The organism is Nonomuraea sp. NPDC002799, assembly GCF_053592075.1.
Genome location: NZ_JBSFVA010000008.1, coordinates 114,078 through 294,170, shown reverse-complemented (window position 1 = coordinate 294,170; position 180,093 = coordinate 114,078). Strand labels below are relative to the sequence as shown.

The following is a 180,093-nucleotide window of genomic DNA, read 5'->3' as shown; positions in this document are numbered from 1 at the left end:
CGTGCCGTCAGGCTTGGCGAAGACCTGCCGGGTCTCACTGCGCATCGACTCGATCTCGACCGGCTGACCGGTGCGGCGGGCCGCCGCGACCGCGGCGCCCTCCGTCCCGGCCGGCGGAGCCACGACCGCCGGCACGGGATCCCGCGCCTCCGCCGCGGCGCCCGGCTGGGTCACCGCCAAGAACGTGGTAATCAAAGCCATGATGAGCCCATGCACAACCCGCATACGTACCTCGCCCATGCCGAGCAGGGGTTACGCACGGGACCGGAGTGCCCGGCGTCTCCACGATCTTCGGTTGACGATCGGATTCTCACCCTCGTCAAGGGGGAGGTCCAGGGTTTTGTTCATTCTGCTCAAAAAAATTTTCGGGGTTCTGTCCCAGCCGTAAATAAATGCCAGAAGCTCAGATCTCCGTCGGCAGCGGCCACGCCTCGGGGTTGACGCGCTTGACGATCTCGTCCAGGGCGATGCGTACGTACGGCTCCCCCACCCACAGGTGCTTGGCCCCGTCCACCCCGATGACCTCGGCCTGCGGCACCCGCGAGAACCGCGCGCGGGCCTCCTCGGGCCGCAGGTAGTCGTCGAACTCGGGCACCAGCGCCACCAGCGGCCGGCCGAACCGCGCCCAGGCGTCCAGGTCCTCGTCGGTGGCCCTGTGGAGTGGCGGCGAGAGCAGGATCGCGCCCTCCACCAGCGGATCGTGGGCCCACTTGAGCGCCAGCTCGGACCCGAACGACCAGCCGACGACCCAGACGTGCGGCAGATCATGATATTCGGCATATTCCAGCGCCGCCGCGACGTCGTAGCGCTCGCCCTCTCCCCCGTCGAAGGCGCCCTCGGAGGTGCCGCGCTCGGAGGACGTGCCGCGCGTGTTGAAGCGCAGCACGGCGATGTCGGCGAGGGCGGGCAGGCGGTTGGCCGCCTTCTTGTAGACGTGGCTGTCCATGAAGCCGCCGTGGGTGGGCAGCGGATGGAGGGTGACCAGCGTCGCCACCGGCGGACGCTCGGGGGGCAGGGCCAGCTCGCCGACCAGGGTCAGGCCGTCGCCTGTGTGCAGGTCGACCGGCTCACGCCGGGCGGGCAGCACGGTCGCCGCGCGAATCTCCACATGGATCCCTTCAGTAACGGGTGCGGCCGGGACCGCGATCGAGTCTCTTACGCCAGCAGGCCGAATGCCAGTGGCGGCGTTCTTCGTCGCCGCCGGTCCAGTTGGGCCAGGCGACGATGTGCGGCTGGCTGCCGCTGATCTCCTGATCGCAACCGGGACATCGGTAGTTCTTGGGCGAGGAACCGCCTCTGAGCAGGCGAACCTTCCACTCGCCGTCGGGCCACTCCTCGACCTTGTCCGTGCCGGTGGGGAAGCCGAAAGGGCGGGAGGACTCCCTGCGGCGGGCGCGTCGGGGGCTCATCAACGCGACATGTCTTCCAACGCGGCCACTGCCACCGGTACGAACGCCATGCGTCCAGTTTTCCAGAGCCGCTAAGGTGGGTGGTCATGCGGCTGGTCATCGCGCGATGCAGCGTGGATTACATCGGACGGCTCACGGCACATCTGCCGATGGCGCCCAGGCTCGTCCTCATCAAGGCGGACGGCAGCGTGAGCATCCACGCCGACGACCGCGCGTTCAAGCCGCTCAACTGGATGAACCCGCCGTGCAAGCTCAAAGAGGACGGCGAGACCTGGACGGTCACCCACGGCAAGACCGGCGAGAAGCTGGTCCTGACCATGGCGGAGATCCTGCACGACTCCAGCCACGAGCTCGGCGTGGACCCCGGGCTGATCAAGGACGGCGTGGAGGCCCACCTGCAGGAGCTGCTCGCCGAGCACATCACGACGCTGGGCGCCGGCTACTCCCTGGTCCGCCGCGAGTACATGACGGCGATCGGCCCGGTCGACATCCTGTGCCGCGACGCGGTCGGGGCGACCGTGGCGGTGGAGATCAAGCGGCGGGGCGAGATCGACGGCGTGGAGCAGCTCACCCGCTACCTGGAGCTGCTCAACCGCGATCCGCTGTTGTCGCCGGTGCGGGGGGTGTTCGCGGCGCAGGAGATCAAGCCGCAGGCCCGCGTGCTCGCCACCGACCGCGGCATCGCGTGCGTCACGCTCGACTACCACGCCCTTCGCGGCATCGAGCCCGAGAACCCGACCCTGTTCTGATCTTTCACGCGCTGCCATGGCCGGCCACCCACCGCACGTGGCCGGTGGCCTTCCAGGGAAACGGCCGCTGACCCTTCAGTGGCCGGTCGCCGTGACGGGGCGCGCTGTGGGCCCCCCGCGGCGCTCGCGGCGCCGGGTCCACGCTAGTAAGCGACGGCTTACAGTTCTATCGTGACGGCATGACCACGGTGACGTTCGACTCACTCAATCCGGCTACCGGCGCCATCGTCGGGAGCCACCCCAAACAGTCCTCAGAGGCCGTGCACGAGGCCGTGGGGAGCGCGGACCGGGCGGCCGCTTGGTGGGGCGCCCTGGGCCACTCAGAGCGCCGCAGAAGGCTGCTCGACTACAAGGCCGTGCTCACCCAGAACCTTCGGGACCTCGTCAAGCTCGTGCACGAGGAGACGGGCAAGCCCACCGGCGACGCCACGCTGGAGATCGTGCTGGCGATCACCCATATCGACTGGGCGGCGCGGAACGCCGAGAAGGTGTTGCGGCGGCGCCGGGTGGCCAGCGGCATGATCGGGCTCAACCTGGCCGCCACCCTCGAATACCTGCCCCTGGGCGTCGTGGGCGTGATCGGCCCGTGGAACTACCCGGTCTTCACCCCCATGGGCTCGATCGCCTACGCGCTGGCCGCCGGCAACGCGGTCGTCTTCAAGCCCAGCGAGCTGACCCCCGGCATCGGGGTGCGGCTGGCGGAGCTGTTCAAGGAGTCGGTGCCCGAGCAGCCGGTGTTCCAGACCGTGACGGGACTGGGCGAGACCGGCGCGGCGCTGGCCGCCGATCCGCGGGTCAGGAAGGTGGCGTTCACCGGGTCGACGGCGACCGCCAAGCGGGTCATGGCGGCCTGCGCCGAGAACCTCACCCCGATGGTGGCCGAGTGCGGCGGCAAGGACGCCTTCATCGTGGACGCCGACGCCGACCTCGCGGCCGCCGCCGACGCCTGCCTGTGGGGCGCGATGTCCAACGCGGGCCAGACGTGCGTGGGCGTCGAACGCGTCTATGTCGTGGACGCCGTCTATGAAACTTTCATGCGGGAGTTGTCCGAGCGGGTGTCGACGGTGCGGGCCGGCGAGGACTACGGCCCGATCACGATGCCCGGCCAGGTGGACATCATCCGGCGGCACATCGACGACGCCACCAAGTCGGGCCGGGTGGTGGCCGGCGGCACGGACCCGGTGCGAGCGCCGTACGTGGATCCGGTGATCGTCGAGGACGTGCCCGAGGATTCCCCGGCGGTGCGCGAGGAGACGTTCGGCCCGACCATCACCGTCCGCCGCACCCGCGACGCGCAGGAGGCGCTGGAGCTGGCCAACGCCTCGGCGTACGGCCTGGGCGGCACCGTCTTCTCGCGCAACGCGCGCCGGGCGACGGAGCTGGCCCGCATGATGCGCAGCGGAATGACGGCCGTGAACTCGGTCATCTCCTTCGCCGGAGTGCCGGCCCTGCCGTTCGGCGGAATCGGCGATTCCGGGTTCGGGCGTATCCACGGAGCGGACGGCCTGCGCGAGTTCGCCCGCCCCAAAGCCATCTCCCGCCAGCGCTTCGCCATGCCGGGGATGAACCTCACATCGTTCCGCAGAGGGCCCGCGGAGGTTGAGCGGCTGATCAGGCTTGTCACGTTCTTGCACGGCCGACGTAAAAGATAATCTTCCTGCCCTTTCCCAAAACCGATCATCCGTCCATAATTGTGTGCTCTGGGGGCCACGATCATGTTGGACGGGTGGAATGTGAACCGGTCTTACCGGGGAATGTCGGCTGAGCAAAGGCTGGCGGACAGACGCGAGCGGCTGATGACAGCCGCGTACACGCTATACGCGAAGCCGGGATTCGCGGCTACGACGATCGAAAGGTTGTGCTCGGAGGCGCGGATCTCCAACCGCGCCTTCTACGAATGTTTCGGGGGGCGAGAGGAGCTGCTTCAGGCGTTGCACGAGCGCTGCGTGGACGAAAGCCTGGCCGTCGTGGCCAAAGCGTTACAGGACGCGCCGAGCACCCTTGACGATCGCGTCAAGGCCGGGATTCGCGCCTATATCGAGTTCACCACGGCCGACTGGCGGCGGGCGCGCATCATGCACGTCGAGGTACGCAGATCAGGCGATGTCCTGACGCTGTCCCGCCAGCGCGCCATCGGAGCATTCGCACGGCTCGTGGAGGACGCCTCGGCGGATTTCCCGCTGGACCCTCCGCGCAATCGGCGGCTGTTGGCGCTGGGCGCCATTGGGGCGTTACAGGAGTTGCTGATCGAATGGCTGCACGCGGAACCGCAACCGGAGATCGACGAACTGGTGGAGGTGGCCGTGCACATCTTCTCCAGGAGCCTGCGGTAAACGAGTGATGGCGTGATGACCTAGCGTCATCGGTCCGGTCCTGACGAACACCGCGCATAAACCACATTCGCGGCTGTATTCAGCGCCATAGCGCGCCATCCGAAATCTAGATTTTGTCTAAGTCGAGAAAGAGCGGGCAACGGCCGATCGTTGCCCGCTCCGATATGTCACATCAGGCCACCGCGGCTGCGGGAACCTCCACGTGCAGCACCCGATTCAGCCGGGTCACCGCCAGTATCCGCATGATCCGCGGGGGCACCCCCCGAAGAACGAGGCGGCGTTGCCCGCTCAGCGCGCGCCGATGAGCGCCCACGAGCACCCCGAGACCGGTCGCGTCGATCATCTCCAGCTCGGAGAGATCCAGGATCAGGTCGTCGTCACCGGAGTCGAGCGCCTTGTGCAGCCGCTCGCGCACCCCGGCCGACGTGCCGGCGTCGAGCCGGGCGCCGATCCGCACCGCCTCGGCCCGCGGATTGCCCCGGACGCGCATGCCACCTCCTCAGTTGACGCTAGCGGCGGGCCGCAGCCCTCCGCTTTACTCCCCTACCCACCAATCGGGAGGGACACGACTGCCTTGAGCAGGAACTCTCCATCATCCGTCCGATGGGCGGCGACCCTGCCGCCCACCGCGGCCAAGCGCTCACCCATGACGGCCAGCCCGTTGCCCGGGTCGCCGGCCTTTCGCCGGGCCGCTCCATCGTTGCGCACACTCAGCTCCGCCTCACGATCGGTGAAACGGATCGTGATGTCGCAGAAGGTCGCGGTGCTGTGCTTCAGCACGTTGGTCACCGCCTCGCGGGCGGCGTAGGCGAACACCGGCGCCACCCCATCGGGCAGGTCACGGTAGGGAAGGTGAACGTCGCAGCGGACTCCGGCTGCTTCGAGCACCCCCTTTACGCTATTCAACTCCGTGGGCAAGTCAAGTTCGCGATAACCGCGCACGGCCTCCCGCAGGTCCTTGAGCGCCTGCCTGGTCAGCGTGTTCACCTCGGTCATCTCGGCCTTTGCCGCCGTGGCGCCGGCGTCCGACAGCCGGATCGCGAGCTGGGTCTTGACGGCGATGGCCGAGAGCTGGTGCCCCACGAGGTCGTGCAGGTCGCGGGCGAAGCGCAGCCGCTCCTCGGCCACCGCCAGCCGGGTGTGCGCCTCGCGGCCCTCATGGGCCTCCACAGCCAGGACCCAGATCCACATGAGCATCCGGTTGCCCTGGGGCAGGAGGGCGCACCAGGCCGCGTACGCCACGGCGTAGAGGACCAGGGCCTCGGTGTCGGCGAGGTCGGTGGCCAGCAGGGTGTTCCCCGTCACCACCGGCAACCCGCAGAGCGCCATGGCGACCACGAACGTCCCGGCCGCCAGGAGGTGGGCCGTGCGCTTGGGGACCTCAAGCGTCGCGAGGGACAACCAGCACATGAGCACGAATCCGAAGCCGACCGGCTCCGCCCCGCCCAGCGCCGCAGCCAGCACGGCGAGGACCGCCGTCATCACCACGTTCCCGGTGGGATAACGGCGGTCCAGCAGGGCGTTGATCATGCGCAGGCAGCGCTCGGTGAAGGCGGCCGTGACGATCAGGGCGAGACCGAAGCGCCACCACTGCGGCCTTCCGTCGCCGTACGCCATCGCGCCCGAGGCGAGGACGCACACCCACATCATGACGACGATGGAGACCAGCAACTTCCAGGTGAGGCGCCGCGCTCGCTCGATCGGGTTCATCTATCGCGAGCGGAGGACGTCGCCGAGCTTCAGCCTGGCGCCCGTCCGCAACACGGCCCGCTCGTAGACCTTGGCGCCGAAGCTCAGCACCAGCAGCACGCCCAGCACCATCGCTCCCATGGAGGCCCCCACCTGCCACAGCGGCACCTCGGACGCGGCGCTCCGGACCGGCATGATCATCGCCGAGAACGGCGGGATGTACGACATGACCGTGGCCAGCGTGCCGGTGGGTTCGCTGGTGGCGTAGAAGGCGATGAAGTAGGTGATCATGATCAGCATGGTCAGCGGCGACAACACGCTGCCGACCTCCTCCTGGCGCGAGACCAGCGACCCGAACGCGGCCGACAGCGTGGCGAAGAAGGCGTAGCCCAGCACGAACCACACCAGCACCCCTGCCACCAGCCCCGGCATACCGGGCGGGAAGTCGGCGGCCAGGCCGGAGACCAGCGCCGAGCTGAGCCCGACCACCAGGATCGTGACCAGGTTGATCAGGCCGAGCGCGCCCAGCCCGAGGATCTTGCCGCCGAGCAGTTGCCACGGCCGCAACGTGGAGAGCAGGATCTCCACGATCCGGCTGCCCTTCTCCTCCACCACGCCCATGGCGACCATCATGACCTGGCTGATGAGCAGCATGAAGAGCAGCAGGACGAGCACCACGGCGATCCCGGTGCGCGCGGCCTGGTAACGCGTGTCGGCGCCCACCGACTCCATCCGCAGCGGCGGGATCGACACGCCGGCGGCGCCCAGCTTCGCCTCCCTGTTGACGCTCTGCATGATCACGCCGAGCTCGGTCTCGATCTCGCCGTCCGTGATCACCTTGACGCCGTCGATCAGCACCGCGTCCACGTCGCCCGCCAGCACGGCGGCCTTGGCCGCGGCCTCGTCGCGGAAGGAACGCCACTCGAACTGCGCGTCCGGCGCGGCGGCCTGGAGCGGAAGCTGCTGGGAGTTGACGGTGCCGAGCTGGTAGATGTCGGGTCCGTCGAACACCTTGGGCGCGAACGGCACCACCGCCACCAGCACGGCCATGACGAGCAAGCCGATCAGGAACGCCTTCGTCCGCACCTGCGTGCTGAGCTCCCGCCGGGCGACCAGCATCAAACCGTTCACGCCACGGCCTCCTTGAAGATCTCGGTGAGGGTCGGCTGCTCGACCCCGAAGTGCTCGACGTGCCCCGCCTTCATGGCGCGGCGGAGGATCTCCTGGTCGTCGCCGCTCTCGGCACGCAGCACGTGCCGATCGCCGGTGACGGTGACCGTGCCGGCCAGCCCCTCGGCCCAGCCTGGCAGGGGATCGCGGACGACCACGCGCAGTGTGGTGCTCTCGGCCGCCCGCAGCTCGGCGACCGTGCCGGTGGCGACCATCCGGCCGGCCGAGACGATGCCGACCGAGTCGCACAACCGCTCGACCAGCTCAAGCTGGTGACTGGAGAAGATCACCGGAACGCCGCCCCTGCACCGCTCCTGCAGCACCGTGGCCAGCGCGTCCACCGCGATCGGGTCGAGCCCGGAGAACGGCTCGTCCAGGACCAGCACCTGCGGATCGTGCACCAGCGCCACGGCGAGCTGCACCCGCTGCTGGTTGCCCAGCGACAACGCCTGCACCGCGTCGGCCCTGCGCTCGGTGAGCCCGAGCCGCTCCAGCAGCTCGTCCGTGGCCTGCTTCGAGTCCGTCACGCTCAGCCCGTGCAGGCGGCCGAAATACTCGATCTGCTCGGCGACCCGCATCTTCTGGTACAGCCCGCGCTCCTCGGGCATGTAGCCGAACCGCTGGCGGGCGTCATAGGCCAGCGGCTTGCCCTGCCAGCTCACCGAGCCCGAGTCGGCCTGGAGCACGCCCATGACGATACGCATCGTCGTGGTCTTGCCCGCGCCGTTGGCGCCGACGAACCCGAACATCTCCCCCTGCCGCACCGTGAAACCGATCCCGTCCAGGGCGATCTTTCCGCCGGGAGAATCGGGGCCACCCGTGAAACGTTTGTGCAGGTCGCTGATCTCGAGCATCAGGTCCTCTCCTTCGTCATGGGTCAATGGTGGCTTTGGTGGCGTTCGTCCCGCCAGTCGTCGAAATCACGGGCCGGATATGGATGCCGCGTCCGTTCGCGATGACTTTTGTCATTACGCTGAAGCCATGACGCGCGCTGACAAGGACAAACCGGTCGTCCTCTCCCGCATCTACACCCGCACCGGCGACGACGGCACCACGACGCTGAGCGACATGAGCCGGGCGTCCAAGACCGATCCCCGGCTGGCGGCCTACGCCGACGTCGAGGAGGCCAACGCGCACCTGGGGGTCGCGCTGTCTCACGGCACCCTGCACGCCGACCTGGTCGGCGTGCTGATCCGCGTGCAGAACGAGCTGTTCGACCTGGGCGCCGACCTGGCCACACCCGTCGTGGCCGAGCCGGAGTTCCCGCCGCTGCGGGTGGAGCAGTCCTACATCGACTGGCTGGAGGAGCAGTGCGACCGCTTCAACGCCGATCTGGAGCCGCTGCGCAGCTTCATCCTCCCCGGCGGTGACCCCGCCACGGCGGCGCTGCACGTCGCCAGGGTCACGGTCCGCAGAGCCGAGCGCACGACGTGGGCGGCGCTCGACACGCACGACGACATGAACGAGCTGACCGCGAAATATCTCAACCGCCTGTCCGACCTGCTCTTCATCGCCTGCCGGATCGCCCACGGAGGCAACGAGATCCTCTGGAAGCCCGGCGGCACCCGCTAGACGACGCCAAGACAGACGCTGGACGACCCCACGACAGACGCTGGGCAACGCCGGAACAGATGCTAGGCGACGTCGAGATAGGCGCTGGGCGGCGCCGACTCCAGCCAGGCCAGAAACCCGGTCAGCGCGTCGGCGCTCATCGCGATGGACAGGGCCTGGCTGCTGCCCGCGAGGTCCACGGCGTAGAGACCGCCGTCGATCTCGCGACGGGCCGAAACGACGAGGCCGCGCCTCGCGATCGCGTGGCGCGGCCTCAGTCGCACACCCATGAGCGGGATCCAATGGAGCTCCCCGTCGGCATAGCGGGCTACCCCGCTCTGCCAGCCGCGGTCACCCACCCGCAGCCGACAGGGCATGTTCCCGCGTGAACGGGCCAGCATGACCCCGCGCAGGACCACAAGGGCGGCAAGTATCAGTACGAAAGTAAGAACCGTCGTGACCATGCCGCCCCCTGAGCCTGCCCTGATGGGTATTAAACCTCTTCGCCCGCCGCGCGCAGCCGAGCCCTCGCACGCTTGGCCTCGATCGCCGCGTCGGCGTCTTCCTGGTTGGCCTCGATCGAGGCCTGGGCCCGGTCGAGAGCGTCACGGGCAGCGGCGACGTCGACCTCGGAGCCGAGCTCGGCCACCTCGGCGAGCACGGAGACCTCGTTGTCGGCGACGGAGATGAAACCCCCGTGCACCGCCGCCGCGAGATCGCCCTCGCCCTCCCGCTTGATGCGCAGCACGCCGCCCTCGACGAGAACGCCGAGCACAGGTGCGTGTTGCGGCATAATACCGATCTCGCCGTCCACGGTCTTGGCAATCACCATGTCGGCCTCGCCCGACCAGATCTCACGCTCGGGTGAGACAACCCCTACGCGCAGCTTGGCCACTTGGGTTGGTTCCTTTCCGATCAGGTAGCGGTGCGGCCGTTCAGAGCCGCACCACTACCAGGGGCGACTTAGCGGCGCTCGAGTTCCTTGGCCTTGGCCACGGCCTGCTCGATGCCACCGACCATGAAGAACGCCTGCTCGGGCAGGTGGTCGTACTCACCGGCGCACAGGCCCTTGAAGGAGGCGATGGTCTCGTCCAGCGGGACGTTCTCGCCCGGCTGGCCGGTGAACGCCTCGGCGGCGTACATCGGGTGCGACAGGAAGCGCTCGATGCGGCGCGCCCGCTGCACGGTGACCTTGTCCTCTTCGGACAGCTCGTCGATACCGAGGATCGCGATGATGTCCTGGAGCTCGCGGTACTTCTGCAGGATCCGCTTGGTCTCCTGGGCCACCCGGTAGTGCTCCTCGCCCACGATCTGCGGGTCGAGGATCCGGGAGGAGGAGTCGAGCGGGTCCACCGCGGGGTAGATGCCCTTCTCCGAGATCGGCCGGGAGAGCACCGTCTGCGCGTCGAGGTGCGCGAACGCGTTGTGCGGGGCCGGGTCGGTGATGTCGTCGGCGGGCACGTAGATCGCCTGCATGGAGGTGATCGAGTGACCGCGCGTCGAGGTGATGCGCTCCTGGAGCACACCCATCTCGTCGGCCAGCGTCGGCTGGTAACCCACCGCGGACGGCATGCGGCCGAGGAGGGTGGAGACCTCCGAGCCCGCCTGCGTGAAGCGGAAGATGTTGTCGATGAACAGCAGCACGTCCTGCTTCTGCACGTCGCGGAAGTACTCCGCCATCGTCAGCGCGGACAGGGCCACCCGCAGACGGGTGCCCGGCGGCTCGTCCATCTGGCCGAAGACGAGCGCGGTGTCCTTGAGGACGTCCGCCTCGTCCATCTCCAGCCAGAGGTCGTTGCCCTCACGGGTGCGCTCGCCGACACCGGCGAACACCGAGGTGCCACCGAAGTTGCGGGCGACCCGGCGGATCATCTCCTGGATGAGAACCGTCTTGCCCACGCCGGCGCCGCCGAACAGGCCGATCTTCCCACCCTGCACGTACGGGGTGAGCAGGTCGATGACCTTGATGCCCGTGACGAGCATCTCGGTGCGCGACTCAAGCTGGTCGAACGGCGGGGACGGCCGGTGGATGCCCCACTTCTCGGTGATCTTGAGCGACGCGGTGGGCACGTCCAGCGACTCGCCCAGCGTGTTCCACACGTGGCCCTTGACGATGTCGCCGACGGGCACCGAGATCGGCGCGTCCGTGTCGGTGACCGGCGCACCGCGGACCAAGCCGTCGGTGGGCTGCATGGAGATGGCGCGTACCACGTTGTCACCCAGGTGCTGGGCGACCTCCATGGTCAGGAGCTTGGTTTCGCCGCCGAGAACGACCTCGACGGTGAGCGCGTTGTAGATGTCGGGCATCGCCTCGACGGGGAACTCCACGTCGACGACGGGCCCTTTGACGCTGGCCACGCGGCCGGCGGCCACGTGGGTTCCAACAGTGTCAACAGCCTCTGCAGTCATTTCACTCTTTCCCCGCTGCGGCGTCAGCGAGCGCGTTGGCGCCACCGACGATCTCGCTGATTTCCTGGGTGATCTCGGCCTGGCGAGCCTGGTTCATCTGCATGGTGAACACGCGGATCAGCTCGTTGGCGTTGTCCGTAGCCGACTTCATGGCGCGCCGCCGCGCGGCCTCCTCGGACGCGGCCGACTGCAGCAGCGCGGTGAAGATGCGGGACTCCACGTAGCGCGGCAGCAGCGACTCGAGCACGTCACCCGCGGTCGGCTCGAACTCGAAGTACGGCGGGATCGCGGTGGACTCCGTCGCCTCGGTCTCCTCGACCTCCAGCGGCAGAACCCGCTTGACCACGACGTTCTGGGTCAGCATCGAGACGAACTCGGTCGAGACGATGTGGATCTCGTCGATCCCGTTCTCGTCCTTGAACGACTCGATCAGCGTCTGCGCGATCTCCTTGGCGTCGGCGTAGGACGGCTTCCTGGAGAAGCCCACCCACTGACCGCCCATCTCCCGCTGGCGGAAGGTGTGCCAGGTGACACCCTTACGCCCGGTGACGAACGGCAGCACGCTCAGGCCACGGCTCTCCAGCAGCCCGCGCAGGGCCTCGGCCTCACGCAGGACGTTGGCGTTGAAGCCGCCGCAGAACCCGCTGTCGGAGGTGACGATGAGAACGCCCGCCTTGGTGGGGTTCTCCTTCGCCACGGTCAGCGGATGGTCGACGCTGGCGGCGTTGCTGACGACGCCCGTGACGGCGCGAGTGATCTCGCGCTCGTACGGCAACGCCGCCTGCATCCGCTGCTGCGCCCGCACGATCCGCGAGGATGCGATGAGCTCCTGGGCGCGCGTGATCTTGGCGGTCGACTTGACCGACTTGATCCGCCGCCGCAGCAGCCTTAGCTGGGCACCCATGACCTACTTCTCCGCCGCCGGACGGACGACCTTCTTGATCTTCTCCTGGCCGACCTCCCCGGCCTCCAGCGGAGCGACCGGCTCGTCCTTGACCAGCAGCTCGCCCGAGGACGTGGTGAAGGTCTTCTTGAACTCCGTGACGGCGTCCTTGAGAGTCGTGACCGTGTCGTCGTTCAGGTCGTTGGTCTCGCGGATGCTGTCGAGGATGCCCTTGTGCGCGCTCTGCAGGTAGTCGAGGAACTCCTGCTCGAAGCGGCGGACGTCCTCGACCGGGACGTCGTCGAGCTCACCGGTGGTGCCCGCCCAGACCGACACGACCATCCGCTCCACGGGGAAGGGCGCGTACTGCGGCTGGATGAGCAGCTCGGTCAGGCGCTGGCCGCGGTCGAGCTGGGCGCGGGAAGCCGCGTCCAGGTCGGAGGCGAAGGAGGCGAAGGCCTCCAGGTCGCGGTACTGCGACAGCGACAGGCGCAGCGTGCCGGCCACCTTCCGCATCGCCTTGACCTGGGCCGAACCACCGACTCGCGAGACCGAGATACCGACGTTGATGGCGGGCCGGATGCCCGCGTTGAAGTAGTCGGTCTCCAGGAAGCACTGGCCGTCGGTGATCGAGATGACGTTGGTCGGGATGAACGCCGACACGTCGTTGCCCTTGGTCTCGATGATCGGCAGACCGGTCATCGAGCCGCCGCCCAGGTCGTTGGAGAGCTTGGCGCAGCGCTCCAGCAGACGGGAGTGTAGGTAGAAGACGTCACCGGGGAACGCCTCGCGGCCCGGCGGGCGGCGAAGCAGCAGCGAGACGGCGCGGTAGGCGTCGGCCTGCTTGGTGAGGTCGTCGAAGATGATCAGAACGTGCTTGCCCTGGTACATCCAGTGCTGGCCGATGGCCGAACCGGTGTAAGGGGCGATGTACTTGTAGCCGGCGGGGTCGGACGCCGGGGCGGCGACGATCGTGGTGTACTCCAGGGCGCCGGCCTCTTCGAGACGGGAACGCACCTGGGCGATCGTCGAGCCCTTCTGGCCGACCGCGACGTAGACGCAGCGCACCTGCTTGTCGGGGTCACCCGAGGCCCAGTTGTCGCGCTGGTTGAGAATGGTGTCCACGGCGATCGCGGTCTTGCCGGTGCCACGGTCGCCGATGATCAGCTGACGCTGGCCGCGGCCGATCGGCGTCATGGCGTCGATCGCCTTGATGCCGGTCTGCAGCGGCTGCTTCACCGGCTGCCGCTGGACCACCGAGGGGGCCTGAAGTTCGAGGGCGCGCAGGCCCTCGGACTCGATGGCGCCCTTGCCGTCGAGCGGGTTACCGAGGGGGTCCACCACACGACCGAGGAAGTTGTCGCCGACCGGCACGGACAGGACCTCGCCTGTCCGGCGGACCGTCTGACCTTCCTCGACGTGGCTGAAGTCGCCCAGGACCACGACACCGATTTCGCGGGCGTCGAGGTTGAGTGCCAGTCCGCGCGTGCCGTCCTCGAACTCGAGCAGTTCGTTCGCCATCGCCGAGGGAAGGCCGGAGACATGGGCAATGCCGTCGCCGGCGTCGACGACGGTCCCGATCTCCTCGCGCGCGGCGCCTTCCGGTTCGTACGCCTGGACGAAGCGCTCAAGCGCGTCCCGGATCTCGTCCGGCCGGATCGTAAGCTCCGCCATCTCTACTCTGTCTCCCTATTCGCCTAGCCGGCCAACCGGCGGCGGACTTCTTCGATTCGTCCCACAATGGTGGTGTCGATGATCTCGTCGCCGATGCGGACCGAGAACCCACCGAGCACTCGTTTGTCCACCTCGACGTTCAGGTGCACGTCGCGGCCGTAGGAGGCACGCAGCCACGCCGCGAGGCGCTCCCGCTGTGCTCCGGTCAGCTCGACCGCGGTGCGCACCACCGCCACGAGGCGCTGGCGCTGCTGGGCCACGAGCTGCCCGACCTCTTCCAGACCTGTCTCCAGGCTACGCCCACGCGGGTGCACCACCAGCTGCGTGATGAGACGCAGGCTGGCCGGTGCGACCTTGTCGCCGAGCAGGTCGCGCAGCAGTTGCCGCTTGCCCTCCCCGGGCGCGCCCGCGTCGGCGAGCGCACGGCGCAGGGCGGGGTTGGCGGCGACGATACGGCCGAAGCGGAAGAGCTCGTCCTCCACCTCGTCGAGCCTGGACTGGCTCTCGGCCTCCGCGGACGCGGCGACGACGCCGAGTCGTTCGAGCACGTCGGCCAGGTCACCGCCGCGCGACCACTTCGCCGAGACCGCGGCCTCGACGGTGGTGACCGCCGACTCGCCGACCTTGCCTTCGAGCAGCGAGCGGACCATGGCCGCCTTCTGCTCGGCGGCCTTGGCCGGGTCGGACAGGGCCCGGCGCAGACCGTGCTCGCGGTCGAGCAGATCCGCGACCGCGAACAACTCGTCGGAGAGCGCGCCGAGGTCGGCACTGCCGGCCGCCGCGTTGAACCGCTCTTCGACTTCGGCCAGGGACCTTCTGCTCATACCGCGCATCAGCGCACCGCCTGTGCGTCGCTGTTCTCCAGCTCATCGAGGAACCGGTCCACGATGCGGCTCTGCCGGACCTCGTCCTCAAGCGACTCGCCGACGATGCGGCCGGCCAGATCGGTCGACAGGCGGCCGATCTCGGCGCGGAGCTGGGCGAACGCCGCCTGGCGGTCGGCCTCGATCTGCGCGTGCGCGGCCTCGACGAGACGGCGGGCCTCGGCCTGCGCCTCCTCGCGAAGCTCGGCCTTGATCTGCGCGGCCTGCTCGCGGGCCTCTTCGCGCAGCCTGGCGGCGTCGCGGCGGGCCTCTTCGAGCTTCTGCTGGAACTGCCGCTGCAGGGCCTGAGCCTCTGCCTGAGCCTCCTCCGCCCTCTTGATGCCGCCTTCGATGGCCTCGGTCCGCTCACCCAGCGTCTTCTGGATGCGCGGTACGAGGATCTTGCCGACGACGACGAGGACGACCAGGAACGCGAAGATACCGACGACGAGCTCGTACGTGTGCGGGATGAGCGGGTTGGCGCCCTCCTCCGCAGCAAGGAGCGTAGCTGCCATGTAAGTCATGAGCGCAGCCTTTCGTCAGAGGGGGGTATCAGATGCCCGAGAAGATGAACGGGGCAACCAGACCGAGCAGGGCCAGGGCCTCGGTGAGGACGAAGCCGAGGAGCATGTTCTGGCGGATCAGGCCGTACGCCTCCGGCTGGCGGGCGATGGCCTGCACGCCCTGACCGAAGATGATGCCGACGCCGATGCCGGGGCCGATGGCGGCAAGACCGTAACCGATGGCGGTGACGTTGCCGGAGACCTCAGCGAGAACGCTCATTGCTGTTATTCCTTTACTGGACGGCCGGTGAATCGGTGTCTCACCGGTCATGGATATTCCGGTAGTGGTTCTCAGTGCTCTGCGTGCAGCGAATTGCCGATGTACATCGAGGCGAGCATCGCGAACAGGAAGGCCTGCAGGAACTGGATGAAGATCTCGAAGGCCGTGAAGATGATCGTCATCAGCACGCCGACGACGCCCACACCCGCGCCCAGCGGGGTCAGCTTCTCGAACAGGAACCAGAAGCCGACCATGCTGAAGAACGCCAGCAACATGTGCCCGGCGAACATGTTGGCGAAGAGTCGGACCGCGTGCGTGAACGGCGCGATGATCAGGTTCGACAGGAACTCGATCGGGGCCAGCAGCACGTAGATGAACTTCGGCAGCCCCGGAGGGAACATCATGTTCTTGAAGTAACCGATCGGGCCCTGGTGCTTCACACCCAAGTAGACCTTGAGCACGTAGATCGAGAGCGCGAGCACCGCCGGGAAGGCGATGTGCGAGGCGACCGGGAACTGGAGCACCGGAATGACGCCCATGATGTTCCAGATGAAGACCAGGAAGAACAGCGTCAGCAGCAGGCCCATCCACCGGTCGGCGTCCTTGCCCAAGAAGGGCCGGGCGACCTGGTCGCGGACGAACATGTAGCCGTACTCGGCGACGTTCTGCACGCCTCTGGGGACGATCTTCGGGTTGGCGAAGGCCGCCCAGCAGAAGCCGATCACGATGACCGAGCTCAAAATGGCGAGGAGAACCGGCTTGGTGAACCAGTCGACCCCCGGGATGATCGGGGTAAAGGAGTTGAACAGCTCGTCAGGCGATGGGGCCCGGAACTGGTCTTCAGGAGCGAGGACCGTCAGCGCAGTCACGCGGCGTTCCCTTCAACGTCGTAGTGGATCACAAGAGTTTCCTCGGCGAGGTCTTCGCTGCGTGGGGCTAGCGGGAGAACTTCCGGTAGGCCAGGTAGCCGGCGAGCACCAGCCCCAGGACGATGCCTATGGGGAAGAACGCGGACATGACCAGCCACCGGTCCAGCAACCAGCCGATGCCTCCATAGATGGCCATCCCTGCGAGCAAGTAGCTGGGGATCGACCACATGGCGTCGGCGAAGTCGCGACCGTCTTCTTCCGGTCGGCGTTCTTGTGCGCTCATCGCGGCCCTGACGATAGCAGGCGAGTAGAGGACTAGTCATATCGGACCCCGTCCGTGTGCCGGCCTCATGAGTCGCCCTTGCCGGGGACATGGGCTTCGGGGTCGACATACAGGAGCTTGGTCTTCATGAAGGCGCGGACTTCGAAGCCGGTCCAGACGAGCGTGCCCACCACGACGGACCAGGCGAAAGCCTGAGTGTTCCAGACCGTGGTGTCACGGAAGGAGGCGAGCACGACCATGATGGCCACGACCTTGACGAGGTAGCTGACCATCGCGACGATCGCCATCATCTGCGGCGAGACGCGCGCGGCGTAGGACACCGCCACCACGCTGATGCTGAAGAAGACGCCGACGAGCAAAGTGCCGATGGCCGCACCGAGGGCTCCCTTGCCGCCTGCCAGCAGCAGGGCTACGAGCACGGCGACCACCCCAACCGCGAAGGTCGGAATCGCGGCGCTCTTGAGTACGCGCACGTCGTTGGCCTGCATCGGTGCTCCATCAGCATGTTATCAAGCGAGCGTTTGCTACCTCCAGAATCTGTGCGTCTGAAGGTCCCTGCTCGTGAAAGATATCACAAGCTAACGGAAGACCGCTTTTACCTGCCGTTTCTAGTGCGCGATCAAGAACGGCTCGGAAAGGCTGGAATGACGGGATTGCCCTCGGCTGACGCGCGTTCGTGCGACGGGCCGTCGGCCGGCGGCATCCGCCGTCTGACCTCGGTCTCCGGCAGGATCGGCGGCATCGGCCCGGTGGGCGGCCCGTCGTCGTCGGGCTCGTTGCCGCGCGAGGCGGCGTGCGCCCCGCCCCTGCCCCGCCAGCGCGGCAGCGCCATCAGCACCAGCACGGCCAGCGCGAGCACGATGACCACGGGGAACAGCAGAACGGGCACGCCGATCGTGGACATCCCCACGATGCCGAAAGCGAACAGGAACGCCCACGCGTACATGATCAGCACGGATCTGCGGTGCGAGTGGCCGATGTCCATCAGGCGGTGATGCAGGTGGCCGCGGTCGGGCGCGAACGGCGACAGGCCCTGCGACGTGCGCCTGATCACCGCGGTTATCAGGTCGACCAGGGGCAGCACCAGCACGGCCGCGGGCAGGAGCAGCGGCAGCAGCACCGGCACCTTGTTCATGCCCTCGATGATCGCCGGGTCGAGCGGTGTCACGGTGACGATGGAGGAGGCCAGCACGAGCCCGATCAGCATCGCGCCCGTGTCACCCATGAAGATCTTCGCCGGATGGAAGTTGTGCGGCAGGAAGCCCAGGCAGGTGCCGATGAGGATGGCGGCGATGGCCGCCGTGGTGGTGATGCGCCCGCCGCTGATGTTGTCGGCCAGGAAGATCGAGTAGGCCCAGGTGGCCATGCCCGCGATGCAGACGATCCCGGCCGCCAGCCCGTCGAGCCCGTCGACGAAGTTGACCGCGTTGATGGTCACGACCACGACCATGATGGTGATGACCGTGCTGAGCGTGTAGTCGAGGCTGGTCGAGCCGCCCCAGTCCTGGGGCAGCGGGATGTAGAGCAGCCGCAGGTCGAAGAAGACCAGCACGCCCGCCGCCGCGATCTGCCCGGCGAGCTTGATGAAGGCGTCCATGCCCCACCAGTCGTCGAGGAACCCGGTCAGCGTGATGAGCCCGCCCGCCACGATGAGCGCCGTCACCGCGTTGCCGTCGGACTCCGCCAGCGCCGCGCCCGTGTGGGTGAGCTGGCTGGCGACCAGCAGCCCCACGACCAGCCCGCCGTACATCGCCAGCCCGCCCAGTCTCGGCGTCGGCGTGGTGTGCACGTCTCGCGCGCGGACCTCGGGCATGGCGCCGATGCGGATGGCGAAGCGCCGCACCAGCGGAACCAGCAGATAGGTCACCGCCGCTGAGATGAGCGCCATGAACAGGTATTCGCGCACGAACCTAGTTTCCCGGATGCTCCGGCCCACTGTGACCGGAAAACGACACAGACCCGCTTAATATTCGCTGAGATATGGCTGATGTATGGCGAGAAGCGCTGAGACTCTTGCCCGAACCTCCTCCGCACGCTGCGGATGGCACACCGCCAGAGTCACCAGCGTGCCCACTTCTTCAAGTTCCTGGGGCCCCATGCCCTGGGTGGTCACGCAGGGCGTTCCGACGCGGATCCCCGACGTGATCGCCGCCGGCTCGGGATCGTACGGGATCACGTTGCGGTTGAGGGTGATCCCGGCGGCGGCGCACCTGCGCTCCGCCTCGGCCCCCGACGTCTGGACGCCGCGCAGATCGATCAGCGCCAGGTGCGTGTCGGTGCCGCCGGACACCGCCCGCATCCCCTCGACGGCGAGCGCGTCCGTCAGCGCCCGCGCGTTCGCGATCACCTGCCTGGCATAATCGGCGAACTCCGGCCGCCCCGCCTCCGCGAAGGCCACCGCCTTGGCCGCCACCACGTGCATCAGCGGGCCGCCCTGGACGAACGGGAACACCGCCCGGTCGATCCTCCTGGCCAGCTCCTCCGTGCACAGGATGGCCCCGCCGCGCGGTCCGCGCAGCGTCTTGTGGGTGGTGAGCGTCACGACGTCCGCGTACGGCACCGCCGACGGGATCGCGCCGCCCGCCATCAGCCCGACCGTGTGCGCCACGTCGGCCAGCAACCACGCCCCCACCTCGTCGGCGATCCCGCGGAAGATCGAGAAGTCGATCAGTCTCGGGTACGCGGTCGCGCCGCACACGATGACCTTCGGCTGATGCCGCAGGGCCAGATCCCTGACCTCGTCGTAGTCGATGAGTTCGGTGTCCCGCCGCACGCCGTACGAGACGACGTCGAACCATCTTCCCGAGAAGTTCACCTTGGAGCCGTGGGTGAGGTGACCGCCGTGCGGCAGCGCCATGGCCAGCATGGTGTCGCCGGGCTGGAGCAGCGCGGCGTAGGCGGCCAGGTTGGCGGAGGCGCCGGAATGGGGCTGGACGTTGGCGTGCTCGGCGCCGAACAAGCCGCGTGCCCGCTCGATCGCCAGCGCTTCGGCCCGGTCCACCACCTCGCAACCGCCGTAGTAGCGCCTGCCCGGGTAGCCCTCGGCGTACTTGTTGGTGAGGGTGGAACCCAGGGTGGCCAGAACGGCGGGCGAGGTGAAGTTCTCGCTCGCGATGAGCTGGATTCCGCCGCGTACCCGGTCCAGCTCGTCGAGCAGGACCTGCGCGATCTCGGGATCCTGCCTCAGCAGGGTCCCGAAGTCGGGGCCGTAGTAGGGCTGCGCACCCATTCCCCCACTGTACGACCTAATGTCCGTTTCTCCCATACGCCCAGCAACTTGCCGGAAATATCACCTCACTGTGCCTTCTGGCTGGATAACCTCATCGGTGTCAGTAGATGGAGGGCGCGCCGGCCTTCGCGGGGAGCCAGCGCGGCGTATCGGCGGCCTGGTCGCTGATCTCGGTCAGCACCGAATGGCGGTAGAGGGCCAGCCTGGTGCGCCATTCGCGGATGTCCTCCACGTAACGCTCGCCCACCGGGGCGTCCCAGGTCTGCGGGCTCTTGGCCATGCTGTACGCCTTGTCGAGGGCCGTTCTGAGGTCGTTCAGCTGGGGCTCGACGGTGTCCCAGGCCACGACGAGCCGCTCGTAGTCGGGGTTGAACTCCCATGCCCGCTGATCGCCCAGGGTGTTGGCTGGGTCGGCCGGCGGCTGGTCCTTCGGGTCCTTGGAGGTGAAGGGCCTGGGCCTGGGCGGGTCGGCGTACATCACGCGTTCCTTTCCGGCTTGCCGGGATCGACGCCGCCCGGCGGGCCGTCCGGCCTGACGTCCATGGACTGCCCTTCACCGTTGCCGTAGTCGCCCGGCGGGATCTGTACCGAGGGCACGTCCTGCGGCTGGATGTCGCGGACGTTGTCGGCGAGGGTCCGGAGGGCTTCGGGGTCGATGGGGCGGACGTTCACCGAGACGACGTCACTTCCGTCGGCGGCCCAGGCGGCGACGCCGGGACTCGCATCCGTCTCGTACGCGATCTGCGTGTTGTAGGGGGGCTCGGTGTTGTAGGCACGCTCGGCGTTGGAGGCGGGCTCGGCGTTGTACGCGGGCTCGGTGTCGTAGGCGATCTGCGGGTTGTAGGCAGGCTCGGCCGAGGGATTCGTCGGCGGAATGGTGACAGGCGCGCCTTGACCTCCCGCGCCCTGACCTCCTCCGCCCTGACCTCCTGCGCCCTGACCTCCTGCGCCCTGACCTCCTGCGCCCTGACCTCCTGCGCCCTGACCTCCTGCGCCCTGATCGCCAGCCCCCTGATCTCCCGTCCCTCGGTTTGTCGGCGGCTCGGCGCCATCGCCAGGAGTCTGCCCCGAACCACCCGGTGTCGGACTCGGTGTCGCGTCTGGGGTCGTGTCGGTCTTGGAGTCACAGGCGCTGTCGGTCCCTGCGGTGGCCGCCACGTCGCCGGCCGGGGTGGCCGCCGCCGCTCCGCTGCCGTCCGTGGGCGTGCTCGTGCCGGGCGTGCTCGTGCCATCAGTCGCGTAGGCGTTGACGTCAGCGGTCGCGCCGGTACCGGTACCGGTGCCAGTGCCTACGCCGGTGCCTGCTCCAGTTCCTGCTCCGGTGGCTGCTCCAGTGTCTGTGCCGGTGGCGCCTGTGTCAGGGGGCATCTTCGGCATGTCCGCCGGTTGCACGTCGTCGGCGTTCTCCAACAGGTTCTCAAGTTGCTCGGCCGTCGGCGGGTCGATGGGAATTTGCAGAACTTTGACCCCGTCCACCACCACGATCTGCGGTTTGGTCGGATCCTGCTGACCGTTGGCCGGGGTGTCGCTCGCGCCGCCGTCCGCCTCGGCCCCGCGGTCGCGCCTGCTTTCGACGTCGTCCTTGGGCTGATCGATGGGTTCGTTGATGGGCTGATCACCGGCCCTACCCTCGGCGTCGGTCCCCGTGTCCCGTCCCGTCCCCCGGTCCTGCCCCGTCCCAGTGTCCTTGGTGTCGTCACACGCCTTCCCGTCGGCGTCGGTGCCCGTCCCGGCCCCATCGCCGGTCCTCGCGCCATCACCTGTCTTGGGGTCATCGCCGGTTTTCGCACCGTCGCCCGTCTTGGGAGGCTCGACCGCCGTGCCGTCCTTGCCGGTCCTCGGCTCCTCACGGGCCTTGGGCTCGTCACCGGTCTTAGGCGTGTCACCCGTCTTGGGAGTGTCACCCGCCTTCGGGTCGTCGCCCGTCTTAGGCGTGTCACCTGTCTTAGGAGTGTCACCCGCCTTGGGGGTGTCACCCGCCTTGGGGGTGTCACCCGCCTTCGGGGTGTCACCCGCCTTCGGATCGTCGCCCCTCTTAGGATCGTCGCCCGTCTTGGGAGTGTCACCAGTTTTAGGCGTGTCACCCGTCTTGGGAGCGTCACCCGCCTTCGGGTCGTCGCCTGACTTGGGAGTGTCGCCGGTTTTGGGATGGTCGTCCTTCGGAGTTGTCCCGCCGGCCCGGGGATTCTCGTACCGCTCCCGATCCCCGCGCACCTCCTTGGGCGTGTCCTCGCCCGTCTTGGGCACCTCACGCCGCGGCGGATCTGCGCGCTTCTCCAGCGTCTCCAGCCGGACGTTGACGTCCTTGACCATCTTGTCGACGGCCTCGGCCACCTGAACGGGCCGATGGGTGGTCTGGGTGGACACCCCGGCCCGATTCATGGCCAGCCTGACCCGATCCTCGACCGCGCGCATCTGCGTGGCCGCGTGTTTCACCTCGGTCAACAGGTCACGGACCAGCTTGGGATCCATGCCGTCGAACTTGCCCATGGGCCACTCCCGGACGTATCGCCGTTCCGGGCCTCACGGTAATCATGGCCGCAGTGCGATAGCAGCCGGAATAAGCAGCGGGTATACGTCAGTCGGTGGCGACGTAGCCGATGATGCCGCGCAGCTTCTCCACCGAGATCGCCCCGCGCCGCAACAACCGGGGGACGGCCGAGGTGAGATCGAGAATGGTGGAAGGCGTGTTGTCGGCCGTCTTGCCGCCGTCGAGACAGACCGCGATCGACTCGCCGAGCTGCTCCTCGGCGTCCTCCGCCGTGGTGGCGGCCGGCGCGCCTGAGCGGTTGGCGCTGGAGACCGCCATAGGGCCGGTCTCCTTCAGGAGGTCGAGCGCCACCGGGTGGAGCGGCATGCGGATGGCCACCGTCCCCTTGGTGTCGCCCAGGTCCCAGGACAGGGCCCTGTTGGCCTTGCAGACCAGCGTGAGCGGCCCCGGCCAGAAGGCGTCTATCAAGTCCTGCCCATAGGGCCCGAGGTCGTCTGTGAGCGCTGTGGCGGCTCTGACGGTGCCCACGAGCACGGGCGGCGGCATGTCGCGCCCCCTGCCCTTGGCGTCGAGCAGTGCGGTGACCGCCGAGGCGGTGAAGGCGTCGGCGCCGATGCCGTAGACGGTGTCGGTCGGCAGCACCACCAGCTCGCCACGGCGTACGGCGGCCGCGGCCTCCGTCAGTCCCTCGGCCCGCTGTTCGAGGTCGGAGCAGTCAAAGCGTCGTCCCACGGTCTCGTTGCCTCGCTCCGCTCAGGGCGAGCGGCGCTGTCGAGGCCTCCTCCTTCCTCCTCGTTCGGGCACCGCGCTCCCCTCTGATTGAGGGGGCGCGCCGCCCGCGTGCATCCTAGTCTTGGCCCAGCCTGGCGGTGACGAAGCGGTCTCTTCTGGTGAGGTCCTGGCGAAGACGGACGTCCCGCCAGCCGTTGTCCTCGGGGAAGGTCAGATAGACCGCTCTGCCCTGCTCGTCGGCGTGCTCGACGGCGACCCAGCCACCGGGGCGCAGCAGGCGGCGGGCCGTGCGCTCCACCGCGCGCACCTCGCCGAGCCCGTCGTCGCCGGAGCCGTAGAGCGCCCTGGAGGGGTCGTAGTCGCGCACCTCGGGGTCGCGCGGGATCGCGCCGGGCGGGATGTAGGGCGGGTTGGAGATGACCAGGTCGACCGTGCCGTTGAGCTCGTGCAGCGCCTCGGCGAGGTCCTCGGGATGCAGGTGGGTGCGGCCCTGACCGTGCTCGGAGATGTTGCGCTTGGCCCAGGTGTAGGCCTCGGGATCGACCTCCACGGCGTGCACCTCGGCCAGCATCACCTCTTGGGCGATCGACAACGCGATCGCGCCCGAGCCCGTGCCGAGGTCGACGACGAGGGGCGCGGTCACGTCCATCGCGCGCAGGGTCTCGATGGCCCAGCCGGCCATCACCTCGGTCTCCGGCCTGGGCACGAACACGCCCGGCCCGACCGCGAGCTCCAGATAGCGGAAGTAGGCGTGCCCGGTGATGTGCTGCAGCGGCTCGCGGGCCTCGCGGCGCGCGATGCCCTCCCAGAACAGGGCGTCGAAGTCGGAGTCCTTGACCGTGTGGAGCTCGCTTCTGCGCACGCCGTGGACGAATGCCGCGATCTCCTCCGCATCAGTGCGGGGTGACGGCACACCTGCCTCGGCCAGCCGAGCGGTGGCGAGGGCGATCTCGTCCAGCAGAAATGTCATGAGTGTTGTGCGAGCTTCTCCGCCATCTCGGCGTCGATGAGGGCCTGGGTGACGGCATTGAGCTCACCGTCGAGAACCTGGTCGAGGTTATACGCCTTGAAGCCGACCCGGTGGTCGGAGATGCGGTTTTCCGGGAAGTTGTAGGTGCGGATGCGCTCGGAGCGGTCGACGGTGCGGACCTGCGACTTGCGCTCGGCCTGCGCGGCGGCGTCAGCCTGCTCCTGCGCGATGGCCAGCAGCCTGGCCCGCAGGATGCGCATGGCCGACTCCTTGTTCTGGAGCTGGCTCTTCTCGTTCTGGCAGGAGACGACCACGCCGGTCGGCAGGTGGGTGATGCGCACCGCCGAGTCGGTGGTGTTGACGCTCTGGCCGCCGGGGCCGCTGGAGCGGTAGACGTCGATGCGCAGGTCGTTGGCGTCGACGCTGACGTCGACCTCCTCGGCCTCCGGATAGATGAGCACGCCCGCGGCGCTGGTGTGGATGCGGCCCTGCGACTCGGTGACGGGCACCCGCTGAACGCGGTGGACGCCGCCCTCGAACTTGAGCCTGGCCCACACGCCCTCGTCGCCCTTGGCCCTGATGCCGACCGTGACGTCCTTGTAGCCGCCGAGGTCGGAGGGCTGGCTGTCGATGACCTCGGTCTTCCAGCCGATCCGCTCGGCGTAGCGGAGATACATCCGCAGGAGGTCGCCGGCGAACAGCGCGGACTCCTCGCCGCCCTCGCCCGCCTTGATCTCCATGATGATGTCCTTGTCATCGTTGGGATCACGCGGGATGAGCAGGTGCGTGAGCTTCTCCTCCAGCTGGGGGATGCGCACCTCGATCTCGGCCGCCTCCGCGGCGAACCCCTCGTCCTCGCCGGCCAGCTCCTTGGCGGCGGTCAGGTCCTCGCGGGCCGACTCGAGCTCGCGATAGGTGCCGACGACCGGCGTGAGCCGGGCATAACGCTTACCGAGGGTGCGGGCCTTGTTCTGGTCAGCGTGCACGGCGGGATCGGCGAGCTGCAGCTCCAGCTCGGAATACTCCTTGAGCAACTCGTCGAGGTTCACCGTGGGTCCTTCGTCTTTGGGTGTGGGCGCCGCACCAATAACGCCGACCCGGCGCACGGGGTGCGTCCGGGCCGGCGTCGGTGCAGCTAGTTGCCCGCGGGCTTCTTGCCGAAGCGCTTCTCGAAGCGAGCCACCCGGCCGCCGGTGTCGAGGATCTTCTGCTTGCCGGTGTAGAACGGGTGGCAGGCAGAGCACACGTCGGCGTGGATCACGCCGTTCTTGGCGGTGCTGCGGGTGGTGAACGTGCTGCCGCAGGAGCAGGAGACCTGCGTCACGTGATAGTCAGGATGAGTGTCGCGCTTCATGGCTGTCCTTTCGGGCTGCGGCCGCCGGGTCGCCACTCACATGGCGTGAACCGGAACCGCAAAAACGGTCAGCTACCAGTGTGCCAGATCGTGCAACCACCCCAGGCCATCGGTCATTCCCCAGGATCTCCAGGACGACGCCACTCCGGTCACATAGGCTCCGAACGCATCAATCGTAACTTTTGCGAAGGACGACCATGAAGCTGAGGCTGCTCCTGGCCACCGCCTTGGCGGCCGCCCTGCTCCTCGGCGGCACCGCCGTACCGGCCCTGGCCGACGACTTCACGGCGCAGGCGTCCGCCGAGGCGTACATCCCGCTCCAGAACGCCGTGGACGGCATCGTGACGCTCAGGCTCAAGGGCGCCGCCGAGGTCAGGAGCGTCACCGGCGCCATCGAGCCGCCGGGCAAGGCGGCGCGGGCGGTGACGTTCGACTTCAAGGCGGACGGGAAGACGGACGGTGCGGCCGAGCAGAAGATCACCGGCAGGTGGCCGATCACCGGGGACGATCCGGCCGGCGACTGGAAACTGCGGGTGGCCGTGGCCCGCGACGGCGGCACGAGCACCACGCCGTTCGTCGTCAAGGTCTCCGGCAAACAGGGCATCACCGCCGCGAACGTCACCCCCGACCCCGTCAAGCTGGTCAAGGGCGAGGACGTCAAGGTCACGGTCGAGGCGTCGGTGAAGGACGCGGCCGCGGTGTCGGCCAAGCTCGTCCGCGACGGCGAGTCGTTCGACCTCGGCGACCTGGCCAAGGAGCCCGACGGCCGCTACCGGGGCGTCACCTACTTCGGCGACGACGTCGCCGCGGGCGGCTGGACGCTGGAGATCTACGCGCGCAAGGGCGGTCAGACGCTCAAGGGCGTGGCGGGGTTCACGGTGGCGGCGGCGGCCGGCGGCCCGACCAAGAAGGTCAGGACCCGGGTGACGATCTCCGCGCCCGGCAAGGTGCGCAAGGGCCGGACATTCCGGGTGTACGGCAAGGTCTACCGGGGCTCGGCGGCCTACCCGGGAAAGCGGATCGAGGTCTACTTCAAGGCCAAGGGCACCAAGACCGCCAACCTCCTGGGCTTCGCGAGAACGAGCTCGACCGGCAAGTACACCAAGACGTACACGGCCAGGAGGGCCGGCTACTTCCGGATCCTGGTCCCCGGCACGAGCACGACCCGCGGCTCACTGTCGCCGCAGGAACTCGTGGACCTCAAGTAGCTCGTGGACCTCAAGTAGCTCGTGGACCTCAGGTAGGTCAGCGTCCCAGGTAGGTCAGCACGGCGAGCACTCGCCGGTGGTCCTCCGGCGCCGGCCCGAGGGCCAGCTTGGTGAAGATGCCGGAGATGTGTTTTTCCACCGCACCCTCGGACACGACCAGCCTGGTGGCGATGGCCGTGTTGGAGCGGCCCTCCGCCATCAGGGCCAGGACCTCGCGCTCACGCGGGGAGAGCGAGTCGAGCGGCGCGCCACGACGCTGGCGGCTGAGCAACTGCACGACCACCTCGGGGTCGATGACCGTGCCGCCCGCCGCGACCTGCCGCACCGCCTCCAGGAACTCGGCCACGTCGGCCACCCGCTCCTTCAGCAGGTAGCCGACGGCCCTGCCGATGAGGTCTCCCGCGTAGCGCTCCTCGACGTACTGCGACAGGACCAGGATCGGGAAGTCGGGCCTGACCGAGCGGACCCGCAGCGCCGCCCGCAGGCCCTCGTCGGTGTGGCTGGGCGGCATCCGGACGTCCACGATGGCCAGGTCGGGGTCGTGCTCCAGCACCGCCGCCACCAGCGCCGTCCCGTCCGAGACGGCCGCGACCGTCTCGATGCCGCCGTCGGCGAGCAGCCGCGACAACCCTTCGCGCAGAAGGACGGAATCCTCGGCGATGACCACGCGCATGGCCACATGACTACCACTCGCAGGGCAACTCCGCGCGCACGAGCGTGGAACCCCCCAGAGGGCTGTGCACGACGAGCAGGCCGTCGATGGTGGCCGCCCGGTCGGCCAGCCCGGAAAGGCCGCCTCCCGGGGTGATGACCGCGCCCCCGATGCCGTTGTCCCACACGTCCACGACCACGCCGCGATGATCCCTGACGACCGTGACGGACGCCTCGGTGGCGCCGGAGTGCTTGGCCATGTTGCTGAGCGTCTCGGCCACGATGAAGTACGCGATGCTCTCCACGGCGGCCGGTGGCCGCGCCGCCAGGTCGACGGACACGTCCACCCGGATCGGCGCCCGCGCCGCCAGCCCTGACAGGGCCGCGTCCAGGCCGCGGTCGCTGAGGATGGCCGGATGGATGCCCCTGGCCAGGTTGCGCAGCTCGGCGATGGCCGCCTTCGTGCCCGTGTACGCCTGGACGATGAGCGACCTGGCCGTCTCGGGATCGTCGTCGAACTTCGCCTGCGCCCGCCCCAGATCCACCGCTACGGACAACAACCGCTGCTGAGCGCCGTCATGCAGGTCCCGCTCGATCCTGCGCCGCTCGGTCTCGGCCGCGTCGACCCCCCGCGCGCGGCTGGCCCGCAGCCGCTCCTCCTCGCTGCCGCCGAGCAGCAGCACGGCCAGGGTGCCGTGCAGCCAGGCCATCCCCCGCATCAGGTACGCCGTCAGCACCAGCAGCCCCAGGCCGATGGCCGCCAGCACCCAGGCCCCGGCCCAGTCGTCCACGACCGCGTCGGAGCGCAACCCGGCGCCCTCCTGCAGCGCGAGCAGCAGGGGCTGGATCAGCGCCAGGCCCGAGCCCGTCCACAGGGCGAACGACACCGCCGCCTCGACGATCCCCAGCGGCAGGAGCATCAGCAGATAGCCCAGGTCCTTCCAGGTGGCCGGATCCACCAGCAGCCACTGGATGTGCGCGCCCAGGCCCCGCTCGGGACGCGCACGGTAGGGGTCGCGGATCCTGATCCCGAACGCCGCCCTGAGCAGCCGCCGCTCCAGCATCGCCCCGCCGCGCCACATCAGCACGGTCGCCATCGACAGCGGCACGCCCACCCAGACGATCGCCAGTGACAGCGAGATCGGCACCGCGACGGACAACACGATGAACCAGCCGAGCCCGAACCCCGCGCTGATCAGCAAGTACGGTGCCGCCCGCCAGGTCATGGGATCCGTCAGGACCCCCAGGGGCCCGTTCGGCCCGTAGGGCACGCGGTCTTTCAACGCCACCGATCGCATGCCCTCCAGCGTGCACCGGCGCACGCCTGGAGTGAATCCGGCAGGCTTCCCTCACAGGGGTGGGGCTAGCCCCCGTACCACACCCTGGGCAACGGAAAGGGGCGGCAGGGAGAACCCTGCCGCCCCTTCACGTACGGAGCCGCTAGTCGCGGTCGTTGCTCACCGTGGTCTTCTGGACCTGCAGGAGGAACTCCGCGTTGGACTTGGTCTCCTTCATCTTCTCCAGAAGCAGCTCAAGCGCCTGCTGCATGTCCAGCGCGTGCAGGACACGCCGCAGCTTCCAGACGATCTGGAGCTCGTCCTTGCCCATGAGGATCTCTTCCTTACGGGTGCCGGACGCGTCCACGTCCACCGCGGGGAAGATCCGCTTGTCGGCCAGGCCGCGGTTGAGCTTGAGCTCGGCGTTGCCGGTGCCCTTGAACTCCTCGAAGATGACCTCGTCCATCTTGGACCCGGTCTCGACCAGGGCCGTGGCGAGGATCGTCAGCGAGCCGCCGTTCTCGATGTTGCGGGCGGCGCCGAAGAAGCGCTTGGGCGGGTAGAGCGCCGTGGAGTCGACACCACCCGACAGGATGCGACCGGATGCCGGGGCCGCCAGGTTGTAGGCGCGGCCGAGGCGGGTGATCGAGTCGAGCAGGACGACCACGTCGTGGCCCAGCTCCACCAGACGCTTGGCCCGCTCGATGGCGAGCTCGGCGACCGTGGTGTGGTCCTCGGCGGGACGGTCGAAGGTCGAGTGGATGACCTCGCCCTTGACCGACCGCTGCATGTCGGTGACCTCTTCGGGCCGCTCGTCCACGAGCACGACCATGAGGTGGCACTCGGGGTTGTTGCGGGTGATCGCGTTGGCGATCGCCTGCAGCACCATCGTCTTGCCGGCCTTCGGCGGCGAGACGATGAGACCGCGCTGGCCCTTGCCGATCGGCGCCACGAGGTCGATGATCCGCGTGGTGAGGATGTTGTGCTCGGTCTCCAGGCGCAGGCGCTCCTGCGGGTAGAGCGGCGTCAGCTTGTTGAAGTCGGGCCTGTTGCGGGCCTGCTCCGGGTCCATGCCGTTGACGGTGTCGAGGCGGACCAGGGCGTTGAACTTCTCACGCCGCTCGCCGTCGCGCGGCTGCCGGACGGCGCCGGTGATGACGTCGCCCTTGCGCAGGCCGTTGCGGCGGATCTGGGCCAGCGAGACGTAGACGTCGTTGCTGCCCGGCAGGTAGCCGCTGGTCCTGACGAACGCGTAGTTGTCGAGGATGTCGAGGATGCCGGCGATCGGGATGAGCACGTCGTCGTCGCCGATGACGGGCTCATTGCTGTCGAAGCGCTCACGGCCACGGCCGCGGTTGCGCTCCCTGAAGCGGCCCCTGCGGCCACGCCCGCGCTCATCGTCATCGACACCGCCGCGCGGGTCGTTGCGTGGGTCGCTCCGCTGGTCACCGCGCGGGTCGGTCCGCTGGTCACCGCGCTGGTCGGCACGGCCGCCGGCGTCGGAGACCCGCTCGCGCTGGTCGGCACGACCGCCGTCACGACCGTCACGACCGTCACGGTTGTCACGGCCATCGCGGCTGTCACGACCGTCGCGGCTGTCACGACCATCCCGGCTGTCACGACCGTCGCGGATACCGTCGCGGCTGTCAGCACGGGTGTCGGAGCGGCTGTCGGCACGGTTGTCAGTACGGCTGTCGGCACGACCGCCCTCACCGCGGTCGCCGCCGGAGCGGTCGCCCCCACGGTCGCCACGCTCACGGCGCTCGCCGCGGCTGCGACGCTCACGACGGCTCTCGCCGCGGTCGGCGCGCGTGTCGCTCTGGCCGGTGTCGACGGACTGGGACTGCTGCTCCACGATCGGCTCCGCCTGGACGGCGGCGGCGACGGGCTCGGGCGCCACGGCCACGGGCTCGGCCGGCTGCGCGGCGGGCTGCGGAGTGGGCTCCTCGGCCGCCTTGACCCGGGAACGTTCCCTGCGGACGCGGGTGGGCCGCTCTGCCGCCGGCGCCGCCTCAGTCGTGACGGGCGCGGCCTCTGCTACGGGCGCGGACGTCGCCGCGCCGTCTCCGGAACCGCCACCCTGCTTCTCCTGGATGGCCGCGATGAGCTGGCTCTTCCGCATGCGCCCGGTCCCGCTGATGCCCAGCTCGGCGGCCATCTTCTGCAGCTCGGGCAGCACCTTGGCGGACAGGCCGGTGCCGGAGCGACGCGCACGCGGCTTGGCCGCTGCGCGGGTGGGGGTGTCCCCGGACGCCGGCTCAGCGCCTGATGCGTCGGAGAGGAGTTCGGTGGTGTCGCTCAACTAAAAGGTCCTTCCCAGGGGTCGGGCGCCGGTTTTGTTCTGCCGGGCGTCCCGGAGGTGCTTGCGATCCGGCGGGACAGACCGGGTCGGGGTGCACTTTGCGATCTTCGGCTGTCGCTGAGGACGGCCGCCACTTTTGGGTAGGGGCTCGTCCACATCACCAATTGGGCCCTTGGCGTGTGGCTGAGACCCCCCAGATGCTGTCGCCGGCCAGATGATTCGAACGCGCAGGTCCCCGTCGTCGCCGCCTCGCGTTGGGCCAACCGGGTGTGGGCCAACCGGAGGCAAACGGATTCCGGGGAGACAGCCGCGCTGCCCACGCCTCGCGACGTGCAGCATGATGCAGCGATGTATGGCTGACAAGCACGCACCCACCAAGGGGGCATCTGGTGCGGCTATCAGCCTAACATCACCAGCGCGCACGGCTATTCCCTGAAGGTCTAAAGAGGCATCAGCGTGTCTCGGGGAACTGAACGTTCGCACCAAACGGGTCGACGTCCATTAGCTGGATGTGCCAGTCATTACCCACTTGTGGTGCGATCAAATCCTGCGTATCCGATGTCGAAAACGCAAGAACCGTGGGACCCGCTCCCGAAACGACCGCGGGCACGCCCACCGCACGGAGACGTTCTACCAGATTCGCGCTCTCCCGCATCGCAGGCGCGCGGTAGTGCTGGTGGAGCCGATCTTCTGTGGCGGCGAGCAGAAGCCCTCGCTCGGGCCGCTGGGTCAGCGCGGCGATCAGCAGCGCGGCCCGGCCGGCGTTGAAGGACGCGTCCTTGTGGGGCACGTCCTTCGGCAACAACCCCCGAGCGGTCTCCGTGGACAGCCGCGTCGAAGGAACGACGACGACAGGACGGACCCGCTGGTCGGGAGTCAGCTTCACCATACGCGGGGCCCCGGCGTGGTCCGACCAGGCCACGGTCAGCCCGCCGGCCAGACAGGGCGCCACGTTGTCGGGGTGGCCCTCCATCTCGGTGGCCAGCGCGAACACCTCGTCGTCGGAGAGCTCCCCCTCGCCCAGCGCGCGGGCGGCCAGGATGCCCGCGCACACGGCGGCGGACGACGACCCGAGACCGCGGGCGTGCGGAATCCTGTTAGAACATCGCAACCTGATCCCGCCGGGCTGCGGGTCTCCCATGCGGGCGAACGCCAGGCGCATCGCCCGGACGATCAGATGGCCCTCGCCGGTGTCGACCTCTCCCGCGCCCTGCCCCTCGACGGTGACGTGGACGCCGGGCTCCCCCGTGAGCGTGGCCTCGACCTCGTCGTACAGGCTCAGTGCCAGCCCCAGCGCGTCGAACCCCGGCCCGAGGTTCGCCGACGTGGCCGGCACGCGGATCACAACGCTCTTCACTCGATTCCTCCCGTGCCCACCCCTGGGCCCCCGTGTGCGCGCCGTCAGGCCAGGTTGAGCGCCGCCGCGGCCGCGTGGACGTCGATGGGGATGACGACCGGCGCGGGCGCGCCGGCGATCGCCCAGTCGGGATCCTTCAGGCCGTTGCCGGTGACCGTGCAGACGATGCGCTGACCGGGCTCGACCAGGCCCTGCGCGTGTGCCTGCAGCAGGCCGGCCACGCTGGCTGCCGACGCGAGCTCCACGAACACGCCCTCTTCCTGGGCCAGCAGCTTGTACGCCGCCGCGATCTGCCGGTCGGTCACCGCCTGGATGACCCCGCCGGACTCGTCGCGGGCCGCGGTGGCCAGCGACCAGGAGGCCGGGTTGCCGATGCGGATGGCGGTGGCGATGGTGTGCGGATGGCTGACCGGCGCGCCCTCGACGATCGGCGCCGCGCCGCTGGCCTGGAAGCCGAACATGCGCGGCCGCCTCGTCGACACGCCGTCGCCGAAGTATTCCTGGTAACCCATCCAGTACGCCGAGATGTTGCCCGCGTTGCCCACGGGGATGCAGTGGATGTCGGGCGCGTCGCCCAGCGTGTCGACGATCTCGAACGCGGCCGTCTTCTGCCCCTGCAACCGGAACGGGTTGACAGAGTTGACCAGCGCGATCGGGTAGCTGGACGACAACTTGCGGGTCATCTCCAGGCAGTCGTCGAACGACCCCTCGACCTGCAGCAGCGTGGCGCCGTGCACGAGCGCCTGGGCCAGCTTGCCCATGGCGATCTTCCCCTTGGGCACCAGCACGGCGCAGGTCAGCCCGGCGCGCACGGCGTAGGCCGCGGCCGAGGCCGAGGTGTTGCCGGTGGAGGCGCAGATGACCGCCTTGGCGCCTTCCTCGACCGCCTTGCTGATGGCCATCGTCATCCCGCGGTCCTTGAAGCTGCCCGTCGGGTTGGCCCCCTCGACCTTCAGGTAGACCTCGCACCCGGTCAGAGCCGAGACGCGGCGGGCGGGCACCAGCGGTGTGCCGCCTTCGAGGAGCGTGATGACCGGCGTCTTCGTCGTGACGGGAAGACGCTCGCGGTATTCCTCGATGAGGCCACGCCACGACCTGCTCATGATGACTCCCTCTACCTGCGGTGTTGGGCACAGAGTGTACGGGGTGCCGCACCCCGCGCGGAGCCGCGTCCACGGGTCGGACACCGCCCCGGCGCAGGTCGGGCGGGGGCCGGGCGGCCTCGGATCCGTGTCAGGCGCACGGGTGGGGCGATGGGTTGGACAGGGGCACTATTCAGGAAATTCTCAGCATCTCCCGATAGGGTCGCGGAAGGGGGTCACCACCATGAACGCGCGTCCTGCGCTGAGGCAGAACGACTATTCACCAGTAACGGCGCCGCAGCTCGGCGCCTGGTCGCCCGCACTGTCCGTGAGCGTGGTGATACCGGCGTACGGCGGGCAGGACCGGCTCGATCTGGTGCTCGCCGCGCTGGCGGCGCAGACGTACCCTGGCCATCTGCTGGAGGTCCTGGTCGTCGACGACGGCAGCACGCCGCCGATCCGGCTGCCCGAGATCAGGCCGGACAACAGCCGCGTCGTCCGCGTACGCGACAACTGGGGCATCTCCAACGCCGTCAACACCGGCGCCAAGGCCGCCGACGGCGAGATCATCCAGCGGCTCGACGCCGACATGGTGGCCTGCCGGGAGCACATCGAGGCCCTGGCCCGCTGGCATCACGTGACGGATTACCTGGTCACGATCGGGATGAAGAAGTTCGTCGACGCGCCGCCCGTGACGCCGCGCCAGGTCTTCCAGGCCGGAGATCTAAGCGAGCTGTTCGAGCTGGACGGGGCCGTGGCGAGCTCCACCGAGGCGACGATCGCCAAGACCGACGGGCTGCGCAAGAGCCGCAATCCCTATCACGTGTGCACGGGGCCGACGTTCGCCCTGCCGCGGGAGGTCTTCGACGCCGTGGGCGGTCTCGACCCGACCGTGGCGCGGGGCGAGGACACCGAGTTCGCCTACCGGCTGGCCATGCACGGCGTGGTCTTCGTGCCGGACCTGGCGGCGCAGGCCGTGCATCTGGGGCTGCCGGCGCAGCACCGTGACAGGGAGCGGGCCGTGCGGGCGGTGGAGCCGTACCTGGCGCATCGCATCCCGCTACGGCGTGACCTGCGCAAGGATCGGGCGCGGCGGTGGCTGGTGCCCTACGTCGAGATCGTGCTCGACGTGACCGACACCTCCGAGTCCGTGGTGCGGCGGGCGGTGGCGGCGGCGCTGGACGGGAAGCTGCAGGACGTCGTGGTGACGCTGGTGGGGCCGTGGTCCCGGCTGGACGACTCGCGCCGTTTCTCCCTTTCCGACCCGTGTTTCGAGCTGCGGCTGCTGCGTGATCTGTTCGCGCACGACGAACGCGTCCGCCTGATCGACGAGGCCGCTCCGACGCCCTCCCCGACGCCGTTCCGCTATCGGGGGCCGGTGGACGTGGCGCTGCACCGGGTCACGCTGGAGCGCATGATCGAGTCGGTGCAGAAGGACCTCGCCGGCGTCCTGGTCGTCGACCTGCCCGACGGGCGCACGGCCCGCCTCGAACGCACCTCCGCCCTCGGGCGCGCCGCGCTGCTCGCCGACGCGGGGGCCGACCTGGACGACCTCATCGACACCACCCACGGCGTACGCCACGAGCCGCCGGACCGCTTCTGGCCCGCGCCGGCCCAGCCGGAGCCGGTCACCATCCCCGCGCCGGTGCCGGCGGTGACCGCCGAGCCGCCCGAGCAGACCCTGCTCAGACGCCTGAAGTCCGCCCTGCGCCCCAACTGACGCCCTTCGGGCAGCGCGCCGCTCTCAAAGCGGCGCGCTGTTTCGGGCGGGCGGTTCCCTTTGGGGGGCACACGTCAGGCGGGGCCAGTGGGTCAGCCGTGCAGGCGTTTGCCGAGGGCGCGCTTCATGGTGGTGGACACCAGGACGCGCAGGCTCTGCTGGGCCCGGTTGGCGGCGGCGACCTGGCGGCGCAACGTGCCGACCTCGCGCCGGAGCTCCACGGCCGACTTGCGCCAGCGCCCCGCCTCCTCCTTCCACTTGACCACCTGCCCGCGCAGCCGTTCGACCTCCTTGGCCAGCCTGGCGGCCTCCGCCTGCGCCTCCGTCCTGGCGCGGTAGGCGCCGCGCCGCCCGAGCAGCGGCACGGCCTCGGTGGTGAAGCCGTAGGTCTCCCCCTCGACCCAGGACACGCCGGACACCGCGTCCACCACATCGTCCAGGTCGTCTCCCGGCGTGCGCACGATGCGAGCCCTGGCGAAGGCCGACGCGCGTTCGAGCCGGGCCGCCACGACGCCCTGGGAGGACTCGTGGAGCAGCACGTTCACCAGCCCGAGGCCCTCGTCGCGGGCCAGGTCGAACAGCCGGGCCAGGCTGTCCTCGCCGGGGATCCAGCCGGGCGGCAGACGCAGCACGAAGGGCACGGCGGGGTCGACGTCTCCGGTGGTCGACAGGCGTACCCGGCCCTCGTGCTCGTAGTGGCCGCAGACCAGGACGAGGTCGAGATCGGGATCCTGCAGCGGGGCGCGCCGGTCGCGCTGGAGGGTGTCCCAGGGGCCGAGCAGGAGGATGGAGATGTCGGGCACGGTGCCGGCGAGCAGCGCGTCCACGGTGGCCCGGACCTCGTCGTATCCCGCGGCGCCGTCGACGACGACGGTGACGTACGGGATCTTCCACTGCCGTCCAGGATGGCCGCGCAACCAGCGGTAGGCGGGGATGCGGTCGGCCACGAACGCGTGGCTCACCCGGTCGATGGGCTGCTTGTCGCGCATGCGCATCGTGGGGCCGAGGTGGTAGGCGCGGGCGGCCGGCTCGGGGACGAAGACCGCGCCGGCCTGCGCCAGGCGGTAGCCCATCTCGGTGTCCTGGCCGAGGATCAGGTCGTCGTCCATGGGCCCGGCCGCTTCGATCAGCCGGGCGTTGACCGAGGTCGCGCCGCCGACGTGCAGGCTGAACGGGCGCTGGGGGTTGTCGGTGAGGCCGTCGGTGCGCTCGACCAGGTCGACGATCCAGGCGTGCGGCTCGGCCGGCTCGAAGTACGCTTCGAGGTCGTCGGGCAGCTCGGCCGGCGGCTCTGCGTCGGTGAACCTGAGGTAGCCCGTCACGACGACGTAGGGCGCGGCGTGGTGCCAGCGCATGTGGGCCTCGATCGCGCCCGGGGTGAGCACCACGTCGGAGTCGAGCCAGTGGATCACGTCGCCGGTCGCCTCGGCGAGACCGGCGTTGCGGGCGGCGGCCCGGCCGGGCCGCGCACAGACGATCAGGCGGGTGCCGCTCGGGCGTGTGGCGGGCAGGCGCAGCGGCGGGGTGGTGCCGTTGTCGACGACGATGACCTCGGTCAGCTCCGCCGGGTAGGTCTGCCGGGCGAGGCCGGCCAGCACCAGGTCAAGCTTGTCCTGTCCACCATACGAGGGGATGACGACGCTGACCTTGAGCTCAGGGGTGCGGCCTTGCGCGGGGGCCAGGACCCGATAGTCGTTGCCGCGCACCGGAAGCCGCGCCGGAAGCCGCGCCGGTGCGGGGTCGTGCTCCGTCGTCATGCGGCTTCCATCAGCAGACTCGGGCGGAAGCCGCGCCACTGGCCGGCCGCCACCTTGAGGAAGTGGGCCAGCGGAAGTTGCCAGGTGTGCTGGTCGCTGAGTCCTCTGCGCAGGACGTAGCCCAGGCCGTGGGTCCGGTAGATGCGAGCTCCCGCGCTGTGCGCCGTTTTCAGGAATTCGAGGTCGACGGCTCGCGGCAAACCCGGAAAGCCGCCTATTTCGTGGAATTTCGCCCGGGGTACCAGGATCGTGCCTCCGGCCACGTGGTCGCCCCAGACCTCGCTCGGATAGCGCGCCCCGCTCGCGAACGTCGTACGCCTGACCATGGCCCGCAACGGCTCCAGGTAGAAGAACTCGGCCGTGGTGCCGACCACGTCGGCCCCGCTGTACGACAGGGCCATGACCAGGTCGGACAAGTGCTGCGGGCCGTACCAGTCGTCGTCATCCCATTTCGCCAGATAGTCACCGCTGGCCAGGGCCGCCGCCTGGTTGAGCACCTCGCCGAAGGGCACCGACGCCGGCGCCTCGACGTGCCGCACGGGCAGCGAACAGGATTCGACCGCCTCCCGTACCCGCTCGAACGCCACCCCGTGCAGCCCGAGCAGCACCTCGGCCGCGACGCCGCGCTGGCGTTCCATCTGGGCCAGCGCCGTGCCGACCAGGTTTGACCGCATGCTTGACATCACGATGCTGATCTTCGGGGTGGTCACCGGATGGGCCAGGCGGCGCAGGCGTACGCTGTGCTCCTCCCGCCGCAGGTCGGCCAGGGATCGCGCGGTGCCGTCGGCCGCGTGGCCGAGCCAGTCGTGGTCGGTGAGCAGGGCGGCGAGCCCGGCCGGCACCCAGGGCGGCGCGTGCTGGGCCGTCAGCGGGACGCCGGCGGCGGCCAGGGACATCAGCCCAGGCAGCGGCACCTCACGGGCGGGCCACTCGACCTCCAGGCCGCGCAGCGGGCGCAACGCGGGCACGTCGGGCGGCTCGCCGTCGACAGCCCAGTTGCCGTCCGCCCAATGCAGGCGGGCCAGCCCCTTCTCCGGCGTACGCACGAAGCCGCAAGGGGTGAAGGACATGGGCTCCTCCGACTCAAGACCAAGACCGGCGCCTACCTTACGCCGGTTTTACTGACTAGTAGACGTAAGTACCGCTTTGGGGAGATCTGATTGCCAGTGATCCTCCAGGAACTTTTGCCACCGCTGTGGCCAATGTTGATTAGGGTGTCAATAACCCCCAGATGTCCCAGAAGCCTCAGTTGTCCTGAGGTGGGGCGCCGATCTACGAAAGGTTTGCGTGGATGCCCTCGCCCCGCCGACTGGCAGCCCCCGCCGCACTTCTCGCAGTTCTGACGCTGGGCGCGCTCGCGCTCCTCGTGCTCGCCGACCTGATCACCCTCGGTGCGGCGGCGGCGACGGTGGCCTTCCTGATCACCCTGGCCGGTCTCGCGTTCCTCGCCGTCCTCCTGCGCCGCGTCGACGGCAAGGCGCACCGGATCGACCTGCGGATCAAGAAGCATGAGGCCGAGCTGGCCAGGACCACCACCGCGCTCAAGACCATCGAGAACCGGCTGGACGTGCTGGTGCAGGCCGTCGAGGACTCCGCCGCGCGGCGGGCCGACGACCTCGGTGCGATCCTGGCCTCGCTCGGGGAGGACCGGGTCAACGCCATGGCGCGGGCGCGAGAGGTGGAGGAGTTGCGCGCGGAGCTTCGCGCGCCGGCCAAGGACACCGTATGACGGCCCCCATGACTGCGCGGGTCAGGCACAACGACTACGGGGTGCTGCGGCCGCCGGCGATGGGGTCGTGGCAGCCGTCGTTACGGGTCTCCGTGGTCATCCCCGCCTACGACTGCGCGCGGGCGCTGGAGCGCACGGTGCCGGCGCTGGCGCGGCAGACGTACCCGCCGGAGCTCGTCGAGGTGATCGTCGCCGACGACGGCAGCACGCCGCCGCTCGACGTGCCGGGGGCGCGGGTCGTCCGGGTGAGCGAGGGGTGGGGGCGCGGCGCGGCCCGGCAGACCGGGCAGCTCGCGGCCACCGGAGACGTGATCCACTGGCTCGACTCCGACATGTTGCTGGCCGACGACCATCTTGAGGCGCACCTGCGCTGGCACCACCTGATCGACTACGCCGTGGTGATCGGCGACACGCGGTTCGTGGACGCGCCGGGCGAGGACGGCACGCGGTCCGCGTACACGACGAAGACGCTGGAGTCGACCAGGGGGCTCAAGGACGCGGGCGCGGGGGCGTACCTGCTGCACACGGGCGCCTCCACCTCCGTGCGCGCCGGGCTGCTGCGCGCGGCCGGCGGCGTGCACACCGGCCTGAACATGGCCGAGGACACCGAGCTCGGCTACCGGCTGGGGCAGGCGGGAGCGGTGTTCATCCCCGACCCCGAGGCCCGGGCGTGGCACGTGGGGCCCTCCACCGTGATGACGCGGGAGAAGGAGGTGCACCGGCACAACTGGTCCTATCTCGGGGACTTCATTCCCGAGCTGCGCTGGTTGCGCGGGCATCCCCGGCGGCAGTGGCTGGTGCCGTACGTGCGGGTCGTGGTGGCGGCGACCGGCTATGAGCCGACGCGCGCGAGCGTGGACGCGGCGCTGGCCGGGACCCTGCCCGACGCCGCCGTCACGCTCGTCGGGCCGTGGGGCGAGCTGACCGGCGAGCGCCGCTCCAGCCTCGACGATCCCCTTCTGGACCTGCGGCTGCTGCGCAATCTCTATGCCCATGAGCCTCGGGTCGTGTTCGCGGAGAGCGTACCCGCCTCCGCCGCGCCCGCTCCCTTCCAGCTCAGCGTGCCCGCCGGGTGGGTGCTCGGCGCCGACACGCTCGACCGGCTCGTCCGGCGCGCCGACAAGGACGTGCTCGGCTTGATCTCCGTGGCGATGGCCGAGGGCGCGGACGGGGTGGTGACCGCCCGTCTGGAGCGCACGGCCGCCTTCGCCCGCGCCGCCCTGTTCGAAGGGACGGCGGACGATCTCGTGGACGAGATGTTCGGGTCGGAGTGGGTCAGCGGGAGCGAGTACGGGTTCGCGCCGGCGGAGGACGCCGAGCCGCTGACCGGCGACCCCGCGAAGTGGCGGGCGCTGGCGGGGCGGCGGCTGGACGAGGCCAAGGAGTTGCGGGCGGAGGTGGAGCGGCTGCGCGCCGAGGTCGAACGGCTGTCCGCCGCGCCGCCCCCGTCTACCGGCGAGGCCCCGCGCGGCGGCCTGAGCTCGTTGATCAGGAACCTGCGGAGCACCGGGTGATCCGGGAGTTGCTGGCGGAGCTCCGTGGGGCGCCCGTCTTCTTCGCGGGGATCGACGACGTCGAGCCGCTGTACGCGGGGGCGGCCGGGCGGATCGCGGTGGACCTGGACCGGGACCTCCTGGAGCCGCCCGCCGCGCCCGAGCCGGAGCGTGAGGTGCTCGTGCTGGCCAAGACGCCGGCCGACCTGCGCAGGATCGCCACGCTGCACAAGCTGCTGCCGCAGGCCGAGCGGGTGGTGGTCGCCGTGCTGGACACCCCGGCCTCCCATCCCGCGCCCGTGCCGACCCCCACGCCCGCGCACCGGTGGCGGTCGCTGACGGATCTGCGGGTGTACCAGCCCAGAAACCGGGTGTGGGTGGTCGACGCGCGGTTCTCCGCCGCGACGCCCGCGGGACGTACGGTCGCCGCCACGGCGCGGGCGTTCGCGGGACATCGCCTGGACGTGATCGCGGCGCCCGCGGCGGCCATCGCGGGCGTCGGCGCGGCGAACTGGCGGCCCGGCGATCCGAACGCGACGCCCGCCGAGGTGACCGGGCCGGTGCCGGAACGCGTGGGGGCGCCGGGCAGCGACATGGTCCTGCGCACGCTCACCACCTCCGCCGTCGAGGTCGCGGGCGGCACGCACGACCCGGCGGAAGCCGAAACCACGGCCGACGCTGAAACCGCGTGGGCCGAAGCCACGGCGAGCGCCGAGGCCGCGTGGGCCGGGGACCAGACGCCCATCGAGCGCCCCACGGTGCGGGCGGCGACCTGGGAGCGCCTGGGCCGTCCCGGCATGGCCGGCTCCCCGCTGTCCGATCCCGACGTGCTGGGCGAGCCGTCCATGGTCCCCCCGGTGGACGAGCGGCTGGTGAACCCCCAGGGCTTCGTCACCACCCCCTCCCGTGGCATGGCCTCCCTGGCCGAGCGCGACGGCCGGTGGTCGGTGGTGCTGGAGGGGAAGGTCGTGACGCCGTTCGCGGAGTCGGGCGGCGTCACCGACGCCGACGTGGCCAGGTTGCGGCAGGTGCGCGGCGTGACGGTGGACTGGCACCATGCCCACAGCGGCCCGCTGACGGCGGCGCGGGTGCTGACCGGGCTGGCCGCGGCGGGGGTGCCGCTGGTCTCGGAGGCGGTGCCGCGCTGGGCGGGCGCGCTCGGCGCGGAGCTCATCGACCTGATCGAGCTCTGCCCGGACATCTCCGATGATCTCCGGCGGGAGGAGCACAGCATCCGGCTGCGCCGCGCCGCGCTGCGCACCCACGGCGTGGCCGCCCGCTGGGAGCAACTCGGCGCCCCCGCGCCCGCGCCCCCGCTCACCTCGGTCCTGCTCGCCACCCGCCGCACCGACATGGTCTCCTTCGCCCTCGACCAGATCGCCCGCCAGCGCGGCGTCCAGCTGGAGGTGATCCTCGCCCTGCACGGCGTCCCCCAGGGCCATCCGGACGTGGCGGCGGCGGTCGCCAGGTTCGAGGGGCCGGTGACGGTGTTCGAGGCCGACCGGGGCGCGGTCTTCGGCGAGGTCCTGAACGAGGCCGCCGCCCGGGCCTCCGGCTCGTTCCTGCTGAAGATGGACGACGACGACTGGTACGGGCCCGACTTCCTGGCCGATCTGCTGCTGGCGCATGCGTACTCGGGGGCTCAGGTGGTCGGCACGGTGCCCGAGTTCGTCTACCTGTCCGCCATCGACGTCACCGTGCACCGCAGACAGGTCACCGAGCAGATCACCAGCTTCGTCGCCGGCGGCACCATCCTGGTCGAGCGGTCGGCGTTCCAGGCGGTGGGCGGGTTCAGGCCGCTGCGGCGCTCGGTCGACACGCAGTTCCAGGAGGCGCTGCAGGCGGCGGGCGGGCAGATCTACCGTACGCACGGGCTCGGCTACATCCTGCGCAGAGGCCCGGCGGCCAACCACACCTGGCAGGAGCCGATCGGCACCTTCCTGCAGCGCAACCGGCAGCAGTGGCGCGGCTTCCGCCCGAACGCCCTCATGGCCATGAACGGGAGCCCGCGCCCATGACCGGCATCCCCCGCGTCCCGCACAACGACTACGGCGTGCTCGCCCCGCCCGCGCTGGGCGCGTGGGAGCCCACGCTCACCGTCACGGTCGTCATCCCCGCCCACGACCGCCAGGAGACCCTGGATCTGACCCTGGCCGCCCTGTCGGCCCAGAGCTACCCTTCCCACCTGCTCGACGTCGTCGTGGTGGACGACGGCAGCGCCGTCCCGCTCCACCTGCCGGAGATCGTCCCGGCCGCGACCAAGCTGATCTCCAGCCCGCCGGGCGGCTGGGGCCGGGCCTGGGCGGTGCAGGCGGGTCTGGACGTCGCGACGGGCGAGGTCGTGTTCGTGCTGGACGCCGACATGGTGCCCCACCGGCGGCACGTGGAGGCCCAGCTCCGCTGGCACCACCTGGTTCCGTACGTGGTGACGCTGGGCTGGATCGACTTCACCCCGGCCGGCGACCTGCCCACGCAGGAGCGGGTCCGCCAGGCGCTGGCTGCGGGCGAGGAGGAGGCGCTCTTCCCGCTGTCCCCGCACCGCCACGACTGGGCCGAGAAGATCATCGACGACCACGACGGGCTCCGCGCCGCGCCGAACTCCCTGGCCACCCGCGTCCACGTCGGCGCCACGGCGGCCTACCCGGCCGCGTTGTTGCGCTCGATCGGCGGCATGGACACCTCGCTGGTGCTGGCCGAGGACACGGAGCTGGGCTACCGGCTCACCCAGGCCGGCGTGGTGTTCGTGCCCGAGCCGCAGTCGCGGGCCTGGCACGTCGGCCTGCCGACCGCGATGCGCGACTGGGCCGCGCTGAAACGCTTCAACGACCCGTACGTGGCCGACCGCGTCCCGTACCGGCGCTATCTGCGCACGGACGCCGGCCGCCAGTGGCTGGTGCCGTACGTGGACGCGGTGGTGCCCGCGGGTTCGTACGAGGACGTCAGGGCCACGGTGGACGGCCTGCTGGGCGGCTCGATCCCCGACGTCAGGGTCACCCTCACCGGCGCCTGGGACACCCTGAGCCCGGACCGCCGCTCCCCGCTCGCCGGCCCGGACCTCGACCTGCGCCTGCTCCGCGCCACCTTCGAGCACGACCCCCGCGTGCACCTGACCGCCCCGGCCGAGAGGACGGCTCCGTTCCGCCTGACGGTCCCCCCTGGCTGGGTCCCGTCGACGGACACGCTGGAGCGCCTGGTGGCGCATCTGGAGGAGCAGGACGCCGGCGCCGTCTGCGTCGCGCTGGCCGAGGGCGCGGACGGGGTGGTGACCGCCCGTCTGGACCGCACGGCGGCGTTGTCCAGAGCCGCGTTGACGGCCACTCCGGACGACGACCCCGACGACCTGATCGACCACCTTTTCGGTCTGGGGTGGGTGGACGGCGAGAGCTGGGGTTTCCGGCGCCGTCCGGCCGTCTATCCGCCCCGGCGGAAGCCGGTCCCGGAGCTCGTCAGGCTCGCCGCCGAGCACGAGAAGGAGATCGCCCTGCACCGCAGGCGCACGGCCGCCCTGCGGGCCGAGATCGCGCACCTGCGCAGGGAGGCGGGCAAGAACGGCAGGGACGCGGCGCGCTGGCGGGAGAAGGCGGAAGGCTGGCGCAAGGAGGCGGTCCGCCTCGCCCGCGCCCAGAACCGCACGGTCCTGAAGCGAGCCGTCCGCCGCGTCCGCGACCTGGCCTTCCCCGGCGAACGCTGACCCCGGGCCGCCCAGGCGAAAGCTTGCTCGGCCCTCCCAGGAAGGCGACCACTGACCCGGCGCGGCCTTCCGTCCCGGGCGGACCCGGAGCGAACGCTACTCGTCGCCCTCCACGCGCATCACGCTGGCCACCGCGCGGACGATGTCGAGCTCGCGCAGGCCCTCCATGGTCGCCGACAGGGCGGCGTCGGTGGCCCGGTGGGTGACGATGACGAGCTGGGCGTCGGCTCCGTGGCCCTCCTGGCGGACCGTCTGGATGGAGACGTCGTGCTTGGCGAACAGCTCCGCCACCCGCGCCAGCACGCCCGGCTTGTCCGCGACGTCCAGCGCCACGTGGCAGCGCGTGACGGTCTCGCCCATGGGATGGGCGACCAGGTCCGCGTAGGTGGACTCGGCGGGCCCGCGGGTGCCCGCCAGCCGGTTGCGGGCCACGGCCACCAGGTCGCCGAGCACGGCGGAGGCCGTGGGGGCGCCGCCGGCGCCCTTGCCGTAGAACATCAGCTCGCCGGCCGACTCGGCCTCCACGAACACCGCGTTGTACGCCTCCCGCACCCCCGCCAGCGGATGGGACCGGGGGATCATCGCCGGATGCACCCGCACGCCGAACGAGCGGCCGTCATCGGAGCGGGCGCAGATGGCCAGCAGCTTGATGACGTAGCCCATGTCCTTGGCCGAGGCCACGTCGGTGGCGGTGATGTCGGTGATGCCCTCGCGGTGCACCTCGGCGGCCGTGACGCGGCTGTGGAAGGCGAGCCCGGCCAGGATGGCGGCCTTGGCGGCGGCGTCGAAGCCCTCGACGTCGGCCGTCGGGTCGGCCTCCGCGTAGCCGAGCGTCTGGGCCTCCTCCAGGGCGTCGGTGAAGGACGCGCCCGTGGTGTCCATCTTGTCGAGGATGTAGTTGGTGGTGCCGTTGACGATGCCCATGACCCGCATGACGTGGTCGCCGGCCAGCGACTCGCGCAGCGGACGCAGCAGCGGGATGGCGCCCGCCACGCTGGCCTCGAAGTAGAGGTCGCCGTGGCCGGTCCTGGCGGCCTCGTGCAGGGTGGCGCCGTCCTCGGCCAGCAGGGCCTTGTTGGCGGTGACGACCGACTTGCCCTGGGACAGGGCCGCGACGATGAGCGCGCGGGCCGGCTCGATGCCGCCGATGACCTCGATCACGATGTCGACGTCGTCCCGGGTGACCAGCGCCTCGGCGTCGGTGGTCAGCAGCGACGGGTCCACGTCGATGTCGCGTTTGCGGCCCAGTCTCCTGACGGCGACCCCGGCCAGCTCCAGCGGCGCCCCGATGCGGGCGCTCAGGTCGGCGGCCTGCTCGTGCATGAGCCTGATGACCTGTGAGCCGACGACGCCGCAGCCCAGAAGAGCCACTTTCAGCGGTTTCACAGCTGCCCCCTCAGTAGGTCGTCCTCGGTCTCGCCCCGTACGATCACCCGGGCGACGCCGCCTGCGACGGCCACCACGGCGGGCTTGGGCAGGTAGTTGTAGTTGCTGGCCAGCGACCGGCAGTAGGCGCCGGTGGCGGCCACCGCGATCAGGTCGCCCGGCGCGAGGTCGTCCGGCAGGTGGCAGTCGCGCACGATGATGTCGCCGCTCTCGCAGTGCTTGCCGACCAGGCGGCTGAGCATGGGCTCGGCCTGGCTCGCCCGGCTGACCAGGGCGGCGGTGTAGTCGGCGCCGTAGAGGGCCGAGCGCACGTTGTCGCTCATGCCGCCGTCGATGCTGACGTAGGTGCGCAGGCCCTCGACGTCCTTGACGGTACCGACCTCGTAGAGCGTGACGCCGGCCGGGCCGACGATGGTGCGGCCGGGCTCCACGGTCAGGCGGGGCACCGGCAGGCCGGCGTCGAGGCAGACCTTGGTGACGATCTCCCGCAGGCCGTCGGCCAGCTCCTTGATGTCGGGCGTCTCGTCGCCCTCGACGTAGGCGATGCCGTAGCCGCCGCCGAGGTCGAGCTCGGGGAGCACCACGTCGTGCTCGTCCTTGATCTGCACGAGCAGCGAGGCCAGCCGCCTGGCCGCCGCCTCGAACCCGGCCGTGTCCACGATCTGGGAGCCGATGTGCGAGTGCAGCCCGACGAGCTCGAGTTGCGGAAGGGCGAGGATGCGGCGGACGGCCTCCGCGGCCGCCCCGGCGTTGAGCGACAACCCGAACTTCTGGTCGTCGTGCGCCGTCGCGATGAACTCGTGGGTGTGGGCCTCGACCCCGGTGGTGACCCTGATCATCACCTTGGGCCGCTTGCCGTGCTGCTCGGCGAGGTAGCCGAGCCGGGCGATCTCGTCGAAGGAGTCGACCACGATGTGGCCGACGCCGGCCTCCAGCGCCCTGGTCAGCTCGGGGACGGACTTGTTGTTGCCGTGCATCGTGATGCGCTCGGGCGGGAACCCGACGCTGAGCGCGACCGCGAGCTCGCCGCCGCTGGCCACGTCGAGGCCCAGGCCCTCGTCCGCCAGCCAGCGCACGATCTCCTTGCACAGGAACGCCTTGCCGGCGTAGTGGACCTCGGAGCCGGCGAAGGCCGTGGCGTAGTCGCGCATGCGGGAGCGGACGTCGTCCTCGTCGAGGACGTAGAGCGGGGTGCCGTGATCGCGGGCCAGATCGCGCACGTCCACACCGCCGACGGTGAGCACGCCATCGATCCGCGTCGACGTTCGGGGCCAGATCGCGGGATTGATCCGGTTGAGGTCGGCGGGCGCCTGCGGCGGGCGCTCATGGGGCAGCATCTCGGCATGCCGGTCCCCGGCGGGATGGGCGAATCGACTCACCTGATCGAGGCTATCGGAACAGGAAGTACGCCATGACCCACTGACCACGTATCGAGACGCGATCAAGCCCTGGAAGGGATATTTTTACGCTTTTTCGCCGTTTAACCGGATATTTTGTGATGGGTCACATTCGATCCGGTCCTACGAGAATTTTGCTTACGGCCTCCGCCAGCCGCACCCGCGCCGTGTGCACCGCCGACGGGAGCTCGTCGCCGACCGGCACGGCGGGCGCGTGCTCGTGGGCGTCGTGATAGGCCAGCGCCAGCCGCACCAGGTACGTCTCCCACCCCGGATCCCGGCTGCCCAGCCGCCCCGGCACCTCGGCCAGCACCCGCAGCACCCACCGGTCGCGGGGATGATCGAGCAACGCGGGCCTGAACCCGGTGCGGGGCACCCCCAGCTCGGCGGCCCACCTGCACACGGCGCGGGCGCGCACGTGCGCGTACCGCACCACGAACCCGGGGTTCGCCCACGTCCGGGGGAAGTCCGGCCAGCCCGGCTCGGGGATCCGCACCGGCCCCGCCGACTCCAGCAGCTCGCCGGGCTCCGTCACGACGACGCGCAGCAGCCCGTCGGCCCGGACCCGCGCCTCCGCGACGCCGGGCAGCGCCCGGACCCGCTCCGCGAGCGGCTCGGCGGGCACGCGCCGCCGCAGGGGCGCCGCGGAGACGTACACGGCCTCCCGCTCCCACGTCCCCTCGGGCGCCGGGGGCTCCCCCAGCACCTCGGCCAGTTCCGGGAGCGTCATGGCGACGACCCTATGCCGGTGCGCGGCTCAGATGAGCGCGTGCGGCTCCGCCGAGCCGTACTCGACGAGCTGGGCGGCGCCGAGCAGCCAGCGGTCCTCGTCGCGCACCCGTACGTAGCCGAACCGGTCCGCCGAGAAGACCTTGATCCCGTCCGTGCGGCACTGCCGCATGAGGACCTCGTCCCAGTCGTCGGTCAGGTCGGCGAAGCCGAGCTCGCGCAGCGCGTTGCGGCGGCCCAGCAGGGTCGCCCCGGCGACCTCGGGGAGGTAGGCGTACTCGGCGTCGGGCTGCTGGAGCAGCGTGACCTGGGGCTTGCGGAGATGGGCGTAGTAGGCGGCCTTGCCGACGATGTCGGCGGTGCTGAAGAGGAAGGCGCGCCGCAGGTCCGACAGGTGGTGCGGGCCGTACACGTCGCGCGGGTCCATGACCGCGACCAGGTCGGACTCGCACAGGTCGATGGCGGCGCCGAGCATCGCGCCCTCGGTCATCGACGGTTGCGGGCGGCGGTAGACGACGTCGATGTCGGGCAGCACGTCGCGGGCGCGCAGCTCGGCCTCCGGCGGGCCGATGACGATGAGCTGGTCCACCCCCGACTGCTTGGCGACCTGCGCCAGCCCGTGCTCCATCAGGAAGGGGTCGCTGATCGGCAACATGACGGAGGTGCTGAGGGTGGCGCGGGCGCTGGGCAGCCCGATCGCCTCCAGCATCTCGTCGACGCGCTCGGTCATCGTGCCCATCTGGTACGCCCGGCGCAGCGCCACGTGCGCCCGCCGCGTGTCGGCCTCGGTGCCGATGGGCGTGCCGCAGGCGGCGAGCTCGGCCAGCCGCCACTGCGGCGTGCCAGGCGGGCAGTCGGCCGCGGCCGGCCAGCGGTAGGAGGTGAGCACGTCCGGATAGCTGAGGTGACCCGGCAGGAGCTGGTCGAGCGTGAGCACCCGGTCGATGCGCCCGCCGGCCAGCGGCAGCGGGTTGTGCACCCGGGGCTGGACGCCGAACTGCAGGCGCGGCCAGGCGACCGTGAGATCGTTGGTGAACCGGAACTCGAAGAGCTGGGCGGCCGCGGCGTAGGCGTCCACGTCGCCCTGGGTGTGCCAGAAGACCGTGCGGATGCCGCGCTCGGCGCACCAGGCCAGCAGCGCCCTGAGCCCGTCGCCGGGCTCGCCGGTGATCTCCTCGGCCCACGGGCCTTGGGTGACGGACTCGACCACGAGCAAGTGCGGCACTTCCAGCGGGAGCACCCTGGCGAAGTCGCGGGGCGTGAAGCCGGTGGTCTGCCGCCACTCGTAGCGCAGCAGCGCCTCGGCGTGCGGGTCGGCGATCACCGCGGCGGTCAGGTGCGGCCGGGTGTTGGGGCCGGTCGGCACCCGGAACGGCTTGAGCTTGAACGAGGCGCCGCCGAGGGTCCGCGTCGTGGTCGTGGCCTGGTACGCGGCCCCCGGGCGCTCGTCGGCGGCCTTGAGCGCCGCCGGCGGCCGGCGTTTGGGCGCGATGGGCCGTTTGACCGGCTTGGCGGCGCCCTTGAGGCCCCTGGCCAGCCGTACGGGGTTGTTCTTGCCGCTCTTGATGGCGTCGCCGAGGCGGTTCCAGCGCGCGACCTTGATCGAGGAGAGCTTCCAGTTGGCCACCTCGGCCTGGAAGCGCTGCTCGGCCAGCTCCCTGCGCAACCTGTCGGCGGCCTCCTGCTCGACGGCGAGCCGCTCCTCGGTCTCGCCCAGCCGCTCGGCCAGGGCTCTGACCTGATCGGCGCTCTCCTCGGCCGTGGCCAGCCTGGCCTGGGCGGCGTCGAGCAGCCTGGCCAGCTCGGCCGCGCGCTCGGCCTGCGCGACGGCGTCCCGCAGCGCCCTGCGAGTGCTCTCAAGCTCCGTAGACAAACCAGACCACCTCTCCCTTAGCCCGGCAAAGGATACTCTTCTGCGGGAAGCGGCTTGAAAGGATGAGATCCGGTGCAGTTCAACGTGCGGCCCTACGTGTGCGGTGCTCTCGGCCGGATCGACACCGCCGTCCTCGGCAAGCTGACCGGCGCGGGCCCGAAGGTCCGGCCGGCGCTCCAGACGGCCGACGCGGCGCTGTTCAGCTCCGCGCCGCTGCCGCCGTACCAGCGGGCCGAGGGCGCGTTCGCGTTCTCCTGGGGCGAGCGCAAGCCGGCCGCCGGCGAGGAGCGGATCGACTGGATCACGGTCGCCGAGACCTACGAGACGCCCGGCCTGATCGGCGCGGGTGAGCGCGTCACGCTGCACACCGGCGCGCTGGGGCTGGTGGACGTCTACTACGTACGCCTGGGCGAGGCGGTCTACTTCTCCTCCCTGATCCAGCCCCTGCTCGGCCTGGTGCCGATCCGCATCGACTGGTCGGCCTGGGCCTCGATCCTCCAGGTCACGTTCCCGCTGGGGGAGGCGACGCCGTACACCGAGGTCAAGCGGCTGCCGGGGGCGAGCGCGCTGGTGTGGGAGCACGGCAGGTTCGCCACCGAAAGGCGGTTGCCGCGCTGGCTGCGCACCGAGCCGTACGAGGCGTGGGTCAGCCCGCACGACATCGTCGAGCTGCTGCACCGCGTCTATGCCGACTACGACGGCCGCAAGCTCCTCGTGCCGGTCAGCGGCGGCTACGACTCCCGGTTGCTGGCGAGCGTGGCGATGGCGCGCGGCATGGACGTCGAGTCGTGGACGACCAGCCCCGACGACGGCACCGACACCGACATCGCGTTCGCCAGGTCGATCACCAGGGAGCTGGGCATCCCGCACCGGGTGATCACGCAGGACGCCGCCGACTATCCGGCCGACGCGGCCGACGTGGCGCGCAGGCTCGAGTACCTGACGCCGCACCACGCCTGGTACGCGTCCTTCGCCGAAGAGGTGCACGGCGCGGGCCGGATCCTGGTCGACGGTCTGGCCGGTGGGCCGCTGCTGAAGAACTTCATGGTCAGCGGGGCCGCGCTGGAGGCCAGGACGCAGGCCGAGCGGTCCGCCGCCGTGCTGAGCTCGCTGTCGCTCGGGGCGCCCTCACAACCGTTCCTGTCCAAGGCGGCGGCGCAGTGGATGGAGGAGACGGTGCGCGAGCAGTTCGCCGCCACCACCTCCATGCTGCACGGGCACCGGGCCGAGTTGTCGTTGTCGGTGCTGCACACCAGGACCGTACGGGGCATCGCGCGCTCGGCGGTGAACCTGGTCGGGCCCGAGGCGTCGTTCGCGGCGCCGTTCATCCATCCGGAGTTCTTCGACGCCGCGCTCTCGGTCGGCGTGGCCCGCAAGGACAAGGGCCGCTTCTACCGTGAGGTGCTGCACGCGGCCCATCCGCGAGTGGCGGCCCTGCCCTCCACGAATGTGGTCAAGCAGCCCCTCCAGCGCGTCCCCCTGCGATCCACGGCGGCCCCTGCCCGAAATTATGCGCACAGCATGCTGGAGACCGTTGTGAGCAGAGTTCCGGGACTGCTTTCGGACGAGCTGCACGAGGTGGTGGCGGGCGGCCCCGACGCGCTGACCAGGTTCAACGGCTGGAATGACCGCTTCTGGGTACGAGGATTGGTATTGTTCGGGCTCTGGCTGGGCGACTTTGAGAATGACCTGAACGACCTCGCCGCACCTTTTCAGTGAACTCTGGGTAACAGAGCGGTTACATCCTGATCTCGCGGGTATTACACGTCGCACAGCAGAAGCGGGTTCCGGAAAGCCAACGGGCTGGTAGTGTTCGGCCCGTAAGCGCCGCACAAACGGGCACCAGATCACAAATCAGGTTCCGTTCGAGGGCATGGAGTTCGCAGGGATGACGACTCCAGGCGGCGCGGTCACCAGATAACAACGCCGGGGCAACCACCGGTGACTTCGTCCTGCCCACATCTCTTCCTGTGAGCTACATATGATCAACGCATCCCCATCTCCAGAGCCGATCTCCGAGGCGTTCGTCTCGGAGGATCCCGCCTGGTACAAGCGGGCGGTGTTTTACGAGGTTCTCGTCCGGGGGTTCAAGGACTCCAACGGCGACGGCACCGGCGACCTGCGCGGTCTCATCGAGAAGCTCGGCTACCTTGAGTGGCTGGGCGTGGACTGCCTCTGGCTGCTGCCGCTGTACGAGTCACCGCTGCGTGACGGCGGCTATGACATTTCGGACTATATGAAGATCCTCCCGGATTTTGGTGATCTGGGGGATTTTGTCCAGCTGATCGAGGCGGCTCACGAGCGCGGCCTGCGGATCGTCACCGACCTGGTGATGAACCACACGAGTGACCGGCACCCCTGGTTCCAGGCGTCCCGGCACGATCCCGAAGGGCCGTACGGCGACTTCTACGTGTGGTCGGACCATCCTGGCGGCTACCCTGACGCGCCGGTCATCTTCATCGGCGCCGAAGAGTCCAACTGGACCTACGACCCGGTGCGCAAGCAGTACTACTGGCACCGCTTCTTCCACCACCAGCCGGACCTGAACTATGACAACCCGGCGGTGCAGGAGGCCATGCTGGAGGTGCTCCGGTTCTGGCTGGACCTGGGCATCGACGGCTTCCGGCTGGACGCGGTCCCGTACCTGTTCGAGCGTGAGGGCACCGCGTGCTCCGGGCTGCCGGAGACGCACGCGTACCTGAAGAAGGTCCGCGCCGAGATCGACCGCCTCTACCCGGACCGGGTGCTGCTGGCCGAGGCCAACGGCTGGCCCGAGGACGTCGTCGAGTACTTCGGCGACCCCACCAGGGGCGGCGACGAATGCCACATGGCCTTCCACTTCCCGCTGATGCCGCGCATCTACATGGCGGTGAAGAAGGAGACCCGCGAGCCGATCTCCGAGATCATGTCCCGCACCCCGAAGCTGCCCGAGAACGCGCAGTGGGGCATCTTCCTGCGTAACCACGACGAGCTCACGCTCGAGACGGTGACCGAGGAAGAGCGCGACTACATGCACAAGGAGTACGCCAAGGACCCGCGCATGCGGGCCTACCTGGGCATCCGGCGGCGGCTGGCGCCGCTGCTGGACAACGACCGGGACCGGATCGAGCTGTTCACCGCGCTGCTGCTGAGCCTGCCGGGCTCGCCGATCATCTACTACGGTGACGAGATCGGCATGGGCGACAACATCTGGCTGGAGGACCGCGACGCGGTCCGCACGCCGATGCAGTGGAGCCCCGACCGCAACGCCGGGTTCTCCTCTGCCGACCCGGGGCGGCTCTACCTGCCCGCCGTCATGGACCCGATCTACGGCTTCCAGGCGGTCAACGTGGAGGCCCAGCAGCGCCACGAGGGATCGTTGCTCCACTTCACCCGCAAGATGCTGGAGATCCGCCGCCGGCACCCGGTGTTCGGCGTCGGGGCGTACACCGAAATGTGGTCGTCCAACCCGTCCGTGCTCACGTACGTGCGCGAGGACCACGACGACGTGATGTTGTGCGTCAACAACCTGTCGAAGTTCCCGCAGCCGGTGGAGCTGGACCTGCGGCGCTTCGAGGGCATGGTGCCGATCGAGGCGCGCGGCGGCGTGCGGTTCCCGCCCATCGGGGAGCTGCCCTACCTGCTGACGCTGCCGGGGCACGGCTTCTACTGGTTCGCGCTGAAGCGGGACAAGGCCGCCGACAAGGCCGCCATCAGCGTGATGTGACGGGCACCCGGGCACGGGCCGCGCGGCGGGCGGGAATGAGCGCCACCGCGAGGGCCGTGCCCACGGCCACCACGACGGTGATGGTCAGCGTCAGGGCCGAGGGCGCGCGGCCGATGCCCGCGCCCACGCCGCTCGTGTGACCCTGCAGGTCGATCAGCCACGTGACGGCGGAGACACCCGCCGCGGCGCCCACTCCCACACCCAGCAGCACGGGCACACCGGTGCCCGTCACGAGCGTCGCCATGACCTGCCGCGGCGTCAGCCCCATGGCCTTCAGCACGGCCAGGTCGAAGGCGTGGTCACGCAGGCCCAGCGCGCTGGCGGTGAGCAGGTTCGCCAGGCCGAGCAGGGTGAGTACGAAGATCAGCGCCACGATGACCACCCGGATGATCGCCAGCCGGTCCGCCGGGTTGACCGCGGCCTGCACCTCCAGGCCCTCGGCCGACTCGGCCAGCAACCTGCCGCGCACCTCGGCCGGATCCGCGCCCGGCTTCAGGGCCAGCGCGTAGAACTCCGGCGGGACCGTGTCCTTGGCCGCCAGGCTGTCCAGCCCGACCGACAACACCTCGCCGTCCACGTCGGGCTCGATGGTCCTGCCGACGATCCGGACGATCAGCGGCGTGCCGCCGACGGTCAGCCGCACCCGGTCACCGATCTTGACCCCGAGCAGGTTCAGCAGGCCCTGCCCGGCGACCGCCTCGCCCGGCCGGCCGTAGATACGGCCCTCGACCACGGGGAACGGATAGGGGTCCGCCGACGAGATCCCGAGCGCCCGCACCCTGACCGAGCGGGCCTCGCCCGGGGCCAGCGCGTTCACGTCGGTTCCCGGGTAGACCGCGGCGACGTCCCGGTCGCGCTCGGCGAGCTGCTGGGCGGCGGGCGGGTCCATCTTGCCCGGCCGGACATAGAGGCCGGCGTGCTGGCCGACCTGCTCAGGATGGGCACGGAAGTTGTCCAGCGTGGCCCACACGCCGAGCCCGATCATGATCATCATCATCGGCACGGCCAGGCCGAACGCCGTCAGGAACGCCGCCGTCCGCCGGGTGAAGGCGTCCCGGGTGCCCAGGACGAGGGCGGGCGGGAGGCGGACGAGGAGGGCGAGCCTGGCCAGCTGGGACAGGCGGCCACGCGGCGGGGAGGCGGGCACGTCCGGGATCGGCGGGGTGCGCCCGCCGCGCCACGCGGGCAGCCCCACGGCCGCCAGGACCACCAGGACGGTCCCGGCGACGATGGCCAGCACCGGGGCAGGGGCCACCGAGGTGGGCCCCAGGACGGCCGCCATGACGCTCCAGCCGGCCACGCCGCCGATCGCGACCCCGGCCATCCCGAGCGCGCCGTGCTCGGTCAGGAGCAGCAGCGAGACCTGGGCCCTGGTGAAGCCCATCGACTTGAGCGTGGCCAGGTCGCGCAGCTGGCCGAGCACCCGGCCGCCGGCCGCGTTGGCCAGCGCGAGCGCGGCCGCCACCAGCCCGGCCACCCCGAACAGCGCCAGCAGCGTGCCGAGCAGCCGGTTGTCCAGTTCCATGGCGGCTCTGACCTCGCGCCAGGTGTAGACGCGCTGAAGCTGGTCCTCCAGCAGGACGACGACGCGCTGGGAGACGACCTGGGAGGACTCGGGACCGGTCAGGCGCAGCCCGGTCACCCACTCGCTGCGTCCGAGCATGGGCTCGATCCGGTCCAGCATGGCCGGCAGCACGTACGCCAGGCCCGGCGTCCATTCCGGGTAGAAGCCCTGCTCGGCGGAGTCGGCGATGCCGCGCACGTACAGGGTGTGCCGCTTGCCGTCGAGCGCGATGATCGTGAAGGGCGCGCCGATCCGCAGGCGCAGCGCCGTGGCGAAGGACCGCTCGACGACCGCGCCGTCGACCTGGGTCTCGTTCAGCCACCGGCCCTCGGCCACCACGGGGTGCGCCACCGCCGGCGGCGTGGCCGGCATCGCGCGCAGCGCCGCCGGCTCCTTCTTCCCGTCCTGCGCCACGGTCACGGGCGCCGAGCGGTACGGGCCCGTGGTGCTCGTCACGCCCTCGATGTCGCCCAGGGCGACCTCGGGCACCTCGTCGGTGTAGAGCCAGACGTGCGCCCCGTCGGTCTGGGCGAACAGACTGCGCCACGGGTTCGTGCCGTCTTCGAGCAGGGTGGCGCCGGCGATCAGCGCGGCCACGATCCCGGCCACGACCAGCACCGTCAGCGCGGCCTGCCCTTTCCTGGCCCGCAGGTCGGCCTTGATCCACCGGCTCCCGGCCAGCGCGGAGCTCATCGGAGGTCGATCACCTCTCCGGCGGTGCGGGTCCGCCTGCGCGCGATGCGGCCGTCGTCCACGATCTCGCCGTCGAACAGGGACACGAGCCGGTCGGCCAGGCTGGCCACGCGGGCGTCGTGGGTGACCATGATGATCGTCTGGCCCTTTTTGTGCACCTCGGTGAGCAGGCGGAGCACGTCGCGGGTGTTGCGGCTGTCGAGGTTGCCCGTGGGCTCGTCGGCTAAGAGCAGGGCGGGCTGGTTGGCCAGCGCCCTGGCCATCGCCACCCGCTGCTGCTCGCCGCCGGAGAGCTGGGCGGGCGAGGCGTCGGCCCGGTCGGCCAGGTTGAGCGCGCCGAGCAGGCTCTCGCGGCGCTCACGGGCCACCTTGGGCGAGACTCCGGCCAGCAGCGCGGGCAGCTCGACGTTGTCGCCGACCGTCATGTTGGCGACCAGGTTGAAGAATTGGAAGACGAAGCCGACCTTCTTGCGCCGCAGCAGCGCCCACGCGCTCTCCGAGAGCGTGTCCACGCGCGTGCCGTCGAGCCAGATCTCGCCGCTGGTCCTGGTGTCGAGCCCGCCCAGCATGTGGACGAGCGTGGACTTCCCGGAGCCGGACGGCCCCATGATCGCGACGAACTCTCCCGGCTCGACCTGCAGGTTCACGCCGCGAACGGCCGGCACGGGAACCGCGCCCCCCTGGTAGATCTTGACCAGGTTGGCCGTCTTCAGTACGGAGGTCATGCCAGATCCTCCTGACAGCGTTCCAGCCAGTCAAGATCTGCCTGCAGATGCAGCATGGCGCCCTCGATGAGCAGCATCGCCACCCGGTCGGTCGGAGGAGTACGGGACAGCAGGTCGTTAAGATCGCCCATCAGCGACAGGTAGTGGCGGCGCTGTCGGCTGATCAGCGCCATCCGGTCCGCGATGCCGGTGAGCGGGGCGAGCACGAGCTTCATGAAGAACTCGTCGCGCACCCTGGGGCCCTCGGTGGGCTCGTCCACCCATACGGTGAGCAAGTCGCGGCCCTTGGCTGTCAGATAATAGACCTTCTTGTTGGGCCGGTTGGACTGCTCGACGTCCACCGCCCTGACCAGGCCGTCTTTCTCCAGCCTGCCGAGGGTGACGTAGATCTGGCCGATGTTGGGTGACGGGTAGGCGCTGCCGAAGGTCTGTTCGAGCGCCTGCTTGAGCTCGTAGCCATGTGCCGGTTCTTTGGCCAGGAGCGCCAGCAGGTGAAGCCGCATCCGCGCCCCACCTCCCCGCTGTGTTACGTATGCGTTACAGAGTTATCCGTTGACCTAAAGATTACATGTGTGCATAACATGAATGCATCTACCTAACACGTATGTAATCACTCTGAACATGGAGGCAACAGAGTGCTGCGCCCGTTTTCTGTCGTTCTGGCCATGCTCCTGGCGGCTGGGTGCGCGGCGGCGGGTGATGAGGGCGGCGGCGAGACTGGGACGGGCGGCACTGGGCCCATCACCTTCGCCACCGGACGCGACACCACGGCGTACCTGCAACCCTTGCTGGATCGCTGGAATCAGGCCCACCCGGCCGAGAAGGTGACGCTGCTGGAGCTGCCTGAGGCCGCGGACGAGCAACGTGCTCAGATCGCGGCCAACCTCCAGGCTCAGAGCAGTCGCTATGACGTGCTCGGGCTAGACGTGGTCTGGACTGCCGAGTTCGCGGAGAACGGCTGGATCATCCCCCTGGAGCGCGGGCTCTTCCCGCTCGACAGGTTCCTGCCGCCCGTCGTGGAGACGGCTGTCTACAAGGACAAGCTGTGGGCGGTCCCGTACACGAGCAACGCGGGACTGCTGTACTACCGCACCGACCTGGTCAAGAGGCCGCCGCGAACGTGGGCGGACCTTCGCGACCAATCCCGACAAATAGTGAAAAAGTATGACATAGAGGGGTATGCCGGGCAGTTTCTGGCCTATGAAGGGCTCACCGTCAACTTCTCCGAAGCCGTTCAGTCCGCCGGCGGACAGATCGTCAGCAACAACGGCACGGAGGTGAGCCTTGATCCGGTCAAAGCTGAGATCGCGCTCGATTTCCTGCTCCAGGGCCTGCGCGAGGAGTGGATACCCAAGGAGGCGCTGAGTTTCAAGGAGGAGGAGACACGTCTGGCCTTCCAGGAGGGCCGGCTGGCCTTCGCCCGCAACTGGCCGCACGCGTACGGTCCCGCCAGGGCCGAGCTCGGCCGCAAAGTGGGCGTGACCAGGCTGCCGGGGCTCAACGGGCCCGGGTCCAGCACGCTGGGCGGCGCCAACCTCGCCATCAGCGCCTACTCCAAGCACCAGCACACCGCACAGGAGTTCATCCGCTACTTCACGAGCCTGGAGAACGAGCGCCGGGTCCTCACCGAGGGCTCCTTCCCGCCCGTATGGACCGAGTTGTACGACGATCCCGCGCTGATCAAGCGTTTCCCGTACCTGCCTGTGCTCAAGGAGAGCATCCTCGCCGCCAAGGCACGGCCGGTGAGCGCCAACTACAACCAGGTCAGCCTGGTGATCGCCAGCTCGGTCGCCAAAGCGCTCAACAGCCCCACCACCGAGTCCGCCGACGACGTCGCGGCCTCTATGAAGTCCGAACTCGAAGAGATCATCAGAACCCAGTGAGGCAGTTATGCGAAAAGCCAGTGCAGCAGCGATCCTGGCAGGGCTCGCAGTAGCCGTCGCCGCGTGCGGAAACGCGCCGTCGACGACTCCGGCCACCGCTGCGAGCTCGGCGCCGGCCGCCGACGCCGGCAAGACTCTCCAAGGCGTCAAGCTCGAAGTCGCCGCCAAGTGGACCGGCGACGAGCAGAAGAACTTCGAGCAGGTCCTCAAGGCCTTCTCCGCCAAGACCGGCGCCGAGGTCACCTACGCCTCCACCGGTGAGGACACCGGCGCCTACCTCGGCCCGCGCATCCAGGGCGGCAGCCCGCCCGACGTCGCGATCCTGCCGCAGCCGGGCCTGGTGCAGCAGTACGCCGACCAGAAGGCGCTCAAGCCGCTGACCGCCGCGGTCACCGGTGAGATCGACACCAACTACACCCCGTACTGGAAGGAGCTCGGCTCCGCCGACGGCCAGGTGTACGGCGTGCTGGTCAAGGCGGCGCACAAGTCGCTGGTCTGGTACCGCGCGTCGGCGTTCGACGACGCGGGTGTGCAGCCGCCGACGAACTGGGACGAGCTCGTCAAGGCCGGGCAGACCATCGCCGACTCCGGCACGCCGCCGTTCTCCTTCTGTGGCGCCTCCGGCTGGACGCTGACCGACCTGTTCGAGAACGTCTACCTGTCGACCGCGGGCCCGGAGAACTACGACAAGCTCTCCAAGCACGAGATCCCCTGGACCGACCCGAGCGTGGCCACGGCCCTGGAGAAGATCGCCCAGATCACGGGCAAGGACTTCCTGGTCGACGGCACCTCCGGCACCATGCAGACCGACTTCCCCACCTGCGTGAACAAGGTGTACGGCACCAAGAAGGCCGCCATGGTCATCGAGGCCGACTTCGTGGCCGTCTCGGCCGTCCAGGCGGGCGCCAAGGTGGGCGAGACCGCCAAGTACTTCCCGTTCCCCAAGGCCGGTGACACCGCTCCCGTCGTGCTCGGCGGCGACGTGGCCGTGGCCATGAAGGACTCCCCCGGAGCCATGGCGCTGCTGCAGTTCCTGGCCTCCAAGGAAGGCGGCGAGATCTGGGCCAAGCTGCCCGGCTACCTCTCGCCCAACAAGAACGTCTCCCCCGACAACTACCCGGACGAGCTGACCAAGCAGCTCGGCCAGACGATCGTGTCGGCCGGTGACACCGTCCGCTACGACATGTCCGACCTGGCACCGAGCGCGTTCGGCGGCACCGACGGCAAGGGCGAGTGGAAGGTCCTGCAGGACTTCCTGCGCGACCCCAGTGACGTCAAGGGCGCCCAGACGAAGCTCGAAGACGAGGCCAAGAAGGCCTGGAAGTAAGAGGTTATGGCCGTGACCGAACGGTTGGACGGCCCGCAGGCCCCGTCCGCGGAAAACGCGGACGGGTCCTCCTCCGGACCGGCTGATACCCCCCGCAAGCAAAGACGCCTCGGCCCTTCGCCGGCGGTCGCCATCGCCTTCCTCCTCCCGGCGGCAATTCTGCTGGGCATCTGGGTGGTCTACCCGATCGTCTACTCCATCTTCCGCAGCCTGTTCGACTCTGCGGGCGACGGATTCGTGGGCCTGGACAACTACGCCACGATCTTCAGTGATCGCGGCATGCTCACCACCATTCGCAACAACCTCATCTGGGTCGTCGTCGCGCCGATCGTCGTGACCACGATCGGCCTGATCTTCGCGGTGCTGACCGAGCGGATCAAATGGGCGACGGCCTTCAAACTGATCGTCTTCATGCCCATGGCGGTCTCGCTGATGGCGGCCGGCGTGATCTTCCGCCTCGTCTACGAGGAGGACCCCGGTAAGGGTCTGGCCAACGCCGTCCTGACCACCGTGCACGACACGTTCTCCTCCTCGAAGGGCTATCCGGAGGCTCGTCCCCGCGAGGGCGACCAGTCCCCGGTCGCCCTTGAGGGGGGCGCGATCGTCACCAAGCAGCCCGTCCAGGCGGGCAAGCCGGTGCTGATCCCGATCCTGGGCGTCAAGCCGGAGATCATTCCGAGCAACGCCCAGCCCGCCCAGGCCGCGGCGGCCGGCGACGGCCTGTCGGGCACCGTGTGGTTCGACTTCACCCGCGGTGGCGGCGGCAAGAACGGCGAGGTGGACGGCACCGAGCAGGGCCTGCCCGGGATGACCGTGGAGGCCGTGCAGAACGGCAAGGTGGCCGGGACAGCGACGACGGCCGACGACGGCACGTTCCGCTTCGACGGGCTGCCCGCCGGGTCCTACGACGTACGGCTGCCCGCGTCGAACTTCCAGCCCTCCTACCACGGTCTGACGTGGCTCGGCGAGACGCTCATCACCCCGGCGATCATCGGCGCGTTCGTCTGGGTCTGGGCCGGATTCGCCATGGTGCTGATCGCGGCCGGGCTGGCGGCCATCCCGCGTGACGCGCTGGAGGCCGCCCGCATCGACGGCGCCTCGGAGTGGCAGGTGTTCCGCAGGATCACCGTGCCGCTGCTGTCGCCGGTGCTGCTCGTCGTCTTCGTGACGATGATCATCAATACATTAAAGGTGTTCGACCTGGTCTTCATCATCGCACCGGCCTCGGTCCAGCCCCAGTCGAACGTGGTGGCGCTGGAGATGTGGCGCGTGGCGTTCGGCGGCGGGAACAACCAGGGTCTGGGCAGCGCATTGGCCGTGTTCCTGCTCATTCTGGTCCTTCCCTTCATGATCATGAACATTCGCCGGTTCAGGAGGGACGAATCATGACCACCGCGACGGCCCCCGCGCCCGCGGCACTGGAGACGGGCGCACCGCAAAGGGGCGTGCTCGGCAAGATCGTCGACCGCCTCGGCGGTGGGACGGTCCAGGTCGTGATGGTGCTGCTGGGCCTGTTCTGGCTGGTGCCGACGCTCGGTCTGCTGGTCGTGTCGATGCGTACGACACAGGTCAACAACGCCGAGGGCTGGTGGACCGTCTTCACCAAGCCGGCCGAGCTGACCCTGCGGAACTATGGCGACCTGCTCGCCAGCGGCTTCACCGCGTCCTTCTGGAACACCGTGGCCATCACGGTGCCGACCACGATCCTGGTGATCGGCATCGCGGCCATGGCGGCGTACGCGTTCGCGTGGATGGAGTTCCCCGGACGCGACCTGTCGTTCCTCGTCGTGGTCGGGCTCTTGATCGTGCCCATCCAGATCGCGCTGATCCCCGTCGCGTCCTTCTACGGCGGCCTCGGGATCTTCGGCACGATTCCGGGCGTGGTGCTGTTCCACACGGCGTTCGGCCTGCCGTTCGCGATCTTCCTGCTCCGGAACTTCTTCGTCGGCATCCCGGCCTCGCTGCTGGAGGCGGCGCGGATGGACGGGGCGCCGGAGTGGAAGATCTTCGTCAAGGTGGTGTTCCCGCTGGGCAAGCCGGCGATCGCGTCGCTGGGGATCTTCCAGTTCCTGTGGGTGTGGAACGACATGCTCATCGCGCTGGTCTTCGCCAACACCGAGAACCAGCCGATGACCAAGGCCCTGCAGTCTCAGATGCGGCAGTTCGGCTCGAACGTGGACATCCTGTCCTCGGGCGCGTTCCTGTCACTGATCATCCCGCTGGTCCTGTTCTTCGCGTTCCAGCGGTACTTCGTCCAGGGCATGATGGCCGGCTCTGTGAAGTAATGCCTACGGGCGCCCGCCTGCACTGCGCTGAGGCGGGCGCCCGTAACGCCATCCGCCTCTGCACGCCGTTGTGATCATTCCGGTACGGCTGTCGACCGCGTTTGGCCCGCAGGCCGTACCAGACCTGGCTAAACTTCACGGCCATGGCAGGTCGTCCCCTTCACGAAGTCGTCGAAGCCGGATGGGCTCAGGCACTTGAGCCCGTCTCCGAGCAGATCTCCCTGATGGGAGAGTTCCTGCGCAAGGAAATCGCCGAAGGCAGGCAGTATCTTCCTGCGGGCGCACACGTCCTGCGCGCTTTCAGCCAGCCCTTCGACGATGTCAAGGTGCTGATCGTGGGCCAGGACCCCTATCCGACGCCGGGGCACCCCGTCGGATTGTCGTTCTCGGTGGCTCCCGACGTGCGGCCGCTGCCGGGCAGTCTGCTCAACATCTACAAGGAGATGGAGAGCGACCTCGGCCTCCCCCGGCCCGCCAACGGCGACCTCACGCCGTGGGCCGAGCAGGGCGTGCTCCTGCTCAACAGGGTCCTCACCGTGATGCCCGGCAAGCCCGCCTCCCACCGAGGCAAGGGCTGGGAGCAGGTCACCGAGCAGGCCATCCACGCCCTCGTCGCCCGCGCCAAGCCGATGGTCGCCATCCTGTGGGGCCGCGACGCGCGCAACCTGGCGCCGATGCTCGGCGACATCCCGCGCATCGAATCCGCCCACCCTTCCCCGCTCTCCGCACGCAGCGGCTTCTTCGGCTCGCGCCCCTTCAGCCGGGCCAATGAACTCCTCGCCCAGCAAGGCGCGGCTCCCGTCGAGTGGAAGCTGCCCTAGCATCGTCGCCATGAGTGATGAACCGAAGTACCTGCGCCTCACGGTCGAGCTGACCGTCGAAGTGCTCGATGTGGATGCCTTGCAGGCGGCGGCGCTGGCCGAGATCAGGCACCCTGACGCCGATCTCTCCGAGGAGGAGCGCACCGAGCAGGCCGAGCTGGTCGGCTCCGACGAGACCGGTGCCTCGGCCCTGCAGTGGCTGATCGAGCCCGATCACGTGCTCCAGCTCGTCGAGCACATCACCGAGATCGAGCCGCGCGAGGCCGTGCTCGGGGTGGAGCCGTCGGAGGGGCTCAGCGAGGAAGAGGACGAAGAAGAGCACCACCACGCGTGACGTGCCGGCGGGGTCGCGCGATGCGCGTCCGCCGGCCGGCACGACTCACGCCTGCTCGACGGGACCCGCCCTTCGCACCGCGGTGCTCGCGGCGTACGGGCTACCGGCGTCCCGCAGAAGGAGCCGTCATCCCCGGCCGCCCAGCGTGAGTTCGTCGGCGCGTTCACCTGACGCACATCGAGCACATTCGACGTAAGGCGGTGGCCACGGCGTTTCGACGACGTCGTGGCTTCTCGCCCGCCACCCCACTGCTCCACTGCCTGCACCCGCGCCCCCACCGCTTCCCCAGCGCATGAACCATGGGACACGCCTCAGGTGAGGTGGCGCTCCAAAGACTCGATCTTGCTGGTCATCCCGTCCGTGATGCCTTGCCGGAGGTCGGCCTTCAGCACCAGGCTCACCCGGGGAGCCACCTCCGCGACCGCGTCCACCGCGCGCTTGACGACGTCCATGACCTCGTCCCACTCGCCTTCGATCGTGGTGAACATCGCGTCCGTCCGGTTGGGCAGGCCGCTGTCGCGGACCACCTTGACGGCACGGGCGACGGGCTCGGCGACGCCCTCGCCGACGCCGAGCGGAGTGATGGAGAAGGCGACGATCACGGCGGACCCCTTCGCGGCTAGATGAACTTCGATCTTAGCGATCCGTCGATGAGCCGCCTTGCCCGCCGCCCGACATTTCGAGATATGTCTTGACCGCCCCGTGGACGCGACATATCGTGTCGCTCGACACAAACGCGATAGTACGCGTTCCGGAGGTGGAGACGCAATGGAAGACGAGCGAGTGCCCGTCCTGGTGGTGGGTGGGGGGTACGCGGGGTTGAGCGCGGCGATGCTCCTGGCCTGGCGTGAGATACCGGTCATGCTGGTCGAACGGCATCCGAGCACGTCGATCCAGCCCAAAGCGTTCGGTGTCGGCCCGAGAGCGGTGGAGCTGCTGCGGCCCGTACCCGGTGTCGAGGAGACGCTCGCCCAGATCTGGGCAGGCATCGGCGAGAACCTGCGCATCGCGATCGCCGGCACCCTGGCCGATCCGAACCCGCACATGATCATGACCGACGAACGCGAGGAGCTGGCCTTCCTCGCCGACATCACGCCCGCCGCGCAACTGGGTGCGCCTCAGGCCGAGGTCGAGCGCGTGTTGCGGGCCAAGGCCGAGGAGCTGGGCGCCGATCTGCGGTTCGGCACCGCGTTGGTCTCGCTGGAGCAGGACGAGGACGGTGTGACGGCGGTCATCCGCTCCGGCGACGAGGAACGTACCGTGCGGGCGGACTATGTGGTGGCCGCCGACGGCTCCCGGAGCCCGCTGCGCCGGCAGCTGAACGTGCCCACCTCGGGCAAGGGCGAGCTGGGCCGGATGTGCTCGATCATGTTCGACGCCGATCTGACCGGGCTGGTGCGCGAGCGCGAGGTCACGCTCTGGTACCTGCAGAACGAGCTGTTCACCGGCGTGATCGTGACCGGCACCGGCGTCGGGGCGCACGTGCTGGGCGTCAACTACGCCGACGGCGAGAGCGAGGCGGACTTCACCGAGGAGCGTTGCGCAGACCTCGTACGGATCGCCACCGCCCAGCCCGGAATGGACGTGCGGATCCTGGACAAGACGACCTTCGCCCTGGGCCACGTGCTCGCCGGCACCTACCGCGCCGGACGGGTCTTCTTCGCCGGGGACGCCGCCCACACCATGCCGCCCACCGGCGGCCAGGGCGGCAGCACCGCGCTCCAGGACGGCTGCGACATCGCCTGGCGGCTCTGGCTGGTGCTCACCGGCCAGGCGGGGCCCGCCTTCCTCGACACCTACGACGCCGAACGCCGTCCCATCGGCGCGCTGACGGCCGACGCGCAGCTCGCCAACCTCGGTGTGCGCATGCCTCCCGCGGCCCGGGTCGGTTATCCGGAGCCGCTGGAGGATCCGGTGGGCGCCCTCATCGGCCACCGCTACCACTCCACGGCCATCATCACCGAGCCCGGGGACGACGGCTCGATCCTTGAGGACCCCCGCGTACCGAACGGCCGCCCCGGCAGCCGAGCTCCCCACGTGGTGCTCGACTGGGACGGGCAGCACATCTCGACCATCGACCTGTTCGGCTCGGGCTTCGTGCTGCTGGCCGACAAACAGGGTGGCCAGAGCTGGATGGACGCCGGGCGGCTGGTCAAGGAGCGGCTCGGGGTGCGGCTCACGCGGTTGCTGGTGAATGAGGAACTGATGGACGTGGAGGGGTGCTTCCAGCAGCGGTACGGAGTCAGCGGGGGCGGCGCCGTGCTGGTGCGGCCGGATGGATATGTGGCCTGGCGCTCCCCTGAGGCCGATCCGGAGGCGATGACCACGCTTGAGCGGGTCCTGCGGCAGCTACTCAACCGCTGACCCGCCGCTCCCGCCGGCGACTTATGACAGGGTTATGACGCGCTTTCCGACACTGGGCAGACAGCCTCAAGAAATGGAGGGCGTGATGGCGGCACACCGAGCGTGGACAGGCGTACTCACCGCCGCGATGGCCGTGGGAAGCCTGACTCTGACGGCTCATCCGGCCACCGCCGAGACCTCTGCGGCGGCCAGGAACCTGCCGAGCTGCGTCAGCTACCGGCACACGACGGGCGCGATCACCCAGACGGTGTACCTCACCAACAACTGCTCGTACGGGCTCGGCTGGTACGTCGACAAGGAGGGGCCGAACAGCTCCTGCTACCACGCGTCGGCCGGCGCGAGCCGGAAGTACAAGTGGGGGCGGGCGGACGCCTACCACGGCACGTACAGGTGCTAGAGAGCCGGTCATGTAGTGGCTACATGACCGACGCTCTAGCGACGTGCCGGGAGCGCCACCCGAACGCCGGGTGGCGCTCCCGCCATGCCGAACGCCCCGCCGACACCGCTGGGGGGTTGGTGCGGACGCTCAGGGAGCCGGCGGTCTCGCCATCACACCTCGCGCATGGTGCCGTACATCCCCGAGGCCGGGTCAGCCATGGTCACGGCCGTCTTTGCGTCCAGCTTCCAGCCTTTCGTGTACGCCGCGGCGAACCCTTCCCCGCCCAGCGCGGCCTGACCACGGCGGGTGAGCTCGCGGGCCTGCGGATCGGTGTGGTCGTGCGCGCCCCGCAGCCGGGCGGCGGCCCCGAGCAGCACGGCCGACTCGTGCTGCCGCCCGCGCTTCTCGGCGAGCGCGGCCGCGTTCACCGTCACCAGCGACAGGATCGGCAGCTCCCGGGTCGCCAGCGCGGCCGCGTACGCCTCCCGCAGCGCCCTGTCGGCGCCGGGCAGGTCGCCCAGCGCCAGGCAGAGTGCGGCCCGTGCGCTGCCGACCAGCGTCCGGGCATGGTCCGCGCGAAACGCGGTGTCACCATGCAGACCCCGCTCGGCACCGTCGAGCAGGTCGGCCGCCCGATCCAGGCCGCCGCGCAGACCCCGTTCGGCACCGCCGAGCAGGTCAGCCGCCCTGTCCAGGTCGCCGCGCAGACCCCGCTCGGCACCGTCGAGCAGGTCAGCCGCCCGATCCAGGTCGCCGAGCCGCACCCGGAGGTCGGCCTCCCGCGCGTCGACCAGGATCAGCATCTCCGCCGAGGACGCGTGCAGCGCCCGATCCCGGGCGGAGTCGATGATCGCCATCGCCCGGTCGGTGTCGCCGCGCCGGATGTGCACGTCGATCCAGCGCAGGTCGCTGTAGAGCTGGTCGCCGAGGCTGAGCGAGCCGAACTCGCCTGCCAGCGTCCGGGCCTCGCGCAGGTCGGCCAGCGCGCCGTCGAGGTCGTCGTATCGCCGCAGATGGGCGCGCATCGGCAGCGTGGCGGCCTGGCCCCAACGGTCGCCGACCTGCCGGAAGCAGGCCAGGGCCGCCTTCACGTGGACACGCATCCGGTCGAGCGCGCCCGCGTTCTCGGCGATCTCGGCCAGGAACACGTGGGCCAGCCCGGCCAGCCACACGTCGTCGCCGTCGGCCAGGCGCTGGAAGATCGCGAGCGCGGCCGGCTCCTCCAGCAGGAAGAGCAGGATCGGGCCGAACACGCGGTAGTGGCTCGGCAACTCCGGATGCGCGAGCAGCCGGTCGGCCAGCTCGCGCATCTCCGCCCGGTCGTCCGCGGCTTCCCTGGTGGTGATCCCCGACAGGATGTCCGCCCGGTTGAGCAGGTAGGCGGCTCGGGCGCAGTCGCGTTCGGGCGTCGGCCCGCCGCCAGGCGCCGCCATGACCTCGCCCAGCCAGTAGGCGGCGTCGAGGTGGCGGCCGAACATCTGCCAGTACCAGGTCAGGGTCAGGGCGAGGGTGATCGCGCCGGAGGAGTCGTGGATGGCGCACAGGTGGCGCAGGGCGGCGAGCGTGTTGTCGTACTCGGCGCTGATGACCTTCATGGCTGTCATCTGGCCGGGCCCGCGCAGATGGGGGTCGTGGCGGGCCATCAGCTCGGTGAAGTGGGCGGCGGCCAGGTCGCGGGCCGCGCGGAGGTCACCGGCGTCGGTCAGGCGGTCGGCGCCGTACTCGCGGATGGTTTCGAGCATGCGGTAGCGGCCGGCGCCGGGCGCGAGCTGCAGCAGTGACCGGTCGACGAGGCTGGCGAGCAGTTCGGGGATTTCGGCGGTGGGCACGGGGGTGCCGGCGCAGACGGCGGTGGCTGAGGCAGGTGTGACGCCGCCGGGCAGGATGGAGATCCGTTCCGCGACCGTGCGTTCGTGCTCGCCCAGCAACTCCCAGCTCCAGGCGATGATCGCGCGCAGGGTACGGTGCCGGGGCGGTGCGGTACGGCTGCCGGTGGTGAGCAGCCGGAACCGGTCGGAGAGCCCGTCGGCCAGGTCGGGCAGTGACAGCGTCCGCAACCGGGCGGCGGCCAGCTCAAGGGCCAGCGGCATGCCGTCCAGGCCGTGCACCACGCGCACTATGTCGGGCAGCGTGGTCTCGTCGACGGCGAACCCGGGTCGCACGGCGGCGGCCCGCTCGGTGAACAGACGCACCGAGGCCGCCCTTCGGGCCTGTTCGACGCTGTCGTCCGGGTCGGGCAGCGCGAGCGGGCCCAGCGGCAGGAGCGCTTCGCCGTCGACCGCGAGAGGTTCGCGGCTGGTGGCGAGTACGCGCAGCCTGGGACAGCGAGGTAGCAGCGCCGAGACCAGGTGGGCCACGGCGTCGATCAGGTGCTCGCAGTTATCGACCAGCAGCAGACTCTCCCGGCCGCCGAGCTCGCCGACGAGGACGTCCAGCTCGTCACCCTCGACTCGCTTGCGGGCGTCGATCATCGCGCCGCCCCGTAGCCCGATCCCGGCGAGCACGGCGGTGGCGATCTTCGCTGGTTCGGTGACGGACGCGAGGTCGATGAGCCAGGCGCCGTCGCGGTATTCGCGGCGGTGGCGGCGGGCGGCCTCCAGCGCAAGCCGGGTCTTCCCGGCGCCGCCGGGGCCGAGGACGGTGACCAGGCGTCCGGTAGTGAGCTGGACGCCGATGTGGGTGAGGTCGTCGTCGCGGCCGATGAAGCTGGTCAGTGACGCGGGCAGGTTGGTCGGCCGGATCTGCTCGGGATGAGTGGCCGCCGGACTCCCAGCCGGAGCACCTGAAACCGCCGGACTCCCAGCCGGAGCACCTGAAACCGCTGGACTCCCAGCCGGAGCACCTGAAACCGCTGGGCTTCTGGCGGGGGCGCCTTCAGGCGAGGCGTTTGGTGCCAGGATGGGCTGGTCGGGGCGCAGCAGGCGCAGATGGCGTTCTCGCATGGCGGTGCCCGGGTCGGCGCCGAGGACATCGGCCAGAGTCCGGCGGACCCGCTCGTAGACGGCCAGCGCCTCGGCCTGACGCCCCTGAGCGGCGAGCGCGTCCATCAGCAGCGCGGCCGCCCGCTCGTGGACCGTCTGCTCGGTCAGCAATCCGGTCAGCCGGGCAGCGGCCACCTCGGCTTGCCCCAGCGACAACTCGGCGTCGGCGAGGTCGGCGACCGCCTCGATCGACACCTGTGCCAACCGTGTCGCGACCGTGGGCGCGACCGCCGCGATGACTGCGGGTTCGGCGCCAGGATGGTCACCCCACAACGCCATGGCCTCGACGAGCGCGGCGCCCGCCGTCTCCGGGTCACCTGCCCGCTGCCTCTCCCGACCGGCAGCGGTGAGCTGCTCGAAGCGCAGCGCGTCCACGTCGGCCGCGTCCACCGCCAGCCGGTACCCGCCCGCGACCTTCACGACCACGTCACAGGCCGCGTCGGTCGGGGTGAGGGCGCGGCGCAGCCGGGAGACGAGGGTCTGCAGGGCGGGGGCGGGGCCGGACGGCGGCTCCTCGGCCCAGATCGCGTCGACCAGCACGCCCGGCTCGACCGCGCGGCCACCGGCGAGTGCCAGCCGGACGAGCAGGCCCCGCAACCGTGCACCCGGAACGGGCAGGACGGCGTCACCGCGAGACACCTGAAACGCGCCGAGCAGCGTGACGCGAAGCCGTGCAGCCCCATCCATGCCCCGATCTTCGCGCGCCCACCCGCAAGACCCCAAATCACGGCGGCCGTGCCAGCACCATATTCGGGCCGAGCCAGCACCGTGTCCGTCCCGAGCCAACACCGTGTCCGTCCCGAGCCAGCGCCATATTCGGGCCGAGCCAGCACCGTGTTTTTGCCGTGTTTGTGCCGTAATGCGCCGCGTTCGTCCCGTGTTTGTCCCGTGTGAGCGACCCGCCTCAGTCTTCGCATGCCGCACCAAATCACGAACAACGGAGGCAACTGATGACTGAGACGAACAACGCCGGCATCTGGGTCCGGAGTTGGGGTGCCTCGCCCCAGGCAGCCCACGACGGGCTCGGCTCGCTTGACGGCCACCCGCCGCTCGCCGACGTGACCCTGCGCCAGGTGGTACGCATCAGCGGCGGCGGGCACCGGATGCGCATCCGCTTCACCAACGAGTTCGGGACCGCGCCCTTCACCATCGGCGCGGCGCAGGTGGGCCTCGCGGCGCCCGGCGGCGGGGTGCAGCCGGGCAGCGAGCGCGCGCTGACTTTCTCCGGCGCGTCGGCCGTCACCGTCCCGGCGGGCGCGCCGATCCTCAGCGATCCGGTCGACCTGCTCCTGCCCGCCCTCACCAAGTTGTCCATCAGCCTCTACCTGCCGGGGCACGTGGAGACCTGCACCTGCCACGACCCCGCTTTGGAGACCGGCTGGACAATCCCGGGCGACGCCGTTGCCGCCCCCACCCTGCCGGAGAACGCCGAGGTTCTGCCGGTGCGGGCCCTGATCTCCGCCGTCGAACTGCTCCCCGGCGCCCCGGCCAAGACCATCGTCGTGGTGGGTGACTCCCGTACCGACGGCGCCGGCTCGACCCCGGACGCCAACCATAGCTGGCCGGAACTGCTGGCCGAGCGTCTCGCCGCACGGGGTGTGGCCACCGGCTACGTCTCCAACCAGGGCATCAGCGGCAACCGGCTGCTCAACGACGGCATCGGCGTCGCCGCCCTGGCCCGCTTCGACCGTGACGTGCTGGCGACGCCCGGCCTCGGCTACGTGGTGCTCTCCGTGGGCGCCAACGACATCGGCATCTCCTTCGCCCCACGCGACGACGGCCCCCTGGCCGATTTCCTGAAAATGTTCCCCGGCGCGCCGGTGACGACGGACGACGTCATCGCCGGCTACCGGCAGTTGATCGCCCGGGCGCACGCACACGGCGTGCGGGTCTACGCCACCACGATCGCGCCCTACGAGGGCACGGAGATCTACACACCGGAGGGCGAGAGCGCACGCCAGGCGGTCAACGAATGGATCCGCGGCGGCGGCGCCTTCGACGCTGTGCTGGACTTCGACGCCGTCTGGCACGATCCGGACCGCCCCAGCCGCATCAGCGAGGACTTCCACGCCGGCGACCATCTGCACGGCAACGACGCGGGCTACCAGGCCCTGGCCGACTCCATAGACCTGTCGCTGTTCAGCTGAGTCAGCCGTGATCAGCCGTGACGCCACGCTAGATCTCCTCCTGTTTCTGCCAGAGGCAAGTAAGAGCGAGGTCGATGCCCTCGACTTCACCAAGCCATGCCTCGCGCTCGGCGCGTGCCCGGCCAGCGGGCCAACAAGTCCTCCTCACGCTCGGCGCGTGCCCGACCGGCAGGCCAACAAGTCCTCCTCACGCTCGACGCGCGCCCGACCGGCAGGCCAGGTCCTCCTTGATCTCATCAAGCCCGGGGCAGCCTTGATCTGGCACGACCGGCGGTCAGGCGGCGAGGGCCGGTGCCGGGTCTGGGGTGGGGCAGCCGATCAAGGTCAGCGAAGCGTAGGCGGTGGCTCCCTGGGTGGTGCACAGCCAGTCGTTCAGGGAGCCGGTGAAGTCTGAGGGTGGGCCGACCTTGAGGCAGGTGACCTGGCCTGCACCAGGGGCCGGGCCGATCTTCAGGCGGCGGATGCTGCCGGTGCGACCCAGCTCTCCGATGTCCGCGTTGTAGGGGGTCAGCTTGACGCCGAAGGGGAGGCCGCTGCCGTCGGGCTGGTCTGAGGGCTGGATCTGGAGGAAGTCGTCGATCTGGCGTTCTGTGGCGTCCGGGTGGGTGGTGACGTGGGCCAGGTGGTCGGCGAGCAGGCGGCTGGCCACCGTACGCAGGAGGGTGGTCGCGCACAGGCTGTGGGCGCAGGCGGCGCCGTCAACGGTGATCTCCGGGAGGGCGAAGCGGCGCAGACCGCGTGAGGTGACACGCAGGCAGTCGCAAACCCCCAGGTCGCCCGGGTCCCATGGCGGGCAGGTGGCGCCATCGTGGATCTGGACGTCCCACGCCAGCCAGTCGTCGTTGAGGCGGAAGTCCCTGGGCTCGTCCGCGCGGCTCCCGCTGGTGACGATGGTGGCGCCGATCAGGGGGTCCAGCAGGAGGCCGCCGCACTCGCGGGCCAGGGATCTGGCCACGGCACGGGCTGCCTGCACGTTGGCGGGAAGTTGTTGCGGAGGCGCCAAGGAGGAGATCACGACGTGCTGCTTCGTGCGACGGAAGCGGCGCCTCTCGTCGTCCGTGAGGTTGGGGACGATGGATTTCCACGGAGTCGGGTGGTGGGTCACGGTCAGCGTCCCGCTGTTGATCGCGTTGAGGGCGGTCTTCTTGTGCGGTCCTGATATGCGCCAGGGGATGAACGACTCAATGTCGAGGAGAAGGTGCTCCATGGCGACGATGAACAGGCAGGTCAGCGTGCTGGGCATGGGGAGGGTGATCTTCATGAACGGCCTCCGTGACTCGGGCTTGCGGGGGATCGGATCGAGGAGGTGTTCAGGATCGGGTACGGGGCTAGGCCGTCGTCGGGTGGAACGGGATTCTGGGGATAAGTGGGTGGGGCTGGTAACGCCTGTGGATGACACGGTCGTGGCGCGTGGAGGTGAGGCGCGGCGGTGGCGTCCAGGAGTCAGAAGCCCACTTTGCCCGGCAGCTCGGCAAGTGGCCAGGACTGCGAGCCAAGCGCTCGACTGAGCAACCAGGCACGGCCCAACGACCGGCCCAGCCAAGCAATCAGGCGCGGCCCAGCGACTTGGCTCGGCTGAGCAACGCAGCGCTGGCTGAGCAACGCAGTACTGGCTGAGCAACGCAGTACTGGCTGAGCAACGCAGTACTGGCTGAGCAACGCAGTACTGGCTGAGCAACGCAGTACTGGCTGAGTGACGCAGTACTGGCTGAGGGGGTGGTGGGTGGTCAGGGGGCGGGGCGGCAGATGGCCATCGACTGGCCCGGCAGCCGAAGCCCCTCCTCCCCCACGAACACCGGCTCGTCGGACGCCAGCAGCACATGCCCGAAGGACACCGGCAACGTCACCGACTCCGGTGCGAAGTTCACCACCACGGCCAGCGTCCCGCGCCACATCAGCAGCCACTTCCCCAGCGGATCCACCTCCACCCGCACCCGGTCCAGCCGTGGGTCCGACAGCTCGGGCAGCGCCTTCCGCAGGGCGATCAGGTCGCGGTACCAGCACAGCAGCGACCAGTGCGCCTCCTCCTTGACCTCCCCCCAGTCCAGCTTCGACCGCTGGAACGTCTCCTCGTCCGAAGGATCGGGCGCGTCCCACGTGTACCCGAAGCCGTCGAACTCCCGCTCCCGCCGCACGCCCTCGCTCTCCCGCAGCTCCGGCTCCACGTGGTCGGAGAAGAACAGGAACGGCGAGCGTGCCCCCCACTCCTCCCCCATGAAGAGCATGGGCGTGAAGGGGGAGGTCAGCAGCAGTCCGGCGCCGAGTTTGAGCGCGGGGACGGGCAGCCGGTCGCCGGCGGGGCGGTTGCCGATCTGGTCGTGGTTCTGCAGGCAGGCCACGAGCCGGTGCCCGGGCACGCCCGCGAACGAGCGCCCGTGCGCGCGCTCGCGGAAGCTCGAATAGGAGCCGTCGTGCAGGACGCCCGAGGTGAGCACCTTGGCCAGCGCGGACAGGTCGGCGAAGTCCTTGTAGTAGCCGTGCGACTCACCGCTCACCGCGCAGTGCAGGGCATGGTGGACGTCGTCGTCCCACTGCGCCGTCATCCCCAGCCCCCCTGCCTCCAGGGAGCGCACCATGCGCGGATCGTTGAGGTCGGACTCGGCGATCAGCGACAGCGGGCGGCCGACGGAGCACGCCAGCGCGTCCACCTCGTCGGCCAGCTCGGCCAGCAGGTGGCCGGCGCGGTTGTCGTGCAGCGCGTGCACGGCGTCGAGGCGCAGCCCGTCGATGTGGAAGTCGCGCAGCCACTGGACGGCGTTGCCGATGAAGTAGCGCCGTACCTCGTCGGAGCCCGGCCCGTCCAGATTGACCGCGTCGCCCCAATAACTGCCCTTAAATCCGGCAAAGTACGGCCCGAACGGGTGCAGGAAGTTCCCCGACGGCCCGAGATGGTTGTAGACCACGTCCAGGATCACCCCCACCCCGGCCCGATGGCAGGCGTCCACGAACGACTTGAGCCCGTCGGGCCCGCCATACGTCTCGTTCACCGCGTAGAGATCGACCCCGTCATACCCCCAGTTCCGCATCCCGGGCACCGGCGCCACCGGCATGACCTCGACGAAGTCCACGCAGAGCTCCACGAGATGCGGCAGGCGCTCGATGGCCGCCGCGAACGTCCCCTCCCCCGTGAACGTCCCCACGTGCAGCTCGTAGATCACCGCCCCCCGCAGGTCGCGCCCCTTCCAGTCATGGTCGGACCAGGTGAACCGGGCATGGTCGTAGACGGCGCTGGGCCCGAAGACGCCCTCGGGCTGACGACGGGTGCGCGGGTCGGGGTGGGGGCCGTCGCCGTCCACCACGAAGCCGTACCGGGCGCCGTGCCCGGCCTCCGCCACCTCGGACGACCACCAGCCCCCCGCGCCGGGCACCATCGCCCGGCGCCGGCCCAGGACGTCCACCTCGACGGTGCTGGCCTTCGGTGCCCAGACCTCAAAGATCATGTCGCTCCATGAGTGAGACCGGATACTGACCGAGCAGGTGCGCGAGCGGGATGCGGCCGGCGTGCAGGGCGCCGGTGAGCAGGTCGCGCCAGGTTCCCGGGGGCAACGTCAGAGACGTCGCCCCCCATCCGGACCGCGCCAGCCGTACGGGCAGGCGGGTGGCCACGGCGACGGCGTGCGCGCGGTCGCGGGCGCCTGCGGCGTTGCCCCGGGCGAAGGCGATCACGTGCTCCGCCGCCGTCCCCTCCGCCCGCAGCGGCAGGTACGGGGCGGCGCCCCCGAGCCGTCGCCGCAGCCGCAGCGCCTGGGTCGTCACCAGGAGCTTGGCCGCGTCCCACGAGGTCTCGGGCTTGCGCGGATAGCTCACCGGCCGCCGGTTGTCCGGATCGACCAGCGAGAAGTCGGTCGTCTCGTTGCCCTGGTACACGTCGGGCACCCCGGGCATCATGAGCTGGACCAGCTTGGCCCCCAGCGAGTTGGACAGGGCGAACGGCTCGATCCGCTCCGTGAACGCGCCGACGGGCAGCCGGACGGCCGCCGCCGCGAACTCCCGCAGCCGCTGCTCATAGGACGGATCCGGCTTTATCCAGGAAATGCTGGTCTTGGCCTCCCGGGCGGCCTTGAACAGGTACTCGGCGAAGCGCTCCTCGGAGATCGGCCACGCGGCCATGAGGTTCTGCCAGGCCAGGTAGTCGAGATGCGGATCGAAGCGCACCGCCGCCGACCAGCCCGCCACGGCCTCGGCCCACTCTTCCGGCAGCTCCGACAACACCGACAACCGCGCCCGCACGTCCTCCGACCGCTTGGTGTCGTGCGTGGACAGCGTGGTCATCGTGTACGGGAGCGTCCGCGCGCAGAGCTCGTGGAACTCCGCCACCGGCACCCCGAACGCGTCCGGCTCACCGCCGACCTCGTTGAGGCAGGCCAGCGGGTACCAGCGGTAGAGCGCGGTGTCCTCGACGCCCTTGGCCATGACGGGCCCGCACGCCTGCTGGAAGCGGGTGACAGCCTCGGCGGAGCCGTACAGGACCTCGCGGACCAGCGGGCGCACGGCGGGAGAGCAGGTCGCGGCGGCCCGCTCGACGATCTCCACGGCCTCGGGCGGCGGCTCCTGCCCCGGCACGACGTACGCCCGGTAGACCGGCATGGCGGCGAGCAGCTCGCGCACCGCCTCGGGCGCGCAGGAGGCGGCCCTGGCCAGCCGCTCGACCTCGGCGCCGAAGAACAGCTCCAGCACCTCCCGCTTGGCCTGCGCCATCACCGGCGGGTACGCCTGGGGCTGCCCGGTCAGCTCGCCGAAGAGCCGGATCAGCGGCTCCTTGCCGGCCGGATCGACGAACAGGCCGTTGATCCGGTTGAGCAGGTCGTAGCCGGTGGTGCCGTCGCAGGCCCAGTCGGCGGGCAGCCGCTCGGAGCCGATGAGGATCTTCTCGACGACCGTCCACGCCTCGCCCGTCCGGGCGCGCAGCCGTTCGAGATAGCCGCGCGGATCGGCCAGCCCGTCGGGATGGTCCACGCGCAGCCCGTCGACCAGTCCCTCGTCGAGCAGCCAGAAGATCACCTCGTGCGTCGCGAACAGCACGGACGGATCCTCGACCCGCAGTCCTATTAACGAGGAAACGTCGAAGAAGCGCCGGTAGCCGGGCCCTTCGCGCCAGTCGGCCAGCCGGTAGTGCCCAGGGTGGGGGAAGGAGTGCTCGTGGTAGCGCAGCACGTCGCCGTCGACCACCGGCTCGGTGTCGTCGCCGAGCACCGGCATGGCGACCTTCCCATCGACCCAGTCGATGTCGAACCAGCGCGCGTACGGCGACGCCGGCCCGTCCTTGAGCACCGACCAGAACTGGGCGTTGGTGGTGTTCATGTGGTTGGGCACGATATCGACCACGATGCCGAGGTCATGGGCGGCGAGCTGCTGCGCCATCTCCCTGAACCCGGTGGCCCCGCCGAACTCGTCCCGGATCCTGGAGTGGTCGGTGACGTCGTAGCCGTGCCGCGACCCGGGCGTCGACTGCAGGACCGGCGACAGGTAGACGTGACTGACGCCGAGGTCGCGCAGGTAGCCGGCGATCTCGGCCACCTGGGCGAAGCCGAAGTCCGGGGTGAGCTGCACCCGGTAGGTCGAGGTCGGTCTAGACACGGCGCAGCACCCGCACGCTCCGTCCTGGCACCGCGATCGCCTCGCCCGCCCGGCACATCCGCGCGTCGAGCCTGATCGGCATGGCCGTGTCGATCTCCGTGTGCCACATCTCGCCGTAGTCCTGGGGGATGGTGAATTTGATCGTGTCGTAGTGGGCGTTGAACAGCAACAGGAACGAGTCGTCCCGCATCGGCCGGCCGCGCCGGTCCGGCTCGGTGATGGCGTCACCGTTCAGGAAGACGGCCAGCGACTTCGCGTAGCCGACGTTCCAGTCGCCGTCGTTCATCTCCTCCCCGGACGGGGTGAGCCAGGCGATGTCGCTCAGCCCGCGTACGGGCTTGCCGTAGAAGAACCGCCTGCGCCGGAAGACCGGATGTTTCTTGCGCAGCGCGGCCAGGCTCTGCGTGAACTCCAGCAGCAACCAGTTCTCGCGCACGTCGGACCAGTCGACCCAGGTCAGGTCGTCGTCCTGGCAGTAGCCGTTGTTGTTGCCCTTCTGGGTGCGGCCCAGCTCGTCGCCGTGCGAGAGCATCGGCACGCCCTGCGACAGGAAGAGCGTGGTGAGGAAGTTGCGCTTCTGCTGCTCGCGCAGCGACTCGATGGCGATGCCCGCCGCGCCCTCCTCGCCGCAGTTCCAGGATCGGTTGTCGTCGGTGCCGTCGCGGTTGCCCTCTTTGTTGGCCTCGTTGTGCTTGCCGTTGTAGGAGACCAGGTCCTGCAGGGTGAAGCCGTCGTGGCAGGTGACGAAGTTGATCGAGGCGGCGGGCCGGCGGCTGTCGTCCTTGTACAGGTCGCTCGACCCGGTGAACCGGGAGCCGAACTCGGGCAGCGTGGCCGCCTGCCCGCGCCACAGGTCGCGGATCGTGTCGCGGTAGCGCCCGTTCCACTCCGTCCACCGGGACGGGAAGTTGCCGACCTGGTAGCCGCCCGGCCCCACGTCCCACGGCTCGGCGATGAGCTTGACCTGCGACAACACCGGGTCCTGCTGCACCAGGTCGAAGAACGCGCTCAGCCGGTCGACCTCGTGCAGCTCCCGCGCGAGCGTCGAGGCCAGGTCGAACCTGAACCCGTCCACGTGCATCTCGATGACCCAGTAGCGGAGCGAGTCCATGATCATTTGCAGCACGTGCGGCGACCGCATGAGCAGGCTGTTGCCGGTGCCGGTGGTGTCGACGTAGTAGCGCTTGTCGTTCTCGACCAGCCGGTAGTAGTTGATGTTGTCGATCCCCCGGAAGCCGAGCGTCGGCCCCAGGTGGTTGCCCTCCGCGGTGTGGTTGTAGACCACGTCGAGGATCACCTCGATGCCCGCCTCGTGCAGCGAGCGCACCATCGCCTTGAACTCCAGCACCTGCCCGCCGCGCTGCCCCTGGCTGGAGTAGCGGTTGTGCGGCGCGAAGAAGCCGATCGAGTTGTAGCCCCAGTAGTTGGACAGGCCGCGCTGCTCCAGGATGTGGTCGGTGACGAACTGGTGCACCGGCATGAGCTCCAGCGCCGTCACGCCCAGCTTGGTCAGATGGTCGAGGATCTCGGGGTGGCCGAGCGCCGCGTACGTGCCGCGCAGGTGCTTGGGGATCTTGGGATGGCTGATCGTCAGCCCCCGCACGTGCGCCTCGTAGATCACGGTGTCGTGGTACGGCGTCGCGGGCGGCCGGTCGTGCCCCCAGCCGAAGAACGGGTTGACCACCACCGAACGCGGCACGTAGGGGGCCGAGTCGAAGTCGTTCCTGGTGTCCGGCTGGCCGAAACGGTAACCGTAGACCGCCTCGTTCCACTTGACGCCGCCCTCGATCGCCATGGCGTACGGGTCGAGCAGCACCTTGGCGGGGTTGCACCGCGGCCCGCGGGCCGGCTCGTAGGGGCCGTGGATCCGGTAGCCGTAACGCTGCCCGGGGTTGATCCCCGGCAGGTAGCCGTGCCAGATGAACCCGTCCACCTCCGTGAGCGGCACCCTCGACTCGACGTTGTCCTCGTCGAAGAGGCACAGCTCCACCTTGTCGGCCACCTCGGTGTACAGCGAGAAGTTGGTGCCGGCGCCGTCGTAGGTCGCTCCGAGCGGATAGGGGTCTCCCGGCCAGATCTCGATCATCGAGGCTCCCTTGCGGTCTCTCCCATGTTCTGTTCCCCCCGCTCCGTTCGACAAGCCCGGCCCCCGAGGGCGCGATGACCAGATGCCCGTCTTCAGCTCCGCGCATGCGGGTCACCGTGCCCGAGCCTTCCCGATCTCGGGCGGTCCAGTCATCCCCCAGGCGTGGCCGCCCCCGGCGCCGCGCTGACGGGAGCGGCCCACGCTCAGTGCAGGCCCCTGGCGGGGCCCGACTCGGGCGGGCGGGCCGCCGGCTCCCGCCCGCGCCGCACCACGTCCAGCCGCACCAGGTGGGGGCGGTCGGGATGCGGCCGCACGAGCACGTCGGCCGCCCAGCACGTGGTGGCGATGATGTGGCGGGCCCGCTCCACGTCGGCCGCCACGGTCCCCGCCCGGCACCAGATCCAGACGCGTTCGCCGGGGTACGAGGGAGCGCACCAGAGGATCATGGGGATCTTGCCCCGCCGGCTCACCACGTACCCCTCGATGAGCCCGACCCGGATCCGGTGCGCGGTGATCACGCACCGGATCCGGCCCCATGCCTCCGACCGGGCGGGCGGCCAGAGCGCCACCGCCACGGGCACGACACCGACCGTGGGCGAGGCCGGCCCCAGGATCTCCACGGCACCGCCGCAGAAGGCGGCGGCGAGGGCGAAGGTCACGAGCTCGTAGCGCCATCGCCAGAGCACGACGAGGACGTTCGCGCGCGGGTAGGGGGTGGTGGCCCGGTTCACCCGGGCGAACAGGTTGGGGTCCTTCATGGACACACCCGGCCCGAGCCGAGGTGGTGTCCGTGGACGGCGGCGTCCGCTCCCTGGCAGCCGGCACTGGGGACGCGGCGATCGAAGGCGGGGTTGCGATAGACGCGGATGAGGGGCGCGGGCCGGCGGACCTGCCAGCCCTGTGCTCTCGCGTGGTCGTCCAGGTCGCGGAAGGCCCAGGCGTCGAGCTTGTCCATCAGGGTGACCACTAAACGGTGAACAGGGCTTTTCATCGCCCGATCGGCGATTAGATTGGTAGTATTCATGTGCATCGATCCTTATGCTCTGACAGGAGCGGGTGATCGTAGAGCTGGGCCGGCGGGGCAAACGCCGGTCCAGCTTCGTGTGACGGGGTGCTTCGACACGGCCCCCGTCCCCCTGAAACGCGGTGCTGATCCAAAGCGGTTTGATCGAATAACCTCCTGGGCACCTCCCTCATGAGATCTATTCGAGGTGTACCCATTTTTGGCATTTGCCACTGGAATGTGCCGGTGACGATTTCCTTACGCACATGCCTTCGGAAAACGTTACGGGCGTACGCTCTCAGCAGGCGGCCTTCCGCGGTTGAGAGGAATGCTCGAAGATGACCATTCCCAATCCCACTCTCAGGCAGCGACAGCTGGCCATCCGGTTACGCGAGCTGCGCCACGAGGCGGGACTGAGCATCGCGGAGGTCGCCGAGCACCTCCTGTGCTCCCCCGCCAAGATCAGCCGGCTGGAGACCGCCCAGCGCCGGGTCAGCCTGCGCGACGTGCGCGATCTGTGCCGCCTGTACGGCGTCGCCGATCCGGCCGAGCTCATGACCATCGCCAAGGACGCCCGCCAGAAGGAGTGGTGGCAGGACTACGACGAGCCCACCTTCCGGCCCATGATCGGCCTGGAGACCGACGCGGTCGCCATCACCGAGATCGAGATCACCACCATTCCCGGCCTGCTCCAGACGGAGGACTACGCGCGCGCCGTCATCCGGGGATGGACGCCCGGCATCGCGGCCGACATCCTGGACGACCGGGTCCAGGCCCGCATCAAGCGGCAGGGGCTGCTGCACCGCAACAACCCGCCGCGCTACCGGGTGCTGCTCGACGAATCCGCACTTCACCGCCGCGTAGGCGGCTCGCAGACCATGCGCGAGCAGCTCCTGCGCCTCGCCGAAGCCGCGGACCTGCCGCATGTGGTCATCCAGGTGATCCCCTTCACGGCCGGCGCCCATATGGGCTTCGACAGCATGTTCAGGCTGCTGGAGTTCGAGCGGAATTCCGGGATAGCCGACACGGTGTTCGTCGAACATCAAATGGGCCTCTTCTACCTCGAAGGGGACAAAGTAGAGCGATTCCGGGAGGCCATCAGTCACTTGACAGCCGAAGCGCTCAGCCCGCAGGAGTCGACGCGAAAGATCGTCACCCTAGCAGGCGTGCACTGAGAGTGAGGACACTGTTACAGTTTCCGCACGTGGGCGAACTGGTCTGCGCAGGGTCGGGGGGAAGCCGGCCGCGTGATTCACGAAGGAGAGCACGATGGCCAACCAGCCAGCCCTCGGCACCAGCCTTAATTGGCAGACCTCATCCTTTTGCAACAATGGCAACTGCGTGGAGGTCGCGCTGTCCTCCGCCGACACGGTGGTTCTCCGGGACAACAAAAATATGGACGGCCCGATCCTGCGATTCACCACCTCCGAATGGCGTGATTTCCTGATCCGCGTCGCCCAATCTCGATAAGCGAATCCGGCCGCCGCCGCGCCCGTACCGGGCGGGGTAAAATCGCGATCGGCGCGATATCTCGATGGCCGATCACGTAGGAGGTGCCGCATGACACGCCCACCTGCCCTGGATCAAGCGGTCTGGCGTTCATGCAACAACGGCGACTGTGTCGAAGTGGCGGTGCTGGAGGGCACGGTCTGGGTGCGGGGGAGCCGGGGCGACGGCGCCGTCCTGCCGTTCACCTTCGACGAGTGGAGCGCGTTCGTGTCGGGCGCCAAGCGCGGGCTCTTCGATCTGGAGCGGCTCGCACCCGAGCTCTGAGCGGGTTCCGGCCGTCTTCAGCCGCATCTCCGGGGGCGATCGGGTTTCAGCTCCCGGCCCCCGGCAATAGGCCGACCCCATGGGCGGTTTCAAACAGTTCTTACTACGCGGCAACATCGTCGAGCTCGCGGTGGCGGTGATCGTCGGCGCCACCTTCAGCGGTCTCGTGCAGGCGCTCGTCGCCGACCTCATCACCCCGCTGATCGGCGCGATCACCGGCGGCAGGCAGCCGGACTTCGCCGACTACACCTTCACGGTCAACGGCAGCGAGTTCAAGTACGGCGACTTCCTCAACCACCTGATCACCTTCGCGATCATCGCGGCGGTGATCTACTGGCTCGTCGTGACTCCCATGTCACGGTTGATCGGCCTGCTGGACCGGGACAAGGCGGCCACCACCAAGCAGTGCCCCGAATGCCTCAGCGACATTCCGATCGAGGCCCGGCGCTGCGCGAACTGCACGGTGGAGCTGGTGCCGGAATCGGAAAAACCCAGGTAGTGGCACGCGTCCGGGGTGCCGGTCAGACAAGATGGACCGATGAGCGTTGAGTTGATGGTCTGGGACGAGCCGGTGCCGATCAGCGGGGACCAGGCCCGCGCCACCTACCTGGCGGTCAAGCGGACCGCCCCGGTGACCGGTGGAGAGCTGCCCGAGGTCGCCAAGGAGCTGCCCGGGGAGATCACGCTCTATCCGGGGCACGTGCTGGTGACGATGGACCTCGACACGATGGACGAGGTGTCCGCGCAGGTGTTCACGATCGCGCGGGCACACGGGCTCGTCTGCTACGACCCGCAACGCGACCTGGTGCACAACGTGGCGCCGCTCGGCGTGTACGAGGGCATGCAGCTCCACACCGGCGACGGCATGATCGTCAACGACCCCGACCTCGGCCTCGTCAACGACGTCCTGGCGACCCTGTCGGCGCAGAACCCGTTCGTGGCCCTGGTCAACTTCGGCCACCACTTCCTGCAGGTCTCCCCCGGCTACGAGCTGGAGTACAAAGAGGGCACGCTCGTCCGCACCACGGTGCCGGAGCTGACCGAGGTGCGCGACGTCTTCCACGAGTACGCCACCGGCGACCGCTCGTTCCTGACCCGCCACGAATGGGTCTAGATCACCTGTCTGAGCAGCTCCGGCTGCACGTTCCCCCCGGACAGCACCACCACGGTGCGTCCGGCGGGGACCCGCCCCGACAACAGGGCCGCCGTGGTCACCGCCCCGCTCGGCTCGGCCACCAGCCGGGCCGTGCGCGCCACGTGCCCCATGGCGGCCCTGATCTCCTCCTCCGACACGGTCACGATGCCGTCCAGCCGCTCACTCAGGTGCGCGAACGTCAGCTCCGACAGGCACGTGCGGAGCCCGTCCGCGATCGTGCGGAACGTACGCGCCGGCTCCCAGGCGATGGGACGCCCGGCGGCCAGGCTCTCGGCGGCGTCGCCGGCCAGCTCGGGCTCGACCCCGATCACCCGCACGCCCGGCCGCAGCGCCTTCACCGCCGTGGCGACCCCCGAGGCCAGCCCGCCGCCGCCCACCGGCACCAGCACGACCTCCACGTCCGGCAGATCCTCCAGGATCTCCAGCCCGACCGTGCCCTGCCCGGCGATCACCGCCGGATGGTCGTAGGGCGGCACCAGCGTCAGCCCGCGCTCGGCGGCCAGCTTCTCGGCCACGACCTCGCGCCGCTCCGGCGGCACGACGACCAGCTCGGCCCCCCACCCCTCGATCGCCGCCGTCTTCACCGCGGGCGTCCCCTCCGGTACGACGACCACGCACGGCACTCCGACCTCCCTGGCCGCGTAGGCCAGGGCCTGTCCGTGGTTGCCGGACGAATGGGTGACGACCCCCTCGGGGCGCAACGACGCCACCGCGTTGTACGCGCCCCGGATCTTGAACGCGCCGACCGGCTGCAGGCTCTCGGGCTTGACCCACGCCTCGCCCATCCGCACGAGCGGCGTCCGCACCGCGACACCCTTGATCCGCCCGGCTGCCGCCCGAATGTCATCAATCGTCACCAATTTCATGCGCTCAGGATACGGAGCGCTCCGCCGGCGCCCCATCGGGGCTCTCGTCGCCGGCGTCGATCCGGATCCGGCACCTTGACCACTTCCCTTTGTAGCACAGTCGTACTAATATGATTGACCTAGCACGACTGTGCTAGATGGCGGAAAGGTGATCATGGCGCTGCCGCACCGCGAGAAGTCACCACGGTTTCGGAGCAGGTGTGGCTGAAGGGATCTTCATTCGCCTCCTTGGACCCGTGACGGTGTCTCGTGAAGGAAAGAATTTTGATCTGGGCCCGCCGCGTCAGCAGGCCGTCATGGCCGTGCTGGCGTCGCCTCCTGGACGAGTGGTGCCGCTGAGTCAGCTGGTCGACGCTCTGTGGGGTGACAGGCCGCCGTCCAGTGCCGAGCAGAGCATCTACACCTACATCGCAGGCCTGCGGCGGGTGCTCGAACCGGGCCGAGGCCGCCATGAGAATTCCACCGTGCTGGCGCGCACCGCGGCAGGCTACATCCTGCGGTTGCATTGCCAGCAGGTCGATGTGGGTGCTTTTGCCGACCACCTCGACGCCTCCCGTGATCTCCAGGCGTCAGGAGACCTCGAAGGTGAGCTGCGCCGCCTCGACCTGGCACTGGAGTTGTGGAACGGTGAGGTGCTGGCAGGGGTTCCCGGCCCATTTGCGGAGGCCGAGCGCGTCGGCCTGCACGAAGGTCGCCTCGTCGCTCTGGAGCGGCGTGCCGAAGTGCTGCTGGGTCTGTCACGGCCGAAGGAGGCACTCCCCTTCCTGCAGGATCTGACACGTCAGCACCCGCTTCGCGAGAAGGTGCGCGAGCTGTTCATGCTGGCGTTGCACCGATGCGACCGCCAGGCCGAGGCTCTGGAGGTGTTCGAGGAGGGGCGGCGGATCCTGTCCGAGGAACTGGGAGTGGATCCTGGCCCTGGGTTGCGCGCCTGCCACCAGCGCATCCTTCGCCCCGTGGCCGAGACGCAGCCGGCGCCGCCGCGCCAACTGCCCTGCGCCCTGATCGGGTTCGTCGGCCGCGCAGAGGAGTCCCTCCGTCTGCGGGCGGTGCTCGCGTCCTCGGACGATGTTGCGCCGCCGCCGCTGGTTGTGGTGTCCGGCGCTCCTGGCGTCGGCAAGTCCACCCTGGCCGTACGGGCCGGGAACGCGGTCATGGACCGTTTCCCGGACGGGCAGCTGTTCGTCAACCTCAGGGGCGCGACGCCGGGTGTGCCCCACCTGTCCGCCCAGGAGGTGCTGGGTCGGTTCCTGCGTGCGCTCGGGGTGCCGGCTCAGGCGGTGCCGTCGGACGTGGACGAGGCCGCAGCGATGTGGCGCAGCCGGCTGCACGCCAAGCGCATGCTGGTGCTGCTGGACGATGCGGTCGACTTCGGCCAGATCCAGCCGCTGCTGTCGGCGCCGCGTGGCACGTGCCTGCTGGTGACCAGCCGGGAGAGCATGGCTTTCGGCGACGACTGCGTCCAGATGCGCCTGGGCCGGATGTCGCACTCCGAGGCTGTCGCCATGCTCGCCGAACTGGCCGGTGCCGAGCGGTTCGCCGCGGACCCGGGTGCGACGGCGAGCCTGGTCAGGCTGTGCGACGGCCTGCCCCTGGCGTTGCGGATCACCGGGGCAAGGCTGGCCGACCGGCCGGACTGGCCGGTCTCGGTGCTGGTCGCCCGGTTGCGAGACGAGTGGGGGCGGCTGCACGAGTTGGAGGCCGGGGACCTGGCGGTCCGTTCCAGTCTGTCGGCCAGTTGGCGGTCGCTGCGGGAGAGCGCTCGCCGTTCCAGCCGGGCGGCCGCGTACGCGCTGTCCCTGCTCGGATTGCTGCATGTGCACGACATCACGGCCGAGGTGGCCGCCGCTCTGCTCGGCACTCCGGTGCCAGAGGCCGAACGTGCCTTGGAGCGGTTGGTGGATGCCCACCTGCTTGACCGTGACCGTCCAGACCACTACCGGCTGCACGACCTGGTCCGGCTCTACGCCACCGAACTGGCCCGGGAACTGCCCTCGCGCGAGCCTCTGGGTGCCGCGTTGCGTTATTACGCGCTGTCGGCACAACACGCCAGCAGAATCAGGGACCCGCATCGGGTCCAGCCCGCCGGCCCCGACATGGATCCTGGCCGGTGCATGCCCCACCACGTGGCCGACGCCGACGCGGCGGCGGCGTGGCTCGTGGATGAGGAGGCGAACCTGTCGGCCGCCGCCACGCAGGCCATGGCCGACGCGGATCCGGAGATCGCCCGGCTCGGCGTGGCCATCGCCTTCGGCCTGATGTGGCACCAGCACCTCAGCCATCGGACGACCGAGCTCATCTCCCTCAACAAGCAGGCACTGAACGTGAGCCGGCGTCTGGAGGACGAGATGATCGCCGTTGAGGCTCTCGGCCACGTGGCGGGCGGGTTGGAAGCGTTACGGCGGAGGGACGAAGCCGGCGTGTACTTCGAGAGACAGTTGACTCTGTGCGCGCGACGGGGGAATCTTTTCGGCGAGCAGCGCGCGTTAGGCAACCTGGCCTATCTCCACGTCTCCTGGGGGCGCTACGACCGTGTTCTGTACTACGCCGAGCGTCAACTCGCCATCGCCAGACAGATCGGCAGCGCTGTTGGCGCACGCTACGCCCTCATCATGTGCGGCACCGCTCACCAAGAACTAGGCAGTGCGCGGGAGGCGGCAGAGGCGTTGACCGAGGCGCTGACCAACGCCGAGCGTGAGGGCGATCTGCTTCATCAGGGCATGGCCCACCTGACCCTCGGCGAACTGCGTCTCCGGAACGACGACCCGCAGGCCGGACGACACCACCTGGAGGCGGCCCTGCCGCTGTTTCGCGCGAACGGCTACCTCATCGGCCAGTTACGCTGCCTGATCGGGCTGTCGCAGGCATGCCGGCTGCTGGATCACTCCGCCGATGCCCTCGGCCTCATCTCCGAGGCGATGTCACTCGCCGAGCGGCTGGGCAACGAGGAGTGGCAGCGGCAGGCCGAGGCGGAGCAGCAGGCGATACACGAGGTCACGGGAACGTCCCAGCATCCCCACGCCCACCAGTCGGCCATAGCCCTCTGAGACGAATCGGATCGTATCCAGCGCCTTTTCAACCCGCTTGTCGAGTGGTACTCGCCGCGTCGTTCTTACGATTGAGCCGGGTCGATCCATCTGATGGATCCTGATTGACGACATGGGATGTTCGCAGTCCCGCCGGGCTGCGCGACTCCATGTAGGAGGAATGTAGATCAGCCAGATATTTTCATCTGCACAGCAGATCCGAGAAAGGGAAGAAGATGCCGCGACAGTTCGTGTGGCCCATCGCATGAACCGTGCCGAGTACGAACACGCAGACGGAAGTAAGTCGAATGGCTGAGCAGTCGCAGGTTCGCGACCACGACCGCGACCTTTCGGAGACGCTTACCGACTACCTGGACGAGTGGTCCGGACGTACGGGAATCGTGGTCGAGACGTGGGCGCTACCCGCAAGATCCGTTCCGGATCACGTAGCTCGGGCCGTGGTCGCCTGCATTGTCGAGGCGCTGCGCAATGTTGAGCTGCACAGTGGGGCACGAACGGTTTCCGTCGCGGTCACCACAGGCGAGTCCAACATACGATTGACCGTGAGCGACGATGGTCAAGGCTTTGCGGGAAGAGCCGTCGGCCGAGGAGTCTCAAGCATGCGGGGCGAATTGATCGCCGTCGATGGAGAGTTCTCCATCAATGGCACACCTGGAGCTGGAACCACTATTCATGGACGCGCCCCTCTCGAAGGCTGATGCCGGGCCAGGGAAACGTTCGTCCCTCCTGCGTATCGCACCACCCTGTAGGGGCGAAAGCCGAACCGCGTCTGCGATCACTGGCCGTGGAATCCGAACCGGCCCGTCAACCGCGCTCGGATGCGTCTCGTGAGGCGCGTTCAATCGCGAGGGCGTCGAGGTGACGTGCGATGGCGGCGGTCAACGACTCGGCCGGGTAAATGTCCGGGCGCATGGCCGCGTGCACGGCGAGGCCGTCCAGCAGAGCGTGCAAGCGTTCGGCCTCGGCCGGTACGTCGGTGGGAGCCAGGCCGGCCGCGGACAACTCGGCGACTATCGCTTGACAGCCGGTCCACAGAGCGTCGTATCCCTCATCGCGCAGGGCCCGAAGTGCCGGGTCGACCATGGCCCGGGAGGTGAAGGCCAACCAGACTTCGTTCTCCGCCCGGCGTACGTCGTCGAGCGGGAGCAGTTCGTTCAGTACGCGCTGCGCTCTTCGCCGGGGGTCGGGCTCGGGCTCCAATGCGGCGAGGCGGAGCTCGATCCGCTCGATGACCGTCCGGAACGCGAACACCAGGAGCTCGGACTGGCTGGCGAAGTAGTGCCGCAGCGAGCCCATCGACAGTCCCGCCTCACGGGCGACGTTACGGACCGAGGCCTGCTCCAGGCCGTCGCGTCGCATCACCCGGAGTGTCGCCTCGGCCAGCAGCAGTCGACGCTCTGCCGGATCTACCACTTTGGGCACCGCCCTTTTATAGCACAGTCGTGTTAGCCTCTCGGCAATTAGCACAGTCGTACTACAAAATCAGGAGCAGACGGTGACGTACTTCCGGATGACCGGCCACAGGCCACGCCCACCCCGGAATGGCCCGACCGCGCTGTTCACCAATCGCAGCGTCCACCTCGCCACCCTCGGCTGGCTCGGCTGCAATGTGGTGGTCCTTGCCGTGGCGGGTGACGAACTTCCGTTCGACTGGCCGGCCACTGCGACCCAAACGCCGGCCAGCCGCCTGTTGGACGCCAACCTGGCTCTGGCCGAGGTGCTCCTGCTCACAGCGCTGACGTGCTGGCTCACCCGCAAACGGGCGTTGCCCAACCTGGCTGACCGCGCGCCGGAACGCTCGGTGGCCGCCCGCGAAACGCTGCTCCTGCTCTTATATGGGGCCGGCGGGCTGGCGCTGGGCTTCGTCCTGGGCCGGCTCGCCGGATGGCACCCGTTCGGGCTGCACCTCGCCGGCTCGATCTACGGAACGCACGACCATGTCAGCCCTGCCGAGTCCATCGCGTGGGCGGCCTACAACCTTCTCGTCTACGCGGTGATTCCGCTCCTGTTCTTCCGGCGGCGCTACTCCGCTGAGGCGCTCAACCTCCGCTCGAGCAATCGCCGGGCCGACTCCGTCCTGATCGGCGCAGTCCTCTTGATCGAGTCACTCGTCCAGGTCGCCGCGCTCGCCCCAAGGATCTTCGAGCTCACCCCTGGCCAAGTCGTACTCGGGGTTCCCCTGACCTTCATGGTGTACCTCGCCGGCGCGGTGCTACCCGCCATGATCTTCATCTACGCGATCCTGGTGCCACGCTTTCTCCGCCTCACCGGATCGCCCGCCACCACAGTGATCCTGGGTGGGCTCACCTACACGGCATTGCACATCTGGGACGCATGGACGGTGTTCACCTCGCCGGGCAACACCGCCCTGTCCATCGTCTTCCTGCTGTTGACCTACTTCGCGCCGGGCATGTTCAAGACGGTACTCACGCTGCGTACCGGCAACGCGTGGGTTCACGTCTGGGGCTATCACGCGCTGGTGCCCCACACCCTCATCGACGCACCGCACATGGTCCACGTCTTCCACCTCAAATAGGGGCCACCGGCTCACGACGATGGCGCGGGATCCGCCGGTCATCTATGCGGAGCCACCGCCTCGGAAGCCACACGACCGAACATGCGGCACCATCGGAGTGCATGAGAACCTTGTATCCGCCGATCGAGCCCTACGAGTCCGGCCTGCTGGACGTGGGCGACGGCAACGAGATCTACTACGAGGTCTGCGGCAACCCCGAGGGCAAGCCGGCCGTGATGCTGCACGGCGGCCCCGGCGGCGGGTGCACCGCCAAGCAGCGCCGCCAGTGGGACCCCGAGCGCTATCGCATCGTCCTGTTCGACCAGCGCAACTGCGGCCGGAGCGTGCCGCACGCGGGCGACCCGGCCACCGACCTGACGGCCAACACCACGTGGAGCCTGGTGGCCGACATGGAGCGGCTGCGCGAGCACCTGGGGATCGGCAGGTGGCAGGTGTTCGGGGGGTCGTGGGGCAGCGCGCTGGCCCTGGCGTACGCCCAGAAGCATCCGGACCGGACGACGGAGCTGATCCTGCGGGGCATCTTCACGCTGCGGCCGCAGGAGCTGCGCTGGTTCTACCAGGAGGGAGCCCACCACCTGTTCCCCGACCTGTGGGCGTCATACGTGCGGCCGATCCCGGAGGAGGAGCGCGGCGACCTGATCGCGGCCTTCCGCCGGCGGCTGGAAGGGCCGGACGACGCGGCCCGGCTGGCGGCGGCCAGGGCGTGGGCCCAGTGGGAGGCGGGCACGATCACGCTGCTGCCCGATCCCACGCTGGTCGAGGAGTTCGGCGAGGACAAGAAGGCCGTCTGCTTCGCCAGGATCGAGAACCACTACTTCACCCATGGCGGCTGGTTCGAGCCGGAGCAGCTCATCAGGGACGTCGACGCGGTCCGGCACATCCCGGCGGTGATCGTGCAGGGCCGCTACGACACGTGTACGCCCATGGCCACCGCCTGGGACCTGCACCGGGCCTGGCCGGAGGCCGCGTTCCACGTCGTCCACGACGCCGGGCACGCCGCCACCGAGCCGGGCATCGTGGACCGGCTCATCGCGGCGACAGACGGATTCGCGCCAGGCGTACCGCGGGAGTGACGGCCCCCACCACCAGCAGCGCGAAGAGCGGCGCGAGCACCAGGCCGAACAGGAAGCCGGCCGCCACGTCGTGCGGGTAGTGCACGCCCACGAACACCCGGGAGAACGCCATCAGCGCCGCCAGCGGCAGCACCAGCCAAGCGAGGGAACGCCAGGCCAGCACGAGCGTGGCGGCGGCGCCGGCCGCGATCACGGAGTGGTTGCTGGGGAAGGACCAGTCGTCGAGGGGCGGGCAGGCGGCGATCGTCGCGATCCCGCCCCGGCACGGCCGGTCCTCCCTGACCACGATCTTGACGACCTCGCTCAGGACGTACGCCAGCACCACTCCGGCCGGCCCCGCGATCACGATGGCCAGGTCGCGGGCCGGCGCCCGCCAGGCCTTGAGAGCGGCCACGCCGAACAGCGCCACGAACAGCAGCAGTCCGGCGTCCGTGCCGACTTCGGCGAGCGTGTGGAGCCATCCGGGGGTGGTGAGGGCGAAGCCGACGATGTCGCGGTACAACACGTGTCCTATCCGTGAACGGGCAATGGACACGACCTTACGAACAAAGATCGTCAGACGCTTCGACTTTTAGACTGAAATGTCGGGAGATGTCGCGGCCGAACGGCCGATCTCAGGAGAGGAACTGGCGGGCCAGCGCGGCCTGCTGCATCTCCAGCTCGCCCTGGGTGATGAGCCCCCGGTCGAACGCCTCGGCGGTGGCGTCGCGCTCGGCGACGTAACAGGCGGCCATGATCTCGCTGCGGAGCGGCGTGAAGCCGTGCTCCACGCACTCGGAGAAGACGGTGACCTTCTGCTCCACGGCGTCGGGAGCGACCGTGCACGCCAAGTCATGAGCCTTGAGCTGCTGAACCGCTTCACGAAGCGTGACCTGACCAAGGGACCCGACAATGCGGGTATCAAGAGTGATCTTCACTTTTTTTGCGCCTCCGAATGTTTGCAACGTTCGGATCAAGGTCGCGTATTCCCAGGTCAGAGCGGGTAAGAGGGCATTCGTGATCGGAGAGCACGTCATCGTCGGCTACACCACGGACGCGGGTGGGCGAGACGCGCTCGCCCTCGGCGCGGCGATCACCCGGGTCACCGGCGGCGAGCTCACCGTCGCGACGATCTACCCGCCGGGCAGCCCGGGACAGGCGGTGGAGGCGCAGGCCAACCTGGCGCACGCGGCGGCGGAGCTGGAGCCCGTCCTGGCCGAATACATCACCTATGAGAGCAGGGGCGCGGGGCGCGGCCTGTCGGTGCTGGCCAGCCGGATCCGGGCCGACCTCATCGTGGTCGGCTCGGCGGACAGCGGGCGACCCGGCCGGATCGGCATCGGCGCCACCTCCGACCACCTGCTCCACCTGTCGTCGGAGGCGGTCATGCTGGCGCCGGCCCACTATCGCGCGCCCGACGAGCCCGGCCGCCTCACGCTGGCCTACGTGCACCGGCCGCAGTGCGACGCGGCGGTCGAGCGGGTGGCGCAGGCGGCCCTGCGGCTCGGCGTGCCGCTCCGGCTGATCACCCTCGACCTGCGCACGGAGGACCAGGGCAGGCTCCGCGACGATCTCGCGCTGGCCGTCCGGCTGGCCTGGGAGAGCACCGGCATCGAGGCCGAGGCGCAGGTGGCCGAAGGCCACGACGTCGCCGCGGCGCTGGGCGACGTCGAGTGGCTGCCGGGCGAGCTGCTGGTCTGCGCGGCCAGCGAGGACGCGCAACCACACCGGGTGTTCCTCGGCGAGCTGGCCATGAAGGTGCTGCGCGCCGCCGCCTGCCCCGTCACCGTGCTCCCCCGGGGCTTCTCCTAGTTCCGCGCGACCCTCTCGTACAGCTCCACGTACCGGTCGGCCATCACGGACGGCGCGAACCGGCGGCGGGCCTCGCGGCGGCACTCCTCGGGATCCAGCTCATCCACCCGCTGCACCCACTCGGCCAGCTCCTCCTCGGTGTCGGCCAGGAAGCCGGTGCGGCCGTGCTCGATGATCTCCGGCAGGCAGCCCCGGCGCAGGCCCACCGGCGGCACGCCGAGCGCCATCGCCTCGACGACGGCCGTGCCGCCCGGCTCGTCCCACTGGATCGGGAAGAGCGCCGCCCGCGCCGAGGCGTAGAGCCCGTCCCGCTCCTCGCCGGCGACCGCGCCGACCCAGGTGACGAGGTCTCCGTCGCAATAGGGGGCGACCTGGTCGAGGTGGTAGCGGACGTCCGGATGGCCGTGCAGCGGGTGGTACGGGTTCTGGGCCACCACGTCCAGCTCCGCCTGGGAGTTGCGGCCGCTCACCGGACCGGCCAGGATCAGCGGCAGCCCGAGCTTCTGACAGATCCTGGCCGCGATGTGCTGGCCCTTGAGCGCGCAGATCCGGCCCATGACCATCAGGTGCTCCCCCTGCTCGACCCGCAGGTCGCGGTCGGCCAGCGGGGTCGCCAGGTAGACGGCGCCCAGCGAGGCCGCGCGCAGGGCGTCGGGGGCCCGGGCGATCTGCGACTCCGAGACGCCGTTGACCGCGATCGAGGGCGGGAACGCGCTGTAGAAGGCCGCGTGCTTGTGCAGGTCCCAGTGCAGGGTGTGCAGGACGGGCGGCCCGCCGAGCGCCGCCAGCACCGCGGGCCCGACCACTTCGAGGTGGTCGTGGACCAGGTCGATGTCGTCGCGGGAGCGCAGCTCGGCGACGACGCGGGCCTGGTGCGCGTGCGCGATGCCCATGACCTGGTTGTACGGCTTCTGCAACTCGCTGAACTGCCCGTCGTCATAGACGCTGATCAGCTCGTCCACCTCCAGCGTGCTGGACCCGACCGAGGCGAGCACGACCTGGATGCCGCGCTCGCGCAGCGCCGGCACGAGCGTGGCCACCACGTTCTCGATCCCGCCGTAGCCCGGGGGTGGTACCGAGAGCCACGGGCCCGCGTTCACCAGGACTCTCATGCCACATCCTCCTCCAGCAACAGGGAGGCGAGCGGAGGTCGCTCCGCCACGGCGATGTCCACCAGCTCCGCACCGCCTTCCACCCCGAACTGCAACATCGTGTGCGCGGGCGGCTCCGACGCCAGCACCCGGCCCTGCCGTTCCAGGCGGGACCAGGCGGTGGCCATGATCTGGCCGGCCATCCGGCCCAGCGCGGGCACCGACTGGTGGGTGTGCGTGCGGTGTCCCAGATCCACCTGGGCCATCGCGTCCAGCCCGACGAGTTCCAGCAGGTCGACGAGGAGGCCGAACTCCACGCCGTACTCGGTGACGAAGGGCACCTCTTCCAGTACCTCGCGCCTGGCGGCGTACTCGCCGCCGAGCGGCTGCGCGAATCCGGACAGCTCCGGCCAGAACATGTTCAGCAGGGGTCTGGCCACCAGTTCGGTGACCCGGCCGCCGCCCCCGCGCTGGACGACGCCGTCAGCGCCGACGTACGGCCGCTCGTAGGTCGCCTTGACGAAATGGGTCTCGTTGTTCACCAGCAGGGGTCCGACCAGCCCGGACACGTAGTGTGCCCCGAAGCTGCGCAGGTCGGCGTCCACGAACACGACGAGGTCGCCGCTGGAGGCGGCCAGCCCCTTCCACAGCGCCTCTCCCTTGCCTGTCATCGACGGCAGGTGCGAGAGCACCTCGCGCTGCGCCACGACGCGTGCGCCCGCGTCGCGCGCCTGCTCGGCCGTAGCGTCGGTGGAGTTGGAGTCGACGACGAGGACCTCGTCGACGAGTGGCGTCCGCTCCATGAGGTCGCGGCGGATGACACGGACGATGTCACCCACGGTCTCTTCCTCATCGCGAGCAGGCAGGACCACACTTATCGTGGTGCTTCCCTTGGCCAGCATTAAGGCGTCGACCGGCCATTCGGTCGCCGCGCTCGAGTGAGGGCCGTACCATTCCTGGACCCTGGCCAAGGCGCGCAGATCTGTTCCCATTGCAGTCAGCCCCGATCTCATAGGGTCAGCACCTCTGCCCGATCTATACGCCTTTGAACATTGCTGTTTGATGGCGGCTAGATGTGGCATATGGCATGTTGTGTCCCCAATGACCCGTGTCGGCATCGTAGGTGCCGGAAATATCGCCGCTCGCCACGCAGACGTACTGTCAGGTTTCCCCGATGTCACGATCGCTGGAATCGCCGATACCGATCCCCACAAGTCCGAGGCCCTTGCCTCCAAACATGGCACTCTCGCCTACGGCGGCCATGCGGACCTGCTCAGTGCCGGCGGTCTGGATGCTGTCTACGTCTGCGTGCCTCCTTTCGCGCACGGTAACCCGGAACGTGATGTTCTGTCGTGCGATCTCCCGATTTTTGTGGAAAAACCCCTTTCACTAGACCTCAAAACCGCAGAAATGATCGCGTCCGAAATCGAACGGAGATCTCTGCCTTCCGCCGTCGGTCACCACTGGCGCTATCTGAACGTCGTCGAGCAGGCCCGTGACCTGCTCGACGGCCGCCCCGTACGCCTGGCCATGGGCCACTGGCTGGACAAGGTCCCGCCCGTCGGCTGGTGGCTCAAACCCGATATGTCGGGCGGCCAAATCGTCGAGCAGGCGGTCCACGTCCTGGACCTGGCACGGCTCCTGGTGGGCGAGGTGACGATGGTGCACGCCGTACCCGCCGAAAACCCGGAGCCCGCCGAAAACCAGGCGCACGGCGAGGTCGACCGGGCGACGGCGGCGGTGCTGCAGTTCGCCGGCGGGGCCGCCGGGCTGCTGGCCACCTCCTGCATGCTCACCCGGAAGCACCGGGTGGGCCTGGAGGTGTGCGCCGACGGCATCGCGCTGGAGCTGAGCGAGACGCGGCTGGTCGTGGACGGCGAACGGGTGATCGAGGACGACGGACGGGCGAAGACGCTGGTGGACCGCGCGTTCATCGACGCGGTGCAGGGAAAGGACGCTGACGTGCGCGTGACCTACCGTGAGGCGCTGCGGACCCACCGCCTGGCGCTGGCGCTCGCCCGGTCCGCGGCGGAGCGCAGGCCGGTGATGCTCGATGAGTGAGCTCCTCAGCATCGAGGCGCCCGGGCAGGTGGCGCTGGTGACCGAGAAGCTGCCCGACGTGCCCGAGGGCGGCTTCGTCGTGACGACCACGCACAGCGGCGTGTCGGCCGGCACCGAGCTGACCTACGTCAAGGGCACCAACCCCTATCTCGGCTCGACCTGGGACCCGGCGCTCGGCCTGTTCATGGCGGGCACGCCGTCGGTGGAGTACCCCGTGCGCGGCATCGGCTACATGCAGGTCGGGCGGGTGGTCGAGACGCGGACGCGGGCGGTGCGCGAGGGCTCCCTGGTCGCGATGTGCTACGGCCACCGCACCGGTTACGTCGCCGACCCGATGCGGGACCGGTTCGTGGCGCTGCCCGGCGACCTCGACCCGATGCTCGGCATCTACGTCGCCCACATGGGCCCGATCTGCGCCAACGGCCTCCTGCACGCCGCCCACGACCTGCACGGGCCCGCCGTCCAGCACCTGGGTGACGGCGTGCGCGGGCGGCGGGTCGTGATCATGGGCGCGGGCGTGGTCGGGCTGCTGACGGCCTGCTTCGCCCTCTCCTGCGGCGCGGCCGAGGTCGTGGTGGTGGACGAGACCCCGGCCAGGCTCGCGGTCGCCGCGGCCCTGGGCGCGGACACCCTGGCCGTCGACGACGACCCCGCGGTGGAGCTGAAGCGCCGCTGGCGGCACGCACCGAACGACCGCGGCGCCGACGTGGTGTTCCAGTGCCGCGGCCAGATCAGGGCGCTGGCACTCGCGCTCAAGCTGCTGCGCCCGCAGGGCACGCTGGTGGACCTGGCCTTCTACACCCAGGGCGCGGAGGAGCTGCGCCTCGGTGAGGAGTTCCACCACAACGGGCTGACGCTGCGCTGCGCCCAGATCGGCCGGGTGCCGCGCGGCCTGGCGCACGCCTGGGACAGGGAGCGGCTCTCGCACGAGACGATCGCCCTGCTCAGGGAGCACGGCGGGCCGCTACGCAAGCACGTGATCACCGACGTCGTCGGTTTCGCCGACGCCCCCGCACTCCTGGCCGACCTCGCCGCCCGCCGGCGGCAGAGCATCCAGGCCGTGCTCTGCGACCACGTCGAGGAGGAGGGCGGCTGACCAGCTGAAGTCCCGGCAGCCGTGGCCGCGCAGCGTGAACGGGTCGAAGTATTCACGGAACCCGGCGTTCGCCGCCGCGCTGATCATCCCGTCGGCGAGTGGCGCCGCCAGGTCGGGGCGGCTCTCCTTGAGCGCGTGCCAGACCAGCCAGGTGAGGTTGATCCAGCTCGGACCCCGCCAGTAGCGGGCGGGATCGAACTCGGGCGCGGCCGGAGAGTAGCTGGGCAACATCCCGTCCTTGAGCCCGAAGCGGTCGAGCGCGGTCCCGATCAGCGCGTTGACGATCTCGCGCGGCAGCCCGGGCAGCATGAGGGGTGTCAGCCCGGCCGCGCTGCTGGAGCGGATCAGGCAGCCGGTGCGCACGTCACGCGACTGGAAGAGGCCGTCGTCGTAGAGGTGCTCGACCATGGCGCCGGTGATCGCGGCCGCCTCGCGCAGGTGCGGCCCTGGATCGGCGCCCAGCACCTCGGCGATCTCGGCGAGCGTCAACTCGGCCATCCCGTACGCGGCGTTGAACAGCGGATCCTCGACGTGGAACGCCCCAGGATCGCGGTAGCCGGAGTCGCGGTAGGCGCGGGCGAGTGCGACGTAGCGCTCGTAGTCGCCGTCGGTGGGCCGCTCGTCGGCGCTGACGGTGTCGAGGTCCCTGCGGACGAAGCCGGACTGGCCGCTCTCGACGGCGCTGAGCGGCAGGTCCCAGGCCGGGCTGTTGTCCATGCCCGACTCCCAGGGGTGCACGATCGAGATCAGGCCCTCCGCCGAGCGCCGGGCCGTGCGCAGGAACTCCTGCTGGGCCACGAGCTTGGGATAGATCCGGCGCAGGAACGCCGGGTCGGGCTCGGCCAGGTGCGTCTTCCACGCGGCCAGCGCGTGGACCGGCGGCTGGACGATGCCGGACGTCGCGGACCCCGACGGCGCACGCGACGCCCAGAACTCCGGGCCGGGGAAGTAGGCGCCCTCCGGCACCGCCGGGTTGAAGACGATGTGCGGCACCCTGCCGTCGGCCCACTGGGCGCCGAACAGGGCGAGCAGCTCCGACCTGGCCCGCCGCGGCGCCCAGTGGGCGTTGCCGATCGCGATGAAGGCGGAGTCCCAGCTCCACTGGTGCGGGTAGAGACGGCGGGAGGGAACCGTGTGGCTGCCGTCCCAGTTGGCCACGAGCACGCGCACGGCGTCACGGAGGATCATAGGAACTTCCTGACGAAAGCCGCGGTCTGCGGCAGGACGATCTCGGGCTCGCCACGGAGCCGGCATTCGAGCGCGAGATAGCCGTCGAAGCCGACCGCGTCGAGCGTGGCGAGCTGCGCGCCCCAGTCGAGGTGCCCGGTGCCGGGCTGGTTGCGGTTGGACTCGCTGATCTGCATGTGCGCGAGATAGGGGGCGGCCTCGGCCAGCGCGCCGCAAGGGTCGTCCTCCTCGATGTTCATGTGGTAGGTGTCGCCGGCGATCCTGATCGCGTCCATGGCGCAGTAGGAGACCGCCTCCGCGAGGTTGTTGACCATGTGGTTCTCGTAGCGGTTGAGCGGCTCCAGCATGATCAGCACGCCGTTGCGCTGCGCGTGCTCGCCGAGGATGCCCAGGGCCTCCGCCAGCACCTCGCGGTCCGCCTCCGCGGTGCGCGGCGGCTCGAACGGCGGCAGCCGGCGCGAGAACTGCCCCCAGGAGGCGGGAGTCATGACACCGAGGCCGCCCAGCTCGCCGATCACCGTGAGCTGGGATCTGAGCTGCTGGATGGCGTCCTTGCGTTTGCCCGGGTCGAAGTCGCCGATGAAGTGCGGCATGTCCACGCAGACCGTCGGCATGACCACGCCGTCGGCCCGGGCCCGCTTGAGCTCGGTGAGCCGGCCGGCGAAGTGGAAGTCCCCCTTCCCGCGCAGCTCGATGGCGTCGAACCCGGCGTCGACCGCGAACGCGTACTTCTCCTGCAGCGTGCGGCCTGGCAGAAGCTGCTCCTGCACGGCGAGCTTCATGGCGACTCCTCGAATCGGAAGACGAGCTGGAGCACCTGGGACTGGTGCTTGTCGAGCAGGTCGAAGGCCTCGGCGGCCCTCTCGATGGGCACGACGTCGCTGATCAGCTCGCCGGCGTCGATCTGGCCGTCGTGCACGAGCGCCATGAACGTGCGCTGCATGCGCTCCACGTCCCACCGGTGCGCCAGCCACGAGGCGACGCCGCCGATCTGGGAGGAGACGAGCTGGACCTGGTTGTGGTGGAACTCCTCGCCCAGCCGCAACCCGACGCCGTCGCCCTGGTAGAAGCCGGCGGCCACGACCCGGCCGCCCTTGCGCACGGTCCTGATCGCCTCGTGCAGGCCCTGGTGGCTGCCGCTCAGCTCGATGACGGTGTCGGCGCCCTCGACCCGCTTGCGCATGAACTCGGCGACCGAGCCCGAGGCCACGTCGAACGTCTCGGCCGCGCCGAACCCCCTGGCCAGCGCCAGCCGCTCGGGGATGGCGTCGGCCGCGACCACCCGGGCGCCGCTCAGCACGGCGAGGCGGGTGGCCAGCAGCCCGATGACGCCCTGGCCGAAGACCGCGATCTGGTCGCCCAGGTGCACGTCGGCGGCGTGGACCGCGTTGAGCGCGATGGCGCCCACCCGGGCGAAGACGCCCAGCAGCGGATCCGCCCCCGGCGGCAGGACGTGGCCGACGAGCTTGTCGGCCGGCACGACGGCCTCGGCGCGGTGCCCCCAGATGCCCCACACCAGGCTGCCGACCGGGGGGTCGGCGACATCGGGCGCCGCCTCCACCACCTCCCCGACCTCCTGGTAGCCCCAGCCGGTCAGCGGGTAGGCGTGCGTCCGGCCTTCGACGAAGAGCCGGCGCTCGGTGTCCCACTTGCGAGTGAGGTAGGGGTTGGTGCCCCGATAGGCGGTTAGTTCGGTGCCCGCTGAGATGCCCGAGTAGAGCGTGCGAACCCGCACGGAGCCCGGCACAAGAGTGGCGGGCGATTCCAGGCATACGCGGACATTGCCTGGCTCTTCGAAGGTTATGACGCGCATTCCCCACACTTACGCTTATCGATCAAACAAAAGTCAAAGATTTAGTACTTGTTTGCACGCACTAGTTGCGCTCTTAACACTCTTAAGTCTACGACTTCCGCCGGAGGCTCCTGATGAAATCGAGGTTTCTGGCGGCCCGTCTTCCGGAAAGGGACGTTACCGACATTGCACCCCCATTGGCCGACCAGGGCGTTCGAGATGTTCGAAGCGTTCTGCTCACGCTCTGCGGTTGCCCGAAATCACAGCAGAGTGGACCCTTCGCCCGCCAGCCGAAGGTGACGAGTCGGGCGTATCTTCGCGGAAGCCGGACTCGGCCTTTCCTCGGTCGTCCACTACGAGGACAATCCGCGCCCTCGGTAAGGGACACAGGTGAACGCCCGGAGCCCGGCAGGCACAAGGAGAGAACAGACCGGTCTCGGTACGCGTACCACGCGTTGCGCCAACTCCTCCCGGGGTAAGGGCGGGCGTATCCCCAACCGAGGAGCGCGCCATGCCGAAGCAGGTAACCGCCGTCCTCTCCGTCGCTCTGCTGGCCGCCGCCTCGCTGGCGGCCTGTGGCGACGACGGTGGCGGGCAATCGTCCGCGAGCAACGAGATCACCGTCTGGACCGAGGAGAACCTCCCGGACCGGACCGCCGTGCAGAACACGATCATCTCCGAATTCACCCAGAAGACGGGGATCAAGGTGAAGCTGGTCGGCGTGGCCGAGGACCAGTTCAGCCAGACCATCACGGCCGCGGCCGCGGCGGACGACCTCCCTGACGTGATCGGCGCGCTGCCCCTGTCGGCCGTCCGCGAGCTGGAGGCCAACGAGCTGCTCGACACCGAGACGCCGGGCAAGGTCGTCGACCAGCTCGGCCGGGCGACGTTCTCGGCGCGGGCCCTGGAGCTCGACACCTCGGGCGGCAAGCTGCTCGCGGTGCCCAGCGACGGATGGGCGCAGCTCATCCTCTACCGCAAGGATCTGTTCGAGAAGGCCGGGCTGCAGCCGCCGGACACCTTCGAGCGGCTTGAGGCGGCGGCGGCGAAGCTCAACACGGGCGGGGTCGCGGGCATCACGCTGGCGATCGCGCCGAAGGACTCCTTCACCGCGCAGAGCTTCGAGCACGTCGCCCAGGCGAACGGCTGCCAGCTCGTCGACGCCTCCGGCAACGTCGCCCTCGACTCGCCGCAGTGCTCCCGGGCCTTCGAGTTCTACGCCAAGCTGGCCAGGGACTACTCCGTCAAGGGCAAGCAGGACGTCGACTCCACCCGGGCCACCTACTTCGCGGGCAAGGCGGCCATGATGATCTGGTCGTCGTTCATCCTGGACGAGATGGCCGGGCTGCGTAAGGACGCGCTGCCGAGCTGCCAGGAGTGCCGCTCCGACCCCGAGTGGCTGGCCAAGAACACCGGTGTGGTCACGGCGCTGAAGGGGCCCGACGGGAGCGCGCCCGCGCAGTACGGCGAGATCGTCTCCTGGGCGATCACCCGTGACGCCGCCAAGGACCCGGCCGCCCGGTTCGTCTCCTACATGATGAAGGAGGGCTACGAGCGCTGGATCGGCATGGCGCCCGAGGGCAAGTTCCCCACCCGCAAGGGCTTCGAGGAGACCTGGAACAAGCTGCCCGCCGGCGTCGACTCCAAGAAGCCGCTGGCCGACGTCTATCCGGCCGACGTCCTCGACGCCCTGCGCAAGAGCCCCGACACCCTCGCCAGGTGGGGCATCCCGCAGGGGCAGGGCAAGCTGGTCGGGGCCACGATGGGTGAGCTGCCCGTGCCCAAGGCGCTCAGCGCGGTCGTCGACGGCTCCCTCACCCCGCAGGCCGCCGCCACCCAGGCCAAGACCGACGTGGAGTCCATCAAGCGCGGGATCCGGCAGTGACCCTCCTCCGGAGAGCGCGGACCCTGCGGGAGCAGGAGCGGCGGGCTGGGCTGGTGCTCATCTCGCCGACGCTGATCATCACGCTGGTCGTGGTGGTGGTGCCGCTGTTGTGGGCGATCATGCTGGCGTTTCAGGACGCGCGGCTGATCAACATCCGGCGGGTGGGCGTCTTCGGGCACTACACGCTGGAGAACTTCTCGTACGTGATCTCCGAGCCGGGCTTCTGGACGGCCCTGGTCAACACGCTCGTCTACACCGTCGCGGGGACGGTGTTGTCGATCGCGATCGGCCTGGTGACGGCGCTGGCGCTGCGGGACAGGTTCAGGGGGCGGACCCTGGTGCGGGCCTCGATCCTGATCCCGTACGTGGCGCCGGTCGTGGCCGTGGCGTTCCTGTGGGACTCGATGCTCAACCCGCAGTACGGCATCGTCAACAGCTGGCTGAGCGAGCCGATCGCGTTCCTCAGCCAGGCCCAGGGCGAGTTCCTCGGCCTCCGGGTGCCGGTGGCGCTGCTGACGGTGATCGCGTTCGAGGCGTGGCGGTACTTCCCGTTCGCCTTCCTGTTCATCCTGGCCAGGCTCCAGGCGCTGCCGGCGGAGCTGGACGAGGCCGCGGTGGTCGACGGGGCCACGCCGACCCAGCGCTTCCGGTACGTGATCATGCCGCAGCTCTGGCGGATCATCGCGCTGCTGTCGGTGTTGCGGTTCGTGTTCACGTTCACCAAGTTCGACGACGTCTACCTGCTGACCGGCGGCGCCGGCGGGACAGAGGTGGTCAGCGTGCGGGTCTACAACTTCCTCACCGCGCGCGACGACATCGGGGCCTCCGCCGCGCAGGCGATCGTCCTGGCCGTCTTCCTGGTGGTCTTCCTGATCATCTACCTGCGGTTCTTCGGCGGAGGTGACCGTGAGCAGAGATAGGTTCGAGCGCGGCCTGTTCGCGGTGCTCAAGCCGCTGGTGATCGTGTTCCTGTTCCTGATCACCGCGTTCCCGTTCTTCTACATGGTGATGTTGTCGGTCCGCGACATCCAGGAGCTCATCCTGGAGCCGGGCTCGATCTGGCCGAGCCGGTTCACCCTGGACCCCTACATCGACGTGCTGTTCGAGCAGGACTTCCTGAACTTCCTGCGCAACAGCGCGATCATCTCGGTCGCCTCGGTGGCGGTCACGCTGCTGATCTCGATCCCGGGCGCCTACGCGGTCGCGCGGCTGGAGTTCTTCGGGCGGCGGCAGGTGCACTTCTTGTTTCTCGCGGTGTACCTGTTTCCGGCGATCGTGCTGGCCATCCCGCTGTTCGTGCTCTTCACGATGATCGGGCTCAGGGGATCGCTGGTTGGGCTGATTTTGGTATATATCGCGCAAACCGTGCCCGTCACGGTATACATGCTGCGCAACTACTTCGAGACCGTGCCGCAGAGCGTCGAAGAGGCGGCCGCGATCGACGGGTGCACGAGACTGTCGACCATCTGGCGTGTGGTGCTGCCGCTCTCCAAGCCCGCGCTGATGGCCACCGGCCTCTACGCCTTCATGATCGCATGGAACGAGTTCCTGTTCGCCCTGCTCTTCCTGCTGGACAGCCGGGAGAGCTGGACGGTCTCGCTGGGACTCTCTCGGCTGGCGGGGAGCATAGAGATCCCGACGACGGTCCTGATGGCAGGATCGGTGGTGCTGACGCTGCCCATCGTGATCGTGTTCTTCGCCAGCGAGCGGCTGCTGACGGAGGGTCTCACCGCAGGGGCGGAGAAGGGATAGACCATGCTGACGGCAGGCCAGATCCTCCAGCTCATCCGCCATAGCGCCTGCCGTACGCGCAAGGAACTCATCGAGTACACCGGCCTGTCCCGGTCGACGATCACCGATCGGGTCGACCGGCTCATCGACGCCGGCTACATCCACGAGTCCGGCGTGGGCGTCTCCGGGGGCGGCCGGCCGCCCTCGGTGCTCGAAGTGGACGCGACCAAGCGCCTGATGCTGGTCGCCGACCTCGGCGCCACCCACGCCCGGGTGGCGCTGACCGACCTCGCGGCCAGGCCCCTGGCCGAGGAGTACACCGAGATGCGCATCGAGCTCGGGCCGGACGCCGTCCTGTCGTGGGTGCGGCAGGCGTTCCAGCGCATGCTGGACCGGATGGGCCGCCCGGCGAGCGAGGTGTGCGGCATCGGACTCGACCTGCCCGGCTCGGTGGATCACACCACCGGCCGGGTGATCCGGTCGTTCCTGATGCCGGGCTGGGACGACCATCCGGTGGGCGAGGCGATCGGGGAGAGCTACGACGTGCCCATCCTGGTCGAGAACGACGCCAACGCGATGGCGCTGGGCGAGTGGTGGTCGTTCTGGCGGCACGTCGGCTCCCTGATCCTGATCAAGGTGTCGACCGGGATAGGAACCGGCATCGTCCTCGATGGACACATTTATCGGGGCGTGGAGGAGGCCGCCGGAAATATCGGGCATGTGCGGTTGCGGGAGACCGACGACCGGGTCTGCACGTGCGGCTCGCGCGGCTGCGTCGCCTCCCTGGCCAGCGGCCACGCCCTGGCCACCGACCTCGGCCGCGAGTCGAGCCACGACGTGGTCCGGCTGGTCCAGGCAGGTGATCCGGCGGCCATCGCGCGCACCCAGGAGGCGGGACGCACGCTGGGCATCGTGCTGGCCACCGCGGTCAGCCTGCTCAACCCCGGCGTGCTGGTGCTGGCCGGGGACATGGCGGAGACCGGGGAGCACTACCTGACGGGCATCAGGGAGATCGTCTACCGGCGCAGCCTGCCGTACACGACCAGGAATCTGGAGATCGTCACCACCTCGCTGGGCGACCGGGCGGGGATCGTCGGGATGGCGGTGATCGTCATGGAGCACGTGCTCTCCCCCGCCGCGGTGGACGCCGCACTGGCCGGGCAGGGCAAGCGCACCGACATGGTCAACTGAGCGCGTGCCGCAGCAGGGTGGGGGCCGCCACGAGTGAGGGGCCGTACCAGGTGAGCAAACGGCCGCTGACCAGCGCGCAGGGCAGCCCGGGAAAGGCCTCCGGGCCGTCGGTCCCGGTGAAGGCGTACGGCTCGTCGGGCAGGACCACCAGGTCGGGCCGCCGCTCGACCAGCTCGGGCAGCGGGATCTTGGGATAGCGCTCGGCGTGGCCGGCGTAGAGGTTGTCCACGCCCAGGCGCCGCAGCACGTCGCCGGTGAAGGTGTCACGGCCCACCACCATCCAGGGGCGGCGCCAGATCGGGACGATCGCGCTCCTTCGCGGAGCGTCCTGCGCGGGCGCGCGCCAGGCCCGCTCGGCCGCGTCCAGCCACCCCGGCCGGTCGGTACGGCAGGCGCCGGCGAACATCCGCCCCAGCGAGGCGAACGCCTCCGCCACCGTCTCTATTTTCGTGACCCAGACCGCGATGCCCGCCGCGCGCAGCGCCTCGATGTCGGCCGGCCGGTTCTCCTCGGCGTTGGCCAGGACGACGTCGGGCCGGAGCCGCACGATCGCGTCGAGGTCGGGGTTCTTGGTGCCCCTGACCCTGGTCACGTCCAGGCCGGCCGGGTGGGAGCACCAGTCGGTCGCGCCCACGAGCGCGCCCGGCACGGTGGCCGCCACGGACTCGGTCAGCGACGGCACCAGGGACACGATCCGCCGCACGGTGCCGGGGATCCGCACCTCCGCTCCGGTGTCGTCCACGACTACAGCCTAGATCCACGGGTAACCGCTACAGGATGTCGGTATAGATCCGTAGAATCACCAACAAAGATCGTTAAATTCTGAAACGGGGGGATTGACGGTTGGAATTCGATCCGCACAAGCCCAGCGTCGCCCGGCTGTACGACTACTACCTCGGCGGCAAGGACCACTTCCCGGCCGATCGCGACGCGGCCGAGGAGATCTTGAAGGTGGCCCCGGAGTTACGCGCGGCGGCGCGGGCCAACCGGGCCTTCCTCGGGCGGGCCGTGCGTTTCCTCGGTGAGTCGGGGATCAGGCAGTTCCTCGACATCGGCACGGGGTTGCCGACACAGGGCAACGTGCACGAGGTGGTCGGGAAGGTCGCGCCGGGGTCGCCGGTGGTCTACGTGGACCGGGATCCCGTCGTGCTGGTGCACGCCAGGGCCCTCCTGGACGGGCAGGGCGATACGACGGTGGTCGAAGGTGACCTCCGCGAGCCCGACCAGATCCTGAAAAATCCGGATGTGGTGGAGGCGATCGACTTCAGCCGTCCCGTCGGCGTGCTGCTGGTCGCGATCATGCACTTCATCGGCGAGTCCGACCACCCCAAGGAGATCATCGCCCGCCTGCGCGACGCCATGGCGCCGGGCAGCTATCTGGTCATGTCCCACGGCACCAGCGACGCCCGCGCCGCCGCCGTCGACAAGGGCACCGAGGTCTACAAGAGCGCCGGCAACCCGCTCACCCTGCGCGGGCGGGAGCAGGTGCTGGAGTTGTTCGAGGGATTCGACCTGGTCGACCCCGGCCTCGTCTGGTTGCCGGAATGGCGGCCCGGCCAGGCCGACACGATCGACTTCACCAGCGGTCCCGAGGCGTCGCTCATCCTGTGCGGCGTGGGCAGGAAGACCTGAGCCATGGACCTCGGGCTGGCCGTACCGCAATATGGCAGGTTCGCCGCGCTGGGCAGCGTGCTCCGGGTGGCGAGGGAGGCGGAGTCGATGGGGTTCGCCGGTCTGTGGGCGGGCGACCGGCTGATGACGCCGCTCCGGCCGAAGGACCGTTATCCGGGCGGTGACGGGAACATTCCCGAGGCGCACCGGGTCTTCCTCGACCCGTTCGCGGTGTTGTCGGTGGCCGCCGCGGCGACCTCCACCGTACGGCTGGGCACCAGCGCACTCAACGCCTGCTGGTATCCCCCGCCGATCCTGGCCCGCTCGCTCACCACGCTCGACCACCTCAGTGGCGGGCGGGCGGTGGCCGGCCTCGGGCTCGGCTGGTCCTCCGACGAGTACGCCGCCGTGGGCGTGCCCTGGCAGGACAGGTCCCGGCGCTACGACGCCACCCTGGACGCGCTGGAGACGATCTGGAGCGCGGACCCGGTGACGTTCGAGCACGAGTTGTGGACGATCGCGCCGAGCCACATCGAGCCCAAGCCGGCCCGGCGCCCGCCGCTCTACCTGGCCGGTTTCGCCGAGCCCGCGCTGCGCCGCATCGGGCGCAGAGGCGACGGCTGGCTCACGGCGGCGCTGCCGATCCCGGCGCTCACCTCGATGTGGCGGACGATCCGCGAGAGCGCGGAGCGGGCCGGGCGCGACCCGGGGGCGCTCCGCATGATCCTGCGCGCCAACCCGGTGGTCACCGGCCAGGGCACCCCGCCGCGCAGCGGCACGGTCGCCCAGATCGGCGCCTATCTGGCCACCGCGGCGGAGGCCGGGGTCCACGAGGTCATCCTGGACCTCCAGCACACCGCCACGAACGACGAGCACCTGCTGGAGCTGGCCGCCGCGTTCAGGACCTACTTGAGCGCGGTGAGCACACCCTCATAGACACGGAGCGCGGGGCCCGCTTGAGCGCGGGCTTCAGGGCCTACTTGAGCGCCTTGAGCGCGCCCTCGTAGTCGGGCTCCTGGGTGATCTCCGGCACCAGCTCGGAGTAGACGACCTTGTTGTCGCCGTCGAGCACGACGACCGCGCGCGCGGCCAGACCGGCCAGCGGGCCGGACTCCTGCGTCACGCCGTAGTCGGCGAGGAACTCGCGGCCCCGCATGAGCGACAGCGTGGTCACCTGGTCGAGCCCTTCGGCGCCGCAGAACCGCTTCTGCGCGAAGGGCAGGTCCGCCGAGATGCAGAGCACGGCCACGTCAGGGTGCTCGGCGGCGACCTGGTTGAAGCGGCGCACCGAGGCGGCGCAGACGCCGGTGTCGACGCTCGGGAAGATGTTGAGCACCTTGGTCGAGGCGCCGAAGTCGGCCAGGGAGTGGTCGGCCAGGTCGCCGCCCACCAGGCTGAACGCCGGCGCCGAGTCGCCGGGCTGCGGGAAGGTGCCGCCCACGGTGATGGGGCTGCCCTTGAAAGTGACGTCAGACATGAAAGCCTCCTGATAGCGGTGTCCCGGGCTCGTGCCCCGAATCGTCCCCGGATCACGACTTCCCGGATCGCGATCCTATCGGCGCGGTCCCCGGAGTCCCGTCAGGCCCAGTCGTTGCGTGCGGCGTGCCAGCCGAGCTGCACGCGCGTGCGCACGCCCGCCAGGTCCATCAGCGCGCGCAACCGCCGCTGGAGCGTGCGCAGCGACAGGTCGAGCTGGCCGGCCACCGCCTCGTCGGTCAGCCCCGCCAGGAGCAGGCCGAGGATCTTGCGGTCCAGCTCGGTGACGGCCGGCTCCGGCTGCTCGTCGAGCGTGCCCGCGGCGTCCACGCGCAGCGGGTACGCCCGCTGCCACACCGCCTCGAACAGCGCCTCCACCGCCGCCAGCAGGCCGCTGCGGTGCAACACCACCGCCGCGGGCTCGCCGCCGGGGTCGGTGGTCAGCGGCACCAGGGCCAGCTCCCCGTCGGCCATCATCAGCTTGATCGGCAGCTTGTCGGCCACCCTGACCCGTACGCCCCTGCGGACGGACTCGATCGTCCGCGCGGCCACGCCGGGGACGGCCAGCATCTCCCGCTCGACCACCACCCGGTACGCGACACCGCGATCGACACCCTGGTCCTCGGCGGTGTTGTCGCCGGGTGGCACCGCCACGAACGGCGCCGTGGAGAACGAGCGCACCTGCCCGGTCGCCGCCCACTGGATCTGCAGGAAGCGCTGGCGTACCGCCTCCACGCCGGTCACGACCTCGATCAGGTCGCCGACGGCGCGGCCGGTCGCGGCCATCCGGTGCTGCTCGGTCAGGGCCACGATGGCCAGCTCGGCCGTGCGCAGCTCCTCCCTGCGGGCGGTGAGCAGGCCGCCGAGCGCGACCGAGGGGGGCGCGGCGACGTACCGGCGGGGGTCGCCGCTCTGGCGCGAGACCAGGCCGCGGCCGATCAGCGTGCGGAGGTCCTCCTCCACCGAGGCCGGGGGGCGGCCGAGGTCGGCGGCGAGCTCGGCGGCGGGCCGGGGCGCGCCGACGAGGAAGCGGTAGACGGTCTCCTCGCCCACGGTGAGACCCAGCGCCTCCAGCACGGTGCCCGTCTCCCTCTGCTCGGCCGAAACGCCGACCAGTATGGGAGAGAAGACCGGGCCGAAGGCGACATAGCCGCCTTCGGCCCCGAATCGTGATCGCGCGGTTATTCAGCTCACAACCGCGCGGATGATCTCTTGAGACACCGTGTTGCCCCGGTCGTCGGCCGCCGTGGCCTTCAGCGACAACGTCCCCGCCCGCACGAGCGCGGTCCACGCGCCCTTGCCCGAGGGCACGAGCACGGCCGGCTTCCAGGTCCCGCCGTCGTCATAGGAGACCGACAGGGTGGCCCGCCTGGCCCTGCTCGGCGTGGCCAGCCACTCCTGCGTGGTCGCCGACAGGCCGACTCTGGCGAGCGGGCCGGTCACCTTGACGTCGTAGTCGAGCTGCATCATGGGGATGTCCACCTGGTAGGGCCCGTCCGGATCGACCGGGGCCGACACGAAACCCCACTCGGTGTGGGTGCGGGTGGAGGTGCGCCAGCGGCCGCCGTCCCTGTTGACGTCCAGGGTCAGCCGGTACGGCGCCGCCGCCTCCGGCAGCCCCTCCCAGACCGCCAGCGCGCGGCCCATGGACTTCCGCAGCAGCGTGTCGCCCTGGTAGAGCGCGATGGACATGTTCGTGTACTCGTCGCCGCCGCCACCGGAGTGCCCCGGCGTGCCGTCGGCCACCGGCGGCACGTTGAACTGCATGCCGTTGCCCGCGTCGCGGAACGGCCCCCAGTACTCGGTGCTGAGCCGCGGCCTGACCACCGGCGCGAACCACTCGTGCGTGACCCGCTGCCCCGCCCGGTAGGTCTGCGGCCGCTGCCGCATCTCCCAGTCGTCGGCGCCGCCGATGAAGTGCAGCTCGTACCAGCGGTAACCCGTGCCGGTGGTGACCCACTCGGTGCGCTCGGCCGGGAACCACTCGCGCTCGGGGAAGCCGAAGGCCGGGCCCCAGCCGTCCTGGAGGTGGTAGCGGAAGCCGCCGCCCTCCTGGCCCGTCGTGGCGCCCCGGTACAGGCCGTGCACCTCGGCCAGGTCGCGCGCGCGGTAGGTCAGGTCGCGGTCGGGGATCGCGGCCTGGTGCGGGTCCACCAGGTCGTAGAGGTAGGAGGCGTAGTTCCGCTGGGTGACCGTGAGCCGCTCGCCCGCCAGCCCGGCCGCGCTGTCCCGGGTGACCAGCACGATGGGGATGGGCAGGGCGTCGCCGTAGAACTCGTACAGGCGGCCCGGCTCGTCGTTGACGACCACGAGCAGCTTGGCGCCCGCCGCCACGGCCTGCGCGGCCCGCTCCTCGGCGCTGACGTCGGCGCTGCGCGTGACGAGCACGGCCTTGCCCTTGGCGTCGACGCCCGCGTAGTCCCGCGCCGCGCCCTTGCCCGCGCGCACCGCCCGCAGGCGGGTGCGGCCGTCGGTCAGCGTGCCGCCGCCCTGCACGGTGGTCACCAGCTCGGGCCGGCCGGGCACGCCGAGCGTCAGCGCGGGCTCGCCCATGCGCCAGCGGGTCAGGTAGTCGAACGAGCCCTGGGTGACCTTCCTGGTCGGGGTCACGTAGACGCTGTCGTACCAGATGGGCAGCAGGTAGCCGAGCCTGATCGGGTCCAGGCCAGGGACGGTCCGCAGGAAGTCGAGCTGCTGCTGGCGGCGCTCGGCGAGTTTGGGGGTGGTGACGCGCACCGCACGGGCGCGGCTCGCGTCGAGCACGACCTCCGTGTTCTTCGACAGGCCGATCTCCGGATCGACCAGCAGCGCGACACCGCGCGTGTCGGCGCGCTCGCCCGGCACGTCCAGCAACGAGAACGCCAGGTACGTCGACGGCGGCAACCGCAGCGTGCGCTCGCCCTCGACGTCATAGGGGGCGATGGAGCCGTCGGACCCGGCCAGCACCACCCGGCCGGAGGTCGCCTTCCCCTCCCGGTCACGCAGCTTCAGCGTCAGGTCGTAGAGCTCGCGCTCCTTGACCGCGCCGAACCCGGTGCGCAGCACGGTCTGCCCCGAGGTGGCGGTCACCAGGCCGGACGCCTGCTCCCCCGCCGCCAGCGCGGCCGGGTCGATGCTCAGCGTGGCCTCGGCCGTGCCGTGGGCGGGGACGGTGAGCCGCGCGGCCGGCAGCGTGGCCGCGTCGGAGCCGGTGACCGCCAGGTCGAGCGGCACGTCGGCGTCGCCGTCGTTGCGGTAGACGATCGTCCGCTCCGTCTTGGGGTCGCCGGCCGCGTGCGGCCAGTCGTAGAAGGCCGTGGGCACGGAGCCCGTCGCGGTGACGGACGCGCCGACGGCGGCGGCCACGTCGAGCCGCCCGGTCCCCTGCTGGAACGGTGTGTACGGCAGCGGCGCGGCCGAGCTCATGAGCGCGTCCTTGAGCCGCTGCCCCGTCCAGCCGGGATGCCGCTGGAGCAGGATCGCCGCCGCGCCCGCGACGTGCGGCGTGGCCATCGAGGTGCCGTCGAGCTGCCAGTACGGCCCGCTCGCCTGCGTGTTGTCGGCGGAGTGCGCCGCGTTGATCCCGACCCCGGGGGCGGAGAGGTCGGGCTTGAGGCCATAGGTCCTGGCGAGCGGCCCCATGCTGGAGAACTCGGCCCGCTGGTCCGACTTGTCCACCGCGCCGACGGTCAGCGCCGAGGCGGCCGAGCCGGGCGCCCCGATCGTGCCCTCGCCGTAGTCGTTGCCCGCCGCGATCACGAACAACGTTCCGTGCTGCGCCGACAGGTTGTCCACCGCCTGCGCCATCGGGTCGGTCCCGCCGTCGGGGACGCTGCTGCCCAGGCTCATGCTGACGACCTTGGCCCGGGCCGCGGCCCACTCCATGCCCGCGATGATCCACGAGTCCTGGCCGTAGCCGTCGTCGCCGAGCACCTTGCCGACGACCAGGTCCGCGCCGGGGGCGACGCCCTTGTTCGCGCCGCCCGACGCGGCGCCGGTGCCCGCCACGGTGGACGCCACGTGGGTGCCGTGGCCGTTGACGTCCTTGACCTCCTCGCCGGGCACGAAGCTGACGGACTCGGCGATCCGGTCCTTGAGGTCGGGGTGGGCGGCGTCGACGCCGGTGTCGAGCACGGCCACCTTGACCCCGGCGCCGTCGTACCCGGCGGCCCACGCCTGCGGTGCGCCGACCTGCGGCACGCTCTCCTTCAGCGAGGCCCTGGCCTTGCCGTCGAGCCAGACCTTGGCGGGGCCGGCCGACCTCGCGGCGGGGGCGGCGAGCGCGGTCCAGAACGGGCGCGGGTCCGCGCCGAGGTGGAGTGCCGCACCCTGGACGCTGGGCAGCGCGCGCACCACCTGCGCGCCCGCCACCTGAAGGCCCGCCGCCGAGCGCGGCGCCGGGCCGGGATAGGTGACGATGACCGGCGGCGTGCCGTGGTATCCCATCTCGGCCAGGCCGGTGATGTTGAACAGCCGCCGGTCGAGCCGCTCCGCCGCGATCAGCGGCACCGCCTCGTCGGGCAGCACGTAGACGTCGCCGCCGGCCTGCTGGATCTGGACGCCGCCCTGGGCGCCCGCCGGCCGGTCCACGGTGACGATGTCCTGGTCGCCAGGACCGTCGGCATAGCGGACCCGGTCGCCGGTGATGAGGGTGAATTCCGACTCTGGAGGTGCGGACGGCCGTCGGTCCGCGTGCGCCGCCGCGGGCGCCGCCAGGCCGGTCGCCGCGAGGGCGACGGCGAGCACGCCGGCCAGCTTGGTGAGGGGCATGGACGGATTGCACCCGTTTTGCCGGGCTTCGGATAGTCATCCGGCTGGCAAGAACCCGCCCTGACACAACCTCGCCAGCACCCGCCCCCGCGCGCGGGGGCGGGGCGGGTCCGGCTTGTCCCGAGGCGTCAGACGTTGCGCCGGTACTGGCCGCCGGCCTCGAACAGCGCGTCGGTGATCTGGCCCAGGGAGCAGACGCGCGCCGCCTCCATCAGCACCTCGAACGCGTTCTCCTCCGACATCGCCGCCTCCCGCAGCCGGGCGAGCCGCTCGGGCGCCTCGGACCGGTTGCGCTCGTGGAAGGCGTGCAGCCGGTCGAGCTGCGAGCGCTTCTCCGTCTCCGTGCCTCTGGCCAGCTCCAGCCGGTGCTCCGGGGCCGGCTCGTCGTCGCCACGCGGGTTGCGGAAGGTGTTGACCCCGACGATGGGCAGCGAGCCGTCGTGCTTGCGCATCTCGTACAGCATGGACTCGTCCTGGATCTTGCCGCGCTGGTAGCCGGTCTCCATCGCGCCCAGCACGCCGCCCCGGTCGGACAGCCGCTCGAACTCGCCGAGCACCGCCTCCTCGACCAGGTCCGTCAGCTCCTCGATGATGAACGAGCCCTGCAGCGGGTTCTCGTTCCTGGCCAGGCCCCATTCGCGGTTGATGATGAGCTGGATCGCCATGGCCCGGCGCACCGAGTCGGCCGACGGGGTGGTCACGGCCTCGTCGAAGGCGTTGGTGTGCAGGCTGTTGCAGTTGTCGTAGACGGCGATCAGGGCCTGCAGGGTGGTGCGGATGTCGTTGAAGTTCATCTCCTGCGCGTGCAGGGACCGGCCCGAGGTCTGGATGTGGTACTTCAGCTTCTGCGAACGCTCGCCCGCGCCGTAGCGCTCCCGCATCGCCACCGCCCAGATGCGGCGGGCCACCCGCCCGAGCACGCTGTACTCGGGGTCCATGCCGTTGGAGAAGAAGAACGACAGGTTCGGCGCGAAGTCGTCGATCTTCATGCCCCTGGCCAGGTACGCCTCCACATACGTGAAGCCGTTGGCCAGCGTGAAGGCGAGCTGGCTGATCGGATTGGCCCCGGCCTCGGCGATGTGGTAGCCGGAGATCGAGACCGAGTAGAAGTTGCGCACCCCGTTGCGGATGAACCACTCCTGGATGTCGGCCATCATCCGCAGCGAGAACTCCGTGGAGAAGATGCAGGTGTTCTGCCCCTGGTCCTCCTTGAGGATGTCGGCCTGCACGGTGCCTCTGACGGTGGCCAGCGTCCTGGCCCGCAGGTCGTGCTCCTCCCGCTCGTCGGGAAGGCGGTCGTGCTCGGCCTGGAAGCGGCTCCTCGCCTGGTCGATGGCGGCGTTGAGGTAGAAGGCCAGGATCGTCGGGGCGGGGCCGTTGATGGTCATCGAGACCGAGGTGTTGGGAGCCGCCAGGTCGAACCCGTCGTAGAGCACCTTCATGTCGTCCAGCGTCGCGATGGAGACGCCCGAGGTGCCCACCTTTCCGTAGATGTCGGGGCGGAGGTCGGGATCGTGGCCGTAGAGCGTCACCGAGTCGAACGCCGTGGACAACCGTGTCGCGGGCTGGCCCTCCGACAGCAGCTTGAAGCGCCTGTTGGTGCGGAACGGATCGCCCTCACCGGCGAACATCCTGGTCGGGTCCTCGTCGTCGCGCTTGAACGGGAACACCCCGGCGGTGAAGGGGAACGAGCCGGGCAGGTTCTCGGCGCGCAGGAAGCGCAGCAGGTCGCCGTGGTCGCTGTAGCGGGGCAGGGCGACGCGGGGGATGCGGTTGCCGGAAAGGGTCTCGCGCCACAGCGGGGTGTGCAGCTCCCGGTCGCGGACCTTCACCACCAGCTCGTCGGCGGAGTAACGCTCCTTGACGGCGGGCCAGGCGTCCAGCAGGGCGCGGCTCTCGTCGGTGAGCTCGGCCTCCGCCCGCTCCAGAAGCCCTTCGAGCCGCTTCTCGGGCTGCTGGTCCGGCTTCTCGCGCCCCGGGTCCGGCTTCTCGGATCGCGGGTCGTCGAGGAGGGCGCGGACGGCGGTGAGCTGCTGGCGGCGGCGGGCCACCTCGGCCTGGGCGAGGGTCTCGGCATGGTAGGCGCGGACGGACTCGGCGATGTCGGCCAGGTAGCGCACCCTGGCGGGCGGGACGATGGCCGCCGACGCCTGGGAGGTGCGCCCGGACACCGGCGCGAGCAGCCCGGGGCCGGCGTCGGCCAGCAGGAGCGGCTTGAGGTGCTGGTAGAGGGCCGTGACGCCGGAGTCGTTGTAGCGGGCGGCGATGGTGCCGAAGACCGGCATGTCGCCGGGGGCGGCGCCGAAGGCCTCGCGGTTGCGTACGAGCTGGCGGCGCACGTCGCGCAGGGCGTCCTCCGCGCCGCGCCGCTCATACTTGTTGATCACGACGGCCTCGGCGAAGTCGAGCATGTCGATCTTCTCCAGCTGCGAGGCCGCCCCGAACTCGGGCGTCATCACGTAGATCGGCACGTCCACGTGCGGCACGATGCCGGCGTCGCCCTGGCCGATGCCGGGCGTCTCCACGATCACCAGGTCGTGGCCCGCGGCGCGGCAGGCGGCGATCACGTCGTCGAGGCAGGCGGGCACCTCGTTGACCGCGCCCCTGGTGGCCAGGGAGCGGAAGTAGGTCTGGGGGCCCAGGCTGTTCATCCTGATGCGGTCGCCGAGCAGGGCGCCGCCGCCGCGCCTGCGGGTCGGGTCGATGGCGATGATCGCGATGCGCAGCTTGTCGTCGTTGTCGATGCGGAAGCGGTGCACCAGCTCGTCGGTGAGCGAGGACTTGCCCGAACCGCCGGTGCCCGTGATGCCGAGGACCGGCGCGGAGCTCTTCTCGGCCGCCCGCAGGCCCTCCGCCAGGTCGGCAGGAGCGCGGCCCGACTCGATGAGCGTGATGGCGCGGGCCAGGGCCGCCTGGTCCCCGGAGACCACGGCCTCCACCGAGGGCGCGTCGCCGAGCTCGACGTCGCAGTCCTCGATCAGCTTGTTGATCATGCCGGGCAGGCCGTACCGCTGGCCGTCCTCGGGCGAGAAGATGCGGGTGACGCCGCGTTCGTGCAGCAGCTCGATCTCCTCGGGGACGATCACGCCCCCGCCGCCGCCGTACACCTTGACGTGCCCCGCGCCGCGCTCGCGCAGCAGTTCCACGAGATAGGAGAAGAACTCGACGTGCCCGCCCTGGTAAGAGCTGATCGCCACGCCCTGCGCGTCCTCCTGGATGGCCGCCGTGACGATCTCGTCGACGGAGCGGTTGTGGCCGAGGTGGACGACCTCGGCGCCCTGCGACTGAAGGATGCGCCGCATGATGTTGATCGCCGCGTCATGGCCGTCGAACAGGGCCGCGGCGGTCACGAATCGTACTGGGTGTACCGGGACGTGCACGCCTGATCACTACTCCTCTTGTGGAGGCTTCACTTGCCAAGATACTAGGACGTCCTACTAAACGGATACTAGGATGTCCTACTATTCAGCTCCGGTCTCTTGGGTAGGGAGCGTCCCAGGAGGTGCGGACCATGCGTGCGCTGACATTCGTCCCAGGCAGCCAGGGGACGCTCGCCGTGACGGAGGTGCCCGATCCGGCGCCGGGCCCGGGCGAGTTGCTCGTCCAGGGGCTGGCCCTGGGCATCTGCGGCACCGACAGGGAGTTGTTGTCGGCCGAGTACGGCTGGGCGTCCGACGACCGGATGATCATCGGGCACGAGTCGCTCGGGCGGGTGCTGGAGTCGCCCGACGGATCCGCGTTCTCACCCGGCGACCTGATCGTGGGCGTGGTGCGCCGGCCGGACCCGGTGCCGTGCGGCGCTTGCGCGCGCGGCGAGTTCGACATGTGCCGCAACGGCGAGTACACCGAGCGCGGCATCAAGCAGCTCGACGGGTACGGCAGCGAGCGCTGGACGGTCGAGGCCGGCTACGCCGTGCGCCTGGACCCGTCGCTGGCGAGCGTCGGCATGCTGGTCGAGCCCACGTCGGTGGTGGCCAAGGCATGGGAGCAGATCGACCGCATCGGCTCGCGGTCCTGGTTCGAGCCGCGGCGCGTGCTCGTCACCGGCGCCGGGCCGATCGGCCTGCTGGCCGCGATGATCGGGCGGCAGCGGGGGCTGGAGGTGCACGTGCTCGACCGGGGCCCCGAAGGCGGGCTCAAGTCGGAGCTGGTGACCGAGCTGGGCGCGACCTACCATTCGGGCAGCGGCCTGGAGGGGTTCGCCCAGGCCAAGCCCGACGTCATCATCGAGTGCACCGGCGCGGGGCAGCTCGTCATGGACGCCATGACCGCCACCGCCGCCGCGGGGATGGTCTGCCTGGCCGGGTTGTCGGCGGGCGGGCGGACGCATCGGGTGGACGCCGGTGTGATCAACCGGGACATCGTGCTGGAGAACGACGTGGTGTTCGGCACCGTCAACGCCAACCTGCGGCACTACCGGGGCGCGGCCGACGCGCTGGCCAAGGCGGATCAGGCGTGGCTGGAGCGGATGATCACCCGGCGGGTGCCCCTGTCCGGCGCTCAGGAGGCGTTCGAGGGCCGCGACGACATCAAGGCGGTCATCGACCTCAGCGCCTGAGCGGCGTGTCGGAGGGTTCTTCCCGCGCCTTGCCGGAGGACTCTTCCCGCTCGCCGGGAGACTCCGCCCGCGCCTTGCCGGGAGACTCTTTCCAGGCCTTGCCGGAGGGCTCTTCCCGCGGCGTCTCCGCAGGGCCGTCGGGCGGTGGGGTTGGTGCGTTCCATGGCCAGGTGAAGCGGCGGTGGGTGCCACGGCGGCGGCCCGACATGCGTAAGGAGAGCACGATGGTCATGAGCACCATCGCGGCCAGCAGCGCGGGCGGCGTCCCGAGGACGTCCAGCGGCGACCCGTGCGCGCCCTCCGCCGTCGGCGCCGACCCGAACGGCCGCTCGGTCGAGCGGATCTCGGCGAGCTTGTCGCCGTTGGCCTTGACCATGCGCGGGACGCCGTACCCGACGACCTTGTCCGTCTCCCTGGTCTTGCGCTTCAGCCAGACGCGGTCGACGTTCGCCTCGATCGTGTGGATCTTCTTGCCGCTGACGCTCTCCACGATCCCGACGTGATCGATGCCCTTGTAGCTCTTGCCGCCGCGCCAGTCGAAGAAGACCAGGGCTCCCGGCTCGGGCTTCTGCGTCCACGCGCCCTGCTGGATGAACCAGGCCGCGTGGGAGGGCGTCCAGGCGAACTCGCCGACGTAGTCGCTCAGCCCGGCCTTGTCCGCGGCCCAGGAGACGAACATGTCGCACCAGGGCGCGTCGCGATACTGGGTGTCTTGGACACGATCCGCGTACCACTGGCCGAACTTGGTGAGCTGGCCGCCCTTCTCCTTGTAGCCGATTTCCTGCCGCACCGTCTTCAGCAGCTCGTCCGCGATCGGGTCCAGGGTGACTCCTCCCAGAAAACCGACAAATCACGATGGACTGTAGTAGCGCCATCGCAGAATTGCGCGCATCCCTAGGAAAGTGTCCGGCTTTGAGGCGAATTTTCGGCTTTGTGACGACTGGGACGGGTGAGGCTGACTACTATGCCCGCTAGGAGCCGGCGCCCACCCGGTAGGCGGTTTCGTCGCCCGCGCCGGGCGCGACCACGTCGGCCACGATCACGGTCACGTTGTCGGGCGAGCCGCCCTCGTTGGCCAGGTCGATCAGCCGCTGGACGGCCGCCCCCGGGTCTGCCACCGTGGTCAGCACCTCGTGCAGGACCTCGGGTCCGAGAACGGTCGTGAGCCCGTCGGAGCAGAGGAGGTAACGGTCATCCGCCTCGGCCTCGCGCAGCGCCATGTCGGGCTCGGCCCTGCCCTCGCTGCCCAGCACCCGCAGCACCATCGAACGCCGGGGGTGCACGGCGGCTTGATCCTCCGTTATCCGCCCTTCGTCCACCATCGACTGCACAAGTGTGTGATCCTTGGTCATCTGGTAGAGAGCACCGTCACGAAGCAGATATCCGCGGGAGTCGCCGAGATGAGCCAGGGCGAACCGGTAGCCGTCCCACAACATGGCGGTCACCGTGGTCCCCATCCCCCTGCGCGCGGGGTCGATGTCGGCCAGCTCGACCAGCCTGCGGGCCGCCTCGTGCACGGCGCCCTCCAGCGCGGCCTCCAGGTCGGCGCCCGCTTCGGGAATCGTGGCATCCAGCTCGCGCATGACGGCGATCGCCGCCGAGCTCGCCAGCTCGCCGGCCGCGTGCCCGCCCATCCCGTCGGCCACCACGAGCAACCGGCCGCTCGCGTAACCGGAATCCTCGTTCTGCTCCCTGCGGCGGCCCACATCTGATCCGGCGGCATAGCGGATGTTGTGCTTCATACCCTGCAGTAAATCATTGGTTGAAAGACTTCACAAGCAGATGCGCTGAAGACTCGTGTGAACTACTGTGGGCTCCATGAGTCACGACCCGACCGTCAACGCCGGGGACATCGCCCGGCTCGCCGGTGTCGGGCGGGCCGCGGTGAGCAACTGGCGCCGCCGCCACGACGACTTCCCCCCGCCCATCGGCGGAACCGCCAACCAGCCGCTGTTCTCGCTACGGCAGATCGAGTCCTGGCTGCGCCGCTATGGGAAGTCCTACCAGGTCTCCCTGGGAGATCGGGTGTGGCAACGCCTGAAAGCCGCAGGCGATTTGCGCCTCGGCGAGCTGGTCGCCCACGCCGGAGCCCTGCTGACCAGGCAGGACGAGGCCCCGGACGGCGGGGCCGCCGCCGACCCGGCCGGCGGCGACACCCCCGCCGTTGACGGGACATCCGGTGACCGGCTGGATCGGGAGCTGGCCGAGATGCTCACCGAGCTGGCCGAGCAGCACGGCAAGCTGACGGCGTACGAGTTTCTGTGTGAGCGTTATCTCGAAGCCCACTCCAGGCAGCTCTCCGTCACCCGTGACGACGTCGCCGAGCTGATGGTCGAGCTCGTCCGCGCCGACGGCGCCACGATCCTCGACCCGGCCTGCGGCGTCGGCACGCTGCTCCTCACGCCCGCGGCCCGCAGCGGCCCGGCCGTCCGGCTGCTGGGCCAGGACCTCAGCGAGACCTCGGCGGCCATCACCGCCGCCAGGCTCCGGCTGCGCGGCGTCGATGCCCGGGTCGTGGCCGGCGACTCGATGCGCCACGACGGCTTCCCCGGCGAGAAGGCCGACGCGGTGGTGTGCGATCCGCCGTTCAACGAGCGGACCTGGGGCTACGAGGAGCTGACGGGCGACCCGCGCTGGGAGTACGGCCTGCCGCCGCGCGGCGAGCCCGAGCTGGCCTGGGTGCAGCACTGCCTCACGCACGTCAAGCCGCGCGGCACGGTCGCCATCCTCATGCCCCCGGCCGCCGCCAGCCGCAAGGCCGGCCGCCGCATCCGCGCCAACCTGCTGCGCGCCGGCGCCCTGCGGGCCGTCATCGCGCTGCCCGGCTCGGACCTGTGGTTGTTGCGCCGCCCGGCGCCGGGCGAGCGCCCGCCCTCCGACGTGCTGATCCTCGACGCCACCGCCGACGTGGCGAGCGTCGAGCCGGCCTGGCAGGCCTACCTGGACGACCGGTGCGAGCAGACCGTGCGCATCATCGACCTGCTGGCCGACGAGGTCGACATGACCCCGGCCAGGCACCAGCGCCACGACGACGTCGGCCGGGCCTACGCCGAGGCCCGCGACCGCCTCCTGGCCGCCTCCGCCGTGCCGCCCGACCTCAAGATCCTGGAGCAGCCGCTCGACCAGCCCGCCACCACGCTGGGCGATCTGATCAAGGAGGGTCTGGTGACCACGTCGCAGGCCCCGCCCAAGATGGCGGCCGACGGCGGCGACGTTCCGGTGCTCACCTCCGACGACGTGCTGAGCGGCGGCGCGCCCTCCGGCGCCACGACCGTGCAGCAGGGCCTGGTCGCCGTCCGGCCGGGCGACGTGGTGGCCTCCTACTCCAGCGTGCGCGTGATCGGCGACGACGGCGCGGTGCTGGGCCCGCATCTGACGCTCTACCGGGTGGACTCCCACCGGCTCGACCCCGACTTCCTGGCCGGCTTCCTGCGGGCCGCCGGTGGCCGGGTGACCACCGGCTCCAGCAGGTTCGACGTACGGCGCACGCGGCTGCCCCGGTTGTCGCTGCCGGAGCAGCGCGCCTACGGCGAGGCCTTCCGTCAGCTCGCCGTGCTCGAAGACGCCATCCGTGAGACCTCGACGCTGGGGCAGACGCTGATCCGGCTGGGCCTCGACGGTCTCGCCGACGGCCACCTGCACCCGCAGTCCTAACGGTGTAGTTTTTTCCCGAAAGGCGGCTGGGAGGGGCGAATGGTCATCGGCGACCGCTATGAGCTCGACGACCTTCCCCTCGGGCAGGGCGGCATGGGCGCGGTCTACGCCGGGCACGATCGCCACCTGGACCGGCGGGTCGCGGTGAAGCTGCTCCGGCTGCCGGGCGGGCCCGATCACGAGCTGGAGAGCAGGTTCATCCGCGAGGCGCGCATCCTGGCCAGGCTGGAGCATCCCGGCGCGCCGGTGCTCTACGACTTCGGCACCCACGAGCAGCGGCTCTACCAGGTGATGCAGTTCATCGAGGGCGTCACGGTGGCCGACGTGGTCTCCGAGCACGGCCCGCTGCCCGTGCCCTGGGCCGCCGCCATCGCGGCCCAGGCGTGCGCCGTGTTGTCGGCGGCGCACGCGCTGTCGATCTGCCATCGCGACCTCAAGCCCACCAACCTCATGCTCTGCCCCGACGGCAGCGTGCGGGTGCTGGACTTCGGCCTGGCCCTGCTGCGGGACGCCGACGTCACGACGTTCACCAGGATCGGGCAGATCCTGGGGACGCCGGCGTACATGGCGCCCGAGCAGATCCAGCACGGCGTCGCCGAGCCGCGCAGTGACCTCTACTCTCTGGGCTGCGTCCTGCACGAGATGCTGACCGGTGAGCAGCTCTTCACCGGGCCGACCGATTACGTGGTCTTCGAGAAGCAGGTCAAGGAGCGCCCGCCGGCCATCCCCGGACTGCCGGCCGAGCTGGGTGCGCTGCTGGCGGAGCTGCTGGCCAAACAGCCGGACGCCCGGCCGGCCGACGCGAACGAGCTGTACGAGCGGCTCGACCCGTTCGCGATGGATCTGCCCATGCTGCCGGGCTTCCTCACCAAGGCCGCGCGACCGGGCCGGATGTACGCCCGAATGGCCGGTCGCGCCCCCAGCGCCTGACCGGCGACCCGGCGCGGTGCCGCGCTGCCGCGCGTGAACGCGCTCTCCGCATAACGGGGATCGTTACTTAACAGCCGTTGACAGGGCCATGTGAGCCCAACGAATCTCTTGAGAGAGCGCTCTCTCATCCCCCAAGTCCAACCCAGGAGGGCTTCCATGACCCCTCGCATCCGGCAATTCGCCGTGCCCCTTTTGACCGCATCCCTGCTCGCTCTGGCGACGGCGTGCGGGGGCAGCGGTGGCGGCGGCGGGACCGCCGCCACCGAGGCGGGCGCCAAGCCAGCAGAGAAGATCAAGCTGACCGTCGGCCTCTTCGGCGACTTCGGCTTCAAGCCGCTCTACGAGGAGTACAAGAAGACCCATCCGAACGTCGAGATCGCCGAGAACGTCACGCAGTTCAACGACCACCACAGCAACCTGGTCAAGCGCCTGGCCACGAACGCCGGCGCGGGCGACATCGAGGCCGTCGAGGTGGGCTACATCAGCACGTTCACCGCCCAGCCCGGCCGGTTCGCCGACCTCAAGCAGTACGGGCTCGACAAGCGCCAGCCCGACTACCTCGACTGGAAGTGGCAGCAGGGCCTGAGCAAGGACGGCTCCCAGGTGCTCGGTCTCGGCACCGACGTCGGCGGGCTGGCCATGTGCTACCGCAAGGACCTGTTCAAGAAGGCCGGGCTGCCCAGCGACCGGGCCGAGGTGGCGGCGCTCTGGCCGACGTGGGAGCAGTACATCGCGACCGGCAAGAAGTTCGCCACCGCGAACGTGGCCGGCGCCAAGTTCGTGGACTCCCCCGGTGAGATCTTCCGCGCCATGGTCAACCAGGCGCCCGTCGGCCTGTACGACGCCCAGGACCAGATCATCGTGGACTCCAACCCCGACGTGAAGAAGGCCTGGGACCTGTCGAACCAGCTCACCCAGGAGAGCCTGACCGCCAAGCTGGCGGCCTTCTCCCCGCCGTGGAACACCGGCTTCGCCAAGGGCTCGTTCGCCACGATCATCTGCCCGGCCTGGATGACCGGCTTCATCCAGGAGCAGGCCAAGGGCGCCTCCGGCAAGTGGGACATCGCGACCGTGCCCGGCGGTTCGGGCAACAGCGGCGGCTCGCACCTCATGGTGCCCAAGCAGAGCAAGCACCCGAAGGAGGCCGCCGAGCTGATCGACTTCCTCACCTCGAAGGACAACCAGGCCAAGGTGTTCAAGGAGGAGGGCACGTTCCCGTCGATCCCGGCGCTCTACGACGACCCGTCGATCCAGAACTTCACCAAGCCGTTCTTCGGCGACGCCCCGATCGGCAAGATCTACTCCGAGGCCGCCAAGGCGCTCAAGCCGCAACACCTCGGCCCCAAGGAGGCTGACGTCCGCACCGCCGTCGGCAACGGCCTGGGCCGGGTCGAGCAGGGCAAGCAGTCGCCCGACGAGGCGTGGGCGCAGGTGCTCGAGGACGTCAAGAAGATCAAATGAGCTCCCTTCCCCTCGCGGTCACGCGTCGGCGCAGGCGGGGCGTGCGGCACACCCTCGATGTGAGGGTGTCGCCGTACGCCTACGTGGCGCCGTTCTTCCTGCTGTTCTGCGCGTTCGGGCTCTTCCCGCTGCTCTACACGGCCTGGGTGAGCCTGCACGAGTGGACGCTGCTGTCGGAGACGCAGGAGTTCGTCGGGCTGGACAACTTCGCGACGTTGCTCGCCGACGGCTACTTCTGGAACGCCACGTTCAACACCCTGTCCATCGGCGTGATGTCGACCGTGCCGCAGCTCGCGCTGGCCATCTGGCTGGCGCACCTGCTGAACCGGCGGTTGCGGTTCCAGACGATGTTCCGGGTCGCGCTGCTGCTGCCGAACGTCACCAGCGTGGTGGCGGTCGTGGTGATCTTCAGCCAGCTCTTCGGCCGGGACTTCGGGCTGATCAACTGGGTGCTGTCCTGGGTCGGGGCCGGGAACATCGACTGGGGCGCGGGCACCGCCACCTCGCACATCGCCCTGTCCGTGATGATCATGTGGCGCTGGACCGGCTACAATGCGCTGATCTTCCTGGCCGCCATGCAGGCCGTGCCGCGCGAGCTGTACGAGGCCGCGACCATCGACGGCGCGGGCAACTTCAAGCAGCTCCGCAAGATCACCATCCCGATGATCCGGCCGACGATCATCTTCGTGGTCATCGTCTCCACGATCGGCGCCATGCAGATCATCGCCGAGCCCCTGCTGTTCGGGCAGGCCAGCGGCGGCGGGGGCGGCATCGCGAGCGGCGGGCCCGACCGGCAGTTCCAGACGCTGGCGCTGTTCGTCTACGAGCAGGGCTTCGCGAACTCGACGTTCGACTTCGGCTACGCCTCGGCCGCGTCCTGGCTGATGTTCCTGGCCGTGGTGATCGTCGCCGGGATCAACTTCCTGGTCACCCGCCGGGTGAAGGGCGGGCTGGTATGAGACTGCGTTATCTGACCCTGACCGCGGTGGCCTTCTTCTCGGCGTTCCCGCTCTACTACAGCGTCGTGGTGGCCTCCCGGCACAACTCGGCGCTGGCCGAGGTGCCGCCGCCGCTCATCCCCGGCGGGAACTTCTTCGCCAACGTCGCCCGGGTCTTCGACACCGTGCCCTTCGGCCTGGCGCTGATGAACTCGATCATCGTGGCCGGCTCGATCTCGGTCGCGGTGATGTTCTTCTCGACGCTGGCCGGGTTCGCCTTCGCCAAGCTGAGGTTCCGCGGCCGGAACATCATGCTGGTGATCACGATCGCGACCATGATGGTCCCGGCGCAGCTCGGCATCATCCCGCTCTACATGCTCATGGTGAAGCTGGAGTGGACCGGCACCAACTACGCGCTGATCGTGCCCGCGCTGGTCAACGCGTTCGGCGTGTTCTTCATGACGCAGTACCTGTCGCGCGCCCTGCCCACCGAGCTGCTGGAGGCCGGGCGGGTGGACGGGTGCACGACGTGGGGGCTGTTCTGGCACGTCGTGCTGCCGGCCGCGCGGCCCGCGGCGGCCGTGCTGGGCATGCTGACGTTCATGTCGGCCTGGAACGACTACTTCTGGCCGCTGGTGGTGCTGAACCCGGACAATCCGACGGTCCAGGTGGCCCTGTCGACGCTCGCCAGCGGGTACGTCAACGACTACGTGCTGGGCCTGGCGGGAACGGCGATCGGCACGCTGCCGCTCGTTGCCGTCTTCGCCCTGTTCGGCAAGCAAATCATCGGTGGAATCATGCAAGGAGCTGTTAAGGGATGATCTTTCCCGAGAACTTCGTCTGGGGCGCCGCCACGGCCTCCTACCAGATCGAGGGGGCGGTCAAGGAGGACGGGCGGGGCCAGTCGATCTGGGACACCTTCTCCCACGCTCCCGGCAACGTGGCGGGCGGCGACACCGGCGACGTGGCCTGCGACCACTACCACCGCTACAAGGACGACGTCGGGCTGATGCGCGAGCTGCGGCTGGCGGCCTACCGGTTCTCGATCGCCTGGCCGCGCATCCAGCCCGACGGAGCGGGGTCGATCAACCCGGGCGGGCTGGCGTTCTACGACAAGCTCGTGGACGAGCTGCTCGCTGCCGACATTGCGCCTTATGTCACGCTTTATCACTGGGATCTTCCGCAAGCCCTTGAAGACCGCGGCGGCTGGACGAACCGCGACACCGCCTACCGGTTCGCCGACTACACGGCGGCCGTGCACGACAAGCTCGGCGACCGCGTCAGCGACTGGGCCACCCTGAACGAGCCCTGGGTGTCGGCCTTCCTCGGCTACGGCAACGGCGTGCACGCCCCCGGCCGGCGCGACCCGGCCGACGCCATGCGCTCCTCGCACCACCTGCTGCTCGGCCACGGCCTGGCCGCGCGGCGGCTGCGCTCGGGCGGCGCGCGGAGCATCATGCTCGTGGTCAACTCCGCGCCGGTGCTCACCCCGGCCCAGGTCAACGACCCGTCGGCGGTGCCCAGCGAGGCCGACGCGGCCGTCGCCCACCGCATCCACACGCTGCTGACCAGGCAGTTCCTGGATCCGGCGGTGTACGGCACGTACCCGCCGGAGGTCCTGGAGGCGGCGGAACGCAACGGCGGGACCGCGCACATCCAGGACGGCGACCTCGCGCTGATCAACGCGCCGATCGACCTGATCGGGATCAACTACTACAACCCGTGCGTCGTCGAGTCCGGCCCCGGCCTGCCCGCCGACGCCGCCTGGCCCGGCTCGGAAGACGTCAAATTCAGCACCGCGGACGCGCCGACGACCGCGATGGGGTGGCCGATCGTGCCGGACGGCCTGTCCCGGCTCCTCGTCCGGCTCTCACAGGACTATCCGCAGGTGGGGCTCATGGTCACAGAGAACGGCGCGGCCTTCGACGACGTCGTGGACCGCGGCCGGGTGCACGACGACGACCGGGTCGCCTACCTGGACGGGCATCTGCGCGAGGTGTGGCGGGCCATCGAGGCGGGCGCGGACCTGCGCGGTTACCTGGTGTGGTCGCTGCTCGACAACTTCGAGTGGTCCGAGGGATACCGGCGCCGGTTCGGCATCGTGCACGTGGACTACACGACACAATGCCGGGTGCCCAAGGACAGCGCTCTGTGGTACCGCGACGTCATCGGCAGCAACGGCCTGTAGATTTTTTACGTGCTCTCCCTCTTGGTGCAGTCATGAGACGCCCGACCCTGGAAGGGGTCGCCGCCCGGGCGGGTGTGTCGCGCGCCACCGCCTCCCGGGTCGTCAACGGGCAGACGACGGTGGCGCCGCACATTCGCGACGCCGTACAACGCGCGATCGACGAGCTGGGCTACGTGCCCAACTCGGCGGCGCGCAGCCTGGTCACCCAGCGCACCGACTCGATCGCGCTGGTCGTCAGCGAGCCGGGGACCCGGGTCTTCTCCGACGATCCGATGTTCTCCACGGTGATCAGATCGGCGTCGATGGAGCTGGAGGCGGTCAACAAACAGGTCGTGCTGATGCTGGCCTCCTCGCCCAAGAGTCACGCCCGCGTGGAGCGTTACATCGCGGGCGGTCACGTGGACGGGGTCATGCTCATCTCCATGCACGGCGCCGACCCGCTGCCGTCCGCGCTGTCGCGCCTGCGCGTCCCCGTGGTCTCCTACGGCCGGCCGGCCGTGCCGGTGGACATCCCGTTCGTCGACAACGACAACATCGGCGGGTCGGAGGCCGGGGTCCGGCACCTGGTCGAGTCGGGGCGGCGCCGGATCGCCACGATCGCGGGACCACAGGACATGATCGCCGGGCAGGACCGGCTGACCGGCTACCGCAACGTGCTGCGCGACTCCGACCGCCGCTCGATCGTGGCGGTCGGCGACTTCACCCGGGAGTCGGGGGCGATCGCGATGCGGCAGCTCCTCGGCGACGACCCGGGGCTGGACGCGGTCTTCGTGGCCAACGACCTGATGGCGATCGGGGCGCTGCAGTCGTTGCGGCAGTCCGGGCGGCGGGTGCCCGACGACGTGGCGGTGGTGGGGTTCGACGACATCGAGGCGGCCAAGTACACCGAGCCGCCGCTGACGACGCTCCGGCATCCGGTGGCGGAGCAGGCGGCGGCCATGGTCACGCTCCTCCTGGAGCTCTTCGAGGGCGACCCGGCCGATCCGATCATCATGCCCACCGAGCTGGTGATCAGAGAGTCGGCCTGATCACATGGACCTCACCTCCGCCGCCGTGTCCATCGCTGAGGAGCACGGCGTGGTGGTGCGGGACCCCGTGGTCCTGAAGGACGCGTTCAACCTGGGGGTCCACCCTGGGGGCCCGCAGGGCGCCTACACCCGGAAGACGCGGAGTTGGAGGGCGAGCGTCGTGTAGTAGCCGACCAGCGTGGTCAGCTCGAACAACTCCTTCTCCCCCAGCGCCGCGTACTCCGCGTCGTCCAGGTCCCCGTTGGCCACCAGGGCGCGCGCCACACCGAGCACCGCCGCCTCGGTGGCGTCGGGCAGTTCCAGGGGCGAGCCGTCGCGCAGGGCCTGAAGCTGCTCGTCGGTGACCCCCAGGTCGCGCGCGATCGGCTCGTGCGCCGCCTGTTCGAACGCGCTGTCCTGGTGCCCCGCGACCACCAGGATCGCGAGCTCCCGCGCCCGGTCGGTGAGCGCGGAGCGGTAGCGGATGGCCGCGCCGAGCTCCTGCAGCGGATCGCCGACCGGCGGGCTGAGCAACATCGCGTTGAACGGCCCCGTCAGCCCGCCCTCCGCGTCGACCATGAACCCGCCCCGGGGACCCGAGGTGATCTTGTCGTAGAGCGCCCTGGCCTCGGGGACCAGATCGCGCGGCGGCGTTCTGCGCAGGCGTGCCATCCGGTGATCCTAGCCTGGCCGCCGCCGAGGTCCCCTCTGGGTCACAGCCATCAGCGGGGCGGAAAGTGGGCCCCGGGCGGGCCTGAGTCCGCCCGGGTCGTCCCTCGCCCCGGACGGGCCTGAGTCCGTGCGGGGCGAGGGACGGCCCGCCGGTCAGGAGGGGATCAGCCAGACCGTCGTGTCGGAGGGCAGCGTGTCCTCCTCCAGGGGTCCGCTGGCCAGCACGACCTCGCCCGCGGGCAGCGGCAGCGGGTCGGCTCCCAGGTTGGTGACGCAGGTCAGACCCGAGTCGCGGACGAAGGCCAGCACCTCATCCCCCAGCGGCAGCCAGGTCATGGTGCCGTCCCCGAGCAGCTCCCTGCGCAGGCCCAGACCGGTGCGGTAGAGGTTGAGCATCGAGCCCAGGTCCGTCCGCTGGGCCTCAGCCGTCAGCTTGTGCCAGCTCTCCGGCTGGGGCAACCACGGCGTGCCCGTGCCGAAGCCGAACGGCGGCTCCTCGCCCGACCACGGCAGCGGGATGCGGCAGCCGTCGCGGCCGGGGTTGGTGCCGCCCGACCTGGCGTACATCGGGTCCTGGCGGACCTCGTTCGGCAGGTCCTCGACCTCGGGCAGGCCGAGCTCCTCCCCTTGGTAGACGTAGACGGAGCCGGGCAGCGCCATCGCCAGCAGGGCCGCCGCGCGGGCGCGGCGGTAGCCGAGCTCCAGGTCGGAGGGGGTGCCGTGCAGGCCGCCCCCGTGTGCGAAGGTGGTGTCGGCGCGGCCGTAGCGGGTGACCGGCCGGGTCACGTCGTGGTTGGAGAGCACCCACGTCGGCGGGGCGCCGATGGGGGTGTGGGTGGCCAGGGTGAGGTCGATGGACCTGCGCAGGTCGGCCGGGTCCCAGGCGCAGGACAGGAAGTCGAAGTTGAAGGCCGTGTGCAGCTCGTCGGGGCGCAGGTAGCGGGCGAAACGCTCCTGATCGGGGAGCCAGACCTCCCCGATCAGAATGCGCTCGCCATACTCGTCGGCCACCTCGCGCCACCGGCGGTAGACGTCGTGGACCTCGTCGAGGTCTTCGTAACCGGTGTCGGACTTGAACAGCAGGGCCGCCGAGTCGATGCGGAAGCCGTCGGCCCCGCGGTCGAACCAGAACCGCAGCACGTCCTCGAACTCCTGGTGGACCTCGGGATTGGCCCAGTTGAGGTCGGGCTGTTCGGGGGCGAACAGGTGCAGGTACCACTGGCCGTCCGGCACCTGGGTCCAGGCCGAGCCGCCGAAGATGGACTGCCAGTCGTTGAGCGGCTCGTCGGCGAACCAGAAACGGTCGCGGGCCGCCGGGTCGGTCAGGGCCTCCTTGAACCAGGCGCTCTCCGTGGAGCTGTGGTTCGGGACCACGTCGATGATGACCTTGATGTCGAGCTCGTGCGCCTCCTCGATGAACCGTTCGGCCTCGGCGAGCGTGCCGAAGACCGGCTCGATGTCGCGGTAGTCGGCCACGTCGTAGCCGCCGTCGGCCATCGGCGACGGATACCACGGGTTCAGCCAGATGGCGTCGATCCCGAGATCTTTCAGGTACGGCAGGCGGGAGCGCAGGCCGGCGAGGTCGCCTGCCCCGTCGCCGTTTCCGTCGGCGAAGCTACGCAGGTAGACCTGGTAGATCGCGGCCCCCCGCCACCACGTTTGCGACATGCGCTATCCCTTAATGCTTCCGGCGGTGAGGCCCGCCATGATGTGTCGTTGGAAGATGAAGAAGACGATGACCATGGGGATGCTGGTGATCAGCAGGCCGCCCATGACCTGGTTCTGGGTGACGGCCCCGGCCGTCTGCGACAGGCCCACGCTGACCGTCATCTTGTCGCTGTCGGTCATCACGAGCAGCGGCCAGACGAAGTCCTTGAACGAGGTGACGATCGTGAAGATCGACACCACGCCCAGGATCGGCCGGGAGATCGGCAGGATGACCGAGCGCAGGACGCGTGCCGGTCCCGCCCCGTCGATCTGCGCGGCCTCGATCAGCTCCCGGGGGATCGAGTCGAAGAAGCGCTTGAGCAGGAAGATGTTGAACCCGTTGGCCGCCGCGGGCAACCACAACGCCCACGGGTTGTTGAGCAGGCCCAGGTCCACGACCGTGACGTACAGCGGGATGATGATGACCATCACCGGGATCATCAGCGTGGCCAGCATCAGGCCGAGGATGACGTTGCCGAACATCGGCCGCAGCTTCGACAGCGCGTACGCCGCCGAGACGTCCACGACCATGCAGACGATCCAGCCGCCCAGCGCGTAGTACGCCGTGTTGCCCAGCAGCGTGCCGATGTCGAACAGGTCCCACGCCTCGAAGAAGGCGTCGGGCGTCGGATCGGCCGGGATGTAGGTCGGCGGCATCTGGGCCAGCTCTTCCGGCGTCTTGAGCGCGCCGGTGACCATCCAGTAGAGCGGGAAGACGAAGGCGAGCGTGAAGAGCACGAGGACCGTGACCAGCACGAGCCAGTAGATCCGCCGCCCCCACCGGCTGTTGAGCTGCTGGGGCGAGACGATCGTGCGGAACTGCACCTCGATCGGCTTCGGCGACCTCTTCCTGCCCCGCCTCCGCCCGGTGGCGGCCCGGGCGCCCACGGAGATCATGCCTTGTCCTCCCTGGTCAGCCGGAGCTGGAAGGCGGCGAAGACGAGCAGCACGATCATGAGCATCATGCCGAGCGCACCCGCCGAGCCGTAGTCCTGGAGCGTGAACGCGTTCTGGAACATCAGGTACGCGACCGTGACCGTCGAGTTCTCCGGGCCGCCGCCGGTCAGCATGTACGGCTCGATGAACACCTGCATGGTCGCCACGATCTGCAGCATCAGCATGAGCAGCAGGATCAGCCGGGTCTGCGGGATCGTGACGTGCCTGATCCGCTTGAAGATGCCGGCCCCGTCCAGCTCGGCCGCCTCGTACAGCTCAGACGGGATGTTCTGCAGCGCGGCCAGGTAGATCAGGGTCGCGCTGCCCATGTTCATCCAGGTCGAGACGATGACCAGCGAGATGAGCGCGGTGGCGGAGCTGTCGAGCCAGGCCAGCGGCGGCAGGCCGACGACGTCGAGCATCTGGTTGAAGAGCCCGGGCCCGGGATCGTAGAACCACCTGAACAGCAGCACCGCCACGATCGGCGGCAGCATGACCGGCAGGTAGACCACGAACCGCAGGTAGGCCCGGGCATGGCGCAATTCGTTCAGCACGAGCGCGACGACGAACGGCACGGCGTAGCCGCACAGCAGCGCGAGGAGGGTGAACTCCAGGGTGTTCAGCCAGGCCTCGCCGAAGGCGGGGTCCTGGAAGGCGGTGATGAAGTTGTCCAGGCCCACCCAGATCGGCTCGTTGATCAGGTCGGTCTTCTGGAAGCTCAGAATGAACTCCCTGACCATCGGATACCAGGCGAACACCGTGAAGCAGAACAGCGCCGCACACAAGAACCCGTAGGCCGTCAGATTGCGCCTCAAGATTCCCATGCAGGTCAGCCCTTGGCCGCCAGCATCGAGTTCGCCTTGGTCTCGGCGTCCGTGAGCAGTTCGTCGACGCTGGCTTCCTTGCGGCTCAGCACGCCGGACATGGCCACGTCGAGGATGGCGTACAGCTCCTGCGCGTGCAGCGGCTCGGCCTTCGGCGGGATCGTGCCGGCGGCCTTGACGTAGGCGTCGTAGTTCTCGACCGGCAGTGAGGCGTTCTTCACGCGGTCGGCCTGGATGGCCTGGCCGGTGGGCGAGTCACCGAAGACGGCGTTGTCCGGCACGCCCACGGGGTTGCCGATGCTCTTGCCGCGGGCGAAGTCCCAGCGGCCCTTGCCGACGGTGTTGAAGCGGAAGTCGACCCACTCCAGCGCGGCCTTGGCCTCCTCGGGCGTGGCCTTCGGGTTGATCATGAACGCTTCGCCGCCGCTCAGCGACGCCTTGGCCTCGGGGAAGCCGGTGATGCCGTAGTCGGCCACGTTGCCCTTGAACTTGTTGACGACGTCGGTGACCACGTCGGGGGCGCCGAGCATCATGCCGACCTTGCCGCTGCCCATGGCGACCATCAGCGACTCCCAGCCGACCAGCAGCTTGCTGCCCATGCTGTTGTCCGTCCAGCGCATGTCGTGCAGGTTCTGCAGCACGGCCTTGCCCTCGGGCGAGTTGAAGGCGGCCTTCTTGCCGTCGGGGGTCAGGATGTCGCCGCCGCGGCCGTAGATGGACTGGGTGAAGTGCCAGCCGCCGGTGTTGCCGCCGGAGTACTCGCCGAAGCCGACGTGGCCGGCGCCGAGCGCGGCGATCTTCTTCGCCGCCTCGCGGACCTCGGCCCAGGTGGTGGGCGGCGTGTTCGGGTCGAGCCCGGCCTTGGTGAACAGCGCGCGGTTGTAGACCAGGCCCACGCTGTAGTGCACGTTCGGGACGCCGTAGACCTTGCCGTCCTTGGTGACCAGCTCCTTGTGGTCGGCGCGCAGGTCGCTCCAGGTCTTGACGGAGCTGGTGTACGGCGTGATGTCGAGGGCCTGGCCCTTGCCGATCACGTCGTTGTAGTTCGTCACCGGCACCACGAAGGCGGTCTCCATCTGGCCGCCCGCCAGCTTGGGACCGAACGTCTTGGGGTCGAAGCACGGCTGCTGGTCCGTGCTCTTGACCGTCACGCCAGGGTGGGCCTTCATGAACGTGGCCACGTCGTCATCCCAGGCCTGCCGCTCCTTCGGCGCGGACTTGGCCGGCTGGCAGGCCACCGTGATCGACACGGCCTTCGCGCCGCCGGAGGCGGCTGGAGTCGCGGGCTCACCTGAGCCACAAGCCGTGGCCGTCAGCCCGAGCACGGTTACGAGCAAGAGTCCAGTGGATCTCTGCATGGTCTGACCCTTCTGATGCGAGGTGCCCACACCATAGGATCGCCGACCGAAGTACGCAATATTTCGACTGTGTATTGCAAGATAACGACTACGTCACGCTACGCCCGGGCCGTCGAGGATCGCACCACCAGCTCCGGCTCGAACAGCAGCTCGTCGGCCGGCACGACCGCCTTGTCGATCTGCGCGACCAGCAGGTCGACCGCCGCCCGTCCCATGGCGTCGATCGGCTGGCGGACCGTCGTCAGCGGCGGCTCGGTGCAGTTCATCAGCGCGGAGTCGTCGAAGCCGATGACCGAGATGTCGCCGGGCACGGTCAGCCCGGCGCGGCGGGCCGCCCTGACCGTGCCGAGCGCGAGCAGGTCGCTGGCGCAGAACACGCCGGTGACCCCGCGCTTGAGCAGCCTGGCGGCGGCGGCGTGACCGCCTTCGAGCGAGAACATCGTGTGCTCGACCAGCTCAGGGTCGCCGCCCATCGCGCGGAAGGTCTCCAGCTTGCGCCGCGACGGCATGTGGTCCTTCGGCCCCAGCACCATGCCGGCCCGCTCGTGGCCGAGTGCGCGCAGGTGGCCCAGGGCCATCTCGGCCGCCACCACGTCGTCGCATGAGACCTGCGGGAAGTCGAGGTGCTCGACGGCCGCGTTGACCAGGACCGTGGGCAGCTTGCGCTCGTGCAGCAGCTCGTAGTGGCCGTGCGCGGCGTCGGCCTGGGCGTACAGGCCGCCGGCGAAGACCACGCCGCTGACCTGCTGCTGGAGCAGGAGGTCGACGTAGTCGGCCTCGGAGACGCCGCCCACCGTCCTGGTGCAGAGCACCGAGGTGAACCCCTGCTGGGCCAGGGCGCCGCCGACCACTTCCGCGAAGGCGGGGAAGATCGGGTTCTGCAGCTCGGGGAGCACCAGGCCGACCAGCCGGGCCCGGTCGCCGCGGAGCTGGGTGGGACGTTCGTAGCCGAGCACGTCGAGCGCGGTCAGGACCGCCTCGCGGGTCGCGTCGGACACCCCCGGCTTGCCGTTGAGCACGCGGCTCACGGTCGCCTCGCTCACCCCGACCTTCTTGGCCACCTCTGCGAGTCGTCGAGTCATGCGCAAACTATACGGCCTGGAGCGCAAGCGCTTGCAATGGCTTACGTAGATCGGACGTCGGGGCTTGCGGCCCTCTCACAGCGGGATTCCGCTCCGTACCTGGCCCTGACCAGCACCTGAATGCCGCACTGTGCGACTTTTGTCAGTCAATTGTTTGCGAAATGTCGTCGCAATATTGCAGGTATCTGCTCGACATCTTATGGTTCGGCCATCTGTCTTACCCCGAAGGGCCACCCCCATGAGAGCTCTCTTAGCCGCCCTTACGTTAGTCATCGGCATGCTGGCCGCGCCCGCTCTGGCTGCCGCCGACACGAATCTCGCCGCGGGCAAATCGGCCACCGCGAGCACCTTCACCGACGTCTACCCCGCCGCCAACGTCACCGACGGCAACCAGGGCACCTACTGGGAGTCGGCCGGCAACGCCTTCCCGCAGTGGGTCCAGGTCGATCTCGGCGCCGCCGCCAGTGTGAACAGGCTGGTGCTCAAGCTGCCCAGCGGCTGGCCCGGCCGGACGCAGACGCTGACGGTCCAGGGCAGCGGCAACGGATCGAGCTTCACCACGATCGCGGCCTCGGCCACCCACACCTTCAACCCGGCCGCCACCATCACCTTCGCCGCCACGACCACGCGCTACGTCCGGCTGCAGATCACCGCGAACAGCGGCTGGCCGGCCGGGCAACTGTCGGAGTTCGAGATCTGGGGCAGCGCTCCCGACAATCCCGGCGGCGGCACCAACCTGGCGATCGGCAAGACGATCACCGAGTCGTCGCACACGCACACCTACGTCGCGGCCAACGCCAACGACAACAACGTGCAGACCTACTGGGAGGGCGGCGCCTACCCCGGCACGCTCACCGTGCAGCTCGGCGCCAACGCCGACCTGACCTCGCTGACACTCAAGCTCAACCCGGACGCCGCCTGGGGCCGGCGCACGCAGACGATCCAGGTGCTCGGCCGTGAGCAGAGCGCCACGGGCTTCACCAGTCTCGTCTCCTCCGCCGTTTACACCTTCGACCCGGCGACCGGCAACACGGTGACGATCCCCGTGACGGCCAAGGTCGCCGACGTCCGCCTGCAGTTCACCGCCAACTCCGGCGCGCCGGGCGGCCAGATCGCCGAGTTCCAGATCTTCGGCAACCCGGCGGCCAACCCCGACCTGACCGTGTCGGGCCTGACCGCCTCCCCCGCCGCGCCGGTCGAGACCGACGCGGTCACGCTGTCGGCCACCGTCCGCAACGCCGGCACCGCCGGCTCCGCCGCGACGTCGGTCACCTTCTACGCGGGCACCACCAAGGTCGGCGCCGCCGGCGTGGGCGCGCTGGCCGCGGGGGCGTCGGCCGCCGTGTCGGCGAACATCGGGGCGCGGGACGCGGGCACCTACCAGCTCTCGGCCAAGGTCGACGAGGACAACAAGGTCATCGAGCAGAACGAGGCCAACAACACCGCCACCGGCGGCCTGACCGTACGGCCGGTCGACACGGCCGACCTGATCGCCGCCCCCGTCGCCTGGACGCCGGGCAACCCGGCCGCGGGCGGCACGGTGACGTTCTCCGTCGCGATCAGGAACCAGGGCACGATCGCCTCCGGCGGCGGCTCCCACGGCATCACGCTCACCGTGCTCAACGACTCCGGCGCCGTCGTCAGGACGCTGACCGGCTCCACGAGCGGCGTCATCGCGCCCGGAGCCACCACCGGCCCGGTGAGCCTGGGCACGTGGACGGCCGCGAACGGCAAGTACACGGTCAGGACCGTGCTCGCCGACGACGCCAACGAGCTGCCGGTCAAGCGCGCCAACAACACCAGCGAGCTGCCGCTCTTCGTGGGCCGGGGCGCGAACATGCCGTACGGCACGTACGAGGCCGAGGACGCCGTGATCGGCGGCGGCGCGGCCCGCGTCGGCCCGAGCAGGGCAATCGGCACGGTCGCCGGCGAGGCCTCCGGGCGGCGCGCGGTGACGCTCAACCAGACCGGTGCCTACGTCGAGTTCACCACCCGGGCGACCACGAACACGCTGGTCACCCGCTTCTCCATCCCCGACGCCCCGGGCGGCGGCGGCATCAACTCCACCCTGAACGTCTACGTGGACGGCACCTTGCTCAAGGCCATCAACCTGACCTCGCGGTACGCGTGGTTGTACGGCGACGAGGCCAGTCCGAACAACTCGCCCGGCTCGGGGCCGCCCCGCCACATCTACGACGAGGCGAACCTGCTGCTCGGCACCACCGTGCCGGCCGGCAGCAGGATCAAGCTGCAGAAGGACGCGGCCAACTCCAGCACGTACGCGATCGACTTCGTCGACTTCGAGCAGGTGGCGGCCACGGCCAACCCGGACCCGGCGAGGTACGCCGTACCGGCCGGATTCACCCATCAGGACGTGCAGAACGCCCTCGACCGGGCCCGCATGGAAACCAACCTGCTCGGCGTCTACCTGCCCGCGGGCGACTACCAGACCTCCAGCAAGTTCCAGGTCTACGGCAAGTCCGTCCGGATCGTCGGCGCCGGCCCCTGGTACACGCGGTTCTTCTCTCCCTCGGGTCAGGAGAACACCGACGTCGGCTTCCGGGCGGACGCGACGGCCAACGGCTCGACGTTCGCGGGCTTCGCCTACTTCGGCAACTACACCTCGCGCATCGACGGCCCCGGCAAGGTGTTCGACCTGTCGAGCGTGGCGAACCTCACGATCGACAACGTCTGGGCCGAGCACCAGATCTGCCTGTTGTGGGGCACCAACACCGACAACCTGACCATCAAGAACGCGCGGATCAGGAACGTGTTCGCCGACGGCCTGAACCTGACCAACGGCAGCACCGGCAACCACGTCACCAACATCGAGACCAGGTCCACGGGTGACGACAGCTTCGCGCTGTTCTCGGCCATCGACAACAACTCGGGCGAGCAGTTCGGCAACGTCTTCGAGAACCTGACCTCGCTGCTGACCTGGCGGGCGGCCGGCCTGGCCGTGTACGGCGGCTACAACAACACCTTCAGGAACATCTACGTGGCCGACACGCTGGTGTACTCCGGCGTCACGATCAGCTCGCTGGACTTCGGGATCCCGATGCACGGGTTCGGCGCCAGCCCGCCCACGACGTTCGACAACATCTCGCTGGTCAGAGCGGGCGGGCACTTCTGGGGGCAGCAGACGTTCCCGGCGATGTGGATCTTCTCCGCGTCGAAGGTGTTCCAGGGCATCCGGGTCAGCAACCTGGACATCGTGGACCCGACGTACAGCGGGATCATGTTCCAGACGGGCTACACGGGCGGCACGCCGCTGAACCCGGTCAAGGACACGACCTTCACGAACGTGTCGATCAGCGGCGCTCAGAAGAGCGGTGACGCCTTCGACGCCAAGTCCGGGTTCGGCATCTGGGTGAACGAGCTGCCCGAGCCGGGTCAGGGCCCGGCGGTCGGGGCGGCCACGTTCACCGGCCTGCGGTTCAGCAACAACGCGCAGAACATCAAGAACACCACCTCGACGTTCACCCTCACCGTCAACTAGAGCTCTGACCTGGTGGGCAACCCCTGCCAGTCACTGATGCCGGTCACCGCGGCGGCGCTCAGCAGCGCCCCGCGGTGCAGGCGTTCCTGGGGGGTGAGGCCGTCGAGCGCGGCGCTGATGTAGCCCGCCGCGAACGCCTCCCCCGCGCCGGCCGTGTCCACGACCGGCACCTGCCAGCCCTGCACGTCGTAACGCATCCGGTCGGCCCGCACGCTCGCGCCCTTCGCGCCCCGGTCCACCACGACCTCGCGCTCGGGGGTGAGGGCCGGCTTGACCAGGTCCAGCTCGTCCTGGCGGAGGAAGAGCAGGTGGGAGTCGCAGGCCAGCTCGCTGAGCACCTCCTCGGCCTCGCGCACCGACGGCCAGAGCTCCGGGACGTACTCGACGGAGAAGGAGATCATCACGTCGGCGTTCCTGGCGGCGCTCACCGCGACCCGTACGGCCTCCAGCGCGTCGCGGCCGAGAGCGGCCGTGATGCCGGTGACGTGCAGCATCTTGGCGGCGGCGATGCGGTCGATGGGCACGTTGCCCGGCGCGAGCCGGGAGCCCGCCGAGCCGGTGCGGTAGTGCGCCACCTTGAGCTCGCGCGCGACGCGCGTCTCGCGCAACACCATCCCCGTGCGCAGCCCCTCGGCCACGCGCAGGTCCGCCACGTCCACGCCCTCACCTCTGAGCACGGTGACCACCCTGGCGCCCAGCTCGTCGTCTCCGACCTTGCCGAGGTACGCGGCGCGGTGGCCCAGCCGGGCCAGGCCGATGGCGAGCGTGAACTCGGGGCCGCAGACGTCGAGTCTGGCCTCGCTCTCGTGGCGGACACGGCCGCTGGAGACGACCCCCAGCGGCTCACCCAGCGTGTAGACGTCGGTCATGCGGCCGACTGTAGTTGGTCACGCTGTAGTTGGTCACGCATGCACAAAACGGATTTCTCCGCATATGCCCTGGTTAAGACCGTGATCAAATATTTTCTGTAACTTTAGCGAACCTTTCTCCCATCTGATGGCTCAAAGTAGTAGAGGGAGCCGGCACCCCGGGCCGGCTCTGAGTCAATACGGGGAGAGGAATCAGCACCCTCATGAAAAAGATGGCAGTAGGTATCCTTTCCGCTCTTGTGGGCGGGGCAATGCTCGTGACAGGCGCGGGCGCCGCCTCCGCCACGAAAGTGGACACCCAGCTCAAGATCCGCGACATCACGCCGAACCCGGTAGTGGTCAAGGCCGGTAACGAGACCACGACGTTCTTCGACGTCGGCGCTAGCTCCGACGTTCAGAAGGTGGAGCTCAGCGTGGCTCCCGCCGAGGGCTTCCACACCCTGCGGACGAAGGACGTCAAGGACCTCGAAGGCTGGCGCTTCGCGATCGGCTTCACCGAGAACGACCCGGCCGGCAAGTGGAAGGCCACGGCCGTGGCCTTCGACGGCAAGGGCAAGGAGATCGCCAAGGACTCGGCGTTCTTCTCTGTCGAGATCCAGAAGGGCAAGGCCGACACGCGCATCTCGCGTTTCAGCGCCGACCCCTACAAGGTTCGCAAGGGTAAGTCGATCTACTTCTCCGGCCGTCTCCAGGTCGATGACCACGGCTGGGAGGGCGTCCGCGGCGAGCGCGTGAGCGTCTACTACCGCGCCAACGGCCACAGCGGCTGGAAGTGGGTCGCCTCCGCGAAGACCAAGTGGAGCGGCAAGTTCACCGCTAAGACGCGTGCCTACAAGAGCGGCACGTTCAAGGCCGTCTACGGCGGCGACCGCGAGCTGGAAGGCGCCTCGAGCCGCACGGACTACGTGCGGGTCTACGGCTCCACCTGGCGTCGCTAGTCCACCCACGGAAGCCCGGTCCCCGCGAGGGGGCCGGGCTTTCGGCTTTTCTTTGCCTGATCACAGGTTTACGGATCAGCACTTGCGCGCATGGTGAGACGCACTGCGTTGATCGACCCCCGAAGGAGCCACGCATGCCGCACCCCGTGATCGCCCTCGTCCTGAGCATGACGAGCACGCTGGGAGCGGCGCCCGCGCCCGAGTTGTCGGTCCGCTACGAGCCGCCCGGCTCCCCGCGCGCGCAGCAGGCCGGGAAGGTGCTGAAGGAGAGCCACGCGCTGAAGACCCGGATCCGCCTGCCCAGGGCGATCAAGGTCGTCGCCCGCGACTGCGACTCGCCGACGTCCGCCTGGGACCGCGAGAAACGCCGGATCACCATCTGCTACTCGCTGGTCGACAAGGTGCGCCGCACGATGACCGGGATCTCCGAGACCGAGGAGACCGACGCCCGCACCACGGCCGCCCGCGTCGACGGCGCGCTGGCCGTGCTCTTCCACCACCAGCTCGGCCACGCCCTGGCCGACCTCAACGGCCTGTCCGGCGGTGAGGCGCAGGCCGACCAGCTCGCCGCGCTGACGCTCGCCTCCGACGTCCCCGGGCACGTCGTGCCCGCCGCCGAGGCCCGCCATCTGCTCGCCGGTCACACCGGCATCGACCACCTCTCCGGCCCCGACGAGTCCGCCACGTTCGCCTGCCTGCTGTACGGATCCGATCCCGCCAAGCACGCCCGCATCGCCCAGGGCGGCTGGGTCCCCGCCGAGCGGGCGCCGTCCTGCGCGGCCGAGTATCAGAGGGTCAAAGCGGCCGTCGGCTCCCTCGCGGTGAGAGCCGGCACATAAGGGGTAGCGTCCGAGGTATGGCTGACGACCTGCTGAAAGACTTCGATCCCTTCGACATCTTCGACGCCGAAGCGGCCCGGCTCGACCGCTTCTTCGCAGGGCTCGACGAGGCCGGCTGGCAGCGGCCGTCCCGCTGCGCGGGCTGGTCGGTGCGCGACGTGCTGGCGCATCTGGCGGGCGAGGAGGCGTACAACCACGCCTGCCTCGACGGCACCGTGCAGGAGCTGATGACCCGGCTGGCCGCCGAAGGAGTGACGGGGTTCAACGACTTCAACGACTGGAGCGTGCGCCGGCGGCGCGACCTTCCGGTCGAGGCGGTCCTGGAGGAGTGGCGGGTCAAGAACGGTGACACGCGGCGGCGGATGCGCGAGGCCGGCCGCGACACCATGATCGACACGATGGCCGGCCCCTACCCGGCCGGCCGGCAGGCCTTCCACTACGACTCCGAGTACGCCACCCACGCCGACGACGTCGGCGCGCCCGTGTCGCAGAAGGAGGCCGAGTCCCGGACGTTGTGGCGGGTCGCGGTGGGCCGGTTCGTGCTCGACGAGCAGGAGGCCAAGGTGCAGGTCGAGCAGACGGCCGACGAGATCTGGGTGGCCGTGGACGGTACCAGCGCCTCGCTGCCGTACGACGAGTTCGTCGAAGCCACGGTGGGACGTCTGCCCGGGGACTACGGCCTCGACCCGCGCGTCGCCTCGGCCCTGAGGTGCCTGGCCTGAGAGTCCTGGCCTGAGAGTCCTGGCCTGAGAGTCCTGGCCTGAGAGTCCTGGCCTGAGAGGAGGCCGACGATCATGTGGCTGCGAGACCGTGCGGGCACGGAGCCGGTGAACGCGCGCAGCCCGATCCGCGCCCGCAGGATCCTGTCCTGGACGGCGTTGATCCTGGGCGTCGTGGCGGCGGTGTTCTTCGCCGTCCTGGCGATGAACACGGGAGAGGAGGTCTGGGGCTGGGAGGCCGCGATCGCGGCCGCGGTGGCCGTCGTCGCCGCCATCGACCTCCTCGTGCTCCGGCACCGCGGCTCAGGTCGTGACAATGGTCGAGGCCGTCACCACGGCTCAGGTCGTGACGACGGCCAGCAGTAGTAGCACGATCAGCAGTGCGCCGACCGTGAAGATCGCCCAGACGTGGGTCAGGGCCCACATGCGCAGCCGGTTGCCGTGCGCCTGCGGAAAGGCGCCCCCGGCTGCCTCGATCTTGCCCGCCTCGATTTCGTTGATCGCCGCGACCCGCTTGGCGAGCTCGGGGTCATCTCGCGCAAGCGCCTGCTCCATCTGGGCGAGGATGCGGCGTTCCCTTCCAGAGAGACTCATCGCGATCACCATTGCTCTCACGCGGGTGACAGCTTTTTACCCACCGGTAGCCCGAGCATGCCCGCTTCTTGAGCCCGCTCTAATGCGGGAACGCCCTGGGAGGGCGCGGTGTGACCTCTGCGCGATAGCCCTCGATGATCGCGACGATCTGGCGCATCAGGACGGTGTCCTCGATACGGTCGAGATAGAGCGAGCGCCGCGCCAGCCCGTCGAGGTCCACGGCGAAGTAGATCGCCATGAGGGGGTTGACGAACAACTCGCTGCCACGCGTCCGGTTCGTGAACCGCACGTCGCCGAACTCGCCGCGCACCGCCGCCGCGATCGAGCCGTTCACGATGCTCGGATAGGCCGCCAGCTCCGCCTGGGCGTGGGCGACGGCGTCGAGGTAGAGGGCGCCCGGCTTCGTGGCCCTGGAGACGGAGAACGCGCCCAGGTAGCCGCCCTCGCGTTCCAGGGCGGCCAGGTTCTCCAGCACCTGGACGTGGTTGACGCCGTGATAGGCGTCCACGCCGAAGCCGAGACAGGCGACGATCTTCTGCGGCACGTCGAGGCCGTGCACCGCGGCCAGGCTGGCCATGTCGTCGGCCGGGGTGCCGAGGCCCGCCTCGTCGCCGCGCATCAGGATGTCGGTGCCGCCGTCGACCAGGACGATCGCGTCGAGGGAGAGGTGCTCGGCCAGCGTGGCGTAGCCGGCTCTGAGGGGCTGGACGCCGGTCTTCCTGAACGCGTACACCGTCGAGGGCAGGTCGTGGGCCGCCAGCCATTGGGCGAGGCAGCCCTCGGGGAAGTACCAGTCACGGGCGGGCGTGCCCGGCCCGATCTCGGCGACGTCCTCGCCCAGCCAGACGTCGGGGTCTAGGGCGTCGAGGTGGCTGAACGACAGGTTCGCCAGGTGGATCTCCTTGCCCGCCTCGTGCAGGGCCAGGGCCAGGGGCAGGCCGGCGTACACGTCGGAGCCCCCGCCCGCGCCGGCCACGAGGATCCGGTAAGACCCCGCAAGCCTGGCGAAAAGCGGCAAGTCCAACATGCGTCACATCTTGCCGTCTTTCGCCGGTGCTATCCGTGTTTTCGGGCTGGACGTCAGCCCTGGGCCCGGCGGCCGTAGCGCTGGTTGAAGCGCTCGACGCGGCCCGCGGTGTCGAGGACGCGACCCCGGCCGGTGTAGAAGGGGTGGCTGGCGGACGACACGTCCACGTCGATGACGGGGTAGGTCCTGCCGTCCTCCCACTCGATGGTCCTGTCGCCGGACGCGGTGGAGCGGGTGAGGAAGGCGTATCCGACGCTCGGATCGCGGAAGACGACCGGACGGTACGCGGGGTGCAGGTTCTTCTTCATGCCCCCTCCAACCCGATGAGAACGGTTTTCATTCCCTCGCTTCGGGGTCGATCCCGAGGATCGTACGGCCCCCGTCCACGGGGATGGTCGCGCCGTTGACGAACGCGGCCTCCTCCGAGAGCAGATGCGCCACCACGGAGGCCACCTCGGCCGGGGTGGCGACCCGGCCCAGGGGATGCAGCGCGGCCAGCTCCTCCTCGGCCCGGGGCCGCTCGGCCCGGAGGGAGGCGTACCGTTCGGTGGCCACCGAGCCGGGGGCGACGGCGTTGACCCTGATGCCGTGCCTGCCGTACTCGACCGCCAAAGCCCTGGTCAGGCCCTCGGTGGCGGCCTTGGCCGTGGCGTAGGGGAGGCTGCCCGGCACCGGCCTGGTCGCCTGGTGCGAGGTGATGTTGACGATGGCGCCCGGCGTGCCCGCGGCGAGGAAGTGGCGCACGGCGGTGGCGCAGCCCACCACGGCCAGATCCAGGTTGGCCGCGATCAGGGCTCTGACCTCGGCGATCGGGGACGAATGCACGGAGGCGTCCCTGAACACGGCCGCGTTGTTGACCCAGCCCGCCAAGGTCCCCGACTCCTGGGCGAGGTCGGCGGCCCAGGCGGCGACCTCCTCGTCGGCCGCGTCGCCGATCACGGGCACCACCCTGGAGCCCTGGGGGCCGGCCCAGCCGAGGGCGTCCGCGTCGCGTTCGACGACGACCACGGTGTCCTTCTCACCGAGCAGCCGCTCGACCACGGCCTTTCCGATGCCACGCCCGCCACCGGTCACCACGTACGAAAGACTCATGAATTCGACGTTAATCGCCCGCACGGTGAAGTGACTTTTATCACCGCATTTCTCCCTAATTTCCCGTCCGTGAACGGGAACGATGCTCAACGTGATCGCCACACCCCGATCAAAGGCTCGCGCGCGCATGATCGGCGCACTCGCGATCACACAAACCGCCGGATATGGCGTGCTCTATTACGCCTTCTCGGTGTTCATCCCGCCGATGTCGCGCGACCTGGGCGCCGGGGTCACCCGGCTCACCGGCGCGATCACCCTGTCGGTGCTGGTGTCCGGACTGGTGGCGCCGCTGATCGGGCGCTGGCTCGACCGGCGCGGCGGGCGCGGCCTGATGACGGCCGGATCCCTGCTCGGCGGCCTCGCGGTGCTCGCGTGGTCACAGGTGCAGAGCGTCGCGCAGCTCTACGTGGTGTGCGCGGTGCTCGGCGTGGCCTCGGCGATGGTGCTGTACGAGGCGGCGTTCGCGGTGATCGTCGCCTTCTTCGACGCCGCCGGGCGGGCGCGGGCGCTGCTGGCGGTGACGGTGGTGGCGGGCTTCGCCTCCAGCATCTTCCTGCCGCTCACCGGGCTCCTGGTCGATCGGTACGGCTGGCGGCAGGCCCTGGTCGTCCTCGCCGCCGGATACGCCCTGACCGCCGTGCCGCTGCACGCGCTGGCCGTGCGCGGCCGGGGCGCGCCACCCCATGCGGACCGGGGCCGGATCGTCGGGACGGCGCTGCGTGAGAGGCCCTTCTGGTTGCTGGCGGCGGCGTTCCTGACGCAGACCGGCGCGGTGGCGGTCATGGGCGTGCTGCTCGTCACGTACCTGATCGTGCTGGGACATTCCCCGCTGTTCGCCGCCGCCGTGGCCGGGCTGCTCGGGGTGTTGTCGGTGACCGGGCGGCTGGTCACGACCGGGCTGCAGGCGCGGTGGCGGGTGGCGCTGATCACGGCGGGGATGTTCGGGCTGCAGGGGCTGGCGGCGGTGCTGCTGCCGCTCGTGGGGCGGAGCGTGGCGGGGGCCGTGGTGGCCGTGGTGCTGTTCGGGCTGGGGTTCGGGGTGGCGACGATCGCGCGGCCCGCGCTGCTGGCCGACCGGTACGGCACGGCCGCGTACGCGTCGCTGAGCGGGGCCCTCGCGCTGCCGATCACGGTGGCCAAGGCGGTCGCGCCGCTGGTGGCGGCCGGGATCGCGCAGTTCGCCGGCTATCCGGTGGTCATGGGGGTGGTGGCGGCGGCCTGCGTGCTCGGGGCGCTGTCGCTGGTCGCCTACGATCGAGGAGACCGCCCCGGCACGGCCCCGACCTGACCTTCACGGACAGAACGGACGCCGCGTCGGCACGGCCCCGACCTGACCTTCACGGGCAGAACGGACCAGACGGACGCCACATCGGCACGGCCCCGACCTGACCTTTTCGGACACGAACGGACCGGTCGGACGCCACCCGATCGCCGTCGGCGGAACTCACGAACCGCTCGCCCGCGACCACTTAAGGTAGCCACATGGATACCCCCATCGAGGTCCTGCACCGCGTGTTCGGCTACGACTCGTTCCGGGCGGGTCAGCAGGAGATCATCGACCATGTCGTCGGCGGCGGCGACGCGCTCGTCCTCATGCCCACCGGCGGCGGCAAATCGCTCTGCTACCAGATCCCCGCCCTGGTGCGCCGTGGCGTGGGAGTGGTCATCTCGCCCTTGATCGCGCTGATGCAGGACCAGGTCGACGCGCTGCGGGCGCTCGGCGTGCGCGCGGGGTTCCTCAACTCCACCCAGGACTTCGGCGAGCGGCAGCTCGTGGAGGCCGAGTTCCTGGCCGGAGAGCTCGACCTGCTCTACCTCGCCCCCGAGCGGCTGCGGGTGGACAGCACGCTGCGGTTGCTGACCAAGGGCGAGATCTCGGTGTTCGCCATCGACGAGGCGCACTGCGTGGCGTCGTGGGGCCACGACTTCCGCCCCGACTACCTGGCGCTCTCGGAGCTGCACGAGCGCTGGCCGGACGTGCCGCGCATCGCCCTGACCGCCACCGCCACCCCGGCCACCCACGCCGAGATCTCCACCCGGCTCGGCCTCGACCAGGCGCGCCATTTCGTGGCCAGCTTCGACCGGCCCAACATCCACTACCGCATCACCGCCAAGAACGAGCCGAAGCGGCAGTTGCTCGACTTCCTGCGCACCGAGCACCCGGACGAGTCGGGCATCGTCTACTGCCTGTCGCGCTCCTCGGTCGACAAGATCGCCGAGTTCCTGACCGACAACGGCATCGCGGCGGTGCCGTACCACGCGGGGCTCGACGCCCGCACCCGGGCCGCGCACCAGTCCCGCTTCCTGCGCGAGGACGGTCTGATCGTGGTGGCCACGATCGCGTTCGGCATGGGCATCGACAAACCCGACGTGCGCTTCGTCGCCCACCTCGATCTGCCCAAGTCGCTGGAGGGCTACTACCAGGAGACCGGCCGCGCGGGCCGCGACGGGCTGCCGGCGGCGGCGTGGATGGCCTACGGCCTGCACGACGTGGTCCAGCACCGGCGCATGGCCATGGAGGGCGACGAGGCCCACCGCCGCCGCCAGGTCCACCACCTGGACGCCATGCTCGCGCTGTGCGAGACCGCGAGCTGCCGGCGCGTGATGCTGCTCGACTACTTCGGCCAGAAGGGCTCCGAGCCGTGCGGCAACTGCGACACCTGCCAGACGGCGCCGGAGTCATGGGACGGCACCGTCCCGGCCCAGAAGGTGCTCTCGACCGTGCTGCGGCTGGACCGGGAGCGGCGGCAGAAGTTCGGGGTGGGGCAGGTGGTGGACATCCTGATCGGCAAGAAGACCGCCAAGGTGCTGCAGCACGGCCACGAGACGATGACGGTCTTCGGGGTGGGCACCGACCTGGGCAACGCGGAGTGGCACGGAGTGGTGCGCCAGCTCCTGGCCCAGGGCCTGCTGGCGGTGGAGTCCAACTACGGCGCGCTGGTGCTCACCGACGAGAGCGCCGCCGTCCTGCGCGGCCAGCGTGAGGTGCTGCTCCGCCGCGACACCCTCCGCCCGGCCCGCGCCAAGACGTCCTCTTCGTCGTCGTCGGCGAAATCCCGGCCGGCGGCTGCTGAGCTGTCCGCCGAGGCCACACCCGTCTTCGAACGCCTCCGGGCGTGGCGGGGGGCCACCGCCAAGGAGCAGGGGGTGCCCGCCTATGTGATCTTCCATGACGCGACACTGCGGGAGATCGCGACCCTGGCGCCGTCCTCACTGGCCGAGCTCAGCAAGGTGAACGGGGTCGGGGAGAACAAGCTGGCAAAGTACGGCGATCAGGTCTTGGAAACACTCCAGAGCGATGCCTGAGCACCTGCGCTGCGGCGGGGACTGATCCGGCCTGTCATCACCTCGTGGAGGGCCGGCACACCTCCCGGTCAGCGGCCACGAGGGCCGCTATGACATGCGAGAGATCGTACATGCGATCTTGTACCGGGCGAGGACCGGCTGCCAGTGGCGTTACCTGCCGCACGACCTCCCGCTGTGCACCGTGGTGTACGGCCGCACGGCCTGCCGACGTACACCACGGTGTGTCACTACCTCGGTCGCCGGCGCGGTGACGGCGCCGACCAGACCATCCACGACCTGCTGCGCTGGCAGGTGCCGCGAGCAGGCGGGCCGAGGACCCAGCGCGGTGGTCCTGGACACCCAACCGTGCACACCAGCGTCAACGCGCACGCGGACACTACGGGCTGGATCCGGGCAAGAAGAGCCGGGGGCGTATACGCGGCATCGCCTCCGACGTGCTCGGGCTGGTTGTCGGGGTGGAGGTGGTGCACCGCGATCCGCACACCCTCGGGTTCGCGCCGCTGCCCAAGCGGTGGCTGGCTCGGGAAACCGGAGGTCATCGCCGAGAAGCTTGCGGCCTTCAACAGGGACGACCCTGAGCAGCCCGGCGGCGATCGCTGGACGACTTTCGCGAGTTCATGGTCCACGCACAGCTGGCAGATTTCCGGAGCGTCTTCGATCAGGCCTTGTCCGGGTTCAGCATCGGTCTCGGCGACCTGTCTGCGCGCTATCACAGCATCTACGGTGTGATGTTCGTCCACCTGGACAACCACATACTCGAGCAAATGCCCGCGCGGCGGTGCGCCAGCGAGACCTGCGGCAACTTGTTCGCGCACCAACGCGGCCGCGGTCAGTATGGGCAGCACCGCAGCCAGGGAGTGAAATACTGCTTGACGAACTGCGCACGCGCCCCGGCCGCACGCGAGCTGCGCCGACGTCAGCGGGCTGAACGATCGCCGCACTGCACCGAGACATAGCTATGCCCCGGCTGCGTGCGATGCAGAGGCAGAACCGGGGCTTATGCCTCGACGGTACCACCCTTTGTGCTGATCGGAAACTACGGGCAACCAGAAGGCGGCCACGATGCAGGAAGCTGAGGCCAGGCGGTTGTGTACGCTCCTGTCTCCCCTCCGCCTCGCCGAATACCAGCTGGCCTGCGGCGGCGACACCGTCGCAGCCTTGCGGCTGCATTGTTGGAACACGGAGATCAGCGAAGCGTTCTACGGCCCCCTGCAGTACCTGGAGGTGGCCATACGCAGCGCGATGACGCGCGAGCTCACCGGCTACTTAAGGCGTGACGACTGGTGGAACGATCCGCGCCCTCAGCTCACCTACGGCGGCCGCCAGCGCATCAGCGAAGCCGAGCGGCAGCTGCAGCGCATCGGCCTGACCCCCACCCCGCACATGGTCAGCGAAGAGCTGCCGTTCGGTTTCTACGTCTCGTTGCTCGGGCCGGGCAACGGCTATGGCGCACCGCCCTGTACCGGGCCTTTCCCACCTACCGTGGCCGCCGCCGGCTCCTGCACCATCAGGTCGACCATCTCAGGATCTTCCGTAACAAGATCGCTCATCACGGACCGATCCACCATCGCCACCTCGTCGCCGACCACGAGGCGATCCTGCGGTGCCTCGGCTACATCGACGCGGGATTGGCGACCATGGTGCGACAGCACAGCCGGGTGCCCGAGGTCCTCGGCCGGCGCCCTTGACAGCACAGCGGCCGCGCGGGGACTGAGGTCCGGGCGTGAAGGCTGAGCGGCTGCGCGAGGGCTGAAGAGCTCTGGGCGTGATGCCTGCGTGGGGCTGAGCGGGTGCGTGAGGGCCGCGAGGCTGGGTGTGGTGGTGGCGACGGCCGCACGAAGAACGGTCGTCGCCACCACGTTGGCCGGCCTGGCCGTGGCGATCACCCTCGCAGCCTCGCTGACGACCCGGCCGAACGTCTATTCGGCCCGTGACTCGGTGTGGATGGCTTCGCCGGCGCCTGATCACGATCTTCTCACCGTATCTGGTGAGCCGTTGTGGACTCGTGCCGAGTGGGTGGTTTCACTTGCCGTACAGGATGATCGTACGGCGTGTGAGCGGAAAATGCCGGGTGTCAGGCTGGCCAGTTCGGGTCACGGCCGAGGTAGGCCAGGAGGTGGTCCTGGGATGGCGCGTACGTCGGGACCGTCAGCGGACGGGCGAACCTGGCCGGACGTTCGGCTCTTGTGACGAGCACCCGGGCCAGGTCAAGGAGTTCCTCGGCCATGAACGGCGGGATCGGGCGGCGGTCGCCGCAGGACCTGGCCACGTCCCAGCCGTGAACGGCGATCTCGATCGCGCCGACTGCGGCCACCATGGGGCTGGTGAGGTGACGGTCGTGAATGGAGATCAGGTCGTCGGTGAGCGCGGCCGCCCAAAGGCCGAGGACTTCGGTGGCGCCGTCTCTGAGGAGGAGGGCCGGCGAGGTTCGCGGGTTCGAGCGGCCGGGTGACGGGGTTCGCGGGTTCGAGCGGCCGTGTGGCGGCGTTCGCGGGTCTGGGTCGTAGGGGATGTGGCCGGTGGCGGCCTCCGCCAGGGTGCGGAGGGAGGCGGTCATGTGGTCGAGGAGTTGCTGCAGGTTCCAGCCGGAGCATGGCGTCGGGCGGCAGAGGGCGGCCGGGGTGACGATGCGCAGGCTGCCGAGCGTGTAGTCGATCGCTCGTTCCAGCAACGCCACCCCTGCGGCCAGTGCCTGTCGTTGTTCGCCCATGTCGCCTCCTCGTTCATGCAGACCCGCCCGGAGGTGAGAAGTCATCGCGTGCGGGAGGAGTTCTCCCGGAGGGGCCGGATCCGTACGCTGGGGAGCGGAGCGAAAGGACTGCCATGAGCGTGCTCAGCAGACTGTTCGATCGGATTCTCGGGCTGCCCGAGGCCACGACGCCCGACCTCGACGTGACGCGTGACCTGCGTGTTCCCATGCCCGATGGCGTCGTGTTGCGGGCCGACCGCTACCGGCCGCGCAGCGTGGGGCCGCTGCCCGTGGTGCTGATCCGCACCCCGTACGGCAGGCATCGGTTCGACTCCAAGATCACCGCGCGTGTGCTGGCCATGCGCGGCCTGCAGGTCGTCGTGCAGGACAGCCGGGGCACGTTCGGCTCCGACGGCCAGTTCGCGGCCTTCCACCAGGAGAAGGACGACGGCCTGGCCACCGCCGCCTGGTTGCGCGGGCAGCCGTGGTGCGACGGGCGGCTGGCGATGGCGGGGGCAAGCTACCTGGGGTATACGCAGTGGGCCGTCGGGCCCTACCTCGATCCGCCGCTGGAGGCCATGTGCCTGGGGGTGACGGCCAGCGAGTTCACGACGACGTTCTATCCGGGCGGGGTGTTCGCGCTGCACAACATGCTCACCTGGACCTCGCTCATCGGGACCCAGGAGGAGGCGGCGCTCGGCGGGATGTTCGATCCGCGCCGGCAACGCCGGCTGCGGCGGGCCATGGCGCACGTGCCGATCGAGACCTCCGACGTGGCGGCGATCGGGAAGGCGGTGCCGTTCCTGCGGGAGGTGGCGGCGCATGCCGAGCCAGGCGACGGGTTCTGGGCCGGCACCGACAACAGCGCGGCGGCGGGCAAGATGGCCACTCCGACCAGCATGGTGACGGGATGGTGGGATCTGTTCCTGCCGGCGCAGTTGCGCGACTTCGCCACGCTGCGGGAGGCCGGACGGCAGAGCCGGATCGTGATCGGGCCGTGGGGGCACGATCTCGGGGCGATGCGGGCCCTCCTCTCCGACCAGGTGTCGTGGTTGTCGGCGCACCTCCTCGGCGACACCGCGGAGCTCCATCGCTCACCGGTGCGGCTCTACCTGCAGCAGGCCGACCGGTGGCTCGACTTCGACAGGTGGCCGCCTGCCCAGTCCACTGTCACGCCGCTCTACTTGCTGCCGCACCGGGGGCTCGGGTGGGGCACGCCTGGTGCGGGGGATCCCGGCACGTTCACGTACGATCCCGCGCATCCCACGCGGTCGTGCGGCGGGCCGCTCCTGGACATGAAGGAGTCGAAGCAGCGCGACAACCGGGACATCGAGTCACGATCCGACGTGCTCGTCTACACGGGCACGCCGCTCGCGCGGGATCTCGATCTGATCGGGCCCGTCTCCGCGACCGTCCACGTGCGCACTGACACCGGTCATGCCGATCTCTTCGTACGGCTGTGCGACGTCGATCCGGCCGGGGTCTCCCGCAACGTCACCGACGGCATCCTGCGCCTGCCGCCCGGAGACACCGGCGTGGTCCGGGCGGAGATCGAGCTGCATCCGACCGGGTATCGGTTCAGGCGTGGGCATCGGCTGCGGGTGCAGGTGGCGGGCGGGGCGTTTCCCAGGTTCGCGCGCAACCACGGGACCGGTGAGCCGGTGGGGCGGGCGATCCGGACCCGGCCGACTCGGTTCGAGATCTTCCATGACGCGGAGCATCCGTCGTCGGTGACGCTGCCCGTGCTGGGCGATCGGGTCCGTCAACCGGGATCGCCGTAGACGGTTGCCCGTGCGCCGCTGTGACCAAGGGCTCTGGGCTGCTTGCGGAAAGACGGCCGTCCCGCAAGCGGCCCCTTCGCTCCCGTCCGCAGACTCGCGGTGATGAGGGGGTTGTCCTGTCTCGCTACCTTTGAGGCAGTCCCAGCAGTCTGAGGGATATCCGGCCATCCGTCTCACAGATCTGCGGCATGATCGCTAGCACTCGACCGCCCTTGGAGAAATCCCTTATGACGATGCCTGAGCACATGACGACCTGGCGCGACGCTCGATACGACATGCCGGTCAGTCAGCAGTTGGAGCGCTACAACGAGCTGGCCGCCAAGGACACATCGGCTCGCGCCCGGATTGAGCTGGTGGGTCGCGGGATCTATGACCCCGCCCGGCATGGAGCTGATGACCGTCCTCCGCTTACCGTGGCCGAGCACATCGAACTGCTGGCGCTCGCGGAGTGCATCGCCCGCACCGTGCGCCATCCCACCAACGTCCACCACGCGTTGCTGGGCGGAGTCACCTGGACCGAGATCGCCCGTACTGTCGACTCCGACGAGCTCACCGTCCGGCGGGAGTACCAGCAATGGGCTGACGACCAGCACGACCTCAACCGGCACGACCCCAACCTCGGCATGACCACCGACGAGTACGTCGCCGCGACCGCCCGAGCTTCAGAGGGCGGTTAGAGAACGCCATCGCCGGCGCAGCAGGGATGACGCACTACTCGGCAGACCGTGCTCGTCCAGCTCAACCCGACTCACTGGGGTCAAGGCATGACCCGGTACGTCAGGTGGGTGACGAGGCTGGTGGCCGTGGGGGTGCCGACCAGTTCGAGCGTGATGTCTCCGACGTCGTCGAGCAGCCGCTCGCCGCGGCCGAGGAGCACGGGCGCGATGTGCAGGCGCAGCTCGTCGATGAGCCGCGCCCGCAGGTACTGGTTCACCGTCTCGGCGCCGCCGGTGATGGCGACGTTGCGGTCGCCGGCGGCCTGGCGCGCCTGGGCCATCGCCGCCTCGATCCCGTCGGTGACGAACGTGTACGTCGTGCCGCCCTTCATCCTCACCGGGTCGCGGCGATGGTGGGTGAGGACGAAGACCGGCGCGTGGTACGGCGGCTCGTCGCCCCACCAGCCGTTCCAGTCCAGATCCCAGGCACCGCGCCCGGGGCTGAACATGTTGCGGCCCATGATGAAGGCCCCGGCGTCGGTGACGCTCTCGATCACGGCGGCGTGCTGCTCGGCCTCGTCGAACATCCACCGGTGCAGGCGCTCGTTCACGCCCTCACCGAACGGCAGCTCCAGGCTCTGGTTCGGCCCGGCCACGAAGCCGTCGACGGACATCGCCATGTCACAAGTGACCTTGCTCATCTCGCTGCCTCCTGCGGTCCTGCGCCTGTCTGACGCGCTTCACGGGGAGGTCGGAGTCGTCCGGCCGTTCTCTACATGCCGGCGGGAGTCTTTTTCCGGACTTTCTCCGTCCGGGACCCAGGCGCGCGCCTCACCGCCTCATCTCGGCGGCGAGCGCCGGAAGGACGACTGCGGAGTGGGTGGAACCTTCTGGCTCCGTCTGGAGTAAGTAGGGCGGGAGGACGATACATGAGGTGGTTGTTGGCAGGCGGACTGGTGGTGTCGCTGGTGGTCAGCGGGTGCGGCACGGGTGCGCCGCCCGACGCGGGGGCGCGGGCGGACGGGAGCGGGACACCAGGCGACTCGCGCGTGACGCCGGGCCCGGTGAGTCCCAGCGCCGTGAGCACTGGTGCCGGGAGCCCCGGCGCTGCGAGCCCAAGTGTTGTGACGTCTGGGTCCGCGAGTGCGAGTCCCGGTGTGACGGGTGCTGGGTGTCACGGCAGTCCGGTGTATCTCGGCGACGCGTTTCCTGAGCTCAGGGGGACGGCTCAGGATGCGGAGTTGTGGGGGTTGCTTTTCGTGGGCAAGCCACCCCTCCCGCGCGGCAAGGAGGTCAAGATCGTGTGGCGGATGACCGGCGAAGGGCCGTTGCGGGTCACGGGCACACTCCCGGACGGCACCTCCGCCAAGCTCGTCTGGGGGCCCGAGGAACACGGCGGGTCCAACTGGGAGCGGCCCGGTCAGGAGTGGGGGACGGGGTTCGTGTTCCCCAAGCGCGGCTGCTGGAAGATCGAGCTCACTCGTACGCGTGGCTCGGGCCACGTCTGGCTGCTGGTCCGGTGACCTGCCGGGGCGACCGGACCGTGGGCGCGCCCAGGCTGCTGGTCCGGTGACCTGCTCTGAGCTATCGGGCCGAGGGTTCGCCGGTGAGGGCGGTGTCCACGAAGGTGGTGACGTCGTCCAGGACCTCGTCCTTGTTCGTCTCGTTGAAGACCTCGTGCCGAGCCCCCTGGTAGATCCGCTCCCGGAAGTCCTCGCCTTTCACGGTCTCGATCCCCGCACGGCTGCCCGCGACCGGAACGAGTTCGTCCTCCTCCCCGTGCACCCACAGCGTGGGCAGCGTCCCGAACGTCCCGCCCTTGGCGATCACCGCCAGCGTCGTCGCGAACGCCTGCACCGTGGTCCGCTTGAACGGCCCGTGCCACACGAGCGGGTCGGCGGCGTACGCCGCGCCCACGGAGAGGTCGCGGGAGAGCGTGGCCGGGTCGATGGGGATGTCGGGGATCTCGGGGAGCGCGAGCAGCGCGGGGACGACGCCCCATTCGCCGATCACCGGACCGGACAGGACGAGGGCGGCCAGGCCGTCGCCGTAGCGCTGGGCGTAGCGGGCTGCGATCATGCCGCCCATCGAGTGGCCGATCAGCACGACCGGCACGCCGGGGTGGTCGGCTCTGGCGCGGTCCTCGACGGTGTGCGCGTCGGTGACCACGTCCTCGAAGTCCTCGATGAGCACCCTGTCGCCCGCCGACTTGCCGTGCCCCATGTGGTCGAGGCCGTAGACGGCCGCGCCGTGCCGGACGAGCCGATCCGCCACGTAGTCGTAGCGGCCGATGTGCTCGCCGTATCCGTGGATCAGCAGGGCGACGTATCTTGGCTGGTCATTCGGCCAGGCGCGGAGGTTGTTCAGGCCCCTGGTGCCGGTGAAGGTGTGCTCGGTCGACTCCGCCATGCTCACTCCTCGCTGGAAATGCGGTGAGCGTACGACGTCGGCTCGCCCGCCGACAACTGCGGGCTGCGAGGTCCGAAAACCGCAGACTTTTCGTAGCTCGGCGGTGTTGTAGAAGGTATGGACATCTACACCACGATCGACAGCCCAGTGGGCGAGATCCTGCTCGTCGCCGACGGCTCGGCGCTGACGCGCGTGTCATTCGACGTGAGCGTGCGGGTGGAGGAAGCGGTGGCAGCGGGGTCGCGCGGGTTGTTCGCGGCGGCGGAGCGGCAGTTCGGCGAGTACTTCGCGGGCGAGCGCACCTCCTTCGACCTGCCCGTCGTCACCCGGGGCAGTACGTTCCAGGAGAAGGTGTGGGCGGCGGTGGCGGCGCTGCCGTACGGGACCACGACGACCTACGGAGCTCTCGCCGCCCGCATCGGCGCGCCCCGTGACCGGATCCGCGCCGTCGGCGCCGCCATCGGCGCGAACCCGCTGCTCATCGTCCGCCCCTGCCACCGCGTCATCGGCGCCGGCGGATCGCTGACCGGCTACGCGGGCGGCGTGCAGCGCAAGCACCACCTGCTCACCCTCGAAGGCGCGCTGCAGCCGCAGCTCTGGAGCGTGTCGTGAGGGCCGACTGGGCCGCGCTGGCGAAGGAGGTCAACACGTACGGGTGCGCGCTGACTCCCCAGGTCCTCACGCCCGAGGAGTGCGAGCAGATCGCGGGCCTGTACGGCGAGGCCGGGCTGTTCCGGTCCACGATCGACATGGAGCGCTACCGGTTCGGCGCCGGGCAGTACCGCTACTTCAGCCGGCCGCTCCCGCCACTGGTCGAGGGGTTGCGGGCCGCGTTCTACCCGCGCCTGCTGCCGATCGCCCGCGACTGGGCGGCCAAGCTCGGACAGCCCGCGCCGTGGCCGGACGACTTCGATGAGTGGCTCGACATGTGCCACCGGGCAGGGCAGACCAAGCCGACGCCCATCCTGTTGCGGTACGAGCGCGACGACTGGAACGCCCTGCACCGCGACCTTTATGGGGATCTGGTGTTCCCGCTTCAGGTGGTGGTCGGGCTCGACCGGCCCGGCGAGGACTACACCGGCGGCGAGTTCCTGCTGGTGGAGCAGCGGCCACGAGCTCAGTCCCGGGGGACGGTGACCCTGTTGCCGCAGGGGCACGGGTTGATCTTCACCACCCGGGACCGGCCGGTGCGCTCGTCGCGCGGCTGGTCGGCCGCGCCGGTGCGGCACGGGGTGAGCACCGTGCGGTCGGGACTGCGGCACACACTGGGGCTGGTCTTTCACGATGCCGCATGAAAGAGCCATGACGTACACGCTGCGGGCCGATGGACACTCGTATCCTCGGCGGGCATCGTGGGGCACGTTTGTACGGACTGACGGTGCCAAGAACGGCGAGTTCGATTTCTAGGACAACGACAGGAGCACTTGCCAGGTAAAAGGCAGGGGCTTCTTGCTGTCATGGCCTCGGTCGCTACGTCCGAACGTCGCCCGGAGGTCGCCGACACCTTAGGGAGACCGGCAGTAGGCCGGAGCGGTGAGTCCGTCAAGGTCCTGAACGCCGAGCAGGCCGGACCCGGCGGTGATCACTGAGCGTATGGGACTCGGTAGCCGCCCTTGTACCGTCGAGCAGGACCTGACCTCGGGCGTTGTGTGATCGATTAGGCTGGCGGGACAGCAGACAAAGGGAAGACGCCAAGCCGATGATCAAACTTTCGCTGCCCGCCACCACCGAACGGCTCACCCTGCGCCTGTTCACGCCTGACGACATCGATGACCTGTACGCCTACCAGAGCCTCCCCGAGGTGGCCCGCTACCTCTACCGGCCGCCGCTTACCCGCGAGCAGTGCGCGCAGAGTCTGACACGGCGCGCGGCCGACAAGGCGTGGGCCGAGGATGGCGATGATCTGGTGGTCGCGGTCTGTCTGACCGGCGAGGCAAGGGTGATCGGCGAAGTGGTCCTGAAGCTGGCGAACGCGCGGGCCCGCCAGGCCGAGATCGGCTGGATCTTCAACCCCACGTACGGTGGCCGGGGTTACGCGACCGAGGCAGCGTTCGCGACCGCCTCGCTGGCTTTCGCCGAGCTGGGCGCCCACCGGCTCTTCGCCCGTCTCGACGTGCTCAACAGCGGGTCGGTGCACGTGTGCGAGCGCCTCGGCATGCGCCGGGAAGCACACCTCATCGAGAACGAGCTCGACGGCGAGCGCTGGGGCAGCGAATACGTTTACGCGGCGCTTTCCCACGAGTGGAAGGCCGATCGAGCCTAGGCCGTAACGTGATTTATCAGGAAAAGCCGTGATTCCACTCCCGCCACGAGAAATCGCCCCCGGCGCGGTGCACGTCCCCGGCTGGCTGCCGCTGGACGAGCAGCGCCACCTCGTCCAGGTCTGCCGCGAGTGGGCCACCGGCCCCGTGCCGATCAGGCACACGGTGCTCCCCCGAGGCGGCGTCATGTCCGTGCGGACGGTCTGCGTAGGCTGGCACTGGCAGCCGTACAAGTACACCCGCCACGCCGGCGACGTGAACGGCCACCAGGTCGCCGCCTTCCCCGGCTGGCTCGGCGACCTGGGCCGCCGCGCCCTGGCCGCCGCATCCAGTGCCTCCGCCGGCGTGTACGGCCCCCTCAGCGAGGGCTACGAGCCCGACACCGCTCTGATCAACTTCTACGACGGCCAGGCCAAGATGGGCATGCATCAGGACAAGGACGAGAAGTCCGATGCCCCGGTGGTGTCGCTGAGCATCGGCGACACGTGCGTGTTCCGCTTCGGCAACACCGAGACGCGCGGCCGCCCGTACACCGATGTCCAGCTCGCCTCCGGCGACCTGTTCGTCTTCGGCGGCCCGTCACGCTTCGCCTACCACGGCGTGCCGAAGGTCTATCCGGGAACGGGCGACCCCGCCACCGGCCTGACCTCCGGCCGGCTGAACATCACGATGCGCGTCACGGGGCTGCGGTGATGTGGTCGAACGCGTCGTCGCCGAGCGTGCGCCGCAGGGTCCGCAGCACCTTGTCCGGATTGTCGTGCGGCCCCTGCATGTAATAGGGCCTGCCGTCCCGCCCGAAGGTGATCGCGGAGTCGCCCTCCCACTTGCCCAGCACCTCGGAGGCCGGCGCGAAGTCCTCGTGCGGCTCGAACCCGAGCCCGCGCGCGTAGTCGACGGCGCCGAACACCAGGTCCCGCGCCAGCTCGATGGGCGCCTCCTGCCAGCCCGCGTACTCGCCGAAGAAGTAGTCGCGAAAGCGCCGGAGCTGCCGGTCGTCGAGCACGTCAGGACCGATCGCGTCCTTGGCCCCCAGGCAGTAGGCGTCGACGAGGAAGCCGCTGACCGTCATCCTGTCCCAGGTGTGCCGCCGGGCGACGAGCACGCAGAGCATCCCGTCCGCGCCCGACTCGGGCGCCTCGTCGGCCCACCCGCGCGCCGGATCGACGCCGAGCCCCGCGCTCCAGCCGGTGTTGATCCAGCAGCCGGCCACCTCGGGCTCGCCGGTGCCGGCGCTCTCGGCGGCGATGGCCCGCACCAGCGGCGCCACGACCGAGGGCGGCACCTTCAGCGCGCGGGCGATCTCCTTCGGCGACCTGCCCTGCTCACGCAGCTCGCGTACACGTTCCTTCAGTTCCCCTGTGTCCACCCGCGCAGCCTAACGAAGGCGATGGTCCGCCCGGCGCAGGATCGCGACGGTGCGCGCGGCCGGCCCGGGAAACAGGGCAGTCTCCGTGTTCGGCCGCGCTTCTCTGGGGCTCAAGAGCGCACATAGGGTGACGAGCATGCGTTTTGGCGTGCTTGGACCGCTGGCCGTGTGGACGGACGCCGGCGAGACCGTCACGGTCCCCGGCCTCAAGGTCCGGGCGCTGCTCGTGGACCTGCTCGTCCACGAGGGCCATCCGGTGTCGGTGGACCGCCTGCTGGACGACCTGTGGGGCGCGGAGCCGCCGGGCAACCCGGCGGGCGCGCTGCAGGTGCGGGTCTCCCAACTGCGCAAGGCGCTGGAGGACGCCGAGTCCGGCGGCAAGAACCTCGTCGTCTCCCGCGCTCCCGGCTATCTCCTGCGGCCGGACCCCGGCGCCCTGGACGCGACCCGCTTCGCCGGCCTGCTGGCGCGGGCCGAGGCCGCCGGCGACGCCAGGACCAGGGCGGGGTTACTGGCCGACGCGCTGGCGTTGTGGCGGGGGCCGGCGTACGCGGACTTCGCCGACGAGGAGTACACCAGGTCGGCCATCGTCCGCCTGGAGGAGCAGCGGTTGTCGGCGCTGGAGCAGCAGGCGGAGGCGCGGCTGGAGCTGGGCGAGCACGGGCTGCTCGTGGGCGAGCTGGGCGACCTGGTGGCCCGGCATCCGCTCAGGGAGCGCCTGCGGGCCGTGCACATGCGCGCCCTCTACCGGGCCGGGCGCCAGAGCGAGGCCCTGGCGTCGTACGTGGAGCTGCGTGCGCGCCTGGCCGACGAGCTCGGGCTGGATCCGGGACCCGAGCTGGTCGCGCTGCACCAGGCGGTGCTCGGGCAGGACCCGGCCCTGAGCGTGCCCGCCGGCCGTCCCGTCTCGAACCTGCCCGCCTCCGTGAGCAAGCTGATCGGCCGGGACGGCGCGCTGGCCGAGGTGTGCGCGCTGGCCGGGGAGGAGCGGCTGGTCACGCTCACCGGCACCGGCGGGGTCGGGAAGACCCGGCTGGCGCTGGAGGTCGCGGCCCGCCTGGTGGGCGACCATCCGGACGGCGCCTGGCTGGTGGCGCTCGACCAGGCGTCCCGCGCACCGGCGGAGGCCGTCATGGCGGCCCTGGACATCCGGGAGGACGCCGCTTCCGCCGATCCCGCCGGGCAGCTCGCCGGCGCGCTGCGGAGCCGGCGCATGCTGCTCGTGCTGGACAACTGCGAGCACCTGGTGGAGCAGGTCGCCGAGCTGGCCGAGCTGCTCCTGCGCGCCTGTCCCGGCCTGCGGATCCTGGCGACGAGCCGGGAGCCGCTGGCGGTGCACGGCGAGGTGTTGTGGAGCGTGCCGCCGCTCGGCGTGCCCGCCGGCGCCGATCTGACGACCATGGCCGGGTCGGACGCCGTCCGGCTCTTCGTGACCAGGGCCGCCGCCTCCGCGCGCGGGTTCACGCTGGACGCGGGCAACGCGCAGGCCGTCGCGCAGCTCTGCCGGCGTCTGGACGGCATCCCGCTGGCTCTGGAGCTGGCCGCGACCCGGGTGCGGGCTCTCGGCGTGCGGGGCGTGGTGGCCCGGCTGGACGACCGCTTCCGCCTGCTGGCCTCGGGGCAGCGGGGCGCGCCGGCCCGCCAGCAGACGCTCACCGCGGTGATCGACTGGAGCTGGGACCTGCTGTCGGAGGACGAGCGGTGTGTCCTGCGCCGCCTGGCCGTGCATGCCGACGGCTGCACCCTGGAGGCCGCGGAGGACGTCACGGCCGCCGCCGATCCGGGCGGCCAGGGGCTGGACGTGCTCGATCTGCTGGCCCGGCTCGTCGACCGCTCGCTCGTGATCGTCGCCGACACCCCGCTGGGCGTCCGCTACCGGATGCTGGAGTCGGTGTCCGCGTACTGCCTGGCCAGGCTGGCGGAGGCCGGCGAGCTCGACCGGGTCCGCCGCGCGCACCTCGGTCACTACCTGGCGCTGGCGCTGGAGGCTGAGCCCGAGCTGTACGGGCACGAGCAGCGGGACCGGCTGCTGCGCCTGGACGCGGAGGCCGCGAACCTGCGGGCGGCGCTCGACACGGCGGCCGCCCAGCAGGACGCGGACAGCGCGACCCGGCTGGTGAACGCGCTGGCCTGGTACTGGTTCCTGCGCGGCCGGCTGACCGAGGGGCGGCGCTCACTGACGGCGGTCCTGTCCATCCAGGGCGAGAGCGAGGGCCCCAGGGCGCGGACGGCGGCCTGGCAGGCCGGGTTCGCGCTGATGCTCGGCGAGCAGGCCGACTGGGCGGCGGCGCTGGCAGGGCTCGGCGACCCCGGCGAGCGGGCCAGGGCCGAGCTGTTCATCGCGATGCACATCAGGGACATGCCGACCGGTCAGGAGCTGACCCGCCGGTCGCTGGCCGCGTTCCGGGCGCTCGGGGACCGGTGGGGCGTGGCCGCCGCGCTCGCCAGGCAGGCCAGGGACGCGTTCACCACGCGGGACTTCGAGGCGCTGAAGCGCGACGGCGAGGAGAGCGCCCGGCTGTTCACCGAGCTCGGCGACCGCTGGGGGGTGCTGCAGGCCACGGAGTGGCTGGGCGGCATGGCGGAGATGGCGAGCGATCCGCAGCAGGCCAACCGGCTGTTCACCGAGGGCCTGCGGATCGCCGAGGACCTGGGGCTCTGGCCCGAGGTCGCCGGCCGTACGGCCTGGCTGGGCTGGATGGCGCTGCAGAACGGCGAGTACGAGCGCGCCATGGAGTTCTGCGAACGCGCCAGGAGGCTCTCCATCGGGCAGGGCCACAAGGGCGGCGAGACCATGGCGGAGATGGGCCTCGCCTTCGCCGCGCGCCGGGCCGGCCGGCTCGACCTGGCCGAGACGCACCTGCGCCACCTGCTCGAAGGCGTCGACCGCGACCCGGACGTCGAGCCGTCCCTGCACCTGCCGTCCACGCTGATCGAGCTGGGCTATCTGACGGAGCTGCGCGGCGATCCGGACACGGCCATGGAGCTGCACCTGGAGGCGCTGGCCGCCGGCCGCAGGATCGGCGATCCGCGGACGATGGCGGGGGCTCTGGAGGGGGCCGCGTCGGCGGCCGGCGGCACCGGGCGGGCCGCCAGGCTGCTCGGCGTTGCGGCCGCCGCCAGGGAGCACAACCGCACTCCCGCCGGCGCGTCCGAGCAGGAGATGATCGACGCGGTCCACACGCGGGTGCGTGCCGTGCTCGGTGAGGAGACGTTCACGGCGGCGTACGAGCACGGCGCCACCCACAAGCTCGACGAGGCGCTGGACCTGCTGTAGTCCTCAGGCCAGGTGCTCGGCCAGGCGGTCGAAGAACTCGATCCAGCCCTGCCTGGCCTGCTCGGCGTGCTCCGGGGCGGTGTTGACGCCGAGCTGGTGGAAGCGCATCTCCGTCCGGCCGCCCAGGTCGGCGAAGTCGACCGTCACCACGGACGCGGGCCCGTCGCCCGGATGGTCGGGGTCGCCCGTGGTGAACACCAGCCGCTCGGCCGCGCGCACCTCCCGGTACGTCCCGTCGAGCGTCACCTCGAACCCCTCCTCCCCCACCAGGACGGCGCGCCAGCTCCCGCCCGGCCACGCGTCCAGGGTGATCCGGCCCACCGGGGTGGCGAGTGTGCTCGGGCCGAACCAGCGGGAGAAGTGCTCGGGCTCGGTCCAGGCGGCGTACACCTGCTCCCGGGGGGCGTCGAAGACGCGGGTGATGTCGTACTCGGCGGTCGAAAGAACGGTCTGGGCCATGGTCTCGTCCTCGGTGCTCGCGGCGGCGCTGATGGCTCCAAGGTGCCCGGCCGGGCTTACGATCCCCTTCCCGGGCCCTTAAGGCAGGGGCGTGGCCGCCATGGCGTAGCGCGGCGCGTCCGCGCGGAAGGACGACGCCGTCACCTCGAAGCCCGCCTCCTCCAGCCGGGCGCGCAGGTCATCGGGGGTGAACGGCTGGAAGTCGATCGGGTAGCGGCGGTGGGTCACCGAGCCGTCGGGCCGCTCCAGCAGCAGGACGACCTCCGCCAGGCACGGCTCGGCGAAGTCGGCGGGAATCGTCCAGACGTACACGCAGAGCGAGCGCACCCCGTCCCGTTCCCTGAACTCGCCCGCCGGCTGGATCCGCGGCCGCTCCCGATAGAGCTGCTCCCAGTTGCGCGAGTCGACGATCAGCGTGCCGCCGGGCGTCACGACGCGCCGCATCGCCGCCAGCGCGGCCACCATGGCGTCGTGCGAGCCGGTGTGCACCAGCGAGTTGCCCAGGCACGTGACCAGGTCGAACGGCTCCTTCATCGTCGTCGGCAGGTCCTGCCACAAACACGTGAGGAACTCGACGCCGGGCACGCGGCGCTGGGCCTGCTCGACCATGGCGGGGCTGCCGTCGGAGCCGGTGACCCGCAGGCCCCGGTGCGCGAGCGCCATCGCGTCCGTGCCGATGCCGCAGGCGCAGTCGAGCACGCGGGCGCCGGGCGGCAGGGCGCCGACCACGTCCTCGATGAGCGAGCCGCTGCCGCTGGAGGTGCCGCCGATCACGCCGGGCGGCACCACGGTCCGGTCGGGGAAGATCCAGTGGTAGTCGGCGGCCAGGTCGCGGTAGTAGTCCTGCACGGATCGAGCCTCGCACGCGAGCCCTGCGGGGTCCATGGCCGGTCCATGGCCGTGTGGCAGGCTGGGTCGCATGAGGATCATCCGCGCCGCCAAGGTGCTCACCGGCCGCCCCGGACAGGTGATCGAGAACGGCGAGATCCTCATCGACGGGCCCGCGATCGTCTCGGTCGGCCCACCCGGCAGCGCAGGCGAGACAGGCGAGGTCACCGAGCTGCCCGGTCACACGGTGCTGCCCGGGCTGATCGACGCGCACGTGCACCTGGGGTTCGACCCGAAGGTCGATCCGGTCACGCGGCGCAGCCCCGAGAGCGACCAGCGGCTGCTGCTGCGGATGGCGGAGAACGCCCGCAAGCTCGTGTCGGCCGGCGTCACCACCGCCCGCGACCTCGGCGGGCGCGACTTCCTCGACCTGGCCTTACGGGACGCGATCGAGGACGGCCTGGCCGTCGGCCCGCACCTGCTGGCCGCGACCAGGCCCATCACGATCACCGGCGGCCACTGCTGGTACATGGGCGGCGAGGCCGACGACGAGCCCGCCATCCGCCGCGTGGCCAGGGAGAACCTGCGGGCGGGGGCCGACTGCCTGAAGGTGATGGCCTCCGGCGGGCTGATGACGCCGGGCGCGCCGCCGAGCTGGACGTCGCAATACTCCACCGAGCAGCTCCGCGTGGTCGTCGAAGAGGCGGCGAGCCGGGGCAAGGGCGTCGCGGCCCACGCCCACGGGCACGCCGCGATCAGGAGCTGCCTCGACGCCGGTGTCACGACGATCGAGCACTGCACGTTCTTCACCCCGTCCGGCCACCGTTACGACGCCGGGCTCGCCGAGCTGGTCGCGGCCGCCGGCACGTACGTCTGCCCCACCGTGCACGGCTCCTTGGGGCGCATGCGCGAGGTGCACGGGCAGGAGATGTACGACGCCTGGATGGGCACGCTGTCCGCGATGCGGGAGGCGGGGGTGCGCATGATCGCGGGCACCGACGCCGGGTTCGCCGTCGGCGGCATCGACAACCGCACCGACGGCTACGTGGGCGGCCTGGAGATGTTCGCGGTGACCGGCTACTCCAACCCGGAGGTCATCGAGCTGGCCACCGTGCTGGCGGCCGACGCCTGCGGGGTCGGCGAGGTCACCGGCAGCCTGGAGGCGGGCAAGCGGGCCGATCTGATCGCGGTCGCGGGCGATCCGCTGCGCCGCCTGGCCGACCTGCGCGACCTCGCGCTCGTCCTGGTCTCGGGACGCTCCGTCGCGCAGACGGGCGTGGACACGGTGACCGGTTCCGCCGGTTGAGAGGAGATGTCATGCTGCCCTGGTCCGCCGAGCTCGCCGGACGTCTGGACCATCGCGTGGTCGACAGCGCCCTGCTGCGCGGCAACCCGCTGGGCGATCCGCACGAGCGGCCGCTCATGGTGTACGTCCCGCCGGGCTACGACGACGAGCCGGAACGCCGCTACCCCGCCGTGTACGTGCTGCTCGGCTACACCGGGCACGTCGCCATGTGGCTCAACAGGATGCCGTTCCGCCAGCCGTACCCGGAGCTGGCCGACGCCGTGTTCGCCGGCGGCGACGTGCCGCCCGCGATCGTCGTCTACGTGGACGCCTGGACCTCGCTCGGCGGGAGCCAGTATCTCGACTCCCCCGGCACCGGGCGCTATCACTCCTACCTGCGCGACGAGGTCGTGCCGTGGGTGGACGCGCACTACCGCACGATCGCGAGCCGCGACCACCGGGCGATCACCGGCAAGTCGAGCGGCGGCTACGGCGCCATGGTGAGCGCCATGCTGGCGCCCGACGTGTTCGGCGCGCTGGCCACGCACGCCGGCGACGCGCTGTTCGAGGTCGGCCAGCGCCGGGCCTTCCCGGCGCTGGCGCGCCGGCTGCGCGACCGGTACGACGGCTCCTACGACACGTTCCTGGCCGACTTCCGCGGGCGTCTGGCGGGGACCAAGGAGGGCGACCTCGAACTGCTGGAGATGTACGCCTACGCGGCCGCCTACTCCGCCGACGCCGACGGGACCGTGCGCGTGCCGTTCGACGACACGGGCGCCGTCGTTCCCGAGGTGTGGGAGCGCTGGCTGGCCTGCGATCCGGTGGTGATGGCCCGCGAGCCGCGCTACGCCGAGGCGCTGCGGTCGATGCGGGCCATCTGGGTGGACGCCGGCGACAAGGACGAATATTTCCTGGACTTCGGCGCCGTCGCCTTCCACCGGGCGCTGGCGGCGGCGGGGGTGCCCGATGAGCGGATCTTCTTCGAGCTCTTCGACGCCGGTCACGGGGCGATCGAATACCGCTATCCGCTCGCCCTGGCCTGGCTGGCCCGCCGCCTGTCCCCCTGAAGCATGATCATCCTTTCGTGGCGCCCGCGGTCAGGCCGCCGACCAGGTGGCGTTCGGCGATGGCGTAGAAGATGAGCGCGGGCACCATGGCGAGGATGAGGTAGGCCAGGATGCGGGCGGTGTCGGAGGCGTACTGGCCCTGGAACTGCTGGATGCCGAGCGGGAGCGTCCAGCTCGCCTCCTCGCTGAAGACGACCAGCGGCAACATGAAGTTGTTCCAGCTCCCCACGATGGCCAGCACGGAGACGGTGGCGATGGCGGGCCTGGCCATGGGCAGCAGGATGCGCCAGAAGAAGCCGAACGGGGTGCAGCCGTCGATCGTGGCCGCCTCCTCGACCTCGCCGGGGATGCTCCTGAAGAAGCCGCGCAGAATGATGATCGTCAGCGGCAGGCCGAAGGCGGCCTGCGTCAGGATGACGCCGAGCGGGTTGTCCAGCAGGCCGAACGTGCGCAGCAACACGAAGATCGGCAGGATGGCCACCGCGAACGGGAACATCAGCCCGGCCGTGAACAGCGTGAACAGCACCTCCCTGCCCCGGAAGGCGAACCTGGCGAAGACGAACCCGGCCAGCGCCGCCAGCGCGACCGTCAGCACGGTGGTCACGACGGCGATGAACGTGCTGTTCCACATCTGCAGCCAGAACGAGCCCGAGCCGAGCACCTCGGTGTAGTTCTCGGGCACCCAGGGGGCGGGCAGGCCGAACGGGTTCTCGGACAGCTGGCTGTTGCTCTTGAACCCGCCGAGCAGCGCGTACACCACCGGGATCAGGATGAACGCGCCGACGACCCAGGCGATGACGTGCAGCGGCAGGGTGTTGCGCCGCGCCGCGGGCTTCTTGCCGTGGATCATCGGCGTGCTCCCATCGAGGTGGTCGCGCCCTCAAGGTCGCGGCGCATCACGAGACGCTGGTAGAAGAGGGCGAAGACGAGGCTGAGCCCGAACATCACGACGCTGATCGCGCTGGCGTAGCCGACCTGGGAGCGCTTGAAGCCCCAGTCCATCATCGTGACGGCCATCGTCTCCGAGGAGTGCGAGGGGCCGCCCTGGGTGAGGATCCAGACCAGGTCGAAGAGCTGGATGGTGTAGATCACGGACAGGAAGACGCTGATCCGAATCGTGGGGCCGAGCAGCGGCAGCGTGACGTACCTGAACGACTTCCAGGCCGTGGCGCCGTCGATCTGGGCGGCCTCGATGAGCTCGTTCGGGATGTTCTGCCGCCCGGCCAGATAGATCATCATGTGGAAGCCGAAGTACTTCCAGGTCATCACCAGGAAGAGCGACGGCATCACGGTGTCGGGGTCGGCCAGCCAGTCCGAGGTGAACCCGAAGACCGACAGGAGCTGGTTCGCCATGCCCGACTCGGGCGACAGGATCAGCGAGAACAGCACGCCGGTGATCACTTCGGACAACACGTACGGCGCGAAGAACACCAGCCGGTACAGCGCCCGCCCGCGAATCCGCTGGTTCAGCAGCATCGCGATGGCCAGCGAGAACGGTAGCTGGACCACGATCGAGAACAGCACGAGCAGCAGCAGGTGCCACAGGTCCTGCGCGAAGATCTCCTGGCCGAACAGGCGGGTGAAGTTGTCGAACCCGATGAAGTTGCTCGGCAGGCCGCCGAACCCGTTCCACCTGAAGACGCTGGAGTAGAGCGCCACCAGGATCGGCGCCACGACCAGCAGCACGAACAGGACCAGCGCGGGCAGCAGGAACAGGGCGATGGTCACCCAGCGGCTGCGCCGCCTGGTGGCAGGGGCAGGGGCCCGAAGCTCGACCGCTTCGGGCCCTTTGGTGAGTGTCGTCATCCTTCGCTCTTGGCCACTTCGGTGATGTCGGCGCCGACCTCTTCCGGCGTCTTCGTGCCGCCGATCAGCTCGGCCACGCTGTCGTTGACCTGCTGGCCGACCGCGGGCGGGTAGGCCTGGTCGAGGTAGAGCTGGTAGCCGCCGGCCGCGGCGAGCATGGTCGCGACCTGCTTGAGGTTGGCGTCCTTCACCGCGCTCTCCTCGCCCTTGAGCACCGGCAGCACGCCGCCGGACTCCACGGCCTTGGAGTGGTTGCCCATCTCGGTCATGAACTTCACGAACTGCAACGCCTCCGGCGGCGCGTCCGCGCCCACCGCCAGGCCCCCGCCGCCGCCGAACGCGTCCGTCGCCGAGCCCTTGCCGCCGTCGACCGCCGGGAACGGGAAGAAGCCGAGGTCGTCGCCGAGGCCCTTGCCCGAGTCCTTCTGCACGCTCGGCGCCCACTGGCCCATCAGCTCCATGGCCGCCTTGCCGTTGCTGACCGTGGCGGACTGGCCGTCAGGAGTGGAGTAGGCCGCCCCCAGGAAGCCCTTCTGGAACGGCTGGAGGTCGGCCAGCGCCTTGACCTGCTGGCCCGCGGCCACGAAGTCGGGCTTGGTGAAGTCGTGGTCCACGCCTGCCTGCTGGAGCGCGGGCAGACCGGCGATGCGCATGGCGAGGTAGGCCCAGTAGTAGTGGCCCGGCCACTTCTCCTTGCCCGCCAGGGCGATCGGGGTGACGCCCGCGGCCTTGAGCTTCTTGACGTCCTCCAGATAGGCCGCCCAGGTGGCCGGCGGCTCGGTGATGCCCGCCTTCTCGAAGAGTTTCTTGTTGTACCAGAACCCGACCATGCCGATGTCGGTCGGCAGGCCGTAGATCTTGCCGTCGAAGGTGTAGGCGCTCAACGCCGCCGGGGTGAACGTCGGCAGCACCGAGGCCGCGTCGGCGGAGATGTCCTTCACCAGGCCCGCGTCGATCTGCTGCTTGAGCACGCCGCCGCCCCACGAGGCGAAGATGTCGGGAGCCTTGCCGGACTGCGTGATCGTGGTCAGCTTGGCCTTGTAGGCGTCGTTCTCCAGGACCGTCGCCTTGATCGTGACGTTGGGATTCTTGGCCTCGAACTCCTTGGCTCGCTGTGCCCAGAGCGACTTCAGCGGCTCGGCCGTCGACAGGTGCCACCATTCGAGCGTCACCTTGGCGGGTGCGCCGCCGCTCTGGCTCTGCTGGGGTGTGGTTCCCCCACCGCCACCACCGCACCCGGCTATCAGCACGGCGGTCGCGATCAACACGAGACTGCGTTTCATAGGGGTCCCTTCCTAGCTCGCTCGAAACTTTCGTGAACCCCCCGATAATTTCGCTGCCTGGATCGTAGGTAAACGGCGTCGTAAGCGTCAACACCCGCTGTGGGAGCGATCCCAAACCGAAACTTTCGGCTACACTCCCGACTTGTGTCAGCGAAGAGACGGGTGACGATCGCACTGATCGCGGAGGAGGCCGGAGTCTCCATCCCGACGGTGTCCAAGGTCATCAACGGACGACCGGAGGTCGCGCCGGCGACCCGTCATAGGGTCGAGCGGCTCCTGCAGGAGCACGGCTACCAGCGGCGGATCAGCCAGGACGACACCCCTGCGGGACTGGTCGACCTGGTCTTCGCCGAGATCGAGTCGCCCTGGGCCATGGAGATCGTGCGGGGCGCGGAGATCGCGGCCCACGAGGGCGGGGCCAGCGTGGTCATCTCCGTCCTCCACACGCACGCGGGCCCTAGCCGCGACTGGCTCGAACGCCTGGCCGCCCGCAGGACCGACGGCGTCGTCATCGTCGCCTCCCGTCTGTCTACCGGCATCCAGGCCCAGCTCAGCGCCCGCTCGTTGCCGTTCGCGGTGGTGGACCCCGAGGGCGAGCCCGCGCCGGGGGTCGTCTCGGTCGGCGCCACCAACTGGAACGGCGGCCTCGCCGCCACCCGCCACCTCCTGGAGCTGGGGCACCGGCGGATCGGCATGATCAGCGGCCCGGCCGACATGTTGTGCAGCCAGGCCAGGATCGACGGCTACCGCGCGGCGCTGGAGACGGCCGGGCTGCCGATCGCGCCCGAGCTGATCCGGCGCGGCACGTTCCTGGTGGACTCCGGCCACGACGAGGGCCACGAGCTGCTGTCCCTCGCCGACCCGCCCACGGCCATCTTCGCCGGCAGCGACCTGCAGGCGTTCGGTGTCTTCGAGGCGGCCAGGCAGCGCGGGCTCCGGGTGCCCGCGGACCTCAGCGTGGTGGGCTTCGACGACCTGCCGCTGGCCAAGTCGGCCTGGCCGCCGCTGACCACCGTCCGGCAGCCGCTGCAGGAGATGGCCGCTCTGGCCACCCGTACGGTGCTGGCCATGGGGCGGGGCGAGGTGCCGGAGACCAAGCGGGTGGAGCTGGCCACGGAGCTCATCGTCCGGGAGAGCACCGCACGCCACGACTAGGCAGGTGGCCGGCTCTGCTGGGGCCGGAGTCGTTCGGCCAGTTCCTCCAGCGCGGCCACGGTCTCCCGCACACGTTCAGGGTCCTCCGTGCCGAGCGCGGCGGCCAGCGCGGCGTCGATGGGCGTGTCACGGACCCGGGTGACCCGGTCCGACACCTCTGGAGCCTCACGGATGATCGTCCGCCGCCGGTCCGCCGGATCGGTCTCGGTGACCACCGCGCCGGCCGCGCGCAGCCGCGCGATCGAGGCGGACACGGCGCTCTGCGGCAATCCCGTCCGCACGGCGATCTCGCCCACCGTGGTCCCCGGATGCCCGCGCAGGTCGCTCACCACGATCAGCACCGTGCGTAGACTCGTGGACTGCTCGCCGATGCCCTCGGTCGGCATGGCCTCCTCGCCGATTTTCATCAGCGCCCGGCCCAACAGGAACAACTCCACCCCATTCACTCTCAGCAACTTACCGGCGTGGCTGGGTAAGGTCGTACGACGTGACGACGGAGCTGGAGCATCTTGCCGCGCGGCTGCGCGCGTTCGCGCGGGCCAGGGACTGGGAGCAGTTCCACACGCCGAAGAACCTGGCGATGGCGCTGGCGGGCGAGGTGGGCGAGCTGGTGGCGGAGTTCCAGTGGCTCACGGCCGAGGAGTCGGGCAGCCCCGACCCCGGCACGCTGGCCAGGATGCGGACGGAGCTGGGCGACGTGACCCTCTACCTGGTCCGGCTGGCCGACGTTCTGGGCGTGGATCTGGTGGCGGCGGCCCAGGCCAAGCTCGACGACAACGACCGCCGCTACGACGCCGACCTCTATCGCGGCTCGGCCAGGAAGGCGCCGCCGTCGCCGGGCGGAGCCTGAAGCCGCCCCGGGTCGACCGCCGTTCCGGAGCGCGTCGTCGCGCGCACACTGTCGTCCGCGAACCCTTGCGTGCCTGTTCTTCGCCTGCGCTAATTAGGTAAGGCTTTCCTCAGCGCTCGGGAGTAACGGTGTTCGCCAGTTACCTCATCGGACTGCGCGAAGGTCTCGAGGCGGCACTCGTCGTCTCGGTCCTGGTCGCTTTCCTCGTCAAAAGCGACCGCACGGACAAACTCCCTCAGGTCTGGACGGGCGTCGGCGCGGCCATCGTGCTGTCCGTGGGCTTCGGCGCGCTGCTCACCTTCACGGCAGCGCGTCTGGACTACACCGGGCAGGAGCTGTTCGACGCGATCACCTCGCTGCTCGCGGTCGCGTTCGTCACCGCGATGATCTTCTGGATGCGGCGGGCCGCCCGCGCGCTCTCCGGCGAGTTACGCGGCAAGCTCTCCGCCGCGCTCGCGGTGGGCTCGGTGGCGGTGGCGCTGATGGCGTTCCTGGCCGTCGCCCGCGAGGGGCTGGAGACGGCGTTGTTGTTCTTCGCCTCCGTGCAGGGCGCCACCACGACGGCGGCGCCGCTGATCGGCATCAGCCTGGGGCTGCTCACCTCCGTGCTCATCGGCTGGGGGCTGTACAGGAGCGCCGTGCGGATCAACCTCACCCGGTTCTTCACCTGGACCGGGCTGCTGCTGATCGTCGTGGCGGCGGGGATCTTCAAGTACGGCGTGCACGACCTGCAGGAGGCGGGCATCCTGCCCGGGATCAACACCTACGCCTTCGACATCAGCGCCGTCCTGCCCGCCGACTCCTGGTACGGCACGCTGCTGGCCGGCATGGTGAACCTCACCCCGCAGCCCACCGTCGCCGAAATGGCGGCCTGGGCCCTCTACCTCGTTCCCACCCTCTTCCTCTTCCTGCGCCCGCAGCGGGCCGGGTCCGCCCCCGCGCCTGCTTCCTCAGCGCTCTGAACAGGAGCATCATGCGTACCGCAATCCGCCTCTCCTTCGGCGCGTTCGCCCTGGCGGGGCTCGCCGCCTGCGGCTCGGGGACCGCCCCCGCGCCCTCGGGAGCCGCCGCCACCCCGGGCAAGATCACCGTGGCCGCGTCCGACACCGAGTGCAAGGTCGGCGTCTCCGAGATCGCGGCCGGCACCACGACGTTCAGCGTCACGAACGGCGGCAGCAAGGTGACCGAGTTCTACGTGTACGCCCCGGGTGACCGCATCATGGCCGAGGTCGAGAACATCGTGCCCGGCCTGACCAGGGAGCTCATCGCCGAGTTGCCGGCCGGCGCGTACGAGACGGCGTGCAAGCCCGGCATGGTGGGCAAGGGCCTCCGCAACGCGCTCAAGGTGACGGGTGAGCACAAGCCGCTCAACGCCGACGCCAAGCTGGCCGAGGCGACGAAGAGCTACAAGCGTTACGTCAAGTCCCAGAGCGACACGCTGCTGGTGAAGACGCAGGAGTTCGTGGACGCGGTCAAGGCCGGCGACATCGACAAGGCCAAGACGTTGTTCCCGGTGTCGCGTACGTACTGGGAGCGCATCGAGCCGGTGGCGGAGATCTTCGGCGACCTCGACCCGGCGATCGACGCCCGCGAGGCCGACCTGGCCAAGGGCGAGGAGTGGACCGGTTTCCACCGGATCGAGAAGGACCTGTGGATCCACAAGGACGTCAGCGAGAGCGGCCCGATCGCCGACAAGCTGATCACCGACGTCAGGACGATCGTGACGAAGGCCAACGCCACCGACCTGACCCCGCTGAACCTCGCCAACGGCGCCAAGGAGCTGCTCGACGAGGTCGCCACCGGGAAGATCACCGGCGAGGAGGACACGTGGTCGCACACCGACCTGTGGGACTTCGACGCCAACCTCCAGGGCTCCAAGGCGGCGGTGCAGGCGCTGCGGCCCGTGCTGGAGGAGCGGGCTCCCGAGCTGGTCAAGACGCTGGACGAGAGGTTCGCCGCGGCGGAGGCGGCGCTCGGAGCACATCAGAAGGGCGACGGCTGGAGGCTGCACGACGAGTTGTCCGAGGGTGAGCTGAAGACGTTGTCCGACGCGATCAACGCGCTGGGCGAGCCGATCAGCAAGATCGCTCCGATCGTCGCCAAGTAGGAGCGGAGGTAACACGATGGCCGAAGCCAGGGACGCCGGAGAGGACGCGTACGCCGGGCGCGGCGGCCGACCCATCTCTCCTGCCGAGAGGTCCGGGCAGGGCCCCGTGGCGGGCGGGCGGCTCAGCCGGAGGGGGTTGTTCGGGCTGGGCGCGGCGGGCGCGACCGTGGCCGGCGCCGGTGTCGTGGCCGCGAACACGCTGCTCGACGAGCCGCCGGTCGCGCACGCGGCCTCGACCTCCGACCCGTTCCCCTTCTACGGCGCGCACCAGGCGGGCATCGTCACCCCCGCGCAGGACCGCCTGCACTTCGTGGCCTTCGACGTCACCACCGGCAAGCGGGCCGAGCTGCTGGAGCTGATGCAGGAGTGGACGGCCGCCGCGGCCCGGCTGACCCAGGGCAAGGAGGCGGGTTCGTTCGGGGCGGCGGGCGTCGCGCCGGAGGCCGCGCCCGACGACACCGGCGAGGCGCTGGGCCTGCCGGCCTCCGGGCTGACGCTCACGGTCGGGTTCGGGGCGTCGCTGTTCGACGGCAGGTTCGGGCTGGCGGGCCGGCGGCCGGCCGCCCTCGCCGATCTGCCGAAATTTCCGGGAGACAGGCTTATTCCGGAAATTTCCGGTGGCGACATCTGCGTGCAGGCGTGCGCCCACGACCCCCAGGTCGCCGTGCACGCCATCCGCAACCTGGCCAGGATCGGCTTCGGCAGAGTCTCCGTCCGCTGGTCGCAACTCGGCTTCGGCCGTACGTCGTCCACCTCGCGCGCCCAGGCCACCCCGCGCAACCTGATGGGCTTCAAGGACGGCACCAACAACCTCAAGCTGGAGGACACCGACCTGCTCCGCGCGCAGCTCTGGGCCACCGCGCAGGACGGCCCGGCCTGGATGGCGGGCGGCAGCTACCTGGTGACCAGGAAGATCCGCATGACGGTCGAGACCTGGGACCGCACCTCACTCGCCGAGCAGGAGCAGATCTTCGGCCGGAACAAGATCGAGGGCGCGCCGCTGCACGGCAGAGCCGAGTTCGACACGCTGAACTTCGCCGCCAAGGGCGCCGACGGCCGGCCGCTCATCGCCGATGACGCCCACGTACGGCTGGCGCACCCGAGCTTCCACGGTGAGGCGCGCCTGCTGCGCAGGGGGTACAACTTCGTGGACGGCTCCGACGGGCTCGGCCGGCTGGACGCGGGGTTGTTCTTCATCGCCTACCAGCGCGATCCGCGCCGCCAGTTCGTGCCCGTGCAGATGGCGCTGGCCAGGAGCGACCCGCTCAACGAGTACATCAAGCACGTCTCCAGCGGCCTGTTCGCCTGCCCGCCCGGGGTGCTGGACGCGGGAGACCACTGGGGGCGCACGCTCTTCGGGTGATCGGAGTGTCGGCGGGGTCTGGTAGGACATAATCCGTCAGCCCCCCGACCAAGGACACCCCTCCATGATCGAGTACGACACCTACTTCGGCTACCAGCTCCGCTACACGGACCGCTACGCCGGGCTGCCGGTGGCCGAGGTGGCCCTGCCGCCCGACGCGGAGCTGCCGGACGACAGCGGCACGGCCGCGTGGCGGATCAGCGCCAGCGACTGGGGCGGCGGCAGCCCCGCGAGCATGGAGGCCGCCTTCGACGCCTTCTTCGAGCAGGCCGACGCCGCCCGCGTCACGGCGATCGTCATCGGCGAGTGGCCCAGCAGCTTCACGGAGAGCGCCGAGCCCATCGTCGAGCGGCTGACCGCCGAGGCGGCCAGGCTGCCCGCGCTGCGATCGCTCTTCTTCGGCGCGATCAGCAGCGACTATGCCGAGATCTCCTGGATCCGGCAGTGCGACATCACGCCGCTGATGGAGGCGTACCCGAGGCTGGAACGCCTCGACGTGCGCGGCGGCAACGGGCTCGCCCTGCGCCCGGTGCGGCACGAGTCGCTGCGCATGCTCAGGATCGAGACCGGGGGCCTCGACGGCGCGGTGACCCGTGCGGTGGCCGCCGCCGACCTGCCCGCGCTGGAGCACCTGGACCTGTGGCTGGGCGTCGAGGAATACGGCGGCACCACCACGGTCGCCGACCTCGGCCCGATCCTCGGGGGCGGCCGGCTGCCCGCGCTGCGCCACCTCGGGCTGCAGAACAGCGAGATCCAGGACGACATCGCCGCCGCCGTGGCCGCCGCGCCCGTCGTGGCCGGGCTGGAGTCGCTGGCCCTGTCGATGGGCGTGCTCACCGACGCCGGCGCGGAGGCGCTGCTCAGCGGCCAGCCGCTGACGCACCTGCGCCGGCTCGACGTGCACCACCACTACCTCTCCGACGACATGATCCGGCGGCTGGGCGCGGCCCTGCCCGGCGTGGAGGTCGATCTGTCCGGCAAGGAGGAGCCCGACGTCGAGGACGACGACGACGAGCAGTGGTTTTACGTGGCGGTGAGCGAATGAGCCAGCCGATGATCCCCTGCACCAGCCGGCCCGACCGTGATGACACCTACGGCGACGAGTACGCCGGCCTGCCCGTGGCCCCCGCGCCCTGGCCGGAGGACAAGGGGGCGCAGCCGGCGGCCGATGCGGTGGCCTGGCGGCTCGGCGCGAGCGAATGGATTGACGACGCTCCCGACGAGATCGGCGACGTCCTCGACTGGTTCTTCGAGCACGTGGACACCGCGCGGGTCACGGCCATGGTCATCGGCGAATGGGAGGACAGCTACGAGACCGACTCCGGGCCCATCGTCGAGCGGCTGACCGCCGAGGCCGCCAGGCTGCCCGCGCTCCGCTCGCTCTTCTTCGGCGCCATGTCCTCGGAGGAGGCCGAGATCTCCTGGATCCAGCAGTGCGACCTCACACCGCTGCTGGAGACGTTGCCCAAGCTCGAACGGCTGGAGGTGCGCGGCGGCTGCGGCCTCGTGCTGCGGCCCCTCCGGCACGAGTCGCTGCGCACGCTCCGGATCGAGACCGGGGGCCTCGGCAGCCAGGCCGTGCGCGGCGTCGCGGAGAGCGACCTGCCCGCCCTGGAGTTCCTGGAGTTGTGGTTCGGCGCCCAGGAGTACGGCGGCGACGCGACCGTCGCCGACCTCGCGCCGATCATGAGCGGCGCGAGGCTGCCCGCGCTGCGCCACCTGCGGCTGCAGAACGCCGAGTTCCAGGACGACATCGCCGCCGCCGTGGCCGCCGCGCCGGTGGTGGCCAGGCTGCGATCCCTGAGCCTGTCGATGGGCGCGCTCACCGACCTCGGTGGCGAGGCGCTGCTCAGCGGCCAGCCGCTGACCCATCTGCGCCGGCTCGATCTCGACCATCACTATCTCAGCGACGCCATGATGGACCGCCTGGCGGGCGCGCTGCCCGGCGTGGACGTGGTCCTGTCCGACCAGCGCGCACTCGACGACGACTGGCGTTACGTGGCAGTGAGCGAGTGACCGTGCGCTTCGCGGTCGTCGGGACGCCCGGCGATCGGCGGGTCTCCCTGTTCCGCGACGCCGTGGTGGCGCGGGGGCTCGCGGAGCCGTACGTGATCGCCTGGCGGGACGTGCTCGCCGGGCGGGAGATCGGCGCTCCCGAGGGCGCGCTGCTGCGCGTGGACTCGCCGGGCGAGGACGCCGAGGCCGACGCGCTGCTGCGCGGGCCCGGCGATCCGGCGCGGGCCGGCGGGGGCGCGGCCTGGTTCAAGGCGTTCACGGCCGGGCTGGCGCGGGTGGCCGCGATCCCCGGGGTGCGGCTGCTGGGCGACGTCGGGGAGATCGGGGTGATGTTCGACAAGCGGCCCTGCCACGCCGTGCTGGCCGGGGCGGGGGTGCCGGTGCCGCCCGCGTTCGAGATCGGCTCCTATGCCGAGTTGCGGGCGGAGATGGAGCTGCGGGGCTGGTCGCGGGTGTTCGTCAAGCCCGCGCACGGGTCGTCGGCGTCCGGGGTGATCGCGTTCCAGGCGGCCGGCGACCGCGTCAAGGCGGTGACGTCCGCCGCCTGGACGGGTGATGTGTTGTGCAACTCGTTGCGTGTGCGTACTTACACCTGCGGCGATGACGTGCGGCGGATCGTGGACTTCCTCTCCGGCGACGGGCTGCACGTGGAGCGGTGGTTTCCGAAGGCGTCGGCCGGGGGGCGGGTGTTCGACCTGCGGGTGGTGACGGTGGCCGGGGTGCCGACGCACGCGGTGGCGCGGACGAGCCGCACCCCGATGACCAACCTGCACCTTGGCGGCACGCGCGGCGAGCTGGAGCCGGTGCGGTCGCGGGCCGCGCTGTGGGAGCGGGTGATGGAGGTGTGCACGCGGGCGGCGGCCTGTTTTCCCGGCAGCCTGGTCACGGGGATCGATGTGATGATCGGGTCGGACTGGCGGTCGGTGGCGGTGGCGGAGGTGAACGCGTTCGGCGACCTGCTGCCCGGCTTGGGGGATTTTTCAGGACATGGGCGTGACACCTACGCCGAACAGGTCCACGCGGTCCTGGCGGGCGCCTGGTGAACATGAACGCCATCATCGGCGGCCACGACCTCCTCCTGGTCACCCTCGACACCCTCCGCTACGACGTCGCGGCCGAGCTGGCCGACGCCGGCCGGCTGCCGAACCTGCTGCCGTCCGGCACCCGCTGGGAGCGGCGGCACAGCCCGGGCAGCTTCACCTACGCCGCCCATGCCGCCCTGTTCGCCGGGTTCCTCCCCACGCCGGTCGCGCCGGGACCGCATCCGCGCCTGTTCGCGGCCACGTTCCCGGGCAGTGAGAGCACGGCGGGCGGCACGTGGGTGTTCGACGCGCCCGACCTGCCCACCGGTCTCGCGCAGGCCGGCTATCACACGGTCTGCATCGGCGGCGTCGGGTTCTTCAACAAGCTGACGCCGCTCGGGTCCGCGCTGCCCGGCCTGTTCGCCGAGAGCCACTGGGAGCCCGAGTTCGGGGTGACGAACCCCGCCTCCCTGGAGCGCCAGATCGACCGCGCCGCCGAGGTGCTGCGCGGCCGGAGCGAGCCGGTCTTCCTGTTCGTCAACGTGTCGGCGCTGCACCAGCCCAACCACTTCTACCTGCCCGGCGCCACCGGCGACTCGCTGGAGAGCCACGCGGCGGCCCTGCGTTACGTCGACCGGCACATCGGGCGGCTCTACTCCCTCATGCGCCGCCGCCGTCCCTGCCTGGTGATCGTCTGCTCCGACCACGGCACGGCGTACGGCGAGGACGGGCACGTCGGCCACCGCATCGGCCACGAGGTGGTCTGGACGGTCCCCTACACCGAGTTTCTTCTGGAGCACCATGCGGCCCTATGAGGGTTACGTCTACGCCTATCCGCACAAGACCGCGTACCGGCCGCTTGATCCGCGCCCGTCACTCAAGGACGTGTGGGCCGGGGAACGGCCGGGCGCGCTCTACGTGCACATTCCGTTCTGCGAGATGCGCTGCGGTTTCTGTAACCTGTTCACCCGCACCGGCGCCCCCGAGGAGCTGGTCACGGCCTACCTCGACGCGCTCGGCCGCCAGGCCGTCCAGGTGCGGGACGCGCTGGAGGAGACGGCTTTCAGCACGGCGGCGATCGGCGGGGGCACGCCGACCTACCTCAGCGCCCGCGAGCTGAGCCGGCTGTTCGACCTGACCGAGCGGGTGATGGGCGTCGATTTCGGGCGGCTGCCCCTGTCGGTGGAGACCTCCCCCGCGACCGCGACGCCCGACCGGCTGGCGGTGCTGGCCGAGCGGGGGACCACGCGGATCTCGATCGGGGTGCAGAGCTTCGTCGAGGCCGAGGCCCGCGCCGCCGTACGCCCGCAGCGGCGCGCCGAGGTGCGCGCCGCGCTCGACGCGATCAGGGCGGCGGGCGTGCCCGTGCTCAACATCGACCTGATCTACGGCATCGACGGGCAGACTGTCACCTCCTGGCTCTCCTCGATCGAGGCCGCGCTGGCGTGGCAGCCCGAGGAGCTGTACCTGTACCCGCTCTACGTCAGGCCGCTGACCGGGCTGGGCAAACAGGGCCGGGCCTGGGACGACCAGCGGCTGGAGCTCTACCGGGCCGGGCGCGACCGGCTGCTGGCGGCGGGCTACGAGCAGGTTTCGATGCGGATGTTCCGGTTACCCGGGTCGGCGGCGTCCACCGGCTACTGCTGTCAGACCGAGGGCATGGTGGGGCTGGGATGCGGGGCGCGGTCGTACACGAACGACCTGCACTACTCCTTCGAGTACGCCGTCGGCGCGCGGCCGGTGCGCGCGATCATCGACGACTACGTCGGCAGGAAGGAGTTCGACGTGGCCAACGTGGGCTTCGCGCTCTCGGACGGCGAGCGCAGGCGGCGGCATCTGATCCAGTCGCTGCTGCAGGCCGAGGGGGTGTCGCGCAAGCTCTACCTGGAGCGCTTCGGCACAGACGTCCTGACCGACTTCCCGCTCGGCGAGCTCGCCGAGGTCGGTGGCCTCGCTGGACTCGGCGGGTGGCTCGTGGTGGAGCCGGACACCGTCCGGCTCACCGCCGAAGGGCTGGCCTACTCCGACGCGATCGGGCCCTCCCTCTTCTCCTCCGAGGTCAGGGGGCTCATGGAGACGTACGCGGCATGTTGACCATCCTCTATCGTGGCCCCCTCGCGAGCTGCGACTACGACTGTTCCTACTGCCCGTTCGCCAAGCGGCGCGACACGCCCGAGCAGTTGCGCGCCGACCGGGCCGCGCTGGAGCGGTTCGCGGGGTGGGTGGCCGAGCAGCCCTTCCAGGTGTCGATGCTGTTCACGCCGTGGGGCGAGGGTCTGGTCAGATCGTGGTACCGCCGTGCCCTCGTGGAGCTCTCCTGGTTGCCGAACGTCACCAGGGTCGCCATCCAGACCAACCTGAGCTGCCGCACCGGCTGGTTGTCGGAGGCCTCCGACCGGGCCGCGCTGTGGGTGACCTACCACCCGACGCAGGTGCCGTACGACGGCTTCCTGGCCAAACTCGGCTCCCTTCCGGTCCGCCACAGCGTCGGCATCGTCGGCGACCCCGCGCACCTGCCGCACGCCCAGCGGCTCCGGGCCGACCTGCCCGCCGGGACGTATCTGTGGGTCAACGCCGAGGAGGGCCGGCATTACACCGACGACGAGGCGGCCTCATGGTCGGCCATCGACCCGCTCTTCCACCACAGCCGCTTCGCGCATCGCAGCGCCGGGCTGGCGTGCCGCACGGGCGACAGCGTGATCTCCGTGAACGGGGACGGCACGGTGCGGCGCTGCCACTTCGTCCCGGAGGTGCTGGGCAACCTGTACGACGGCTCGTACCGGGAGACGTTGCGACCGCGCCCGTGCCCGGCCACGGCCTGTGACTGCCATATCGGATATGTGCACCTGGAACCACTCGGCCTCTACGACGTCTTCACCGACGGCGTCCTGGAACGCATCCCCACCCTCTGGCCAACCTGACACCCGACACATGACCCATAGCGATGTGCGAACTGTCACATTGGGCACTACTCGTGGGTGGCGGCCGTGAGCCAGTGGTACTCATGATCACAACACTGGCAATCGGAAGGATATGTGTGCGTACACGTAAGCTGGCGACCCTCCTGGCCGGCGCGGCCCTGGCTTTCACCACCACGCTGGTGGCGGGCGCCGCCCCGGCCAGCGCGGCCGGACCCTGCGGCAGCAGCTATTCCCGGGTCGGCGTCTACAACATCGGCGTCCAAAAGTACGGGTACCGTACGGGCATTCTGGAGGTGTACTACAGCTCCAGCACCGGCAAGAACTGCGCTCTTACCTACGGCGACGGCCCCTACGCCGGCACCACGAGCTGGAAGGGCGTCGTGATCTCAAGAGGCGATGGCAGCGGGAAAGTCACCGACGCCGGCGATTACAAGTACTACGCCGGTCCGGTGTACGTCTCGGCGCCTGGCCAGTGTATTGACGTAGAGGGAATCTCACCGTCGTGGACGAGCGTCAAGCTCAACAACGTGCACTGCGGCTGAACCTCTGGTGACCAGACAGGGTGCCCTCCAGCGGGGATGTGGAGGGCACCCCACGCAGGGCACTGCGTGGCAGGTTGCCCGGCCTTGAGCCTGGCGTACGGCGGCTTCGGGGTCATCGCCCCGGCCGGTGGTGGTGGCGAGCCGCTCCCAGGTCAAGGTCGTCGTCAGTCGGCCACCACCCGGTAGGAGCCGGGCCCCGACCGGCCCTCGCGACAGCGCGCTCAGGGGCCGGCGGTTTCCGGCCGGCAGCGGCGCGGCTGAGGCCCAGCGAGGTCATCAGCGGTGGCGGGCTCGGGAGGCTGCGGCGTGGGCGCGGTTGGCGCAGCGGGTGGAGCAGAACTGGCGCTTGCCCGGACGGCTCCGGTCGACGAAGGCGTCCAGGCATGGACTCGCCGCGCAGAGCCGTAGCCGTTCCCAGTCGCCTGAGGCGGCGAGGTCGAGAAGCTCGGCGACGGACCGCACCGCGAGCCGGTTGGCCAGGCTGGACCCGTCCGGGGTGGTGACGCGCAGTCGGGGCGCACCGGCCGATTCCGCCACGGCCGCGCGCACCGGCAGCTCGCCCACCCACCGCGCCAGGGCGCGGGTCCGCTCGGGCGGGCCGGAGAGCAGCAGGGTACGCAACCGCGCCCGCACCGCCCGCACCGCATCGAGATCACCCACGCTCACCCCATCGCCCTCAGAGGCCGTTCCAGGTGCCGCACCGCCACCCTCCAAAGCCGTCACCGGCGGCGGTTCGCCCAGTTCATGGCAGAAGCGGCGCAGCGCGGCCACGTTCGCCAACCGTTCCGGATCGTCCAGGTACTCGTCCCACGTGTTGGCCAGATCGATCGCTACAAGACCCGTCTCGGCGAACTGGCGCATGCGTCCTCCTCCTGTTACCGTCACGACTATGACAACAATAACCCCTGACAGGAAACTGGCCGTTCTGGACGCCCCTTCCAACCTCGGTCTCCGCCCACCCGCACCCGACACCGTCCCCGGCTGCTACAAGGCGCCATGGGCACTGCGGAACACCGGCCTCATCCAGCGCCTCGGCGCGAGCGACGCAGGCGTCCTGGTGCCGCCCCGTTACGTGGCCACCTGGCAGCCGGGCGACGGCGTCCGCAACGGCCCGGCGATCGCCGGCTACGCGCGCCGGCTGGCGGACCGAGTGACCGGGATCAGGGGCGCGGGCGGGTTCCCCGTCGTGCTCGGCGGTGACTGCTCCATCCTGCTCGGCCCCGCCCTGGCCCTGCGAAAGGCCGGGCGGTATGGGCTGGCGTACCTGGACGCGCACGCCGACTTCCGGCATCTCGGCAACTCCCCGCACGTCGGCTCGGCGGCCGGTGAGGATCTGGCGCTGGTCACCGGGCGGGGTGACGGCTACCTGGTGGACATCGACGGGCTGCGGCCGTACGTACAGGACGAGGACGTGATCGTGCTCGGGGTGCGGGACGAGGAGGATCTGCGGGACATCGCGGATAGCGGGCTGGCGTTCATGCCGGGTCGTGAAATTTCGGTGGAAGCCGCGAGGAAGGTGCTCGAAAGGGATGAGCTCGACGGGTTCTGGATCCACGTGGACGCCGACGTGCTCGACCCCTCCGTGCTCCCCGCCGTCGACTCCCCCACTCCCGGCGGCCTCGACGCGGCCCAGCTCACCGACGTCCTGACCGGGCTGCTCAGCCTGCCGGG

Annotated in this window: 163 protein-coding genes and 2 pseudogenes (1 of these 165 cut by a window edge); 79 read left to right on the top strand and 86 right to left on the bottom strand. The window is 70.0% G+C overall.

The genetic code is table 11. The features are described 5' to 3' along the window. The 3 genes from ACWD0F_RS18365 to ACWD0F_RS18355 form a co-directional block, all read right to left on the bottom strand. Window positions 1-201: hypothetical protein (locus tag ACWD0F_RS18365; protein WP_449876828.1), on the bottom strand; the 201-nt coding region annotated here is incomplete at its 3' end. Between the two features lie 202 nt (window positions 202-403). Beyond that, window positions 404-1,108: an alpha/beta hydrolase gene (locus ACWD0F_RS18360; RefSeq protein WP_449876826.1), complete on the bottom strand. Its 705-nt coding sequence runs from the start codon at window positions 1,106-1,108 to the stop codon at window positions 404-406. A gap of 10 nt (window positions 1,109-1,118) precedes the next feature. Further along, window positions 1,119-1,409: an ATP/GTP-binding protein gene (locus tag ACWD0F_RS18355; protein ID WP_449876824.1), complete on the bottom strand. Its 291-nt coding sequence runs from the start codon at window positions 1,407-1,409 to the stop codon at window positions 1,119-1,121. A gap of 86 nt (window positions 1,410-1,495) precedes the next feature. Between ACWD0F_RS18355 and nucS the strand changes: the two genes are divergently transcribed. From nucS to ACWD0F_RS18340, 3 genes are all read left to right on the top strand, one after another. After that, window positions 1,496-2,158, top strand: a complete 663-nt coding sequence (gene nucS, locus ACWD0F_RS18350) for an endonuclease NucS (RefSeq protein ID WP_449876822.1) — start codon at window positions 1,496-1,498, stop codon at window positions 2,156-2,158. 179 nt (window positions 2,159-2,337) lie between these two features. After that, the gene (locus tag ACWD0F_RS18345; protein WP_449876820.1) at window positions 2,338-3,810 is read left to right on the top strand and encodes an aldehyde dehydrogenase family protein; all 1,473 of its coding nucleotides are present in this window, start codon (window positions 2,338-2,340) and stop codon (window positions 3,808-3,810) included. Between the two features lie 144 nt (window positions 3,811-3,954). Further along, on the top strand, window positions 3,955-4,491 hold the full coding sequence (locus tag ACWD0F_RS18340) for a TetR/AcrR family transcriptional regulator (protein WP_449876818.1): 537 nt from the start codon (window positions 3,955-3,957) through the stop codon (window positions 4,489-4,491). Between the two features lie 172 nt (window positions 4,492-4,663). Here ACWD0F_RS18340 and ACWD0F_RS18335 read toward each other — a convergent pair whose 3' ends face one another. Genes ACWD0F_RS18335 through ACWD0F_RS18320 form a run of 4 tightly spaced genes read right to left on the bottom strand, consistent with a single transcriptional unit; the run spans window position 4,664 to window position 8,204 of the window. After that, window positions 4,664-4,981: an STAS domain-containing protein gene (locus ACWD0F_RS18335; RefSeq protein WP_449876816.1), complete on the bottom strand. Its 318-nt coding sequence runs from the start codon at window positions 4,979-4,981 to the stop codon at window positions 4,664-4,666. Between the two features lie 53 nt (window positions 4,982-5,034). Next, window positions 5,035-6,201: a sensor histidine kinase gene (locus ACWD0F_RS18330; RefSeq protein ID WP_449876814.1), complete on the bottom strand. Its 1,167-nt coding sequence runs from the start codon at window positions 6,199-6,201 to the stop codon at window positions 5,035-5,037. Continuing rightward, window positions 6,202-7,311: an ABC transporter permease gene (locus ACWD0F_RS18325; protein ID WP_449876813.1), complete on the bottom strand. Its 1,110-nt coding sequence runs from the start codon at window positions 7,309-7,311 to the stop codon at window positions 6,202-6,204. Continuing rightward, complete coding sequence (locus ACWD0F_RS18320; protein ID WP_449876811.1) at window positions 7,308-8,204, bottom strand: ABC transporter ATP-binding protein; 897 nt, start codon at window positions 8,202-8,204, stop codon at window positions 7,308-7,310. Before ACWD0F_RS18320 ends, ACWD0F_RS18325 begins: the two co-directional genes overlap by 4 nt. Before the next feature lie 127 nt (window positions 8,205-8,331). Between ACWD0F_RS18320 and ACWD0F_RS18315 the strand changes: the two genes are divergently transcribed. After that, a complete protein-coding gene (locus tag ACWD0F_RS18315) occupies window positions 8,332-8,922 on the top strand; it encodes a cob(I)yrinic acid a,c-diamide adenosyltransferase (RefSeq protein ID WP_449876809.1) in 591 nt (196 codons plus the stop codon). Window positions 8,923-8,984: 62 nt separating this feature from the next. On the opposite strand, the gene ACWD0F_RS18310 is transcribed toward ACWD0F_RS18315, so the two are convergent. The 19 genes from ACWD0F_RS18310 to rpmE all read right to left on the bottom strand — a co-directional run bounded on the left by ACWD0F_RS18310 (window position 8,985) and on the right by rpmE (window position 25,441). Then, the gene (locus ACWD0F_RS18310; RefSeq protein ID WP_449876807.1) at window positions 8,985-9,365 is read right to left on the bottom strand and encodes a DUF2550 domain-containing protein; all 381 of its coding nucleotides are present in this window, start codon (window positions 9,363-9,365) and stop codon (window positions 8,985-8,987) included. Window positions 9,366-9,394: 29 nt separating this feature from the next. Continuing rightward, a complete protein-coding gene (locus ACWD0F_RS18305; protein ID WP_449876805.1) occupies window positions 9,395-9,796 on the bottom strand; it encodes a F0F1 ATP synthase subunit epsilon in 402 nt (133 codons plus the stop codon). A 68-nt stretch (window positions 9,797-9,864) separates the two neighbouring features. Then, on the bottom strand, window positions 9,865-11,310 hold the full coding sequence (gene atpD / locus ACWD0F_RS18300) for a F0F1 ATP synthase subunit beta (RefSeq protein ID WP_449876803.1): 1,446 nt from the start codon (window positions 11,308-11,310) through the stop codon (window positions 9,865-9,867). 1 nt (window position 11,311) lies between these two features. Further along, complete coding sequence (locus tag ACWD0F_RS18295) at window positions 11,312-12,214, bottom strand: F0F1 ATP synthase subunit gamma (protein ID WP_449876801.1); 903 nt, start codon at window positions 12,212-12,214, stop codon at window positions 11,312-11,314. Between the two features lie 3 nt (window positions 12,215-12,217). Then, window positions 12,218-13,867, bottom strand: coding sequence for a F0F1 ATP synthase subunit alpha (gene atpA / locus ACWD0F_RS18290; protein WP_449876799.1), 1,650 nt, complete (start codon window positions 13,865-13,867; stop codon window positions 12,218-12,220). Between the two features lie 23 nt (window positions 13,868-13,890). Continuing rightward, a complete protein-coding gene (locus ACWD0F_RS18285; protein ID WP_449876797.1) occupies window positions 13,891-14,700 on the bottom strand; it encodes a F0F1 ATP synthase subunit delta in 810 nt (269 codons plus the stop codon). Further along, complete coding sequence (locus ACWD0F_RS18280; RefSeq protein WP_449876795.1) at window positions 14,700-15,254, bottom strand: F0F1 ATP synthase subunit B; 555 nt, start codon at window positions 15,252-15,254, stop codon at window positions 14,700-14,702. Before ACWD0F_RS18280 ends, ACWD0F_RS18285 begins: the two co-directional genes overlap by 1 nt. A 28-nt stretch (window positions 15,255-15,282) precedes the next feature. Next, window positions 15,283-15,513, bottom strand: coding sequence for an ATP synthase F0 subunit C (gene atpE, locus ACWD0F_RS18275; RefSeq protein ID WP_357829968.1), 231 nt, complete (start codon window positions 15,511-15,513; stop codon window positions 15,283-15,285). 71 nt (window positions 15,514-15,584) lie between these two features. Further along, window positions 15,585-16,382 (bottom strand): F0F1 ATP synthase subunit A, encoded by a 798-nt coding sequence (gene atpB, locus ACWD0F_RS18270; RefSeq protein WP_449876793.1) that lies wholly within the window; start codon window positions 16,380-16,382, stop codon window positions 15,585-15,587. A gap of 67 nt (window positions 16,383-16,449) precedes the next feature. Further along, entirely contained in the window at window positions 16,450-16,665 is a 216-nt protein-coding gene (locus ACWD0F_RS18265; RefSeq protein WP_449876791.1) for an AtpZ/AtpI family protein, read from the bottom strand. A gap of 65 nt (window positions 16,666-16,730) precedes the next feature. Further along, window positions 16,731-17,153 (bottom strand): hypothetical protein, encoded by a 423-nt coding sequence (locus ACWD0F_RS18260; protein WP_449876789.1) that lies wholly within the window; start codon window positions 17,151-17,153, stop codon window positions 16,731-16,733. A 131-nt stretch (window positions 17,154-17,284) separates the two neighbouring features. Then, window positions 17,285-18,571, bottom strand: coding sequence for a glycosyltransferase family 4 protein (locus tag ACWD0F_RS18255; protein WP_449876787.1), 1,287 nt, complete (start codon window positions 18,569-18,571; stop codon window positions 17,285-17,287). 57 nt (window positions 18,572-18,628) lie between these two features. Beyond that, window positions 18,629-19,894, bottom strand: coding sequence for a serine hydroxymethyltransferase (locus ACWD0F_RS18250; RefSeq protein ID WP_449876785.1), 1,266 nt, complete (start codon window positions 19,892-19,894; stop codon window positions 18,629-18,631). 100 nt (window positions 19,895-19,994) lie between these two features. Then, window positions 19,995-20,372 (bottom strand): hypothetical protein, encoded by a 378-nt coding sequence (locus tag ACWD0F_RS18245; protein WP_449876783.1) that lies wholly within the window; start codon window positions 20,370-20,372, stop codon window positions 19,995-19,997. Beyond that, a complete protein-coding gene (locus ACWD0F_RS18240) occupies window positions 20,372-22,384 on the bottom strand; it encodes a hypothetical protein (RefSeq protein ID WP_449876781.1) in 2,013 nt (670 codons plus the stop codon). Before ACWD0F_RS18240 ends, ACWD0F_RS18245 begins: the two co-directional genes overlap by 1 nt. A gap of 88 nt (window positions 22,385-22,472) precedes the next feature. Further along, complete coding sequence (locus tag ACWD0F_RS18235; protein ID WP_449876779.1) at window positions 22,473-23,117, bottom strand: L-threonylcarbamoyladenylate synthase; 645 nt, start codon at window positions 23,115-23,117, stop codon at window positions 22,473-22,475. A gap of 115 nt (window positions 23,118-23,232) precedes the next feature. Further along, entirely contained in the window at window positions 23,233-24,087 is an 855-nt protein-coding gene (gene prmC, locus ACWD0F_RS18230) for a peptide chain release factor N(5)-glutamine methyltransferase (protein WP_449876777.1), read from the bottom strand. After that, window positions 24,084-25,136 carry a peptide chain release factor 1 gene (gene prfA / locus ACWD0F_RS18225; protein ID WP_449876775.1) on the bottom strand — a complete coding sequence of 351 codons (1,053 nt, stop codon included), beginning with the start codon at window positions 25,134-25,136 and terminating at the stop codon, window positions 24,084-24,086. Before prfA ends, prmC begins: the two co-directional genes overlap by 4 nt. Window positions 25,137-25,222: 86 nt before the next feature. Continuing rightward, on the bottom strand, window positions 25,223-25,441 hold the full coding sequence (gene rpmE / locus ACWD0F_RS18220; protein ID WP_449876773.1) for a 50S ribosomal protein L31: 219 nt from the start codon (window positions 25,439-25,441) through the stop codon (window positions 25,223-25,225). A gap of 197 nt (window positions 25,442-25,638) precedes the next feature. Between rpmE and ACWD0F_RS18215 the strand changes: the two genes are divergently transcribed. Continuing rightward, a complete protein-coding gene (locus ACWD0F_RS18215; RefSeq protein ID WP_449876771.1) occupies window positions 25,639-26,649 on the top strand; it encodes a hypothetical protein in 1,011 nt (336 codons plus the stop codon). Window positions 26,650-26,686: 37 nt separating this feature from the next. Here ACWD0F_RS18215 and ACWD0F_RS18210 read toward each other — a convergent pair whose 3' ends face one another. The 5 genes from ACWD0F_RS18210 to thrC form a co-directional block, all read right to left on the bottom strand. After that, window positions 26,687-27,322, bottom strand: a complete 636-nt coding sequence (locus ACWD0F_RS18210) for a response regulator (protein WP_449876770.1) — start codon at window positions 27,320-27,322, stop codon at window positions 26,687-26,689. Window positions 27,323-27,332: 10 nt separating this feature from the next. Next, window positions 27,333-28,598, bottom strand: coding sequence for a sensor histidine kinase (locus tag ACWD0F_RS18205; RefSeq protein WP_449876769.1), 1,266 nt, complete (start codon window positions 28,596-28,598; stop codon window positions 27,333-27,335). A gap of 142 nt (window positions 28,599-28,740) precedes the next feature. Then, window positions 28,741-30,879 carry a transcription termination factor Rho gene (gene rho / locus ACWD0F_RS18200; protein WP_449876768.1) on the bottom strand — a complete coding sequence of 713 codons (2,139 nt, stop codon included), beginning with the start codon at window positions 30,877-30,879 and terminating at the stop codon, window positions 28,741-28,743. A gap of 451 nt (window positions 30,880-31,330) precedes the next feature. Beyond that, window positions 31,331-32,224 (bottom strand): homoserine kinase, encoded by an 894-nt coding sequence (thrB, locus tag ACWD0F_RS18195; RefSeq protein ID WP_449876767.1) that lies wholly within the window; start codon window positions 32,222-32,224, stop codon window positions 31,331-31,333. Window positions 32,225-32,280: 56 nt separating this feature from the next. Beyond that, window positions 32,281-33,339 carry a threonine synthase gene (gene thrC, locus ACWD0F_RS18190; RefSeq protein WP_449876766.1) on the bottom strand — a complete coding sequence of 353 codons (1,059 nt, stop codon included), beginning with the start codon at window positions 33,337-33,339 and terminating at the stop codon, window positions 32,281-32,283. Window positions 33,340-33,562: 223 nt separating this feature from the next. Between thrC and ACWD0F_RS18185 the strand changes: the two genes are divergently transcribed. Beyond that, the gene (locus ACWD0F_RS18185; protein ID WP_449876764.1) at window positions 33,563-35,038 is read left to right on the top strand and encodes a glycosyltransferase; all 1,476 of its coding nucleotides are present in this window, start codon (window positions 33,563-33,565) and stop codon (window positions 35,036-35,038) included. A gap of 92 nt (window positions 35,039-35,130) precedes the next feature. On the opposite strand, the gene ACWD0F_RS18180 is transcribed toward ACWD0F_RS18185, so the two are convergent. Together ACWD0F_RS18180 and ACWD0F_RS18175 are read right to left on the bottom strand one after the other, a co-directional pair. Further along, the gene (locus tag ACWD0F_RS18180) at window positions 35,131-36,795 is read right to left on the bottom strand and encodes a glycosyltransferase family 2 protein (RefSeq protein ID WP_449876762.1); all 1,665 of its coding nucleotides are present in this window, start codon (window positions 36,793-36,795) and stop codon (window positions 35,131-35,133) included. Then, on the bottom strand, window positions 36,792-37,865 hold the full coding sequence (locus ACWD0F_RS18175; protein ID WP_449876760.1) for a glycosyltransferase family 2 protein: 1,074 nt from the start codon (window positions 37,863-37,865) through the stop codon (window positions 36,792-36,794). Before ACWD0F_RS18175 ends, ACWD0F_RS18180 begins: the two co-directional genes overlap by 4 nt. A 221-nt stretch (window positions 37,866-38,086) precedes the next feature. On the opposite strand from ACWD0F_RS18175, the gene ACWD0F_RS18170 reads away from it, so the two are divergent. Genes ACWD0F_RS18170 through ACWD0F_RS18155 form a run of 4 tightly spaced genes read left to right on the top strand, consistent with a single transcriptional unit; the run spans window position 38,087 to window position 43,708 of the window. Continuing rightward, complete coding sequence (locus ACWD0F_RS18170) at window positions 38,087-38,524, top strand: hypothetical protein (RefSeq protein WP_449876758.1); 438 nt, start codon at window positions 38,087-38,089, stop codon at window positions 38,522-38,524. 8 nt (window positions 38,525-38,532) lie between these two features. After that, complete coding sequence (locus tag ACWD0F_RS18165; protein WP_449876756.1) at window positions 38,533-40,038, top strand: glycosyltransferase; 1,506 nt, start codon at window positions 38,533-38,535, stop codon at window positions 40,036-40,038. Further along, entirely contained in the window at window positions 40,035-42,035 is a 2,001-nt protein-coding gene (locus ACWD0F_RS18160) for a glycosyltransferase (RefSeq protein ID WP_449876754.1), read from the top strand. The genes ACWD0F_RS18165 and ACWD0F_RS18160 overlap by 4 nt, the downstream gene beginning before the upstream one ends. Beyond that, a complete protein-coding gene (locus ACWD0F_RS18155; RefSeq protein ID WP_449876752.1) occupies window positions 42,032-43,708 on the top strand; it encodes a glycosyltransferase in 1,677 nt (558 codons plus the stop codon). The genes ACWD0F_RS18160 and ACWD0F_RS18155 overlap by 4 nt, the downstream gene beginning before the upstream one ends. A 96-nt stretch (window positions 43,709-43,804) precedes the next feature. Here ACWD0F_RS18155 and ACWD0F_RS18150 read toward each other — a convergent pair whose 3' ends face one another. The 4 genes from ACWD0F_RS18150 to ACWD0F_RS18135 form a co-directional block, all read right to left on the bottom strand. Next, window positions 43,805-45,094, bottom strand: coding sequence for a homoserine dehydrogenase (locus ACWD0F_RS18150; RefSeq protein ID WP_449876750.1), 1,290 nt, complete (start codon window positions 45,092-45,094; stop codon window positions 43,805-43,807). After that, window positions 45,091-46,473: a diaminopimelate decarboxylase gene (gene lysA, locus ACWD0F_RS18145; protein WP_449876748.1), complete on the bottom strand. Its 1,383-nt coding sequence runs from the start codon at window positions 46,471-46,473 to the stop codon at window positions 45,091-45,093. Before lysA ends, ACWD0F_RS18150 begins: the two co-directional genes overlap by 4 nt. A 124-nt stretch (window positions 46,474-46,597) precedes the next feature. Then, the gene (locus ACWD0F_RS18140; protein ID WP_449876746.1) at window positions 46,598-47,221 is read right to left on the bottom strand and encodes an anticodon-binding protein; all 624 of its coding nucleotides are present in this window, start codon (window positions 47,219-47,221) and stop codon (window positions 46,598-46,600) included. Between the two features lie 27 nt (window positions 47,222-47,248). Beyond that, a complete protein-coding gene (locus ACWD0F_RS18135; protein ID WP_449876744.1) occupies window positions 47,249-49,093 on the bottom strand; it encodes a hypothetical protein in 1,845 nt (614 codons plus the stop codon). Between the two features lie 72 nt (window positions 49,094-49,165). Here ACWD0F_RS18135 and ACWD0F_RS18130 point away from each other — a divergent pair, with 72 nt between their 5' ends. Both ACWD0F_RS18130 and treS read left to right on the top strand, forming a co-directional pair. Continuing rightward, window positions 49,166-50,812, top strand: coding sequence for an asparagine synthetase B family protein (locus tag ACWD0F_RS18130; protein WP_449876742.1), 1,647 nt, complete (start codon window positions 49,166-49,168; stop codon window positions 50,810-50,812). Window positions 50,813-51,074: 262 nt separating this feature from the next. Continuing rightward, window positions 51,075-52,799, top strand: a complete 1,725-nt coding sequence (gene treS, locus ACWD0F_RS18125; RefSeq protein WP_449876740.1) for a maltose alpha-D-glucosyltransferase — start codon at window positions 51,075-51,077, stop codon at window positions 52,797-52,799. Here the strand turns inward: treS and ACWD0F_RS18120 are convergent. The 3 genes from ACWD0F_RS18120 to ACWD0F_RS18110 are packed head-to-tail and all read right to left on the bottom strand — an operon-like array spanning window position 52,786 to window position 56,284. Continuing rightward, on the bottom strand, window positions 52,786-55,056 hold the full coding sequence (locus tag ACWD0F_RS18120; RefSeq protein WP_449876738.1) for an FtsX-like permease family protein: 2,271 nt from the start codon (window positions 55,054-55,056) through the stop codon (window positions 52,786-52,788). The genes treS and ACWD0F_RS18120 overlap by 14 nt on opposite strands. Continuing rightward, entirely contained in the window at window positions 55,053-55,781 is a 729-nt protein-coding gene (locus tag ACWD0F_RS18115) for an ABC transporter ATP-binding protein (RefSeq protein WP_449876736.1), read from the bottom strand. Before ACWD0F_RS18115 ends, ACWD0F_RS18120 begins: the two co-directional genes overlap by 4 nt. Beyond that, complete coding sequence (locus ACWD0F_RS18110; RefSeq protein ID WP_449876734.1) at window positions 55,778-56,284, bottom strand: PadR family transcriptional regulator; 507 nt, start codon at window positions 56,282-56,284, stop codon at window positions 55,778-55,780. Before ACWD0F_RS18110 ends, ACWD0F_RS18115 begins: the two co-directional genes overlap by 4 nt. Before the next feature lie 162 nt (window positions 56,285-56,446). Here ACWD0F_RS18110 and ACWD0F_RS18105 point away from each other — a divergent pair, with 162 nt between their 5' ends. The 6 genes from ACWD0F_RS18105 to ACWD0F_RS18080 all read left to right on the top strand — a co-directional run bounded on the left by ACWD0F_RS18105 (window position 56,447) and on the right by ACWD0F_RS18080 (window position 62,431). Next, a complete protein-coding gene (locus tag ACWD0F_RS18105) occupies window positions 56,447-57,664 on the top strand; it encodes an ABC transporter substrate-binding protein (protein ID WP_449876732.1) in 1,218 nt (405 codons plus the stop codon). Window positions 57,665-57,671: 7 nt separating this feature from the next. Next, on the top strand, window positions 57,672-58,991 hold the full coding sequence (locus ACWD0F_RS18100) for an ABC transporter substrate-binding protein (protein WP_449876730.1): 1,320 nt from the start codon (window positions 57,672-57,674) through the stop codon (window positions 58,989-58,991). A gap of 12 nt (window positions 58,992-59,003) precedes the next feature. Further along, a complete protein-coding gene (locus tag ACWD0F_RS18095) occupies window positions 59,004-60,380 on the top strand; it encodes an ABC transporter permease subunit (protein WP_449876728.1) in 1,377 nt (458 codons plus the stop codon). Next, window positions 60,377-61,276: a carbohydrate ABC transporter permease gene (locus tag ACWD0F_RS18090; protein ID WP_449876726.1), complete on the top strand. Its 900-nt coding sequence runs from the start codon at window positions 60,377-60,379 to the stop codon at window positions 61,274-61,276. The genes ACWD0F_RS18095 and ACWD0F_RS18090 overlap by 4 nt, the downstream gene beginning before the upstream one ends. Window positions 61,277-61,419: 143 nt before the next feature. Beyond that, window positions 61,420-62,097 (top strand): uracil-DNA glycosylase, encoded by a 678-nt coding sequence (locus tag ACWD0F_RS18085; RefSeq protein WP_449876724.1) that lies wholly within the window; start codon window positions 61,420-61,422, stop codon window positions 62,095-62,097. A gap of 10 nt (window positions 62,098-62,107) precedes the next feature. Continuing rightward, window positions 62,108-62,431: a hypothetical protein gene (locus ACWD0F_RS18080; RefSeq protein ID WP_449876722.1), complete on the top strand. Its 324-nt coding sequence runs from the start codon at window positions 62,108-62,110 to the stop codon at window positions 62,429-62,431. Window positions 62,432-62,742: 311 nt separating this feature from the next. Here ACWD0F_RS18080 and ACWD0F_RS18075 read toward each other — a convergent pair whose 3' ends face one another. After that, window positions 62,743-63,033 carry an MTH1187 family thiamine-binding protein gene (locus ACWD0F_RS18075; RefSeq protein WP_449876721.1) on the bottom strand — a complete coding sequence of 97 codons (291 nt, stop codon included), beginning with the start codon at window positions 63,031-63,033 and terminating at the stop codon, window positions 62,743-62,745. Window positions 63,034-63,199: 166 nt separating this feature from the next. Here ACWD0F_RS18075 and ACWD0F_RS18070 point away from each other — a divergent pair, with 166 nt between their 5' ends. Both ACWD0F_RS18070 and ACWD0F_RS18065 read left to right on the top strand, forming a co-directional pair. Continuing rightward, entirely contained in the window at window positions 63,200-64,795 is a 1,596-nt protein-coding gene (locus tag ACWD0F_RS18070) for an FAD-dependent monooxygenase (RefSeq protein WP_449876719.1), read from the top strand. An 85-nt stretch (window positions 64,796-64,880) separates the two neighbouring features. Further along, complete coding sequence (locus ACWD0F_RS18065) at window positions 64,881-65,192, top strand: hypothetical protein (RefSeq protein ID WP_449876717.1); 312 nt, start codon at window positions 64,881-64,883, stop codon at window positions 65,190-65,192. Between the two features lie 152 nt (window positions 65,193-65,344). Here ACWD0F_RS18065 and ACWD0F_RS18060 read toward each other — a convergent pair whose 3' ends face one another. Further along, window positions 65,345-68,842, bottom strand: coding sequence for an AfsR/SARP family transcriptional regulator (locus ACWD0F_RS18060; protein WP_449876715.1), 3,498 nt, complete (start codon window positions 68,840-68,842; stop codon window positions 65,345-65,347). A gap of 263 nt (window positions 68,843-69,105) precedes the next feature. Here ACWD0F_RS18060 and ACWD0F_RS18055 point away from each other — a divergent pair, with 263 nt between their 5' ends. Beyond that, window positions 69,106-70,302, top strand: coding sequence for an SGNH/GDSL hydrolase family protein (locus ACWD0F_RS18055; protein ID WP_449876713.1), 1,197 nt, complete (start codon window positions 69,106-69,108; stop codon window positions 70,300-70,302). A gap of 274 nt (window positions 70,303-70,576) precedes the next feature. Here the strand turns inward: ACWD0F_RS18055 and ACWD0F_RS18050 are convergent, their stop codons facing one another. From ACWD0F_RS18050 to ACWD0F_RS18025, 6 genes are all read right to left on the bottom strand, one after another. Then, window positions 70,577-71,563, bottom strand: a complete 987-nt coding sequence (locus ACWD0F_RS18050; RefSeq protein ID WP_449876711.1) for a hypothetical protein — start codon at window positions 71,561-71,563, stop codon at window positions 70,577-70,579. A gap of 466 nt (window positions 71,564-72,029) precedes the next feature. Next, window positions 72,030-73,742 carry a malto-oligosyltrehalose trehalohydrolase gene (treZ, locus tag ACWD0F_RS18045; RefSeq protein WP_449876709.1) on the bottom strand — a complete coding sequence of 571 codons (1,713 nt, stop codon included), beginning with the start codon at window positions 73,740-73,742 and terminating at the stop codon, window positions 72,030-72,032. Then, the gene (gene treY / locus ACWD0F_RS18040; protein ID WP_449876707.1) at window positions 73,732-75,879 is read right to left on the bottom strand and encodes a malto-oligosyltrehalose synthase; all 2,148 of its coding nucleotides are present in this window, start codon (window positions 75,877-75,879) and stop codon (window positions 73,732-73,734) included. The genes treZ and treY overlap by 11 nt, the downstream gene beginning before the upstream one ends. After that, on the bottom strand, window positions 75,872-77,965 hold the full coding sequence (gene glgX, locus ACWD0F_RS18035) for a glycogen debranching protein GlgX (protein WP_449876705.1): 2,094 nt from the start codon (window positions 77,963-77,965) through the stop codon (window positions 75,872-75,874). Before glgX ends, treY begins: the two co-directional genes overlap by 8 nt. A 203-nt stretch (window positions 77,966-78,168) precedes the next feature. Next, entirely contained in the window at window positions 78,169-78,723 is a 555-nt protein-coding gene (locus ACWD0F_RS18030; RefSeq protein ID WP_449876703.1) for a hypothetical protein, read from the bottom strand. Next, a complete protein-coding gene (locus tag ACWD0F_RS18025; protein WP_449876701.1) occupies window positions 78,720-78,920 on the bottom strand; it encodes a hypothetical protein in 201 nt (66 codons plus the stop codon). Before ACWD0F_RS18025 ends, ACWD0F_RS18030 begins: the two co-directional genes overlap by 4 nt. A 386-nt stretch (window positions 78,921-79,306) precedes the next feature. Between ACWD0F_RS18025 and ACWD0F_RS18020 the strand changes: the two genes are divergently transcribed. The 5 genes from ACWD0F_RS18020 (at window position 79,307) to ACWD0F_RS18000 (ending at window position 81,855) form a co-directional block, all read left to right on the top strand. Further along, the gene (locus tag ACWD0F_RS18020; protein ID WP_449876699.1) at window positions 79,307-80,143 is read left to right on the top strand and encodes a helix-turn-helix domain-containing protein; all 837 of its coding nucleotides are present in this window, start codon (window positions 79,307-79,309) and stop codon (window positions 80,141-80,143) included. 94 nt (window positions 80,144-80,237) lie between these two features. Next, the gene (locus ACWD0F_RS18015; protein ID WP_449876697.1) at window positions 80,238-80,438 is read left to right on the top strand and encodes a DUF397 domain-containing protein; all 201 of its coding nucleotides are present in this window, start codon (window positions 80,238-80,240) and stop codon (window positions 80,436-80,438) included. A gap of 90 nt (window positions 80,439-80,528) precedes the next feature. Next, on the top strand, window positions 80,529-80,741 hold the full coding sequence (locus ACWD0F_RS18010; RefSeq protein ID WP_449876695.1) for a DUF397 domain-containing protein: 213 nt from the start codon (window positions 80,529-80,531) through the stop codon (window positions 80,739-80,741). A 79-nt stretch (window positions 80,742-80,820) separates the two neighbouring features. Beyond that, window positions 80,821-81,240 (top strand): large conductance mechanosensitive channel protein MscL, encoded by a 420-nt coding sequence (gene mscL, locus ACWD0F_RS18005; protein WP_449876693.1) that lies wholly within the window; start codon window positions 80,821-80,823, stop codon window positions 81,238-81,240. A 39-nt stretch (window positions 81,241-81,279) separates the two neighbouring features. After that, window positions 81,280-81,855: a hypothetical protein gene (locus tag ACWD0F_RS18000; protein ID WP_449876691.1), complete on the top strand. Its 576-nt coding sequence runs from the start codon at window positions 81,280-81,282 to the stop codon at window positions 81,853-81,855. On the opposite strand, the gene ACWD0F_RS17995 is transcribed toward ACWD0F_RS18000, so the two are convergent. Then, window positions 81,852-82,763 (bottom strand): threonine ammonia-lyase, encoded by a 912-nt coding sequence (locus ACWD0F_RS17995; protein WP_449876689.1) that lies wholly within the window; start codon window positions 82,761-82,763, stop codon window positions 81,852-81,854. The genes ACWD0F_RS18000 and ACWD0F_RS17995 overlap by 4 nt on opposite strands. Before the next feature lie 200 nt (window positions 82,764-82,963). On the opposite strand from ACWD0F_RS17995, the gene ACWD0F_RS17990 reads away from it, so the two are divergent. Both ACWD0F_RS17990 and ACWD0F_RS17985 read left to right on the top strand, forming a co-directional pair. Further along, a complete protein-coding gene (locus ACWD0F_RS17990) occupies window positions 82,964-85,810 on the top strand; it encodes a BTAD domain-containing putative transcriptional regulator (protein WP_449876687.1) in 2,847 nt (948 codons plus the stop codon). A 287-nt stretch (window positions 85,811-86,097) separates the two neighbouring features. Continuing rightward, window positions 86,098-86,508, top strand: a complete 411-nt coding sequence (locus ACWD0F_RS17985) for a sensor histidine kinase (RefSeq protein ID WP_449876685.1) — start codon at window positions 86,098-86,100, stop codon at window positions 86,506-86,508. A gap of 106 nt (window positions 86,509-86,614) precedes the next feature. Here ACWD0F_RS17985 and ACWD0F_RS17980 read toward each other — a convergent pair whose 3' ends face one another. After that, complete coding sequence (locus tag ACWD0F_RS17980; RefSeq protein WP_449876683.1) at window positions 86,615-87,232, bottom strand: TetR/AcrR family transcriptional regulator; 618 nt, start codon at window positions 87,230-87,232, stop codon at window positions 86,615-86,617. 73 nt (window positions 87,233-87,305) lie between these two features. Between ACWD0F_RS17980 and ACWD0F_RS17975 the strand changes: the two genes are divergently transcribed. Beyond that, entirely contained in the window at window positions 87,306-88,346 is a 1,041-nt protein-coding gene (locus ACWD0F_RS17975) for a hypothetical protein (protein ID WP_449876836.1), read from the top strand. A 101-nt stretch (window positions 88,347-88,447) separates the two neighbouring features. Beyond that, on the top strand, window positions 88,448-89,419 hold the full coding sequence (gene pip, locus ACWD0F_RS17970) for a prolyl aminopeptidase (protein WP_449876681.1): 972 nt from the start codon (window positions 88,448-88,450) through the stop codon (window positions 89,417-89,419). On the opposite strand, the gene ACWD0F_RS17965 is transcribed toward pip, so the two are convergent. Both ACWD0F_RS17965 and ACWD0F_RS17960 read right to left on the bottom strand, forming a co-directional pair. Next, a complete protein-coding gene (locus ACWD0F_RS17965; protein ID WP_449876679.1) occupies window positions 89,373-89,924 on the bottom strand; it encodes a phosphatase PAP2 family protein in 552 nt (183 codons plus the stop codon). The genes pip and ACWD0F_RS17965 overlap by 47 nt on opposite strands. A 109-nt stretch (window positions 89,925-90,033) precedes the next feature. Beyond that, the gene (locus ACWD0F_RS17960; RefSeq protein ID WP_449876677.1) at window positions 90,034-90,249 is read right to left on the bottom strand and encodes a hypothetical protein; all 216 of its coding nucleotides are present in this window, start codon (window positions 90,247-90,249) and stop codon (window positions 90,034-90,036) included. A 166-nt stretch (window positions 90,250-90,415) separates the two neighbouring features. Here ACWD0F_RS17960 and ACWD0F_RS17955 point away from each other — a divergent pair, with 166 nt between their 5' ends. Continuing rightward, window positions 90,416-91,210 (top strand): universal stress protein, encoded by a 795-nt coding sequence (locus tag ACWD0F_RS17955; RefSeq protein WP_449876675.1) that lies wholly within the window; start codon window positions 90,416-90,418, stop codon window positions 91,208-91,210. Here ACWD0F_RS17955 and ACWD0F_RS17950 read toward each other — a convergent pair. Next, entirely contained in the window at window positions 91,207-92,322 is a 1,116-nt protein-coding gene (locus ACWD0F_RS17950; RefSeq protein ID WP_449876673.1) for a glycosyltransferase, read from the bottom strand. The genes ACWD0F_RS17955 and ACWD0F_RS17950 overlap by 4 nt on opposite strands. After that, the gene (locus ACWD0F_RS17945; protein ID WP_449876671.1) at window positions 92,319-93,293 is read right to left on the bottom strand and encodes a glucosyl-3-phosphoglycerate synthase; all 975 of its coding nucleotides are present in this window, start codon (window positions 93,291-93,293) and stop codon (window positions 92,319-92,321) included. Before ACWD0F_RS17945 ends, ACWD0F_RS17950 begins: the two co-directional genes overlap by 4 nt. A 109-nt stretch (window positions 93,294-93,402) precedes the next feature. Here ACWD0F_RS17945 and ACWD0F_RS17940 point away from each other — a divergent pair, with 109 nt between their 5' ends. Then, the gene (locus tag ACWD0F_RS17940; RefSeq protein ID WP_449876670.1) at window positions 93,403-94,362 is read left to right on the top strand and encodes a Gfo/Idh/MocA family protein; all 960 of its coding nucleotides are present in this window, start codon (window positions 93,403-93,405) and stop codon (window positions 94,360-94,362) included. Further along, the gene (locus ACWD0F_RS17935; RefSeq protein WP_449876669.1) at window positions 94,355-95,458 is read left to right on the top strand and encodes a zinc-dependent alcohol dehydrogenase; all 1,104 of its coding nucleotides are present in this window, start codon (window positions 94,355-94,357) and stop codon (window positions 95,456-95,458) included. Before ACWD0F_RS17940 ends, ACWD0F_RS17935 begins: the two co-directional genes overlap by 8 nt. A gap of 9 nt (window positions 95,459-95,467) precedes the next feature. On the opposite strand, the pseudogene ACWD0F_RS17930 reads toward ACWD0F_RS17935, so the two are convergent. The 3 genes and pseudogenes from ACWD0F_RS17930 to ACWD0F_RS17920 form a co-directional block, all read right to left on the bottom strand. Then, window positions 95,468-96,646, bottom strand: a pseudogene (locus ACWD0F_RS17930) (MGH1-like glycoside hydrolase domain-containing protein); the annotation flags it as partial. After that, entirely contained in the window at window positions 96,643-97,428 is a 786-nt protein-coding gene (locus ACWD0F_RS17925) for a sugar phosphate isomerase/epimerase family protein (protein WP_449876667.1), read from the bottom strand. The gene ACWD0F_RS17925 and the pseudogene ACWD0F_RS17930, both read right to left, overlap by 4 nt. Beyond that, window positions 97,425-98,381: a zinc-dependent alcohol dehydrogenase gene (locus tag ACWD0F_RS17920; RefSeq protein ID WP_449876665.1), complete on the bottom strand. Its 957-nt coding sequence runs from the start codon at window positions 98,379-98,381 to the stop codon at window positions 97,425-97,427. The genes ACWD0F_RS17925 and ACWD0F_RS17920 overlap by 4 nt, the downstream gene beginning before the upstream one ends. Window positions 98,382-98,949: 568 nt before the next feature. On the opposite strand from ACWD0F_RS17920, the gene ACWD0F_RS17915 reads away from it, so the two are divergent. Genes ACWD0F_RS17915 through ACWD0F_RS17900 form a run of 4 tightly spaced genes read left to right on the top strand, consistent with a single transcriptional unit; the run spans window position 98,950 to window position 103,245 of the window. Beyond that, complete coding sequence (locus tag ACWD0F_RS17915; RefSeq protein WP_449876663.1) at window positions 98,950-100,323, top strand: ABC transporter substrate-binding protein; 1,374 nt, start codon at window positions 98,950-98,952, stop codon at window positions 100,321-100,323. Then, on the top strand, window positions 100,320-101,243 hold the full coding sequence (locus ACWD0F_RS17910; RefSeq protein ID WP_449876662.1) for a carbohydrate ABC transporter permease: 924 nt from the start codon (window positions 100,320-100,322) through the stop codon (window positions 101,241-101,243). The genes ACWD0F_RS17915 and ACWD0F_RS17910 overlap by 4 nt, the downstream gene beginning before the upstream one ends. Further along, window positions 101,230-102,075 (top strand): carbohydrate ABC transporter permease, encoded by an 846-nt coding sequence (locus ACWD0F_RS17905; RefSeq protein ID WP_449876660.1) that lies wholly within the window; start codon window positions 101,230-101,232, stop codon window positions 102,073-102,075. The genes ACWD0F_RS17910 and ACWD0F_RS17905 overlap by 14 nt, the downstream gene beginning before the upstream one ends. Window positions 102,076-102,078: 3 nt before the next feature. Beyond that, on the top strand, window positions 102,079-103,245 hold the full coding sequence (locus tag ACWD0F_RS17900; RefSeq protein WP_449876658.1) for an ROK family transcriptional regulator: 1,167 nt from the start codon (window positions 102,079-102,081) through the stop codon (window positions 103,243-103,245). Here ACWD0F_RS17900 and ACWD0F_RS17895 read toward each other — a convergent pair. Beyond that, window positions 103,238-103,987 (bottom strand): helical backbone metal receptor, encoded by a 750-nt coding sequence (locus tag ACWD0F_RS17895; RefSeq protein ID WP_449876656.1) that lies wholly within the window; start codon window positions 103,985-103,987, stop codon window positions 103,238-103,240. The genes ACWD0F_RS17900 and ACWD0F_RS17895 overlap by 8 nt on opposite strands. 101 nt (window positions 103,988-104,088) lie before the next feature. On the opposite strand from ACWD0F_RS17895, the gene ACWD0F_RS17890 reads away from it, so the two are divergent. Beyond that, window positions 104,089-104,877 (top strand): SAM-dependent methyltransferase, encoded by a 789-nt coding sequence (locus tag ACWD0F_RS17890; RefSeq protein WP_449876654.1) that lies wholly within the window; start codon window positions 104,089-104,091, stop codon window positions 104,875-104,877. A 3-nt stretch (window positions 104,878-104,880) separates the two neighbouring features. Further along, a complete protein-coding gene (locus ACWD0F_RS17885; protein ID WP_449876652.1) occupies window positions 104,881-105,792 on the top strand; it encodes a TIGR03619 family F420-dependent LLM class oxidoreductase in 912 nt (303 codons plus the stop codon). A gap of 40 nt (window positions 105,793-105,832) precedes the next feature. Here the strand turns inward: ACWD0F_RS17885 and tpx are convergent, their stop codons facing one another. The 4 genes from tpx to icmF form a co-directional block, all read right to left on the bottom strand. Further along, entirely contained in the window at window positions 105,833-106,333 is a 501-nt protein-coding gene (gene tpx / locus ACWD0F_RS17880; protein WP_449876650.1) for a thiol peroxidase, read from the bottom strand. 101 nt (window positions 106,334-106,434) lie between these two features. Continuing rightward, window positions 106,435-107,409 (bottom strand): helix-turn-helix domain-containing protein, encoded by a 975-nt coding sequence (locus ACWD0F_RS17875; protein WP_449876648.1) that lies wholly within the window; start codon window positions 107,407-107,409, stop codon window positions 106,435-106,437. Between the two features lie 108 nt (window positions 107,410-107,517). After that, on the bottom strand, window positions 107,518-111,081 hold the full coding sequence (locus ACWD0F_RS17870) for a S8 family serine peptidase (RefSeq protein ID WP_449876646.1): 3,564 nt from the start codon (window positions 111,079-111,081) through the stop codon (window positions 107,518-107,520). Between the two features lie 128 nt (window positions 111,082-111,209). Then, complete coding sequence (gene icmF / locus ACWD0F_RS17865) at window positions 111,210-114,461, bottom strand: fused isobutyryl-CoA mutase/GTPase IcmF (RefSeq protein ID WP_449876644.1); 3,252 nt, start codon at window positions 114,459-114,461, stop codon at window positions 111,210-111,212. Window positions 114,462-114,592: 131 nt separating this feature from the next. Here icmF and ACWD0F_RS17860 point away from each other — a divergent pair, with 131 nt between their 5' ends. Further along, window positions 114,593-115,639: a glucose 1-dehydrogenase gene (locus ACWD0F_RS17860; protein WP_449876642.1), complete on the top strand. Its 1,047-nt coding sequence runs from the start codon at window positions 114,593-114,595 to the stop codon at window positions 115,637-115,639. Here the strand turns inward: ACWD0F_RS17860 and ACWD0F_RS17855 are convergent. Both ACWD0F_RS17855 and ACWD0F_RS17850 read right to left on the bottom strand, forming a co-directional pair. Further along, on the bottom strand, window positions 115,629-116,429 hold the full coding sequence (locus tag ACWD0F_RS17855) for a CHAP domain-containing protein (protein ID WP_449876641.1): 801 nt from the start codon (window positions 116,427-116,429) through the stop codon (window positions 115,629-115,631). The two genes, ACWD0F_RS17860 and ACWD0F_RS17855, sit on opposite strands and share 11 nt — an antisense overlap. A 181-nt stretch (window positions 116,430-116,610) precedes the next feature. After that, complete coding sequence (locus ACWD0F_RS17850) at window positions 116,611-117,381, bottom strand: PP2C family protein-serine/threonine phosphatase (RefSeq protein ID WP_449876639.1); 771 nt, start codon at window positions 117,379-117,381, stop codon at window positions 116,611-116,613. Window positions 117,382-117,457: 76 nt separating this feature from the next. Here ACWD0F_RS17850 and ACWD0F_RS17845 point away from each other — a divergent pair, with 76 nt between their 5' ends. The 7 genes from ACWD0F_RS17845 to ACWD0F_RS17815 all read left to right on the top strand — a co-directional run bounded on the left by ACWD0F_RS17845 (window position 117,458) and on the right by ACWD0F_RS17815 (window position 125,838). Continuing rightward, window positions 117,458-119,293, top strand: a complete 1,836-nt coding sequence (locus ACWD0F_RS17845) for an N-6 DNA methylase (protein ID WP_449876637.1) — start codon at window positions 117,458-117,460, stop codon at window positions 119,291-119,293. A gap of 39 nt (window positions 119,294-119,332) precedes the next feature. Beyond that, a complete protein-coding gene (locus ACWD0F_RS17840) occupies window positions 119,333-120,223 on the top strand; it encodes a serine/threonine-protein kinase (protein ID WP_449876635.1) in 891 nt (296 codons plus the stop codon). Window positions 120,224-120,379: 156 nt separating this feature from the next. After that, complete coding sequence (locus ACWD0F_RS17835; protein ID WP_449876633.1) at window positions 120,380-121,684, top strand: ABC transporter substrate-binding protein; 1,305 nt, start codon at window positions 120,380-120,382, stop codon at window positions 121,682-121,684. Continuing rightward, the gene (locus ACWD0F_RS17830) at window positions 121,681-122,643 is read left to right on the top strand and encodes a carbohydrate ABC transporter permease (RefSeq protein ID WP_449876631.1); all 963 of its coding nucleotides are present in this window, start codon (window positions 121,681-121,683) and stop codon (window positions 122,641-122,643) included. Before ACWD0F_RS17835 ends, ACWD0F_RS17830 begins: the two co-directional genes overlap by 4 nt. Next, complete coding sequence (locus ACWD0F_RS17825; protein WP_449876629.1) at window positions 122,640-123,443, top strand: carbohydrate ABC transporter permease; 804 nt, start codon at window positions 122,640-122,642, stop codon at window positions 123,441-123,443. Before ACWD0F_RS17830 ends, ACWD0F_RS17825 begins: the two co-directional genes overlap by 4 nt. Further along, window positions 123,440-124,810 carry a GH1 family beta-glucosidase gene (locus tag ACWD0F_RS17820; RefSeq protein ID WP_449876627.1) on the top strand — a complete coding sequence of 457 codons (1,371 nt, stop codon included), beginning with the start codon at window positions 123,440-123,442 and terminating at the stop codon, window positions 124,808-124,810. The genes ACWD0F_RS17825 and ACWD0F_RS17820 overlap by 4 nt, the downstream gene beginning before the upstream one ends. A gap of 32 nt (window positions 124,811-124,842) precedes the next feature. Next, entirely contained in the window at window positions 124,843-125,838 is a 996-nt protein-coding gene (locus ACWD0F_RS17815) for a LacI family DNA-binding transcriptional regulator (protein WP_449876625.1), read from the top strand. Window positions 125,839-125,961: 123 nt separating this feature from the next. Here the strand turns inward: ACWD0F_RS17815 and ACWD0F_RS17810 are convergent, their stop codons facing one another. From ACWD0F_RS17810 to ACWD0F_RS17785, 6 genes are all read right to left on the bottom strand, one after another. Beyond that, window positions 125,962-126,489, bottom strand: a complete 528-nt coding sequence (locus tag ACWD0F_RS17810) for a carboxymuconolactone decarboxylase family protein (RefSeq protein ID WP_449876623.1) — start codon at window positions 126,487-126,489, stop codon at window positions 125,962-125,964. A 153-nt stretch (window positions 126,490-126,642) separates the two neighbouring features. After that, window positions 126,643-128,157, bottom strand: a complete 1,515-nt coding sequence (locus ACWD0F_RS17805) for a glycoside hydrolase family 13 protein (protein ID WP_449876621.1) — start codon at window positions 128,155-128,157, stop codon at window positions 126,643-126,645. A 3-nt stretch (window positions 128,158-128,160) separates the two neighbouring features. Continuing rightward, a complete protein-coding gene (locus ACWD0F_RS17800) occupies window positions 128,161-129,093 on the bottom strand; it encodes a carbohydrate ABC transporter permease (RefSeq protein WP_449876619.1) in 933 nt (310 codons plus the stop codon). Then, on the bottom strand, window positions 129,090-129,956 hold the full coding sequence (locus tag ACWD0F_RS17795; protein ID WP_449876617.1) for a carbohydrate ABC transporter permease: 867 nt from the start codon (window positions 129,954-129,956) through the stop codon (window positions 129,090-129,092). Before ACWD0F_RS17795 ends, ACWD0F_RS17800 begins: the two co-directional genes overlap by 4 nt. A 5-nt stretch (window positions 129,957-129,961) precedes the next feature. Then, the gene (locus ACWD0F_RS17790; protein WP_449876615.1) at window positions 129,962-131,293 is read right to left on the bottom strand and encodes an ABC transporter substrate-binding protein; all 1,332 of its coding nucleotides are present in this window, start codon (window positions 131,291-131,293) and stop codon (window positions 129,962-129,964) included. Between the two features lie 119 nt (window positions 131,294-131,412). Then, complete coding sequence (locus ACWD0F_RS17785) at window positions 131,413-132,396, bottom strand: LacI family DNA-binding transcriptional regulator (protein WP_449876613.1); 984 nt, start codon at window positions 132,394-132,396, stop codon at window positions 131,413-131,415. A gap of 238 nt (window positions 132,397-132,634) precedes the next feature. Between ACWD0F_RS17785 and ACWD0F_RS17780 the strand changes: the two genes are divergently transcribed. Next, window positions 132,635-135,895 carry a discoidin domain-containing protein gene (locus tag ACWD0F_RS17780; protein WP_449876611.1) on the top strand — a complete coding sequence of 1,087 codons (3,261 nt, stop codon included), beginning with the start codon at window positions 132,635-132,637 and terminating at the stop codon, window positions 135,893-135,895. Here the strand turns inward: ACWD0F_RS17780 and ACWD0F_RS17775 are convergent. Continuing rightward, window positions 135,892-136,764 carry a sugar kinase gene (locus tag ACWD0F_RS17775; RefSeq protein WP_449876609.1) on the bottom strand — a complete coding sequence of 291 codons (873 nt, stop codon included), beginning with the start codon at window positions 136,762-136,764 and terminating at the stop codon, window positions 135,892-135,894. The two genes, ACWD0F_RS17780 and ACWD0F_RS17775, sit on opposite strands and share 4 nt — an antisense overlap. A 251-nt stretch (window positions 136,765-137,015) precedes the next feature. Between ACWD0F_RS17775 and ACWD0F_RS17770 the strand changes: the two genes are divergently transcribed. The 4 genes from ACWD0F_RS17770 (at window position 137,016) to ACWD0F_RS17755 (ending at window position 139,626) form a co-directional block, all read left to right on the top strand. Beyond that, entirely contained in the window at window positions 137,016-137,702 is a 687-nt protein-coding gene (locus ACWD0F_RS17770; protein ID WP_449876607.1) for a hypothetical protein, read from the top strand. Window positions 137,703-137,836: 134 nt separating this feature from the next. Beyond that, window positions 137,837-138,541 (top strand): DUF4344 domain-containing metallopeptidase, encoded by a 705-nt coding sequence (locus ACWD0F_RS17765; RefSeq protein ID WP_449876604.1) that lies wholly within the window; start codon window positions 137,837-137,839, stop codon window positions 138,539-138,541. Window positions 138,542-138,558: 17 nt separating this feature from the next. Then, window positions 138,559-139,263 carry a maleylpyruvate isomerase family mycothiol-dependent enzyme gene (locus ACWD0F_RS17760; protein WP_449876602.1) on the top strand — a complete coding sequence of 235 codons (705 nt, stop codon included), beginning with the start codon at window positions 138,559-138,561 and terminating at the stop codon, window positions 139,261-139,263. A 72-nt stretch (window positions 139,264-139,335) separates the two neighbouring features. Next, entirely contained in the window at window positions 139,336-139,626 is a 291-nt protein-coding gene (locus ACWD0F_RS17755; RefSeq protein ID WP_449876600.1) for a DUF6343 family protein, read from the top strand. On the opposite strand, the gene ACWD0F_RS17750 is transcribed toward ACWD0F_RS17755, so the two are convergent. The 4 genes from ACWD0F_RS17750 to ACWD0F_RS17735 all read right to left on the bottom strand — a co-directional run bounded on the left by ACWD0F_RS17750 (window position 139,600) and on the right by ACWD0F_RS17735 (window position 141,973). Further along, window positions 139,600-139,854 (bottom strand): DUF3040 domain-containing protein, encoded by a 255-nt coding sequence (locus ACWD0F_RS17750; protein ID WP_449876598.1) that lies wholly within the window; start codon window positions 139,852-139,854, stop codon window positions 139,600-139,602. The genes ACWD0F_RS17755 and ACWD0F_RS17750 overlap by 27 nt on opposite strands. A 79-nt stretch (window positions 139,855-139,933) precedes the next feature. Continuing rightward, the gene (locus tag ACWD0F_RS17745) at window positions 139,934-140,881 is read right to left on the bottom strand and encodes a DUF1152 domain-containing protein (RefSeq protein ID WP_449876596.1); all 948 of its coding nucleotides are present in this window, start codon (window positions 140,879-140,881) and stop codon (window positions 139,934-139,936) included. 53 nt (window positions 140,882-140,934) lie between these two features. Next, window positions 140,935-141,189: a type B 50S ribosomal protein L31 gene (locus ACWD0F_RS17740; protein WP_449876594.1), complete on the bottom strand. Its 255-nt coding sequence runs from the start codon at window positions 141,187-141,189 to the stop codon at window positions 140,935-140,937. Between the two features lie 28 nt (window positions 141,190-141,217). Next, entirely contained in the window at window positions 141,218-141,973 is a 756-nt protein-coding gene (locus ACWD0F_RS17735; protein ID WP_449876592.1) for an SDR family NAD(P)-dependent oxidoreductase, read from the bottom strand. A gap of 127 nt (window positions 141,974-142,100) precedes the next feature. On the opposite strand from ACWD0F_RS17735, the gene ACWD0F_RS17730 reads away from it, so the two are divergent. The 4 genes and pseudogenes from ACWD0F_RS17730 (at window position 142,101) to ACWD0F_RS17715 (ending at window position 147,013) form a co-directional block, all read left to right on the top strand. After that, on the top strand, window positions 142,101-143,261 hold the full coding sequence (locus ACWD0F_RS17730) for an MFS transporter (protein WP_449876591.1): 1,161 nt from the start codon (window positions 142,101-142,103) through the stop codon (window positions 143,259-143,261). Between the two features lie 194 nt (window positions 143,262-143,455). Then, entirely contained in the window at window positions 143,456-145,279 is a 1,824-nt protein-coding gene (gene recQ / locus ACWD0F_RS17725) for a DNA helicase RecQ (protein WP_449876589.1), read from the top strand. 31 nt (window positions 145,280-145,310) lie between these two features. Continuing rightward, window positions 145,311-145,469 (top strand): annotated as a pseudogene (locus ACWD0F_RS17720) (transposase); the annotation flags it as partial. Between the two features lie 872 nt (window positions 145,470-146,341). Then, a complete protein-coding gene (locus ACWD0F_RS17715) occupies window positions 146,342-147,013 on the top strand; it encodes a hypothetical protein (RefSeq protein WP_449876587.1) in 672 nt (223 codons plus the stop codon). 340 nt (window positions 147,014-147,353) lie between these two features. On the opposite strand, the gene ACWD0F_RS17710 is transcribed toward ACWD0F_RS17715, so the two are convergent. Continuing rightward, window positions 147,354-147,989, bottom strand: coding sequence for a TIGR03086 family metal-binding protein (locus ACWD0F_RS17710; RefSeq protein WP_449876585.1), 636 nt, complete (start codon window positions 147,987-147,989; stop codon window positions 147,354-147,356). 113 nt (window positions 147,990-148,102) lie between these two features. On the opposite strand from ACWD0F_RS17710, the gene ACWD0F_RS17705 reads away from it, so the two are divergent. Both ACWD0F_RS17705 and ACWD0F_RS17700 read left to right on the top strand, forming a co-directional pair. Further along, on the top strand, window positions 148,103-149,749 hold the full coding sequence (locus ACWD0F_RS17705; RefSeq protein ID WP_449876583.1) for a CocE/NonD family hydrolase: 1,647 nt from the start codon (window positions 148,103-148,105) through the stop codon (window positions 149,747-149,749). A 233-nt stretch (window positions 149,750-149,982) separates the two neighbouring features. After that, entirely contained in the window at window positions 149,983-150,426 is a 444-nt protein-coding gene (locus ACWD0F_RS17700; protein WP_449876581.1) for a hypothetical protein, read from the top strand. 80 nt (window positions 150,427-150,506) lie between these two features. Here the strand turns inward: ACWD0F_RS17700 and ACWD0F_RS17695 are convergent, their stop codons facing one another. Next, window positions 150,507-151,106 (bottom strand): dihydrofolate reductase family protein, encoded by a 600-nt coding sequence (locus tag ACWD0F_RS17695; RefSeq protein ID WP_449876579.1) that lies wholly within the window; start codon window positions 151,104-151,106, stop codon window positions 150,507-150,509. Window positions 151,107-151,664: 558 nt separating this feature from the next. On the opposite strand from ACWD0F_RS17695, the gene ACWD0F_RS17690 reads away from it, so the two are divergent. Then, window positions 151,665-151,928: a hypothetical protein gene (locus ACWD0F_RS17690; RefSeq protein WP_449876577.1), complete on the top strand. Its 264-nt coding sequence runs from the start codon at window positions 151,665-151,667 to the stop codon at window positions 151,926-151,928. Window positions 151,929-151,989: 61 nt separating this feature from the next. Here ACWD0F_RS17690 and ACWD0F_RS17685 read toward each other — a convergent pair whose 3' ends face one another. After that, window positions 151,990-152,814, bottom strand: a complete 825-nt coding sequence (locus ACWD0F_RS17685) for an alpha/beta hydrolase (protein ID WP_449876575.1) — start codon at window positions 152,812-152,814, stop codon at window positions 151,990-151,992. A gap of 117 nt (window positions 152,815-152,931) precedes the next feature. On the opposite strand from ACWD0F_RS17685, the gene ACWD0F_RS17680 reads away from it, so the two are divergent. The 4 genes from ACWD0F_RS17680 (at window position 152,932) to ACWD0F_RS17665 (ending at window position 155,768) form a co-directional block, all read left to right on the top strand. Next, window positions 152,932-153,426, top strand: a complete 495-nt coding sequence (locus tag ACWD0F_RS17680) for a methylated-DNA--[protein]-cysteine S-methyltransferase (RefSeq protein WP_449876574.1) — start codon at window positions 152,932-152,934, stop codon at window positions 153,424-153,426. Then, the gene (locus tag ACWD0F_RS17675; protein ID WP_449876572.1) at window positions 153,423-154,109 is read left to right on the top strand and encodes a 2OG-Fe(II) oxygenase; all 687 of its coding nucleotides are present in this window, start codon (window positions 153,423-153,425) and stop codon (window positions 154,107-154,109) included. The genes ACWD0F_RS17680 and ACWD0F_RS17675 overlap by 4 nt, the downstream gene beginning before the upstream one ends. A gap of 404 nt (window positions 154,110-154,513) precedes the next feature. Beyond that, the gene (locus ACWD0F_RS17670; RefSeq protein ID WP_449876570.1) at window positions 154,514-155,077 is read left to right on the top strand and encodes a GNAT family N-acetyltransferase; all 564 of its coding nucleotides are present in this window, start codon (window positions 154,514-154,516) and stop codon (window positions 155,075-155,077) included. 28 nt (window positions 155,078-155,105) lie between these two features. Beyond that, window positions 155,106-155,768: an alpha-ketoglutarate-dependent dioxygenase AlkB family protein gene (locus tag ACWD0F_RS17665; protein WP_449876568.1), complete on the top strand. Its 663-nt coding sequence runs from the start codon at window positions 155,106-155,108 to the stop codon at window positions 155,766-155,768. Here ACWD0F_RS17665 and ACWD0F_RS17660 read toward each other — a convergent pair. After that, a complete protein-coding gene (locus tag ACWD0F_RS17660) occupies window positions 155,752-156,441 on the bottom strand; it encodes a helix-turn-helix domain-containing protein (protein WP_449876567.1) in 690 nt (229 codons plus the stop codon). The two genes, ACWD0F_RS17665 and ACWD0F_RS17660, sit on opposite strands and share 17 nt — an antisense overlap. Window positions 156,442-156,577: 136 nt before the next feature. Between ACWD0F_RS17660 and ACWD0F_RS17655 the strand changes: the two genes are divergently transcribed. Next, window positions 156,578-159,718 carry a BTAD domain-containing putative transcriptional regulator gene (locus tag ACWD0F_RS17655; protein WP_449876565.1) on the top strand — a complete coding sequence of 1,047 codons (3,141 nt, stop codon included), beginning with the start codon at window positions 156,578-156,580 and terminating at the stop codon, window positions 159,716-159,718. A gap of 3 nt (window positions 159,719-159,721) precedes the next feature. Here the strand turns inward: ACWD0F_RS17655 and ACWD0F_RS17650 are convergent, their stop codons facing one another. Together ACWD0F_RS17650 and ACWD0F_RS17645 are read right to left on the bottom strand one after the other, a co-directional pair. Beyond that, window positions 159,722-160,177, bottom strand: coding sequence for an SRPBCC family protein (locus ACWD0F_RS17650; RefSeq protein ID WP_449876563.1), 456 nt, complete (start codon window positions 160,175-160,177; stop codon window positions 159,722-159,724). 78 nt (window positions 160,178-160,255) lie between these two features. Further along, on the bottom strand, window positions 160,256-161,062 hold the full coding sequence (locus tag ACWD0F_RS17645) for a methyltransferase domain-containing protein (RefSeq protein ID WP_449876561.1): 807 nt from the start codon (window positions 161,060-161,062) through the stop codon (window positions 160,256-160,258). A 34-nt stretch (window positions 161,063-161,096) separates the two neighbouring features. Between ACWD0F_RS17645 and ACWD0F_RS17640 the strand changes: the two genes are divergently transcribed. Beyond that, the gene (locus tag ACWD0F_RS17640; protein WP_449876559.1) at window positions 161,097-162,311 is read left to right on the top strand and encodes an amidohydrolase family protein; all 1,215 of its coding nucleotides are present in this window, start codon (window positions 161,097-161,099) and stop codon (window positions 162,309-162,311) included. Between the two features lie 11 nt (window positions 162,312-162,322). Then, complete coding sequence (locus ACWD0F_RS17635) at window positions 162,323-163,357, top strand: alpha/beta hydrolase (RefSeq protein ID WP_449876557.1); 1,035 nt, start codon at window positions 162,323-162,325, stop codon at window positions 163,355-163,357. A 7-nt stretch (window positions 163,358-163,364) separates the two neighbouring features. Here the strand turns inward: ACWD0F_RS17635 and ACWD0F_RS17630 are convergent, their stop codons facing one another. The 3 genes from ACWD0F_RS17630 to ACWD0F_RS17620 are packed head-to-tail and all read right to left on the bottom strand — an operon-like array spanning window position 163,365 to window position 166,446. Beyond that, complete coding sequence (locus tag ACWD0F_RS17630; RefSeq protein WP_449876556.1) at window positions 163,365-164,207, bottom strand: carbohydrate ABC transporter permease; 843 nt, start codon at window positions 164,205-164,207, stop codon at window positions 163,365-163,367. After that, a complete protein-coding gene (locus ACWD0F_RS17625) occupies window positions 164,204-165,163 on the bottom strand; it encodes a carbohydrate ABC transporter permease (RefSeq protein ID WP_449876554.1) in 960 nt (319 codons plus the stop codon). The genes ACWD0F_RS17630 and ACWD0F_RS17625 overlap by 4 nt, the downstream gene beginning before the upstream one ends. Beyond that, a complete protein-coding gene (locus tag ACWD0F_RS17620; protein WP_449876553.1) occupies window positions 165,160-166,446 on the bottom strand; it encodes an extracellular solute-binding protein in 1,287 nt (428 codons plus the stop codon). The genes ACWD0F_RS17625 and ACWD0F_RS17620 overlap by 4 nt, the downstream gene beginning before the upstream one ends. A 144-nt stretch (window positions 166,447-166,590) precedes the next feature. On the opposite strand from ACWD0F_RS17620, the gene ACWD0F_RS17615 reads away from it, so the two are divergent. Next, window positions 166,591-167,601 (top strand): LacI family DNA-binding transcriptional regulator, encoded by a 1,011-nt coding sequence (locus ACWD0F_RS17615; RefSeq protein WP_449876552.1) that lies wholly within the window; start codon window positions 166,591-166,593, stop codon window positions 167,599-167,601. Here the strand turns inward: ACWD0F_RS17615 and ACWD0F_RS17610 are convergent. Next, entirely contained in the window at window positions 167,598-168,038 is a 441-nt protein-coding gene (locus ACWD0F_RS17610; RefSeq protein ID WP_449876550.1) for a MarR family winged helix-turn-helix transcriptional regulator, read from the bottom strand. The two genes, ACWD0F_RS17615 and ACWD0F_RS17610, sit on opposite strands and share 4 nt — an antisense overlap. 50 nt (window positions 168,039-168,088) lie before the next feature. Between ACWD0F_RS17610 and ACWD0F_RS17605 the strand changes: the two genes are divergently transcribed. The 11 genes from ACWD0F_RS17605 (at window position 168,089) to ACWD0F_RS17555 (ending at window position 178,422) form a co-directional block, all read left to right on the top strand. Then, complete coding sequence (locus ACWD0F_RS17605) at window positions 168,089-168,451, top strand: nucleotide pyrophosphohydrolase (protein WP_449876548.1); 363 nt, start codon at window positions 168,089-168,091, stop codon at window positions 168,449-168,451. A gap of 128 nt (window positions 168,452-168,579) precedes the next feature. Beyond that, window positions 168,580-169,413 (top strand): iron uptake transporter permease EfeU, encoded by an 834-nt coding sequence (gene efeU, locus ACWD0F_RS17600; protein WP_449876546.1) that lies wholly within the window; start codon window positions 168,580-168,582, stop codon window positions 169,411-169,413. An 11-nt stretch (window positions 169,414-169,424) separates the two neighbouring features. Next, complete coding sequence (gene efeO, locus ACWD0F_RS17595) at window positions 169,425-170,558, top strand: iron uptake system protein EfeO (protein WP_449876544.1); 1,134 nt, start codon at window positions 169,425-169,427, stop codon at window positions 170,556-170,558. Window positions 170,559-170,574: 16 nt separating this feature from the next. After that, entirely contained in the window at window positions 170,575-171,921 is a 1,347-nt protein-coding gene (gene efeB, locus ACWD0F_RS17590; RefSeq protein WP_449876542.1) for an iron uptake transporter deferrochelatase/peroxidase subunit, read from the top strand. A 64-nt stretch (window positions 171,922-171,985) separates the two neighbouring features. Further along, window positions 171,986-172,966, top strand: coding sequence for an STM4015 family protein (locus ACWD0F_RS17585; RefSeq protein ID WP_449876540.1), 981 nt, complete (start codon window positions 171,986-171,988; stop codon window positions 172,964-172,966). An 8-nt stretch (window positions 172,967-172,974) separates the two neighbouring features. After that, entirely contained in the window at window positions 172,975-173,937 is a 963-nt protein-coding gene (locus ACWD0F_RS17580) for an STM4015 family protein (RefSeq protein WP_449876538.1), read from the top strand. After that, on the top strand, window positions 173,934-174,980 hold the full coding sequence (locus ACWD0F_RS17575) for an STM4014 family protein (protein ID WP_449876536.1): 1,047 nt from the start codon (window positions 173,934-173,936) through the stop codon (window positions 174,978-174,980). The genes ACWD0F_RS17580 and ACWD0F_RS17575 overlap by 4 nt, the downstream gene beginning before the upstream one ends. A gap of 2 nt (window positions 174,981-174,982) precedes the next feature. Further along, window positions 174,983-175,774, top strand: coding sequence for an STM4013/SEN3800 family hydrolase (locus ACWD0F_RS17570; protein WP_449876534.1), 792 nt, complete (start codon window positions 174,983-174,985; stop codon window positions 175,772-175,774). Next, window positions 175,761-177,053: an STM4012 family radical SAM protein gene (locus ACWD0F_RS17565; RefSeq protein WP_449876532.1), complete on the top strand. Its 1,293-nt coding sequence runs from the start codon at window positions 175,761-175,763 to the stop codon at window positions 177,051-177,053. Before ACWD0F_RS17570 ends, ACWD0F_RS17565 begins: the two co-directional genes overlap by 14 nt. Then, window positions 177,047-177,880: an STM4011 family radical SAM protein gene (locus ACWD0F_RS17560; protein WP_449876530.1), complete on the top strand. Its 834-nt coding sequence runs from the start codon at window positions 177,047-177,049 to the stop codon at window positions 177,878-177,880. Before ACWD0F_RS17565 ends, ACWD0F_RS17560 begins: the two co-directional genes overlap by 7 nt. A gap of 116 nt (window positions 177,881-177,996) precedes the next feature. Further along, complete coding sequence (locus ACWD0F_RS17555) at window positions 177,997-178,422, top strand: spore-associated protein A (RefSeq protein WP_449876528.1); 426 nt, start codon at window positions 177,997-177,999, stop codon at window positions 178,420-178,422. A 276-nt stretch (window positions 178,423-178,698) separates the two neighbouring features. Here the strand turns inward: ACWD0F_RS17555 and ACWD0F_RS17550 are convergent, their stop codons facing one another. Continuing rightward, the gene (locus ACWD0F_RS17550) at window positions 178,699-179,283 is read right to left on the bottom strand and encodes a CGNR zinc finger domain-containing protein (protein ID WP_449876527.1); all 585 of its coding nucleotides are present in this window, start codon (window positions 179,281-179,283) and stop codon (window positions 178,699-178,701) included. Between the two features lie 28 nt (window positions 179,284-179,311). Here ACWD0F_RS17550 and ACWD0F_RS17545 point away from each other — a divergent pair, with 28 nt between their 5' ends. Next, window positions 179,312-180,093 carry the 5' portion of an arginase family protein gene (locus ACWD0F_RS17545; RefSeq protein WP_449876525.1) on the top strand. 106 nt of this gene lie beyond the right edge of the window, so 782 of the gene's 888 nt are visible here — the first part of the coding sequence; it begins with the start codon at window positions 179,312-179,314; the stop codon falls past the right edge of the window.

What these genes read in the sequence shown, in the direction of transcription:
- ACWD0F_RS17775 (WP_449876609.1), bottom strand. Translation starts at nt 136,764, where the DNA reads ATGACCGACGTCTACACGCTGGGTGAGCCGCTGGGGGTCGTCTCCAGC.
- ACWD0F_RS17740 (WP_449876594.1), bottom strand. Translation starts at nt 141,189, where the DNA reads ATGAAGAAGAACCTGCACCCCGCGTACCGTCCGGTCGTCTTCCGCGAT.
- ACWD0F_RS17565 (WP_449876532.1), top strand. Translation starts at nt 175,761, where the DNA reads ATGCGGCCCTATGAGGGTTACGTCTACGCCTATCCGCACAAGACCGCG.
- pip (WP_449876681.1), top strand. Translation starts at nt 88,448, where the DNA reads ATGAGAACCTTGTATCCGCCGATCGAGCCCTACGAGTCCGGCCTGCTG.
- ACWD0F_RS17715 (WP_449876587.1), top strand. Translation starts at nt 146,342, where the DNA reads ATGCAGGAAGCTGAGGCCAGGCGGTTGTGTACGCTCCTGTCTCCCCTC.
- ACWD0F_RS17985 (WP_449876685.1), top strand. Translation starts at nt 86,098, where the DNA reads ATGGCTGAGCAGTCGCAGGTTCGCGACCACGACCGCGACCTTTCGGAG.
- efeB (WP_449876542.1), top strand. Translation starts at nt 170,575, where the DNA reads ATGGCCGAAGCCAGGGACGCCGGAGAGGACGCGTACGCCGGGCGCGGC.
- ACWD0F_RS18120 (WP_449876738.1), bottom strand. Translation starts at nt 55,056, where the DNA reads ATGAGCTCCGCGCTGGCCGGGAGCCGGTGGATCAAGGCCGACCTGCGG.
- ACWD0F_RS18140 (WP_449876746.1), bottom strand. Translation starts at nt 47,221, where the DNA reads ATGACGCTCCCGGAACTGGCCGAGGTGCTGGGGGAGCCCCCGGCGCCC.
- ACWD0F_RS17580 (WP_449876538.1), top strand. Translation starts at nt 172,975, where the DNA reads ATGATCCCCTGCACCAGCCGGCCCGACCGTGATGACACCTACGGCGAC.
- ACWD0F_RS18315 (WP_449876809.1), top strand. Translation starts at nt 8,332, where the DNA reads ATGACGCGCGCTGACAAGGACAAACCGGTCGTCCTCTCCCGCATCTAC.
- ACWD0F_RS18285 (WP_449876797.1), bottom strand. Translation starts at nt 14,700, where the DNA reads ATGCGCGGTATGAGCAGAAGGTCCCTGGCCGAAGTCGAAGAGCGGTTC.
- ACWD0F_RS18170 (WP_449876758.1), top strand. Translation starts at nt 38,087, where the DNA reads ATGCCCTCGCCCCGCCGACTGGCAGCCCCCGCCGCACTTCTCGCAGTT.
- ACWD0F_RS17680 (WP_449876574.1), top strand. Translation starts at nt 152,932, where the DNA reads ATGGACATCTACACCACGATCGACAGCCCAGTGGGCGAGATCCTGCTC.
- ACWD0F_RS17685 (WP_449876575.1), bottom strand. Translation starts at nt 152,814, where the DNA reads ATGGCGGAGTCGACCGAGCACACCTTCACCGGCACCAGGGGCCTGAAC.
- ACWD0F_RS17945 (WP_449876671.1), bottom strand. Translation starts at nt 93,293, where the DNA reads ATGGGAACAGATCTGCGCGCCTTGGCCAGGGTCCAGGAATGGTACGGC.
- ACWD0F_RS18020 (WP_449876699.1), top strand. Translation starts at nt 79,307, where the DNA reads ATGACCATTCCCAATCCCACTCTCAGGCAGCGACAGCTGGCCATCCGG.
- ACWD0F_RS17750 (WP_449876598.1), bottom strand. Translation starts at nt 139,854, where the DNA reads ATGAGTCTCTCTGGAAGGGAACGCCGCATCCTCGCCCAGATGGAGCAG.
- ACWD0F_RS18240 (WP_449876781.1), bottom strand. Translation starts at nt 22,384, where the DNA reads ATGGGCAAGTTCGACGGCATGGATCCCAAGCTGGTCCGTGACCTGTTG.
- ACWD0F_RS18260 (WP_449876789.1), bottom strand. Translation starts at nt 17,153, where the DNA reads ATGCAGGCCAACGACGTGCGCGTACTCAAGAGCGCCGCGATTCCGACC.
- ACWD0F_RS18110 (WP_449876734.1), bottom strand. Translation starts at nt 56,284, where the DNA reads ATGCGGCTTCACCTGCTGGCGCTCCTGGCCAAAGAACCGGCACATGGC.
- ACWD0F_RS18050 (WP_449876711.1), bottom strand. Translation starts at nt 71,563, where the DNA reads ATGAAGATCACCCTCCCCATGCCCAGCACGCTGACCTGCCTGTTCATC.
- ACWD0F_RS18185 (WP_449876764.1), top strand. Translation starts at nt 33,563, where the DNA reads ATGAACGCGCGTCCTGCGCTGAGGCAGAACGACTATTCACCAGTAACG.
- ACWD0F_RS17870 (WP_449876646.1), bottom strand. Translation starts at nt 111,081, where the DNA reads ATGCCCCTCACCAAGCTGGCCGGCGTGCTCGCCGTCGCCCTCGCGGCG.
- atpE (WP_357829968.1), bottom strand. Translation starts at nt 15,513, where the DNA reads ATGAGCGTTCTCGCTGAGGTCTCCGGCAACGTCACCGCCATCGGTTAC.
- ACWD0F_RS17825 (WP_449876629.1), top strand. Translation starts at nt 122,640, where the DNA reads ATGAGACTGCGTTATCTGACCCTGACCGCGGTGGCCTTCTTCTCGGCG.
- ACWD0F_RS17820 (WP_449876627.1), top strand. Translation starts at nt 123,440, where the DNA reads ATGATCTTTCCCGAGAACTTCGTCTGGGGCGCCGCCACGGCCTCCTAC.
- prmC (WP_449876777.1), bottom strand. Translation starts at nt 24,087, where the DNA reads ATGACATTTCTGCTGGACGAGATCGCCCTCGCCACCGCTCGGCTGGCC.
- rpmE (WP_449876773.1), bottom strand. Translation starts at nt 25,441, where the DNA reads ATGAAGCGCGACACTCATCCTGACTATCACGTGACGCAGGTCTCCTGC.
- ACWD0F_RS17570 (WP_449876534.1), top strand. Translation starts at nt 174,983, where the DNA reads ATGAACGCCATCATCGGCGGCCACGACCTCCTCCTGGTCACCCTCGAC.
- ACWD0F_RS17860 (WP_449876642.1), top strand. Translation starts at nt 114,593, where the DNA reads ATGCGTGCGCTGACATTCGTCCCAGGCAGCCAGGGGACGCTCGCCGTG.
- ACWD0F_RS17640 (WP_449876559.1), top strand. Translation starts at nt 161,097, where the DNA reads ATGAGGATCATCCGCGCCGCCAAGGTGCTCACCGGCCGCCCCGGACAG.
- glgX (WP_449876705.1), bottom strand. Translation starts at nt 77,965, where the DNA reads ATGATCGAGATCTGGCCGGGAGACCCCTATCCGCTCGGAGCGACCTAC.
- ACWD0F_RS17550 (WP_449876527.1), bottom strand. Translation starts at nt 179,283, where the DNA reads ATGCGCCAGTTCGCCGAGACGGGTCTTGTAGCGATCGATCTGGCCAAC.
- ACWD0F_RS18310 (WP_449876807.1), bottom strand. Translation starts at nt 9,365, where the DNA reads ATGGTCACGACGGTTCTTACTTTCGTACTGATACTTGCCGCCCTTGTG.
- ACWD0F_RS17625 (WP_449876554.1), bottom strand. Translation starts at nt 165,163, where the DNA reads ATGACGACACTCACCAAAGGGCCCGAAGCGGTCGAGCTTCGGGCCCCT.
- ACWD0F_RS17655 (WP_449876565.1), top strand. Translation starts at nt 156,578, where the DNA reads ATGCGTTTTGGCGTGCTTGGACCGCTGGCCGTGTGGACGGACGCCGGC.
- ACWD0F_RS17560 (WP_449876530.1), top strand. Translation starts at nt 177,047, where the DNA reads ATGTTGACCATCCTCTATCGTGGCCCCCTCGCGAGCTGCGACTACGAC.
- ACWD0F_RS17900 (WP_449876658.1), top strand. Translation starts at nt 102,079, where the DNA reads ATGCTGACGGCAGGCCAGATCCTCCAGCTCATCCGCCATAGCGCCTGC.
- ACWD0F_RS18060 (WP_449876715.1), bottom strand. Translation starts at nt 68,842, where the DNA reads ATGGATGGGGCTGCACGGCTTCGCGTCACGCTGCTCGGCGCGTTTCAG.
- ACWD0F_RS17745 (WP_449876596.1), bottom strand. Translation starts at nt 140,881, where the DNA reads ATGTTGGACTTGCCGCTTTTCGCCAGGCTTGCGGGGTCTTACCGGATC.
- ACWD0F_RS17850 (WP_449876639.1), bottom strand. Translation starts at nt 117,381, where the DNA reads ATGAAGCACAACATCCGCTATGCCGCCGGATCAGATGTGGGCCGCCGC.
- efeO (WP_449876544.1), top strand. Translation starts at nt 169,425, where the DNA reads ATGCGTACCGCAATCCGCCTCTCCTTCGGCGCGTTCGCCCTGGCGGGG.
- ACWD0F_RS18090 (WP_449876726.1), top strand. Translation starts at nt 60,377, where the DNA reads ATGACCACCGCGACGGCCCCCGCGCCCGCGGCACTGGAGACGGGCGCA.
- ACWD0F_RS18105 (WP_449876732.1), top strand. Translation starts at nt 56,447, where the DNA reads ATGCTCCTGGCGGCTGGGTGCGCGGCGGCGGGTGATGAGGGCGGCGGC.
- ACWD0F_RS18010 (WP_449876695.1), top strand. Translation starts at nt 80,529, where the DNA reads ATGACACGCCCACCTGCCCTGGATCAAGCGGTCTGGCGTTCATGCAAC.
- ACWD0F_RS18320 (WP_449876811.1), bottom strand. Translation starts at nt 8,204, where the DNA reads ATGCTCGAGATCAGCGACCTGCACAAACGTTTCACGGGTGGCCCCGAT.
- ACWD0F_RS17940 (WP_449876670.1), top strand. Translation starts at nt 93,403, where the DNA reads ATGACCCGTGTCGGCATCGTAGGTGCCGGAAATATCGCCGCTCGCCAC.
- ACWD0F_RS17755 (WP_449876600.1), top strand. Translation starts at nt 139,336, where the DNA reads ATGTGGCTGCGAGACCGTGCGGGCACGGAGCCGGTGAACGCGCGCAGC.
- ACWD0F_RS18265 (WP_449876791.1), bottom strand. Translation starts at nt 16,665, where the DNA reads ATGAGCGCACAAGAACGCCGACCGGAAGAAGACGGTCGCGACTTCGCC.
- ACWD0F_RS17650 (WP_449876563.1), bottom strand. Translation starts at nt 160,177, where the DNA reads ATGGCCCAGACCGTTCTTTCGACCGCCGAGTACGACATCACCCGCGTC.
- nucS (WP_449876822.1), top strand. Translation starts at nt 1,496, where the DNA reads ATGCGGCTGGTCATCGCGCGATGCAGCGTGGATTACATCGGACGGCTC.
- ACWD0F_RS17630 (WP_449876556.1), bottom strand. Translation starts at nt 164,207, where the DNA reads ATGATCCACGGCAAGAAGCCCGCGGCGCGGCGCAACACCCTGCCGCTG.
- ACWD0F_RS18330 (WP_449876814.1), bottom strand. Translation starts at nt 6,201, where the DNA reads ATGAACCCGATCGAGCGAGCGCGGCGCCTCACCTGGAAGTTGCTGGTC.
- ACWD0F_RS18155 (WP_449876752.1), top strand. Translation starts at nt 42,032, where the DNA reads ATGACCGGCATCCCCCGCGTCCCGCACAACGACTACGGCGTGCTCGCC.
- ACWD0F_RS17925 (WP_449876667.1), bottom strand. Translation starts at nt 97,428, where the DNA reads ATGAAGCTCGCCGTGCAGGAGCAGCTTCTGCCAGGCCGCACGCTGCAG.
- ACWD0F_RS18080 (WP_449876722.1), top strand. Translation starts at nt 62,108, where the DNA reads ATGAGTGATGAACCGAAGTACCTGCGCCTCACGGTCGAGCTGACCGTC.
- ACWD0F_RS18165 (WP_449876756.1), top strand. Translation starts at nt 38,533, where the DNA reads ATGACTGCGCGGGTCAGGCACAACGACTACGGGGTGCTGCGGCCGCCG.
- ACWD0F_RS17735 (WP_449876592.1), bottom strand. Translation starts at nt 141,973, where the DNA reads ATGAGTCTTTCGTACGTGGTGACCGGTGGCGGGCGTGGCATCGGAAAG.
- ACWD0F_RS17585 (WP_449876540.1), top strand. Translation starts at nt 171,986, where the DNA reads ATGATCGAGTACGACACCTACTTCGGCTACCAGCTCCGCTACACGGAC.
- ACWD0F_RS17710 (WP_449876585.1), bottom strand. Translation starts at nt 147,989, where the DNA reads ATGGGCGAACAACGACAGGCACTGGCCGCAGGGGTGGCGTTGCTGGAA.
- ACWD0F_RS17635 (WP_449876557.1), top strand. Translation starts at nt 162,323, where the DNA reads ATGCTGCCCTGGTCCGCCGAGCTCGCCGGACGTCTGGACCATCGCGTG.
- ACWD0F_RS17705 (WP_449876583.1), top strand. Translation starts at nt 148,103, where the DNA reads ATGAGCGTGCTCAGCAGACTGTTCGATCGGATTCTCGGGCTGCCCGAG.
- ACWD0F_RS17765 (WP_449876604.1), top strand. Translation starts at nt 137,837, where the DNA reads ATGCCGCACCCCGTGATCGCCCTCGTCCTGAGCATGACGAGCACGCTG.
- ACWD0F_RS18015 (WP_449876697.1), top strand. Translation starts at nt 80,238, where the DNA reads ATGGCCAACCAGCCAGCCCTCGGCACCAGCCTTAATTGGCAGACCTCA.
- ACWD0F_RS17810 (WP_449876623.1), bottom strand. Translation starts at nt 126,489, where the DNA reads ATGGCACGCCTGCGCAGAACGCCGCCGCGCGATCTGGTCCCCGAGGCC.
- ACWD0F_RS18335 (WP_449876816.1), bottom strand. Translation starts at nt 4,981, where the DNA reads ATGCGCGTCCGGGGCAATCCGCGGGCCGAGGCGGTGCGGATCGGCGCC.
- ACWD0F_RS18345 (WP_449876820.1), top strand. Translation starts at nt 2,338, where the DNA reads ATGACCACGGTGACGTTCGACTCACTCAATCCGGCTACCGGCGCCATC.
- ACWD0F_RS18100 (WP_449876730.1), top strand. Translation starts at nt 57,672, where the DNA reads ATGCGAAAAGCCAGTGCAGCAGCGATCCTGGCAGGGCTCGCAGTAGCC.
- ACWD0F_RS18030 (WP_449876703.1), bottom strand. Translation starts at nt 78,723, where the DNA reads ATGAAGGACCCCAACCTGTTCGCCCGGGTGAACCGGGCCACCACCCCC.
- ACWD0F_RS18205 (WP_449876769.1), bottom strand. Translation starts at nt 28,598, where the DNA reads ATGCGATCGGTGGCGTTGAAAGACCGCGTGCCCTACGGGCCGAACGGG.
- ACWD0F_RS18025 (WP_449876701.1), bottom strand. Translation starts at nt 78,920, where the DNA reads ATGGACAAGCTCGACGCCTGGGCCTTCCGCGACCTGGACGACCACGCG.
- ACWD0F_RS17835 (WP_449876633.1), top strand. Translation starts at nt 120,380, where the DNA reads ATGACCCCTCGCATCCGGCAATTCGCCGTGCCCCTTTTGACCGCATCC.
- atpD (WP_449876803.1), bottom strand. Translation starts at nt 11,310, where the DNA reads ATGACTGCAGAGGCTGTTGACACTGTTGGAACCCACGTGGCCGCCGGC.
- ACWD0F_RS18245 (WP_449876783.1), bottom strand. Translation starts at nt 20,372, where the DNA reads ATGTACGCCGACCCGCCCAGGCCCAGGCCCTTCACCTCCAAGGACCCG.
- ACWD0F_RS17995 (WP_449876689.1), bottom strand. Translation starts at nt 82,763, where the DNA reads ATGAAATTGGTGACGATTGATGACATTCGGGCGGCAGCCGGGCGGATC.
- ACWD0F_RS18055 (WP_449876713.1), top strand. Translation starts at nt 69,106, where the DNA reads ATGACTGAGACGAACAACGCCGGCATCTGGGTCCGGAGTTGGGGTGCC.
- ACWD0F_RS17670 (WP_449876570.1), top strand. Translation starts at nt 154,514, where the DNA reads ATGATCAAACTTTCGCTGCCCGCCACCACCGAACGGCTCACCCTGCGC.
- ACWD0F_RS17770 (WP_449876607.1), top strand. Translation starts at nt 137,016, where the DNA reads ATGCTCGTGACAGGCGCGGGCGCCGCCTCCGCCACGAAAGTGGACACC.
- treZ (WP_449876709.1), bottom strand. Translation starts at nt 73,742, where the DNA reads ATGATCTTTGAGGTCTGGGCACCGAAGGCCAGCACCGTCGAGGTGGAC.
- ACWD0F_RS17695 (WP_449876579.1), bottom strand. Translation starts at nt 151,106, where the DNA reads ATGAGCAAGGTCACTTGTGACATGGCGATGTCCGTCGACGGCTTCGTG.
- ACWD0F_RS17830 (WP_449876631.1), top strand. Translation starts at nt 121,681, where the DNA reads ATGAGCTCCCTTCCCCTCGCGGTCACGCGTCGGCGCAGGCGGGGCGTG.
- ACWD0F_RS17800 (WP_449876619.1), bottom strand. Translation starts at nt 129,093, where the DNA reads ATGATCTCCGTGGGCGCCCGGGCCGCCACCGGGCGGAGGCGGGGCAGG.
- ACWD0F_RS17805 (WP_449876621.1), bottom strand. Translation starts at nt 128,157, where the DNA reads ATGTCGCAAACGTGGTGGCGGGGGGCCGCGATCTACCAGGTCTACCTG.
- tpx (WP_449876650.1), bottom strand. Translation starts at nt 106,333, where the DNA reads ATGTCTGACGTCACTTTCAAGGGCAGCCCCATCACCGTGGGCGGCACC.
- ACWD0F_RS18115 (WP_449876736.1), bottom strand. Translation starts at nt 55,781, where the DNA reads ATGACCTCCGTACTGAAGACGGCCAACCTGGTCAAGATCTACCAGGGG.
- ACWD0F_RS18180 (WP_449876762.1), bottom strand. Translation starts at nt 36,795, where the DNA reads ATGACGACGGAGCACGACCCCGCACCGGCGCGGCTTCCGGCGCGGCTT.
- mscL (WP_449876693.1), top strand. Translation starts at nt 80,821, where the DNA reads ATGGGCGGTTTCAAACAGTTCTTACTACGCGGCAACATCGTCGAGCTC.
- ACWD0F_RS18340 (WP_449876818.1), top strand. Translation starts at nt 3,955, where the DNA reads ATGACAGCCGCGTACACGCTATACGCGAAGCCGGGATTCGCGGCTACG.
- ACWD0F_RS17645 (WP_449876561.1), bottom strand. Translation starts at nt 161,062, where the DNA reads ATGGACCCCGCAGGGCTCGCGTGCGAGGCTCGATCCGTGCAGGACTAC.
- ACWD0F_RS18175 (WP_449876760.1), bottom strand. Translation starts at nt 37,865, where the DNA reads ATGTCCTTCACCCCTTGCGGCTTCGTGCGTACGCCGGAGAAGGGGCTG.
- ACWD0F_RS17950 (WP_449876673.1), bottom strand. Translation starts at nt 92,322, where the DNA reads ATGAGAGTCCTGGTGAACGCGGGCCCGTGGCTCTCGGTACCACCCCCG.
- ACWD0F_RS17915 (WP_449876663.1), top strand. Translation starts at nt 98,950, where the DNA reads ATGCCGAAGCAGGTAACCGCCGTCCTCTCCGTCGCTCTGCTGGCCGCC.
- ACWD0F_RS17700 (WP_449876581.1), top strand. Translation starts at nt 149,983, where the DNA reads ATGCCTGAGCACATGACGACCTGGCGCGACGCTCGATACGACATGCCG.
- ACWD0F_RS17885 (WP_449876652.1), top strand. Translation starts at nt 104,881, where the DNA reads ATGGACCTCGGGCTGGCCGTACCGCAATATGGCAGGTTCGCCGCGCTG.
- ACWD0F_RS18065 (WP_449876717.1), top strand. Translation starts at nt 64,881, where the DNA reads ATGGCGGCACACCGAGCGTGGACAGGCGTACTCACCGCCGCGATGGCC.
- ACWD0F_RS17815 (WP_449876625.1), top strand. Translation starts at nt 124,843, where the DNA reads ATGAGACGCCCGACCCTGGAAGGGGTCGCCGCCCGGGCGGGTGTGTCG.
- ACWD0F_RS17620 (WP_449876553.1), bottom strand. Translation starts at nt 166,446, where the DNA reads ATGAAACGCAGTCTCGTGTTGATCGCGACCGCCGTGCTGATAGCCGGG.
- ACWD0F_RS17845 (WP_449876637.1), top strand. Translation starts at nt 117,458, where the DNA reads ATGAGTCACGACCCGACCGTCAACGCCGGGGACATCGCCCGGCTCGCC.
- ACWD0F_RS18210 (WP_449876770.1), bottom strand. Translation starts at nt 27,322, where the DNA reads ATGCGCGTGGTCATCGCCGAGGATTCCGTCCTTCTGCGCGAAGGGTTG.
- ACWD0F_RS17760 (WP_449876602.1), top strand. Translation starts at nt 138,559, where the DNA reads ATGGCTGACGACCTGCTGAAAGACTTCGATCCCTTCGACATCTTCGAC.
- ACWD0F_RS18000 (WP_449876691.1), top strand. Translation starts at nt 81,280, where the DNA reads ATGAGCGTTGAGTTGATGGTCTGGGACGAGCCGGTGCCGATCAGCGGG.
- ACWD0F_RS18215 (WP_449876771.1), top strand. Translation starts at nt 25,639, where the DNA reads ATGAAGCTGAGGCTGCTCCTGGCCACCGCCTTGGCGGCCGCCCTGCTC.
- ACWD0F_RS18070 (WP_449876719.1), top strand. Translation starts at nt 63,200, where the DNA reads ATGGAAGACGAGCGAGTGCCCGTCCTGGTGGTGGGTGGGGGGTACGCG.
- ACWD0F_RS17840 (WP_449876635.1), top strand. Translation starts at nt 119,333, where the DNA reads ATGGTCATCGGCGACCGCTATGAGCTCGACGACCTTCCCCTCGGGCAG.
- ACWD0F_RS17935 (WP_449876669.1), top strand. Translation starts at nt 94,355, where the DNA reads ATGAGTGAGCTCCTCAGCATCGAGGCGCCCGGGCAGGTGGCGCTGGTG.
- ACWD0F_RS17785 (WP_449876613.1), bottom strand. Translation starts at nt 132,396, where the DNA reads ATGACTCGACGACTCGCAGAGGTGGCCAAGAAGGTCGGGGTGAGCGAG.
- ACWD0F_RS18280 (WP_449876795.1), bottom strand. Translation starts at nt 15,254, where the DNA reads ATGACTTACATGGCAGCTACGCTCCTTGCTGCGGAGGAGGGCGCCAAC.
- ACWD0F_RS18085 (WP_449876724.1), top strand. Translation starts at nt 61,420, where the DNA reads ATGGCAGGTCGTCCCCTTCACGAAGTCGTCGAAGCCGGATGGGCTCAG.
- ACWD0F_RS18295 (WP_449876801.1), bottom strand. Translation starts at nt 12,214, where the DNA reads ATGGGTGCCCAGCTAAGGCTGCTGCGGCGGCGGATCAAGTCGGTCAAG.
- recQ (WP_449876589.1), top strand. Translation starts at nt 143,456, where the DNA reads ATGGATACCCCCATCGAGGTCCTGCACCGCGTGTTCGGCTACGACTCG.
- atpA (WP_449876799.1), bottom strand. Translation starts at nt 13,867, where the DNA reads ATGGCGGAGCTTACGATCCGGCCGGACGAGATCCGGGACGCGCTTGAG.
- ACWD0F_RS17780 (WP_449876611.1), top strand. Translation starts at nt 132,635, where the DNA reads ATGAGAGCTCTCTTAGCCGCCCTTACGTTAGTCATCGGCATGCTGGCC.
- ACWD0F_RS17730 (WP_449876591.1), top strand. Translation starts at nt 142,101, where the DNA reads ATGATCGGCGCACTCGCGATCACACAAACCGCCGGATATGGCGTGCTC.
- ACWD0F_RS18355 (WP_449876824.1), bottom strand. Translation starts at nt 1,409, where the DNA reads ATGAGCCCCCGACGCGCCCGCCGCAGGGAGTCCTCCCGCCCTTTCGGC.
- treS (WP_449876740.1), top strand. Translation starts at nt 51,075, where the DNA reads ATGATCAACGCATCCCCATCTCCAGAGCCGATCTCCGAGGCGTTCGTC.
- ACWD0F_RS17795 (WP_449876617.1), bottom strand. Translation starts at nt 129,956, where the DNA reads ATGGGAATCTTGAGGCGCAATCTGACGGCCTACGGGTTCTTGTGTGCG.
- ACWD0F_RS18250 (WP_449876785.1), bottom strand. Translation starts at nt 19,894, where the DNA reads ATGGGTGCGCAGCCCTACTACGGCCCCGACTTCGGGACCCTGCTGAGG.
- thrC (WP_449876766.1), bottom strand. Translation starts at nt 33,339, where the DNA reads ATGAGCAGGTCGTGGCGTGGCCTCATCGAGGAATACCGCGAGCGTCTT.